Raw genomic sequence first — 220,870 nt, forward strand, 5'->3', positions numbered from 1 at the left:
GCTTTCAGCGCCGTTTTCCAGAACCTTCAACGTCATTGCCGTCTCCATCAGCTACTTGGGCAACGGACCCGGGAATGGCTTTAAAAAACAAATGGCCGCCCGGACATTCCGTTGCGGCCACCCTCTATTTTCACGCGCACGCGTTCGAACAGGCCGCTGTCAGCAGGCCCACCACCAAATGGTCTTGATCGAACGCATGTTCATGGCGATTCCCTTAGCGGCGATTGGGCGGCCGCGCAACTGGATTCGACGCAGGCTCAATCCTCCAGCGTGCCCGACCTCGCATCGGCGCTCTTCCTGTCGCCAACCAGTTTCAACAGGTCTTCGCCGGAGCGGATGATGCGGCGCGAGCGGCGGGTCAGGATGATGCCGTCCTGCGGCGCGAACACTTCCGTGCGGCCATCGGCCTCGCCTGGCGCGTGAACGATGGTAGCGAGCCGCGCGCCCCTGGTGACGCGGTCGCCGGGTTTGACGTCGTAGAGGACCGCACCGCCACGGGGCGCCGGCATCATGTCGATATTTTCCAGAGGTGCCGCGACGCCCTTGAAGGGGCCGGGCGCGGGCAGGGCGGTGTCGGATATCACGCCGCGCGCCACCAGCAGCCGGTAGAGGCCTTCGGCGTCGGACTTGGCCAGCGCGCCGTCGACATCGAGAATGCCGCGATATTCGACAGTGGTGGCGACGCGCCTGTCGAACTTCGCCACATCGGCCGATGCGTTCTGGTAGGGCATGATCGAAGCGCCCTCGAAGGTGCCGTCGGTGTCCTCGCTCCAAAGCACCACGGCATCGACGCCCATGGCGGCGGCGCAATCGGCCATCTCAGGCCACAGGCTGGTGTGGACGTAGAGATAGGCAAGACCCTCATCGTCGCAGTGCAGGTCGAGCACGATGTCATGGCCGAGCGAAAGCTGCACCAGGCGCGACTTCAGCCGCTGGTCGGCGCCGCCAAAGGTGGCGTCCGGCAAGAGCCTGGCGTCGGGCGCGGCCAGCAGCGGAAAGCCGCGGTTGAAGTTGGTGCGGGTGCCGAGATGAAAGCGACCCTGGTGCTCGCCGAAATGGTATTGCGCGCGGCCGATCGGGTTGGCCCAGGGCACGATGGTGATGTTGCCCCTGATGCGACCCTCGGCCTCGGCCTTGTTCAGCATCGGCATCAATGCATCGATGGCGACGACGCCAGGCAATTCGCCGGCATGGAGCGCTGCCTGCAGGTAGGCCGAAGGTGCTGTCTTGTCGGCGCCGGCCAAGCGGAGCACCGGGAATTCGTAGGAAACGCCGTCGCTGTCGCCGGCGATGCGTTCGATCGATTTCTGCATGACGTTCTCCATGAAAGCGAGAAGACATGCCCATTGGAAGGTACCGATGTCGATTGGTCCAGCCCGCCGCGCTATGGGCGCAAGGGCCTATTCCGCGGCAGCGTGAAGCGTGACAGGCGCGCGCCTGTCCAGCGCCGCCGACAGCACCGCAACGGCGACCGCCAGCAGGGCTAGCACCGCGCCGACCAGTGGCAAACCGGCATAGGAAACGCCTGATGACAGCGCCACGCCGCCGATCCATGCGCCGCCGGCATTGCCGACATTGAAGGCGCCTTGATTGAGCGTGGCTGCAAGGTTCGGTCCTTCGGAAGCCGCCTCGACGACCCGGATCTGCAGAGGTGGCACGACGACGAAGATGAGCAGGCCCCAGAGGAAGACGATGCCGATGGCAACGCTGGCGATCGTGCCGAACTGCATGAAGCCGACGAACAGCAGGGCCATCAGCAGCAAGGTGGCGATCACTGTCGGCATCAGTTTCCAGTCGGCAAGCCTGCCGCCGATGATGTTGCCGATGGTCATGCCGGCGCCGAACAGCAAAAGCACCCAGGTGACCGCCGCGGTCGACAGGCCCGACACGCCGGTGAGGTATGGCTTTATGTATGTGAAAACGGCGAACAGGCTGGCCGAGGTCAGCGCCGCGATCAGCATCGCCAGCCACACCTGCAGCTTGCCGAGCACACGGACTTCGGCGCGCAGACCGCCGCCGCTCGGTTCCGTGACGTCGGACGGCACCAGCCAGGCGATGGCCGCGACCGAGATCAGGCCGATGCCGACCACGGCCAGAAAGGTGGCCCGCCAGCCGAAGGCTTCGCCGAGTGCGGTGCCGGCGGGAACCCCGAGGATGTTGGCGAGCGTCAGGCCCGCGAACATCAGCGCGATGGCGCTGGCGCGCTTGTTGCGCGGCACAAGGCTTGCCGCGACGACCGAGCCGATGCCGAAGAAGGCGCCATGGCCGAAAGCGGTGAAGACGCGCGCCGCCATCAGCAGCCAGTAATTGGGCGCGATGGCGCAGAAGAGGTTGCCGACGACGAACAGGGCCGCAAGTCCCACCAGCACGGGCCTGCGCGGCAAATGCGCGGTGGCCATGGCCACGACAGGCGCGCCGAAGACGACTCCCAGCGCATAGCCGGTGACCAGCAGGCCGGCGGCGGGGATCGTCACGCCGAGATCGGCAGCGACCTCGGGCAGCAGGCCCATGATGACGAATTCGGTGGTGCCGATGCAGAAGGACGCAATGGCAAGCGCAAGGATCGGCAAAGGCATGGGAGGTCCAGACTGAATCGGTTCAATTTCAGACTGCGCGAGGATCCCTGCCGGGCGCAACAGACATTGCCGCAATGCAGCAATGCAGAAAGCATGGAGCGGACGTCTCCTCTTCTAACGGCCCGACGCAGACCGATCCTTCAAGGGCCGAAACGATGTCGCTTCGTGCCCGACACGATATCTTGAAGCCGGCGCGGCCCCAGCAATAAATGCGTGATGACGACCGTGAAATCGCGGAGCCTTCGGCAAGGCACAGGCGACGATTGAAGGGGCAGCGGCTGACAGTCTCACGCCAGCGGCTTCAGCTCCTGGGCGATGGTGGGCAGCAGCTCCGAGACGGTGGGATGGATGTGCACGGCGCGCGCCAGTGTGTCGACCGGCGCCTTGGCGTACATCAGGTCGAGCACGCAATGCACCGCCTCGTCACCGCCGGGACCGAGCACCGAGCAGCCGAGGATCTCCCTGGTGTCGGCATCGACGAGGATCTTCATGAAACCCTGCGTCTCGCCCTTTTCGATGGCGCGGCCGACACGGGTCATCGGCCGCTGGCCGACCAGGGCGCGACGTCCGGATTTCCTCACCGCCGTCTCGGTCATGCCGCAACGGCCGAGCGGCGGATCGATGTAGAGCGCGTACGCCTCGATGCGGTCGCTGATCCTGCGCGGATCCTTGTCGAGCAGATTGGCGGCGACGATCTCATAGTCGTTGTAGGAGGTGTGGGTGAAGGCGCCCTTGCCGTTGCAGTCGCCCATCGCCCAGATGCCTGGCACGCTGGTACGCAGCTGGTCGTCGACGACAACCGCGCCGCGTCCGTCGACCTCGACGCCCGCCTTGTCGAGGCCGAGATCGTCGGTATTGAGCGTTCGGCCCAGCGCCAGCAGCACATGCGAGCCGACCGCGGGCGGCTGGCCCGTGGAGAAACTCACGGCAATGTCCCCGCCCTGCTTGGCGAAGCCGATGTCATCGGCGCCGACATGGACCGCGATCCCTTCGTTTTCGAGGATCGACAGGATGGCGGCCGAGACGTCCTCGTCCTCGCGGCCGGTGAGGCGCGGGCTCTTTTCGATGACGGTGACTTCCGAACCGAAGCGGCGGAACATCTGCGCGAATTCGAGCGAGATGTAGCTGCCGCCGACGACGATCAGGTGGCGCGGCAAAACGTCGAGATCCATCATCGACGAGTTGGTCAGATAGTCGATGTCGTGGGTGCCGGGCAGGTCCGGCACCGAGGCGCGGCCGCCGGTGTTGAGAAAGATCTTCTCCGCGGTCAACAGGTCGTCGCCGACGCGCACCGTGTTGGCGGATTCGAAGCGTGCATGGCCGCGATAGAGCGTGCAGCGCTCCATTCCGGCGATCCAGGTCTCCAGATTGCCACGGGCGTCGTTGGTTACCTTGTCCTTGCGCGCCTTGATCCTGCTATAATCGACCCCGACGGAGCCGGGGAACGTCACGCCATAGTCGGCAGCGCGCCGCGCCAGATGGGCGGCATAGGCGCTGGCGACCATGGTCTTGGTCGGCATGCAGCCGGTGTTGACACAGGTGCCGCCGACCAGCTTGCGCTCGATCAGCGCCACGCTCATACCGGCTGCCGCCAGGCGGCCCGCCAGGGGCGACCCCGCCTGGCCAGCGCCGATGATGATGGCGTCGAAGGTCCTTGCGTTCAAGGTCTGGGCCGTCATGCCACCGCCGCCACGATCAGCAGGCCGCCGATGATCGCCACCGCATCCTCGATGAAGGCCGCGGGCGGATCCTTGCCGAAAACGGCCGCCAGCCGGCCGCGCGCTTCGGCACCACCCAGGGTGCCGATGACCGCGCCGATCGCTCCGGCGATCAGGCACACGATGGTGGCGCCGCTGGTCGCGCCGATCACCGCGCCGCTGAACGCGCCGAGCAGAATGCGGGCGCCGAACTGCTGCGGCACCTTGCGGCTTGGCGTCGACGGCAGCTGGTCGGTGACCAGTTCGACTATGGCCAGGACGGTGAAGATGCCGACAGCCGCCCAATGGCCCATGAAGCTCGCCCAGGTGCCGGCAACCGGCAGCCAGCTGAGATAGGCGCCCCAGGCAACGGCGGCAGGTGCCGTCATGGCGCGCAGGCCGGCAATGACGCCGATCAGGAGTGCAAGAATGTAGAGCATGGTCGATCCCCCTCGATCCCGGGCCGGTACAGCCTTGAAACGGCAAGCTACCATAGGCCGGATATTTGGCTAGGCCGCAGACTCACAAGCGCACAGCCACGGCGGATCGAGGCAAGTCAGTTGGCTGATGGAGCGTTGATCGCAAATTGCGCGGCGAAAGCCCTGATATAAGCGGGCCGAGCTTCCCCGCGCGCCACATAGGCGGCCAGGTTTTGGTATTCATCCAGAATGCCTGACATTCTCAGTCGCAGCAGCACTGACACCATCAATAGATCGCCGGCGCTGAACGCATCATCGAGCCAGTCCGCGACGCCCAAATGCGTCGAGAGACAGTCCAGCCGGGCGCGAACACGGTCCTTTACCAGCGGCAAGCGCGCCTCGCTCCAGGGCTTGTCCGCTTCGAAAATTCTTGCCGTGGTCAATTCGAGGATCGGCGGCTCGATGGTGTTCAGCGCGGCAAACATCCACGTGATCGCTCGCGCGCGGGCGTTGCGCTCCTTCGGCAGCAGGCCCGCATGCTGCTCGGCAAGATGAAAGACGATCGAGCCGGTCTCGAACAGCGAGAGAGAACCGTCCTCATAGGTAGGGATCTGGCCGAAAGGATGGATGGCCAGATGATCAGGCGCCTTCATGCCCGCGAAGGAAACAAAACGAACCGCGTAAGGCTGCCCCACTTCTTCCAGCGCCCAGCGAACACGCGTATCGCGGGCCAGTCCCTTGCCGCCATCGGGTGATCGTTCAAACGCCGTGATCGTGATTGTCATCGCATTTGTTCCTTGCCTGGGCGAATTTCTTCGGCTTCCTACCGAGGACGAATGAGCTTCCCGGAAATCGACATCGGTCCTGAACTATTTCATTGCCGGAGCAGATCGCGAATGGCCGCCAATCAGCAAGGCCGCGCATCCTGGTTTACGGATTTCACGTCAGTCCTCGCCTTGGCGCTGTTCGCAGTGATGTAAAAAAAACGGAGGCACTGCCATGGTTCAGAGCGAACGCGCGAAAATGGCTGATGGTGAATGGTATACGTGCCTGGATGACGATCTTGGCGCGTTGCGCGGCTTGGCCGGGATGCGGTGTTCGAGCACAATACGCTGCCGCCTCGCCGACGCGGGAACCTCGGGCCGGCCCTGCGGACACTGCTGGGCGGCGTGGGCGAGGGTGCCCGCATCGAGGCGCCGTTCCATTGCGCCTACGGCTTCAACATCTTTCTCGGCGCCGGCACCTTCCTCAATGCCGGCTGCGCCATTCTTGACACCGCGCCGGTGCGCCTCGGCAAGGGGACGCTGCTTGGCCCCAATGTGCAGATCTATTGCGCCGAGCACCATAAGGAGGCGGCAAGGCGCCAGGCGGGGCTGGAGATCGCCAGGCCGGTCACGATCGGTGACAATGCCTGGATCGGCGGCAGCGCGGTCATCCTTGGCGGCGTCAGCATCGGCGAGGGCGCCATCGTCGGCGCCGGGGCGGTGGTGACGCGCGACGTGGCGGCGCACACGACCGTGGTCGGCAACCCGGCGCGGGTGGTCAGGCGGGGCTGACACTACGCGGCGGGAACCTGATCGTCGCTTCAAAACCGTCCCGTCGGCCGGATGCCGGTGAGGTCAGGACAAGCGTCGCATCGATCTGCTGCAGGATTTTGGTGACGATCGCCAGTCCCAGGCCTGATCCTTCGGCACGCGTCCCACCGCGTTCGAACCGTTTGACCAGACCGCCGGAAGCTGACGCCACCGGACCTTGGTTGATCACGCTGAGCCGGGCATCGTCAGTGATGCGAACGACAACCTCGCCGCCCTCGGCGCCATGCCGCAAGGCGTTCTCGATGAGGTTGCGCAGGATAATGGCCAATGCATCCGTATCGATCGCGGCCAACGCCTTGCCTTGGTCGGACGCTTCAAGACGAAGCCGACCCCTGTTCTGGCCGTGCTGCTCGAAGTCGGCGACCACCAATGCGGCGACCGCGGCGAGATCGGCTGGCTTGCCGGCGATCGCTACTCCGGCGTCGGCGCGCGCCAGCTGCATCAGCTTTTCGGACAGGCCGGCGAGGTCGGACAGAGCCGCCTTGATCTGGCGCGGGCGTTTTCTTGCCGCCTCGTCGGATGTTTCCGCGATCAGGCGCTCCGTTTGTGCCAACGCCCCAGCGATTGGTGTGCGCAATTCATGCGCGGCGTTCGCCGTGAACTCCTTTTCAGCATCGAGCGCCATATGCAGGCGCCGCATCAGGCTGTTGACCGACTTGGCGATGGCGGCAAGTTCGGAGGGCAGGTCCTCGGTGCGGATCGGAGCAAGGTTGTCGCCGTGGCGGGCGCTGATTTCGCCGCGCAGTGTCGCGATCGGCCTCAGGAAACGCGTCAGGGTCAGCCACGCGACAAGTGCGCTCAACGGGATGAGAATGGCCATCGGTATGAGGAAGCCGGTGGCGGCTTCGAGCGTTTCCTCATTGCGCCGTGAATCGAGCTCGGCGACCTGGATGAGTATTGTGCCGCTGACCGCGGGCTCGGTGTAGATGCGCCATCCGGCTGCCTCCGAGAAGCCCTGCGCGAGCTCAGCCGTGAGCGGCTCCGCGGGAGCGTCATGGGAATGCATGAGAACGCGGCCGCCGGCGTCCCGCACCTGGAAGATGAGGCGGCCGCCTTCGTCGTCCGAAACAGCCTCCCCCAGCCTGCGCGGCGATTGCGATGCCTCGCGCCCGAACATATCGTCGATGACCAGCGGCAGCAGTCTGCGGGCTGCCTCCTGCATCGAATTGTCCATGGCTTCATTGATTTCGCGGTGCAGCGTGATGCTTCCGGTGCCAGCGGCGACCAGGCCAACAGCGACCGTGACGAGGATCAGCGACGACACGAGGCGACCGGCAAGGCTGCTGAAGACCTTCATGGGAGTGCAAGGCGGTAGCCCAACCCCCTCACGGTTGTAAGGACCTGGCGCCCGATCTTCTTGCGCAAGCGGCTGACATAGACTTCGACAGTGTTGCTTTCGATCTCCGCGCCGAAGGCATAGAGCGCCTCCTCGATCTGGTTCTTGCCGACTGTCATGCCGGGCCGGCGCAGGAACTGCTCCAGCACCGCCCATTCGCGCGATGTCAGCATGGCCTCCGTGCCGTCGATGGTAACGCGGCGCGCGGCCTGGTCGATTTCGACGGCTCCGAGCCGGATCAAAGGGTTGGGGTTTCCGGCATAGCGGCGCGCGACAGCGGCAAGGCGTGCAGACAACTCGCTGAGATCGAAGGGCTTGACCAGATAGTCGTCCGCCCCGGAATTCAGCCCCGCTATGCGGTCTGAGAGCTGGTCGCGCGCGGTCAGGATGATGACCGGCGTATCGGTGCCTTCACGACGCAGCGTTTTAAGGAATTCGAGACCCTTGCCGTCGGGCAGATGCAGGTCAAGCAGGAGGAGCACATAGGAAACTACACGGAGGTGATCGCAGGCACCGCCAAGCGTCGTGCTCCAGTCCACGGCGTGGCCGTCGGCAGCGATATGATCGCGCACCGCTTCGCCCAGCACCGGATCATCTTCGATCAACAGAACGCGCACTTCGCCTCCGTGTCGCTGCAACACGCGCCTTCATGCGGCACGAGGCTGACAGGAAGCTGAATGAAAGCCAACTGAGGCTTTTGCACGATGCGATGCGTGTTCAGGCTGCTGTCAGGTTTCGCGGCCAAGGTCCTCGACATCGGAATCGGCCGATGGAGAAAATAAGATGAAGACCTTGATCCTGACCGCGCTGGTTATGGCTTTTGCCAGACCGGCCTTCGCCGCCGACAAATGCGATGTGCCGACCGGCCAGTGGCAGCCGCGCGAAGCCTTGCAGAAGAAGCTCGAAAGCGAAGGCTGGAAGGTTCGCAGCATCAAGACGGAACACGGCTGCTATGAAGCCAAGGCGCTTGACGCCAATGGCAAGAAGCTGGAAGCCGTCTTCAATCCCAAGACGCTGGAGTCGGTCGGTGCCGATTCCGATGACGGTTGACGGCCATGAACGCCACTGTTTCGACACGAGAAACCTCGGTCGAGTCGACACGAGAAACCTCGGCCGAGTCGACACGAGAGGCCCCGGTCGAGGTCTGGAGCCCCTACGTCCGCCTCTTTCACTGGTCGCTGGTCCTTTGCGTCGCGGTGGCGTGGCTTTCTTCAGGCGAAATCATGAAGGTGCATGAACTGGCCGGCTACAGTGCCGGGGTTCTGATTGCCTCGCGTTTGATCGCCGGTCTGGCGGGGTCGGGATACACGCGCTTCCGTCAGTTTGTGCGTGGACCGCGCGTGGTGAGTTCTTATCTCGCCGACGTGGCGCATGGCGATGAAAAACGCTATCTCGGCCACAACCCCGCCGGCGGTGCCATGGTGCTGGCGCTTCTGGCTTGCGTGGCAGGAATTGCGCTCACCGGCTGGATGCAGACCACCGATGCCTGGTGGGGCGTGGCCTGGGTCGAGGATACGCACAAGATCCTGGGCAATGGTGTACTGGTGCTGATTGGACTTCATGTCGGCGGCGTGCTGCTCGCCAGTCTGCGTCATCATGAAAATCTGGTTCGCGCCATGATCACCGGCCGTAAACGCGCGGCCTCGCCGCAAGACGTTGGCTGACCGCGGAGAGCGGAAATGCAAGGGCACCGCAGCGACGCGACGCCCTTGCCGTTCGATCACGATGACAGGGCCAGCGCCACCCGTCCGTCCTGATCGACCCGCCGGGAAAACTCGCGCCGATATTGCGCGGGTGATGTCCTTAGCCGCGCGGCAAAATGTTGGCGCAAGGAAGTTGCGCTGCCGAAGCCGGCCTCGAAGGCGACCATGTCCATCGGCTTGTCCGTCGTCTCCAGCAGCCTCTGCGCCAGCGCGATGCGCTGGTCGGCCAGCCAGTCGCCGAAGCTGGTACCTATCGTCTTCTGGAAACGGCGGGTAAAGGTGCGGCGGGTGAGACCGGCCGCGTCGGCGACGCTATCGAGACCGTGCGGTTCGCCTAATGTCGCGCGCACCTTGTCGAGAGCCTGGGTAAAGCGGTCGGCGGCCGGGCTCGGCGCTACCGGGCGTTCGATGAACTGCGCCTGTCCGCCCTGCCGGTGCGGTGAAAGCACGATGTGCCGGGCGAGCCGCAGTGCCGCCTCGGCGCCATAGCGGGCGCGCACGATGTGCAGGCAGCAGTCGAGCCCGGCGGCGACGCCGGCGGAGGTGATGATGTCGCCGCCGTCAACGTAGAGCACGTCCGCATCGACCGAAATGTCGGGATGGAGAGCCTGCAGCTGATCCGTATAGGCCCAATGCGTGGTCGCCTTCCGTCCCGAAAGCAGGCCGGCGGCGGCGAGGGCAAAGGTGCCGAGGCAGAGGCCCACAATCAGCGCGCCGCGCCGGTGGGCGCGGCCGAGCGCTTCCTCGAGCGGTTTTGCCACAGGCGCTCCGAGATCCTTCCAGCTCGGGATGATGACGATATCGGCGTCTTCGAGCGCGGCAAGCCCGTGCGGGACCAGGATGCTCAATCCGGCGTCGGTCTGGATCAGCCCTTCCTCCACGCCGCAGACGCGGAAGTCGAAGCGCGGCAGGCCGAGCCTGGTGCGGTCGGCGCCGAACACCAGGCATGGCACGGAGAGATGGAACGGGCTGATGCCGTCGAAGGCGAGGACGGCGATGATGGGAGCGGTCATGGGGCGTTTCCAGTGTGAAGGAGGATTGTCCCAATTCTTTCGGATGATGTCAATCGGGCCACTGTTGGCGCCTCGGTCAGCAGGCTATCGTCGGTCCATCGCATTCAAGCCTGAAAGGAAACATCATGTCTGCCCCAGCCAACACCGCGCCGCGCCGCGCGCTGATCGTCGTCGACGTCCAGAATGACTATGACGGCGGCAACCTGGCTATCCAGCATCCGCCATTCCGCGACAGCGTCGTCAACGTGACGCGCGCCATGGATGCCGCATCGGCAGCAGGCATCAAGGTCGTGGTCGTCAAGCAGATGGCGCCCGAGACGTCGCCGATCTTCGCCCGGGGCAGCCATGGCGGCGAACTGCATCCCGAGATCGCCAGGCGTGGCCGCGACCATTATGTCGAGAAGAATTTGCCAAGCGCCTTCACCGGCACCGACCTCGAGGACTGGTTGCGCGCCAACACTATCGATACGATCGCGGTCGTCGGCTATATGACGCATAATTGCGACCTGTCGACCATCATCCATGCCGTGCATATGGGCTTCGCGGTCGAGTTCCTGTCCGACGCGACCGGTTCGGTGCCTTACGCCAACAGCGCCGGCTACGCCTCGGCGGAGGAGATCCATCGCGTGGTGAGCATCATCCTGCAGTCGCGCTTCGCCGCGGTGCTCAAGACCGCCGAATGGATCGACTGCCTGGAGACCGGCGCGCTGCCGGAACGCGACACGATCCATGCGTCCAACCAGCGGGCGCTGTCGCGCAGCGCTGCGTAGGACGATCCGCAAACGAGAAGGGCGCCGCGGCGATGCGGCGCCCTTCTTGTTCTTGTCGAGATGAAGATCAGAACAGGCCTTCGATCTGGCCGGCCTCGTTGAGGAAGATCTTTTCCGACGACGGCTTGCTCGGCAGGCCAGGCATGGTCATGACCTCGCCGCAGATGATGACGACGAAGCCGGCGCCGGCGGACAGCCTGACCTCGCGCACCGGCACGGTGTGGCCGGTCGGCGCGCCGCGCAGGTTCGGGTCGGTCGAGAACGAGTACTGTGTCTTGGCCATGCAGACCGGAAGGTTGCCGTAACCGGCATCCTCCCAGGCCTTCAACTGGTCGCGCACCGATTTGTCGGCGATGGCTTCCGAGCCGCGATAGATGCGCTGAACGATGGTGTTGATTTTCTCGAACAGCGGCATGGAGTCGGGATAGAGTGGCGCGAACTGCGAGGCGCCGGATTCGGCGAGCGCCACCACCTTGTTGGCAAGCTCCTCGATGCCGGCGGAGCCGTTGGCCCAGTGCTTGCACAGGATCGCTTCCTCGCCCATCGAGGCGACATAGTCCTTGAGCGCCTGGATCTCGGCGTCGGTGTCGGAATAGAAGTGGTTGATGGCAACGACCGCCGGGACGCCGAACTGCCTGATGTTCTCGATGTGGCGTCCAAGGTTCGGGCAGCCCTTCCTGACGGCTTCGATATTCTCCTTGCCAAGGTCTTCCTTCTTGACGCCGCCATTCATCTTCATGGCGCGCACGGTGGCGACGATGACGGTGGCGGCCGGCTTCAGCCCGGCCTTGCGGCACTTGATGTCGAAGAACTTTTCGGCACCCAGATCAGCACCAAAACCGGCTTCGGTGACGACGTAGTCGGCAAGCTTGAGTGCCGTCGTGGTGGCGACGACCGAATTGCAACCATGCGCGATGTTGGCGAACGGGCCGCCATGCACGAAGGCCGGGTTGTTCTCCAGCGTCTGCACCAGATTGGGCTGCATGGCGTCCTTGAGCAGGACGGCCATGGCGCCATCGGCCTTGAGGTCGCGGGCATAGACCGCCGACTTGTCGCGGCGATAGGCGACGATGATGTCGCCGAGGCGTTTTTCCAGGTCCTTCAGGTCGGTGGCGAGGCAGAGGATCGCCATCACTTCCGAGGCGACGGTGATGTCGAAGCCGGCTTCGCGCGGAAAGCCGTTGGCGACGCCGCCGAGTGAGCAGATGATCTCGCGCAGCGCCCGGTCGTTCATGTCCATGACGCGGCGCCACACCACGCGGCGGGTGTCGATGCCGAGTTCATTACCCCAGTAGATGTGGTTGTCGATCAGGGCCGACAAAAGGTTGTGCGCCGTGGTGATGGCGTGGAAGTCGCCGGTGAAGTGGAGGTTCATGTCCTCCATCGGCACGACCTGCGCGTAACCGCCGCCGGCGGCTCCGCCCTTGACGCCGAAATTCGGGCCGAGCGAGGCTTCGCGGATGCAGACGATCGCCTTCTTGCCGATGCGGTTCAGACCGTCACCGAGGCCGACGGTGGTGGTGGTCTTGCCTTCGCCGGCCGGGGTCGGGTTGATGGCGGTGACGAGGATCAGCTTGCCGTCCTTGTTGCCCTTCACCGACTTGATGAACTCGGCCGAAATCTTGGCCTTGTCGTGGCCGTAGGGCAGCAGATGTTCGGTTGGGATGCCGATCTTCTGGCCGATCTCCTGGATCTGCTTTTTCCTGGCGCCACGCGCGATCTCGATGTCGGACTTCACTTCGGCCATAACGGCGTTCCTCTGGATTGGACGGTGGAGGGGACGGGGTTGATCTTACTCGCAAGAAGGCTGGAGCCGGACGCGCAGGGCATCTAACCCTGTCGCTGCGGCGGCGTCAACTTTCATGCAACTATGTTTCCTATAGAGAAAATTCCTCTGCGGCGGCCGACCTATTCCCGGTTCTTTATGGCTCCGCTTGCCGCGCCGTATAGAAGCCAGAGCAGGGGCGCTTCCGCCGTCTCAAAACAGCCGCACAATGCACGGAATGCGACAGACGCGACGACGCAAATCCGCCATCGCGAGTGTTGCCGTGGGACAGCGCTACTGCGTCAGCACGTTGCTGATTTCAACCATGTTCGAGCGCACCCGAAGCACGTAGAAGCCCATCGTCGTCAGATGGGTGGGCAGCAGCCAGCCGTCCTCGCGGCCATTGGCGATGATGAAGGGCTGGATGCGCAGGGCCGACACGAACTGCGCGTCCATCGTATCCCACAGGCTCTGCAGGTGCTTTTCCTTGATGACGTCCTCGAAGTCGGCCTGGGCGCCCTTCATCAGGCCGTAATAGGCATAGAGCTGGCCATAGGCGAACCAGTAGCGGTCGTCGGCGCGGGTGTCGAACCAGCCATTGTTGTGGTTCTCGGCACGCTCCTTGAGGATGGCGGAGGTCGAGCCGATGTCACTGGCGATGCGATCGATATACTGCTTCAGATTGTCGGCGCGGGCATCGAAAGTGGCCTGGCAGGTGGCGAGCCGGGCATTGAACGAACGCAGCTTGCGCACGGCGTCGCGATAGTAGCTCGGCGTCGGTGTCTTCGGTCCAAACGGGCTCACGCCGAAATACCAGGTGTACTCGTCGAACTGCAGATTGCCACGCGCGTCCTGCAGGTCGGCATCGATCTGCGAGGTGGTGCGCACGCGGCCGAGATTGTCGGCAAGCTCGGTCGCCGTGCGTCGCACCGCCTGGTTGATGCCGCGCTGGAAAGAGGCCTTGTTGTCCATCCACGGGGTGTTGTCCCAGTCGATGCCGAACAGGCCGAGCTTGTAGAGGATCATCGACGAGATCCAGGCATTCTGGTTGACGTTGAAGTCAGTCAGGTCCGCCGCCACCTGGGCGATGCCGGAGTTGCCGCAAGTCTTGGCCGTGTCGGTGCCGGCGCCGGCGGCCACCTGTTCACCGGCGGAAACGTTGCGCTTCTCGAACGTATAGGTGTCCGGGTAGTTCGGGTTGAACCTGTTCCACCACTGGGTGGCGTAGAAGAAGTTGGCGTAAAGGCCGATCAGCACCAGCAAGGCTAGGCCGACGACGGCCTTCAGGATCCAGCCGCGCTGCGTGTACCAGCGGCCGGCCCACAAGAAGGGCCACAGGATCACGCCGATCAGAAGGCCGATGCCGCGGCCGATCCACTGGAACAGCTTGACGAAGAAGTTCACGATCGGGTCGAGCATGGCTGTATCACCCCCTCAGCACGATGCCAAAAAGTTGCAGGCTTTTTGGATAACATCATGCACCAAAACAACAAGTTAGAACGGAATGACGGTTCATATCGTTCTAGTCGGTCAGGCCGTAGAGGCGTGTGCGAAACGCCACCTTTTCCTTCAAATATGTGGTTTTCAGAACGTCCACAACATGCGATCGCCAAGCGTCGCTGAAGCCGTCATAGTCCTTGTAGAAGCCGTCCTTGTTGAAGATGTAGCGCGAGACGAAGTCAGACGGCACGAAATCCGAGATCAGCCGGTTGGTCAGCCAGGCGTCGGGATGATCAGGCTTGGCGCGGACCACCAGGAAGCGCTGTTGCGGGAAGACGTCCTCGATCTTGAGGTGGCCGAGCTGGGCGATCTCGCGCTTGGCGGCGTTGAGGAAGGGAAAATTGCCGTCCCTGGTGATCAGGTCGGCATGGCTCTGGATCCAGGTCTGCAGCCAGACCTTGTCGACATCGGTCAAATTGCGGTTCGGCTCGGCGTCGCGGATCAGCGCGCGCACCACCATTTCGGCGCGGTGCTCGAGATAGCCGGAGGTTTCGATCCAGGAGGCGCGCGGCAGTTCGATGCGGCCGGTGGCGGCGAGGAATTTGAACACCTTGTCGGCGTCCTTGATGGAGAGATAGCTCACCTGCCAGGGCCGCGAGCGGCGGAAACCTGGAGCCGCCGGATCGCTGATCACCGTCGTCATGTCGGGATCGACGAAGACGTAGAGGCCGCCGAAATGGCTGGTCCAGTAGGCGTTGTGGCGGAAGATCACCTGGTCGGGCACCAGCGCGTTCTCCCTGATGTCGCCGCAGACCTTGGCGAGTTCCACCATGCGGGTCAGCATGGCATTGTCGCGCCAGGCGTCGGGCTCCTGCTTCAGCCGGTCGACGAGCTTGCCGAGCTCGGCCGCCTTGCCCAGCACGTCCTCGGCCGACAGCACCTTGAACTCGACCTGGCTGATCGACAGCAGGTCCTCGATGTCGTTGACCTTGGGAACGGAATCCTCCATCTCGCCGTAGATCACGTCCTTGATGGTCAGCGCGTCTATGGCGCGCTGGTTCCTGGACATGAATTCGAACATCAGCTGCGAGGTGTTCGAGAAGGCCGTGTGCACCACCGGCAGGTCGATCTGCGACGGCGTCAGGATGATGAAGCGGCGGTTGACCTCGTTGGGATCCAGATAATCGTAGTCGCCACACTCCTCGGCCACTTCGGGCGAAAAGCCGGTGCGGTCGATCTGGAAACTCTTCAGCTTTGTCGGCTTGAGACCGAAAGCCGCCAGCGCCTTGTTGTAGCGCTGGATGAGATGCGGCTCGTCGACCGTGAGCAGCCGGCCGTAGATGAGTTCGTTGTCGCGCAGGAGATCGGGTTTGCGGGCGGTCATGTCGAAGAATCCGAAAGGCTTTGCCTGACAAGGTGAAGCGCTAACGTTGACGTCCCCCTCTCCCCGTTCTTCACGGGGAGAGGGTAAGGGTGAGGGGCGGCGCTGACGGTCAAGAATATGTCTCCCCATAGCCTTCGGCGGCGAGAAATCGAAGATCATTCGTTTCGATATGGCGATCGAGACGCTGTTCGATAGCCGCCAATATGGTTTCGAGCACCGCGTCCCGTTCCTTTAATACGTCGACGTTCCAAAAGCGGAGCACAGACCAATCATTTGAAATCATGAACTGATCGCGGACCTGATCATATTTGTTGCCTGCGTGTTGACTGCCGTCCGCTTCGACAACCAGGTGGCATTCCCTGCAGGCAAAATCAGCAAAGTAGCTGCCTATCGGAAACTGTCGAACGAATTTGTGCCCGTTTAGTCTGCGGTCGCGCAATTCCATCCAAAGTGCGCCTTCGGCATCGTTATCCGATTGCCGCAGACGTCTTGCCCGCTTTGTCGTCGTGAGTTCTGGTCCACGCATGCGCTGCCCCTCACCCTCACCCTCTCCCCGTGAAGGACGGGGAGAGGGGGGCATCAGCGTTGGAGCCACACTTTTTAGCACCCGTGGGCAACGAAGCAAATTCACGCATTCCACAGACCCTTCTTCTTCATCTCCTCCATCTCACGCGCCGCGCGTTCGCGCAGCCTTGCGTCGCGCAGCAGCTTCTCCACCGCGGCATCGTCGGACTTGTCGGAATAGCGGAACTCGGAATCGGCGTAGCGGTTGATCTCCTGCATGACCATGGCAAGCGAGAACGGCCCGCGCAATTCCTCGATCATCGCTTTCTTGTCGTCGTAGCTCTTGTGCATGAAGGCTTCCGGCTTTTCGAACCAGTCGTCGGGAAGCTCGATGTCCATGGCACGCATCTTGATGGCGTCGGTGACGTTCTTGATGGCGCGGCCGGTGAAGCGCGGCTCGGCGTCCTTGATCAGGTGCAGGTAGGTGCCGATGTCGGCCATGGTCCTGGGCGCGCCATTTTCCTTCATGTAGCGCTCGTAGACCCGCACCAGTCCGTCCTCCCGCGGCTTTTCATGCTCTTCATAGGCTTCGGTCACGGCGCGCTGGATCTCCTGCGCGGCGTAGAGTTCGTGCTTGCCCAGGGGGATTTCGTGGTTCTTGCCGGCGAGCAGCACGAAAATGTCGATATAGTCGTCTCGGGTCTGCGGCCCGTCGACCAGCCAGCGGGCGCCGGCGCGCTGGCGCAGCGCATCGTCGACATTTTCGGGATAGTTGGAAAACATGCCGAACGAGCAATTGCCACGCACCACGGTGGCAGCACCGGCGAAGGCGTCCATCAGCACGCCGGTGATCTCCTGCTGGCCGGCCGATGCGCGGTCGTCGGAACGGCGGGCGGCCACCTGGTCGATGTCGTCGATGGTGCCGAAGCCGATGACGCGCGGGTTCAACACATTGTTGATGAACTGGCGGCAGTTCTGGCCAGACTTGCCTTGGTAGGACGAAATCTGGTCGACGCCGAAATTTTCATAGGCAAAGGGATAGCCGGCGACCTGGCAATAGCCGTTGACAAGGCCGGCGATCATCTGGATCAGCGTCGTCTTGCCGGTGCCGGGCGCGCCGTCGCCGATGAAGGTGAACAGGAAGCCGCCGAGCTCGACGAACGGGTTCAGTTCACGCTCGAAATCATAGGCCATCAGCATCTTGGCGAGCTTGACCGACTGGTATTTGGCGATGTGGTTGCCGACGACCTCTTCCGGTTTCTTGAAGGTCATCACCAGCGGCTTGGAGCGCTTGCCGGGCGCGACGTCGAAGCCGTCGAGGGTGAAGTCGTCGGCGTCGATGCGGATATGGGCGTTCTCGAACGGGCCGATGCCGTCGAAGCGGCTTTTGCGCGCCAAAAGCCCGTCGATGGCGACGCGGGCGAAGGCGCGCGCCCTGGTCGTCAGGTCGCCGTCGTCCGTCGAGCCCGCTATCGCCTTGTCGATGCCGGCCAGGATCGATTTCACCGCATCCTGGGGCGTGTCGAACAGGAAGTCCGGCTCGGGGATATCGTTCGGCGCCTCGCCGTCGCCGTCGATGAGCTGGAACAGATACGAGGCGAGGCTGAAGGCCGAAATATAGGCCGAAGCCGACAGCAGTTTCTTGAAGGTGGACGCCTCGTCGCCTTCGAGCGGCGCGCGGGTGTTCCTGGCCTGCAGGCTTTCGAGATCGGAGCCTTCGGCGAAGACGTCCGATACCGCCAGCGCGATCGCCGTGCCGCGCCGGGCGCGAAAGAGCAGCGTGTGCTGCGGGATGGTCAGCAACTGGTCGTCGGGATGAACGGCGCCGACCGTCTTCGACAGCTCGACCTCGCGGGTGCGGCGCACCGAACCGACCGAGACGGTGGAGACGAAGCGGCGGTTGGTGCCGGCCAATGCCGTACCGGATTCGCGCGATGGATCCTCCAGCACGACGATGCGGGTGATGAAGCTTTGCGCGGTGGCGCGGTGTTTTTCGATAGCCGCTTCCGGGATGGTGGTCAGGCCGGTGTCCATGAAGGGTGCTCCGTGGTGTGACGGTCAGACGTCTGAGATGACCTGCCCATTCGATAGGATGTGAACCTTGTAGCCGCCAAAGATCTTCTGGGCTTCGCCGGCGGCGTAAAGCGCCTGGTAGGCTTCGTGCGGGATCAGCGCGTGGTTTTCGTAGCTCGACACGCCCTGGCGGGCGGCTTCCAGGTCGTCGGTGTTGATGAAGAATTCCTGCGTCGTCTTCTCGCTTGAGAACAGGCCCTTCCGGCCAGGCTTCTCGCCCTTGGAATAGACTTCCTGGATGGTCCAGGTCAAAAGCCAGGCATTTTCGGGCTTGCGCACCTTGGCCAGCACTTCCGTCACCGTCGAATTGTTGTCGGTGATGCCTGCCGAGTAGAAGGGGCCAAGCACCACCCGCCTCAGCTGCTTGGGGTGCAATGGCTCGAAATCCTTGTCGAGATTGACCGCGATGGTCGCCGGCGACAGCGTATAGGCTGAATTCTTCTCGGTGAAATCGTCGAAGCGGTGGGCAAGCTCGGGGTTGAGCAGGCCATCGACGGGCAGCGGAATGTCGACCTTGTCGTTGAGCTTGCCGCTCCGGTCGACAAGCTGGCGCACCATGCTTTCCGACGAATCCTCCACCGTCACCATGTAGACCAGAGGCAGGTTGGCGCTGCCGTCGAAGCTTGCCCAGTGGACGAGGTAATAAGGCCGCGCCGTCTTCGGATTGACCGACACCTTGGCCGTCTGCGCCAGCGTGAACGGACCGAAGGTCTGCTCGCTCTTGACGTCTTCGAGATAGAGCCGCTCGGCCATCGATTTCTGCAGCGCCTCGGGGAACTCCTTGTGGCGCAGGATGAAGTCGGCCATCTCCTCGCGCAGCTCGCCGGCCTGGGGGATGTTGGCGAGCCGCGCGTCGGCCTGCAGGCGGTCGTTTTCCAGTTCAAGCAGGTTCTGGAACACCGGGTAGCCGCTCTCGGCGCGCGAAATGCGGAACGTGTCCATGAAGCCCAGCCGGTTGCGCCAGCAGGAAAAGGACTTGTCGAGCCGGGCGATGTACTCGGCAACGATCTTGGCGACGATACCGTGCCGGTAAAGCGGCGAGCGGTCGTCGCGCATGAACACTTCAAGGCCGCTGAGCGCGGCCGTGATTGCCGAGAAATACCGCGTCGCGGCGTCGTTTTCGGGGGTCATGCTGTCAGTCCTGGATTGTCGCACCGGTGCGCGCGGCAATTATGACTGCACGTAGTTGGCCGAATTGTGCTTCTTCAGCACCTCGTCGAAGCGGCGGGCAAAGGCATCGTCGGCCAGCTTCTTGCGGCGCTGGATGTCGGCGCTGGCGACCATGTTCTTCTCGTGCATCTCCAAGAGATCGCCGATGTGCTTCTGCGAGGCGGCGCCGATGCCGGCCATGGTTTCCTCGGCCGTGTTGTCGACCTGGCTGCCCAGCGTGTTGATCTTGTGGGCGACGTCCTGCTGGGCGGCGGTCTTCAGCGAGTCCTCGAGCGCCTTGTAGAGCACGATGCGCTGTTCGGTATCGATGGTCAGCTTGTTGATCAGCGTCGACTGCGCGGCGATCTGGTTGTTGAGCGAATCGACGAAGGTCTGGAACATCGAGGTATAGCGCTCCAGCGTCTGGCTTTCGGCCAGCAGCTCCTGCTCTTTCGCCTGCTTTTCATTGTATTCGGTGGCGAGCTTGGAACGCTCGCCCTCGAGCTGCGTGCGGTCTTTCTGGCTGGTCGAGGCGGCGATCCTGTTTTCGATGTCGAGCAGCATCGGATTGAGCTCCTCGATGCGCTTCTGCACGGTTTCGAGGTTGGTCATGGTGGTCTTGCGGCGCTCGATCACCTGCGACAGGCTGGCCTCGGAGGTCTTGTAGCGCTGGTCGAGAATTTCCTTCTGCGCCTTCAATATGCCGACGATGGTATCGGACTTGGCCAGCAGCTCCTGCAGGTTGCCGGCGAGCGACATGTTGCGGACGCGATCGGTGCGCATGCGCTGCTTGCGCTGCGCCGAAAAAACGCCGACGAAGTTTTCCCAGCCGGTATAGTTCTTCATGCTCTCGAACTCGGCGCCGAAGACGTTGGTGGCGTCCTCCAGCCCGATGATCAGGTCGGCGATGTTGCCTTCCATCACCTTCTGCTGCTTCAGTACATCCTCAATGCGGGCGTTCTCGATGTCGAAATTGGCGTCGCCGATCTTCTTGTCGGCGGTTGCGAGCGTGTCGAGCACGGTGCCGGATTGCTCGATCTTGGTGCGCATGTCCTGGACGACCTGCTTGGTCTTGGCAATTTCGGCATCGAAATTCTGCAATGTCGCCATAGGGGCCTCCCGCTTCGGCTTCCGCTCGCTGGTTGCGAACAGCGGCGAATATATGTGGGGTATCAGGGGATTGAAAGACGTGAAGACAGTGGGTGGCGCGAAAACAAATATCCGGCCGAACCCTTGAAAGCCAATGGAGCCGTGGTCATGGCGTGATCAACTGGCAGGCCAAGCCTTGTTCAGCTGATTTTGAACTTTCATGCCGGCAAAGCAATCCATCCACGCGGAAGCGAATGGCTCCTAAACTCGACAACAACTGGCCATTTGCAGCCCCACACGGCGGCACAAGTCGGCCCGTCCGACGACGAACGGCGTCTGCTCAGGGTTTGGGGTCGGCCTTCAGATAGGCGATGACGTTGGCGATGTCGTCGTCATTGCTGAGGCCGCCAAAGGCCATCCTGTTGCCGGGCACCTTCAGCTTGGGCGATCTGAGGTATTCGGCAAGATTTGCCTCGTCCCAGACGAGGCCGGCAGCACCCGCGCTCTTCATGGCGTCCGAATAATGCCGGAGGAAGCTTTCGGCGGTTCCCGCCTTGCGGCCGACGACGCCCATCAGATGCGGGCCGACCTTGTCGCGGTCGGACGCCGCCTCATGGCAGGCCATGCATCGGTTGAAAACATGTTTGCCCAGCACAGGATCGCCCCCGGCCCGGGCGGTAACGGAGGTGGCAAGCAAAAGAAGGCTGGCGGACAAGACGGCTCGAAGCATGGCTGACCCCGGGAGGCTCTGGCTGAGGGTGGGAAAATAGGGCGCTGGCCTTAACAAAGGCACCATAGAACGGCGCGGCCGACAAGAGGTGGCAGCCAGCTACCCACGCCGACGCCCCAGCGAGCCACATTCAGCGGCTGATAAAGCCGATGAAGTCGTCAGGTGCCGCGCGGCCCATTTCCTCTTCCCAATGCCGGCGGCAGAGCGAGACATAGACGTCCTTGCCGATCGCCACCTGTTCGCCCTGCCTGGCCACCTTGCCGTCGGGACCGAGGCGCACGACCATCGTCGCCTTGCGGCCGCAGCGGCAGATCGTGCGCACTTCGCGCAGATCGTCGGCGATCGCCAGCAGCGCGCGCGAGCCGGGAAACAGCTTTCCCTGGAAATCGGTGCGCAGGCCATAGCACATGACCGGGATGTTGAGCCGGTCGGCGATGCGGGCAAGCTGCCAGACCTGCTCCTCCTCCAGGAACTGCGCCTCGTCGACAAAGATGCAATGCACCGCCGTGTGCTGGTGATGCTCGGCGACGCGGGCGAACAGGTCGTCGCCGTCGCGGAACATCTCGGCTTCCGTTTCCAGCCCGATGCGCGACGAGATCAGGCCGGTGTCACCCTTGCGGTAGTGGCCGGCGACGAACAGCATCGTCGTCATGCCGCGCTCGCGGTAATTGTACGACGCCTGCAACAGCATGGTCGTCTTGCCGGCATTCATCGTCGCGTAGTGGAAGTAAAGCTTGGCCATGCCGCTCTTTTAAGCCGACTTGCCAGGCCTCGGGGAGGGGCCGGCGCCGCATTCCCCTGAAAAAGCCGCCATTGCCGAGGCAGATTGCGCCTGGCTCGGCGCGGAAAGCGTCAGCTGTGTCGCTGATGGGCCAGCCAGCGCCGTTGATCGTGATTGTCTTAGCGCTTGAAACCACTCCAGAATGGTGTTTGGCTGACGAAACAAGGCGGGCACAAAAACCGTAACTTCGCTTCGCCAAAGAATCGAAATGGGAGAATACAGATGTCGCGCATGAATTCCTTCGTCGCCGGCCTGGGCCTGGCGGCTTTCCTGTCCACGAGCGCCGCCTTCGCCGGCGATCCGGCAAGCTGCAAGGCGGTTCGCCTCTCCGATGTCGGCTGGACCGACATCCAGGCCACCACCGGGCTGGCCTCGGTGCTGCTCACCGCGCTCGGCTACGAGCCGCAGGTGATCCAGCTCTCGGTTCCGGTGACCTATGCGTCGCTGAAGAACAAGGACCTCGATGTCTTCCTCGGCAACTGGATGCCGTCGATGACCAATGACATCAAGGACTATACGGCCGACGGTTCGGTCGAGACCGTCAGCCAGAACCTGGCCGGCGCCGGTTACGGCATCGTCGTGCCGACCTATGTCGCGGATGCCGGCGTCAAGTCGCTGACCGACCTCGGCAAGTTCAAGGACAAGTTCAACGGCAAGATCTACGGCATCGAGGCCGGCAATGACGGCAATCGCATCATCCTCGACATGATCAAGAACCCGAAGGACAATCTCGACGGGTTCGAACTGGTCGAATCCTCGGAGGCCGGCATGCTGACGCAAGCCGAGCAGTCGATGAAGAGCAATGAGTGGATCGCCTTCCTCGGCTGGACGCCGCATCCGGTGATGGGCGCCATGAAGATCACCTATCTCGACGGCATGGGCGACAGCGGTTTCGGCGCGGCCACCGTCTCGACCAATGTGCGCAAGGGCTACATGAGCGAGTGCCCGAATGTCGGCAAGTTCATCGCCAACCTGAAGTTCAATCTGGATATGGAAGGCCAGATGATGGACGCCATCCTGAAGGGCAGCGATGCCAACAAGGTGGCAACCGACTGGTTGAAGAAAAACCCGGATGCGGTCAAGCCGTGGATCGCCGGCGTGACCACCTTCGACGGCGGCGACGCTGCGGCGGCGGTCAAGACCGCGCTCGGAAGCTGAGCCGACTTTGATTTCAGCGTGACCGAAACAGAGGGCAGTCTTTGTGGAAAAGGCTGCCCTTTTTCGTATCCTGTGACAAGATGACGTCGCGACAGTACGGGGCCGAAGGCAGAGCTCTGGCAAACGAGGGGTGAGATGGATCCGATTTCCAAGTTCATGGTCGATCACAAGATCCCGATCGGCGCCTGGGGAAAGGCGTTCTTCGGTTTCCTTACCGACAATTTCGACACCGTCTTCAGGGCGTTCTCGAATGGCCTCAATTTTCTGCTCGACGGGCTGGTCAACATCCTGCTGATGGTGCCGCCGGTGCTGCTCGCTTTGGTGATTGCCGTCATCGCCTGGCTGCTGCAGCGTTCGCGGCCGCTCGCCATCGGCGTTTTCATCGGGCTGATCTTCATCATCAACCAGAACCTTTGGAAACAGACGGTGCAGACGCTGGTGCTGGTTGTCGCGGCGGCGGCGGCGGCGATGGCGATCGGCGTGCCGCTCGGCATCTGGGCCGCGCACAAGCCGAAGGTCTATCGCATCATGCTGCCGGTGCTCGACCTGATGCAGACGCTGCCGACCTTCGTCTACCTGATCCCGGTGCTGACGCTGTTCGGTCTTGGCAATGCGCCCGGCCTGATCGTCACCATCATCTTCGTCATCCCGACCGCGGTCCGGCTCACCCATCTCGGCGTCGTCTCGGTACCGAAGTCGATCATCGAGGCCGGCGAGGCCTTCGGCGCCACCAAGAGCCAGCTGTTGTGGAAGGTCGAGCTGCCCTCGGCGCTGCCGACCATCATGGCGGGTCTGACGCAGTCGATCATGCTGTCGCTGTCGATGGTGGTGTTCGCGGCCCTGATCGGCGCCGGCGGGCTCGGCACGGAAATCAACCGGGCGCTCGGTTCGCGCCGCATCGATCTGGGCCTTGAGGCCGGTCTCGCCATCGTCGTGCTCGCCATCGTGCTCGACCGAATGACCCGCATTGGCGTTGGAGGCAAGAAATGACCGTCGCCGTCGATTTCAGGAATGTCGATATCGTCTTCGGCGCCGACCAGGCCGGCTCGCTGGCGATGATCGACAAGGGCGCCACCCGGGCCGAAATCCTCGAGAAGACCGGCAATGTGCTCGGCTGCGCCGGCGCCAGCCTCACCGTGCATGAAGGCGAAATCTCGGTGCTGATGGGCCTGTCCGGTTCGGGCAAGTCGACGCTGCTTCGCGCGGTCAACCGGCTCAACGTGGTGTCGCGCGGCCAGGTGCTGGTGAAGGACGGTGACCGCACGGTCGATGTCGTCACCTGCGACGAGCCGACCCTGCGGCGGCTGCGCCAGAAGCAGGTGGCAATGGTGTTCCAGCAGTTCGGCCTGCTGCCATGGCGCACGGTGGAGGAGAATGTCGGGCTCGGCCTCGAACTCGCCGGCGTGCCGGACGCCGAGCGCAAGGAGCGGGTGCATCGCCAGCTCAAGCTGGTCAATCTCGACCAATGGTCGAACAAATACGCCCATGAGCTGTCGGGCGGCATGCAGCAGCGCGTCGGCCTGGCGCGTGCCTTCGCCACCGAGGCGCCTATCCTGTTGATGGACGAGCCGTTCTCGGCCCTCGACCCGCTGATCCGCACCAAGCTGCAGGACGAACTTCTGCAGCTGCAGGCGGAATTGAAGAAGACCATCATCTTCGTCAGCCACGATCTCGAGGAGGCACTGAAGATCGGCAGCCACATCACTATCATGGAGGGCGGCCGTATCGTCCAGACCGGCGCGCCGGAAGACATCGTGCTGCGCCCCGCCAACGATTATGTCCGCGACTTCATCGCCAATGTGAACCCGCTCTCGGTGCTGACCGCCTGGAACGTGATGCGCGACCGCCGCGATCTCGAACAGGGCAAGGACGGCTGGGTGTGGCTCGACCGGCGCAAGACGACGCGCTTCAAGATCGACGAACACGGGCTGGTGGCGGCGGCCGAGCGCGACGGCAAGCCGGCCGTATGGGTGTCCTGCGCCGATGTCGAGGGCCAGCCGGAGGAGTTGGCGCAAGTGTTCTGGGCCAATCCCGGCACCTCGCTGAAGACCGTGATGCTGGCCATGCACCGGTCGCAGACCGCACCCGTGGCGCTGTTCGACGACCAGTCGCGCTTCGTCGGCGCGATCGGCATCCGCGACGTGCTGAGCGCGGTGCTGCGGCGCTGATGCATGTCGCCCAAAAGTGACCTCGGTTTTTGGGAAGACGACATGCACAAAAACGAAGACTGAAGCGCGGCGCCTGATCCGCTTCGGCGCGACGCGCTTAAGGCGGCTATGTCCTAAGCCGCCATCGGCAGGCGCAACTCGGTCAGCAGGCCGCCGTCTGGATGGTTGGACAGGCGCACTTCGCCGCCCGCCGCGCGCGCGATGTTGCGGGCAATGGTCAGCCCAAGCCCGAGACCGCCGGTCTGGCGGTTGCGGGACTGTTCGAGACGCACGAAGGAGCCGAAGACGGCGTCGATCTGGGCCTGGGGAATGCCCGGTCCCTCGTCACGGATGGCGAGCGTGATCGTGCCGTCCAAGCGGCTGAGGCTGAGATGCGCTTGCTTGCCGTAGGTGACGGCGTTCTGCACCAGATTGGTGACGCAGCGCTTGAGAGCCACCGGCCGCGCCATGCAGATCAGGCCTCGCGAACGGACGTCGTCATTGTCGAAGGACACGGTCTCGTAGCTGTCGGCGACCGATTCGACGAGCGACCAGAAATCGATCCGTTCGGCCTTCTCTTCCGTGACCTCGAATTTGGCGAAATCTATCACGGAACTCGCGATGCTTTCGATGTCGGCGAGATCGTGGGCGAGCGCCTGGCGCGCCGGTGATCTGCGCAACAGCTCCAGGCGCAGCCGCATCCTGGTCATCGGCGTGCGCAGGTCGTGCGCGAGGGCCGCCGCCAGGTGCTCACGATCCTCGACATATTCGCGCAGCCTCGCCTGCATGGCGTTGATCGCCTTGGCGGCGGCGCGTACCTCGCGGCTGCCGCTCTCGGCGATCGGCGGGCTCTTGAGGTCGTTGCCGATCCGGTTTACGGCGGTTTCCATCATCCGATAGGGCGCGGTCAGCCGGCGCAGCGACCAGATCGACATGATCACCACCAGCCCCGCGATCAGCGAATAGAGCGGCAGGCTATCGACGCTCAGGATCGGGCCGACGGGCGTGATCGGTTCGGTGAAATTCAGCCATTGGCCGTCGGCGAAGCGCAGCGAAGCCGTCAGCTTGTCGCTCTGGGCGAAATCGGCAGCCAGCACCAGAAGATCCCGCTCCACCTGGCCGATCTCGGGTCCCGGTGCCGCGCCGCCGGCATCGTCGGCTTCGCGCGTCGCCGGATCGCGCCGCACGCGCGCGTCGGTGATACCGAACTTGGACAATCGGCCGACGAGAATGTCTTCCAGTTCGGCCAGTTCGTCGTCGCCGGCGATCGAGGAGGTGACGGCGGGCGTGTCCGAGACGGTGAGCGCGTAGGTGGAGTTGAACAGCCCGGTCGCCGTCGCCTTGCGCTCCTCCGGCGTGGCGTCGTGCATCAGCTGCACGAGCGAGAAGGCGCGGTCGTTGAGGCGGTAGAGGTCGACCACGTCGTTGGCGGCGGCGCGGTCGCGCGATACGATATAAAGCGTCGCGACCTGACTGATCAGCAGGCCGGCAATGACGATCAGCAGCACCCAGACAGGCAAGGTCTGCGGCAGGAAACGTCTCATTCGGATGTCGTCTCGGGCAGGAACTGGTAGCCGCCGCTGCGCACGGTGAGGATCAGTTTGGGCGTCTTGGGATCATCTTCCATCTTGCGCCGCAGCCTGGAGACAAGGATGTCGATGCTGCGGTCGAAGGAATAGTCGCTGTCGCCGCCGGACAGTTCGATGAGCTGATCGCGGGTCAGCACGCGCTGGGCGCTCTTGACGAAGGTCTGCAGGAGGTTGAACTCAGCCATGGTCAGTTCGACCCTGACATCGTCGGGCGCGGTCAGCCGCCGCCGCGAGCAGTCCATCGTCCAGCCGGCGAAGTGGTAAATCTGCTTGGTGGTGGCGCGCTTGGGCTCGGCGGCGCCATTGCGCCGCAGCACGGCGCGGATGCGGGCCAGCAATTCGCGCGGGTCGAAGGGTTTGGGCACATAGTCGTCGGCGCCCATCTCGAGCCCGACGACCCGGTCGGTCGTCTCGGTGACGGCGGTCAGCATGATGATCGGCGTCGTATACTGGGCGCGGATGTCGCGGCACAGTTCCAGCCCGCTCCTGCCGGGCAGCATCACGTCAAGCACGATCAGATCCACCTGCGTGCGGCGCAGGATGGTTTCCATCTCGGTGCCGTCGGCGGCAACCGAGGTGTGCAGACCCCGCATCTGGAAGAACTCCTGAAGCAGGTCGCGAATGCCCTTGTCGTCGTCGACGATCAGTATGTGTGTCTCGGATTTCACAGCTGCCCTGTCTGGTTTGCCGGCCACGCCATTCTTGGCTCGTGAGCCACACGATAGAATTCGGGCCGTATGTTGGCCAGTGCCTTGGTTTTCAAGGAAGAATGAATTCCGCCTTCTCCACATGAAGCAACGGCCAGCTTGGCGTGGCCTGGCCAGACACAATCCAGAAACAAAATTCTACAATCGGGAAAAACTCCTGAAAAGGTAGGCCGGCATAACGGTGCCGTGGCGGTCAGGTCATCGGCTGCGACGCTAGTCTCCGGGTTCACGGATAAACCGATGCCAAGATTGTCGATCAGTTTGTTGGGAGTTTTGCTGGGCCTTGGCCTGCTCACTGCCGCTGTCGACCAATCCGACGCAAAGGCGCCGCTGACCCGGAGCGAACGGTGCGCCAATCTCAGCCACCAATTTGATGAAGCCCTCGAAACCCATGCCACGGCAACGCAGGTCACCGCGGCAAAGGCACTTCAGAGAAAGGGCAACCGGTACTGCGCCGCCAAGAAACAGGCGCAGGGCATCCGGATGCTCGCCAATGCTTTGAAGCTGCTTGGAGTGACACCGAACGACCCGGTCCAGTGACACTCAAAACGACCCGCACAAAAAAGGAAAACGAAGCCATGAAAAAATCCCTCCTGTCCGCCCTTGGTCTCGCCGTCGCTCTCGCCTTCTCGATGCCCGTTCTCGGCAACGCTGCCGCGACCACGACCGCTGCCCCGGCCGCTGCCACCACGACCACCGCTCCGGCTGCTGCCGCGACGACCACTGCTCCGGCCAAGGCCGCTCCGAAGAAGGTCGCCAAGAAGACCGTCTGCAAGGTGACCAAGAAGCACAAGTGCCCGGTCAAGAAGGCCCCCGCGATGGCGGCTCCCGCGAAGGCGGCCCCTGCGAAGGCTGCTCCCAAGAAGCCCTGATCAGCTTCGAGGTTAGTTCTAGCAAGGCCGCCCCGCCGCAAACCGGCTGGGGCGGCCTTCTGGCAAGGGCATGGTCGAAGAGCTGGACGCCGGCGGCTTTCAGCCACGCATCTCGATCGTGCTTAACCCGTTTGCAATGCCGGCCCTGTAGGACAATCCGCATGAAGAAGCGGCTTTCGTCCATTTTTCGCTCCATGGTGATCGGCGGCCTGGTTGCCACCGGCGTCGCCAGGGTGCTGATTCTGCTCACCGCCAGCCCCGTGCCGGACCCTGCAAGCGGGCGCACCGAGCCTTCGCTGTTCGCACCGGCGATTTCCAGCAACTGGGATTACATCACGCCGGTGCAGGCATGGCTTTTGATCGTGCTCGCCGGCGTGACGCTGATCTGTGTTGCCGGATGGCCGATCGCGGCATGGCTGGAACGCCGGGCGGATGCCGACCCAACGCGCCGCGTCTTCGGCCGTCAGGGCCGTTGAACCGCGACCGACAATTCCCCACATGACCCCGGAGGACCGGGCCCGCCCGCCGACGGTCCGTAAATGGACGATCACTGCCGCCCGTGGCAAAATGCGGACTTAAGCTGATCGCGAAAACAGTCGGTTCGAATGCCTGAAATCACCACAAAACCGCGCACCAAGGTCAAGCCGCAGACAGAGCGGCCGAAGCTCTACAAGGTCATCCTCGTCAACGACGATTTCACGCCGCGCGAATTCGTGGTCACGGTGCTGAAGGGCGAGTTCAAGCTCTCGGAGGACCAGGCGCACCGGGTCATGATCACCGCGCACCAGCGTGGCGTCTGCGTGGTCGCGGTCTTCACCAGGGATGTCGCCGAGACCAAGGCGACGCGGGCGACCGACGCCGGCAAGGCCAAGGGCTACCCACTGCTGTTCACGACGGAACCGGAGGAGTGAGGAGGGGCTCGTCATAGCCTTGGTTTCGACGATTGGCGAAACCACTCGCGATAGCGTCGCTCTCCGCGTCACTACACGGGGAGAAAGTAGGAGCGCACCGCTCTATCGTCCCTCGCGGTACCACATCGAACCCATCGCCAGGAGCAACAGGCCCAGGCCAAGGAAGCCGCCGAACAGCGGCACGCGCGACACGGCCTTGAGCACACTGTCGTCGGTGGTGCGCAGGCCGATCCAGTCGCTGCCCGACGCCTCGCCGGCCGAGCGCACCGGCACGATGGAAGGCAGCGTCACGTCGCTGCCCGCGGCAGACGCCAACCGGCGCACGCTGCCGCCGGTGGCTTCCGCCGGCGCCTTCAGCCGCTCCTGCGTGGAGACGACGTCGGCGAATTCCGGAGCGTTGACCGGTCCGACATGGGCAAGCGCGGTGAGATCGCCATTGGCGACCTGGAAGAGGCCGATCTCGCTGGTCTGGACGCTGCCGAGGAAGACGCCGGGCTCGGACTTGTCGAGCTTGACGGCGAGCGTCTTGCCGGAGGGGGTGATGATCTGCGCCGGGCCGGGATCGTCGGCCATGGTCTGGCGGCGGATCTCCAGCACCATGCCGCGTCCCTCGGCGGTCAGCCGCTCTTCCTCGAGCTCGGGCTCCTTCATCAGCCAGTGGGCGATGCGCCGGTAGAGCTGGACATGCGGGCCGCCGCCCTCGAAGCCGCGCGCCCACAGCCAGCCCTGGTCGGACAGAAGCATGCCGACGCGGCCTTCGCCCTTGCGGTCGAGCAGCAGCAGCGGCCGGTTGTCGGCGCCCTTCATCACCACTTCACCCTGCGGGTTCTGCACGCCGATGGTGCGGAACCAGCGGCTCCAGTGCGGCGGCTCGGTGGCCGAACCGTCGAGGCCGCGCGTCACCGGGTGACGCTGACCGAGTTCGGTGAGGCGGGGATAAAAGGCCTTGTCGACGACCTCGCCGGTCGGCATGGCCGGCAGCGCCGACATCAGCGGCGTGCGTGCGATCGAAGCCTCGCCGGCATATTCGGGACCGGCGGCGATCAGCAGCGCGCCGCCCTTTTCGACATATTCGGAGATGTAATCGTAATAGAGGATCGGCAGCACGTCGCGGTGCTGGTAGCGGTCGAAGATGATGAGGTCGAAATCCTTGATCTTCTCGACGAACAGCTCGCGGGTCGGGAAGGCAATCAGCGACAATTCGTTGATCGGCGTGCCGTCCTGCTTTTCCGGCGGCCGCAGGATTGTGAAATGGACGAGATCGACCGAGGCGTCGGATTTCAACAGATTGCGCCAGGTGCGCTCGCCCGCATGCGGTTCGCCCGAAACGAGCAGAACGCGCAGGTTCTCGCGGATGCCGTCGACCAGCGCGATGGCGCGGTTGTTGGTGTCGGTCAGTTCGCCCGGCTCACGGTCGATGGCAAGTTCGATGATGTTGCGGCCAGCACCCGGGATGGTCACCTGCAGCGGCATGGCCTGGCCGACCGTGGCATGCTCGACCGAAACCTGCTCGCCATTGACCGAGACCCGCACATCGACCGGTCCGGTCTCGTTTTCGGTCGAGATGACGCGATAGCTCATGTCGAGCGGCTTGCCGACGAGGCCGAAACGCGGCGCGTTCTCGAAACGTATACGGCGGTCCTTCTCATGGTCGTTGCCGGTGATCAGGGCATGCAGCGGGGCGTTGAACTCGGGCGTGCCCGACGGCGTGTCATGCACCTCGCCGTCGGTGACCATGATGGCGCCGCCGATGCGCGAGGGCGGCACGTCGCGGAAGGCGCCTTCCAGCGCTCCGAACAGCCGCGTTTCCGTGCGCTCCTCGGCGGCGTCGGATTTGCCGGCCTCGACGACACGGACGTCGAACTGCTTGAAGCGGCCAAGACGCTGCTGCAACCCGGCCACGGCCTCGTCGGTCTGTCTGGTGCGGTCGCCAATGTCCTGGCTCTGGCTGCGGTCGACGACCAGCGCGACGACGCTTTTCAGCGGCTCGCGCTCCTCGTTGAGGAATACGGGGTTGAAGATGGCGGCGGCGAGCGCCAGCAGGGCGACCAGGCGCAGGACCGCGCCGCGCTGGCGAAACCAAAGGCCGACGAGCGCCAGCAGCGCCAACGGTACCAGCACCAGGGCCAGCAGCGGCCAGGATAGAAGCGGTTCGAAGGAGATAGACCAGTTCATGCTTCATCCTCTCCGTTGTGGAGAGAGTTGACCCGCCGTGGAGGGTAAGAACGTCATCCTACTGCCCCAGACGTTCGAGCAGGATGGGAACATGCACCTGGTCGGATTTGTAGTTGCCGGTCAGCATGTACATCATGATGTTGACGCCGGCGCGCAGCGCGTAGACCCGCTGCATCGGATCGTTCGGTACGGTCGGCAGCAGCGGATCGCCATTCTCGTCAACCGCCCAGGCGCCGGCGAAATCATTGGCGGTGATCATGATCGGCGATACGCCGTCGCCGGTGCGCACCGGTCGGTTGTCGGCATTGCTGGCATCGAGCGATGCCTCGACCCAGAGCGGGCTGCCGGCAAAGCGGCCGGGAAACTCGGGCAGGATGAAGAAGGATTTGGTCAGCACATGGTCCGACGGCACCGGCTCCAGTGGCGGCACGTTCAAGTTGCCGAGGATGTCGCGCAGCCGCTCGGTCGCCGGGCTGGTGGAATCGGCACCGATGCCGTTGGCGAACTGGTCGCGGGTGTCGAACAGCACGGTGCCGCCCTGCTGCATATAGGCGTCGATGCGGGCGATCGCGGCCTGGCTCGGCATCGGTGCCGCCGGATCGATCGGCCAGTAAATCAGGGGATAGAAGGACAGTTCGTCCTTCGAGATATCGACGCCGGCCGGCGCCCCCGGCTCCAAGGCGGTCTTCTCGATCAGGAAGCGGGTCAGACCCTCGAGCCCGGCGCGGCTGATCGAATCGACACCCGGGACGCCTGTCAGCACATAGGCGATGCGGGTTTTCGAAATCGCCTCGATAGCGACCTGATCGCCCGGCTTGGCATCGTCGGCGCGCGCGACATCGGCATGGCCGAACAGTGCGCCAAGCGCGATCAGCACGGCGGCTGTGGTCGCGGCCGCACCGGCACGGCGCGGCCGGCGCGAAAACAGGCCGCCCATCCACAACACCGCCAGCGTGTCGAGCAGCATCAGCAGCAGAGCCGCCGCGACCAGCGTGCCCTTCAGGTTGCGCGATTCATCGAAGGCGTACTGGACGGTGGTAACAGGCACCGTCACTTGCGGGCGCGCCAGCGGGGCAAAGGTGCTTGAGGCGTCGAGCAGATTGTGGGCGAAGACGCCGGTCTCCGAGCCGTAGAGGCCAGGCGGGTTCTCGAAGGTGACCGGCAGTGGTCCTGCGCCCGGCACCAGCGGCCGTGCATCCGGTGTCGGCGGCACCAGCGAGCCGTCTGCCGCGATCATCCGATAGGGCGCCAGCGACGTGGCGGCGGCTTCGGCATTGGCGATCGCCGCGCCCTGGTTGCGCGACAATTGCACGATGCGGCGCAGCATCTCCACGAAACTGCCCGATATGGGCAGGTTCGACCACGTCGCCTCGGGCGTGACATGGAACAGCACCAGCGTGCCCTTGCCCTTCTTCAGCCCGGTCACCAGCGGCGTGCCGTCGGCAAGAGCCGCCCAGGTGCGCTCGACGATGTCGGGTGTCGGTTCGGCCAGCACCTGCCTGGTCACCGTGACCTCGGTCGGCGGCGCCAGGTCGGCGAAGGGGCCGGCCTTGGGAAATTCGGTGACCGGCTGCGGCGAGGTCCATGACAACGCGCCGCCGAGCGAACGCTCGCCGGTGCGCAGGCGGACCGGCAGCAAATCGTCGTCATTGCCGGCGGCGGCCAGCCGCGAGCCGGCGAAACGAACGAGCGTGCCGCCATTGTCGACCCAGTCGACCAGTCTTTGCCGGACCTGTGCGGGAATGGTGCCGATATCGGCCATGACGATCATCGCCGGCTTCTGGTCGAGGATCTGCGGGATGGCGTCGGCGAGATCGGCGCTGGAGGGCTCGACCAGATCGGCGAAGGGCTGCAGCGCGCGCCTGATATAGTAGAGCGGCGACAGAAGCGGCTGCGCCTGGTCGGCCTCGGCTTGCGACAACAGCCCGACGCGGCGGCGTTTGGAGCTTTCGTCGAGCACACGCACGGCACCCGCATGCCGTTCGCCATCGAGCGCAATCGAGGCGAAGTCGTTGCGCAATTCGAACGGCACCGCCATGGTGCCGGTGGCCGTGGCTTCGCCCGGCGCGAAGGTCAGGATCGCATCGGCGATGCGGCGGCCCTTGTCGTCGAATGCGCCGGCGGTGACCTGCGCCGGGGCGGGATCGCCGGGCGCGCGGATGGCGGTCAAACCAAAGCCATCAACCTGGTTTTCGGCTGATGTCAGGCCAGTCAGCGACAGCCGGTCGGCCACCGCCCAGACGATGCGGGCGGCATTTTTCGACAACAGCGTGTTGAAGGCGGCCTCGTCGCCCTTTGCCCCCAGGCCATCGGCCAGCACGGCGACGCTGGCGCCTGGCAAGGTTTCCAGCATGCCGGCGACACGGGCATAGACGGCGGGCCGGTCGGTGGGGATCGGCCGCGGCTTGGCGGCGCGCAGCCGGTCGAGCGCGGCGGCGGCATCGAAGGGGCCTATCTCCGCATTGGGCTTTTCGGCGGTGAAGGCGATGATGACAGGCACGCCGTTCGAGCCGGCGTCCTTGATCAGCCGCTCGGCGGTGGCGACGCGCTTGTTCCAGTCGGCGGCACTCGCCCAATCATTGTCGATGACCAGGGCAAGCGCGGCACCCTCGGCCGGCAACTTTTCGCGCGGGTTGAACACCGGTTCGGCCAATGCCGCGACGACGAGGGCGGCCATCAGAAGCCTGAGCAGCGTCAGCCACCAGGGGCTGCGCTGCGGGGTTTCCTCACGCCTCAGCACACGGGCCAGGATCTTCAGCGGCGGGAACACCTCGGTCTGCGGCTTGGGCGGCGTCAGCCTCAGCAGCCACCAGATCACCGGCAGCGCCAGCAGGCCCCACAGCACCATCGGAGCGCCGAAGGAGAGCGGCAGCCAGCTCATGCGACCGCCTTTCCAGGCTGATCGCCCTTGGCGATCGGCCTGGGCTGATCGCCGGCAATGATACCGGCATGCCCGCCATCGGCGGTCATCGCCATGTGCAGGCGCACCAGCGCGTCGGACGCGAGCCGGTCGGTGTGGTTGACGGTAAAGCTCCAGCCAAGCCGCTTGCACCAGCCGGCCAGCTCCTGGCGGCGAGCGGTGTAGAGCAGGCGGTATTCATCGGCCAGCATCTCGGCGCGGCCGGCGGTCAGCTTGTCGCCGGTCTCGGGATCGGTGAACTCGGTGCGGCCGGCATAGGGGAAGGTTTCCTCAGCCGGGTCGGCGACCTCGATCAGATGGGCGCGCACACCATGGCGGGCGAGCACGTCGAGCCAGGCCATGGTTTCCTCGACGGGGTCGAGGAAATCGCTGGCGATGACGATGTCGCAGAAGCGCCTGATGTTGGAGAGATCGGGTTTTGCCGGCAGTTCGCCGGCATGCATGAGCTGGGCGGCGATGCGCTCGGCGCCGTTGCGGGCGGTGAATGGATCGGTCAGATCAGGCCAGGCGATGCGTTCGCCGCTGCGTGACAAAAGCTCGGCCATGGCCAAGGTCAGCACCAGCGCGCGCGATTGCTTGGAAACGCCGGCTCCCGTCGATTTGTAGAGCATGGACGGCGAGGGGTCGGCCCACAGCCAGACGGTGTGGGCGGCTTCCCATTCACGGTCGCGCACATAGGTGTGGTCGTCGCGGGCCGAGCGGCGCCAGTCGATGCGCGAGGCGTCGCCTTCGACATAGGGCCGGAACTGCCAGAAATTCTCGCCGATGCCGCGCTTGCGGCGGCCATGCCAGCCGGCGATCACGGTGTTGACGATACGGCGTGCCTCGACCAGCAGGTCGGGAACCAGCGAAGCCCGCAACCGGCCTCGGGCGAGCGCATCGCGCGTCGCTGCCGGGGCCTGGACTTCGCCGATACGCGCCATCAAATGCCTTTCACAAGCTTCGCCACCACGTCGCGCACGCTGGTGCCCTCCGCGCGGGCGGCGAAAGTCAGCGCCATGCGATGCTGCAGCACCGGTTCGGCCAGCGCCCTGACATCGTCGACCGAAGGCGCCAGGCGTCCGTCGTAGAGCGCGCGGGCCCTCGTGCACAGCATCAGCGCCTGGCTGGCGCGCGGGCCCGGGCCCCAGGCGACATGCTTGTCCGTGTCGGCATTGCCCTGGCCCGGACGCGCCGAGCGCACCAGGGTAAGGATCGCCTCGACGACGCTTTCGGGTACCGGCATGCGGCGGATCAGTGTCTGGATCTCCTTCAGCCGCGCCGGCTGCAGCACGTTCTGGGCTTTCGCGTCCTCGACGCCGGTGGTTTCCAGCAGGATGCGGCGCTCGGCCTCGATTTCGGGGTACAAGATGTCGACCTGCATCAGGAAGCGGTCGAGCTGGGCTTCGGGCAGCGGATAGGTGCCTTCCTGCTCCAGCGGGTTCTGCGTCGCCAGCACATGGAAGGGGGAAGGCAGGTCGTAGCGTGCGCCGGCAATGGTGACATGATATTCCTGCATCGCCTGCAGCAGCGCCGACTGCGTGCGCGGCGAGGCGCGGTTGATCTCGTCGGCCATCAGCAACTGGGCGAAGATCGGCCCGGAAATGAAGCGGAACGAGCGCTTGCCAGTTTCGTCCTGCTCCATGACCTCGGAGCCGAGGATGTCGGACGGCATCAGGTCGGGCGTGAACTGGATGCGGCGCGAATCGAGCCCCAGCACGACGCCCAACGTCTCCACCAGCTTGGTCTTGGCGAGGCCCGGCACACCGACCAGAAGCGCATGGCCGCCGGCCAGCAGCGCCACCAGCGTACGCTCGACGACGTTCTCCTGGCCGAAGATCACCCGGCCAACCCCGTCGCGGATCCTGGAGATGTCGGCAAGCGCCTTCTCGGCCTCGGCGACCATGTCCGTTTCGCTGATCGGGCTTTCCTTGACCATCACGCTCATGCCGCATCGATCCCTTTGGTTGGAAATGCCATGGTTTGGAAATGCTGGCCCGCACCATACCATAGGCTGCCGCGATTCGGCCTCGCGGAGCGCCTATGGTTGAACTTAAATCACAGACTTAGGCTGACAAGCGGAACAACAGTGACTATTTCGTGACGATGAGCGAACACCACGAACATCGCCAACAAAGCCTTACGCAGGCCACCGAGGCTCGGGGCCTCGAGGCGCTGATCTCGCGCGCTGCCCGCGCAGGCAAGGGCGCGGCGCCGGTCGAGCGCTGGAATCCCGACTTTTGCGGCGATCTCGACATGGAGATCAAGGCCGACGGCACTTGGTTCTACCTGGGCACGCCGATCGGCCGCATGCCGCTGGTGCAGCTTTTCTCCTCCGTGCTGCGCAAGGACGCCGACGGCAGGACCTATCTGGTGACGCCGGTGGAAAAAGTCGGCATCCGCGTCGCCGATGCGCCTTTCGTCGCCGTCGAGATGGATGTTTCGGGCGAAGGCGAGGATCAGGTCATCACCTTCCGCACCAATGTCGGCGACGTGATCGAGGCCGGACTGGAGCGGCCGCTGCGCTTCGTCGACGAGAACGGGACCGGCGGGTTGAAGCCGTATCTGCTGGTACGCGGCAGGCTGGAGGCGCTTGTGGCGCGGCCGGTCATGTACGAACTGGTCGGGCATGGCGAGGAGATCGAAATCGACGGCAGGACGATGTTTTCGGTGCGCTCCAAGAACGCCGTGTTTCCGATCATGCCGGCCGATCAGTTGAAGCGGTTGAGCGCATGATGGACCAGGTATCGCCGGCGCCGTTTTCATCAGCGGATTTTCGCGCGCGCTTCGCCGCGCAGCCGGAGGCGCATGCCGGCGGCGACTATGGCGATCACCGCTTCAATCCCGGCCATCCGCGCCTCAACCCTGGCAAGCCGCTGCGCAACGCCGCGGTGCTGATCCCGGTGGTCGACCATGACGGCGAGGCGACGGTTCTGCTGACCAAACGGGCCGAAAAACTCCGCAATCATTCCGGGCAAGTGGCTTTCCCGGGCGGCACGATCGATGCGACCGACGCAAGCCCGGAAGCGGCGGCGCTGCGCGAGACCTTCGAGGAGATCGGCCTTGGCCAGGATCGCATCGAGATCATCGGCCGGATGCCCGATTACGTCGCCGGCAGCGGCTACCGCATCGCGCCGGTGCTAGGCATCGTGCGGCCACATTTCCAGCTGACCCTGAACGCGGATGAGGTCGACGCTGCCTTCGAAGTGCCGCTGCGCTTCCTGATGGACGCGGCCAACCACAAGCGCGACAGCCGCATCTGGAACGATCTCGAATGGTTCTTCTACGACATGCCCTATGGCGACCGGCGCATCTGGGGTGTCACCGCCGGGATCATCCGCACACTGTATGAAAGGCTCTATGCGTGAGTGTTTCGATCGCGGGCAGGGCGGACTGGCTCTTCGACAAGCATCTGCAGCGCCTGCTTGGCGCGCTCACCGAAGGCGGTGAAGAGGCGCGCATCGCCGGCGGCGCCGTACGCAACGTGCTGATGGGCCAGCCTGTCACCGACATCGACATAGCAACCTCTTGCCTGCCGCGGGAAACCATTCGCCGCGCCGAGGCGGAAGGTTTCAAAGCGGTGCCGACCGGTATCGAGCATGGCACCATCACGGTGGTCGCCGATGGCAAACCTTATGAAATCACCACCTTGCGCGCCGATGTCGAGACCGATGGCCGTCGCGCCAAGGTGTCGTTCGGGCGCGACTGGAAGCTCGACGCCGAGCGGCGCGACTTCACCATCAACGCGCTCTATGCGGAGGCCGACGGCAGCGTTGTCGACCTTGTCGGTGGCATCGCCGACATCGAGGCGCGCCGGCTGCGCTTCATCGGCGACCCGGAGGCACGCATCCGCGAGGATTATCTGCGCATCCTGCGCTTCTTCCGCTTCTTCGCCTGGTATGGCGAAGGCCGGCCCGACGCCGAGGGGCTGAAGGCCTGCGCCCGGTTGAAGGAAGGCCTCGCCCAACTCTCGGCGGAGCGCATCTGGTCCGAACTGAAAAAGCTTTTGTCCGCACCCGATCCCTCACGGGCGCTGCTCTGGATGCGGCAGGCCGGTGTCTTGACCGCCGCGCTGCCGGAAAGCGAGAAATGGGGCATCGATGCGATCCACGGATTGACCAGAGCCGAGAAGGATCTGGGCTGGACAGCGGATCCGATGCTGCGGCTGGAGGCGATGGTGCCGCCGGATGCGGCGCGCATGAAGACGCTTGCGGAGCGGCTGAAATTTTCGACCGCTGAAGCGGATCGCCTGCGCCATTGGTCGATAGCAACCCCGGTCGAACCGAAGACGACCGAGGGCGAATTGGCGAAACGGCTCTATCGCGGCGACCGCCAAGGATTTGTCGACCGCCTGCGGCTTTCGCTTGCGGCGGCGCGGGTGCGGGCCGTCGAAGACAATGAAGCGCTGCTCGAAGCCGGCGGCTTTTCGCGCCTGCTTTCCTTTGCGCTCAAATGGAAAAGGCCCGAGTTTCCGCTGCGAGGCGCCGATCTGACCGCGCTCGGCGCAACCCCGGGGCCGAAGCTCGGCGAGATCCTCAAGAACCTGGAAGCGGAATGGATCGATGCGAGTTTCACGCCCGATCGCGACGCACTGATCAAGCGCGCCGCGGAGGCACTTGAAGGCTGATGAGGATCATGCCGCGTCGCGGACCTTCTCAATTCGGGAGCGGATAGCCTCGATCATCGTCTCGCGGATGGTCGTTTCGCCATGTGTCTCACGCATATGCTCGACGGCACGGCGCATCACTTCGGCCTCCTCGCCGGCACGAGTATGCCACTCACAGCCGGGAACCAGCGACCCGCAGTGAAATTCCTTCATCGGATTTCTCCTTTTCCTCCGTGGAGCCTGCGAGGCTCCGGTACTTTTTTGGCTCATGATCCGACTTTTCCGATCATGGGCGGGGGTGAGAACCATAACACAGATGGTGTGATATTGGTTGCGGTCAACGGTGAAAGGGCGGAGCAGCGCTGCTCCGCCCTCTTACGCTAGCCCGGCGGGCAGGCCGTCACTTCACGATCTTGACTGCCTCGGCAACTTTGTCCTTGCCGCTCATGTCCCACGAAATTCTGACCTTCTCGCCGACCTTCAGGCCAGGATCCTTGAAGGTTTGGGGAAGCGTAAAAGACGATCCATTGTCGAGAACCAGGCTCTTGGCCGTCGCATCGAAGCTCTTGACCGTTCCGGTGGTGTGCTTGACGGCGGCGAACGCCACCGAACCGGAAGCAAGAAAGGCAGCCGCGGCAGCGGAAACAATGATCTTTCTCATGCTGATATACTCCTGGGAAAGCGGCCATCCTTTGACGAAGATGATCCGCATCGTCTTCGGGCCGTCCGGTCGCGTCGAGTCGCGGTTCGCCTGTTCCGATGCAATTCCGAAGGGAAAACCGCATTTTCCTGGAATTGCCCTCAGGCAAACCACCGGCGCTTCCCGACCCGAATGCGATAAATAACCCAGCTTTTTCATATGGATATTAGACGAAAAAGATATTCATTGCGTCACATTCCGCGCCCAGATTCGAACAATGGGACATCAATGCGGCCTCACATCGCGCTCACAATTTTTTTATGGCCAGCGCACCTCCGGCGGCAGGCTGGACAGGATCGAGGCGACATTGCCGCCGGTCTTGAGCCCGAAGATGGTGCCGCGATCGTGAAGAAGGTTGAATTCGACATAGCGGCCGCGGCGAACGAGCTGTTCGTCGCGGTCGCCATCGGTCCAGTTCTCGTTGAAGTTGGCGCGCACGAGGTGGCCGTAGACCACGAGAAAAGAGCGCCCGACATCCTGGACGAAGTTGAAATTGGCATTCCAGCCGCCCTTCTCTTCTTCCGGATGCAGGTAGTCGAAGAAGATGCCGCCGGTGCCGCGCGGCTCGTTGCGGTGCGGCAGGAAGAAGTACTCGTCGCACCAAGCCTTGAATTTCGGATAGTCGGCGACGGCGGCATTCTTCTCGCAAGCGAATTGCATGGCACGCTGAAAGGCTATCGTGTCGGGATCATCCTGGGTGCGGCGGCGGTCGAGCACCGGCGTCAGGTCGGCGCCGCCGCCGAACCACTGGCGCGAGGTCACCACCATGCGGGTGTTCATATGCACGGCCGGAACGTTGGGGTTCCAGGGGTGCGCGATCAGTGAAATGCCCGATGCCCAGAAGCGCGGGTCTTCCTCGGCGCCTGGCATCTGCTTCCTGAACTCGGGCGAGAACTCGCCATGAACAGTCGAAGTGTGGACGCCGACCTTCTCGAAGACGCGGCCGTGCATCATCGACATGGTGCCGCCACCGCCCTTGCCGTGATCGCGCTCCCAGGGCGTCTTTTCGAAACGGCCCGGTGACCACGAAGCCAGCGGCCCGCCGAGATCCTGCTCGATCTGCTCGAAAGCGCCGCAGATGCGCTCGCGCAGCGCCTCGAACCAAAGCCGGGCCTTCATCTTCTTTTCTTCGATGTCGGCAGGCAGCCCCGCCGGTATTTCAGGTCGTTCCAAGTGCCGTCTCCGGTTGCGGGGCGGTGAGTCGACAAAAGACTCGTCTTTTCCGGGCGCGATCCCTAATCTCTTAAGGGATAGGGTCAAGTCACTTTGGTTTCGCGCATGATCCTTTCCGAAACCCGATTCCGATTTCGGGGTCATGCGCCAGGTGCAAGGAGTTGTTTCGTGCGCACCCCGGCAAGACCGCCGCTGGATGGCCTGAAGAAAAGGCTCGATCAAAGCCGGGCAGAGCGCGCACGCATGCCGCGCGACGGTTTTTTGCGCGAGACCTTCGTGCTGCCGCGCTCGGACGCCCGTCTCAAGGCCAAGGAATGGTTCGAGCGCTTCCCCAAGCAGGCCTACTGGACCGAGATCGAAAGCTGGTTCGAACGCCCGGGCGATCTGATCGAGTTCACGATAAGGCGGCTGCCAGCCGCGGATTAGCGCTCGACCAGCAGGCGCCTCGCGCCCGTTCCCTCCCTTGCCAGCCGATCCCCCTTATTGCGAAGCGGGCATTTGTCGATCGACATGCAGCCGCAGCCAATGCAGTCGGTCAAGCCGTCGCGCAGCTTCCTTAGCTGGCTGATTTTCTGGTCGAGGCTATCGCGCCAAGCCGTTGAAAGCAGATTCCAATCCTCGCGCGTCGGCGTGCGGCCTTCAGGTAATGATTCAAGCGCGGCACCGATTTCCGCGAGCGAGATGCCGACCTCCTGGGCAATCCGGATTATGGCCACCCGGCGCAGCACGTCACGGCCGTAGCGCCGCTGGTTGCCTGCCGTGCGATGGCTGCGGATCAGACCGCGCGCTTCGTAGAAATGCAGTGCCGACACAGCCACGCCGCTACGCGCGGCCACCTGGCCGACCGTCAATTCCGTTACCGGCGCCATTTTCGCACTTTCCGCTTGACCTCAAGTTAAGTTGAGCTTGTAGCCAAGAAAGCCTGACTGTGCAAACCAAAGGAGAAGGCGGATGTGCGCCTGGGCAAAAATCACCGCTGACGGCGCTGCCGGCGATCCCCTATCGGAGTTGCCGGACGGCTTCGCCCGCCACCATGGCGACGGAAAGGGCGACGTTGATGCTGCGCGCGCCGGGCTGCATCGGGATGGTCAGCCGCGCATCCGCCGCCTGATGGACTGGATCCGGCACCCCCGCGGATTCGCGGCCGAACAGGAGGATGTCGCGGTCGGTGAAGCTGAAGTCGGTGTAGGGGATCGTAGCCTTGGTCGACAGCAGCACCATGCGATCCGCGCGGGCCTTGCGCCACTCCTCGAAGGCGTCCCAGTCGACATGCCGGGTCAGGGCAGCCATTTCGAGGTAGTCCATGCCGGCGCGCTTGAGCGCTTTGTCGGAGAGCGGAAAGCCGGCCGGCTCAATGATGTCGACGCCGAGGCCGAGGCAAGCGGCGAAGCGCAGGATTGTCCCGGTATTGCCGGCAATGTCAGGCTGGTAGAGCGCGATGCGGAGACCAGGGTTCACTTCCGCGTCCTTCTAATAAGTGGCAGATCGGCCACAGCAGCTTCCTGGTTTTGGAAATTCCTGGACCTGCGGGTGGCCATTTTTTTCGAAGTCGGGTATATGACCGGCATTGTCAACCCGAACCGATGGAGGGGTAATTCATGATGGCCATGTACATCCAGCGCCCCACCTGTGGGCTTATTTGCGCCCTGGCGGTTTCGGTACGACGTTTCTCCTGATCTTTTAGACACTTCCGCACCGATTTCCGCCGAAACCATACCCTGGTCTTCGAAGGAAACCGCGATGTTTTTCAAGCTGCCGAAGGGGCCGATGGCCCCGTCCCAACGCGTTCCGACTGATCCGCCGCCGATCCCGCGGCACGACGTCGATCATCCTTTTTATCTCTATTTCAACACGGAGGACGGACCGATGTTCGATCCCTATAGAATACCCGGCTCGAGGAGCCTGCATATCCACCGGCTGCCGACCTGGGCGCTGTTGATCGGTGACACCTATTCGTCGGCGGTTCATGCCGAAGTACGCCGGCGTCCACATCGCGGCATGCTGCCGGATGTCGATTTCTCGCGCGCGGTACCCGATCCGAGCCGTCCGTCGCTGGTGCGCCGGATCATCCGGCTGATCCGGCCAGGCGCGAAAAACCGGACTGGTGGCGCCATGTCGTCAGGATCGACAAAGGTGGCTGTCGGCGAAAAGCCGGCGAACCCCTATATAGCGCGAAGCAGGGCCGACGCTCCGGATGATTCCGGAGCGTCGGCCCTCGATGCCATGCGGTCCGAGGACTTCGTACGCCGCCAAGCCGCGTAAGCGGAAAACAGATCTCACAGGCGTGACCTATGTTGTTGTTTAGCTGGTTTGAAAGAAAGCTCGATCCGTTCCCGGCCGCGGAACCGGTCGAGCCGCCCAAGACGCTTGTTGCCTTCTGCCTGCATTATACGCGCGGGGCATGGCCCTATATTCTTGTCGATGCGGTGCTGGTCGCGGCCATCGCCATCGCGGAAGTGTGGATGTTCGGCTTCCTCGGCCGCATCGTCGACTGGCTGTCGGGGCAGAACCGCGAAACCTTCCTGCAGACGGAGGGCTGGAAACTCGCCGGCATGGCCTTCATCGTATTGTTTGCGCTGCCCGGCACGGTCTGGCTGCATTCCCTGCTCAACCAGCAGACGCTGATGGGCAATTACCCCATGCGCATCCGCTGGCAGGTGCACCGCTACCTGCTCAAGCAATCGATGAGCTTCTACCAGGACGAGTTCGCCGGCCGCATCGCCACCAAGCTGATGCAGACCGCGCTTGCCGTGCGCGAATGCGTCATCAAGGTGATCGACGTCCTGAACTACGTCGTCGTCTATTTCCTCGGCATGCTGTTGATCGTCGGTTCGGCCGACTGGCGGCTGGCCGCGCCGCTCGGCGTCTGGATGGTCGGCTACATCCTGCTGCTGCGCTTCTTCATCCCGCGCCTGGGCAAGGTCGGCGAGGAGCAGGCCAATGCGCGCTCGACCATGACCGGTCGCGTCGTCGACAGCTACACCAACATCCAGACGGTCAAGCTGTTTTCCCATTCACGCCGCGAGGCCGCCTTCGCCAGGGAAGGCATGATGGGCTTCCTCGACACGGTCTACCGGTCGATGCGGCTGGTGACACTGCTGTTCGGCTCGCTCTACATACTGAACGCGCTGCTGCTGTTCTCGGTCACCGCCATCTCGCTGTGGCTGTGGATGGGGCAAGTGGTGACGATCGGTGCGGTCGCGGTGGTCATCGGCCTGGTGCTCCGGATGTGGGGCATGTCGCAGTGGATCATGTGGGAAATGTCGAGCCTGTTCGAGAATATCGGCACGGTGCAGGACGGCATTGCCTCGATTTCGTTGCCGCGCCTTGTCGAGGACAGGCCGGATGCCAAGGAGATCATCGTTTCCAAAGGCGATATCCGCTTCGAGGATATCCGCTTCCATTACGGCAAGCAGAAGGGCGTCATCGAAAACCTGTCGCTGGCGGTGAAGCCGGGCGAGAAGGTCGGCATTGTCGGCCGCTCGGGCGCCGGCAAGTCGACGCTGGTCAATCTCCTCTTGCGCTTCTACGACTTGGAAAGCGGCCGGATCCTGATCGACGGCCAGGAGATCGCCGGCATGAAACAGGATTCGCTGCGCGCCCAGATCGGGATGGTCACGCAGGACACCTCGCTGCTGCATCGTTCGGTGCGCGAGAACATCCTCTATGGCCGGCCCGATGCCACCGACGAGATGCTGCTCGAGGCGGCGCGGCGAGCCGAGGCGATGGATTTCATATCAGGACTTTCGGATCATCATGGACGCAAGGGGTTCGACGCCTATGTGGGCGACCGCGGCGTCAAACTGTCCGGCGGTCAGCGGCAACGCATCGCCATTGCTCGCGTTATGTTGAAGGACGCGCCCATACTTATCCTTGACGAGGCGACGTCGGCGCTCGATTCCGAGGCGGAAGCCGCCATCCAGGAGAACCTCTACAAGCTCATGCAAGGCAAGACCGTCATCGCCATCGCGCACCGGCTGTCAACCATCGCGGCGATGGACAGGCTCGTCGTGATGGACCAGGGTCGCGTCATCGAGGAGGGCTCGCACGAGGAACTGGTCGCCAGAGGCGGGCTCTACGCGCAGCTCTGGCAGCGCCAGTCGGGTGGGTTCCTGCTCGATGACGTCCCAGTCGAAGCCGCCAATGACGCAATAGCAAAGGGGCAAGCCGCAGAATGATGGCCGCCGCATGATGACAGCCGTCTACCGCTGGTTCGAGACCTGGGTCTACCCGTTCAGGGAGCCGGCGAATCTTCGGCCACCGGCCAGCGTTACGGGCTTCCTCTGGCACTATGTCGGGCAAGCGAAGTTCGCCTTCTTCGCCATGCTGGTCATCGGCGGCATCGCGCCGCTCGTCGAGGCCGGGCTGTTCTATTTCGTCGGACGGCTGGTCGATATTCTCGACCAATTGCCCGGCGAACGGAGCTGGCACGCGCTGTGGACCGCCGCCGGACCCGAACTGGTGTTCATGGTCGCGGTGGTGCTGATCATCCGCACCGTGGTCGTCGCCTTGTCGGCGCTGGTCGACGAACAGACGATCACGCCCGGCTTCTACAATCTGGTGCGCTGGCAGGCGCACCGGCACGTCTCGCGCCAGTCCTACGCCTTCTTCCAGAACGATTTTGCCGGCCGCATCGCGACGAAAGTCTGGCAGGCCGGGCAGGCAACGGGCGACCTGATGGAAAGTTTCATCGAGGTCGTCTGGTTCATGGTCGTCTATACGGCGACGACGCTGGCGCTGGTCGCCGGGCTTGACCTCAGGCTGGCGGCACTCGTGGTGGTCTGGATCACCGCCTTCGGCTTTCTGGCGAAGCGCTATTTGCCGGCAATCCGCAAGCACGCCGAAGCGACGGCGGAGGCGGGCTCCATGATCAATGGCCGCATTGTCGATTCCTACTCCAACGTGCAGACGCTGAAACTGTTCGCGGCCGACGGCGACGATCGCTACATCAGGAACGGCTTCGACATCTATCTCGACGCATTGCGGCCCTTCACCCGCCGCTTGACCGGCGTGCGCATGGCGCTGACGACGCTGTCGGGCATCATGATCACGGCGATCGGCTGCTTTGCCGTTTATCTCTGGGTCGAGGGCTCGATCACGGTCGGGGCGGTCGCCTTTACGCTCAGCCTGGTGCTGCGGCTCAACATGCTGCTCGGCCGGTTGATGATGCAGATGAACGGCATCTTGCGGAATCTCGGCGTGCTGGAGAACTCCAAGGCGCTGATCTCGCAGCCGCTCGGCCTGACCGATGCACCGGACGCCGGGGAACTGGTCGTGGCGGGTGGGCGCATCGACGTGAAAAATGTCGAGTTCCACTACGGCAAGGGGTTTGGGGTGCTGAACGGCATCGACCTTGTCGTCAAGCCGGGCGAGAAGGTCGGGCTGGTCGGGCCTTCGGGCGCCGGCAAGACGACGCTGGCGAACCTTATCCTGCGCCTCTACGATCTCGAAAGCGGCCAGATCACCATCGACGGCCAGGACGTCTCTGGTGTAACGCAGGATTCGCTGCGCGCCAATATCGGCGTCGTCAGCCAGGACACGGCCCTGTTCCACCGTTCGCTGCGTGACAACATCAAGCTCGGCATGCCCGACGCAACCGATGCGCAGGTCATCGCGGCGGCGAAAAAAGCCGAGGCCCATGAATTCATCCTGACCTTGCGCGACAACAGGGACCGCCAGGGCTACGAAGCCTTTGTCGGCGAGCGCGGCGTGAAACTGTCGGGCGGCCAGCGCCAGCGCGTGGCGATCGCCCGCGTCTTCCTCAAGGACGCGCCGGTCCTGATCCTCGACGAGGCGACGTCGGCGCTCGATTCCGACATCGAGGCGGCGATCCAGGAGAATCTGACGCGGCTGATGGAGAACAAGACCGTGATCGCGATTGCCCACCGGCTGTCGACGATCGCGGCACTTGACCGCCTGGTGGTGCTCGACGGCGGCCGCATCGTCGAGCAAGGCACACATGACGAACTGGTGGCGCTCGACGGGCTTTATGCCCGGCTGTGGAAGCGCCAGTCCGGCGGGTTCCTCTATCACGAGGAAAGCGTGCTGGAAGAGACGCGGCCGGCGGAGTAGGCGCGTGGGTGGATCGGCAGAGCTCAGTCCGGAGATCGGCCCAGAGATCGGCTACACGCTCAAGCGTTTGCGGCCAACCGTGGCGGCCTTCGACACGCTGAAGGAAGAGAGCCGGCTGGAAGGCTACTGGATGCTGGTGCGTCTGGGCGATGGCTGGGCAAGCGGCCGCAACAAGTTCCTGAAGCGGGGCGAGGCGCTGTTCGGAGCCTGGCATGGCGCCGAACTCGCCGGTGTCTGCGGGCTGAACATCGATCCCTATTTCGAGGGCAGGGACCACGGCCGGGTCCGCCACCTGTTCGTCAGCGCGCGTCACCGTCGCGCCGGCCTTGGCCGAACGCTGGTCGAGATCGTGATCGACCGAGCCCGCCAGTATTTCACCGTGTTGAACACCCGCGCGCCGCCAGAAGCCTTCGCTTTCTATGAACGGCTTGGTTTTCAGCCCGTGGAGGGTGAAGAATTCGTCACCCATCGCATGGTGTTCAGGAAAGGGAACTGAAATGTCCTTGCGTCCGCCATCCCATCTTGCCGGCACGTCGGCCGCCGACGCGGCCTTCGACGCGCTTGGCCATGAAATCCTGGCAGAGAAGGCGGCGGCGCTCGGGCGGGCCGGCCAGCGCGTGGAAGAAACCTTGGCGCGGTTGCGCGATAACGGGGACGATGAGTTGCGCCCCCGTCTGCTCAAGGAGGCTGCCGTGGCCGTTCACGCCTATTTCATCCAGCGCGAACTGTGCGGCCTTCGCAAGCATGACGCCGTGATCCGCGAATACAATATCCCCAGGGCGGTTCTAGTGAGGCTGGGCGCCGCGTAAAATCAGTTTTTAGGAATCACTCCAGCCATTCGGTGATGAAGCTGCCGTTTTCGTGAATGTCGGTCGTTTCCAGTGGACCGGGACCGAGATTGGTGAATTTGTGCGGCGTGTTGGGCGGCACGATCAGGATCTGCCCCGCCGAAGCCTCGATTTCCTGGTCACCGACCGTGAAGAGGCCGGTTCCCTGGCGGATGATGAAGATCTCCGCATAGGGATGGGCGTGCAGCCGCGGGCCGCCGCCGACGTCGGGCAGGTGATTGAAGATCAGGCAGGAGTTTGAGCCGTAGGCACCGCACTGCAGTTCGCCCTTCCAGTGGTCGGAACGAACAGCCCATTGCTCGCGATCGATGACGTGCGCCATGCGAAGGAGGATAGATCACACCGGCGCCCTGTGTCGAGGCAAGCTGGAGCCTTGGATTTTGCTGATATTTCCCGGTTGTTTAGCCGCCTTTTGCAGCCATTCGCCGTCCCGCCGGACACTGGGGGATTTTGTCCCCGCGACAATCTGCCCTTGTGCCTTCACCCGTCTGGACAAAAACGGGCTTCACGCATAAACCGAAGTCCAAATGCCGGAGGAATTCGCTAGCCTGTTCGCCATGCGCTGTCGGGTTGGCGTGATTGAGCGGGGAACAAGGCTCGGCCACCGGCGCGGAAGAGGCGAAAGGATCAGGCACCCGTGAGCGCAACCGACATCCACGATCCCAATCGTCGAGATTTTCTCTACGTCGCCACCGGCATGGCCGCCGTGGTTGGCGCCGGTGCCGTGGCCTGGCCGTTCATCGACCAGATGCGCCCTGATGCCTCGACGCTGGCGCTCGCTTCGGTCGAGGTCGATGTCTCCTCGCTGGCGCCTGGCAGCTCGCTGATCGTCAAGTGGCGCGGCAAGCCGGTCGTGGTGCGCAACCGGACCGAGAAGGAAATGAAGGACGGCGAGGCCGTCAGCCTCTCCGATCTCAAGGATCCGATCGCCCGCAACGCCAATTTGCCGTCCGATGCGCCGGCGACCGACGCCAACCGCACCACGCCCGGCAAGGAGGCCTGGATGGTGATGGTTCAGGTCTGCACCCATCTGGGCTGCATCCCGCTCGGCCAGGAAGGCGATTTCGGCGGCTGGTTCTGCCCGTGCCACGGTTCGCAATACGACACGGCCGGCCGCATCCGCAAAGGCCCGGCGCCGGAGAACATGGCGATTCCGGTATTCAAATTCGTTTCCGACACCAAACTCCTTATCGGTTGAGGCAGGGGATATTTCGATGAGCGAGGGACACTCGACCTACACGCCGAAGACCGGTATCGAACGCTGGTTCGACGCCCGCATGCCGCTGCCCAGGATGGTCTATGACAGCTTCATCGCCTATCCGGTGCCGCGCAACCTGAACTATATGTGGACCTTCGGCGGCATTCTGGCGATCATGCTGGTGGCGCAGATCCTGACCGGCATCGTGCTGGCCATGCACTATACGGCCGACACCAATCTCGCCTTCGGTTCGGTCGAAAAGATCATGCGCGACGTGAATTCCGGATGGCTGCTGCGCTACATGCACGCCAACGGCGCCTCGTTCTTCTTCATCGCCGTCTACCTGCATATCTTCCGCGGTCTTTATTACGGCTCCTACAAGGCGCCGCGCGAGCTGCTGTGGATCCTCGGCTGCATCATCTACCTGCTGATGATGGCGACCGGCTTCATGGGCTATGTGCTGCCATGGGGGCAGATGAGCTTCTGGGGCGCCACTGTCATCACCGGCTTCTTCAGCGCCATTCCGCTGGTTGGCGACTGGATCCAGCAGCTCCTGCTCGGCGGCTTCGCCGTCGACAATCCGACGCTGAACCGCTTCTTCGCGCTGCATTACCTGCTGCCGTTCATGATTGCCGGCGTCGTCGTGCTGCATGTCTGGGCGCTGCACGTCGTCGGCCAGTCGAACCCGACCGGCATCGAGGTCAAGTCGAAGACAGATACCGTGGCCTTCACGCCCTACGCGACCATCAAGGACGCGTTCGGCATGATCGTGTTCCTGTTCGTCTTCGCCTACTTCGTCTTCTACCTGCCGAACTATCTCGGCCATCCGGACAACTACACGGTCGCCAACCCGCTTAAGACGCCGGCCCATATCGTCCCGGAATGGTACTTCCTGCCGTTCTACGCAATCCTGCGCGCCATCACGTTCAACATCGGGCCGATCAATTCCAAGCTCGGCGGCGTGCTGTGCATGTTCGGCGCCATCGTCATGCTGTTCCTGGTGCCGTGGCTCGACACCTCCAAGGTGCGCTCGGCGGTCTACCGGCCCTGGTACAAGCTGTTTTTCTGGCTGTTCGTGGCCGATGCTATCCTGCTGGGCTGGCTGGGCTCGCAGCCGGCGGAAGGCAGCTATGTGTTCATGGCGCAGATGGCGACGCTGTTCTACTTCGCCTTCTTCCTGATCGCGCTGCCGGTGCTCGGCTTGATCGAGACACCCCGCAGGCTGCCGAACTCGATCACCGAGGCGGTGCTCGAAAAGAACAAGGGTGGCAGCGGGCATCCGGCGGGCGCCACGGCAGCGCCTGAGACCAAGGGCTGAGCGGTAGAGAATCTAAGGGGATTTGGCATGAAAAAGATTCTCACCTCGCTTGCGCTGGTCGGCCTCGTGGCCGCCGGCACCGGAGTTGCAGGCACTTGGGCGTTCGCGGCCGAAGAGGCGCACAACGCGGCGGCACCGACGCATTTCCCGATCAACGAGCCGAAGGAAATGAGCTGGAGCTTCACCGGCCCGTTCGGCACCTATGACAAGGCGCAGTTGCAGCGCGGGCTGAAGGTCTACAAGGAAGTCTGCTCGGCCTGCCATTCGATGAACCTGGTGGCGTTCCGCACGCTTTCGGACCTCGGTTACAGCGACGCGCAGATCAAGACGCTGTCAGCCGAATACACCATCCATGATGGCCCCAACGATGCCGGCGACATGTTCGACCGTCCCGGCAAGCCGTCCGACCATTTCCCGGCCCCATTCGCCAATGAGGAAGCCGCCGCTGCCTCCAATGGCGGTGCGGCGCCGCCGGATATGTCGTTGCTGGCCAAGGCGCGCGGCGTCGAGCGCGGCTTCCCGCAGTTCGTCTTCGATATCTTCACCCAGTATGATGCCGGTGGTCCCGACTACATCCATTCGCTCTTGACCGGCTACGACCAGACCCCGCCCGCCGGCATGATCATCCCCGAAGGCACACACTACAACCCGTACTTCATGTCCGGCGTGTCGCTGAAGATGCCCAAGCCGCTCTCCGACGGCCAGGTCACCTATGACGACGGTTCGCCGCAGACCATCGACCAGTATTCCCGCGACGTGGCTGCCTTCCTGACATGGGCTGCCGAGCCGCACATGGAAGACCGCAAGAAGATGGGCTTCCGCGTGCTGGTATTCCTGCTTCTGTTCGGCGCTCTGGTCTACCTGACCAAGCGCAAGGTGTGGGAAGCCGTCGCGCACTAGGCCTGTTGATCTTCAGGTGAGGCCGGTCTGCAAACGATGGCTTCCGGTGCTCACGTACTTCAAGTACGCTCCGCTCCGGTTCTCGGAAACCATCGTTTTCGATTCGGCCTGACCTGAATCTCAAAGGCCCTGGGCCGTTCAGTGTACAACATGGGGCGCCGCGAGGTGCCCTTTCTGCTTTTTGAGTGGATTGCGCCTCCACGTCTCGGCGGTGTCACATGGCCGTCACCACACATCGCGATCCTGCGGCGCTCTCATCAAAGGATCACGCCCATGAAAAGATACGCATCGCTTGCGGCAGGCCTGCTGCTGCTCGTCGTTGGTTCCGCGGCCCGCGCCGAAGACGCAAAACCATTCATCACCAACAAGGATGTCGACCTGACGATGATCCTGCCGCCGCCGCCGGCCAATGATTCGGCTGAGACCAAGGCCGAGCTTGGCGAAGTGCTGACCATGCAGGTCACGCGCACACCCGAGATGGAAGCCCGCGCCATCGCCGACGCCGAGGAAAACGTCTGGCGTTTCGCCGATGTCATGGGGCCGAATTTCAACAAGGACAAGCTGCCGAAATTCAGCGCCTTCTTCGATCGCGTGGTGGAGACCGAAGGCGCCGTCGTCGATCCGGCCAAGGATGTCTGGAAGCGCCCGCGTCCGCACCAGCTCAGCGATCTCGTCAAGCCGGTGGTCAAGCTGTCGAGCTCCGGTTCCTGGCCGTCCGGCCATGCGACCGTCGGCACGATGATGGGCATCATCCTGTCCGACATGGTTCCGGAAAGGCGTGCTGAGATCATGGCGCGCGCGGCTGAGTTCGCCCACAACCGCATCGTTGGCGGCATCCACTATCCGTCCGACGTCGAGATGGGCAAGATTTCCGGCAGCGTCATTGCCGCCGTCCTGCTCAACCGGGATGACTTCAAGGCCGAGTACGATGTGGCCAGGGCGGAGCTTCGTTCCGATCTCGGCATGTAGGATTTGGCCGATAGCCATCCGTTCGAGCGGGGCGCCTTCGGGCGCCCCTTTTTCGTGGCTGCGCCCAACAGGAGGAAAATCGCCTGGCTCCCAGCCCGTAGTCAATTCCTTTGCCGGATGCGCTTGTCTCGGTCGCCACATCGCGCTAGCCGTTGTCGGTCGCGCCGGGTTACGATCGGCCCCGCGCCGTTTCACTTTGTCAGCCGGATCATTCGGAGCCGCTTCATGAAACCTTCTCTCGAAGACACGCTGCTGGCCTCGATCCGTACCATCCCGGACTATCCCAAGCCCGGCATCCTGTTTCGCGACATCACCACGCTGCTCGGCAATGCGCGCGCCTTCCGCCGCGCCATCGACGAGCTGGTGCATCCCTATGCCGGGCAGAAGATCGACAAGATCGCCGGCATCGAAGCGCGCGGCTTCATCCTGGGCGGCGCCGTTGCTCACCAGCTCTCGGCCGGCTTCGTGCCGATCCGCAAGAAGGGCAAGCTGCCTTATGAGACCGTGCGCGTCGCCTACAGCCTGGAATACGGGCTGGACGAGATGGAGATGCACAAGGACGGCGTCGCGCCCGGCGAGAAGGTGATCCTGGTCGACGATCTGATCGCCACCGGCGGCACGGCTGAAGCGGCGGTCAAGCTGCTGCGCCAGATCGGCGCCGACATTCTCGCCGCCTGTTTCGTCATCGACCTGCCGGATTTGGGCGGGCGCGCCAAGCTCGAAGCGCTCGGCGTGCCGGTGCGAACGCTGATCGGGTTCGAGGGGGTTTGAGACCGGTTTGCCGAAGGCAAATTGAAAGGTCCAGTGGACCTTTCAAAGATCTCGAACGCCCGGAGCGATAGCGAAGGGCAGGGAGGCAACACGATAACCAGCGCGGGTGCCGCCCTCATCCGCCTTCGGCCACGCCGTAAACGGGGCGAAGGAAGAGACTACTCCACCTTCACCAGCACCGCGCTTTCGAACTCCAGCACCTTGCCGCCGGTCGAATCAGTGGCCTCGCAGAGGAGCGCCAGCAACCGCCAGCCGGGGCGGGACGCGATGGGGCGGTGGGACAGCGCCGTGCGCGTGAAGGTGATGGTTTGCCCGGCAAAGACGGGCTTCAGCCACTTCAGGTTCTTGAATCCGGGCGAGGGGCCGAATTCGGGCACCGGGCCGTCCCAGCCTTCGGCGTCCAGGCGGCTCTCCAGGTTCAGCTTCATCCAGGTGGCGGCGGTATGCCAGCCGGAGGCGCAGAGGCCGCCGAGCACGCTCTTCTTCGCGGCCTCTTCGTCGATGTGAAAGATCTGCGGGTCGTATTTGCGGGCGAACGCCTTGATCGCCTCGGGCTCGAATCTGTGCGAGCCCAGCGTCACCGTGGTGCCGATGCGGAAGAATTCGTCGAGCGTCATGCCGCATTCCCCGCGTCGCGCGTCAGGAACATGACGGAGTTCTCGAGCTCGAAGACGCTTTCGCCGCGCTGGTTGACCAGTTCGCTGCGCATGGTCACGAAGCCGAGTTGCGGCTTCGATTTCGACAGGCGCCTGGCCAGAACCACCAGGCTGCCCCGCAGCGTATCGCCGGCGAGCACCGGCTTCTTCCATTTGACCTGATCGACTCCTGGTGCGCCCTGGCAGGTGGAGTCCAGCAGGAAGGCATCGCACAGCATGCGCATGAACATGGCGCAGGTGTGCCAGCCTGAAGCCGAGAGGCCGCCCAGGATACTCGCCTTGCCGGCCTCCTCGTCGAGATGCATCGGCTGGGCATCGAACTCGCTGGCGAACTCGATGATTTCGGCCGCGCTCACCTGTTTGGTGCCGAGATCGAACGAGATCCCCTCGACGAAGTCCTCATAGGCCCATGTCTTGCCGGTCATGGTCTGGCATCCCCGCAGAACGCGCGATCCGTATGGATCGGCAAACCCGGATGCAGGCCGCGGGCGATTTGGTCAAGCCCTTTCTGGTGAGCCAGCCGGCGCGATCGGGCCCGCGGCGGCAGTAGGGGCCAGCCGCGGCGCCTCCGATCGCCTAGCGGGCGTTCGGCAGGATCTGGTGCAGGACGATCGCCCAGACGGCGCCGAAGGCGATGGATGAGCCCAGAATGTACTGCACGATATCGGGCAGCGTCTTGACGAAATCCGGCGGTACCAGCGTGGCGAACAGCGCCATCAGGATGGGCAGGCCGATGACCAGCATGTTGCGTTCGGTCAGCGGCGTCCCGCGCACCACCCGAAAACCGTTCATGGCGATGACGACGCAAAGCACTCCGAAGACGCCGCCGATGACCGGCCCCGGGATTGAGGCGATGACCGCCGAAAGCTTGCCGATCAGCCCGAACAGCACCAGGAAGATGCCGGCCGCCCCGAAGGCGGCACGGCTGGCGATGCCGGTGATGGCGATGATGCCGGCGTTGGACGAATAGCCGGTGACCGGCGTGCTGCACAGCAGCGCGCTGATCAGACAGCCAAGGCCTTCGCCCGTGGCGCCCCGGTCGAGCTGCTCGTCCGAGAGCGGCTTGTCGATGACGGCACCGACCGCGAACCAGGTGCCGGTGGTTTCGGCCAGGACGACGATGTAGACGATCAGCATGGTCAGCGTCGCCGACCAGGAGAAGGTGACATCGAGATTGAGGAAGGCGATGCGCGGCATGGAAAACCAGGTCGCGGCGGAAACGCCCGTCATGTCGAGCTGGCCCATGAAGGCGGCGGCCACGCTGCCAGCCACAAGCGCGATGATCACGGACAGCAGGCGCAGCCATGCGCCTTTCGCGCCAAGCGCCATGCCGATCAGCATGCAGCCGACAAGCACCGCCGCGGCGACGAAGGCGAGGACGATGTTGCCGCCGACGGTGGCGGTGCCGTGGACAGCTAAGACGCTCTCCTTCAGTGCCACCGGCATCAGCGCGACGCCGACGACGATGATGATGGCGCCGCCGACGATGGACGGCACGAAGCGGTTGACGAGGCGGTGGAAGAGCTTTGTGGGCGATCCCAGAAGCATGACCAGTATGGCGCCCGGAATGAGTGCGCCGATCACGGCCGACAGGCCCGGCAGGCCGCCGCCGGCGCCAAAGGCAATCGCCAGCACCGCGCCGATCGGGACGAAGGACGGTCCCTGGACGACGGGCAGCCGCATCAGCAACTGCGACTGGATCAGGGTTGCGATGCCTGCCGCCACGAAGGCCGACTGGATGAAGGCGCCGGCGTCGCCGACGCTGAAGGCAAGCACCGACGCGATGATGAACGGCACGATATAGACGTCCATCGCTAGCACGTGCTGGAGGCCGAGCAGGGCGGCCTTGCCCAGGGGCAATGGATCGTCCGGCTGGGCGATCAAACTGATTTCTGGCGCAACGCGTTCCATGATGTCCCCTCTGGAAATTCCCGGCCGATCATGGGATCAGTCGGCGGCAAAGGACAGCGGCGGAAATGTTTGCCAACTGTTTTCTTCTAGGCCACGCATTGGCAGCCCCGCCCGCCAGCAGCACCGGAGCGACGATATGACGGCAGATCCTTTCACGCTGCTCGGCACCGCCTTCCATACGCCTGAGCGCGGCAGGCTGGAGGTGCTGGAGGAGCACCTGTTCTGCGTCGATGCACAGGGGCGCATCGCCGAGATCCTGGCGCCCGGCCACCCGGAATACACGGCCACGATAAGCGATGCCCGCCGGGCGGGCAGGCTGGTGAAACTTGGCGAGGGGCAGTTCCTGCTGCCGGGGCTCGTCGACCTGCACATCCATGCGCCGCAATGGCCGCAGATGGGCAAGGCGCTGGACGTGCCGCTCGAAGTCTGGCTGCGGAAATACACTTTCCCGCTCGAGGCCCGCTATGCGGATTTGGACTATGCCCGCGCGGTCTATGCTGATCTGGTCGACAATCTGCTCGCCAACGGCACCACCACCGCGCTCTATTTCGCCACCGTCCATGTCGAGGCGAGCGTGGCGCTCGCCGAGACATGTCTTGAGAAAGGCCAGCGTGCCCTGGTCGGCAAGGTGGTGATGGACGACCCCGAACAGTGTCCGCCCTTCTATCGCGATGCCGATGCGGCAAGCGCTGTTTCGGATACCAGGCGCTTCATCGAGGCCGTCATGTCATTGAATCCGGGCGAGAGGCCGCTTGTCCAGCCGGTGATCACGCCGCGCTTCATTCCAAGCTGCACCGACGCGGCCTTGCAGGGGCTGGGCGAACTCGCGGAAGAGTTCGGTTGCCACGTGCAGACCCATTGCTCCGAAAGCGATTGGGCAAAGCAGTTCGTGGAAGCGCGCTTCGGCCAAACGGATGCGGCAAGCCTCGATGGTTTCGGCCTGCTCACCCGTCATACGATCCTGTCGCATTCGAACTTCATCGATGGGCAGGACATGGACCTGATCAAGGAGAAGGGCGCCGGAGTCGCTCATTGCCCGCTGTCCAACGTCTACTTCGCCAATGCAGTGTTTCCGCTTCGCGAGGCGCTCGACCGGCACATGCATGTCGGGCTCGGCACCGATATTTCAGGCGGCTACAGCCCATCGCTGTTCGACGGTTGCCGGAACGCGCTGTCGGCCTCGAGAACATTGCAGAGCGGCGTGCATGCCGGCCTGCCGGCAAAGGAGCGCGGCGCGCCCGGCGAGCCGATCACGCATCAGGAAGCGTTCTGGCTGGCGACCGCGGGAGGCGCGGAAGCGCTCGACCTGCCGACAGGCAGTTTTCGCGTCGGACACGCATTCGACGCGCTGCTGATCGACACCGAAGCGAGCGCCTCGAACATCCATGTCAACGGCGCCGACGATACGTTCGACGACGTCTTTCAGAAGATCGTGCTCAATGCGGCACGGGCCAATATTGCCACTGTTTGGGTCGGAGGCCGGGCGGTGGTCGGCTGTAGCTAAGCTACGCTCACTTGTAGTGGCCTCGCCTGCGCGAATAAACATGGCCCTGTGCCGACGTCGGCAGCGCCTGCGAGCATGGAATACGACAGCCCGTTTTCGTCTTTCGCAACGGGCGCTATACGAGATCGTCAACCGAGACATTGAGGGCGGCGGCGATGCGCTTGATCGTGTCGAAGCTACCGTCGCGGGTGCCTGTCTCGATCTGCGAGAGATAGCCTGCGCTGATCTCAGTCTTTTCAGCGAGGTCGCGAGCCGAAATCCCGCGATGCTCGCGCCAGACGCGGATCTTATTCTCGCCGTCCAGGATGCGGTTGACGACGGCGACCGGAATAAGCTCCTCCTCGCCGGCAGCGATCTTTTGCTTGATCTGATCGTAGGTTTGAATGTCGGCCACGTCCTCCGCCGCTTCAACAAGGCTCTCGTAATCAGCGAGTGGCAGAATAGCCATACGGTCGCCATTCGGCGTGGTAATGATGGTGGGCTTGTTCATGTCCTCAGTCCTCGTAGATGCTACCGCGCGGTCCGATCTCCAGAATGTCCATTACCGTGCCTTCCTGATCGAAGATAATACGGTAGTCCCCGACCCTAAGCCTGAAGCCTGGCCGGCCTTTCAGCCGTTTGACATTTTTCGCCAAGCTGGCCGGTTCGGCTGCATATTGGCCGATTTTAGCAGTGATCAGCCGAGCCGTGTTGGCGGGCATCCGCGCCAGGGATTTCAGAGCGGCCCTAGTATATCTGAGCGTCAGCGGCACGACTGCATGTTAACTACAAGCTAAAATAGTGCAAGCTAGAAATTTGCGAATAGCAAATAATGGGACATGGCGTTCATCGGTCTCCACCGGGTGCTGATCGGGGTAAGGCGACTTATGGTCTTCAATACCCCCGCGAGAACTCTGCGGCAGGGATGGTGCTGTCCGACTGACGGTTGGGTCGCTCCGCCGCGACCTCCTCAGGTATTGAACTTGAACAGCATGATGTCGCCGTCCTGGACGACGTACTCCTTGCCTTCGTCGCGTGCCTTGCCGGCTTCCTTGGCCGCCACTTCGCCGCCCAGCGTGACGAAGTCGTTGTAGGCGATGGTCTGGGCGCGGATGAAGCCGCGCTCGAAATCGGTGTGGATGACGCCGGCCGCCTGCGGCGCCTTGGCGCCCTTGTGCACGGTCCAGGCGCGCGTCTCCTTCGGCCCAACGGTGAAATAGGTGATGAGCTGCAACAATTCGTAGCCGGCACGGATCACCTTGTTCAGGCCGGGCTCGTCGAGGCCGAGCGAGGACAGGAATTCCATCTCTTCCTCGTCAGAGAGCTGCGCAACCTCGGCTTCGATCGCGGCCGAAATGACGACAGTGCGGGCGCCCTGCGCTGCGGCCATCTGCTCCACGGCTCTGGTGTGCTCGTTGCCGGTGGCCGCGTCCGCCTCGGCGACGTTGCAGACGTAGAGCACGGGATGTGAGGTCAGAAGGTTCAAGCCCTGCAAAATGTGCAGATCTTCCGCCGAGATGCCGTCGAGCAGGATGCGGGTCGGCTTGCCTGCCTGCAGCAGCTCGAGCGCGGCCTCCATCATCGGCAGCACGGTCGTCGCTTCCTTGTCCTTGCTGCCGGCGCGCTTGCGGAACTGGACGATGCGGCGCTCGAGGCTGTCGAGGTCGGCGAGCATCAGCTCGGTCTCGACCGTCTCGGCGTCGGCGACGGGGTCGATGCGGCCCTCGACATGGGTGATGTCGTCATCCTCGAAGCAGCGCAGCACATGCACGATGGCGTCGACCTCGCGGATGTTGGCGAGGAACTGGTTGCCCAGGCCTTCGCCCTTGGAGGCGCCGCGCACCAGGCCGGCGATGTCGACAAAGGAGATGCGGGTCGGGATGATCTCCTTCGACTTGCCGATCGCCGCGATCTTCTGCAGGCGCGGATCGGGCACCGCCACCTCGCCGGTGTTCGGTTCGATGGTGCAGAACGGGTAGTTGGCGGCCTGCGCGGCGGCCGTCCTCGTCAGCGCGTTGAAAAGCGTCGACTTGCCGACATTGGGCAAGCCAACGATGCCGCATTTGAAACCCATTTTGTCCGGTCCTATCGGGAAAAGCGAAATTTGATGAGGCTATGGGCGATAGGGGTTGGGAACGTCAAGCCCCGTGACGCGCATGCCCCTACGCCTCAGTCCTTGTTGCCGAAGAGTTTCTTCAGCATGGCGGCCATGGGGCCGCCTTCCGGCAGCTTGGCGACGGGCTGCTGAGGGCGGGCCTGGCGGACATGACTTTGCTGTTTCGGGCTTTGCTGTTTCGGGCTCGACTGCTTCCGCGCCGGGTTTTCCGGTTCGGCGCCGGTCTTGCCCTGGACGGCAAGGGCGGCCTTGTTCATGAAACCGGATTCGTCGCCCTTGACGATCATCGCCGCATTGTCGGCAATCGCGTCGAGCAGCGGGTCGAGCCAGTCGCGGTCGGCCTTGGCGAAATCACCGAGCACATGATGCTGGACCATTTCCTTGACGCCGGGATGGCCGACGCCGATGCGCACACGGCGGTACGCATTGCCGACATGGCCGTCGATCGAGCGGATGCCGTTGTGGCCGCCGGCGCCGCCGCCGGTCTTGATGCGCAGCTTGCCTTCGGCAAGGTCGATCTCGTCATAGAAGACGGTGAGGGCGGAAAGGTCGAGCTTGTAGAAGCGCAGCGCTTCGCCGACCGACTGGCCGGACAGGTTCATGAAGGTCTGCGGCTTGATCAGGATGATCTTTTCGCCCCCGAGCGTGCCCTCGGCGATCAGGCCCTGGAACTTCTTCGACCAGGGCGAAAAGGAATGGCGGCGGGCGATAGCGTCCGCCGCCATGAAGCCGACATTGTGCCGGTTTTCAGCGTATTTCGCGCCCGGATTGCCGAGGCCTGCAAAGACAAGCGCTGTCTTTTCTGGCATCGTCGCCTCCGGGCGTGAAAAGAGTTACTTCTCTTCGGCGGCGGGAGCCGCTTCGGGAGCCGCGGCCTCAGCTGTCTCTTCCGTCTCCGGCTTCATCGCCGACGAACCGGCAACGGTCGCGATGGTGAAGTCGCGGTCGGAGATGACGGGCTTGACGCCGGCCGGCAGCTTGACCGACGAGATGTGGATCGAATCGCCAATGTCGGCGCCGGTGAGATCGACGGTGATGAATTCCGGGATCGCATTGGCCGGGCAGTGGAACTCGACTTCGTGACGCACGATGTTGAGCACGCCGCCGCGCTTGATGCCGGGTGACTTGTCTTCATTGATGAAGTGCACGGGAACATCGACGTTGACTTCGGTGTCCTTGCCGATGCGCAGGAAGTCGACATGGACAGGGAAATCCTTGACCGGGTCGAGCTGGAAGTCCTTCGGCAGGACCTGGATCTTCTTGCCGTCGACATCGATCGTGGCGATCGTGGTCAGGAACCCGCCGCCATGGATCTTGTAGTAGATGTCCTTGTAGGTGAGCGCGATCGCCAGGGGAGGCTGTCTGTCACCATAAATTACTGCAGGCACTTTACCGTTGCGGCGAACTGCACGGGCGGACCCCTTACCGACCTGTTCGCGCGCTTCGGCCTTGAGCTCGTAAGTATCGTGGCTCATGGCTTTTCCTTTCGCGTGTTATGGAGCGCCTACGGTTGGCAATGTACCAGGCCGTAAACGTCGAAAGCCGCCAGACCTCGATGTCCGAATGCCGGAAACCGCAGCGAGCGGATCTTTGTTCGGGATCACAAGGGGAAGGCAGCCTTCCGCCGCGTTGCCTCCAAGGGTGTCTACGCGGGTGGCGGCTCTATAGCGGAAGGCGGGCAGGCGTGCAAGCGGCGGTGGGAAGGCCGTTGCTACCGGTCGCCGCTCAACGCATCGCGCAACGCCTGGACCTGCCGGTTCAGCGTGTCGAGTTCGGCCAGCGTCATGCCCGAGCGTTCGACCAGGGTCTCGTTCAGGCAGTTGCACTGGACGAGCAGCTTGCGGCCGGCCGGTGTCAGGTCGACCTGTACCTGGCGCTCGTCGGTCTGGCTGCGCTGGCGGGTAACCAGGCCGGCCTGCTCCATCCGCTTCACCAGCGGCGTGACCGTGCTCGATTCCAGAGCGAGCCTGTGCGCGATCGTGCCGACAGACATGCCGTCGGCCTCGCCCAGCGCGTTGAGCACGAGATATTGCGGATAGGTGATCCCCATCTCATCCAACATCGGCTTGTAGGTGCGATTGATCGCCATGCTGGTGGCGTAGAGCGTGAAGCACAGCTGATTGTCCAGCGGGAGAGGCACGGTGAATTCCTTTGCCGATTAAGCGCTCGCATTATGTACCACGGAAAAAGATATCGCGATACATATTTCCATGGACAAGAACCCTGAGCTGGGTTAGCGATATTGATATCGCGATATTGTTTATCGCGACAGCAATAAAACGGAGATTGAGATGACTTCGCAGACCAAACCAGGCTCAGGCAGCGGCACGATCACCACCAAGGACGGCACGCAGATCTATTACAAGGACTGGGGAACCGGTCAGCCCATCGTGTTCCATCACGGCTGGCCGCTGAGCAGCGACGACTGGGATGCACAGATGCTGTTCTTCCTGGGCCAAGGCTACCGGGTCATCGCCCACGACCGCCGCGGCCACGGCCGTTCGACGCAGACGGATATCGGCAACGAGATGGACACCTATGCAGCCGATGTGGCTGAACTTGTCGCGCATCTCGATCTCAAGGACGCCATCCATGTCGGCCATTCGACGGGTGGCGGCGAGGTGGCGCGCTATGTCTCCCAGTATGGAGCGGGCGGCCGTGTCGCCAAGGCAGCGTTGCTCGGCGCGGTACCGCCGATCATGCTCAAGACCCCAGCCAATCCCGGCGGCCTGCCGATCGAGGTCTTCGACGGCTTCCGCTCCGGCGTCGCCGCCAACCGCGCGCAGCTATATCTGGATGTTCCCGCTGGCCCGTTCTACGGGTTCAACCGTCCGGGCGCCGTGGTCTCGCAGGGCATTATCGACAACTGGTACCGCCAGGGCATGATGGGCGGCACCAAGGCGCATTACGACTGCATCAAAGCCTTCTCGGAGACCGACTTCACCGAAGACCTCGAGAAGATCGACGTGCCGGTGCTGGTCATGCATGGCGACGACGACCAGATCGTGCCGATCGCCGACTCGGCGCTGCTGAGCATCAAGCTGCTCAAGAAGGGCGAGCTCAAGGTCTACAAGGGCTTTCCGCACGGCATGGCCACCACCCACGCCGATGTCATCAACGCCGACCTGCTGGCTTTCTTCAAGGCCTGAAGCCCTCCGCCTGAACAGAAAAAGGCATCCGCCATATGGCGGGTGCCTTTTGCCTGGAACAGATGATTCAAGCGGCCGCTTGCGCCTTCCGGGCTTCCTTCATGTTGGGCAGGAACACCGTCAGCAGCCCCAGGAACGGCAGGTAGGAGCAGATCTGGAAGACAAAGTCGATGCCCTTCATGTCGGCGACGACGCCAAGCACCGCGGCCGCGATGCCGCCGACGCCGAAGGCGAAGCCGAAGAAGATGCCGGCGATCGTGCCGACGCGGCCCGGCACCAGCTCCTGCGCGAAGACGACGATGTTGGAGAAGGCCGACGACAGGATGAGGCCGATCAGCACGGTCAGCACCATCGTCCATTCCATGTTGGCGTAGGGCAGCGCCAGGGTGAAGGGCAGGACACCGACGATCGAGAACCAGATCATCGCCTTTTGTCCATAGCGGTCGCCGAAGGGACCGCCGAGCAGGATGCCCAGCGCCGAAGAGCCGAGGAAGAGGAACAGCATGACCTGCGACATCTGCACCGAAACGCCGAACTTATGGATGGAATAGAAGGTGTAGTAGCTGGCCAGGCTGGCGATGTAGGCGTTCTTGGTCAGCACCAGCAAGGTCAGCACCGCCAGGGCCCACATCACCTTGCGGCGCGGGAAGGGCGACACGAAGCTTGCCGCCTTGCGATTGCCTTGCGCTGCGCGCAGGCGGCTGTACCAGCCGCCGACCTGCCACAGGATGACGATGCCGATCAGCGAGCCGACGGCGAACCAGGCGATGCTGGTCTGGCCGAAAGGCACGACGATGAAGGCGGCCAGCAAGGGACCCATGGACTGGCCGAAATTGCCGCCGACCTGGAACAGCGACTGCGCCAGGCCAAACCGGCCGCCGGATGCGAAGCGGGCGATGCGCGAGGATTCCGGATGGAAGATCGCCGAACCGATGCCGATCAGCGAGGCGCCGATCAGCAGCAGGTAGTAGTGCCCGGCATAGGCCAGCACGACCAGGCCGATCAGCGACGATGCCATGCCCCAGGGCAGCGAGTAAGGCATCGGCCGTTTGTCGGTGACCGCGCCGATGATCGGCTGCAGCAGGGATGCCGTTACCTGGAAGGTGAAGGTCAACAGCCCGATCTGCCAGAAGTCGAGGCCGTAATTGTCTTTCAGAAGCGGATAGATGGCCGATAACAGCGACTGCATGATGTCGTTGATGGAGTGGCAGAGGCTCACCGCCAGGATAACGGTGAAGGCCGTAGCCTGGGCTGACGCGTGACTGGCGGTCGCAGGCGGCGCGACGCTGGTGGCGGTCGTATCGGTCAAGATAGGCTCCGTAGTCTTTTTGGCGGGTTGTTACCGCAGGCGACGTGGCGGGCGCTTCCCGCAGGCAGCCTTATAGTCCGGTTGCCAGGCGACTTCTTTCGTGGTTTGGTCCAATAGTTTCGCAAGTGGGCCATATCGAATGCCAAAAACCAGGGAAATTTTCGGCGCCGGCCACACCGACCTCGAGCAATTGCACGGGCTGCGCTGGCAGTGGCTCGAGCAGGCGGTCGGGCCGGCGGTGGTGCTGCCGACCGAATATCCGGATGGCTACCACGTGCCGCACCACCACCACAGCCGCAGCCAGTTGCTGCATGCGCTGGTCGGCGTCGTGCTGGTGACGACGCGGCATGGGCGCTGGATGGTGCCGCCGGACCATGCGATGTGGATTCCGGCCGGCATCGAACATTCCGTCGAGATGCTCGGCGACGTCTCGATGCGCTCGGTCTATGTCATGCCGCAGGCGATCCCGGGCCTGCCGGAGGGCATGCGCGTCGTCGGCGTCACCGACCTGATGCACAGTCTTATCGTGGAATCCGAGAAGCTGCCGCAAGGCGGCGAACTGGAAGGGCGCGGTGGCCTGATCATGAACCTGCTGCTGCATGAGATCCCGCAATTGCCGGAGCGGCCGCTCGGCCTGCCGTTCCCGTCGGATCCCAAACTGGCGGCGCTCTGCCGGCGTTTCGTCGCCGCACCCTCACCGCACGCGACGATCGATGAATGGGCCGATACCGTCGGCATGAGCCGGCGCACCTTCACGCGGGCCTTCCAGCGGCAGACCGGCCTGTCGCTGTCGACATGGCGCCAGCAGGCCTGCCTGTTCGCGGCGCTGCCGAGGCTCGCCGATGGCGAGCCGATCACGCGGGTGGCGCTCGATCTCGGATATGACAGCGTGCCGGCCTTCATCACCATGTTCAAGCGCATGCTCGGCTCCTCGCCGCGCGGCTATATGCGCGGCGCGCGTGATGCCGGCGAAGGCATGCGGCGAGCCCCGGCCCGGCTGGAGGCGCCGACGCCATCGGCCTTGCCGCAGGACCAATTTGGGCCGCAGGAGTAACTTGGGCCGCAGGGGTAACCTGGGCCGCAGGGATAACTGGTTTTCAGTCGAACAGGCTCGAGACCGACTCCTCGGTCGCCGTGCGCGAAATGGCTTCGCCCATCAGGTCGGCAATCGAGATGACGCGGATGTTGGGCGCGTCGAGCACGCCTTGCGTCGGCTGGATGGAATCGGTGATCACCAGTTCCTGCAGCTTCGAGCCGCTGATGCGAGCGACCGCGCCGCCCGACAGCACGCCGTGGGTGATATAGGCGGTAACGCTGGTGGCGCCGTTGGCTAGCAGTGCGTCGGCGGCATTGCACAGCGTGCCGCCGGAATCGACGATGTCGTCGATCAAAAGGCAATCCTTGCCGGCGACCGCGCCGATGATGTTCATGACTTCCGATTCGCCGGGACGCTCACGGCGCTTATCGACGATGGCAAGTTGCGCGTCGAAACGCTTGGCAAGCGCACGCGCACGCACCACGCCGCCAATATCGGGCGACACGACGACGACATTGCCGAGTTGCTTGTACTTCGCCTTGACGTCACGGGCCATCACCGGCACCGAGAACAGATTGTCGGTGGGGATGTCGAAAAAGCCCTGGATCTGGCCGGCATGGAGATCCAGCGTCAAAACCCGGTCGACACCTGCACGGGTGATCATGTTGGCGACCAGCTTGGCAGAGATCGGCGTGCGCCCGGAAGCGCGGCGATCCTGCCTGGCATAGCCGAAATAGGGAATAACCGCCGTGATGCGCTTGGCCGACGAGCGCATGAAGGCGTCGATCATGATGAGCAGTTCCATCAGGTGATCGTTGGTCGGAAACGAGGTCGACTGCAGGATGAAGACATCCTCGCCGCGCACGTTTTCCTGGATCTCGACGAAGATTTCCTGGTCGGCGAAGCGCCTGACACTGGCCTTGCCCAGCGGGACGTTGAGATAGCGGGCGACCGCTTCGGCCAGCACCCTGTTGGAATTGCCCGCGAAGAGTTTCATGCACCGTTCCTGGTGGAGGACGGAGAGGCCTGACGGACTCTCCTGCACCTTTTAACCGGGCTTTTAGCGGCCCGCGCGGCTATTGCAAGCGCCGAGATCGTGAATCCGCCGGCTAAGCCTAAGAAAGCTGTTCGGCATCACCGGCTGGCAACACCTCAACTCGCCTTGCCGCTGAGAAAGGCCGCAAACTGGTCGATGGTCTGGTCGGCGATCGCCTGCATGGTGGCTGGCGAGACCGACTTCCAGCTGTCGGCGCCCGCGCTGTCGCGGGAACCGGTGGAAGGCGCCTTCATCTGGCCGTTGATGCGGTGCAGCCGGTTGCCGGAGGGGTCGTAGACATCCCAGACATAGATGACCGTGGTGTCCTTACCCTCCGTCATCGCCGAGAAGTAGCCCTTGAGCACATGGGTCGCGGTCTGGTCCTGGCTGCCGGCCAGCGTGATGCCGCGCTGCCTGGCGCGTGTCTGCAGTTCCGCCGTCAGCGGCGTGGCGGCTTCCACCGAAGCGCCGACGATCGGCGCGATCTGCAGCCGGGTCTTCGCCAGGATGGCGGCGGCCTGGGCCGAAGTGATGGGCGCGGGCGCGCCCGCCGTCGTGGTGGCCGTCGCGGCCGTGGATGGCGCCGGGGCGGGAACGGTGGCGGCAGCGCTGCCTTGCGTGGCCGGTGCGGGCTGCGCCGAGGCCGCCGGCGGGGTGATGGCGGAAGGTTCGAGGACGTCCTTTGCGTTGGTGCAGGCGGTCAAAGCCAATGCCACAAGCAATGACACGGTCGTCACATGCGATCGTCTCATTTGCCTTCTAACTCCTTGGCGAAGAACGCCTCCCATTATGGATTCACTGCACGATCAAGTCGAGATCATGGCGGGACAGCGGCTTCGGCTGGGATTCGGTGGTCAGGTAGGTGCGGCCAAGCGTCATCGCCGTCTCGGTCTCGGAGTCCATGATGATCATGTGGGCAAACAGCGTCATGTTCGGCGCGATCGGCTCGGGATTGCCCTGGTAGAACATCGGCATGTCCATCCAGGACGGCGTGAAGCGGGCGCCGACCGAATAGCCGCAGGCGTTCAGCCGGTGCTTGGTCAGCCCGTGCGCTTCCATGGTGCGGGCATGGGCGTCGAACACATCGCCGAAGCTGTTGCCCGGCGTCATCGCCTTTTCGACGGCCAGAAGTGCCGCGCGTGCGGCGTCGAACAGCTCCTGATGGCGCTTGGAGACCTTGCCGGTCAGCACCGTGCGCATCATCGGCGCATGGTAGTGATGGAAGACGCCGGCCCATTCGAGCGTCAGCTGGTCGTTCTTGGTGAGCTTGCGGCGGCCGGCCTTGTAGCGGCACAGCAGCGCATCGACGCCGGAGCCGATGATGAACTCGTTGGCCGGATAGTCGCCGCCGCCGGCGAAGATCGCGCCCTGCATGGCGGCCAGGATCAGCGCCTCGTCGCCGCCCTGCTTGATCAGCGGCAGGGCCGCGTCCAGCGCGTCGTCGGAGAGATTGGCTGCCTTTTCGGCCTTGGCGACCTCGGCCGGGCTCTTGAACAGGCGCAGCCGCCCGACGATGCCGGAGGCGTCGGCGATCTGGCCGAAGGTCTGCAACTGCTCGTCCAGGCGGCGGCCATTATAGGCGGTCAGGCCGTGAGTGTCGTATTCGACGCCGATGCGGGCGCCGAGCAGGTCGAGTTCGTTAAGCAGGTTGCGCAGGTCGACCGCGGGATTGGCGCCGTCGCGGTCGGTCCACAGCACGATGTTGTCGATGATCGAGGTTTGGCGCGCCTGGCGCAGATCGGCCGAGCGGGTCAGCAGCACCATCGAGCCGTCGGCCTTGACCACCAGGCACTGGAAGAAGCAGAAGCCGAACGTGTCGTAGCCGGTGAGCCAGTACATGCTTTCCTGGGCGAACAGCAGGATGGCGTCGAGCTTTTTCTCGGCCATCTCTATCATCAGCCGGTCGCGCCGCGCGTCGAATTCGGATCGTTCAAAATGCAGCGCCATTATACCTTCTCCAAAACGATTGCCGAAACCTGCCGGCCATAATCGGGCTCCCTGCGGTGCGTGGTGCGCCGGTAGGAGTAAAACAGATCTTCCTCGGCATAGGTGCAGCGGCCAAGGCCATCGGCCGTCACGCCAGCCTTGGCCAGCCGGTCGATCGTGTAGCGGTTGAGGTCGAACATGGCGTGGCCGGCATGGGCCGAAGGCGCGAAATACCGGGCATTTTCGCTGTTGGCCTCGACGAAGCGGGCGACGAATTCGGGCCCGACCTCGTAATTTGCGGGGCCGATGGAAGGGCCAAGCACGGCGACGATGTTTTCGCGCCGGGCGCCGAGGCTCTCCATGGCGGCAATGGTGTTTTCGAGCACGCCTGACAAAGCACCTTTCCAGCCGGCATGCGCGGCGCCGATGATGCGCGCGCCGGGATCCGCGAACAGAACCGGGCCGCAATCGGCGGTCGAGGCCCCGATGGCGATGCCCGGCCGATCGGTGACGATGGCGTCGGCCTTTGGCCGTTCGCGGGCAAAGGGTTCCCTGGCGACGATGACGTCGGGCGAATGGACCTGCCAGGCGGTCAGCAGATGATTTGCGGGCACGCCCATCCAGGCGGCGACACGGGCGCGGTTCTCGGTCACCAGTGCCTGGTCGTCATCCGACCCGGTGCCGATGTTGAGGCCCTGGTAGATGCCCGTGGAGACGCCGCCGATGCGGGTGAAATAGCCGTGGCGGATGCCTTGTGCCTGTGCCTTGTCCAGCAGCGGCGACCGAATGGGATCCGGTTTGGTCTGATTGAGCATGCGGGCGTTGTTGTCCGTGTGGGCGGTTTCGTCAAGGAAAAGCGGCCGGCAGTCCGGCGGCTCTTTTACCGGACGGGAGATTGGGAGGGGTAGCAACGAAAAGTCAATCCGCCGTGGTGAATGGCCTGACGGAGACGTCGCGTGGAACGACGGCGAGGACCTTGAAGAGTTCGCCCATCGCTTGCGGCCCGGCGAGCCGTTCGACGGCATCCGATATGTTGTCGCGTGCCGCCTGGCCGGCATCGGCGCCCAGCAGGCCGGCGCGCTCAAGAATGCCCATGCCGAGCAGGAAATTGCCCTGCGTCGACAGATGGGCATCGAGACCATGCGCGCGCACGATCGCTGCAAGAGCGGCGAAATCGACATGGGACGTAAGGTCTGCTTCGCCGGGATTGGCCAGCACATCTTCGTGATTGTGCCGGCGCAAGGCCTGCAGCGTGTCGCCGACGCCGGGCCGCAGATGGCCGTAGTCGAGGAATAGCCCGGCGCCGCCATGAGCCGCCATGCGCTCGGCGATCGCCGCCATCAAGGCGGTGCGGGCGGGCGCGATTTCGACGATCGCGCCTTGCGGCGCGTCGGCCGCATCCCTGGGCAGCAGCATCGGGTCGACCGAGCCGGCGCCGGCGAAGAAGCAAAGATTGTCGGCGTCGTCCAGGCCGACCATGCGCTCGCGCCACTCGGCGCCGGCACGGACGAACTGGCGGATAGGCACCGCATCGAACAATTCGTTGCCGACGATCAACAGCGGTTGATGGGGCAGGGTCTCGATCGCTTCATGCCAGTCTATCGCGAAGGGTGTCGCTCCAAGCGTCTGCTTCTGGATCTCGGCCAAGCGCGGACTGGTCTCGATCATGGCGAAGGCGGCGCCGTTGGCCAAGGCCGGATCGAGCCGCGACAAGGTGCGCAGCATGTCTTTCATCAGCGTGCCACGGCCGGGGCCGATCTCTGCGACGGTGACCGGCATCGGCCGGCCGATCGCTGCCCAAGCCTGGTAAAGCCAAACGGCGACGAGTTCGCCGAACATCTGGCTGATCTCCGGCGCGGTGATGAAGTCGCCGGCCGCGCCGAACGGCTCGCGTGTGGTGTAATAACCATCGCGCGGATCGAACAGGCACAGCGCCATGTATTCGTTGATGGGCATCGGACCGACCGCCTCGATCAGATCGACGATACGAGCCTTCAGCCGCGTCATGTCGCCTGCGGCTGCGCTTGCGTCACCGGCTTGGCCGTCGCCATCGCCCAGATGCCGGCCAGCACCATCGGCGTCGACAGGATCATGCCCATGGTCAGCCAGTTGGTGCCGAGGAGATAGCCGAGCTGCTGGTCGGGCTCGCGAAAGAACTCCACGAAAATTCGTGACAGGCCGTAGCCGCAGATGAAGGCGCCGCCGACAAAGCGCGGTGTCTTCAGCTTGAGGCGCGAATGGGTAAGGACGCGCAGCACGACAAACAGCACCAGCCCTTCGAGCAAGGCCTCGTAGAGCTGGCTCGGATGGCGGGTGAACGGACCGCCGTTGGGGAATTCGATCGCCCAGGGCACATCGGTGGGCCGCCCCCAGAGCTCGGAATTAATGAAGTTGGCGACGCGCACGAGACCGAGACCGACCGGCACGCCAGCTGCCACGACATCGAACAGCGACCAGGTGCGGATGCCGCGCTTCATGGAAAACAGCGTCATGGCGAGGATGACGCCGAGCAGGCCGCCATGGAAGGACATGCCGCCTTGCCAGACAGCGAAGATGTCGAGCGGATGGGCGATGTAGCGCGCCAGGTCGTAGAACAGGACATAGCCGGTGCGGCCGCCCAGAACCACGCCAATGGCCGCCCAGACGATGAAATCGTCGAGGTCCTCAGGCTTCATCGGCAAGACGCCGTCGGGCCAGAGTTTAGGATTGGCGGCGAGCCGCTTGGCATACCACCAGGCAAACAGGATGCCGACGATGTAACCGATGCCGTACCAGTGCACCGCCAGCGGCCCGATCTGGACGAGGATCGGATTGATATTGGGAAAAGGCAGCGAAGCCAACGGCAGCAGGAAATATTCGTTCAACGGGGAGCTCTCGGTTGCGATCGGCGCGGACCATGCGGCAGGGTTTTGGCAGGGTCAAGGCAAGGTCACGGGGGTCAATGGTCCGGGAACAGATTCGGGTCCGGGAACAGATTCGCTTCCAGCTCCGTCGCCGGGGTGGCCGTGCTTACCCCCTGGGCTTGGCGGCCACCACTTCGCGCAAGGCGTCGTTGATCCTGTCCTGCCAGCCGGGACCATCTTCCTGGAAATGATCGAGCACGGCCCGGTCGATCCTGATCGAGACCAGCTCGCGGACATTCGGTGCGGTGGAGGGTTCGCGAGGCGGGGCCGCTGCCGGTTTCTTGACCGGCTTGAAAACAGCTTCGGCGGCTTCCATCGGATTTGTCGGTCTGCGCGGGGGCGTTGCCATTGGTTATCCTGATTGAAACGTGCGTGAAGGGAGACGAGGGCGTTACAATAGGCGACTTGCCACCATCAAGTACAGCTTCGGAGCCGTTCGAGAGGCTCCTGCAGGACCCGCGCCCATCATGCGGGCCGTGCGCCATAGCAGCGCGGAGGCCGCATCGGGTCCCAACGTTCTTGCATTCCTGGCGCCACGTCACTAATTCAAATCAAGCAAGCGAGGATTTGCCATGTCGACCGGACCGAACCGCATTCTCGATGAATTCGCCAAGCTGATGACCGATGCGGCCGGTGCCGCTCAAGGTGTGCGGCGTGAGGTGGAGACGGCCTTCAAGGGCCAGGCGGAACGCATCCTCAACTCCATGGATGTCGTGCAGCGCGAGGAGTTCGAGGCCGCGCGCGAGATGGCCGCCAAGGCGAGGGAAGAAAACGGCAGGCTCGCCTCGCGCATCGCGACGCTCGAGGCCAGGATCGCCGAGCTGACCGGTCAGGCCACACCTGCGGCGCCGGCGAAGCCCAAGCCGAAAAAATAATTCGTTAAACTTTTCCACAAAGCACCAGCCTGAAAATCGCTTTGCCGTGAATCGCTTACCGGCATTGCGTGACTCTTTGTGACAGGCACCTTTCCACATGCGAATGACGCAGTGCGAAAAATTGGGCTGTTCACGCGACTCCCGATCAATAGACTGAATTTGTTGCATGATTCGGAGCAGGGTCATGCAACCGGGCGGTGGGGTTCGGTCTGGGGTCTTTGCGTTGATAAGTCCCGGCCGTCCGAGTTCTAGACAAGATTGTTCGTCGTGTGTGCCCCGCGGAGCGTGTGGCGCTCCCCCTGAACACAGGAAGCATTCCATGGAACTTCTCGAACTCGAATTTTCCCGCGAAATCCATCCGGTGGATGTGATTGAGCAGGTGGCCCACAACAATGACTGGTCCTTCGAACGGGCCGGCGATGACGAAATCTCGATCTCGGTTGCCGGCAGCTGGACCGACTATCACGTCTCCTTCTCGTGGATGGAGGATTTCGAGGCGCTGCACCTTGCCTGCGCCTTCGACATCAAGGTGCCGGAAACCCGCACGCTGGAAGTTATGCGGCTGTTGTCGCTGATCAACGAACAGATGCTGTTCGGCCATTTCGACCTCTGGGAGCAGGAAGGCGCGATCATGTTCCGCCAGTCGCTGCTGCTCGCTGGCGGGGTCGAACCCTCGAGCCAGCAGGTCGAGGTGCTTTTGTCCTCGGCGCTGGAAGCCTGCGAATGCTATTTCCAGGCTTTCCAGTTCGTCGTCTGGTCGGGAACCTCGGCCAAGGACGCGCTGGCCGGCGTGCTGTTCGAGACCTTCGGCAACGCCTGAGCAGAAGCGTTCGACATGGGTTCAAACAACGAGCGCAAGCCTGAAATCAGCTTCGCCGATTTCGATCGTGTCGACATCCGTGCCGGCACGATCGTCGAGGCCGAACCGTTTCCGGAGGCGCGCAAGCCGGCCTTCAAGCTGAAGATCGATTTCGGAACCGAGATCGGAGTGAAGAAGTCCTCGGCGCAGATCACCAAATATTATACGCCCGAGACCTTGATCGGCCGCCAGGTGTTCGCGGTGGTCAATTTCCCGCCGCGCCAGATCGGCCCGTTCATGTCGGAAGTGCTGACGCTCGGCTTTCCCGATGAAGAGGGCGCCGTGGTGTTGGGCGCTATCGAACGCAAGGTGCCGGATGGCGGCAGGCTGTTCTAGGCTTTCCGAGGTCAAACAGAATACCGCCTCGTTCCTTGGCGTCCCCGCCGGCCTGTCGGATCAGGCCGCCAGCTTGCGCGTCGTTCCCAGTGCTTCCCCGACCGCGTCGAGAAACATTTCCGCGCAGGCCTTCCAACTGTAGCGCATGGCGCGCTCGCGGGCCTGGTCGCGGCTGACGTCGAGCGCGGCCAGCGCGGCCTCGCGCAAATCGGTGGAAACAGCACCGCCGACACCATCACCAACGATGTCGATCGGCCCGGTCACCGGGTAGGCGGCGACCGGCGTGCCGCTGGCCAGCGCCTCGATGATGACGTTACCGAAAGTGTCGGTGCGGCTGGGAAAGACGAAGACGTCGGCGGAGGCGTAGATTTCGGCCAGTTCGTCATTGGGGCGATGGCCGAGGAAATGCGCCTTCGGATATTTCGCCTTCAGCTTGGCAAGCTCGGGCCCTTCACCGACGATCACCTTGCTGCCGGGCAGGTCTAGGTCGAGGAAGGCCGACAGGTTCTTTTCGATGGCGACGCGGCCGACACATAGGAAGACCGGGCTGGGGAAGCCGAGGTCCTTGCGCTTGTCGGGCCGGAAATGCTCGGTGTCGACGCCACGCGTCCAGGGCCTCAGCTTGTTGAAGCCGCGCGCCGTGAGATCGTCGGCGAGCGACTGGGTGGCGACCAGCGTGCCTTGGCCCGAATTGTGGAAATCGCGCAGCCAGCGATAGGCCCAGCTCTCCGGCACCGGCAGGCGGGCGCTGAGATATTCGGGAAAGCGGGTGTGGTAGCTGGTGGTGAACGGCCGGCCGGCATTGCGGCAATGGCGCCGCGCCATGATACCCAGCGGTCCCTCGGTGACGATGTGAATGTGGTCGGCCTTGTAGCCGTCGATCAGGCGCGCGACATGGCCGGGCGTGGTCAGCGCCAGGCGGATGTCGGGGTAGGTCGGCAGGGGCAGGGTGCGAAAGATGTTCGGGGTCAGGAACTCGACCGCGACGTCGAAGGATTTCAGGGTCTCGGTGAGCCGCTCCAGCGTGTGGACGACGCCGTTGACCTGCGGGCGCCAGGCGTCGGTGACCATCACTATGCGCATGGCGGCCCTTTGCTCCGGAGGTCGGCGGTTGCCTTGAAACGATGCCGGAACGGCGACCATGCGGCCGCCCTCGCTTCGCTCCAGCGCACCCTGACGGGTACGGGGTCGAAGTGAGGCGGCAAGGACGAATCAAGTGCGGTCGCGCGCTTCATGCGCGCTCTTGACCATGGTTTCATGACGGGCGGATGAAGCAGACCGTGATCCCGAAAGGTCGAAAGCGGCTTTCAGGCAAGATCATGCCAAATAGAGATCAGGCCGGAACCTTGATCACCGCGCGCAGGCCACCCATCGGGCTGTCGTCGAGCGTGATGTCGCCGCCGTGGCTGCGGGCGATGTCGCGGGCGATCGACAGACCGAGCCCGGTGCCGCTGGCGTCGAGGTTACGGGCTTCGTCGAGCCGCACGAAGGGCTTGAACACGTCTTCGCGCCTGTCGGCCGGAATGCCTGGCCCATTATCGTCGACGGTGACGAGAAGCGAGCCGCGGCCGTGGTCGGCGGTGACCTCAACGGTGCGGGCATAGCGGAAGGCATTGCCGATGACGTTGGACAGCAGCCGCGCGAAGGCGTTCGGCCTGACATGCACGGTCGGATCGCCGGAAAGCGTCGTCGACAGTCTGCATTTGCGCAAGTTCGCTTCTTCGCCAAGCTTCTGGAAATAGGCTTCCAGATCGAAACGTCCCGGGTCCTCCGAGGCCTCGCCCTTGGCAAAGGCGAGATAGCCTTCCAGCATCGACTGCATGTCCTCGATGTCCTGGTCGAGCGCCGCCTTGGTCTCGGCCTTGCCGCCGGCCAACGCCAGCTGCAGCTTGAAGCGAGTAAGGATGGTCCTGAGATCATGACTGACACCGGTCAGCATGGCCGTGCGCTGCTCGATCTGGCGCTCGATGCGCTCGCGCATCTGGATGAAGGCAAAGCCGGCGCGGCGCACCTCTTCGGCCCCGCGCGGGCGGAAATCGCGCGGCATCGGCCGGCCCTTGCCGAAGCTTTCGGCGGCCTCGGCAAGCGCCAGGATCGGCCGGATCTGGTTGCGCAGGAAGGGGATGGCGATCATCAGGAGCACCAGCGAGGTGCCGACCATCCAGATCAGGAAAATGTGGGTGTTGGAGGCATAGGCCTGGCTGCGGCGCACGAAGACGCGCAGCACCTTGTTCTCGAGCTGGACGCGCACTTCGATGATGTTGGAATTGCCGACAGTGTCGATCCAGAAGGGGCGGTTGATCTGCCGAGTGATCTCGGCGGAGAGAACATCGTCGAGGATAGAGAAGAACGGTTTTGGACCGGGCGGCGGCAGCGGATCGGGCGGCAGCAGATCGACCTTCAGCTGCATGCGATCCTGCGCGATGCGGATGATGTTGGCGTAGTCGGCGTCGTGCGGATAAGTCTCGATCATGTCGATGATGGCGGCGATGTCGCGCACGGTGGCCTGCGACAGGCGTTGCGTCACGGTTGCCCAGTGGCGCTCCATGAAATCGAAGGCGACAACCGACTGCAAAAGGATCATCGGCGCGATGACGATGATCAGCGAGCGCGCATAGAGGCGCTTGGGCATGTAAAGCGAAACCAGGCGCCAGAACCGGTTCCAGATGCGCGGCACCGCCTTGAGCGACCGTGTGGCGCGTGCACTCAAACCGTCATTGTCCGGCTGTTCCAGTTCCGTGGTCGCCATTGGCTCTTTTCATCCGTCGGCGGTATTGGGTCGGGATGACGTTTGGCTGAATCGTCATCCTGATCCAACTCTTTGTTGGAGCATGATCTTTTCCGAAAACCGGTTCCCACTTTTCGGGACCATGCACTTGGGCCGCCGCCGGCATTCTATTCCACGCTGAGCCGATACCCAATACCGCGCACGGTCTGCAGCCAGACCGGATTGGACGGATCGCGCTCGATCTTGCGGCGCAGCCGGTTGATCTGGACGTCGATGGTGCGCTCGCCGACTTCCGAATCGTCGCCGACGAGTTCGTGGCGGGGGATGGTTTCGCCGGCGCGCGCGGCGAAGATCGCCAGGATCTCCTGTTCGCGGTCGGTCAGCTTCAGCGCCTCGCCGCCGCGCTTCAGTTCGCGCCTGGCGATCTGGAAGGTGTAGGGGCCGAACACCAGCTGCTCGACCTTGGGCGTCGCCGCCGGGCCGCCACGGCGCAGGATGTTGTTGATGCGCAGGATCAGCTCGCGCGGGTCGAAGGGTTTTGGCAGGTAGTCGTCGGCGCCGGCTTCGAGCCCCGAGATGCGGCTGTCGGTCTCCGACAAGGCCGTCAGCATCAGGATCGGCACGTTCTTCTCGGCGCGCAGCGCCTTGGTGAGATCGACGCCACTTTCTCCCGGCATCATCACGTCGAGCACGAGCAGGTCGAAATCGAGGCCGGCGAGCTTGCGGCGGGCCTCGCCGGCATTGCCGGCGACGGTGACGCGAAAGCCGTTTTCGGTCAGATACTGCTTGAGAAGATTGCGAATGCGGGTGTCGTCGTCGACCACGAGCAGATGTGGTGCGTCGTCATCCGGTGCGGCCGCGGTGTCGACCCTCTCAGTGCTCTCCATGGCTTTTCCCTGACATTTTTGCGGACCCAACGTCGATCTGAGCTCTCAGTTCCGGATTGACCATTGCTTCGAGGAAGCGTTCCACCAAGGTCCGTTCGGTGGCGCCGGAATCTTCCAATGCAGCACGGATGCGGCGTGACTGTGGCCGCGCCAGCGCCAGCGCCAGCGCACGGCCCTTGGCCGTCGGATAGAGTTCGCGCTGGCGACGGTCGCGCGGGCCCTGCAACTGCACGACGTGATCGGTGTCGATCAATTGCTTCAGCACACGCGCCAGGCTCTGCTTGGTTATCTTCAGCACGTCGAGCAATTCGGCGACGGTCAGGCCCGGCCGGCGGTTGACGAAATGCAGCACGCGGTGGTGGGCGCGGCCGAAGCCGTAGTCGGCCAGGATCTGATCGGGATCGGAAGTGAAGTCGCGATAGGCGAAGAAGAAGAGTTCGATGATGGCGAAGTCGATGCCGTCCTCGCTGGTGATCGCGGTCCTGATCGGTTTTCCGGCAGCTGGGCTTTTATCCGTCATCATTTCTCCATGGGAACGGGAGATTATGTCAGTACTATTGACGTAATTTCCCTGCAATGGTAATTTTTGACAAGCTTTTGAGCGGATTGCGAACGAAAAGGCGAGGCAAGCCGGTTTTTCCGGAACTTCCTGAGTTTGCCAGGGCGCGATTATCCGCTTACGCTTCCAGACACCGGCCGGCGTCTCCAACCACATGGCGCTGCCAAAAGAACACGCAACGACACTAGGATATGCGGGTCGCGACCCGCGGGAGGTTACCATGGCATCCGTTCCCTTCGATCAACTGGACGGCTTCATCTGGATGAATGGCGCGTTCGTCCCGTGGGGGGACGCCAAGATTCATGTGCTGACCCACGGCCTGCATTACGCCAGCGCGGTCTTCGAGGGTGAGCGCGCCTATGGCGGCGAGATCTTCAAGCTCAACGAGCATACGGAACGCCTGCATGAATCGGCGCGCCTGCTCGGCTTCAAGATTCCCTATTCGGTGGCCGAGCTCAACGACGCGTCGACCACGCTCCTGAAGAAGCAGGGCTTCCAGGACGCCTATGTCAGGCCGATCGCCTGGCGCGGCAGCGAGCAGATGGGTGTTTCGGCGCAAAACAACCGCATCAACGTCGCCATCGCCATTTGGCAATGGCCGAGCTATTTCGACCCGGCGCAGAAGCTGAAGGGCATCCGTCTCGATGTGGCGGAATGGCGCCGGCCCGATCCGCGCACGGCGCCGTCGCGGTCGAAGGCCGCCGGCCTCTACATGATCTGCACCATGTCCAAGCATGCCGCCGAGGCCAAGGGCTATGCCGACGCCATGATGCTCGACTGGCGGGGCCAGGTCGCCGAAGCGACGGGCGCCAACATCTTCTTCGTCAAGGACGGCAAGATCCACACGCCCAAGCCCGATTGCTTCCTCGACGGCATTACCCGCCGCACGGTCATTGGTCTCGCCAGGGATCGCGGCCTGGAGATCATCGAACGCGCCATCCTGCCGGAAGAACTGGAAGGGTTCGAGCAGTGCTTCCTGACCGGAACGGCAGCGGAAGTAACCCCGGTTTCGGAGATCGGCCCTTACCGATTCGAAGTCGGCGAGATCGCCAAGAATCTCATGAACGACTATTCTATCGCCGTTCAACCCAAGCATGCTATCGCCGCAGAATAACGATAGTCACAGCTTTTCGCGCAAGCAGGGGCGGTTTTCGGGCCGCCCCTTTTATTTCAGCGTTTCTGCATTTGACTTTCCTCCAATTCGGCGTCTCATGATGGTGTCGGCCCGGGAGGCTGGCTATGGAGGGACTAATCATATGGACATGAACACGCTTCTTCCGATCATCATTCAGATCATCACAGGCATCATTGGTGGTCAGGCGGTCGGCGCGGCGATCAAGACGGCGGCAATGGGTCAGCTTCCCAAAATCCTGGGCGGAGCCATCGGCGGTGTCGGCGGCGCGGCGATCCTCGGCAGCCTGCTTGGCGGCGGTGCGATCAGTCCTGACGCGGCCGCGGCGGCGACCAGCGGCCTGGGCAGCGCGCTCAACCTGCAGAACATCGTCGGTGGCGCCGGCGGTGGCGCGATCCTGACCGGCATTCTCGGCGCGGTCATGGGCGCCATGAAGAAATAAGCCTGCCGATCTCGGGCTTCGCAGAATGGGCGGCTTCGGCCGCCCATTCCTTTGGAGACGCACTGTTTGGCCTTCCGGCTGTGGACGGTTTTGAGCGATGCCTCTACATGATCGCTGACACAGCGAAAGGACGATCATGGGTCAGCTCAATGCCGGCATCGTGCCGGTCACACCGTTCCAGCAGAACTGCACCATCCTGTTCGACATGGAGGACAAGCATGGCGTCGTCGTGGATCCGGGCGGCGACATTGACAAGGTGCTGGCAACGTTGAAGGACAACGCGATCGCGGCCGAGGCGATCTGGATCACGCACGGTCATATCGATCATGCCGGCGGCGCCATGGAACTGAAGGAAGCACTCGGCGTCGAGATCATCGGCCCGCATGAAGCCGACAAGATGCTGCTCGACAATCTGGAAAACCAGGGCAGGCGCTACGGCATCGGCGGTGTGCGAAACTGCGTGCCCGATCGGTTCCTCGCCGAAGGCGAGACGGTGTCGTTCGGCGGCCATGTGTTCGAGGTGCTGCATTGCCCCGGCCACGCACCGGGCCATGTCGTCTATTATAACCGCGCCGCCAAATTCGCCCATGTCGGCGATGTTCTGTTTCGTGGTTCGGTCGGCCGCACCGACCTGCCCGGCGGCGACCATGCGGCCCTCATCGCCTCGATCAAGAACAAGCTGTTGCCGCTCGGCGACGACATCGGCTTCATCTGCGGCCATGGCCCCGGCGGGCGTTTTGGCGAGGAACGGCGAACCAACCCGTTTTTGACCTGAATGAGATGAGGGCCGCCGCCGGAAGCCCAACAAACCGACAACAAAAAAGCGCTGGCCTTGCGGTCAGCGCTTTTTTGTTTGGGGCAGGGAAGCCTCAGTTGGCGGTGCAGAAATGCTGTTCACCGTCGCTGCCGGTGAAGGTGCCGGTACGGGAATTGAAGGTGCGGTAGCGGTCCGAGCAGTACTCGTACCAGCCGCGCGTCCACGGTTCGGCGTAACGGTCGGCATAGACCACCTGCGGTTCCGCGTAGTAGCGGCGGACCGGGGCAGGGCGCACCCGCACGTCACGATCGTAGTAACCGTCATCGTAATAACGGTCGGAATCGGGCGGTGGCCGGTCATTGGCCAATGCGCCACCGATCAATGCGCCGGCGGCAAGGCCGAGAACGCCGGCTGCCACGGCATCGCCATGGCCATGGCCGTGATGGTGCCAACGGCGCCAGTCATCGGCATTGGCCGCCGAGAAGGTCCCCAGCGTGGTGGCGACCACGGCTGCGGACAGCACGGCTGTCTTGAAAATGCGGTTCATCTTGGTCTCCTTCGTACCGGACCGTGCAGTTTCTTGCAGGGGATGCAGTCCGGCTTTACGAATGACTAATATGGGACCGTGGCTGAACGGGGGCTGAACGAAAATTTGGCCGCACGCATTCTTTCACCGCTTCAAAACCGCACCTTTCGGCGCGGACCTGACTGTCGGAGCCGGTCCGAAGCCGGCTCAGCCGACCGACAGGTTGACGGCCTTGGGTCCCTTGCCGCGCTTGTCCGGCTCGGTGTCGAATGTCACTTTCTGCCCATCTTCGAGACCGGGGAGACCCGACGCCTGCACGGCCGAAATATGGACGAAGACATCCTTCGCGCCATCATCCGGTGTGATGAAGCCGAAGCCCTTGGCATGGTTGAAGAATTTGACGGTGCCGGTCTGCGGCATGGGAAGCTCCTTTGATCCCATAAACTCCAGTCTCGGGCCGGCAAATGCCCGAATGCAAATTTGTCCTTTATTTTAGCGCTATCGGCAAGAGAAAGTTTTGCTGGCACTTAAAGCACGTCGCTTTAAGTGCTTGTTTTGATGCGCGTCATTGGCCCGGACCCGGGATGAACTTCCGGATGAGATGAGTCTGCGCTGCGCGGCGGACATGAAAAAGGCGCGCCGAAAACCGCCGCGCCTTTCAAAAACCCGTCTGCCTGCCCAGGTGCTGGTCAAGCTCCTCGTTCGCCCATCCGCCTGGGATGGCGCGCGCGCCGATCGCTCAGGCTGCGCGCAGGTTGACCGCCTTCGGGCCCTTGCCCATGCGGTCCGGCTCGACGTCGAAAGTGACCTTCTGGCCATCGACGAGCGTGCGCAGGCCCGAGGCCTCGATCGCTGAAATGTGGACGAACACGTCCTTGGCGCCGCCGTCGGGCGTGATGAAACCGAAGCCTTTGGTCGCATTGAAGAATTTAACGGTGCCGGTCTGGGCCATTGGGGAAACTCCTTCACCCGTTCAGTCTTGGTGGTCCTGCCCGCCACCTGGCGTCGAGGGCAGTTCCTGGTGGTTGCTTTCGGCAGTCATGCATTGGCGCATGGTCAAACCCCCCGCCGAAAAACGGGGCCGTCAGAGATTCACAGTATCGGGGAAAGGTCGTCCAAAACGTTCCGCTCTCCGGGTCGCAAATGCCCGAACACAGAATTTATCGCACGGAAACGTGAAGGTTGCAAGATAGCGCCGCGGGCCGCCGCCATGGGCGCATCCCGACGCAAAAATCGACCGATCAAAGCGTCGACCGGCCGCAAATAGGCTTCGTTGGCGGAAGGGTCATCGGCCCACAGCACCGGTCATGGATGGGCCAGGAGCGACGATTGCCGGGGACGCGGCTGGGGCCCACCGGTTCGGGTGTCGTTCTCCTACAGAAGCGCAAACAAGGGTTGCAATTGGCGGTGGAATGACGACGATCACGCCATTGGGCGACTGATCCAAATCTTGTTTTAATCGATATCATCATCAACGAACCGCCACGCAGTCTTGGGCGGTACGGACCGGGACGGGGATCGAGGGAGAGACGATCATGAGGTTTCTTGCGGCGATCTTTTCACGGCAGGTTTTTGCCGTCCTTTTCCTGTCGGCAATTCTTGCCGCCTGCACGGTCGTCGTCGATGACGGACCTGGGCCGCGACCGCGTCCGCCGCGCCCTGAACCGCAATTCTGCACCAAGCAATACGAGCCGGTCTGCGCCCGGCGCGGCGGAGATCGCCAGACCTTCGCCAATGCCTGTCTGGCCGATCGGGCGGGTTATCGCATCGTGCGTGACGGCGCCTGTCACCGCGGTGATGGCGGTGGCGGCGGTGGCGAGCAGACGTTCTGCACCCGCGAATATGCTCCGGTGTGCGCCCGCCGGCATGGAGAGATGCGCACCTTCCCCAACGCCTGCGAGGCGCGGGCCTCGGACTACCGCATCGTCGGCGAGGGGCCGTGCTGAGATTCTGCCGTCTCCCGCATGAGGGGAAGGCCATTATTTGTCCACGCCAACATAAGCTTTGCTCTTGAGCAGGCCGGCCAGATGAGCAGCGTTTGAGGCCGCCATTTCGATGGCTTCGGTAACCTTGGCGGGGGTTTTCGGCAGGTCGACGTAATTGACGTCATGCATGGCTTCACCGACCCAGTAGACGCCGCCATTGGCGGGAATGGTGAAGCCGACATCGTTCAGCGCCTGGAAGCACTCCGCATGGCAATGATGCGCGCCGTCCTCGTTGCCGACGATCGCCACCAGGGCCACCTTGCCGGCGGCCGGCATGCGGCCCTTGTCGTCGGTCTCCTCGAGAAAGGCGTCCATCCGCTCCATGACGCGCTTGGCGACGCTCGATGGTTGGCCCAACCAGATCGGCAAGCCGAGAATGAAGATATCGGCGGCCAGGATCTTTTCGCGCAGGCCAGGCCAGTCGTCGCCCCTGCCCATGTCGGAGAGCACGCCAGGCTTGATGTCATGATCAAGCGTGCGCACGACCTCGCCTTCCACGCCATGCGGTTTGAGCGCCGCGAGCAGATCGGCGATGATCTTGTCGGTGGACGATTTTTCCTTGTCGCCGGATGCTTTCAGCGAACAGTTGAGGGCAAAGACGGTGAGGGACATCGCAAAACTCCTGCATCTGGGTGTGCAGGCTCAACGCCGCGAGGCGTTTGCGGTTGCGCGGTGTGTCGGCTGGCCTCCGCTCAGCTGGCCGGATTGTCGGCCAGTTCGAGATTGTCTTCCGTGGTGACCCGTTCGTGGGTCTCCTGGTCGCTGCGGATGCGGTATTGCGGGGAACCGTCCTTGACCGGCAGCCTGCTCTTGATCTCGAACAGTTCCGCGGCCTTGTTGACCAAGCCGGTCCGGCTTTTCATCCGCACGGTCTGGCCGATGGCGAAGAGATGCGAGGGGGTGTCGGTGCGCGGTCGCGCATTCTGTTGAAAACGGATCATACTGCATTCTCCCGGTCGCGCACCAGCGCGGTTTCGAGGTCCAGGTGGTCGATGGCGACGAGTTGGCTGGTGAGCGGGTTGCCTCACCGCCTTTGCCGGCAGATGGATGAAGGTGGCGACGCGGCGCCAGGCAAGCCGCGACATGCCCTCGATCAACTCCTCGTCGTGATCGATGTCGTAGTCGCCGGCCGGCAGTTGTCCTTCCAGGCCACCGAGCATGAATGGCGCGGTGAAATGGGCGATGGAACGGGTGGTGCGGTCGGGCATTGTCCTGGCCTTTTGGGATGAGATTGGCGGGTCGAGAACCTCTGACGCCGCGAGATGCCAATTCTGGCCCAAACCATATGTGATATATAACCGAAATCGGCGCTCTATTCAAGAATAATAATGGAATTCCTTGCTTCTATTTGAAAAATAGACGGAGACTAATTTTGGAATAAATCAGCTATGGCTGCGGATATCTTCGAAAATTTCTTGGGGACGTGCCGAGTTTTTCCTCGGCGCTTATGTTTTTATTTTTTCTAAAAGGGATAAAGCCATGGATTCAATCAGAACTTCGAAAGGGAAGAGCATGGCGATCAATCCGATCGTCAGGTCAATCGCCACGTACCCCATTGGCGCTGCCGGAAAGCCGATGGCCGTCCAGTCGGCGCGGCTGACCATCAGAAGCGACGAGGCGGCAAGGCGAACGATCTCCGATACCGATGGAACTGTGAGGCGGGCCAGGCAGGTTGCAGAGACCAATCGCCTGATTTGATCGCTTTCGCCGCGATGTGAGGCGCAGAATCAAGCAAAGCCTTGAACCTGTAACGCCGATGGCCTAGATCGCGGCAGGCGCACGAACACGGTAGGTGTCCCATCAACAGAGATCAGAGAAGAGCGGCGGGTGCGGGGACCAAGCCTGGCGCGGCCAAGTCTGGCGGGGGAGGACAGCCGCCGCTGGGCCTCGACCAGTATGTGCAGCAGGCATTGCAACTGCACCAGGCCGGGCGCCGGCAGGAGGCAGAGGCGATCTACCGCCAGGTGCTGACGCGTCAGCCCAAACACGCGGCCGCGGCGCATTTCCTGGGGTTGCTGCTGCACCAGACGGGGCGCAGCGAAGAAGGCATGGATTTCCTCGAACAGTCGGTTCAGCTGCAGCCGACCAATCCCGACTTCCTCAACAATCTCGGCACGGTGATGCGCGATCTGGGCCGTGTCGCGGCGGCGATCGATTTCTTCCGCGGCGCGGTGGACCTGCGGCCGGAGCAGCTCGCGGCGCGCGACAATCTCGGCTCGTCGCTGAAGCAGATCGGCCGGTTCGACGAGGCCGAGGACATCTATCGCGGCACGGTGCAGCGCAATCCATTCCATGTGCGCGCCCGTATCGGGCTTGCCGAAACCCTGCAGGAAGCCGGACGCCTCGACGAGGCGCTGGCTGTCTTCCAGGAGGCACTGACCATCCGGCCTAGGGATGCCGACCTGCTGCACGGACTGGGCGTCGGGCTGATGGAAAAGGGCAAGCTCGACGAGGCGACCGGCCTGTTCCGGCAGGCGGTGGCGATCCAGCCGCGCATGGCCCGCGCGTGGCTGATGCTGACGCAGGTCAAGCGCCAGAAGGAGCGCGATGCCGAAATGGCTGGCATGGAGGCGCAGCACGCCAAGGCGCCTCAGGACAGCCTGGCACGCATGCAGCTGTCGTTTGGCCTCGGCAAGGCCAATGACGATCTCAAGGATTATGGCAGGGCCTTCGACTATTTCGCCGAGGGCAATGCCATCCGCCGCAAGGGCATCGACTACGACCCGGTGAAGACGCGCGCCGAATTCGAGGCAATGAAGACGGTGTTCGATGCCGGCTTCTTCGAAAAGCACAGACCGAGCCCGATTGCCGACGACGCACCGATCTTCGTCGTCGGCATGCCGCGTTCGGGTACGACGCTGGTCGAACAGATCATCGCCAGTCACCCCCAGGTCTATGGCGCGGGTGAGCTCAGCATCCTGAAGACGGCGGTCGGCAAGCAGTTCCCGTCGAACATGCCGGGCGGCTTCCCCTGGGGGGTGGCCGACACGGACGATAGGGATTTCGCCGAGGCGGGGCAGGCCTATCTGGACATGCTGCATGCCCGGTATCCGCATATGCGCCACGTCACCGACAAGATGCCGGGCAACTTCCTGCTTGTCGGCTTCATCCACATGATGCTGCCGAAGGCCAGGATCATCCATTGCGCCCGCGATGCGGCGGCGACATGCCTGTCGATCTACAAGGTGCATTTCCGCGGCGACAGCCACCGCTATGGCTATGACCTCGGTGAGCTCGCCGATTTCCACAATCTCTACACCGACATCATGGCGCATTGGCACAAGGTGCTGCCCGGCGTCGTGCACGATGTGCGCTACGAGGATTTCGTCGCCGACCAGGATGGGCAGAGCCGGGCGCTGATCGACTATCTCGGCCTGCCATGGGACGATGCCGTGCTGTCGTTCCACGAAACCGACAGGCCGGTGCGCACGGCGTCGGCCGCGCAGGTGCGCCAGCCCATGTACCAGGGCTCGGTCGATCTGTGGAAGCGCTATGGCGACAGGCTGAAACCACTGCTGGATAAGCTCGGATAGGCCGATAGCGCGGTAAGGCCGGCCTGCGAACGGCGGTCGAGCTGTCTCAAAGTTCCATGAAGGGCTGGAAGCCGCCGAAGATCATGCGCTTGCCGTCGAACGGCATCGTGGCCATATCGCGCTGCAGACGAGGGTCGGCCATCACCTTGGCCATCACCGCATCGCGATCCTGCCTGGATTTGTATACGGCCCAGGAGAAAACGACGATTTCATCATCCTTGGCCTGAACGGCACGCGGAAACGAGGTGATTTCGCCATAGGGCACGTCGTCGCCGATGCATTCGACATAGGCGAGCGCGCCATGTTCCATCCATATGGGGCCTGCGAGGTTGGCGAGCTTTTTATAGTCATCGAGATTTGCCTTCGGCACGGCAAGCACGAAGCCATCGACATAGGACATGGTGGTCTCCTCTTTGCTGAATTCGAACGCCGGGTCGGCGGGGATACACCCGGCGCGATTGGGCGCATCCCCTCGGCGAGGGGCGCGCTCGCTAAAGCCTATTCCGTCGGTGCGTTCATTGCCCAGGCGACGCCGAAGGGGTCCTTCACCTGGCCCCAGCGGTCGCCCCAGAACATCACCTGCAGCGGCGTGACGGCCTCGCAGCCGGCGTCGACGGCGCGCTTCCACGAAGCGTCGATGTCATCCTTGCCGAGATGGAGCTGCAGCGTATAGCCCTGTGCCGCCTGGTGCGGATGGCCGTGTTCCGGATAGGCGTCGCCCAGCATCAGTGTCGAGCCGTTGATATAGAGATGGATATGCATGGTGCGGCCTTTTTCATCCGCCGGGTAGGCAAAGACTTCCTCGGCCCCGAAAGCCTTCTTGTAGAACTCGGCCGCCTTGATGGCACCGTCGACCTGAATATAGGGGGTCAATCCGCCAAGCACTTTTGGCCGGGGTGGGGTCTGGTCGGTCATTGCATGTTCCTCTTCACGTTGGTTTGGCCTTGCGGACCATAGGACGGATGAGATGACGGCAATCCTACAGGACGCCGAAAATTTTTGGCCGGGCGACAACCGATGGGTTGGGAAGGCGTGCAACGAACTTGCGTCGGCGGCTTCCAATCAGAGCGCAATTCTCTCGGCTCCCAAGCTAAAAGAGTTGGATTGCGCGCCGCCTACTCAGCCCGGAGACGACAATGATCCTCTATTATCAGACCCACTCACCTTTCGCGCGCAAGGCGCTGGTCTTCGCGCATGAGGCAGGCGTCGCCGATCAGCTCCAGGTCATTCATCACGAAACCAGCCCGACCTTGCACAACGCCAGTGTCCACGCCGAAAACCCGCTAGGCCAAGTGCCGGTGCTGCTGCGTCCGGGTGCGCCGGCGATCTTCGATTCCGACGTCATCTGCGCCTATCTCGATACGCTGCATGATGACCGGAAGTTGCTGCCGCAGGTCGGCGAGGCACGCTGGCAGGCGTTGCGGCTGCAATCGGCCGCCCAAGGCCTTGCGCAGACGGGCATCGCCTTGCGCTGGGAGACGGAAAGGAGACCCGAACAGCTGCGCTATGATGCTCTTGCCGAAGGATATCGGCAGAAGATCGAGGCGACCTACGACTGGGCCGAGGGCGCCCTTGACGACGAGGCGCCGCTCCATGTTGGACATATTGCGCTAGCCACCACGCTGTCCTGGATGGCGTTCCGTCATCTTCCGTCGTTTGGTTCGCGGGCGCGGCTGACGCGCTGGTTCGAGGCTTTCGAAAGGCGTGCGTCGATGCGTGCGACGCCGCTTTCGGGCGATACACATGATTGATTCGCGCTCGCCTGAGAGGCGGCGAGCGTCAACGGTTGTTCCGCGTGTCGAGGATTTCCGGAAAGCCGATATCCTTGCGCAGCGCGGCAGGCAGCGACAGCAGGATGCGTTCGCTGCGGTGACGGGCGCGCGCCGCGGCATACCGGGTTGCGATGCGGCCGATGGATGACAGGACGGACATGACGAATTCTCCCTGGTTTGGCGCCGGCATCATCGTGTCGGCATCCCAAGGACGGGGCAGCAACGGGCGATCCGACAGATTGCCCGGAGAATTTTTTGTCAGCGTTTACATCTCGTTCAGGCGCCGCCGAGGAGAGCCTATGCGACCTTGAGCGTGGGAATAGCCGAAACATCGACCTCACGCTCGGCGTGCCAGGCATCGAAAGCCGCCTGCATCCGAAGCCAGATCGCGGCGCCGTCGCCGAACAGCTTCCCAAGGCGAGCGGCCACCGCCGGCGAAACCGGCTTCCTTTCGCGGATAATGTCATAGAGCTGCTGCCGGGATATCCCGAGCAGATTTGCAATCTCCACCTTGGTCTTTCCAGTTGCCGGGATAATGTCCTCAAGCAGCGCTCCCGGGTGGGAGGGGCAACGCTCGATCGGACGCGTCGGCTCGTGCACGGTCATACGTCGAACTTCTCCAATCTGGCCGCCTCAGTGATATTGCTCGAAATCGACGCGGGCGGCGTCGTTACCGTCGAATTCAAATGTAATGCACCACGGACCATTGACGTGGACCGTGTAGCGGATGGGATCGAGGCCTTTCAGCGAATGGAAGTCGAAGCCGGGAAGGTTCATCTCCTCCGGCTTTTCCGATGCTTCCAGGCGGTCAAGCCGAACAAGGATGCGCTTGTGCATCTTGGCATCGATCTTGCCGGTTTTTCCGGTTTGAAAAAGGTCGGACAGCGCCTTGTTCTTGAACGATTTGATCATGACATATGTAAACAGATCGCTTACACAAATCAAGAACCTGTAAGCAAATAATTTACAGGCATGCCGATCTCCCGCCGCTCAGCCGGTTCCCTCAGCCACCTCGCGGAAGAAGCTCTCCGGATCCTCGACTTCGGTCAGCTTCCGCTTCTCGATCAGCCAGAAGCGGTTGCCGATGGCGCGGATGAAGGAGCGGTCGTGCGAGGCGAGCAGACAGCTTGCCTGGTGCTTCAGCAACTCTTCCTCCAGCGCTTCCTGGCCGTCTATGTCGAGATGGTTGGTGGGCTCGTCGAGCAGATAGAAATTGGGATTGGCGAGCCTGAGCGCCAGCATCATCAGCCGTGCCTTCTGGCCGCCCGACAGAACACCGATCTTTTTCTCCTGCATCTCGATGACCACGCCAGCGCCGGCAAGCAGCGAGCGGGCGCGCTGTTCGCCGACATCGTAACGGCGCGAGACCATCGCCAGCGGCGTGTCGTCGCCGCTGATGCCCGACAGCGCCTGGTCGCTGTAGCCGAGCACGGTGGACGGCGTCACCTTCACATTCCGCACTGTGTCCGGCTCGAGGATGGCGTTGCGGATCATGGTGACGAAGCGCGACTTGCCGACGCCGTTGCGGCCGAGCAGCACGATGCGGTCGCCCTGGCAGATGTGGCGCTTGCCGGTCCTGAACAGCAGCGTGCCGTCGGGCGTTTCGACCGCCGCGTCGTCAAGCGTGATCAGCACCTTGGCGTGGGTGCCGCGATTGGCGAGTTTGATCGCGCCCGCCGATTTCTCGCGATGCGCCGGATTGGCGGCCTCTTCCAATTTTTCCGCGCGCTGGTTGAGTTGCTTGGTCTTGACCGTCAGCAGGTCGCTGCCGGAATTGATGCCGATATTGTTGAGCTTGGCCGCCTGCCGGCGCAATTGCTGCGCCACCTTCATGTCGCGCTGGAACTTTCGTTCGGTCGACGCGTCAACCTCGTCCAGCGCCTCCCTGGCGCGGGAATAGGGGAGGGAGAACACCGGCGACTGTTCCGGGCGCAGGAACAGCGTCCGGTTGGTGGTGGCGTCTAGGAAGGCGCGGTCATGGCTGGCGATGATGACGGGCACCTCGCGCGGCAGCGCGTTGAGCCAGGTTTCCAACTGGCTGATGCGGGCAAGGTCGAGATGGTTGGTCGGCTCGTCGAGCAAAAGCAGGTCGGGATCGGTGACCCAGACGCGGGCGATCAGCGCCAGCCGCTGCCAGCCGCCGCTCAGTGCCTGCATTTCTCGCCCGCGCATCGGCTCGGGCACGTCAAGCGAATCGAGAACCACATCGACGCGCCACATCTCGCTGTCGGCCTGTTCGGGCGGTAACGCCTCAGCCACAACCTCGTAAAAAGTGCGGCCAAGCAGGGCAGGGGCAACGGACTGCTCGACATGGCCGACACGCAGACCGCGCGTGCGGGTGATGTCGCCTGTCGTCGGTTCCAGTTCGCCGGTCAGGCATTTGAGCAAGGTCGACTTGCCGCGGCCGTTGGCGGCGACGATGCCGAGCCGGTCGCCGTTGCCGATGCTGAGGTCAAGATTGGAAAAGAGCGGCGCACTCATGGTGACGCCGAGGGATTTGAGGCTGATCAGGGCCATTTTGATTTCTCTGGTCTTGCCGGAATGCCGGCTCATGCACTTTGACGGTGCGCGTGCCGGCCATCAGGCCAGGCGTTGCGTACCACGAAGGGCAGACCAAAAAATCGAAGCGGGAGAAAACCCGGACCGTCCCTGGTCAGCCCTGCAAGCTGGCTCGCAGGGCGCAAATCGGGCCACGCTGACGATGGTGACGATAGAACGTAAACACGTGAGCCCTCCTTTCGAGACGTTCGAGTGTGACGACTGGCTACACCAAAGGCGAGGCTGATGGCAAGGCCGCCGCTTTCAAGCGGCGCGGGAAGGGGTCCAGCACCAGTATGCAGCCGCCGATGATCGCCACCGCCCCGAAGCCCTGGATCAGGGTCAGCGACTCGCCGAGCACAATCGTTCCGGCCAGCACCGCGATCGTGGTGACGGCGAATTCGACGCTGATGGTCCTGGTCGCTCCGATGCTGGCCACCAGCCGGAAATACACGACATAGGTCAATGCGCTCATCACGCAGGCCAGTATGGCCAGGTAGAGGAAGTCGACAGGGCGCGGCATGGCCGGCACCGGCACGGCGAGCAGCAGCGGCAGCGTCATCAGGCCGCCGAACAGGAAGGCGGCGCTGGTGAGTTCCAGCGAGCCGGCCGAGCGCAAATGGCGATTGGCGTAGTTGCTGCCGAATGCCGCCGAGAAGGAACTGAACAGCGAGGCGGCACAGCCGATCGCAAAGGATGCGGTGACCGGAACGGCGGGGAAACCGACCAGGACGATGATGCCGGCAGCGCCGAGCAGCAGTCCAGCCAGGCCGCGAACAGCGATGCGCTCAAGCCCCCAGAGCTGGCCGATGATCATCGAGAACAGCGGGATGGCGGCAACCAGGATGGCCGCCATCGCCGTGCCGATGCGCGGCGTGGCATAGGACAGGCCGATCAGCTGCGCCGCCACCGTCGTCGCGCCGACCATGGCGAAATGCCGCCAGCCGGCGCTGAAATCCAGCCGTCGCCGCGTCGCGGCGGCAAGCAGAAAGAGCGTGATGCCGGCGATCAGCGCGCGCAAGGTGACCGCGCCGACCCAGCCAAAGGCATGTACCACCTTGAGCAGCACCAGGAACGACAGTCCCCAGGTGACAGCCAGGAAGACGTAGGCGGCGATGTCTCTGGGTTTCATGGGGAGTTGGCTGATGGTTTTCGGAGCGGAAGAGCAGAATTGAAAGGCCCGTATAGGTTCGTCCCACCACTGGCAAGGTGGCAGGAAAAGCTGATCTATATTGGAGGGACAGCGGGGGCGCGAAGAATTGCTACCGTCCGGGCCTGCCTGTCTTGCCCGGCCGGCGCTTTTCGCGGCGGGCGTCGCCTTGGTCCTCGTAGGAGCCGATGCCGGAGCGTTGACGGACGATAGGCTTGTCGGCATCGCCGCGATCCTTCGCGCCCCTCTCTGTCCTGCCGGACATCTCCCCCACGGGGGAGATTGGCTGTGGCTTCGCCGGCACTTTTCCCTCTACCGGTTTTTCGGTGCGGCGCACCGTCATCTCGTCGAGCGAATTCTTTTTGAACAGCGGCTTGGTCGCATCGCCGGGGATGCCGAAGTCGGAGCCATGCGCTTCTTCCGCCGACTGCTTCTTGAACAGCGACCGCGACACCGCGCCTGACGGCGTCGGCATGTCGGTGCCTGGCCCCATGTCGTCCAGTGACGGCTTGGCGAACAGTGGCTTCTTCACCGGCACGGCGCCGTCGGCGCCCATCTCGTCGAGATCGGGCTTGCGGAAGAGGTTGGGCCTGGCGGCCTTGGCTGCCTCTTCGGCGGCGCGTGCCTGATCGAGCTTGCGGAACCGTTCCTGTTCCTCCAATGTCCGATGCTTGGCCACGCCCTTGTTGTGCTTCCCCTTTTCGCGGCCAGAGGCCGGACTTTGGCCTTCCACCTCGCGCGCCAGCGGATCGTCGGAGATCGACAATTCCATCTCGTGCAGCCGCTTGATCTCGTCGCGGATGCGGGCCGCCTTTTCGAAGTCGAGATTGGCGGCGGCGTCGCGCATCTGCTTGTCCAGCGCGTCGAGATGGGCCTTGAAATTGTTGCCCATCATGGCGCCGGCGCTGTCGGTGAACTGCGAGATGTCGGCGCGGACATGGTCCTTCTCGTAGACCGAGTCCAGAATATCGGAGATGCGCGACTTGACCGATTCCGGCGTGATGCCGTTGGCGGCGTTCCACTCCATCTGCTTCTCGCGGCGCCGGTTGGTCTCGGCCATCGCCCGCTCCATCGAACCGGTGACCTGGTCCGCGTAGAGGATGACCTTGCCGTCGACATTGCGGGCGGCACGGCCGATGGTCTGGATCAGCGAGGTTTCCGAACGCAGGAAACCTTCCTTGTCAGCGTCGAGAATGGCGACGAAGCCGCATTCGGGAATATCGAGGCCTTCGCGCAAAAGGTTGATGCCGACCAGCACGTCGAAGGCGCCGAGGCGCAGGTCGCGCAGGATCTCGATGCGCTCCAGCGTGTCGATGTCGGAGTGCATGTAACGCACGCGCACGCCCTGCTCGTGCAGGTATTCGGTCAGGTCCTCTGCCATGCGCTTGGTCAGCACCGTCACCAGTGTGCGATATCCCGCCTTGGTGGTGTCGCGGATCTCACCGACGACGTCGTCGACCTGGCTCTTGGCCGGACGCACCTCGACCGGCGGATCGATGAGGCCGGTCGGTCGGATGACCTGCTCGGCGAACACGCCGCCGGACTGCTCCATCTCCCAGCCGCCGGGCGTTGCCGAGACAGCGACCGAAAGCGGGCGCATAGCGTCCCATTCCTCGAAGCGCAGCGGCCGGTTGTCCATGCAGGAAGGCAGGCGGAAGCCGTATTCGGCAAGCGTCGCCTTGCGCCTGAAGTCGCCGCGATACATGCCGCCGATCTGCGGCACGGTGACGTGGCTCTCGTCGATGAAGACCAGCGCATTGTCTGGAATGTACTCGAACAGCGTCGGCGGCGGATCGCCCGGCTGGCGGCCGGTGAGGTAGCGCGAATAGTTCTCGATGCCGGCGCAGGAGCCGGTGGCTTCCAGCATTTCGAGGTCGAAGCGGCAGCGCTGCTCCAGCCGCTGCGCCTCGAGCAGGCGGCCGGCGCGCTCGAGTTCCACCAGCCGGTGCTTGAGCTCTTCCTTGATCGACTTGATCGCCTGGTTGAGCGTCGGGCGCGGCGTCACATAGTGCGAGTTGGCGTAGATCTTGACGCTCTTCAACTCGCCGGTCTTCTGGCCGGTCAGCGGGTCGAACTCGGTGATCGCCTCGATCTCGTCGCCGAACATCGAGATGCGCCAGGCGCGGTCCTCAAGGTGGGCCGGGAAGATCTCTATCGTGTCGCCGCGCACGCGGAACGAGCCGCGCACGAAATTGATGTCCTGGCGCTTGTACTGCTGGGCAACGAGGTCGGCGAGCAGAGCGCGCTGGTCGAGCCGGTCGCCGATCTGCATCTGGAAGGTCATCGCCGTGTAGGTCTCGACCGAACCGATACCGTAGATGCAGGATACGGAGGCGACGATGATGACGTCGTCGCGCTCGAGCAGCGAACGCGTCGCCGAATGGCGCATGCGGTCGATCTGCTCGTTGATCGAGGATTCCTTCTCGATGAAGGTGTCGGTGCGCGGAACGTAGGCTTCCGGCTGGTAATAATCGTAATAGGAGACGAAATACTCCACCGCATTGTCGGGGAAGAATTTCTTGAACTCGGAATAGAGCTGCGCGGCCAGAGTCTTGTTGGGCGCCAGGATCAGAGCGGGGCGCTGCGTCTCCTCGATCACCTTGGCCATGGTGAAGGTTTTTCCGGAGCCGGTGACGCCGAGCAGCACCTGGGTGCGGTCGTTGTTGTCGACGCCCTCGACCAGATCCTTGATGGCGGTCGGCTGGTCGCCGGCGGGCTCGAAATCCGACACCATCTTGATGGCGATGCCGCCTTCGGATTTTTCCGGCCGGGCAGGGCGGTGCGGCGTCCACAGCACGCCGTCCTTGTGCAGCGGATTGCCGGATTCGATCAGCGCCGAGAGCGCGGCCACCGTGGCGGTGACGCCACTGGACGACATCGTCTCGGCTTCTTCCAGCGAGATGTCGAGCCCGGCGACCGGATTGAGGCCGGCCGCCGTGCGTTCGCGGGCCGACGCGGCGCCGCCCATCGAGGTGCCGCGCGCGGTGCGGCCCGGCGCGGCGGAGCGCTCGGGTATTTTCTTCGGCGACTTGGCTCCGCCGCCTTTGCCCGCGGCGCGTCCTTCCCGTTCAGCCTCCTGCTCGATCTGCTCGGCCCAATCGGCGATCGAGCCGGTCAGCGGCGTGCCCGACAATTCGGCCTGCGGCATCTCGGCGAAGCCGCCTTTGTGCAGCGGTTGCGAGGCGTCGAGGAAATCGGTCAGCGGGCTGCGCCGCTTCGGCGCGGCGCGGTCCTCATTCGCCGTCGGCGGCGTTCTTTTATCGGGGGATTTGGCCATGTCCCGAATATGGGATTTCTCGGCCAAAATGGAAAGAGCGCGATGAGGACGGGCCGGCGGTCGCGTCAGGCTCCTGACAGAAGGCTGTCAGGAGGTGGCGGACGGTTTCGCCTTATCTCAAGCGCCGCTTCCGTTCGACGCGACCCGGGTCGCCGATCCGTTCAGGCGATCCACCACGACGAGGCGGGTGACCTTGCCCTTCTTGAAGGCGGCGAGGAAGCGGGAATAGTCCCTGAAGACGACGCAGCCATTGGATTCGGCGCGACCGCCCCGCAGCATGTAGGTATGCGCGAGCAGGCCGTTGCGGTTGTATTTGTTGCCGCCGCTCGTCGGGGTCAGGCGGATCGCCTCGACGCCGTGGAAGCGGGATTCGCGCAGCGACAGATTGTAGGTGTTGGGCGGCGTCGGGCCACGATCCTTGACGTGGACATAGCGCGGCTGGTCGACCATTGCGCCGAGGCCGGAATGCGCCTCGAGCCGCTGGCCGTCGGGCATGTAGACGGTCTTGGCGCTGATGTCATAGACGGCGACGCCATGGCCGGCGCCGCTTCCGGCGCTCGGGCCGTTGAACAGGTTCCTGAACGCCTGGCCGAGGCCGCCCGAAGGCGTGTCCGGCTTGGCATAGGCCAGCACGTCGCCACCATCACGGGTCCGGCCTTGCCGGGCCGGCTGCCTGGCTTGCTGGACGGGCTTCGGCTGGGGCGCCGGCTTCTGCTCCAAGGTCCTGGGCTGTGCGGCCGGCTTGTCCTCTTCCACGATCCGGGGTTGCCGCGGCGCGTCATATTGCGGGCGGCGGGTCGGCAGCGGCACGTCGTCGGTGAGCGCATCCGGCAGCGAAGCGGCGTCGCCCGGCTGTTCCTGCTGGGTCTCGACAGGCGCCACCGCGACATCGGGCGAGGATTCGGTCATCGGCAGCGGCGAGGCGAAAGCTTCGTCCTCGACCGGCATCGACTCGACCAGGGCAAGCGCCAGTTGCGCGTTGTCGGGCGTTTCCGATTGGGCAAAGCCCATCGGCGCCGGCGCGGTCTGCACGACGGAACCCGTTTCAGCGCGGGCGAAGCGTTCCGCCGCCGGAGCCGGCATGTCGTTGGACAGGCTGGCCATGACCCGGACGGACGGCACGAGGGACGCCTCGGTGATCCGTGGAGTGGCGCTGGAAATCACTGGATGGGTGCTGGCCGCGGTCGCAGGCTTTCCCGCGCCGGCGAAGGCAGCGGCAAGCTTTGTCGGCGACAGCGACGCTTCCATCAGTTCGAAGCGCTGCTGCGATTTCGACTTCGCCGGCGTTGGCTTGGCCTGCGCCACCAGGCGCCCGGATTTCTCCGCCTTGGAGGTTATCGCGGCCAGCTTGAAGCAACTGGCACCGCACTGTACGGCATGGTCGTGCAGCGCCTGCGCGCCGCCATGCGCATTGGCTGTCATGAAGGGCGCCGAAGAGCTGAGGAAATGCTGCTTCAGCGGATCGGCGAGAGCGAGCGTGCCCGGCATGGACAGCGTCTGCGGCAGGCCGACCGACGTGACCGAAAGCGAGGCACCGACAGAGCTAAGGCCGGCCATGGTGCCGATCAGCCATAGGCCGACGGCGGCGCTGACGCCCGGCACCGCAATCCAGCGGACAACCCGTTCAGGGGTGAAGGATGAGGCACGTGGCGCTTCGAAGGCGGTCTCGCCGCTGCAACGCCTGTCCCCGACAATTTTACGACTCAACAACGCCATGCAACCAATCTTGCTCCAATCGGCTCCCACGTCCGCGGCTGTGATAGCCGCGACGACCATTCTGTGAGTGATCCCAGGTGGTCCCCGACGCGTTTGCCGCGCCTGTCGTTAGTTGCCGATTGCTTCAAAATATGGACAAAGTTGGTTAACCAATCCCTCTCAAAACCAATCGAGAGACGTGGACTTTGTGCCGAAAAAGGCTCGTCCACGACCATGCACGCGGTATTGCAGCCCTTCCAAGGCTTTTTTGCTGCCTGTTTTTGCCGGGCGAGTCAAGCGAAACAGCCTTCGCTAATCCTCGCAAAAGGCGATTCGGCGCTTCCGGGACAGTGAGGCACGCCAAATGCCTGTCGGCCGGGCGCCCCAACGCCGGTTCTTATTGTCGACGGCTCCATGACGGCAGGGCACCATTGATGTCGGTGCAGGCGGCCGCCATGAGCACCGTCGCCAGGGAGCTATTTCTAGGCGCTGTCCGTGATTCTCTACTTTGGATCAGTCGAAGTTCGGCTGTCCGCGCCGCTCAGTTGAACCACAGTGCGAACGTCAAAAACCCGCCACCTCCAAACTCGCGCTGGATCTGGTCGAAATCCTCGCTGGTCAGGATCTTGCCGCTCTCCAGATAAGGCGCGATGCCGGGACCGGTGATCGAGAGTACGAGGTCGAAGGGTTTAGGCTCGTCGAAGAAGCGCTTCATGTTGATCCCTTTGCCGGTGATGCGGAAGTGCGGCAGCAGCGCGCGGCCTTCGAGCAGGTCCTCGGCCATCGTCAGGGTCGCGAGCCAGGCCTGCACCTGCTCCTCGCCGACTTCGAGGCCGGTGAGCGGGTTCTCGCCCTTTTGCTGCGGGCCGGGCAGCCATTCGCGGTCATTGTCGGTCTCGGCGCGGATCGCCTTCCAGTCCTCGCGCGACAGCCGGATCATTTCGAGCAGCTCCTGGCGCGCCGCCTTGCGGCGTTCCGGTTCGACAACCGGCCAGTTGACGAGATGCACCATCGAGATGAAGTCGGCGATGCGCCATTCCGAGGAGAAGATGCTCGAGCCCATCTCGCTTGGCGGCGGCACGAGGATGTCCTGCAACGGCAGCTTGGCGCGCGGAAACAGCATGTGGAACGAGCCGTCGAACGTGCCCTTGAAATCATGCGCCAGCCAGAAATCGGCCTGCGCCATCAGGAATTCGGCATAGCCTTGCAGCCAATAGCCGTCGGCGCGGTCGAAGCGGAAGGTGAGCGCGGGGGCTGTATCGCCCTGGGAGATGCCGCCGCGCGACAGCGCCGCCATGATCGCCGCCATGCTTTCATCCGGTGCGATGGTGCCGTCCTCGTTGAGGTCGATGCCGACATGGGTGAGGTCGATGACCATGCCGATATCGGCATCGGCCGGCACCGAACCAAGCGTGGTGGCGGACTTTGCCAGCCGGTCACGGAAGGCCACCAGTATGGCGCGGAACTCTTCGTAGGTCAGCGGCTCGGGATTGGGGTTCGCCGGTACCGGCAGCTGCATCAGCGGCAGCATGAAGGATTGCGGGCTCTCAAACCCATGGCGATGCAGGCCGCTGGCCAGCAGTTCCAGCGCGGTGAAGAACTCGCCGGCGCCGGCGGCATAGGCTGACGCTGGATCTTTCGGCGCGGCCGCTTCCAGGGTCGACAGCGCGCCGTCGCGCGCGGCCACGGTCCTTGCCTCGAACAAAGCGGTTGCCGCTTCGGACATGGCCGCCGATGCGGACGACAGCGGCACGAGCACAATGAAAGCCGATGCCAGCAGGCTTGCTATTCGTGTCATCTTTTCCCTCCCATTTGCCGCGGCGACCATACACGGATTTGCGCCGCCGCGCCTGTCGATGCCGGCACGCTGTCCACATCGTTGCATGATTGTCGCCGGGCACGCTTCAACCGGTCCGGCGGACGGTCTACAGAAGGCCAACGATGAGGCGTGCCGTGTCGAACTATCCGCTCTCCTACAAACTGTCCTGGCTGCCGCGTTTCCTGAAACCGTCGCTCGGCGGTGGCGCCACCGGATTTGCGCCGGCATCGGGGACGCTGATGGACCCGCCACCGAGACAGACGGTGCGGCTGGCCTTCATCGGCGACATCTCGGCGGTAGCCAACCGGAGCGCGCCGGACTGCGATCTGGCGATGAAGGCGCTGCTGGGCACGGCCGACCTGGTGATCGGCAATTGCGAAAGCCCTGTCGTCGACAGGCCGAGCGCCGTGCTGGGGACAAAGCTCGGTACGCATCATGCGATGAGCGAACGCTTTCTGGCCGAGGCACTCGCGGCGGTCGGCATCGGGCGCGAAAAACTGGTCCTGTCGCTGGCCAACAATCATGTGTTCGACCAGGGCGTCGCCGGTTTCGACGCGACGGTCGCGGCGTTGAAGCGGCTCGGTATCGGCACCATCGGCCTCGCCGCCAAGGGTCCGGTCGAACGCTTCGCTGCCGGGCCGCTCGCTCTCGGCTTCGCCGCTTTCACGCTCTGGCGCAACGCCGACGAGAGACTGTTTGCCGACCGCGTCTCGATGGAAGGCGATCCGGCGCGCTGGCCGCGCGAGGCTAGTGCTGGGGTCGATCTCCTCTGTGCCGTGCCGCACTGGGATTGGGAGTTCCGGCATTTTCCGCGCGCCGCAACCCGGGCACTGGCGCGGAGGCTGTCCGGACAGGGCGTCGGTCTGATCGCCGGCCATCACGCGCATGTCGTTCAGCCGGTGGAGCGGATCGGCGGGACGGTGATTGCCTATGGACTCGGGGATTTCCTCGGCACCGCTTTTGCCCGCCAGCCGTGGCCGGGGCGGATTGGTGGGATTTTCATCGTGGACGTCAGCGCCGATGCGGAGACGCGCGGCGCTGTCGCGTCCTACTGGTTTCATCCCTTTGTGCGCTTGCGTGCGGGAGACCACGAACGGCTGCTGCCGGTCGAGGCATTGGACGAGCCCATGCGGCAAAAAATCGAGGGCCGCCTGGACGCGATCTTTCCTGCTTCCCTTGTGGACGCGTCGCCCTGACCGCGTGACAGGTCCACGACAGGGCAGGGGTAAGCGCTGGCGACTTTCCCGCGAAAATGGCTATCATGCGGCAACACTGGCGGCGGGGATTGGCGATGGAGACAGCGGATTTCATGCCGGGCGCGGCTGCTATCGCAGCCATTAAGAAAGACATCGAGGTCTACGAAGCGAAAAGGGCCTCGGTGGCACGCGCGGCCAAGTGGCGCGCACCGTTGTTCGTTGGCCTGGTGGTCGTCTTCGTGGCGCTCATTGCGTGGCTGTTCAACACGGTCGCCGATCCCAACGAGCAATGGTTCTCGACGCCGCACGTATTTCTGTACGTGGTCGGCTTCGTGGTGGCGGTCGTGCTTTATTTCCGGGCGATCAGGCCGGCGGCGAGGCTGCAGCAATCGTTTCGCCAGACGCTGATGCCGATCATCTTCGGCTTCATTGGGGATATGCGCTACCAGCATGACGTCACGCCGCATTCTTTTGACCGATTGCCGCGCGAGACCGTCGGCGGTTTCACCATGAGCCGCTTCGACGATATCATCTCCGGACGATATGACGGATTTGCGTTCGAACTGTACGAAGCCGACCTATGGGACGGGGGCGCCACCAAGAACAAGGCGACCACATTCAAGGGCGTCGTCGTCGCCTTCGAAACCATCGAGCCGTTTCCAGGAATACTGGTCGCGGCGCGACGTGCCAGCGGTGTGATCGGCTTTTTCCGAGGCATGTTCGCGCCCAGGATGCAGGAACTGCCGTCCGGCGTGCCGGAGCTCGACGCCGCCTACGAGTTCCGCACCAACAATGTCGAGGCGGCGCGGCCGCTGGTGACCGGCCGGCTGGCGCAAGCGCTGAAATGGCTCGGCGAAACCTGGCCGGACGAGCCCGCGCGTGTCGCGCTCAACGGCAGCGACGGTTTTCTGCTCCTGCCGCAGCCGAAGAATTTTTTCGAGCTACCTGATATTTCGGTGCCGCTCGACTACGCCAGCCATGTCGCACCGATGATTTCGGACCTGGGTGCCATGCTGGCGACCGCGGCACTGGTGCGCAAGATCGGCGCAAGCTAGTCCGGTTGGGCAAACGATCAACAATCGTAACCGGATTTGTCGCGCAGGTAGTCCGCTTCTTCCTTCGACATCCTCTTGAACATCACACACACGGTGAAGCTCCCTACTTGCCGCCCGTCGTGTCTATATCCCCAGTCCGAAATATCGTCCCTGGTGAATTCTATCTCCTGGCCGAGGACGACATTGCGCACAGCTGCCGGTTCGTTTGCCAATATGCCGACGAACCCCGTTTCGGTGCGCTGGAACGGGATGACCCAGAAGTGCTCGCTGATATCCCCATCGCGCACCTCGACCTTCAATTTGAACCTGTCCGTCCCAGAGGGCGGCGTTCCGGCCAGGGCCAGGAACTCATCCAGGCTGGCAAGAGCCTTTGCAGTCGCCGTCGCCATCTCGGGGTCGTCCGTAGCAAACATAAGCGCTTTGTCACTTCGGAATCGCGGCTTGCGCGCCGGCCGATCCCGGAGCACACGCCAACATCATCAAGGACATCATGGACCGGACTGCAAGCTTCATGGAAAGGCCCCCTCATGGTAACGGCGCACCATCCGGCATCCGTTCCAGATTTGCAACCGGAGCGCGAGTTTTCTCCATTTCAATTGGCGATCTGAACTGATCCATGACACAAAATGTGTATCGATAACGGCTCGGCGGTCTGTTTCGTGATGCTGCTCGAGACGGATTGCGGCGGCCTCGCCGTGATCGCAACCGCTCGCCACAATCCCTCTAAACGACTCTTTTCGCGAACGGAAATGCGCTCGCCGGGGGAACCGAAGCGGCCCGGAATGATGTCGGCCGCAGACAATATGTCGGAATTAAGCTTATGATATCCTTTGCGAAAATTCACCCAACGTGATTTGCCGATGATAGCTGTTTCGTTCCAGTCTCGGGCCGTTCGGTGCTGCCCTCTCCCAAGCGGTACCGGAAAACCGAAACAGCACGGAGTGCTATCCATGAAGAAGACCCTCGCAACCACCGCCGCTCTGCTCGCCTTCCTCGGCACGGCCTATGCCGCGACCGTTCAGGGCACCATCCAGGCCGTCGATCCGACAACCAAGTCGGTCACCCTCGACGACGGCAAGATCTACCAGCTGTCGCCCGATGCGTCGGTCGGGAAACTGAAGGTCGGCGCCAAGGTGGCGGTGACCGTCGACGACAAGACCGGCATGGTGACGTCGATCAAGAAGGCCTCATAGAGACTGCCGACCGGACTTTGAGACCCTGCTCCAATCTGGCCGGTTCCTTGGGGAACCGGCCATTTTCATTGGGTTGGACACTCACCGCCAGGCGACGGCGGCGGCGGAACGCCGTTGCGGCAGCGACGCTATGGTCTTTGCCAAAAGGCCGCGCTATTCCTTGGCCGCCGGGGGATCCGCATGGCCGAGGAACAAAAGGGATTTCGCCTGTCGCGGCGGCTGCTGCTGGGGGCGGCTGTTTTTGGCGGCGCCGTGCTGTGGGGCGGCACCACCGTGGCGCGGCTGGCGCGAGGCCCGTCAGGGCCGAAGAACAGCGGACGCATCGCCGATGTAGACGGCATCGCACTGCCGCTGAAGCCGATCGCGAGCCCGCCCGCCTTCGATCCGTCGCTGCCCTGGCTGGCCAAGGGCGGCGACATCAACGATGCCAGCGGTCTGTCGAGGACGCCGGTCTATGGCGTCGTCGAGGTCAGCGAGGAAGAGCATATCGCCAAGGCGCTCGCCTTCGCACGCGCCAACGGGCTGAAAGTGTCGCTGGCGGCCATCCGCCATTCGATGGGCGGGCATGCTTTCGACGACAATGCGCTGGTCCTGGATATGAGAAAGTTCAGCAAGGTTACGGTGGATGCCGCGGCCAAGACCATGACCTTGCAGCCGGGCGCGTGCTGGCACGATATCCAGACCATGCTGCATCCGCGCTTCGCGGTGAAGGCGATGCAGTCGACCGATATTTTTTCGGTCGGCGGCTCGCTGTCGGTGAACGCGCATGGCATGGACCATCAGGCGGGCTCGGTGGCCGGCTCCATCCGCTCGATGCGGGTGATGCTGGCGGACGGGTCGGTGACCACCTGCTCGCCAACCGAAAACATCGAGCTGTTCCGACATGTCGTCGGCGGCTACGGTCTGTTCGGCGTGGTGCTGGAGGCGACGCTCGATATCGTCGACAATGCCGTCTACCGCACCTCGCGCGAGATCATCAGATCCGACGATTTCCCGAAATTCTTCGCCGAGGTGCTGGAGCCGAACAAGGACATCGGCCTGTTCTACGGGCATCTGTCGACCGCGCCGGGCAATTTCCTAGAGGACATGATCGTCTACCGCTACGATAGAGTGGCGGAGCAGCCGCCGGCCGACCAGCCGGCGCTCGGCGAACCCGATGGCGTCGGCCTGAAGCGGGTGATCATGAACATGGCCAAATGGGGCAGTGCGTTCCAGGAACTGAAATGGTTCACCGAAAAGACGTTGGAGCCGAAATTCGAGAGTTGTACGGTGCCGCGTAGCTCGGCGCTTGCCCAGGGCGAGGCCTGTCTCGTCACCCGCAACAACCCGATGCACGATTCGGTGCCGTATCTGTTCAACGACCTCGTGAATGAGACCGACATACTGCACGAATATTTTATTCCACGCGCGAGCTATAATCCATTCATCGCGGAAGCGCGCGAGATCCTGCGCAACCAGGATCTGCCGGTGCTCAACGCCTCGGTGCGCATCGTCCACAACGAGGACGTGGCGCTGACCTACGCGCCGGAGCCGGCCTATTCGCTGGTGCTCTATATCAACCAGCCGGCCGATGCCGATGGCAATGCCAGGATGCGGGCGCTGACGCGGGCGCTGATCGACGTGACGATCAAGCATGGCGGGCGCTTCTTCCTGCCTTACCAATTGCACTACACGGCCAAGGAATTGCTGGCGTCCTATCCCGAATTGCCGGCCTTCCTGAAGGTAAAGCGGCACTATGACCCGGCGGAATTGTTTTCCTCGACCTTCTACCGTGCCATCAAGGCGCTGAGCGGGACGGTGTAGACGGCACGCAGGCCGTCCTACAGGCCCGTCGGCATCAGCCCAGCCAGCCAGTTCACGGAGCGCTTTGCCGCGTCGGCGGTTGCCGAGGCGGCGCGGCCGAGATCGGTCTTGACCACGGCGTAGCCGTTCTTCGTGCGGTAGAGCACGCCGGTTCCACCGTCGACCACCTGTTCATAGGCGACGGGTCGGGCAGCGGCCGCGTCCAGGGCCGTCGTGGGCGAACCGACCGGGACGCTCGGCCGATGGCTGAGTTCCGGCGGCAGCGGGCTTTCCGTCCTGACGGTCCGGCTGGCGGGCTTCAGTTCCGGGCCCGACGCGATCGCGGCCAGGTGCGAGGAGGACGCCGAGCCCTTCGCGCGGCAGATGCCGGACACGAGCGGATAATTGAAATTGCGCTCGTGCAGGATCTGGCTCTTCATCGCCGCTTCGCAATCGGCGATGGTCGACCACTTGGCCGGCGTCTCGCCGATATATTCGCACAGCTTGGCGTCGCAGTCGCAGCCGACAATGGTCATGGCGACAAGGGCGGTCTTGATCACAGTCTCGTCCCTTCGAGATGCCCCCCGGCAGCCCAGTCAGGCATGTCGCGCCTTCAGGCGACATGCGATCTTCCATTGCGCGCGAACAAGGCGGGATTTTGCCGCGATTGTGGAATGAGCATGACGGCTCGCCAATCCTGGCCAGGCGTGGCTGAAAAGCCTCAGTAGTCGTAGACGTGTTCGAGCCTGGCGCCGGCCTTGATCAGCGACGGCAGCACCAGATGCAGCTTGCGCACGGCCACGACCATGCCGGTGCGGCGTGTCGACGGCTCCGCCGGCAGCGGATAGCTGAACAGGATGCGCATGCCTTCGGGAATGGCGATCGTATCGGTCGACAGCACCGTGACCATGATCTCATCATTGCCGCCGATCTCGACAAAGGAGACACCCTTGTCGATCAGCCGCGGGATCATGTCGGTGAACACCTGATAGCGCTTGGTGACGAAGACGGTGCCGTCCGCGCCATAATCGCGTTCCAGCAAGGTGTCGGGCTCGTTGCGGGTAGCTTCGCCGACCGGCCCCCTGGCCCAGACATGGACATCGAGGAAGGCCGGGTCGGAGGTCGCGGCAAGCGCCTTGGTGATCAGGTCGGCATAGCCTTGCTTGATGGTGTCGGCGAGACCGAAGGCAAGCTTGCGTTCGCTGGTGCGGATGGAACTGTCACCAGGCGCCGGCTGCACCGCGAACAGCCCGGCGCGCTTCTCGGCATAAGGGAACTGGTACCACGGCACCTGATCGAGGAAAGAAGCATACTCCGCAGCCACCTTGGCCTGGTAGATGTCGGCCGCCGTGCGCTTGGCTGACGTCGCCTCGGTGATGCGACCGACCGTGTTCTCATAGGCCCATTGCAGGATATGCTCGATCGAATGGCTGGTGCCGATGATGACCAGCATCTGGTGGTTGGCGTAGTTGAACCTGTAGGGAGAACTGGCGCGGATCACCGTGGCATAGTCTTGCCAGAAGCGGCCGACATAGGACCAATAGGGAAAGCCGCTCGGCTGGTCCTTGGCGACGAAACCGGCATATTCGCGCGCGGCGTAGACGATCGCCCATTCCGGGTAGGTGAGGAAGGTCGACTCCTCCGGCCGCTGGTAGCCGAGGATTTCGGCGCGCACCTTGTCGGCCAGTGCCTTGGGCGGCGCGCCGTCGGCAATGCCTGGCAGCGGCGTCCTGTCGAGCGCCGGCGTCGTCAGGAAGCCATAGGCCAGCCCGGCGATCGGGATCAGGATGACGATGACGATCAGCCAGAGGATCGCCTTGACGATGCGCTTTATCAAGCGGAACAGGAACATGGCCCGTCAGGCCGTGGCGAAGTGGTCGTAGATGCGCTTCGACAGCCAGAAGCCGATATAGACGGCGATGCCGCCAATGACGATGTGCGGCAGGTTGGCGAAGAAGCGGGCAGGGAATTCGATGTCGTTGAGGGAGCGGAAGCCGTTGATGAAGATACCGGCATCGAGGCAGCCTGAGCCGGTGATCAGCCCGAGCACGCCGTCGAACAGGTAGACCGAGCCGAACAGCTTAAAATAGAACACCGCCTGGCGATGCGAGATGAAGGCGGCGGCCAACGCCCAGACGCCGGAGAAGGCGTGCAGCAGGTCGTCGTACCATTGCAATGAGAACAGGCCGAACAGATTGCCGTCTGCATCGTTGAAGGCCGGAATGTAGCCGATGGCCACGACGCCGAAGAACAAGAACGCGTAGGCGACTGCAAGCTTCTGGATCAGCGTCATGAAGTATCCCCCTTCTACGAGCCCATTTGTAAACGCTACTCTGCCAGCCGCCTGACGCGGTTTTCTGCGCTTCCGCGTTCTACTGCACCGCAGTAGAACTGTGCTCACGGACCCAAAGGTCCGCTGTGCTTCGGTTCTCGAAAACCACGCCATCCGACTCGGCAGAGCGCGTTTTCAAACGGGCTCTGACGACGTCGAACGTTAGCTGATTTTGCCGCCGGTTGCAGCCCCAACCGGAAACACCGTAAAAATTGCGTGGGAGAGCCAAAAGACAGTCGGCGCCGGGATTTCTCCCAGCGCCTCCCTGTCAGATCAGGACACGGTCGCGGCAGCAACTTCCGTAAAGTCGTCGCGCCATGCCGGCCTTGATTTTGACGGTCCTGCCAGAAGCCACCCGAGAGCAGCATCCGTTCCAGACCACGCCGGTCTTGGCCCTCGCGGGCCTTTGCCCTGCGTGCCATCGAAGGTTTTTGCCGTCCTTCATGGCAGCATCGGTCCGCCGTCGGCGTTGGCACGCTTTCCGCGGCCCCGTAGGTCTCGGCTTCCGTCCCTTGAACAAGCAAGCCTGCTCTCGTTCCGGGCCGTACGGGCCTCAGGAAATCCGCCTTTCACTTCGCCTTTCGGCTTGATGATCGGTAGCCGCCTGAGATGGGTTCAACTTACGCCGGGTAAGGGGTTTGGGGAATGGCCGCGCCCCTGTGGATAGCGGGATTATCGGGGACCAATGCCAGAAGCCAGGGAAGTTCAAGCGCGAAGGCCTTAGACAGCCTGCCCCGCGCTTTTTGGCGTCCATGGCCGAACGCGCCCTTGCTCCGCCGGCCGGTACGAGTTTGAATGCCGGCAAAGGATCGGGCATCCAGGTCCGGCGTCGGGGAGGGCGAAACTTGAAGGTCGGGGTGGTGCTCAATCCGATTGCCGGCGGCGGCCGGCTGAAACGGCATTGGCCTGACGTCGCCGCCGCGCTGAAAAAGCACTTCGGCGATTTCGAACTGCGCGAGACGCAGGCCGAAGGCGACGCCGAGCGGCTGGCGCTCGATCTCGCGGCAAACGGCTTCGACCTGGTGATCGCGGCCGGCGGCGACGGCACGGCGAGCGAGGTGGCCGACGGCTTGCTGCAGGCCCGCGAGGAGGGCGGCAGGACGACCGAGCTTGGCCTGCTGCCGTGCGGCACCGGCATCGACTTCGCGCGCGGGCTCGGCCTGCCGAAGGAGATCGGCGCGACGCTGGAACGGATTGCCGGGGCGAAGGCCAGGGCGGTCGATGCCGGCCGCATCTGCTATATCGACGACCATGGCGCGCTGGCCAGCCGCCACTTCATCAACATCGCCAGCCTTGGCCTGTCGGGCGCCACTGATCGCGCCGTCAATGCCGACAAGCGCAAGGGCAGGATGTCGGCCAAGGCGCTGTTCCTGTGGCGCACCGTGGTCGAGTTCATCCGCTACCGCTTCCAGGACGTGCGGATCACAGTCGACGACGGCACGCCGGTCGAGGCGCGCATGGCGCTGGTGGCGGTGGCCAATGGCAAATTCTTCGGCGGCGGCATGATGATCGCGCCCGATGCCGAACTGACCGATGGACGGTTCGACATCGTCATCCTGCGCGCGGCGGGCAAGCTGAAGCTGATCTGGGACATCCGCCTGCTCTATGGTGGGCGGCACCGCAACCATCCAGCGATCACCATCCTGCGCGGCAGGAAAGTGGTTGTCGAACCGCTCGGCGACGTCGAGAAGAATGGCGCGCTGGTCGACATAGACGGCGAGTCACCGGGGCGCATACCCGCCACCTTCGAGATCCTGCCTGGTGCGTTGCTGGTGAGATATTGAATCAAGGCACAGCCCGGCGGTGGAGCGTCTCAACGTCGTCATCCCAGGGCGAAGCAGGAGCGAAGCTCCGTCGCGGAGACACTGGGATCCATGCCGTGATATTGGCCGAAGAGTGCGGCGGAGCCGAAATCAGCACCGTTGCAGCGCCTTGATGTTACGGGATGGATCCTCGGGTCAAGCCCGAGGATGACGAAAGGAAGGGGTGTCTCCCGCCAATCGCCGAGCCATGCAGTCCGATCGAAACTCTCGCCCGAGAAACCGGTCGAGATGTTGCAGCTCTGATTCAAGTTGTTGCCGCTATGATTCTAGATGCTCGCCCAACATCTTGATTTTATTTGCTAGTTCATATTTCCAGCCTGGCCGGAAAGCCCGGCGCGCGCAGGTCGGTGCCGACGGTATCTTCAAGCAATTTGACGATCTGGGTCGACCAGGCATCGCCGCCATAAGCCGCCTTGCCTTGCTCGAAGATCGCGTTGACGCGCGACGCCAGATCGAGCGGCACGCCGGATTGTTCGGCCATGGTCAGCGCAAAGCCAAGGTCCTTCAGCGCAAGGTCCATGGTGAAGCCGATGTCGTAGGAGCCGTTCAGCACCAACTGGCTTTCGGTCTCGTGGACGAAGCTGTTGCCTGAAGACGCGACGATGGCGTGGTAGGATTGCGCGAGGTCGAGCCCGCCTTGCTTGGCCAGCATCAGCGCCTCGCCGGCGGCGACCAGATGGATGAAGGCCAGCATGTTGGTGATAACCTTGATCACCGCCGCCGAGCCGGTCGGGCCCATCAGGAACGACTTGGCGCACATCGCTTCGATGGCCGGGCGGTGACGCTCGTAGAGGGGGACGTCGCCGCCGACCAGCGCGGTGATCTTGCCGGCCGCCGCCAGATGCACACCGCCGGTGACCGGGCATTCCAGCGTCTCGATCCCCTTGGCCGAGGCGAGGGCGGCCAGCCGCAAAATCTCGTCGCGGCCGTTGGTCGACATCTCGATCCAGGTGCCGCCCCTGGGCAGCCCTTCCAGCAATCCGCCCGGGCCGCCCAGCACCGCCTCGCTGACTTTTGGCGAAGGCAGGCACGTGATGGCATTGCCGGCCCGCGCCGCGGCTTCGGCCGGGCTATTGGCGGCCGTCGCGCCGAGCGCGACAAGGCGCTCGACGGCGGCGGGGTCGCGGTCGACGACGGTGACGTCAAAGCCGTTGCGGATCAGGCTGGCGGCAAGATTGCCGCCGAGATGGCCAAGGCCGATGAAGGCGTAGCTTTCGCTCACGGCATCAGCGGCGTCTGCATCATCTGCAGATGCAGGTCCTTGCCGGTGTAGGGATGGGCGTCGCAGACCGCCTCGTTCAGCTCGACGCCGAGGCCCGGCTCATTCGACGGGATGACATTGCCGTCCTGCCATTCGATCTTCTTCTTCAACAGCGTGGCGTGGAAACCGTCCCACTGCTTCAGCGATTCCAGGATCAGGAAGTTGGGCAGCGTCACCGCGAGCTGGATGTTGGCGGCACCGACGATCGGCCCGCAATAGCAGTGCGGCGCGACCTGGATGTGATAGGCCTCGGCCATGGCCGCGATCTTCTTGGTTTCCAGAATGCCGCCGGAGCGGCCGAGGTCCGGCTGCAGGATGGTGGCGGCGCGGTTCTCGATGACACGGGCGAATTCGGATTTGGTCGTCAGCCGCTCGCCGGTGGCGATCGGGATCGAAGTCGCGCGGGCGACCTGCGCCATCACTTCGGGCATGTCGGGCGGCACCGGCTCCTCGAACCACAGCGGATCATAAGGCTCGATGGCGCGCGCCATGCGCAGCGCGCCCGATGCCGTGAACTGGCCGTGCGTGCCGAACAGGATATCGGCGCGGGTGCCGACCGCCTCGCGGATCGCCTTGATCATGCGGGTCGAGACATCGATGTCGACGAGGCGCGGCTGATGGCCGTCGAAGGCGGTGTAGGGGCCGGCCGGGTCGAGCTTGACGGCATTGAACCCCTGCTCGACATATTCGAGCGCGCAGGCCGCCGCCATCTCCGGGTCGTTATAGACATTCCTGCCATCCGGCGCGTCCTCGGAATGGACGCTGCCGGTGTGCGGATAGAGATAGGTGTAGGAGCGCAGCGTCTCGTGCACCTGGCCGCCAAGGAGCTTGTAGACCGGCTTGTTGGCTTCCTTGCCGACGATGTCCCAACAAGCCATTTCGAGTGCGGAAAAACAGCCCATGCCGGTCACGTCGGGGCGCTGGGTGAAGCCGGAGGAATAGGCGCGGCGGAAGAAGTTCTCGATGTCGTGCGGATCGTGGCCGATCAGATAGCGCTCGGCCATGTCCTCGACGAGCTTGGCCGTGACATGGGCGGAGAAGGTGGCGTTGTAGGCCTCGCCATAGCCGACCACGCCGCCATCGGTGGTGAGCTTGACGAAGATGAAATACTTGCCGCCGATGCCGGGTGGCGGGTTGCCGACAACCCAGGTCTTGACGTCGGTGATCTTCATGTGTGGTCCTCCAGAACCAGTTCGGCGCCCTTCCACCCGGTCATGACAGAGGCGGCGTTGGTGTTGCCGGTGATGTTGTCGGGAAAGATCGAGGCGTCGATGATGCGCAAGCTTTCGAGCCCGTGCACCTTGAGGCGCGGATCGACGACGGAGCGCGAGGGATCGGGTCCCATGCGGCAGGTCGAGACCGGGTGATAGACGGTGCCGGAGCGTTTCCTGAAATCGGTGATCAGGTCGGCGTCGGACCGGATCGACGGACCGGGCAGCACCTCTTCGGCGATGATCTCGGCCATGGCGGGCATCGAGGCGATCTTGCGCACGAATTTCACCGCGTCGAGCATCTCGGTGACGTCCGCATTGGTCGAATAGGCGTTGGCGATGATCTTGGGATAGTCGAGCGGATTGCTGGAGCGGATCATGATCTCGCCGCGGCTCGATGGCCGGCAGTTGGACAGGCCGATGGAGAAGCCCGGCCACGGATCCGGCGTCAGGATCGGACGCTCGCCGTTCTTCGGGATGAGGGTCGAGAAGGCCTGGAAATAGAGCTGCATGTTGGGGCGGGAGAACGCCGGATCGGTGCGGAAGAAGCCGCCGCCATGGTTCATCGACAGCGACAGAGGGCCGGACCGGGTCAGGATGTACTGCATGCCGACCAAAAGCTTGCCCCACCAGGGCCGCAGGATCTGGTTGAGCGTCGGCAGCTTGCCCTTGAAGGTGTAGTTGATGCCGACATGGTCCTGCAGATTGGCGCCGACATTCTCGTTGGCATGCACGACCGGGATGCCCAAGCCTTCAAGCAGCGCCGCCGGACCCACCCCGGAGAGCTGCATGAGCTGCGGCGAGTTGATCGAACCCGCGGACAGGATGATTTCGCGGCCGGCGCGGGCCGTCCTGGTCTGACCGTTCTGCAAATACTCGACGCCGACGGCGCGCTTGCCTTCGAACAAGACGCGGCTTGCCAGCGCGTTGGTCTCCACGCGCACATTGGCGCGCTTCATCGCCGGGCGCAGGAAGGCACGGGCGGCCGACATGCGGCGGCCGTTCTTGGTCGAGATCTGGTAGATGCCGACGCCTTCCTGGGCAGCACCATTGAAATCGGGATTGAGCGGCAGACCGGCCTGCTGGCCTGCGGTGAGATAGCGCTTCGTCAGCGGGTGTACGGCATCGGTGGTGTCGCTGATGTGCAGGGGACCGCCGCTGCCGCGCCATGCGTCGGCGCCGGCTTCATTGTCCTCGAGCGCCTTGAAGGCCGGCAACAGATCGTCATAGCCCCAGCCGGGATTGCCGGCGGCGCGCCAGTCATCGAAGTCTTCGCGGGCGCCGCGGATCCAGACCATGGCGTTGATCGAGCTTGACCCGCCAAGCAGCTTGCCGCGCGGCCAGTGGTCGACATTGCCGCCGAGGCCGGGATCCGGCTCGGTCTTGTAGTTCCAGTTCACCGTGGGATCGAAGAAGGTCTTGCCGTAGCCGAGCGGCATCTGCACGTAGAAGCGCCGGTCGCTGCCGCCGGCTTCCAGCACCAGCACCGAGAAGCGGCCCGAAGCCGACAGTTTGTCGGCCAGAACCGAGCCGGCCGAGCCGGAGCCGACGATGATGAAGTCATAGGTCTGCATGATGAAAATGGCGGCTCCGGAAATCTGGCGCAGCCTAGACGCCATGGGTTCGCCGCGTCGCCGCGCCTTCCGGCATCGGTTGTGAAAAAAGCGACTGGTATACCGGCCGGCTTTCGGGGAATGCCGACAATCGCGCTTGATATGCATGGGGTCGACGGACTATGCGGATAGCATCATTTCGGCATGATTTTTTCCGAAACTTTTCGGAATCATGCCCCTGGCCACTCCGCGCAAAGGCAGGAGAACCCATGCGTGTCCTGTCGGATGCTTTCATTCCCGAACTGCCGGGCTATTACAAAGGCAAGGTCCGGGAGAATTACGACCTGGCCGACGGCAGGCGTATCATCATCGCCACCGACCGTCTCAGCGCCTTCGACATCATCCTGACCTCGATCCCGTTCAAGGGAGAGATCCTCACCCGGACGGCGCGGTACTGGTTCGAGGAAACCGCCGACATCTGCCCGAACCATGTGCTGGAATATCCCGACCCCAACGTCGTCGTCGGCACAAGGCTCGACATACTGCCGGTCGAGATCGTCGTGCGCGGCTATCTGGCGGGGACCACCAGCACCTCGATCCTGACCCGCTACCGACGCGGCGAACGGGACATGTATGGAATGCGCCTGCCAGACGGCCTGCGCGACAATGAGAGGCTGGCCGAGCCGGTCATCACGCCGACCAGCAAGGCGGCCGACGGCGGCCATGACGAGCCGCTGTCCAGGGCCGAGATCCTGGAGCAGGGCCTGCTCACGCAGGAGCAGTGGGACACGGTTTCGGATTATGCCTTGAAGCTGTTCGCCCGCGGCCAGGCGCGCGCAGCCGAACGCGGCCTGATCCTGGCCGACACGAAATACGAATTCGGGACAGACAAGGACGGGGCGGTCATTCTCGCCGACGAAATCCACACGCCCGACAGCAGCCGGTACTGGATCGCGGCGAGCTACCAACAGGCGCTGGCTGATGGCACGCGGCCGGAGAGCTTCGACAAGGATTTCATCCGCTCATGGGTGACGGCGCGCTGCGATCCCTACAAGGACCCGATCCCGAGGATTCCGGACGAGATCGTCGAACAGGCCTCTGGGGTGTATGCCCAGGCTTACGAGGCGATCACCGGCAAGGCATTCGTTCCCGACATTTCCGGGGATACGGTTCTCGACCGCATCCGCGCTAACCTTGCACGTTATTTCTGAGAGGTGCGATCTCCAGGAACCGCGTTCCTCGGCGATTGGAGGAAACCCTCCCTGACACCCGAAGCCGCTGAAAATCAGGCACAACCGGGCGAATGCAGGGTTAGCCTATGGCCTTGGGGCGAGGAAACAGCAGCCGCCGCGCGTTGACCTATTCCCGTAGCGGCGATACGGGATCGATGACCATCACTGCTTGAGGATTCTGCCCATGGTGCAGTACGCGGACGGACGGCCGATCGGAGACCTGACGCTGCGCACCCTGGCCATGCCTTCGGACGCCAATGCCGCAGGCGACATTTTCGGTGGCTGGGTGATGGCGCAGATGGATCTTGCCTGCGGCATCCGCGCCGCTGAGCGCGCCAGGGGCCGCGTGGTGACGGCGGCGGTCAAGGAAATGTCGTTCGCCAAGCCGATGAAGATCGGCGACACGCTGTGCATCTACACCCATGTCGAACGCGTCGGCCGCACCTCGATGACGCTCAAGGTCGAGGCCTGGGCGCAGCGCTACCTTTCCGACCTGATGGAAAAGGTGACGCACGCCGATTTCGTCATGGTGGCGCTCGACGGCGAGGGCAAGCCGAAGGTGGTTCCCGCCGAGAGCTGATTCGACCGCCAAGCCCGGGCATTTGTAACATCGCCCGAGCGAAGCGATGCGTTCAGCGACATGCTGCCGTTGCCTTCAAAGCGCAATTCTGCGGGGCACCGGAGGAAGACAATGCGTCAACACCTGTTGAACGGCTGGCTTGCGGCGGCTCTCGTGGCCCTTGTCTGCCTGCTCGGCATAACCGCTTACGCCGAAGTCAAACAGGACCTTGGGCGCACCGCCTGCCTGCATGACACGACGGATGCGAAGCAGCGAACAGCGACGTGCACGATCTGCAGCCAGACGCCTTGCTTGGCGCGAAGGGCCTGACTGGCTGCCGTTGGAATGTGTGTTACCGTCGAGAGGGGGCCGGGCGCGTCGGGCCGGCATCGAGCGCCATGGACTGTTTCCAAGTCGCCTTTAGGTCCAGTCGCTTTCAAGGAGCCGTGACTTCGCTTGGGCAGCTAGAGCCGCTCAGTGCAGGTCCCGAATCCCTTGCCGCGCATGGGCTTCAGGCGTGCATGTCGTCGAATCTGGCGCGTGCCGACTGGACACGCTGGGTGTTCTTGCGGGCCCATTCGCCGAGCGCGCCGACCGGCACCAGCAACTCGTGACCGAGCTCCGTCAGCTCGTAATCGACGCGCGGCGGAATGGTTGGAAACACCTTGCGGGTGATGAAGCCGTCACGCTCCAGGCCGCGCAAGGTGGTGGTCAGCATCTTCTGGGAGATGCCGCCGACGGCGGCGCGCAATTCGTTGAAACGCAGCGGTCCGCCGCCCAGCTTGCCGACCACGAGCACGGTCCATTTGTCGCCGACGCGCTGCAGGATTTCCGACACGGCGCGGCAGTCCTCGGTGTTATGCGGGTGCCTCAGTAACAAAAACGTGCCTCCTTGCGCATCAAATTGTCAGTATCACATATAGCGCCGGTATCCAAACGATACCAAAAATTCCCGCAAGGAGAGCCCCTTATGTCCAAGCCCAAAATCGCCATTGTCATCGGTTCGACGCGCGCTGCCCGCTTCGCCGACGTGCCGACGCAGTGGATCGCCAAGATCGCCAAGGCACATGCCGACATCGATGTCGAAATTGTCGATCTGCGCGACTTTCCGCTGCCCTTCTTCGATGAGGTCGCGTCTTCCGCCTGGGCGCCGTCGCAGAACGAAGTCGCACAGCGCTGGCAGAAGAAGGTCGCCGGATTCGACGGCTTCATCTTCACCGCCGCCGAATACAATCACGGCCCGACGGCCGTGCTGAAGAATGCGATCGACTACGCCGCCAACGAGTGGAACAAGAAGCCGGCCGGCTTTGTCGGCTATGGCAGCGTCGGTGGCGCCCGCGCCGTCGAACAGCTTCGTCTCCACGCCGTCGAATTGCAGATGGCGCCGGTCAAGTCCGCGGTCCATATCGCCTGGGGCGATTTCCTGGCCGTGCGCCAGGGCGAGAAGAAGCTCGAAGATCTCGAGCACCTGAACCAGGCCGCCACCGCGCTGGTCAACGACGTCGCCTGGTGGGCCAAGGTGCTGAAGGCCGCCCGCGCCGCCGATGCCGTCGCCGGAGAAGCCCAGGCGGCCTGATCCGCCGGATCGGATTGTCCTCCCAAGGGATATGGGGCGGCGCTTGCGTCGCCCTTTTTTCGCGTTCCTGCAAGGAGTTGCGGCTGCGCGAAAGATCTGCATGCAACGCCGCGCCGCCCCTCAGCGCCTCGCAAGCAGGTGAGGGTGCCGCAGACACAGCGCTCTTGCGAAGGCGCCCGTCCCGGGAGCCACGTGCTCGTCCTTTGCCCGAAGAGGGCGGCTCGACCGGCAAGGTCGTGCTGATGCCTTAGTTCCCGAAGCTGCTCGTCGGCAGACTGCCACCTCAAAGGGCGGTCGTCGGTCCAGGTCGGGTCGGCTCCGAATATCGAACGGCTCAAATACCCGCGATCGCGAAAAGCCAGGCCAGGATGTCGAACAACAGAAGGACCAGCGCAATCTGCAATGCCACCCGAAGCCGCTGGATAATGCGCCAGTTGCTGACCATGTCCGCCTTGATGCGAAGGGCGAGCGCGCGCTGCATGGCCGACATGTTTGCTGGCCTGTCGCCGTCGACATATTGATGGAGCAGCTCTTCTGGGTCGAAGCGGAACGTGTATTTGTGGTAGGGCCAAAGCAAGAAGACGATCAGCCCGCCGATGACGAACAGCAGAACCACCGCGATCCAGTCCCAAAGCCCAAGCCCGTCGGAAAGCGCCCTTCCGCCAAGCAGCGAGTTGGCGAACGCAGTGGCGAAGATGAGGCTGCCAGCGCGGGCGTTCATGTTCTCGACGAGGTTCTGCTGGTGATTGAGGCCTCTCACTGCCTCCTGATAAATGAAGGCAAGGCGGGGATCGCCGTCGGCAAGGTCGCTCGCGACTGCTGTGTTGCTGTCTGCTCTATTGGCAGATTCGTTCATAAGGGTGCTCTATAGCGCGCCAGTGCTGAGTCATCCTAACTCAAATCTCTTGCCGCCAAAACGTTGGCCGTACAGGACAGCTCCTCGACTCTTCCACCGGCCTCCATTTATGGGCCGACTGTTTTTGACGGCACTCTGGCGGAGATCTTTGATCTCCAGGATCAGATCGCCTCAAACATAGTCGGCGCAATCACGCCGAAGATCGAGGAGGCTGAAATCGAACGTGCCAAGTGCAAACCGAGATCTTTGCGCTCGCAGCCGAACTACGCGAGCGCGATGCGTGTCGCGATGGCAAGTCATGCCTTGGCGGGACAGCTTTCTGAAGCGGAGAAGATGCGCGCCTGCGCGAACTCGATCCCACATTGCGGCTTTCGGACTCGCGGAGGTGCTGCCCCGTTTCAACGGGTGGAAGACCGTGACAACTATATCGAGGGCCTTCGGAAGGCGGACTTGCCAGAATAGCGCAAAAGCCGGTCCGTCATGCCATGGCCGAGACTCGATGCTCAGATATCCGCTTTCGCGGTCACGCGCCGCTAGACAAGCCGGCAATGGTTGGCGGGCTCGCTGCGAGCTTTCCCAGCCATTCCACAAGTCGCCATGGTTGGACCGCCATGTCGGCGGGGCTGCCATCTGGCCCCGCCGGTCCGCCCTGATATATCCGACTGCGATCCGTCACATGAGGGCCTCGTGAAGTCGTCCAGCCTGGCAGGCGCCGTTTCTCCCATGATCCCGGTGCTTGTCTGCGCGCTTGGCATCTTCCTGCTGTCGGGGATGGACGCGGCGATGAAGGTCCTGGTCCTTGCCGTCGGCGTCTACAACACGGTGCTGTGGCGCAGCATGCTCGCGACCGTGGTTGCCGGAGCCGGCTGGTCGGCGGGACCGCGCACGCTGCCCAAGCCTTCCGTGCTCAGGCTGCATGCGCTGCGTGCCGCGGTCGTCGGCTTTGTCCTGCTGTCCTTCTTCTGGGGGCTTGCCAGGCTGCCGCTGGCGGAGGCGATCGGGCTCAGTTTCGTGGCGCCGCTGTTCGCCCTGCTGCTGGCGGCGTTGCTGCTCGGCGAACGCATACAGCGTCAGGCGATCTGGGCTTCGCTGGCCGGCATTGCGGGCGTCGCAATCATCGTCGGTGGACAGTTCGGGCAGACAAGCCATGCCAGGGATGCCTTGCTCGGCACGGCGGCGGTGCTGGTGTCGACGGTGTTCTATGCCTACAATCTGATCCTTGCGCGGCAGCAGGCGCTGGTGGCCAAGCCGATCGAGATCATGCTGTTCCAGAACCTTTGCGTGGCGGTCTTCCTTGGTCTCGCGTCACCCTGGCTGGCCATTACCCTGCCGCGCGAGCTCTGGCTTCCGCTCGCCGGCGTGACGGCGCTGTCGCTCGCCGGCCAATTCCTGATGAGCTGGGCCTATGCGCGGGCGGAAGCGCAGTATCTGATCCCGACGGAATACTCCGCCTTCATCTGGGCGTTCGCACTTGGCTTCCTCTTCTTCGACGAGGCGGTGACCTGGACCACGCTGGCGGGAGCGGGTCTCATCGTCACCAGTTGCCTGATCGCGGCACGCTCAAATCCCAGGCTTGCCGAGCCGATCGAAGCCGCTCTCTGATGGCGTCAGCTTCCCGCCCACCATGCGCCGAGGAGGGAGGCTGATGGGCTCGGAGGGGTAGCCGTCATCTAAGTAGATCATTCATCTAAGTAGATCCTTTGCAATTTCTAGTTTATACACCATTTTACTAAATATCTTTGCTTAAGCGCCGCACTTTTCCCGGACAATAAGTATATGTCTTCCGAAAGATCGATGTTATGGTGGATTGTGTAATGATTCCCCGGAACGAAATCGTTCCTTTCAGCATTGATCCGACGTGGCCATCCGGAAGTCCGTAAGCGAACGGTTCGAGACGGCCATGCCTCACGAGGAGGATGTATCCGATGAGCTTCTTCGTCAACGCCGTGGGTGTTCCTCTTCCCTACAGCGGTACGTCCAACCACTGGTTCTCGGCGCCTGGGGCCGGGCCCGACTTGTATGGCAGCGCGGGAAATGACTCGTTTTACGGAGCGGGCAATCTCAACGTCACCATGCATGGCGGCACGGGCGATGACATCTATTACCTCTATGGGGCGGGCAACAAGGTGGCCGAGGGCGCCGGGGCAGGCATCGACACGATCAGCACGTGGATGAGCTACAAGCTCCCCGCCAATGTCGAGAACCTCATCGTCACAAACCCCAACAACTACGCTTTCGGAAACGGCTTGGACAACATCATCACCGCCAAGGCTGGGCACCAGACGCTGGACGGCGGCGCGGGAAACGATGTTCTGATCGATGGCGGCGGTGGCTACGACACGTTCGTCATCTCGAAAGGCAACGGCAGCGACCTGATCGCCAATTTCGCCGCCACCGACACCGTCCGCCTCAATGGCTATGGTTTCACGTCGTTCGATGCCGTTCACTCGAACCTGATCCAGGCGGGATCGAACGTGCTGCTGAACCTCGGATCCGGCGAGATCCTCGAGTTCAAGGACACGACCATCGACAAGCTGCAGCCCAACCAGTTCGAATTGCCGATCGACATGTCCGGCATGAAGCTGTCCTTCAGCGACGATTTCAACGCGCTCAATCTTCACAACGCTCAGGGCGGCACGTGGGATACCAACTTCTCATGGGGAGCGCCGAACGGCAGCACATTGACCAGCAATGGCGAGCTGCAATGGTACATCGACGCCAATTACGGGCCGACGAGTTCCGTCCACCCGTTCAGCGTGAATAACGGCGTGCTCACCATCACCGCCGCGCAGGCGCCGGCCGACATCAAGCCCCTGATCAACAACTACGAATACACGTCAGGTATCCTCAATACGCACAGCACCTTCTCACAAACCTACGGCTATTTCGAAATGCGCGCCGACCTGCCCGAGAACGCCGGCGCCTGGCCCGCCTTCTGGCTGCTGCCGGCAGACGGCTCGTGGCCGCCGGAACTGGATGTGGTGGAAACGCGCGGGCAGGACCCGAACTCGTTGATCATGACGGCGCATTCGAATGAAACGGGAACCCACACCAAGGTGACGTCGACGGTAAACACCATGGATACCGCCGGCTTCCACACCTATGGGCTGCTGTGGACGCCGGACAAGCTCGTCTGGACTTATGACGGTGTCCAGGTCGCGGAAGCGGCGACGCCATCGGATATGCACAAGCCCATGTACATGCTGGCCGATCTCGCGGTCGGCGGTCTTGCCGGCGCGCCTCCCGATCATCTGGCGACGCCTGCCGAGATGAAGATCGACTATATCCGCGCCTATACGCTGGACAACGCGCCGGCGAGCGCTTTGCACACCACCACCAGCACCGCCACGCATAGCATCGCCAGCAGCACGCTGCACGGCGGTTCCGAATTCGGGGGCCACGCGTAAGGGCCGGGATCATGCAGCGGCGGGAAATGCGGAAATGACTGGACCGTCCGGCCTGCGTCCGGTCTTCCTGCGCGCTATCGCCGATGTCGGCGTCTTCTCGCTGCTGATCAACATCCTGCTGTTGGTGATTCCGCTCTACCTGCTGCAGGTGTATGACCGCGTGCTGCCGTCCTCCAGCGTCGAGACGCTTGTCTATCTGTCAGCTATCGCGGTGCTCGCGCTCGCCTTCCTCGGGCTGCTGGACGCAATCCGCGCCGTTTACACGCAGCGCGTCGCGGCGACGGTCGACCGCAAGCTGGGTGCCAGCACCTTCGCCGTTTCGCTCGGCGCGAGATATGCCGGCGGCCTGTCGCCGCTGCGCGATCTCGCTTCGGTCTGCGCCTTCATCAGGTCACGCGGCGTGGCGGTGCTGTTCGACCTGCCTTTCGCCCCTGTCTTCCTCGCCTTGCTCTATCTCATCCATCCGGTGCTGTTCTGGGTGACGGTCGCCGGCGCGGTGCTTCTGCTATTCCTCGTCGTGGCCAACCAGCTTGCGATCGGCAGGAACGATGCCTTGTCCGCGGAGCGTTCGGCGTTGGCCAGCCAGGCGGAACAGGCCTTTGCCCGCAATGCCGAGACGCTGCGCGCCATGGGCATGGTGCGGAATGCCTCGCTGGTCTGGGGACGGCACGTGGCGGCGGCGCTCACTTTCCATGACCGTTCCTCGAGCGCCAACGCGATCTTCAGCGGCGCCTCGCGGGCGCTGCGCATGATGCTGCAACTGGCGATCCTCGGCGCCGGCGCATGGCTGGTGCTGCAGGGGCAGATGACGGCCGGCATGATCTTCGCCTCCTCACTGGTGTCGTCGCGCGCGCTGCAGCCGCTCGACCAGCTGATCGGCGCCTGGCGGCAGATCGCCGACGCGCGGCGGGCGTGGACGCGGCTGGAAAAAGCGCTCGCAATGCGTCCGCCCGAGCCGCGAAAACTGATCCTGCCCGATCCGGCCGGCGCGATTTCCGTGCAGGACGTCTTCTTCATGGCGCCGAACGCCCAGCCCGGCACGGAACCCATCCTCAAGCGGCTCAACTTTGCGATCGGCGCGGGCGAAGCGCTGGCCGTCGTCGGCCCGAGCGGGGCCGGCAAATCGACACTGGCGCGGTTGCTCGTAGGGGCCGCCCAACCGACCGGCGGCTCAATCAGGATCGACGGCGCCGACCTCAGGACCTGGGACGAAAGCCAGCTTGGAAAGCATGTCGGCTACCTCGCGCAGGAGGTTGAGCTCTTTCCTGGATCGATCGCGCAAAACGTCGCCCGCTTCGACCAGCAAGCGGACGACGCCGCGATCGTCGAGGCGGCAAGGCGCGCCCAGGTGCACGAGCTGATCCTGGCGCAGCGCGACGGCTACCAGACCATGATCGGCCCGTCGGACAGGGCGCTGTCGGGGGGCGAGCGCCAGCGAATCGGCCTGGCGCGCGCCTTCTACGGAAATCCGCGGCTCCTGGTACTCGACGAGCCCAGCTCCCATCTCGACGGCAGCGGCGAGGCCGCGCTCGAGGCGGTGCTTTCGGCCGCGCGAGCGGCGGGCGTCACGGTCATCGTGGTCACCCATCGCCCTTCGATCGCCGCCGCTTGCGCCCGCGTGATGCTTTTGCGCGGCGGCATGGTCGAAGCCTTCGGCCCTGCCGACGAGGTGCTGCGGCGCTCGGTGATCGGCAAGGCCCCCCAGCAGAGCACGGTGGTGACCGGGTCATTCGTCCCGACAATCCGCGCGGGTGGCAGTTTCGGATCGTGAGATGACGACAAAGAGCCTCGCCTGGGACAGCCAGCCGCGCACCGACATAAGACGCGTGGCCCTCACCGGCTACGTCGCCATAGCGGTGCTGGCGGGCGGCTTCGGCTATTGGGCCGTCAGCGCTCCCTTGTCGGGAGCGGTGATCACGCAAGGCACGATCTCGGCGACCGGCGGAAACATCCGCATCCAGCATCGCGAGGGCGGGATCATCAGGGAATTACCGGTCCATGAAGGCGATCGCGTGCAACAGGGCCAGGACCTGGTCTTGCTGGACCCAACGGCCGCGCAGGCCGAGCTCAACCGGCTGGTGAGGCAGTCGATCGCGCTCAGGGCAAGTGCGGCGCGGCTGGAGGCGGAACGCGACGGATTGGACAGGATGGCGCCCATCACCGAAGCGGCGCCGGCACCTTTCCAGCACGATTTCGAGATCCTGGTTCGCGAACAGCAAAAGGAATTCGACGCTAGGCTGGCCCGGTTCCGGTCGGAAAAATCGATCCTGGCACAACGCGTCGCCATGCATCGGCAGTCGGTGGTGGGGTTGCAGGCCCAGCAACAGGCCATTCAGCAACAAGCCGACGTCGTGAAGAACGAACTCGGCATCAAGACCGGCCTGCTGGACAAGGGCCTCACCAATCGCACCGAGTACTCCCAGCTATTGCGCAGCGAGGCCGATCTCGTCGGCCAGGCCGGGGCGCTGGAGGCCAATCTCGCGACGGCCAACACGCAGATCGTCGAAGCCCAGGAGCAGATCGAGCGCCAGACCACGCAACGCGTCGAGGAGGCGCTGACGAAGCTGGACGACGTTCGCTCCAATCTGGCCGACGTCGAGGAGCAGACCAGGGCGGCGGAGGCGGTGCTGCGGCGCACGACGATCAAGGCGCCGGCGGCAGGCATCGTGGTGTCGTCGGCCTATAATTCCAAGGGAAGCGTGATCGCCCCCGGCGAAAAGATCATGGAGATCCTGCCCACGGCATCGGGCCTCGTCGTCGATGCAAGGCTGCGGCCGAAAGACCTCGATCAGGTCCGCGTCGGCCAGCCGGCGAAGCTGCGGCTGTCCGCCTTGAACGCGCGGCTCACTCCCGAGGTCTCAGCCACGGTGGCGCAAATTTCAGCGGACCGGCTCGTCGACGAGGCAACGCATGAGCCCTATTTCCGAGCCAAGCTGAGGATCGCGGCCGACCTGCCGCCCTGCGTAAAGCCCGAGCAGCTTTATCCCGGAACGCCAGTCGAGGCGTTCATCAACACCGGTGATCGGACTTTCCTGGAGTATCTGGCACGGCCGATGCTCGATTCCTTCGCCCGCGCCTTCACCGAGCGGTAGAGCTCGCGGTCCGCGCAATATATTGGCCGCCGTCGAGGGCCGCGGGCCGAACCATGCATATGCCGTCAGCGCACCATCTCACGGTGGCCGCTGGGCAGGCGGGTGGCGATCAGCTTATCGATGCGGCGGCCATCGAGGTCGACGACCTCGAAACGCCAGCCCTGCGCGTCGACACATTCGCCGGTCGCCGGCAGATGGTGCATGTGCGACAGCACATAGCCGGCGACGGTCTCGTAGTCGCGGTTCTCCGGCAGGTCGATGCCGAGCACCTCGGCCATCTCGTCGGCCTGCATGTAGCCGGCGAGAAGCCATGAGCCGTCGTCGCGCTGGACGGCGTTTTCTTCCTCGCCGGCCTCGAGATCCGAGCGGAAGACGCCGGTGATGGCTTCTAGGATGTCGGCGGGGGTGACGATGCCTTCGAAGTGGCCGTATTCGTCATGCACCAGCGCCATCGGCACGTCGCTCTCCTTCAGCTTCTGCAACACATCAAGCGCATCGGCCTGGTCGTGCACGATCGGTGCCGCGCGCACATATTTGCGCGGGTCGAGCGCGCGGCCGCCGAGCAGTGCGGCCAGCACGTCGCGCGTCTGGATGACGCCGATCATGGCGTCCACCCCGCCGTCGCCGGCGGGCAGGCGCGAATGCTGAGTGTCCATCAGAAGCTTGCGGATCGTGGCATCGTCGGACTGCAGGTTGATCCAGTCGACATCGGTGCGCGGTGACATGACGGCGCGCACGGCGCGGTCGCCAAGCCGCATGACGCCGGCGATCATGCGCCGCTCGTCGGATTCGATGGTGCCGTGATGCTCGGCCTCGGCGACCAGCATCTTGATCTCCTCGTCGGTAACCTTCTCCTCGCTTTCGCCGCGCTGGCCGAGCAGCCAGAGCACGGCACGGCCCGAAATATCGAGCAGGAAGACCAGAGGGGCCGAGATGGTGGCCAGGATGGTCATTGCCGGCGCCGCCCGTGCCGCGACCCGCTCGGGATCGCGCAACGCGATCTGCTTGGGCACGAGTTCGCCGATAATCAGCGAGGCATAGGTGATGATGGCCACGACGATGCCGACGCCGAGCGGATCGGCTATGTTCTCGCGGATGCCTGCCGTAGCCAGATATTGCGCCAGCCTCTGGCCGAGCGTGGCGCCGGAAAAGGCACCCGAGAGCACGCCGACCAGCGTGATGCCGATCTGCACGGAGGACAGGAATTTGCCGGGATTGGAGCCAAGCGCCAAAGCGCGGCCGGCACCCTTGACGTTGCGGTCGATCATCGCCTTCAGGCGAGCCGGCCGCGATGAGACGATGGCGAGTTCGGACATCGACAGAAGGCCGTTCACGCAGATGAGGACGACCACGGTGGCGATTTCAACGTATAGCATGAGGGCTCAATAGCATTGCCGCACGGCTTTCGAAAATAGTCGGCGGCCATTTTAGAAAGATGACAGCGGATGCGGGTGGATCAGACAGCATCCCAGGGCGGCGCGCCTTCGAGAAGGGGCCGTTCGGCAAGATCGTCATCGCGACGACCTGACCTGCCGTCACGGCAACTGCTTCAGCACGCCGACGACCGCCTTGCCGTCGGTGAAATAAGGGTCGCCGCCGCCATTGCGGCCGCTCCGGGTGGGGCCGATGCCCGCCAGGCCGCTGGTCGAGGCCAACAGGCCGGCGGCATTGAGATCGCCGACCATAAAGTCGCGCTCGGCATCGAGGTCGGGACCGATGTGATGGGTGATGGCGCCCGTGTCATGGCTCAGACCGACGCCGCGATCGAAGCTGGCGGCACCCAGCCAGAGCGGCCTGCCATCGTCGCCAACCGTATCCGTTCGCCAAAAACGGACGTGATGGCGCCGGTCGGCACTGTCGCCGACCGGCTTTTCGAAAGCGAGTTCCTGGGCGCGGCCTTCGAACAGCAGACGGCTTATCGGTGCGTCGGGATAGGGGCGGGAAAACAGGACACTTTCGCCGATGTCGATGGCGGTTCTCAAGGTGACGGCGTCGGCGGTGTCCCAGCCGGCGACGGCGAAAGCGTGCACCAGCTCCTTCTCCGTGCCGATCAGGCCGACATTGATGGGGTCGCCGGGAATGCCTTGCGACGTGTGGGTGACCATCTCGAAATGCCGATCGCGAAAGCCGCGATCACGGAATGTCCAGAATTCCGGCGCCGCGACATAGGCGAGCGCCAGATAGCCGCCCAGCACGGCCACTACCCAGATCGCAATGCGTCGCTGGAGGCTTCGTTGGCTCATAAAGGCGGCTCGATCCGAGCGCTATCTGTTGCCTGACGGTTCCCTGGAAATCAATGGCCAGAGATGAGCAGACGGTTTATCGTCAGCCATCATTTTTTCGTGGGGGCGGGAATGAAACGGAAGCCGACGGGCCCGAGAACGATGGCGTTGACCGCGGATCTTGTCGCCCGGGTCGAGCGCGTCGAACTGGATCCCGGGCCTGAGCCTGGAACGGCCGAGCACACCAACGCGGAGTTCGATGAGTTGGTCGCTCGACTGCTCGCCGAATATCGGCCCGAAATGCTATGGGTCTTCGCCTATGGTTCGTTGATCTGGAATCCCGAATTCGTTCCTGTCGAGCAACGCCCGGCGACGGCGCCTGGATGGCACCGTTCGTTCTGCCTGAAGCTGACGCGTTGGCGGGGGACGCGCGAATTGCCTGCCCTGATGCTGGCGCTGGACCGCGGCGGCAGCTGCAACGGGATCGTCTACCGGCTGCCCGATGAAGATCATTTCGGGCAGCTCGGCCAGCTGATGCGCCGGGAAATCGATGCCAACCCACCAACCAACGTGCCCTGCTGGATCAAGGTCAAGACCAAGGAGGGTCCGCTGCGCGCTCTGGCTTTCGTCGCCGCGCCGGGTGGCAAGGCCTATGCCGGACGGTTGCCGTTGGAGCAGGTTGCGGACACGCTGGCGCGAGCCGCCGGACACTGGGGGTCGTCGGCGCAGTATCTGTTCCGGACCGTCAGCAAGCTGGAAGAAAGCGGTATTCGGGACAAGAATCTCTGGCGCATCCAGGATCTCGTGGCTCGGCAAATTATCGCGTCCACCGGTGACGCATGATCTTTTCCTACCGGCAGGCGCGGTAACCGTTCCTGCGGTTCTTGATGTCGAAATGGAAATGGTTGCGGTGGTCGTAATTGTAGCCGGGGCCGAGCACGGTGGTGAAATACTGGCAGCCGTCGGCGCGCACATTGTTGAGGAAGCCGCGGGTGCGGAAGGCGAACAGGCCGGGTTTGCGCACGTCGATGTCGTCGCCATTGTTGAGTTCGATGCTCATGACATCGAGCGCGTTGCCCTTGCCGTGCTCCGACAGCACGCCTTCGCCGGCAATGTTGCGGCAGGAGTAGCTTGAGCCCTGGTGGATGGTCCTGACGCCGGAGAAATAGCGCCAGCGGGCGGAGGGAACGAGTTCGTTCTTGGTCCAGGCGGCGAAGGTGGCGGCCATGTCGCAGGTCAGGGTCGCGGCGGGTTTCATCTCGATGCTGCCGATAGCCGTGACCTTGACCGGATAGTCGATGCCGCACTGGCCCTCATGGATCGGTGCCAGATCGGTGTAGGCGACATCGAGGCGCTTCAGCTGCTGGCGGCAATCGGTTTCGCTGGCTGGAATCTGCTCCACCGGCGACATCGGCTCGTCCATGCGCGGATAGGCGGCCTGCGTCATGTAGGGATTGGACGGAACAAGCTTCTGCATGCCCTGATATTGCGGCACGGCCGCGGTCTGCGAGCCGACATCGACGGCAGGCTGCAGCGACAGCACGCTGCCGGTGTTGCAGGCGGAAACCGTGGCCAATGCAAGACCGGCGGCCATAAGCGCCGCAGGTTTCAGTTGGTGTGCGGCGGCGAGGAAAACGGCGCGAAATTTGCCGGCCATTGGCGGAATCCTACTTCGGGATATCCGGCATTTTAACGATCAAGGGTAAAGGAAAACTCAGCGTCCGCGTTCATGCCTGCGGCGGAATTGCGGCGGCGATCCTGCGACAACCGCGTTTATTGGCAGAACGTGCCGCCATGCCGCCGGGGCTCCAGGTCGAGATGGAAGTGCAGCGCGTGGTCGGCGTCGGCGCCTGGGCCGAGCACGGTCTTGAACGGGCCGCAGGCGGCCTTGCGCACGGCGTCGAGGAATTTGCCGTCTTTTTCCGGCGGCGCCGGCCCGACCTCGATCGTCCTGCCATCGGACAGCGTAAAGCTGGCAATGTCGAGCGCGTTGCCGAAAGCATGTTCCGACAGTTTGCGTGTGCCATTGCGCGGCCGGCAGACGAAGGCCGACGCTTGGCCGATCGATTTCAGGTCGGCGCCGAATTCGGCTTTGGCCGCCGGCTGGATGACGTCGGCGGCAAAACGCGCCGCCGCCTCGGCCATCGGGCAGTTGAGCTCGGTGCCCGGAGCAATCGCGATCGATTTGCCAAGCGACTTCAGCACGATGGGGTAGGGGATCGAGCAGCCGATTTCGGGGTTGCTTTCGGCCTTGTGCTCCTCGAATTCGACCCCGAGTGTCTTCAGGCGCTCGCGGCAGGCGACTTCCTCAGCCGGCATCTTGTCGGCGGGAAGATCGGCCGAGCGTGGATCGGGCAGCATCTTCTCCTCGTCACCTGCTTCCGCCGGCTTTGGCGTTGGCTGCGGGGCGACGGCCGGCGGTTGAGGTTCGGGCGTCGTGGTGGCGGGCTTTGGCGTCGGCGTCGGCGCCACGGCAGGCGGCTCCGGCTCGCTTTCGGTTTCGGCTGGTGGTTCCGGTGGTTTCGGGCTTTTCTGATGGGACTCTTCGTCGCTGGGTAGATCGGGGTCCTTGGGCGGGTTGGGCGCCGCGCCGCTCTTTGGATTTTCAGCGTTCTGGTCTTGCGACTTTGGGGTGTCCACTTTCTGAGTGTCCACCGGGCGTGGCTCGGGCACCGGAACATCGGCGGACGGCCGAGCATCCTGCGTTGCCGGCGGTGCCGGATTGGGCGCGAGATGCTGCCTGGCTCGCGCTCTCGACTGCCGCTTGCCTCGCGGTTTCAGCGGCTGATCGGCCCGCTGTGTCAGCGGCTGCTCCACGCGCGGGCTCAGTGGCCTATGGTGTTTGTGACGATGTCTGGCGTGGGCCGGCATGACCAGCAGAGCCGTGACGGCCAAGGCCAATGCAATCCTGTACCCTCGGGAAAAGCTCAGCTTTGCCATCATCCACAAAACGGCACCGGTCGGCTGAAGTTGCCTGGACAGGCGCTTAGACCCGATCACAATCGGTTACCTCCGCGTTACGCGCCGATCGCTTCCAGTCCCTCTTCCAGCCAGTCGGCGAGCAACGGCATGCCGAGCAGGTATTTTGCCGTGCGCTTGTTGGCGCGCTCGCGTGCCGCGGTTACGGCGTCGGCCCATTCCGAGGCGTCGTAGTCGCCGCGGCCGACCCAGGCCAGCGCGATCAGCTCGGCGGCCTCATCGATATTGAGGTCGTTGATCAGCTCGCGCAGCTCTTCCTCGGTGAGGTTCTCCGAGCTTTCCTCGGCAAGGCCGTCATGGTGGTGGTTGTCATGCGTGTCGCCGTCGAACTCGACCTCGTGTTCGGCGCCGTCGGCATAGTCCTCGTTAACGCCCGCGCTCAGCGCCTTGGCCTTGAGAATGAACAGCCGTACGGTATCGGGGCCGATCGTGAGATCCCAGTCCTTTTCGAGCCGTCGCTGCACGGGCCCTCTCCGTCAGTCGTTTGCCGGATGATACCGGATTTGCGGCATCCGTCACCTAATGTTCTCCAGGCGATCTTTTCCGGGATGAAACGCGGACCGCTCGGCGTTAGTGTTGCATTGTCACACCCTCAGGAGGTTTCCATGCATAAAAGAGTGCTGATCCAGGCGGCGAGCGCGCTTATCGCTCTGCAGTTCCTTGCCGTTCCGGCGTTCGCCGCCGGCAGCAGTGGTGGTAGCGACCAGACTGTCACCCAGTGCAAGAAAGGCGAGGTCTGGGACAAGAAGAAGCAGAAATGCGTACCGCCGAAGGAAGGCATGCTGGACGACGACAGCATCTACGATGCAGGCCATGCGCTGGCGATGGCCGGCCGCTATGACGAGGCGATCTCGGTTCTCGTTCTTGCCGCCAACAAGCAGGATCCGCGCATCCTCAACTATCTCGGCTATTCGCACCGCCATTCCGGCCGCGTCACCGTCGGCCTCGGCTATTACGAGGAAGCGCTGCGCATCGATCCCGATTACACGCTGGTGCGCGAATATCTCGGCGAGGCGCATCTGCAGATCGGCGATCTGGCCGGCGCCCAGCAGCAGCTGATGGAAATCGAAAAGCGCACCGGCAAGGGTTCGCGCGAATACGGCATGCTGTCCGAGCAGATCGACCATTTCATGAGGAGCTGATCGGGCCCTCCTGATGTCTCAAAGCGGCTGCGAGCGATCGCGGCCGTTTTTGTTCGGCTCCGTCCCACGGCCGCCCCTGCTACAAAAGAAGGGATGATTTTTACAAAACCGATTTTTGGGCGTGAAAAGCCCGCAAAGATTGCTATATTCAAGGAAATTGCGGTGAAACGGTTCCGTTAGCCCGAGGCTGCCGGACCGTTTTCTTTTTGTACCCCAACGACAAGGCTTCCCCCGAAATGCGGGGGCGGCAGCAGGAAAGGTCAGGCACTATGAACAAGGTCCCGATGACAGGCGAGGGGTTCGCGTCATTGAAGGAAGAACTGCGTTGGCGCCAGCAGGAAGAGCGGCCTCGCATCATCGAGGCGATCTCCGAGGCGCGCTCGCATGGCGACCTGTCCGAAAATGCCGAATACCATGCCGCCAAAGAGGCGCAGAGCCTCAATGAAGGCCGCATCAACGAGCTCGAGGATTATATCGCGCGCGCCGAAGTGATCGACGTGACCAAGCTTAGCGGCGAAAAGGTCAAGTTCGGCGCCACCGTGGTGCTGGTCGACGAGGACACCGAGGAGAAGAAGACCTACCAGATCGTCGGCGACCAGGAAGCCGACGTGAAATCCGGCCGCATCTCGATCTCCTCGCCCATCGCGCGCGCGCTCATCGGCAAGGAAGTCGGCGACGCCATCGAGGTGAATGCGCCGGGCGGCGCCAGGGGTTACGAGATCGTCCAGGTGCAGTTCATCTGAGGGCGTCGGCTGGGCGCAGCTCCGCGCTGACAGGTGCTATTCGCGCGAGGTTGGCGCCGCCCCTGCCGGCAGGCAGATGAGGGGCAGCGCCAACCCTGCCAATCGTTCGATCGAAAATTCAGTCTTTCCCGGTAGTTGTCCGCCTAAGCTCTAAAAGTCGTTCAGCCTCCGCCATCACGTCCGAGGGCGTCACGCGTCTGCCACCAGGCGCCAGCAACGTCGACGCATACGGCCCGCGCGGTCCGGTCAAACCCGGCTCCGTCGCCAGGAACACGGCGACCGTCGGCAGGCCGAAGGCGCTGGCGAGATGGGTCAGCCCGGTATCGGCGCCGATGACCAGCGTCGAGCGGCCGAGGATGGCGGCGATGGCGTCCAGCGGCGACTTTGGCATCACGACCGTGGCTGGCACGGCCTTGGCGATCGCTTCGGCCACCACCTTCTCCCGTTCGTTCGACCAGGTTGTGACCGGAATCATGCCGCGCTCGACCAGCAGGCGGGCGGTTCCGATCCAGTCCTCGACCGGCCATTTCTTGTCCTCGCGGCTGGTGCCGTGCAGCAGGAACGCGGTCCTGCCGTCGACGCCGGCGATCATGCCCGCTGGCGCCACGATGCCGGAGTCGAGCGTCAAAAGGTCCGGCCGATAGCCGAGCGCCAGCCCGAACAGCCGCCGTGTCCGCTCGATGGCGTGCAGGTCGCGCGGCACCGCATAGGTGATATCATAGAACAGCGTCGCCGAGGGCTCGCGCACGCTCGACCGGTCGAAGCCGGCGATCGGCGCGCGCGCCTGGCGTGCCACCAGGGCCGACTTCAGCAGGCCTTGCGCATCGATGACGAGGTCGTAGCGGCATTTGCGCAAGGTTCGGCGCAAGGCCGCCGCCTCGCGCCAGGTGTTCGTGTCGAAGAGGTTCTTTCGCCAGCGCCTTATCGCCACAGTGTGGATGGTGCCGATAGCCGGATGCAGCGCGAGGATGCCGGCAAACGCCTCCTCCACGCACCAGTCGAAAGCGATATCGGGCCGTGCGCGGCAGGCATCCTGAAGTGCCGGAAAAGTGTGGATGACATCGCCCATCGACGAAGTCTTGACGATCAGTACCTTCATGCCGCGGCCGACACTTCCAGCAGGCGGTCCGCTGCCGCGGCGACCTGCGCGATCTCCAATGTCTTCAGACAGTTGAGATGACCGAGCGGACAGATTTTCCGGTGGCAGGGCGAGCAGGACAGGCCGAGCCAGACCAGTTCGCGATGCTCCGCCAGCGGCGGCGTGTTTTCAGGCGAGGTCGAGCCATAGACGGCCACGATGGATGTACCGACAGCGGCCGCGACATGCATCAGCCCGCTGTCGTTGGAGACCGCGAGCCTTGCCGCCGCGATCAGGTCGATGGCGTCCTCCAGCCGCGTCTGGCCGGCGAGGTCGACGACGCCGGGGGCAAGGGCTGCGATCTCCGCGGTCACGTCGCGGTCGTTCTTCGAACCAAACAGGGCGACCTCCAGGCCCTTGGCCATGAATTCGCGGGCAAGGCCGGCATAGCTCTCGCTTGGCCAGCGCTTGGCCGGGCCGAACTCGGCCCCGGGCATGAGGGCCACGAATGTCCGCGGCGCCAGGCCGAAACGATCGAGCAGGGCGGCCTGGTTTTTCACGTCCACGGTCAGCCGGGGCGCGCGGAAGTTGCCACCCTGGGCGAGGCCGAAATAGGCCTGCGCGGTGCGTCGTTTCACGGCATCGGGCAACGGCACGATGTCGGTCAAGAGGCCGTAGCGCATTTCGCGCAGATGGCCGAAACGGCGCGGGATGCGGGCAAAGAACGGGATCAGCGCCGACTTCCAGCTGCCCGGCAGGACATAGGCCATGTCGTAGCGGCCGCGCAGCAGACGGCCGAAACGGCGGCGATGGCTGAATTCCAGCACACCCGGCTTCAGCGGAAAGTCGATCTGCTGTCGGATTTCGGGCATGCGCTTGACCAGAGGTGCCGCCCAGGCGGGCGCCAGCACATCGATCGCGGCATCGGGATGGAGTTCCTTCAGCGCCGAGAACAGGCACTGCGCCATCACCATATCGCCCACCCAGCGTGGGCCGATCACGAGGATCGTTGGGCTTTCAGCCATTCGACATAGTCTCTGACGCCGGTTTCTACAGTGCGGAATTGCCCGTTATAGCCGGCCGCGCGCAAGCGGGACATATCAGCCTGGGTAAAACTCTGGTAGCTGCCCTTGAGGTGGTCGGGGAAGGGGATGAACTCGATCTCGCCCTGGCCCAGCGTGTCGATGACCGTTTCGGCGATCGCACGGAACGGCTGCGCGCGGCCGGTGCCGCAGTTGAAGATGCCGCTGGCGCCGCGCTTCCACAGCCACAAATTGACGTCGGCGACATCGCCGACATGGATGAAGTCGCGGCTCTGTTCGCCGGGACCAAAACCGTCATAGGCGCCGAACAGCTTCGGGTTTTCGCCGCGCTCGACCTGATTGAACAGATGGAAGGCGACCGAGGCCATGGCCCCCTTATGCGCCTCGCGCGGGCCATAGACATTGAAGTAGCGCAAGCCGGCGACCTGCGAATGATCGCTGTCGAAGACCGTGCGCCTGACATAATCGTCGAAGAGTTTCTTGGAATAGGCATAGACGTTGAGCGGCCGCTCCAGCGCCGGCTCCTCGCGAAATTCGGCGCCGCCGCCATAGACCGAAGCGGAGGAGGCGTAGAGGAAAGGCACGCGCAGCGCCTGGCAGGCATGCAGCAGGCGTTTCGAATAGGCGTAATTCACCTCCATCATGAACTTGCCGTTCCACTCGGTGGTGGTCGAGCAGGCCCCCTGATGGAAGACGGCCTCGACACGGCCAAGCAAGCCGGCCTCCATGCCCGACAGGAAATCATCCTTGTCGAGATAGTCGGCTATCGTCAAATCGGCCAGGTTGGCGATCTTGTGGCCGTCGGTGAGGTCGTCGACGACCAGGATGTCGTCATGGCCTTCCGCATTGAGCGCGGCGACGATGTTGGAGCCGATCATGCCGGCGCCGCCCGTGACGATGATCATGAAGGCCTCTGGTTGCGTGCGATTCCGGTCCTTATAAGGGAGGCTGGCCGGGCTGTCGACAAAGCAGGCGGTCGCTCGGGGCTCGCCCGCTCAGCTTGTCTGTTTTGTCCACTTTGTCTATTATGGGCAAACGGAGTTTCCAATGAAACGCTATCCATCCACTGATCTGAAACAGAATCTCGGCGATGTGCTCGCGGCTGCCAGCCAGCAGCCGGTCTCCATCACTCGGCACAACAAACCGAGATACGTCCTGATGAGCATCGAGGCCTACGAGGCGCGCTTCGGCAACGATAGCCGCCGCGTCTACGCGGCCGAGGATGCACCGCTGCAACATGTCGAGATGCTGGAGGAGTACGCCGCGGAATTGGACCGTGATTAAACCAGTGGCCGCGGACGTCTGGCGATATCCATATCTGTGGCATCGCCAACATGGAAACGGCGAGACCGAAGGCCGCAAGGCGAGGCCTGTCGCCTTCGTCGCCGTTCTTCCCGGAAAAGCCGAAGGGACGAACCTTTTCATCCTTGCAATCACCTCCACCCAGCCGGGCCGTGATCGCGTCGCGGTTGGCGTTCCGGAAATTGAACGCGCCGCGCCGGCCTTGACCCTATCCCGCTTTGGGTCATAGTCGACGAGTACAAGCACGATATTCTGGAATCGTCGGCTTATTTCGAACCGGGTGCGCGTATCGGCGCATTCAGTACGTCATTCCACAAAAAAGTCATGTCGGCTTTCATGGCAACTGTTCGCGCAGGCCAATCCAAAGCCATCCCACGGGCTGACTGAAAGGCCTGCAATCGGACAGGGCAGGATCATGAGGGACAAGAAATGCCGCCGACCGAACTGCTGATCGCGTTTTTCGCCACCACGGCGATCTTCGCCTACATTCCGGGTCCCGCCATGCTTTATGCCGCCGCGCAGACGATGGCCCGGGGGCGCTGGTCGGGGCTGACGGCGGCACTCGGCATTCATCTGGGCGGCTATGTCCATGTCTTTGCCGCCGCCGCCGGCCTGTCGGTGCTGTTCCACGCCGTGCCGCCGCTCTACATGGCCATCAAGCTGGTGGGCGCGCTGTACCTGATCTGGCTTGGCGTCTCGCTGTTTCGCAAGCGCGTGGAGGGCGACGTGGCGCTGCCCGCGATCGAGCGGAAGTCGGCGCGGCGCGCGTTCTTCGAGAGCATCACGGTCGAGGTGCTCAATCCCAAGACCGCGATCTTCTTCATGGCATTTCTGCCGCAGTTCATCGATGCCTCGGCGGGGTTGCCGGTCTGGATGCAATTCGTGGTGCTGGGCACCATCGTCAACCTGATGTTCTCGTCGGCAGATGTCGTGTGCGTGTTCCTGGCCGGTCTCGTGATCGGCCGGTTGCGGCGTTCGAGCCGTGCGCAGCGGCTGATGCAGAAGGCCGGCGGCGCGGTGCTGGTCGGGCTGGGCGTCCACGTCGCCTTGCAGAAGGCCTGACCTGTCCGTGTTTGCCTCCGCCCCGGCGTTGCGCTGGTGCCCAATTGCGGTATATCGGCAGGCATGACCGGCCGGCCTCGCAAATCTGGTGTTTCGACCTATCTGAGATCGGCGTTTCCCGCGCGTGGCAGATGACATGATCAAGCACAATCCGCCTTCACCCGAGCCCCTGCATCGCGCCATTGCGCGCTTCGGCGACGTCGCCGTGCTGGTGGTCGGCGATATCATCCTCGACCGCTTCGTCAATGGCGTCATCGAGCGGATCTCGCCGGAAGCGCCGATCCCGGTGCTGCATGGGCGTGGCGAAAGCTCGGCCATGGGCGGCGCCGGCAACGTCGTGGCCAACATCGTCTCGCTTGGCGCGCGCGCCATTCCGGTCTCGGTGATCGGCACCGATCCCGCCGGTGACAGTCTGGTGCGGATGCTGGGCGAGCTTGGCGCCGAGACAGTGGGCCTTTCACAGCAGCGCGGCCGCATGACCTCGTCGAAGAGCCGCTTCAGCGCGCTCAACCAGCAGGTGCTGCGTTTCGACGAGGAAGAGATCAAGCCGCTCGGCGAAGCGGAACGGGCGGAGCTGATCCGCCGCTTCCGGAACGCATTGCAGCAGGCCGACATCGTTATCCTGTCCGACTACGGCAAGGGCATATTGCTGGACGGCGTCGCCGCCGAATTGATCGCCATCTGCCGTGAAGCGGGCAAGCCGGTGCTGGTCGACCCGAAGGGCCGCGACTACGCGCGCTACGCCGGGGCGACCGCCGTCACCCCCAACCGCAAGGAGCTTGGCGAGGCCGTCGGCCATGCGGTGTTCGCCGATGACGAGATCGTTGCGGCGGCACGGGAACTGATTGCGGCGCATGGCTTCGACTTCGTCGTCGCCACGCGCAGCGAGAAGGGCATGAGCGTGGTCGGTCCCGACGAGGCGAGCCACATCGCCACCCAGGCACGCGAGGTGTTCGATGTCTCGGGCGCCGGCGATACGGTGATCGCGACCTTCGCGCTGGCGCTTGCCGCCGGTGCCGATCCTGTCGCCGCTGCTTCCATCGCCAACGCCGCCGGCGGCGTCGTGGTCGGAAAACGCGGCACCGCGCGACTGAGCATCGAGGAACTCACCGGCGCGCTGTTCCGCTCGCACGGACCGACCGCGCACAAGGACGCTATCCTGGACGCCACTTCGGCCGCGCGCATGGTGGCGGGATGGAAAGCGGAGGGCCTGAGCGTCGGCTTCACCAATGGCTGCTTCGACATCCTGCATGCCGGCCATGTCAGCCTGCTGCACGCGGCGCGCAGCCAGTGCGACCGGCTGGTGCTCGGCCTCAACAGCGACGCCTCGGTGCGGCGGCTGAAAGGGCCGGGCCGCCCGGTCAACGACCAGCATGACCGCGCCTGCGTGCTTGCCGCGCTCGCTTCGGTCGATGCCGTCATTGTCTTCGATGAGGATACGCCGCTGGCTCTGATCGAGGCGCTTCTGCCCGACATACTGGTCAAGGGCGCGGACTACACGGTCGACACCGTGGTCGGCGCCGATGTGGTGCAAAAGGCGGGCGGGCGCGTCGTTCTGGTCGATCTCGTCGCCGGCAAGAGCACCACTGGCACCATCGGCAAACTGCGCGCCGGCGGCGCCACCAACTGAGGGAATTCATGTCCGAATTGAACGACTATCTGGTCCGCTCGGCGGCCGCCATTACCGCCACGGTCGAGCGAGATCTGACCGGCGAGATGGACCGTGCGGTGAATGCTGTCGTGGCGGCGCTTTCCCAGGGAAAGGCCCTGCTGGTCTGCGGCAATGGCGGCTCCGCCAGCGACGCCATCCATATCGCCACCGAACTGGTCGGCCGCTTCCTGAAGGAACGCAAGGCCTACAATGTGATCGCGCTGCCGGCCAACGCCGGGATGCTGACCGCCTGGGGCAATGATTACGGCTTCGACACGGTGTTTTCGCGCCAGGTCGAAGCGCATGGCGCCGCGGGCGGCGTGCTTTTGGCGATCTCGACCAGCGGCAATTCGCCGAGCATTCTCGCCGCGGCCGAACAGGCGCGCATGATGGACATGACGGTGATCAGCCTGACCGGCGATACCGGCGGCAAGCTCAAGCCGCTCACCGACATCCTGCTCAACGTCCCCTCGACCTCGACGCCGATCATCCAGCAGGGCCATCTGTGCCTCTATCACTATTTGTGCGAGGTGGTCGAAGCGCGCCTGTCGAATGGCTGACGAGACAGCGCCGTTTCCGCTGGCCGAGCCGGGCTTGTGGGTGGAGCAGGTCGGCGGGCGGGTTTTTCCCGCACGCTCGCCGGCGCTGTTCCTGGACCGTGACGGCACCATCAATGTCGACACCGACTATCCCAGCGACCCGGACGAGATAGAACTCAGGCCGCAGATGCTGCCGGCGATCGCCGCCGCCAACCGGATCGGCATTCCGGTGGTCGTGGTCACCAATCAGTCCGGCATCGCGCGCGGCTATTTCGACTGGGGCGTCTTTGCCGCGGTAAACGACCGCGTGCTCCATTTGCTGGACAGGCAGGGCGCGTTCGTCGACATGGTGCTGGCCTGCGCCTATCACGAGGCGGGCGTCGGGCCGCTCGCCATAACGGACCATCCGATGCGCAAGCCCAATCCGGGCATGCTGATCGAGGCGGGCAGGCGCCTTGATCTTGACCTCCAGCGCTCCCTGATGGTCGGCGACAAGCTGGCCGACATGCAGGCGGCCCAACGCGCAGGGCTGGCACAGGGCTGGCTGGTCGACGGTGAGGCGGCGCTTCAGCCTGGCTTCGCCATCAGGCGCTTGCATGACGACCACGATCTCGGCGGCCTGCTCGCCGCCATCGACGCGCTCGGATCGTAGGGCCTAAGCCTGGTCGTTTTGCTGCGAGGCTTCGTAGAGCTTGGCTTCGGTGGCGAAGGAATAAATCATCACCGACATCGAGTAGACGAAGCCGTGCCGGCCACACAGGAAGTAGCGCTTGGCCAGGTAGAATTTGAGGAAGTTGCCGAACGGCGACAGCACCAGCCGCACCAGGCCGGGCTTCTTGCCTCTCTCGACCAGCGTCACCGCCTTGAGGCTGGAATAGGTGTTGGCCCGGGCAAGATCCTCCTCGACCGATATTTCACGGCGATGCAGCAAGAGACCCTCTTCGATCGTGTCGGTCTCGCCCGGCACGTGAACGGATTCATGCACCCGCGCCGTTAGATCCATGCTGGCGCCTTCCCTGCGGAAAAGCCTGAGCAGCCTGTTGTGCAGCACCCAGCGATGGGCATAACCGTAGCCCTTCAGCCAGTCGCGGCGGCGCATGTACCATCCGCTGGCCTTGCCGCCGGCCGCCTGGGTGATGGCCACGATCGACCGCCGCAACCGGTCGTCGACGCGCTCGTCCGGGTCGATCGAAAGGCACCAGGGCTGGTTGGCGTGGTCGAGCGCGAATTGCCGCTGGCGGGAGAAGCCCTGCCAGTCATTGTGCAGCAGCGTTATCGGATAGCCCCTGGCGATATAGCTTTCAACGCATTCGACGGTGCCGTCCGTCGAGCCGGAATCGACGATGATGATCTCGGCACAGAAATCGATGCTTTCCAGGCACGGGCCGATCATATCAGCCTCGTTCACGCAGATGATCAGCGCCGAGACCGGGCTTGCAAAACGGGTCATGGTCCCCTTCCCATGGCGGATTCTTCCCGGAATATACGCTGCTGGCGCCATCTGTTCTCAAGCAATTCCGGGCGGAAAACCGTTACACATGCTGGAATGCTCGGGAAACCAATGAAGCGTCAGTCGAGCGGCGAATCCGGCAGAGCCGTCCAGCCTTGTACATCAGCGTCTTTCGAATACCAACGCGGCACCGGTGTGGCGAATGCCGGGAATTTGCCCATCGCGCAGGCGTTCGCCTGGCTCAGGAGCGCTCGAACGACACCAGGCCCTCATCCTTGACGCGGCGGATGGTGAGCGCGGTGCGCACCGTGTCGACGTTCGGCGTCGAGGTCAGTTCCTCGATGACGAAGGTCTGGAAGGCGCCGAGGTCGCTCGCCACGCAATGCAGCAGAAAGTCGGATTCGCCCGACACCATCCAGGCATCGCGCACGACCGGCCAGCCGCGCGTACGCTCGGCGAAGATGCGCAGTTCGGCATCGGCCTGGTGATGCAGCCCGACCAGGCAGAAGGCAACGACATCGAGGCCCAGCGCCGGGGCGTTGAGCAGCGCGCGGTAGCCGCGGATGATGCCGGCTTCTTCCAGCCGCTTGACCCGGCGCAGGCAGGGCGGTGCCGAAATGCCGACGCGGTTCGAGAGCTCGACATTGGTCATGCGCCCGTCCGACTGAAGCTCGCGCAGGATCTTCCAGTCGATGGCGTCAAGATCGGCCTTGAGGGGCATCAGGGTTCTCGATGATCAGTGTGGCGCAAGAATCTTTCGCTATTTTGTAATTAAACGACTTTTGCGTCGAAGCCAGCCCTCGTCGACGCGATTGTGGACAGGTACCGAAAGCGACCATCGCGCGAATATCCATAGGGGCCGAAGCTTTCCGGGGACGACGGTCCGTTCGTCTTGCTGGCGTGGTTGGCAGCCCTTACATTAAGCGCGATATTCCACGTCTTTTTCCAAGGCACACTCGCTGTCCGCCCCCGCAGAGGCTCCAAATGACCACCAAGCACGCGCCCGTTCTCATCATCGGTTCCGGTCCGGCCGGCTATACGGCGGCGGTCTATGCCGCGCGCGCCATGCTGAAGCCTATGCTGGTCGCCGGTCTGCAGCAGGGCGGCCAATTGATGATCACCACGGATGTCGAGAACTACCCCGGCTTCGCCGATCCGATCCAGGGACCGTGGCTGATGGAGCAGATGCTCAAGCAGGCCGAGCATGTCGGCACCGACATCATCAACGACATCATCACCGAGGTTGACCTCAACGTGCGGCCGTTCCGCGCCAAGGGCGATTCCGGCACGACCTACACGGCCGATGCGCTGATCATCGCCACCGGCGCGCAAGCCAAGTGGCTGGGCATTCCGACCGAGCAGGACTTCATGGGCTTCGGCGTTTCCGCCTGCGCCACCTGCGACGGCTTCTTCTATCGCGGCAAGGATGTCGCGGTGGTCGGCGGCGGCAATTCGGCGGTGGAGGAGGCGCTCTATCTGTCCAACCTCGCCAAGAGCGTCACCGTCATCCACAGGCGCTCGGATTTCCGTGCCGAACGCATCCTGCGCGAACGGTTGTTGAAAAAGGACAATGTCCGCGTCATCTGGGACACGATCGTCGATGAGATCACCGGCCGCCCCGGCAAGGCACCGCTGCCGCCTTCGGTCGAAGGGCTGAAGCTCAGGCATGCCGTGACCGGAGCCGAGAGCCACCTCAAGATCGACGGTGTCTTCGTGGCCATCGGCCATGCGCCCGCGGTCGAGCTGTTCGCGGGCAAGCTGAAGCAGAAGCCGAACGGCTATCTGTGGACAGCGCCGGATTCGACGCGCACCGACGTGCCCGGCGTGTTCGCCGCCGGCGACGTGACCGACGATATCTATCGGCAGGCCGTGACAGCGGCGGGGCTGGGCTGCATGGCCGCGCTCGAAGCGGAAAAGTATCTGGCCGGCATCGAGGTACATCGCGAAGCAGCGGAATAAGGGCCGCCGCAGACTGTAAAAAAACGGCTTAGAAACGCCGTGTAAAAGCCTGATTTTTCATTCAGACGCCAACCGGAACGAGGGGAAATCATGGCGTTGGACTGGGACAAGCTACGCGTGTTTCACGCTGCGGCGGAAGCGGGGTCGTTCACCCATGCGGCCGAGACGCTGCATCTGTCGCAATCGGCGATCTCGAGGCAGGTCAGCGCGCTCGAACATGATGTCGGCGTGCCGCTGTTCAACCGCCATGCGCGCGGCCTGGTGCTGACCGAACAGGGCGAGATGCTGTTCCGCACGGCGCATGACGTGCTGATGAAGCTCGAGACCATCAAGTCGCGGCTGACCGAGACCAAGGACCGGCCGTCCGGCGTGCTCAGGGTAACGACGACCGTTGGCCTCGGCGCCGGCTGGCTGACCGAGCGGGTGCAGGAGTTCATCGAACTCTATCCCGAAATCAGCCTGCAGCTGATCCTCGCCAACGAGGAACTCGACCTCACCATGCGCCAGGCGGATTGCGCCATCCGGCTGCGCCAGCCGCAACAGCCGGACCTGATCCAGCGCCGCCTGTTCACCGTGCATTTCCACCTTTACGCAGCCCCCTCCTATGTCGCCAAGCACGGCAAGCCGAGCTCGGTCGCGGAGCTGAGAACCCATCGCATCGTCACCTTCGGCCTGCCCGTGCCGTCGCATCTGTCGGAGTTGAACTGGCTGGAGACGGTCGGCGATTTCGAGAGCGGCCAGCGCGTGCCGTCGCTGCAGATCAACGACATCCTGTCGATCAAGCGCGCCGTGCAGGGCGGCGCCGGCATCGCCATGCTGCCGGACTATGTGATCAGCAAGGATTCCGGCCTGGTGCAGCTGCTGCCGGAGACCGAGGTGCCGTCCTTCGACACCTATTTCGCCTACCCCGACGCGATGAAAAACCAGGCCAAGCTGCACGTGTTTCGCGACTTCATCATCGCCAAGGCCAGAAGCTGGTCGTTCTAGCCTATCCTCTCCAAGGCGTAATCCGCGGCAGCCAACCCGGTACGTTGCGGCGGTAGGCCTCGTATTCGGCGCCATAGCGGCCGGCGAGCGTCGGCTCCTCGTAGAGCTTGGCGAAGGTGACCATGGCAGCCGCCGCGACTGCCGCGTAGGCAGCGATCGACCAGCTCGAGAACAGCAACGCCTGGCCCAGAATGATCGACAGCACGGCAACATACATGGGGTTGCGGACATGGCGGTAGACGCCGCCGACCACCAGCCTTTCGGTCGGTGCGACGGGGGCGGGCGTGCCCAGCCCCTCCAGCGCGAAGCGGGCGAAGGCATGCAGCAGCACCGCGGCCGCGGCAATGACGAGCATGCCGCCGGTGAGCGCAAACAAGGGCAGGGGCGACCATGGCCGGCCCCAGCGATCGCTAAGCAGCCAGGGAACCAGCCCGGCGACAACGCCGGGAGCCGCGACCAGGAAAATGCCGCTGCCGGCGATCGCCGAAAACCTGCGCAATGGTCGATCCTCGCTTGACTGCCTTGGAATTGAACCGCCGCTGCCTCATTCCACATCATCAGTGTTTTTTGACATTCGGGAGCAAAATCGGTCGGGATCGGCGTTTTCGAGACGACAATGACCCGAAATCGTGCCTCATTTTCACGATTCTGCTGGTCCTATTGGCTTTCGGAATGGGTTGGACCACAGCCTGTGCCTTTTTGCATGTGTGTGTTGCAAAATAGATGCTTGTTTCTTGGGCATGAAGAGCACATATATAGATCATCTCCTGGACGCGTTCTCCTCCCATTAGCGTCCTCGAGTGTTCCCCTCTGGAGGTTAGCCTTAACAGGCACTTCCAATCAAACTCAGCCGGATCTTCGTTGATCCGGCTTTTTTGTTGCCTGCATGCCACTGGGATGGCTGAAAAATTCACCGGAATTGCCGCGTAACAGTGTCATGTAACCTCTGGTAACATGACAAGGACACCCTCCATCTGCTAAGTGGATGATAGGACGCGGTGTGGTTCGGACGGGAGATGGGGGCATCACTCGTACGGCCCGGGCTCAGGCGGCTACCGCGTCCGAACCTTTTGCGCCGAAGCGCGACGACCCCGACATGCGGCGGACCTGCCGTTTTTCCTCCCGAGAAAACGGTCCGCAAACAAAACGGCGTCCGGCCCCCCGGGCGTCGTTTTTGGTTTTCGCCCCCTCGATCGTTCGAGGGGGCTTCACATGATTCGGAATCTGGTACCGGGCGAAATCAGGCAGCCTTGCCGTTGGCGTTCATCGCTTCGTCGGCGAGACGGCCAGTCAGCTCGGCCATGTGGTCGAAAGCGGCGCGGTAGCTGGCAACGCCCGAGGTGGCCGAGCGCAGCTCGATAATCAGATCGCCGATCTCGGCCTGCGGCATGGTCGCCTCGACGACGTCCCATCCCGGCCAGTCGGGCCGCGCGTCATAGCCGAGGATCTGGCCGCGCCGCTGCGGGATCAGCGCGATGATCTTCGATGTCGCGTCCGACGGCGTGACGATCTCTACCTTCATCACCGGTTCCAGAAGCACCGGTGAGCAGGCGGCCATGCCTTCCTTCATGGCGAGCTTGGCCGCCATCTGGAAGGCCATGTCGGAGGAATCGACCGCATGGTACGAGCCGTCCGACAGGTTGACCGCGACATCGACCACGGGGAAGCCGAGCGGGCCGGATTTCAGGTAGTCACGTATGCCTGTCTCGACCGACTGGATGTAGGTCTTGGGCACGACGCCGCCGGTGATGGTGTCGGTGAACTGGAAGCCGGAGCCGCGCGGCAGCGGCTTGATCTCGATGACGACATCGCCGAACTGGCCATGGCCGCCCGACTGTTTCTTGTGGCGGCCGCGCTGCTGCACCGGCTTTCGGATCGTCTCGCGATAGGGCACCGCCGGCGCATGGCCTTCCACCGGTATCTGGTTCTTGCCCTCCAGCCGCTCGCGCACGACGCGCAGATGCATCTCGCCATGCCCTGACAGCACGGTCTCGGCCGAATCCTGGTTGTGGCGCAGGCTGAGCGAGGGATCCTCCTCTGCCAGGCGCTGGATGGCGGCCGACATCTTGACCTCGTCCTTGCGCTCCCTGGGGCGCAGCGCGAAGGCGAAGACCGGCTGCGGCGGCTCGACATCGAAGAGCTGTTTGGCACCGCCCTTGGCCGAGGTGAGCGTCTGGCCGGTCTTGACCGCGTCTAGTTTGCCGAGCGCCACGGTGTCGCCGGTCCTGGCGGCGCTCAGCTTGACCTGTTCCTTGCCCAGCATCCGGTAGATTCCGGAAACCTTGGCGGTGTCGCCGCCGGGCAGCCACAGTTCCGAGCCGTCGGCGACCTGGCCGGACAGGATGCGAGACACCGACAGCTTGCCGCCATGCGGCGTGTGGATGGTCTTCATCACCTGGACCACCGTCGCATTGCCGTCCGGGGCGCCGAGCCGCTTGCGGGTCGCCTCGATGTCGGGCGCGTCATGGCGGATCGTCTTCAAGAGGCGCAGCACGCCATTGCCTTTCTCGGCGGTGCCGATCAGCACAGGCGTCACCGCGCCTTCGCGCAGATCGGCGGCGAGATCGTCGAAGATCGCGTCCTTCGGCGGCTCTATCTCTTCCAGCAGCTGCTCCATCAACTCATCGTCGTGATCGGCCAGCGTCTCCAGCATGGAGAAGCGCGCCTCCAGTTCGCGCGCCTTGTCGTCGCCCGGTATCTCGGCCACCTCGCTTTCGGCATATTCGCGGTAGATGTAGGCGCGCTCCAGCGCCAGATCGATCGAGCCGATCACGACGCCGTCCTTGCGCAGCGGGATCTGGCGCAGAAGCAGCGGCGCCGCGCTTGTCGGCTGCAGCATCTTCAGCGTATCGCGCACGCCCGCGATCGCCTTGTCGACCTTGTTGAGGAACAGGATGCGCGGCACGCCCAGATCGTCGAGCTTGCGCATGATGAGCTGCAAGGCGGGGATTTTCTTTTCGTCGGCCTCGGCCACGACCACCGCGACGTCGCAGGCGGCCAGCACCGGTTCGGCCTCGAAGGAGAATTCGATCGATCCGGGGCAGTCGATGAAGGTGAACTGCTCGCCCATGAACTCGGTGGTGGCGATCGACGCCTCGACGCTCATGGCGTGGGCGCGGGCCTCGGGCGAATGATCTGAAACGGTATTGCCCGAGGAAACCGGGTTCTGGCGGGGAATGGCGCCGGTACGGGCCAATATGGCTTCGAGAAGTGTCGTCTTACCGCTTGCGAAGGGACCGACTATGGCAATGCATTTCGGTCCCGTGCGTCGTCCTCCGGCGCGAGTACCCATGACTGACCTCCACTCAGGCGTTTCCTGGGGACCGACTGGCATTCATGGTTCAGGCCAGGGTCAATCGGTCCTGAGCGGCGGCCGGCCTGTTCGACCGTCGCGGGCGGTCTGTTTCGACCTGCCCGCGATTATCGTCCCACTTGTTTGCCGGCAGGGCAAGAAAAATAGGGAGCAGGCACGGCCGGTCGTCTCAGGCGCTGAGCGCGAGCGGTTCGGCCGAGCGCCCGTCAAGCAGCGCGAGCTTGCCGCGAGGCACCGGCCTGCCGAAGAAATAACCTTGGAAACGATTGCACCCGGCCGCCTTGGCGAGAGCGAATTCCTCCGCCGTCTCCACGCCTTCCGCCACGATGGTGACCTCCTGGATGCGCGCGATCTGCGCCAGCGCCGAGACGAATATCTGTGCTACCTGATCGTGAGCGAGGGCGCGGATGTAGGAGCGATCGATCTTGATGATATCGACGGGCAAGGTCTTCAGATAGTTGAAGCCGCAATGGCCGGTGCCGAAATCGTCGAGGGCGATGTGAAAGCCGAGGCCACGCAATGCTTCGAGGCGTCGCAGGATCTCGGGCGTGGCGGCGGTCGCCACCGTCTCGGTGATCTCGATGATGAACTGTGATGCCGACCGGCCAGTGTCCTTCAGCACGCGGTCGCACATGGTCACGATCTCGTCACGCTTGAGCTGCTCGCCGGAGACGTTGATGGAAATGCGGCGGCCGGCGAACTGGCCGATGTCGGCAGAAGCCCGCTTGAACACCCATTCGCCGAGCATGTCGATCAACGTCGATCGCTCGGCGATCGCAATGAACTCGGCCGGCGCGATCAGCCCGCGAACCGGGTGGCGCCAGCGGATCAGCCCCTCGAACGCCTCGGTGGAACCGTCCGGGCCGACGATCGGCTGATAATGCAGTTCGAGTTCGCCCAGATAGACCGCGGCGCGCAATTCCCGTTCGACCAGCCGCCGGTAGCGCTTGTCGGACAGCATCTCCTCGTCGAAGACGGTGACGCGGCCACGGCCCGCCGCCTTGCTCTCATAAAGCGCCAGATCGGCAACCAGCATCAATTCCGTCGTGTTCGAGGCATGGGCCGGCGCCAGGGCGACGCCGATCGAAATGGAGAGCGGAATGGTCTTGCCTTCATGCGATTTGCCGGCGCGCATGGCATCCAGCAATCGTCTGACATCCTTGTTGATGGCCGTCAGGTCGCCATGCGGAATGATAACACCGAATTCGTCGCCGCCGAGGCGCCCTACCATGGCGCCTGCAAAGATGCGGTCCGCGGTCTTGACCAGATGCGCCAAGGTGAGGTCGCCGAACTGGTGTCCGAACGTGTCGTTCAACTGCTTGAAATGGTCGAGGTCGATCAAGAGCAAGGCTGCCTCGCGCCTGTCGCGCCTGGTGCCCAGGCCTTCGCGCAGCGCTTCGAGGAAATAACGTCTCGTCATGGCGCCCGTCATCGCATCCCTGGTGAGGAAATGATGTTTCTCGGCCTCCGCTGCGGCGGCCGACTGGAGACGATGGACGACGCTGCTGCGCATGTACATCAATGCCAGCAAGGCCAGGCTCGTGGCCAGGATCGAGATGGCGAAGGCACCGCCGGCTGACAGGTTGTGCGAGACGTCGAAAGCGCCAAGCACCGCCGCGCCGGTGCTGATCACGAGCAGCGACTGGATACCGCGATAGATCCGGCCGCTATGGTCCTTGATCGTCGCCAGTATGCTCATCCGCCAGCCCCCGCAATGCAGGCCAACGGCTAGTGCGCAGCCGTTAAGAAGACATTGAATTCCCGGGCATTTCGCTTGGCGGTCCCGTACCGGCAAGTGTCATGGTTAAGAAATCAGGCCTTTGTCCAAGCGAGGTGACAAGGGCGGTTGCATCAGAGCCGATCCAGACCGAGAATGCGGCTCAGTTTCGCGGGCCGGCGTCTCACCGGCAACCACCAGTTCCAGGGAACAGACGATGAAGATCATTGCTTGCGGCAGCGTGCCGACGGTTATAGCGCCGGAAAAATACTTCACCGGCCGGGTTCTGCAGACGCCAATCATCGAGAAGGAGCCGCCGGCGCGGCTCAGGGCCACGCTGGTCAGTTTCGAGCCCGGCGCGCGCACCCACTGGCACACGCATCCGCTTGGCCAGACGCTTTATGTCACCGCGGGCGCCGGCCTGGTCCAGACATGGGACGGGCCGATCCAGGAAATCAGGGCCGGTGACGTCATCTCCTTCGCGCCTGGCGAGAAGCATTGGCATGGCGCGGCGCCGAAATCGGCAATGACGCACATCGCCATGCAGGAGGCGCTCGACGGCGTCCATGCCGACTGGCTGGAAGAAGTGACCGCGGCGCAATATGGCGGCTGAGTGCTGTATCCCACAAAACCCGGCGGCAACGCCTGACAGCGGTGACGCCGGGTTTGTTCGGATCTACCCGATCAGGTCAGCGACGCGGTAAAACGCTGGATGCGCGTGCAGGCTTCCTCCAGCAGCGTCTCCGAGGTGGCGTAGGAGATGCGGAAGTTGGGGCCAAGGCCGAAAGCCGAGCCGAACACCACCGCGACGCCCTCGGCCTCGAGCAGTTCCGAGCAGAAGGCCTCGTCGCTGTCGATCATCTTGCCGGCCCTGGTTTTCTTTCCGATCAGCTGGGCGCAGGACGGATAGACATAGAAGGCGCCTTCCGGCGACGGGCAGGTGATGCCGCGCGCCTGGTTGAGCATCGAGACGACGAGGTCCCGCCTGCCTTGAAAGATCGCCTTGTTCTTGGCGATGAAATCCTGCGGGCCATTCAACGCCTCGACCGAAGCCCATTGCGCGATGGTGCAGGCGCCGGAGGTCTGCTGGCCCTGGATCATGTCCATCGCCTTGATCAACTGGACGGGACCGGCGGCGTAGCCGATGCGCCAGCCGGTCATGGCATAGGCTTTCGAGACGCCGTTCATGGTCAGCGTGCGCTCGTAAAGCTTGGGCTCGACCTCGGCGATGGTCTTGAAGACGAAGTCGCCATAGGTCAGGTGTTCGTACATGTCGTCGGTCAGCGTCCAGACCTGCGGGTGCTTCAACAGCACGTCGGCGAGCGCCCGCAGTTCGGCCTCGCTATAGGCCGCGCCCGACGGGTTCGACGGCGAGTTCATCAGCAGCCATTTGGTCTTCGGTGTGATTGCCTTTTCCAGCACCGCCGGCGTCAGCTTGAAGCCATTGTCGATCGAGGTGTCGGCAAACACCGACGTGCCGCCGCAGATCGCCACCATTTCGGGATAGCTGACCCAGTAGGGGCGGGGGATGATGACCTCGTCGCCGGGGTTCAGCGTCGCCATGAAGGCGTTGAACAGGATCTGCTTGCCGCCGGTGCCGACGATGGTCTGCTCGGGCTTGTAGTCGAGATTGTTCTCGCGCTTGAATTTTTTCGCGATCGCCTCGCGCAGCGGCACGATGCCCGAAACCGGCGGGTATTTGGTCTCGCCACGGCGAATGGCCTCGATCGCCGCATTCTTGATGTTGTCGGGCGTGTCGAAATCGGGCTCGCCGGCGCCAAGGCCAATGATGTCCCGGCCGGCATTTTTCAGCTCGCGCGCTTTCTGCGTCACCGCGATGGTGGCGGAAGGCTTAACGCGGGAAAGGGTGTCGGCAAGAAAGGCCATGACCTTTTGTCTCTCCAAAGGATCGGCGCGGCCAGGAGCGGCCGCGGCGCTTCTCATGTCGCAACATTCCCGTCAGCGCAAGCCTTGTCGGCTGGGCCAGGTGGGGCAGCGCGGTCAATGAGGCGTGATCGGCAAAAGAAAGTTCATTAACGGGCGGTAGAGGCTTGCATGGCAGGATCGCGGTTCAATTCCGCCAGGTCGCGGAGCGAGGAACCTTTGTCGCGCAGCATCGGACTTGCCCATATCACCCGTCATGATGGCTCGCAAGTTTGCTCGCTGACGGCGACGGTCGCTCTCAGGTTCGCTCCCTCAACGACACCCTCCGGGCTGTCTACATGGGCAAGGTCTCGCTGCGTCTGACACCAGCCGTTTGCCCGACAAAGATATCTAGTCATAGCGGTCGGGACGAATGATGCATCAGACATCAATGATCATACATCATACCTCAGTGTTAACGTCTTGACCGTCATCTGAGGCTCGCCGGGCGGGGTACAAGGGGGGACGCCCCCGGCTGGTGCTATAGGTATGACCCCCTGAAAATTTCTCCAAGAATTTACTGAAGATCGGGACCCTCGGCGGGAGCGGGGAGAAATCCCCTTGCTTGGTTCCCGGCGGGATGACGACGAAGAAGGGCTTCCGTTGTGACCAGATTGTGACCGGGAGCTAGAGGTTTCTCTAGTTCTGTCAGCTTCTAGGAAACCCCTAAAGGTGGCAAACCTAGAGGTGGCGAAAAGATCATCCCTAAGGTAGTCGCTTCTGTCGAAGCTCGTATAAAGAAGATAAGAAAGGAATGCCTAAGCGTGTCCTAGACATTTCTTTTAAGCGAGGGCTTTAGCCCGACTAACCCTTGGCGTTCTTTTCGAAATTATCTTTAAAGAGACAGCCTAATTTATACAATGGAAACAATGCCTTACAAACTCATTGATCACCGCCCGTGAACAACAGGACCGGAAAAGCCTCGTAAATCCCAATGTTAGCGGCCAGTCGAGAGCCTCAAACGGTCTTTGATGCCCTTCGTGTCGGACCCCGATAGATACCCTTCAAGGATTGACCTCATCCGGAAGTCAGGAAGGTACAGCGTGATTTTCTCTCCGCGTCTGACACGGGAGCGATAAACCCACTGGATCAACTCCGTCAGGGCATATTCATCCTGCTCAACCCCGTGTTTCCCGATCCCCAGCCACCGGTTGATGTACGGGTTGATATGCTGGTCATACAGGTAAATCAGGTGGGACTTTTCGATGTAGTCGTTTGTCCCTCGCGTCGTATTGGCCAACCAATCGACACCGTCGAACAACCGCGACCCGGAGGCAAACGGACCGGGCTTGGACTTACTGCCTTTCTTGACCTGATCGTCATCGAGACCATTCAGGTACCAGTTCCTTTTCGCACACGTCACCATCACTCCGTCGAGGTTGTCACGCAAATCGGACCGACGAAGATTGTACAGCGCGGATGAGACCCGGCGACCTACAGCCTTGCCGTTTTTTTGGCCGGTGAATGACAGGCGGACCTTGTTGAGAGCGGGGATGCCTTCGATGGTGATAAGCTCCCGTGCCTTCTGCCGGAATCTCTCATTCTCAGCCTTGTCTTCGTCATGGACGTATTCGATCCCAAGGCAATCCAGATAAGCCAGTAGCATCGATCCCTTCGCCATGAAGGTATAGACCGTGAAGCTCCGCCCAGAGCGGAGGAGAATTTGCGGGAGCGCCCACATGAAGAAAACGTCTTCGACCAGATAGAGCATCCCAGCACATGCCAGCCGGAAGTGTCGTTCCTTTAGGGTATCGTTTACGCTCTCGGCTTCCTCAAGCCACTTCTCCGTCACCCCGACGCCCCCGTTCTCTGCAACGGTGGCATAGCCCGTCTCAAGATAGAACTTCTTGAACGATCCGCCGTTTAGACCTTCGACCTGTGCGCATACGTCAGGCACCTCATCGATGATGATGTCATACCCATCAAGGAATCCCTCGGCCGCGAGTGAGGTAATCTCAGTATAGAGCCGGTGCGTCGTGACGACATTCTTGCCAGACGAAAGAAGGTCGCGGAGGCTTTCCCGCTTCGTCCGATACTCCCCCGTGTCGTCGGGTTGATCGAACGGCACCTTGGCGTTTCCAATGATCCTATCGACCTCACTAAGCAGCGGGGTGACAACGAGATATTTGCGGTCCGCCTCGAAAGAAGCAATCATTGCTGTCGTCTTACCAAACCCGCAGGGCCGATCGATTATATAAACCGGGTCATCCCGGAGGCTAATTCTCCTGAAAAACGATTCAAATTTTTCGTGGGCATTCATGGTCTAAAAGCACTCTCCTTTCTCATTTTGTAGATAGACCTGACTGTTATCGCTCTACCTGATTGGCCGAAATATCGATCCCAGATATAACTTTGCTGCTTAGCGTCGTAGTTTCCTCGCGTGGTAGTCCGAGACCACTCGTCCCAAAGGTCGAAACCTTCGTGTGATCCGTCTGACGCGTTATGCAATGCTGCCCCGACTTTGAACCATTCCGGCTGATTATCCGCCGAGATATGGGACAGGGCTTCCTTCAATCGGACAGGGTCCCAATCGGTACTCTTCTGGGAAACTCCTGCCTTCACTCGTCGGCCTATTGCTCGCTCCGGAGTGTAGCCTTCGATCCCCAACGTCTTCGCCACGTCGGCAAAGCTGGTCAAACTGATCGCCAATTCGAATCCTCCTCTCTCTTTCTCCCAGGCAGTTGCTCCGGATGAAGCCAATAGCTGCGCTGCGGTGTAAACAGCTTGTTGAATTCCTCTTCCACCCTTGCGTATCGAGCCTCCCGCATCATGTCGTGAAGCGCCTGTTGGACCGCTCTCGGAACACGTCCGCTCCGAAGAGCTACGGAATCGACGTACTCGTTGATACTGGAAAATTCGCGGACGACGCCTCTCCGCATGACCACAATCTTTCCATCCCGGACAGTCGCCGTCGTATCCGGTGCGATGTTGACCAGTCTCATGTCACCGGCCCTCGTCTATGAGCGGTAGCGTGTCTCCAGTCGATTTCGGCTTCGATGGGTCTGGGACACAGGGTTTGTGTGACACGCTCTCCAGACAACCTCCGTGTGGCAAAGAATTGCATCATGGACACCCCCCGACCCAATCAGGCAGGGCGTCTAGTTTCGCCTGTGTGGCGGGAGTGATCGCACCAGCTAATTCACGTACGGAACGGATAAGACTGTCGCGGGTTCGGTGATACCTCCTACCCGCCCATTGCGTTCCAGACGGCCTCCCTGTGGCGCATTGAAGTATCCATTGGATGCTATCTCGACAGACGATGACACGCCAGTCTTGATTGATCTGGGCAACGATGTCTCGATAGGTGCCGGAACCTTCCCTGTTATCGGAACGAAGCTCCTCCATCACACAGAAGGATGCAGCGGCATGATGAAGGCTCATGCTGACACCCCTCCTTGCGGCTGTGAGTAGACGACACGACCACGACGACGGGACTTCACCACGCTGTCAGGACGGAAGATCAGGGGCTTTCGGAATCGCGGATGATAGGAACCGGCTTTGATGCTCTCGGCCTTCTCAGCCTCTAGCCGATCCCTCGCTTCAATCAACAGGGCACGGTCATGCTTGGTGGAAAACCCATCCCGTACCGCGAGATTTTCCCGGCATAGGTTAAGCGGATTGTCGTCACGGTACTCCACGACCTCGCCAGCCTTGGCATCCGTCAGGATACGGGCGACGAGAAGACGAAGACCGTTCGGTCCTCTGGCATAGACGCCTCCGCCTAGGATCGACCAATTGGGATAGAGCTTCAGCGCGACCAGTTCGTTGTAATCTTCTAGCCGAAGGGTGGCCTCGTCCTGGCCGAAACGCGACAACGGGACATGCACGACGAAGAGTCCCTTTTGGAGACCCTCCGCCTCTGTGATGCGTACGGAACGCGCCTTCATCAGAAAGCGCTCCGACTTGCGCCCTTTTGGGCGTAGGCCGACTTGGAGTTGACCGGCTTTTCATTCACCTTGATCGACTTGAGATACCGCTCTACGGCTCCCTCGTCGGTCGCACCACCCCGTTCTAGAAGAGCGAGCGTGACGAGACGACCGAACTCTGGCGATAGCGCTCCTTCGATAGCATCGGCAGTCTCATGGGCACGACGACGAAGCAACTCGCGTTCGGCATCACCCATGTCGGCCACATTCTTGGCGATCATAGAGCGGTCGGAGATAGAGATATTGACAGGCATAATTAGACCTTTCTGAAAACAGATTGTTTGAAAATTGATTGTTGAAACAGGAGATTAGGTCAGAAATGCAGAGGGATTGACGTCGAGGCGCTGACCTGTCGCCGTCGAATAGTGAGCCATCGCAAACGACCATCCGTTCTTGGACGCCCATTCGATCAGGGCACGGATAAGATCGGTTCGACTGGTAAAGCTACCAAGCTCCGGACCTTCGATGCCGACAAAGCCAGCATGGTACAGATGGGTTTCAGAGCGGAGGAGTTTGACGTGCCCCTTCGAGGCTTCGCTTTTTGAAGCTGTCTTGGCACGGGTGAGGGCTATAACCGTCACGTCGTACGGATTGGGATTGTTACCAATATAATTGAGTTCAGGTGTTCCTAATGAGGCGAGTTCGGCAATGTTGATTTCGTCCATGGTTCCTTATGGTTGGCCGCCAAATGGCAGCGTGTTTGAGTTTAACAAGTGGTAGACAATTTCGCACCAAGATATAGCATATCATATCACAAATAAGCAGTAAAGTCAATAGCAAGTGCAAGTTTATATGAAATATATTGAAGATCATCTCGACAAGATGCTGAATTTGTTGGGAGCTTTACCCGAGAGCATTTTCGGTAAGTTGCTGTAAAGTGATAGGGATTGCATGATCCCGAGAAGTCATCCAAACTTCTGCCAACGGGAGGGCATTTGAATGATCGGGGCAAGGTGGACGGCTTTCATCCTAGTCATTCTGGCAAGCACGAGTGCTGTCCGCGCCCAGAATCTCACCCAGTACCTGAGCGGCAACGACCTCTACGACAGTTGCTCACAGAAGAGTGTGCATTCAACAGGCTATGTCGAGGGTGTCGTTGATGCCGACCTAGGGCGTCCCTGGGGATATTGCGTTCCAGTCGGAGTGAGGGCTGATCAGCTACGAGATGTCGTCTGCCGGTATCTAGAAGCCCACCCAGAAGCACGCCAGCAGATGGCACCCAACCTCATTCGTAGCGCCTTTGCAGAAGCATGGCCTTGCAAATGAGACTCCTCGGAAGGGCAGATACAAAGAAGAGTTTTCATTGTGAGGGTTGGTGATTCAAACGGAGACCGATAACTCTGGCATTGTCTTGGAGACGGATCGTCCCTCAACGCCAGTCACGCAATCCCCACCTATATAGGTGTATGGGCCTCACTCGTCGGGACCTCTAGGTCCATCCAGCTACTCGGTAACCCACCGGTCCACTCTCGCTTCTCGGGGTCCTTCCGCCTAACCAGCAACGGTTTGCGTGCCTTCTGTGCTGCCGGTCCAGCAAGCTTGCCAATCGGTGGCTGCATCCGGTCAGTCCTTAGACGACATGATTGTGGTATTCGTTGGGCCGCAATTACAGAATCACGGGGGGTGCAATGGCGAATGCAATCGGCCTGATCGATCCTGCGCGGATGGCGAATATCCCTCCGCAGTTTCATGCCCACCATGAACTCTGCTTTCACATATATGATAATATTGGCGGGATGCTTGCCGAATTAGAGGGGGCGGGCTACAGGCGGTATTCATTCCAGCTACAGGGTGAGCACGAGGTCGAGGCTCTAAAGAACTCACCCAGTGTCATGGATTTCCTCGCCAACTCGGGCCGGATGGATGTCGCCCAGAAATCGACAGTGGGCGAACTCAACCTAGCGCTCTATGCCGATCTCCTGCACTTCGTATTCGAATCCCTCCGATCTCTTGAGAAGAGCAAATTCACTGTGGCTTATGCGACCTTGCGTAAGCCTTTGCAGGAGAACCTTCTGTATGCGGCATGGCTGGTCGCTGACGAGGACGAGTTTTTTAGAAGAATGAAAGACGCTCCTGCCGACAAATTAACGAGGAGTATGCTAAGTCCCGAAGAGCATAAGGAAATATTCCGTAAAGCTATCCATAATATGGAGGACAGCGGTGCATTTGATGAAGATATACTTTATAACTTTATATATGACAAGAACAGTCATATTGGACTGGCCGTTCTTATGAACAAGGCAAATCACCTCGTTACGAGAAAAGGTGATAGCCTCCGGACTGAGGACTGGAATCTAAACTTTATTTTCAAGGACCCAAGCGATACGGACGTGTACGAGACTATATATCCGGTTCTTTGCTATGTATTACAATTCACACTCATGCTGCAGATGACATCCTATTCTAGGATCAAAGAGATAAACAAAGAAGTTCAACGTCAGTTGTCGATCTCCGCGCTTGGAGCTTATGAAGCACTCTTCACACCGGGACGAGGGGAGATGCTACGGGGCCTCACCGGTGCCCTAATGGATCATCTGCACTGCCCCTATTGCTACGAGGCTGTAAGGGTTCGCAAAAGCGACGCCGCAAGGTTCTTCATATTGGAGGAAGTGGACTGTAGACACTGCCGCCGAACGCATAAATTCCCCTTGTATTGGCTTTTGTCGAGGGGAAAGTGGGGATCATGATAGGACGGACGTGTCGATCCACAAATAAAATCCTCTAGCTTCCTCGATCTATTTTTATCTATTCCCTACAGACCTCAGCGCTAACCAGTCTTATTCAACAGAAGGTTCTTCCAAATGAGTGTGACTTGCTTGGTCTTTATCAATCGCAGCATGACGGGGACACCATATAAGTTCGCTGCGGTGCCACGTGCCGGGGACCTACTTCAAATCAGTACGGAGGGGCGCGAATGGATCGTGACAGTGGAGAACGTCACCTTTGTCGCCGATGGTGTTTACCAGCAGGGCGAAACGCCCATACAAATCAACGCTTCGACCACTGAGCACATGAAGCGTAGTCAGCCGTAAAGAAAAGGCCCAAGACGGGTGCAAGGGCCTAGTAACTCAGTGTGACATTCCGATGGTTCGGAAACGTATGTAATTCAGAGAGTTAGCTCTGAGGGGAGCGCCCTTTGGTCTGTGATCAATGTCGATGGCCGATCCAAGAGTTTCGCCCTGACTACCTCCTGACTGGCGTGGGAATACCTCATCAACTGGGCAAGTGTCCTGTGGCCTGAGATCGAGGCGACTTCTGGAACGGTAAGCCCGAGTTCGAACAGTCTGGATATCGCTTCGTGCCTGAGGTCATGGAAATGAAGGTCCTCGATTGTTGGCGTCGTCCGTCTGCATATCCGGGTCCAAGAGGTCTTCAGAACTTCGACATGTATCGGGAATGCTTTCGTCGTCGGAATGACATGAGGTGGCCCGATCTGGTCGGGACGTGGTTGGGCGAAAGCCAGTGTGAGACAAGCCCTTGCCTTGGTCGTCAGCGGGATCGTTCTTGAATGGCCGTTCTTGGTGAGAGGGATGACCAAGAGTGAGCGTTCGAAGTCGATGTGCCGGAACTCTATCCCGAGGATTTCACCCTGCCGCATGGCCGTCTCTGTGGCGAACATGATGATAGGACCGACAAAGAGTTGTGGTTGACCGTCGAGCGTCGTGAGTTTCCCGGCTTCTAGAAGCAATCGTTCTTCCTCTCCGGGACGTAGGCGTCGCTCACGCCTGACGTCAATCGCGGGCAGATACAGGTCTTGGAGAGGGTTTCCGGTCGGGATGTGCCATTCGGTCCTAGCCATCTTGAACATGTGATAGAGCGGGGCGAGTTCCCTCCGGAGTGACTTCGCAGTCACGGGGCGACCGGTCAGCCTCGAAACCTCTTTAAGCCTTTGGTCACGGTAGTGTGCGAAGTCCTTCGGCTGGAGGTCGTTCAAGCTTTTCGAAGCGATGGGGTAGCGGATGAACCTGTCCAGCAAGATGGTTTCAAATCGGCATGACCGCTTCTTGGGCAAGACCTCATCACGGTACCGGGTGACGAGTTCAGCCAGGGTGACCGATTTCAGTGTCCTTCGGTCGGGACCTAGCTCTTGTCGGTCCAATGATCGTTCGATCTCTCTGGCCCATTCGAGGGCGTCTGCCTTTACGAGGAAACTTCGTGATCTTGGTGACGATCCCTTCCGTCTGACTTGGACATTCCATTTGCCGTTACGCTTGCGGATTGATGCCATTTCGGATGCTCCGTGTGACCCAGTTGTGACTCGAAGACCGATGCCCAAAGTTTGTCGTGGGAAATCAGATGCTTCGACTGGGTGACCATATCACCCGTCATGATGACGGCACCTCGAGTGGTGTCTGGGGCATTTATACGCTGCAAAGCGCTTTTCAGCCGATCTTTGCCTTCAACGAGGGCAAGCTTTCGGTTGCCGCCTTCGAAGGGCTGATCCGTCCGTTTCGCGACGGCGAGCCGCAATCGCCGATGAGCTTTTTTTCGACCTGTCCGGCGGCCGACCGTCTGCATGTCGAGGCGCTGACCAGGACGCTGCATCTGCTCAATGCCGGCGCCTGCCTACCGCGAGAGGCGTCGATCTTCATCAATTTCGACCCGTCGGTGTTCACCGAGCGCGCTGTCGCCGACAATGCCTTGCGTGACATGCGGCTGGTGCTGCAGGAAGCCGGCATCGATCCGGGCCGCGTCGTTTGCGAGGTGACGGAGCAGAGATCGGCATCGCAGGAAACCCTGCACGGCTTCGTCGCCGCGCTCAGGGCCAACGGCTTCCGGATTGCCGTCGACGACTATGGCGCCGACGATTCCGACATCACCCGCGTCAAGGAATTGCGCCCCGACATCGTCAAGTTCGATGCGCACTGGATCACGCAACTGATGGAATCGGGCGCCGGTTTCGCGCTGCTGACATCCATGGTGAGGAGCTTCGAGGACCAGGGCATCCGCACGGTGTTCGAAGGCATCGAGGAAGGCTGGCAACTGGAGCTGGCGGAACGATCGGGCGCCTCGATGGTCCAGGGCTATGTGCTGGCCCGCCCAGAACTGGCGCCGACGAGTTTCCGCGCTTTCGGCCAGGGCAGTCCCGAGCCGGTTCCTCCCCCGAGCCATGCGCCCGCTCCCGCCCCCGTCGCGCCACGCACCGGGAGGCCCGCAAAAGCTTTCGGGCGCAAGGTGGCGCCATGAGCGTCGAGCGGCGGCGCACCGTCGGCGATGCGATCTTCGTCGACGAGATCGGCATCGAATGTGGCATCCATGGCGACTTCCGCCTGCGCAGCGCCTACCAGCCGATCTACGCCCCGCGCGGCGGCAGCTTGCATCCCGTGGCCGTCGAGGGCCTGATCGAACCGCACCGCGCCGGCCGGCCAGTGTCGCCGCGGATGTTCTTCGACAGCGTCGCGGCTCCGGAGCGGCTGTACGTCGAAACAATGTGCCGGGTGCTGCATCTGAGGAATTTCCACAATATCGGGGTCGACGGGCTCGACCTGTTCTTCAATTACAATCCCCTGGTCAACGACCATGCTGGACGGGCGCTGGCCGAGATCCGGCTGATGAGCCGGCACCTCGACGAACTTGGCCTGGCTCCGGCAATGCTCGTGTGTGAAATCACCGAGCAGGCGGCGGACGATGCGCTGCTGGCCAGACTGGTGCGTGAAATGCGGCGCGACGGCATCCGCATCGCCATTGACGATTTCGGCACCGGCCACTCGACCGTGGAGCGGGTGAGCCTGCTTCAGCCCGACATCGTCAAGATCGATGGCGGCTGGTTCGCGGAATTCTGCCGCCACGCCGCCGCGGAACGCTTCTTCCGCCCGCTGGTGTCCAGCCTCCACGATCGCGGTGCCAAGGTGCTGGTCGAGGGCATCGAGCAGCCCACCCATTTGCGTGTCGCGCTCGAAGGCGGGGTCGATTTGCTGCAGGGCTTTCTTCTCGGGCGTCCGGCGCTGGCCGGCACCATCTTCAACGAAGAGCCGCTTGCCGTCGATGCGCTGCTGGGCTTCGACAACAAGGTCGTGCCATTGCATAAGCGGCGCTGATGGTCGCGCCAAAACAAATCATTGGTTGAGGATGGCGCCGCTGCGATAATCCGCTCGCAGAAGCAGCGCTCCGGGGAACCATGATGATACTTTACAGCATGATCGATAGCGGCAATTGCTACAAGCCGCGTTTACTGATGGCCAAGCTCGGCCTGGCCTTCACCACCGTCGAGGTGAGTTCGCATACCGGCGATACGCGCAAGGCCGATTTCGTCGCCAAGAACCCGAACGCCATGGTGCCACTGCTGGAACTGGACGACGGCCGGCGGCTGGCAGAATCCAACGCCATCCTGCTCTATCTCGCCGAAGGCACGCGCTTGCTGCCCGCGGACAAATATGAGCGCGGGCTCGCTTATCAGTGGCTGTTCTTCGAACAATACAGCCACGAGCCCTACATCGCCGTGCGCAAGGCACTGCTGACCTTTCCGGAACGCGCAGCGGATGCCACGCCGGAGCGGCTGGCTGTGACGCTGGAGCGCGGCAACAAGGCGCTCGGCGTCATGAACACATATCTCGAAAACAACGCCTTCTTCGCCGGCCGCACATTCAGCATCGCCGACATCGCGCTCTATGCCTATACCCACACGGCGGAGCAGGGCGGCTTCCAACTCGACGCCTATCCGGCGGTGGTCGCCTGGCTCGGCCGCGTGGAGGCGGACCCGGGGCATGTGCCGATCGAATGGGTGGGGTAGGGCGGCCGGTAGTTGGCGAAAGCGGTGCCGCAGCGTCCTTCTCCCCGTCTCCATACGGGGAGAGATGGCGGCAGCCAGATGAGGGGCGGCGGCCAGCCTTTCGGGGTAAGTTCAAAAAGGGGCAATTCCGAAACGTTGGCGGTGCCCCTCATCGCCCTGCCGGGCACTTCTCCCCGTATGGAGAGGGGGAGAAGGACAGCAGCTTCGCCGCCTTCGCCAAACCCCAGACAAATAAAAAGGCGGGATAAATCCCGCCTTCCCATTTCGGTAGCCTGATTGGGAGCGTCCGGTCCGGGCTGGCAGCTATCTGCTGTTCCAGCTTGTCGGGTCTTTCCGCTCCGGCGCGCTTCTCGCGCGACCGTCAGTACATCCGTGACTTGCCGCGCGCCCCGAACTCTCGTCCGGCGCGCGCCATTTTCAAAATCAGGCTGCCTTGCTCAGAGAACCAGCGGACGACTTGCCGGTGCGGCGGTCCTGCTCGATCTCGAAGTTGATCTTCTGGCCTTCGACCAGGGTCGACAGTCCAGCGCGCTCGACAGCCGAGATGTGGACGAAAACGTCCGCGCCGCCGCTGTCAGGCTGGATGAAGCCGAAACCCTTGGTGGCGTTGAACCACTTGACCGTTCCAGTTGCCATAAAAATAGTCCTTCACATTTGCTTTGGTATGACCGGACCGAAGTCCAGCCGGTGTGCATCGAGATTTTGGAGATAGACGTCAGCAAACGCGAAGATCGCGAGGCCCGGATCGATCGGCCGAAATATCAATGGGGCTGATATAGGCTGCTTTCGCACAAAAAACAAGACTGCGTGAAAACGTCGTGATCCGGGGCCGCCCAACGGCCGCCCCAATCTGGTGAAACCGTGGCGCAAGATCGTGCCGTCCCGGGCGGCGGATCGAGGGAGAGGACCATGAAAACCATCCTGCTTGCCGCCTGCCTCACGCTGGTGGCCGCCCAGGCGCAGGCCATCTCGCGCTACGACCCCACACGTCTGAGCTGCGGCAAGGTTCAGTCGACGATCGCGCGCCAAGGTGCGGTTATCCTTCGCTATCAGTCGAACCGGGTGCCGGGGCTGCCGCTCTATGACCGCTATGTGCAGAGCCAGCAGTTCTGCACCATGGGCGAGGTGCGGACACGCGCCTATGTGCCGAGCGCCGATACCAAGTCCTGTCCGGTGTACAACTGCAAGCGGCCGGACAATGAGCATTTCAGGCATCGATTCATCCGGCGCCATTAGCACCCGGGAGCGGCTTACTGCTCTCAGAAGCCGAAGGACACCTGCGCCGGCGGCGGCGGGCCGACATGCACGCCTTCCATGGCCAGCATCTTTTCCTTGGTGGTCGAGCCGCCGGGCGCCGAGAAGCCGCCGATCTTGCCGCCGGCGGCAAGGATGCGGTGGCACGGGATGACCAGCGGCACCGGATTGGCGCCAAGGGCCGCCCCTGTTTCGCGCGGCAGGCCGGCATGGCCGGCGCGCTTGGCGAGTTCGCCATAGGTGGTGGTTTCGCCATAGCTGAGCTTTCGTGCCGCGTCGTAGATGGCGAGGCGGAAATCGTCGACGCCGTCGAGGTCGACGGGAAAGCCGGTGAAATCGACGTCCTCGCCAGCGGCGTAAGCCTTGATCGAGGCGATCAGTTCGACCACCCATGATGGCTGGGCCGTGGAGGCGGAAATGCCGGCATGGCGCATCAGCCGCCGCTCCACCGCTTCGCGGCTGCGTTCGGGCAGGCAAAGCCGGATCAGGCCCTTTTCGCTCCAAGCGATGCCCATGAAACCGATCACTGTTTCTAACACTGCGTGGCCGGCCGTGATCGAAGATGTCGTTTCCATGCTGCACTCCTTTCCGCAAAGCGGCGAAATCCGGGATTCCTGCCGGTACATATCAGGAACAATATGGCATCGCTGCCTGCATCGCGCCACCCGAAAACCACCAGATGGCCCCGATTGCTACCCAGGAATCGCTGGTGTAAGGAAAATCTTAACACCCGACAAACCGGACACCGAACGCGGCTTGCCAGCAAAACAAACCCTTATCGCCGTCGGCGTGATCGTGGCCGCTGCCGGCATCAGCGGCTGCACCTCGACCTCGCAGATGAAGGCCGCGCCGTCGCTGACCGAAACCGCGACCGTTGCCGGCAGCGATGCCGGCTTCACCATCCCCTTGCCGGAAACGGTTTCGGTGCTGCCGCAATCCTCCGGAATCAGCCCCGTCCAGACCACTGAATCGACTCCAAGCGCGGGTGCACCGGCCCTCGATGCCGTCGCCCAGCCGGCCGCGGCCTTTGCCGGGGCGACCCCAACCGCGCCTGCCGTGCCCGCCGTGATGGCCGCCAATGCCTGGCAGGCGCCGGCCCCGGCGAAAGCCGGCCGACCGATCCAGTCGGCGGAGACCTATACGACCGCCGGGCTCATCGTACCGGCGGTTGCCAAGGGCGGCCAGAAACTGCCTGGCGTGCAGCAGGTGGCCTATGTCGTGCCGCAGAACCCTGCCGCTCTGGTGCAGTTCCCGTCGGAGCCGGTAGAGCCGGAGCAGCATGCGACCGGCATGCGCGGCGACGTCGACCGGCTGATCGTCAAATACGCCGCCTTCTACCAGGTGCCGGTGGATCTGGTGCGCCATGTCGTCAACCGCGAAAGCACCTATAATCCCAAGGCCTACAACAATGGCCATTGGGGGCTGATGCAGATCAAGCACGCGACGGCGCGCGGCATGGGCTATGATGGGCCGGCCAAGGGCCTGTTCGACGCCGAGACCAACCTCAAATACGCGGTCAAATATCTGCGCGGCGCCTGGCTGGTGTCCAACGGCAACGCCAAGAAGGCCGACTGGCTCTACCAGACCGGCTATTATTTCGACGCCAAGCGCAAAGGCCTGCTCGAGGCGACCGGCCTCGGCGTCGACCGCAAGCGCGGGCGCCTTCAGCCCGACGCCTGAGCGCGATGCCCGAACCGCGCCCGCCGGCTCCGAACGACATCCGGTTGCGCAAGATCCTCGACGAGACACTCGTTCCACCGCATTGGCCGGACGGCTTCGTCATGCGCTCGTTCGAGCGCGGCGACGCGCTGCCCCTGCATGCGTTGCTGGGCGAAGTGTTCGACGACGGCACGGACGGCCCCTTCGACGAATGGTGGCCACGCATATCCGAAGATCCCCAATTCGACCCGGCGCTGTGTTTCCTCGTTATCGACGCCAAGGGCAGGCTGGCGGCGGCTGCACTGTGCTGGAGCTCGGCGTTCGTCAAGGATCTGGCCGTTCATCCCGAGGCGCGCGGCAAGGGTGTCGGCGAAGCGCTGATGTGGCACGCCTTCGCCATTTTTCGCGACCGGGGCGCGGCCCATGTCGACCTCAAGACCAATACGCTCGAGAACCCCGCCGCCGTGCGGCTTTACGAGCGGCTGGGCATGAGGCCCGTCGCCTGGGAAGGCTGACTGGCGACGATGGCTGTTCGGGAACCCAAGGCGCTGCTCCGCATTCAATGAACGGTGGGGTCTGACCGGCTGCCGGTGCCGTGCGCCGCCGGCTGCCAAGGGAGATCCACCGCGATGAAGCTTTTCCACGCATTGCTGGCGTTGAGCGTCGTTGTCGTGCTCGCGGCGGGTCCGGCGCGCGCGGTCGAGCTGTCGATCGTGTCGGGCGACACCGGCAACGGCCTCAAGGTGCTGCGCGAGATCCTCGACCGCTATGAGAAGGAGAGCGGCGACATGGTCACCATCGTCGCCATGCCGTCGTCCGGGACCGACCAGTTCGGCCAGTACAGGCTGTGGCTCGCCGCCGGCAACAGCGACGTCGATGTCTACCAGACCGATGTCATCTGGGCGCCGCAGCTCGCCAGCCAGTTCGTCGACCTGACCCAGGCGACCAGGGATGTCGTGGCCAAGCATTTCCCGTCGATCATCCAGTCGCAGACCGTCGACGGCAGGCTGGTGGCGCTGCCGATCTTCACCGATGCGCCGGCGCTCTACTACCGCAAGGATCTGCTCGACAAATACGGCGCCAAGGTACCGACCACCTGGAAGGAGCTGGGCGACACCGCCAGGCTGGTGATGGACAGGGAGCGGGCGTCGGGCAACAGGGATATCTGGGGTTTCGTCTTCCAGGGCAATGCCTATGAGGGGCTGACCTGCGACGCGTTCGAATGGGTGGTGTCGAATGGCGGCGGCCATATCGTCGAGCCAGATGGCGCGATTTCCATCAACAACCCCCGGGCGGCGGCCGCGCTCGACATGGCGAAGGCCTGGATCGGCACCATCGCCCCGCCCGGCGTGCTCGCCTACCAGGAAGAGGAGGCGCGCGGCGTGTGGCAGACCGGCAATGCGGTCTTCATGCGCAACTGGCCCTATGCCTATGCGCTGGGCAACAGCCAGGGGTCGCCGATCAAGGGCAAGTTCGATGTCGCACCGCTGCCGGCGGGCACGGGCGAGGGCGCCCGGCCGGCGGCGACGCTCGGCGGCTGGAATCTCGCGGTCTCGAAATATTCCAAGCACCCGGATGCCGCGATCGAGCTGGTCAAGTTCATCGCCTCGCCGGCAATGCAGAAATACCGCACGCTCAAGACCGCCAACCTGCCGACCATCCAGGCGCTCTATGACGATGCCGACATCGCCCGGCAACAGCCGATCATTCCACACTGGAAGGAGGTCTTCCTCAATGCCGGGCCACGGCCCTCGGCGGTGACCAGGAACAAGTACAACGAGGCGTCGAGCCAGTTCTGGAACGCCGTCCACAAGACCTTGTCCGGCGAGGGCAGCGCCGCCGACAATCTGGCCGACCTCGAAGCAACGCTGACCCGGCTGAAAGGCAAGGGCTGGTGAGCGCGCACCCGGCCGATGCGCGCTCTGGTTCGAGCCTGACGCGCCAGCGTGCGCGCTCGGCATGGCTGTTCCTGGCGCCGATGCTTGTGGTGCTCGCCGCCGCTGCCGGCTGGCCGCTGGCGCGCACGGTCTATTTCAGCTTCACCGACGCCTCGCTGTCAGACCTCGACGCCCGGCAATGGGTCGGCTTGGCCAATTACGTCTCGGTGCTGCGCATGCCGAGCGGGCGGGTCATCTACGACGGGCTGCTTCTCGACCCGGTCTGGTGGGGCGCCGTTTGGAACACCGTGCGGTTCGCGGTGGTTTCGGTGACCTGCGAGACGATCCTCGGCATGGTCGTCGCCCTGGTGCTCAACGCCGAATTCCCCGGCCGCGGCATCGTCAGGGCGGCGATCCTCATCCCCTGGGCGATCCCGACCATCGTCTCGGCGAAGATGTGGCAGTGGATGCTGAACGACCAGTTCGGCATCATCAATGTCGTGCTCGTCAACCTCGGGCTGATCGACCACAAGATTGCCTGGACCGCCAGCGCCGACACGGCGATGGCGGCGGTGCTGATCGTCGACATCTGGAAGACGACGCCCTTCATGGCGCTGCTGATCCTTGCCGCGCTGCAGATGCTGCCGCGCGAGATCATCGAGGTCGCCAGGCTGGACGGCGCCAATCCCTGGCAGATCTTCTGGCGCGTGACCTTGCCGCTGATCCGCCCGGCGGTGATGGTGGCGGTGATCTTCCGGGCGCTCGATGCGCTGCGCATCTTCGACCTGATCTATGTGCTGACGCCCAACAATGCGCACACCAAGTCGATGTCGGTGTTCGCCCGCGAGAACCTGTTCGAGTTCGACAAGTTCGCCTATGGCTCGGCCGCCTCGACCTTGCTCTTCCTCATTCTCGCTCTGCTTACCATGCTCACCATCCGCATCGGCCGGCTAAGCCTGGACGGAGGCCGCTGAGATGTGGCTGCTGAAGCGCATAGGTTTTTATCTGCTGGTCGGAGCAATCGTGCTGATCGCGGTGTTCCCGTTCTATTACGCCATCGTCACCAGCCTGAAATCGGGGACCGAGCTGTTCCAGGCCGACCTGTGGCCGAGGGCGCCCAGCCTCGGCAATTATCGCAACGTGCTGTCCGAAGGCGCCTTCCTGCGCAACCTGCTGAACTCGCTGGTGGTTTCGGGCGCGGTGGTGGCGCTATCGCTGTTCCTCGGCGTCACCGCGGCCTACGCGCTGGCGCGTATCCGTTTTCGCGGCCGCTCGGCATTGCTGTTCGCCATCCTGTCGGTCTCGATGTTTCCGCAGGTGGCGGTGCTGGCCGGGCTGTTCGAGTTGGTGCGGCTGTTCGGCCTCTACAATTCGCTCCTCGCGCTGATCTTCTCCTACATGATCTTCACGCTGCCGTTCACCGTCTGGGTGCTCACCGCTTTCGTGCGCGACCTGCCGGTGGAGGTCGAGGAGGCGGCGATCCTCGATGGCGCGACGCCGTGGATCATCATCACGCGCATCTTCCTGCCGCTGATGTGGCCGGCGCTGGCGACCACCGGGCTGCTGGCCTTCATCGGTGCCTGGAACGAGTTCCTGTTTGCGCTGACCTTCACCTCCAACGACGCGCGGCGGACCGTGCCGGTGGCGATCGCGCTGCTTTCGGGCAATTCGCAGTTCGAGATACCCTGGGGCAATATCATGGCCGCCTCGGTGATCGTCACGGTGCCGCTGGTGGTGCTGGTGCTGATCTTCCAGCGCAAGATCGTCTCCGGCCTCACAGCCGGCGGGGTCAAGGGGTGAGGAGTGGTCGGCGAAGCCGATCAATCGACAACGATTTGTCGATTGAAGCGACGAACGCCCGAAGCCATAGCGGAGGGCAGGGCATCCTCAGATATCGGGCGCGTTGCCGATTTTCTGCTTGATCTCCAGCGCCCAGGCGCGGCCCTCGTCGCCACCCCATAAGAGCCAGGCGATGGTGCCGGCCGAAGGGTTTTCCTCATTGCCGTAATTCTTGCCGCGCTTGTCGACCTCGTGGCGGGCAAAGTAGCTGACCATGCGGCGGATGGTGGAAGGCGCCAGCTTCTCGCGGTTCTTCAGCTCAGTCGCCCGCGCGACACCGATCTCGGTGCCGCCACGGCCGAACTGCTTGCGCAGCCGCAGGCCCTTGGCGGCATTGTCGGCCACCACTTGCGGGCAGCGCAGGTCGATCTCGTCGGCTTCGTGCATTCTTCTCTCCACTCGCAGCTGTAGCCGATAACGGGGATGTGGCAAGGCCGGGCCTGCCCGATGCGAAATGTCGGGACCGGTTCCGGCCAAACGTCCTTGGATCGCAGAGCAACCGCGCCGGGACGCCGGCGCGCGGAACCAAGGAGCCGATCATGATCACCTTTCCCAACGAATCCGCCAGATACCGCACCGCGCGCGAAAAGCTGCTGAAGAAGGAAATCGAGCTGCGCCGGGCCATGGAAGCCGTGGCCGAGGCGCGCCGCGCGCTGCCGCCGGGCGGGCTGGTGCCGCAGGATTATGTATTCGACGGCCTCGATGAAGCCGGCAAGCCCGCCAGGATAAAACTGTCGGAGCTGTTCGCGGCCGGCAAGAACACGCTGATCCTCTACAACATGATGTTCCCGCGCCATCCGCGGGAGACGCGCGACGTCGCGGCCGGCGGCGGTACCGCGAAGCTCGCCCGGCCCGACCAGCCATGCCCGTCCTGCACCGCCCTGCTCGACCAGTTCGACGGCGCGGTCGGCCATCTCGAAGCGGCCGGCTTCAACTTCGCCGTGGTGGCCAGGACGGCGCTGGAAAACCTCGTCACGCTCGGCCGCGATCGCGGCTGGCGCAACATGCGGCTGGTGTCGTCGGCCAACAACAGCTTCAAGCGCGACTACAATGCCGAGGATGCGGACGGCGCGCAGATCCCGCTGCTGTCGGTGTTCCACCGCGACGCTGACGGCATCAGGCATTTCTGGTCGTCGGAACTCGGCTTCGCGCCGACCGAGCCCGGCCAGGACCCGCGCGCCATCGGCACCTGTGAGATCCTGTGGAACCTGATGGATTTCACGCCGGAGGGCCGGCCGAATTTCGGCGAGCAGCTGCAATATAGCGAGGCGTGCTGCCACTGAAGTCGCTCGGTCCGCACGCTTCAGTTCCGAGTGGCTCTTCAGCACATGGTCGCCGTCGGCCTGTTCGATGAGGCAGGCGGGCTCGTCGGGGGATGCCTTGTGTTTGACCCGTGTTCTTGATCCGCGCTTCACGTGGCTGCTGGAACTCTCGCTCAAGTCGGCCGGAACATCGGAAGATCCGCTGCATTGATAGGAGACGGTTTGCGACCCGCTTCACGGATTAGACGTGCGCCCTGCAGTTAAAGACGTATGGGACTTGGTGCGAGAAAGCGTGGTTGGCTTTGTCAACGACAATGCCCTTAGCCATGGCGCGGCAATGGCGTTTTATGCCGCCACGTCGCTAGCCCCGGTCCTGATAATCGTCGTCGCGATAGCCGGCATCGCTTTTGGTCATGACGCGGCACAGTTGGCCTTGTCTGCTCAGATATCGGGGCTGATGGGCCGGGAAAGCGCGGCGCTGCTTCAGACGGCGCTCGAAGGGGCATCCAGCAAATCATCGGGGACCCTGGCAGCCCTGATCGGCGTGGCCACTCTGCTCGTCACCGCCTCCGCGGTGTTTGGCGAGATGCAGCAGGCCCTGAATGCAATATGGAAGGTTGAAGCGAAAGGAGATTCGCTGTCGCGTCTCTTGCGCGCGCGTGCGGCAAGTCTGGGCCTGGTCGCCGCCCTCGGCTTCATGTTGCTGGTATCCCTGGCGGCGAGCGCGGCGATCTCGGCTCTGGGCAGCGTGATCAGCGCTTATCTGCCGTTCGGCCAATTTGTTCTGAGCGCCATCAACACCCTGATTTCCTTTTCCCTGATCTCCGTGATGTTTGCCGCGATCTACAAAGTGCTGCCGGACCGTGCCTTGCAATGGCGGGATGTCGGGATCGGTGCCGTGGTGACCGCCGCTCTGTTCACGTTGGGAAAGTCGCTTATCGGCTGGTATATCGGCACGAGTGCGATCGCGTCGTCCTATGGTGCGGCCGGAGGGCTGCTCGTCATACTGCTCTGGGTCTATTATTCATCGGAAATCTTTCTGCTCGGTGCGGAGTTGACGCGCGCCTATTCCGTTCGACGGGGGAGCAGGTCCGACCTGGACGGGTTGGTTCAAAATGCTCCGGCTCCGGAAAGCCTTGGTCCAATGCACCGAAGCCCCGGCTCTTCGGGCTTCGTCCCCTTGTTGGCGGTGGCGTGCGTGAGCGCGACGATGACAGCCTTTCTGCTGGGGCCTCGTCGTCCGTAGATCCTGCCGCGGTCGCAAGGCTGCTTTCCCTTCTACGGCGCGACGGGAAGGGACACGGCTGGCAACCTCGCCGCATCTGCGGCGTTGGACTCCTCGAGGGAACCATTCCGATCGGAGACGCCAGATGAAAATGCTCCTGACCATGGCCGCCGTCGCGCTGACCGCCGTCGCGCCCGCCGCCCTTGCCCAGACGAACGGCACCAACTCGAACGCGGTCGCGCCCATGTTGCCCGACAGCAAGGTCGACACCCCGACCTTTGTCGGCACCGTGCCCAGCGCCAATGAATTCGAGATCCAGTCGAGCCAGCTCGCCGAACAGAAATCCGCCTCGGCGGACGTCAAGGCCTTCGCCGGCCAGATGATCAAGGACCACACCAAGGCCGGCGAGGACTTCAAGCAGGCGCTGAGCAAGGGGCAGACCACCGCCTCGATCAAGCCCGCCGGACCCGCGCTGCAGCCCAAGGACCAGCAGATGCTGGACCAGCTGAAAGCCGCCAGCGGCAAGGCGTTCGATGAGAAATACGTCATGATGCAGACTGAGGCCCACAAGCAGGCGGTCGCGCTGTTCAGCACCTATGCGAAATCGGGCGACGACCCCGCGCTGAAGGAATTCGCCAAGAAGACGCTGCCGACGCTGAAGATGCACGAGAAGCACGTGAAGGAGCTCGGCGCGGCGCATTAGGGCTGGGCGGTGGCTAGGGCGAGAACGGTTCGAGATCCGCGCTCTACGGCGCCCCCCTCTGTCCTGCCGGACATCTCCCCCTCAAGTGGGGAGATTGGCGGCTTCGGCGCCGGCTCTCTTCCTGGCGCTGTTGAAAATTGGCGAAAGCAGCGACAACAGCCAATCTCCCCCCTTGGGGGGAGATTGTCCGGCAGGACAGAGGGGGGCGCCGTAGGGCGCTACGTCGCATACGCCCAGGCAAAACGCGCAACTTGGCCCTGTGCCTCCACCCGCCATGCGCTACACTGCCGCCTCACCTCGGGAGCATCCCATGCCCAAGATCGATCTCGCATCCGTGCCCGAGCGCAAGGGCTCGGGCTACCCCGCACCCTTCGACGCCCCTTGCGCCGACCGTACGCGCCGGCGCCTCGGCGATGCCGGCGGGCTTACCGATTTCGGCGTCAACCTGATGACATTGCCACCCGGCGGCTGGTCGAGCCAGCGTCACTGGCACAGCCACGAGGACGAGTTCGTCCATGTGCTGGAAGGCGAACTGGTGCTGGTCGAGGATGGCGGCGAGACGCTGCTCAAGGCCGGTGACAGTGCTGCCTTCGCCAAGAACAGCGGCAACGGCCATCACATGATCAACCGCGCGTCGGTCACGGCGCGCTACCTGGAAGTCGGCTCGCGCTCTCCGGACGATGTCATCACCTGCTCCGACATCGACATGATGAGCCCGAGTTCGGACGGGCGCTTCCTGCACAAGGACGGCATGCCGTATCCGGGGCAGGGATAGGGCTCCGGCTCTGAACCGAGGGTTTGCCACTGGCGTTCCGCCAGTGCCGGGATAAGCTCCTTGCCAACCCAGGGAGCATCACCATGAAGAAACAAGTCATCGAAGTGCCTGTGATGTCGGACAAGGTGCGCGCACTCGGCCTGCCCTGCTCGACGGCGGTGAAGGCCAATGGCTTCGTGTTCATCTCGGCGACGCCGCCGGTGGACATGGTGACCGGCGAGATGGTGCGCGGCGACATCGAAACGCAGACCGAGGCGTCGCTCAAGGCGCTGAAACACTGCCTGGAAGCGGCCGGCACCTCGCTGGATGACGTCGTGATGGTGCGCATCTATGCCGTCAATTCCGGCTTCTACAACGCCATCAACCGGGTTTATGCGCGGTATTTCAGCATGAACCCGCCGGCGCGGAGTTTTGTGCCGGTGGCGTCCTGGCCGATGGAGTTTGATATCGAGATCGAGTGTGTGGCTGTGGCTTGAGGGAACCGGACCTATGGTCATGGATTGATCTGCATGAAGCTCCCTCACGTCTTCCTTAGAAGCCAAAATCATTGTACATGTCATCAAGTTCTTAGGGGGAAGACAATGACCGAAATCTCGTTCACGGAAGCGGAATTGCACGCGCTAGAAGCAACTAAACTTCCAGCGTTTCCAGTAAATATACATCAAATTAGGTCTACCATTCAGAAGATACTTTCAGAATGGAAATCCCTTGGTTTCTTTCATCAATATACAGACCACAGTTTTTCTCATGTTGTCGATATGCTGAAAACTGTCGAGTGGGTGATCCCGGACGAAACAAAGTCTCACATGACGCCGGCCGATTGGTTTATGATCGTGCTGTCGGTTTATTTTCACGATCTCGGCCTTTTGATTAGTCAAGATGAATATAAAAATCGGGCGAAAAATCCCGACTATAAGACCTTTCTGGCCAACCCGGTTTTGCCCTCAGAGAAGCATAAGGAATTTGTTGCTCGACTTGAGCAGATGAAACAAGAAGATGCTGATCGCCTACGCTATCAAGAGTTTGTTCGATACAGCCATGGAAAAAGGGTTCGCGCCTGGCTTGATGGCACAATTATGGACGATGACAATTCGTCTTCGACTATTCGTAAGATCATTGAGGATTTGATTAAACCTCTGGATTACACGGTAAGGCGTGACCTGGCTCTTATCTGCGAAAGTCATACTCTCGCAAATATAGATGACACATCTGTTTTTAAAATATCTCAGCCGTATGGTAGTGCCGATGAGACGGTTAATCTCCAATATTGTGCTGTCATCCTGCGTACAGTCGATTTACTCCAAATTACCAGGCAACGAGCCCCGGGGGTACTATATCAACTAATAAACCCTAATGACCCGATTAGTCAGGTCGAATGGCAAAAACAGGGGGCTGTGCGCACTGTACGTGCCGCGCTCGGTAGGGACCGGGAAGGGCATGTGAGTAAGTCAGTGCAATCCGATACCATAGAAGTGCATGCAACTTTTAAAGAGCCCGATGGCTTCTTTGGACTCACAAGCTATTTATTCTACGCCGAAAAGGAGCTTAATCAATCCTATGCAGCGATTCAAAAATCGAGCCGAGATGTTGTTAGTCCATACATTTTTCCGTGGCGTCACATAAATACGGACAGCATTGATACAGAAGGATTCCTGACTGATTCGTTCGAGTTTGAGCTTGATCAACATAAAATACTCGATCTCCTAACTGGACACACGCTATACAACGATACCACAGTTGTTCTAAGGGAACTTACCCAAAATGCATTAGATGCAGTTCGGCTTCAGGCGAACATTGACGAAGTCGAATCCGAAAAGCGCGGAGTTGTGGAAATTGTTTGGAGCGACGCAGAGCGCTCTTTGACGGTATTGGATAACGGGACTGGCATGTCGCAGGAGGTAATAGAGAGCCATCTGCTGAAGGTTGGGTCTTCTCGTTATCAAGATGCAAAATTCAAAGAGAAGTTCCCAGATTTTCACTCCATAAGTCGCTTTGGTATTGGAGTACTTTCGGCTTTTATGGTTCCGACGATGTCGAGATTACGACATGTAGCGATGACGAGGAGAAGGCAAGAAGAATTGCACTCAGGTCTGTCCATGGAAAGTATCTAATAAAATTACTTGATAAGGTTTCCAATCGGGATCAGTTACCTATGTATCCTCATGGCACTGCTGTGAAGATAATTCTGCGACCTACAGCACGTATTGGGGAAGTGTTGCGAGTGGCAAAATCGTGGTTGATGTTTCCGCGGTGTATAGTGAGGGTAAAAATCAATGATGACGACCCTGTTGTTATCGGCTATCAATCCCCAAAGGAGGCGATCCAGTCGTACTTGGATTCTTCGTCTCGTCAACGCCCTCGATACAAACGAGAAGTGGAAGTAAAGGAATTTACTGAGGCGGGTGTTACGCTGGCATTTGCGGTCGCTAAGGACGAATTATTTCAGGATTGGAGTTTCGTCGATGTGCCACGCGAGAGGGGGCCTGTTGATGACGATGAAGTTCCTGCTCCAATCGCTACTTGCATCGAAGGTGTGGCGGTCGAGCACAGCACGCCAGGATTTAGGGCTCCGATTATCCTTGCGGTAGCAAACTCCGTCGGGAAAGGGGCGCCCCGCACGAACGTTGCACGCTCGGCATTTGAAGAAACGGCCGAGCAAAGGCAGATGTTGCAGACCATTTACGAGATGTATGCCCGCCATATCTCTGATGAGATTAAGCGACTTTCTGCGAGTGACAGTCACTCCCTTTCGCGAGCCGTTGGAGTCGCACCTTACATCGCGACTCCTTTGATTGGGCAAATAGTTCCTGCTTCTAAGCCGGCGCTCCTTTCTGAATCAATGTCGAAGGTCCCGCTTGTGCTTGTTGAGGATTCTAGCGGTAGATCAAATATTACGATGACTGATCTCTCTGGATCGAGAGAGTTTTGGACGGTCGAATCCCCTCTATACAAATCTATAGAGTATTTTGTTAAGGAAGCTCCGTTGAACGTGACTACATCGAAGATCTTGGCTACGCTTGGCAATAAAAGTGGCGTCCATCACTCTGGAATAACTGTGTGTAATCTTAATTCATCTGCTTATGTTGAGGAAAATATTAAAGCCTCTTTTGAAATTTCTGAAATTGTGGCTTCTCAGGAAGCTAGACAACTGGAGCTTCGGTGGGTGAAGCGGGAAGGCAATCCAAATTGGCTTTCAACTGTTACGGTTTTTAATCAGATCGCTCAGCGGGAAATAAAGTTCTGGCATATGCTGCGGGAGGCTCGTGAACGGCTACGCACGACTAGGGCTGCGAGTGGTGATAGACTCAATGTACCCGGCCCGTCAGTTCAGGCGCGGGGACTGGGTGTAGCGGGCAGCTTTGTATCAAATCGGGAGAGGTATTTGGTACCAGGGGTTCCTCTAGCCAATTTGCTGTTTTCAATGGGTACATCAGGTGACTTAGCGGATCTTCGTTCATTGGCCGCGAATCTTTTGGTTATAGAATTGCTGCGGAGCTTCCGCTGGACCTGGGATGTCTTTAGCGAGGATCTGCTTGATAGGGCTATTAGTCAGGCCGGGTTCGAGTGGCTGAAGAATTATATGAAGGATTCGCAGTCGTTCGTTCTCGCATTGCGGGACACTAACTCGACTATATTTGATCCATTCGCGTGGGACCGCAGAGACTCATCGATCGAAGCATTTGGCTACTGAGGATAGGTTACACCATGAGGGAAAATCCGTATCTCTTAGAGCGGTATAAATATGTCCTGGATCAAAAGAAAGAGCTCAACAAGACCACATTTCTAATCGGAGCCTTTTATCAAGCGGTTTTGGCGGTCATATTTGCCGCACAATTTCAGGTGGTGCGAAGTGTCTCTGACCATAGTCTGAGTAGCGATATTGCTAAGCTTGGCACTTGGGGCCTTTTCTGGTGCGCCGCAGCGGTATCGGCGATTTGTGTCATGACGCTGGTTGCTGGACTATTTGCTTGGCTGAATTATCGATCTGATGAGGCAGAGATAGAGGCAGTTGTATTTGGTAAGGCACGAAAGCCAATTGGAGTCATGGATGCGTTTCGATGGTATGAGTCTTACATAATAATTGGTATATTGTTGGTCGTGCTATCCTACGCCATAGTTATATACAAGATAATTATTCCGTTATTCTAATGAACGTGGATGTGCCCCTAAGCAAAATACTCCTGCAGCGGCCTGACCTCCAGGCTCCCGGCCTTCAGCGCCGCGATCGCCTCTGCCACAGCCGCGGCGCCTGACAGCGTCGTGTAATACGGCACCTTCTGCATCAGCGTCGCCCGCCGCAGCGACTTCGAGTCCGACACCGCCTTCTGGCCATCGGTCGTGTTGAAGACGATCTGGACCTGGCGGTTGCGGATGGCGTCCTCGATGTGAGGGCGGCCTTCCAGGACCTTGTTGATTTTCTGGGCGTCGACGCCGTTTTCGGCGAGGAAGCGTTGCGTGCCCGAGGTGGCCAGCACCTTGAAGCCGAGGCCGGCGAGGCGCTTGACCGCCGGCAGGATGCCTTTCTTGTCCTCGTCGCGCACCGAGACGAACAGCGTGCCGGAGCGCGGCAGGTCGACGCCGGCGCCGAGCTGGCTCTTGGCGAAGGCGAGCGCGAAATCGCGGTCGAGGCCCATGACCTCGCCGGTGGAACGCATTTCCGGGCCGAGCAATATGTCGACGCCGGGGAAGCGGGCGAAGGGGAAGACGGCTTCCTTGACCGCGATATGGCCGGGGTTCCTGGGGTCGGGCATGGCGCCGTAATGGGCGAAGGCGTCTTCCAGCGTCTCGCCGGCCATGATGCGGGCGGCGATTTTCGCGATCGGGCGGCCGATGGTCTTGGCGACGAAGGGCACGGTGCGCGACGCGCGCGGGTTGACCTCCAGCACATAGACCGTGCCGTCCTTGATCGCGTATTGCACGTTCATCAGTCCGCCGACATTGAGCGCGCGGGCGAGCGCCGCCGTCTGCCGCTCCAGCTCGTCGACGAGGTCCGAGGGCAGCGAGTGAACCGGCAGCGAGCAGGCACTGTCGCCCGAATGGATGCCGGCTTCCTCGATATGTTCGAGAATGCCCGACACGAAGGTCGCCTTGCCGTCGCAGAGGCAGTCGACATCGACCTCGATGGCGCCGGAGAGATAGGTGTCGAACAGCAGCGGGTTCTTGCCCAGCAGCGTGTTGATCTGGCCGGTCTTGTCGTTGGGGTATTTCTGCTTGATGTCCTCAGGCACCAGGCCGGGCACGGTGTCGAGCAAATAGGACTGCAGCATGCCCTCGTCATGGATGATCTGCATGGCGCGGCCGCCGAGCACATAGGAGGGGCGCACCACCAGCGGGAAGCCGAGCTCGCCGGCGACGAGGCGGGCCTGCTCGACCGAATAGGCGATGCCGTTCTTCGGCTGGCTGAGGTTCAGCTTGTGCAGCAGCTTCTGGAAGCGGTCGCGGTCTTCGGCGAGATCGATCATGTCGGGCGAGGTGCCGAGGATCGGAATGCCTGCCTTCTCCAGCGCGTCGGCCAGCTTCAGCGGCGTCTGGCCGCCGAACTGGACGATGACGCCGACCAGCTCGCCCGAGGCCTGCTCGGCGCGCAGGATCTCCAGCACGTCCTCCGCCGTCAGCGGCTCGAAATAGAGCCGGTCCGAGGTGTCGTAGTCGGTCGAGACCGTCTCGGGGTTGCAGTTGATCATGATCGCTTCATAGCCGGCGTCCCGCAGCGCGAAGGCGGCGTGGCAGCAGCAATAGTCGAACTCGATGCCCTGGCCGATACGGTTCGGGCCGCCGCCGAGGATGACGACCTTCTTGCGCGCCGAGACCTGCGCCTCGTTGGCGAGCGCGCCGGCGAAGGGCACTTCGTAGGTCGAGTACATGTAGGCGGTGGGCGAGGCGAACTCGGCGGCGCAGGTGTCGATGCGCTTGTAAACCGGATGAACGTCGAGCTTTTCACGAATCTTCTGAACGACTTCAGCGTCGGTCTTCGTCAGCGACGCGAGGCGGGCGTCGGAGAAGCCCATCGCCTTCAGCATACGCAGATTGACGGCGTCGCCGGGAATGCCGTGCTCGCGGATGCGGGCTTCCATGGCGACGATGCCGGCGATCTGTTCGAGGAACCAGGGGTCGATCTTGCACATGGCGTGCACGTCTTCCAGCGAGGTGCCCATGCGGATCGCCTGCGCCACCATGCGCAGCCGGTCGGGCGTCGGCGTGCCCAAGGCGGCGCGGATGGCGTTGCGGTCATCGGCACTGTTGGTCGCGCCGAGGCCGGGGATCTCGATCTCGTCCAGGCCGGTGAGGCCGGTTTCGAGACCGCGCAGCGCCTTCTGCAAAGACTCCTGGAAGGTGCGGCCGATGGCCATGACTTCGCCGACCGACTTCATGGCCGTGGTCAGCACCGGCTCGGCGCCGGGGAACTTTTCAAACGCAAAGCGCGGGATCTTGGTCACGACATAGTCGATGCTCGGCTCGAACGAGGCGGGCGTGGCGCCGCCGGTGATGTCGTTCTCCAACTCGTCCAGCGTGTAGCCGACGGCAAGCTTGGCGGCGATCTTGGCGATCGGGAAGCCAGTCGCCTTGGAGGCGAGCGCGGACGAGCGCGAGACGCGCGGGTTCATCTCGATGACGACGAGACGGCCATCGGCCGGGTTGACGGCGAACTGCACGTTGGAGCCGCCGGTCTCGACGCCGATCTCGCGCAGCACCGCGATCGAGGCGTTGCGCATCATCTGGTATTCCTTGTCGGTCAAGGTCAGCGCCGGGGCGACGGTGATGCTGTCGCCCGTGTGCACGCCCATCGGGTCGATGTTCTCGATCGAGCAGACGATGATGCAATTGTCCGCTCTGTCGCGGACGACCTCCATCTCATACTCCTTCCAGCCGAGCACGCTCTCCTCGATCAGCACTTCGGTGGTCGGCGAGGCGTCGAGGCCGGACTGGACGATGTCGTAGAATTCGGCCCTGTTGTAGGCGATGCCACCGCCGGTGCCGCCCATGGTGAAGGACGGGCGGATGATGGCCGGCAGACCGACATGGTCGAGGGCCTGGGCGGCGATCGCCATGCCGTGGCTGATGTAGCGCTGCTTGCGGTCGCCTTCGCCGAGGTTCCAGCGGGTTTCCAGCGCATCGAGTTCGGCGTCGAGATTGTCGGGCTTCTCGGCCTTCAGCGCGGCGCGCTCGGCCTCATGCGTCTTGCGGTCGGCGTTCTTGACGTCGGTGGCGTTGGCCAGCATCGACTTCGGTGTTTCCAACCCGATCGTCTTCATCGCCTCGCGAAACAGCGCGCGGTCCTCGGCCTTGTCGATGGCATGGGCGTCGGCGCCGATCATCTCGACATTGTAGCGCTCGAGCACGCCCATGCGGCGCAGCGACAAAGCGGTGTTGAGCGCGGTCTGGCCGCCCATGGTCGGCAGCAGCGCGTCGGGCCGCTCCTTGGCGATGATCTTGGCGACCACTTCGGGGGTGATCGGCTCGATATAGGTGGCGTCGGCCAGTTCCGGGTCGGTCATGATGGTGGCCGGGTTGGAATTGACCAGGATGACGCGAAAGCCCTCTTCCTTCAGCGCCTTGCAGGCCTGGGTGCCGGAATAGTCGAATTCGCAGGCCTGGCCGATGACGATGGGGCCGGCCCCGATGATCAGGATCGACTTGATGTCGGTGCGTCTGGGCATGTCTATGAATTCCGTTCGGCAGCGGGCTTGCACAAAAAACCGGGACGGGAAGACCCGGCCGGTTGTGCTCGCGATTCTGGTATCAGGCTAGGAGGGCCTTATAGGGAAGAGTTTTGCCCGATGTAACCCCGAAAATGCGGGATTGGGCGGGGCTGCACAGGCTGGGCGCGCGCGTTGGGTTTGAATGGGTATCTTGCAGTGCGTTGGCGCTGCCCCTCACCTGCCTGCCGGCATCCTCTCCCCGTATAGCGACGGGGAGAGGGGTGCTGCCGTCGCCGGTGTCGCCAATCACCGCTGTTGCAAGAAGAGCGCAAGGTTGCGGCCAGCATCTTTCTCCCCGTCATTATACGGAGAGAAATGCCCGGCAGGGCAATGAGGGCGGCGCAAACCCCAGCAATCAGGCAGCCACGGCAAAAGTCGCCGAACTCTAATCCCCCAGCACCACCGTGTCCGTGATCTCGAACCGCTCCGACACGCCGATGCGGATCATGTTGAGTTTGCCTTCCCGGGTGAAGCGGAACTCGCTGCCGGCGTCCGAGCTTGCCGGCAGGCCGGCAGCGAAGGAGATGACGCGGCTGCCGCCATCGGGCCAGGTCACGGTCACGTCGGCCTTGTCCGTGCCCTTGCGCGTCACGCTCGCCGCGCAAGGCGCCATGGGCTGTCCAACGTAGCGGGCGCAGGGAATTTGCAGGCCGGCATCGCCGGCCGTGGCCCCGGTTGGCTCTTCGGCCGCGGGTCCGTTTTCAGCCGCAGCCAGCGCCAGGCCATAGGCATCCTGCATGGCGATCTCCGCCGCGGATTTCGGCGGGGCTTCGGGGCTGGCTGGTTGGTTCGCATCACCCAGCCGAGCGGTCAGGTCGGGTGCATCGGGCGTCGCGGCGGCGTCGGTGGCCATGGCGGGCGTATCCGCGGCCTCGTCGGGCACGGTCGCCGGATTGACGGGAACGAGGTAGCGCGCGGGAGCCCAGCCGGTGGCTTTGGGATTGTCAGACTCGATCTTGCACCAGGGATGACCGTCAATGTCGTTGCAGCCGAGGTTCCGTACGCTCGCACCGGCCGCCAGGCGGGCCTCGGTCTTGCCGATCGCCGACGGCTTGGCGCGCACATTGAGCAGGTCGTCGGGGGCGAGCCCGGTGACAACGGAGATAAAGGGACCTTCTTCCGCATGGGCCGGGACAACAGCCGGCCACGCCGCCATCAGCAGCGGAACCGCAACCAGCGCATGCAAACCTGTTCGGAGCGTAACTGTGCGCCTCATCATCTGGCCGTGCGCCGATACTCGAAATTCCATGCCGCGGCCATCTTGCCGCACGTTAGGCCGATTCTATAAGGGACGACGCGCCGCCATGTAAGCCGGAAATTGAGGCTAATCATGACGGCGGACTGGCCCGCCGCCTCGTGGTGTACTCGACGGCGATCGTCTCGAAGCGATCCGGCTGGCCGGCGCCGCCCAAGGTAACGATGTCGTAGCGGGCTAAGCGCATTTTCGAGGGGGCTCCACAGGCTGGCGAAGGACTGGTCGAAAGGGCGACCCTGACAGGGACATGAGTTCCCGCTTCGCGAGGGAAAGGAAATGCGTCAGGCCGACACTTCGATGTCGTGGCCGCCGACGGCCGGCAGGGCGGCGTCGTCCGCGGCAGCCGCGATGACGCTGTCGAGCAGGCCGGGGAAGCGGGCGTCGAGATCGGCGCGGCGCAGCGTGATCATGCGGTTGGTGCCGACCACTTCGGCGCGGGTGACACCGGCCTCACGCAGTTTGGCGAGGTGGTAGCTCAGATTAGTCTTCGAGCCGAGATCGAGGAAGCGGCTGCAGTTCAGCGGCACGCCTTCCTTGCTGGCGAGATAGCGCACGATCGCAAGCCGCGTCGGGTCGCCGAGCACGCCGAGCACAATGGGCAGGCTGATCTGGTCCGTGTTGGGGTGTGGCAAGGTCATGGCTGGAACCTAAGCACAGTTCGGGCCGATTTCAACGCGTCGATCCTGCCCGGTCCATACACACTGTTTCTCCACTTCATGGCCGTCCTGACACAGGGCTGTCAGCATGGTTATGCTATTTTTGCCTGGCTTCATTGACATGATGCCCCTTTATGTCCAATTGTTCAATAACTTTTGAACTAAGGACGCTTTCCCATGGACAAGAGAATTTTCTGGCTTGCGCTCGGATCGTTTGCGATCTCGACCGAAGGCTTCGTCATCTCCAGCCTCCTGCCCGATATCGCCAGGGATGCCGGCATCTCCGTGCCGCTCGCCGGCTCGCTGATCACCGCTTTCGCGCTCGCCTATGCCGTGGGCACGCCGATCCTGGCGACGCTGACCGGCGAATGGGACCGGCGCCGCGTGATCTTGTGGACGCTGGTGTTCTTCGTCGTCGGCAATGTCGTCGCCGCCTTGAGCTCATCCTTCGAAGTGCTGCTCGTCGCACGCATCATCATGGCGCTGTCGTCGGGCCTGTTCGCGGCGACCGCGCAAGGCACGGCGGTGGCGCTGGTGGACGATCATCACCGCGCCCGCGCCATCGCCGTCGTCGTCGGCGGCACCACGGTGGCCGTCGCTGTCGGGGCGCCGCTTGGCGCGCTTGTCGCGGCCATCGCCGGCTGGCGCGGCACCTTCTATGCCATTGCCGGCCTTGGCGCGCTGTCCGGCGCCATCCTGTGGTACCGCCTGCCGCGCGGCATCATCGGCACCAGGCTGCCGCTGAAGCGCCGGCTGGCGGCCGCCATGCGTCCCGGCGTGATGCCGATCCTGGTGACGACATTGCTGGCGCTGGTCGGTGCCTTCACCGTCTTTGCCTATGTCGCGCCGCTTGCCATCGAGGGCGGCGGGCTGAGCGAGATCGCGCTGCCCGGCATGCTGCTCGCCTTCGGCGTCGGCGCGGTCATCGGCAACATTGCCGGCGGCCAGGCGGCCGACCGTTTCGGCGCCACGCGCACCGTCGGCTGGTCGCTGGTGTTGAGTGCCGCCATGCTGATCATCCTGTCGGTCATCCCGACCTTCCTGCCGCAGCACATTGCCGGACCGGCGCTGATGGCGATGATGGTGCCGTGGGGCATCGTCGGCTGGGCGTTCCCGCCGGCGCAGGCCAGCCGCATCATCAAGCTGGCGCCGGACGCCGCCCCAATCGTGCTGTCGCTCAATGGTTCGGCGCTCTATCTCGGCGTAGCGGTGGGCGCGGTGGTCGGTGGTGGCGTGCTGCGCTACGGCGCGCCCGCCGATCTCGGTCTGGTCGCGGCGGTGTTTCCGATCGTCGGGCTCGGCATCGTGCTGGCGGGGCGGATGTTTGCCCGGGCCGTCACCATGCCGGCGGAATAAAGGCCGGCCCCGAGGCTTGCATCCTTGTTTTTTCGCGGCCGCTTCTTCAGCTGGAAGGAGTGGCCGCGGGCAATTCCAGCTTCAACGCAGCCACTTCATCGAGTGTGGCCCTCAGTTTCGCGGCCTGCTCCGCGCCAATCATAGCCTCGAATTGCCGCTGAGCGACGCTCCATAGCTTGATCGCCTCGTCGAGCTTGGCCTGTCCTGATGACGTCAGCCGTACGCGCTTGACGCGGCGATCGTCCTTGTCGGGGAAGGTTTCGACATAGCCGTCGCGGACCAGGGGCTTCAGCGTGTGGCCGAGCGCCGACAGATCCATGATCAGCGCCTCGGCAATGGCTCCCATCGCCGGCTCGCTGCCGACACTGATCTGGAACAGCAAGCCGAACTGCGTGCCCTTCAGGCCGGAAGGCGCCAGCGCGTCGTCGTAGAACCGGCCGAGCCTGCGTGCGGTGCGCCGCAAGGTGGCATTGTTGCAACGGCTAAATCCGTCAGCTTCACTCATGGTCGCTCCTTGTGGAGCATCTCCGGCGAAACGCATCGCCTCCAATGCTCTGTCTTGTATGCAATTCCGGACGCAAAACCGCTGGGCACTTGCTGGAATTGTCCTGGCAGGTGCGCCAGCCTGCCGCAGAAATAGTTTTCGCCGCCGCCGTTGACAAGATAGTGGCATATACCTACTTCGCGAAAAGTGGCATATACCACTAATTCGGATAACAGCCTGGCCGGCCGATATTTATCCACCGGGGCCGAGCCAGCGAACACAAGGAACGTGACAATGAGCAAGAATGACAACAAGGGCACGGCGGTCGTCACCGGCGCTTCATCGGGGATCGGCGCCGTCTATGCGGACCGTCTGGCGGGGCAGGGCTACGACCTGGTGCTGGTGGCGCGCCGTGCCGACCGGCTGCAGGCGCTGGCCGAGAAGTTGCGCCATGACCACGGCCGCAACGTGAGCGTGATCAGCGCCGATCTGTCCGACGACGGCGATGTGCGCCGTGTCGAGCAGTCGATATCAGCCGACGAAACCGTGACGCTGCTGGTCAACAATGCCGGCCTTGGCGGTCAGGCAGTGGTGGCAACCGCCGATGCCGACGCGGCCGAGCGCATGATCAAGGTCAATGTCGTGGCTCTGACCCGGCTGACGCGTGCCGTGCTGCCTGGGCTCCTGGCGCGCAACCGGGGCGGGATCGTCAACATCGCCTCGGTCCTGGCCTTCGACACCTCGTTCGGCGGCATCTACAGCGGCACCAAGGCCTATGTCGTCAACTTCACCGAAGCCCTGCATCGCGAGGTCGCGGGCACCGGAGTGACGGTGCAGGTGGTGCTGCCGGGCGCGACCCGGACCGATTTCTGGGAGCTTTCCGGCGGTGATATCGACCAGTTGCCGAAGGAGATCGTCATGACCGCCGACGATATGGTCGACGCCGCCCTTGTCGGCCTGGCCAGGGGCGAGGCCGTCACCGTGCCGGCGCTTGCCGACACGGGAAAGCTGGACACATTCCTAGGCGCCCGCCAGGCCTTCTATGGCAGCCTGCACGCCGACAAGCCGGCCCCGCGCTACGCGGCTTAGGCTGACGTGGCGGCCGGCCGTCAGGCCGTCCGCCACATCGGGATGATCGAGGCGGCGAGCACCAGCGCCAGCACGATGTTGAGCGCGCGCCATTGCCACTCGGTTTTGAGCAGCCTGGCCAGCACCATGCCGGCGATGCACCAGACGGACAGCGAGATGGCAGCGGTGAGGCCAAAGGTCGAGCCGAGCAGCAGTGCGAGTTGTCCGGGTCCGTCGGCGAGGGCGGCGAACGAAGCCGCCGCGCCCAGGCCCATCGCCCAGCCCTTGGGATTCATCCACTGGATGCCGGCGCCGCCCAGGAAGCTGTTCGGTTTGGCCATGGTGACGTCAAGGTTGGGTGGCCCTGCGCGACCGATCTTGATCGCCAGCCACAGAAGATAAAGCGAGCCGATCACCTTCATCGCCAGTTGCAGCGAAGGCACCGCAAGCAGCAGGCTGGCGAGGCCGGCGGCGGCCGCCCCCGTCACGGTAGCGAGGCCGGCGGCGCTGCCGATCATCAGCGGTACCGAACGGCGAAAACCGAACTGCGCTCCGGAAGCGGTCGACAAGGTCGTGGCGATGCCGGGCGTGGCGGTAGCCACGAAGGCAAACAGGATGAGCGGCAGGATCGGCTGGAGCATGTAGCATCCTTTGTCAAAGGCTTCATGGTAGACTGAGCGTGACATCAGTAAATGCAATGTTTGCGATGATGATCATTAGCATTTATAATGCTGATGATGATCCGCAATCTCGATACCAGTCTCATGCGCACCTTCGTCACCGTCGCCGACAAGGCCAGCATGACGGCGGCGGCCAACGCGCTGCACCTGACTCAGGGCGCGGTCAGCCAGCAGGTCAAGCGGCTGGAAGACACGCTCGGCTGCGGGCTGTTCGAGCGCGACCGGCGCGGTCTGCGGCTGACCCATTCCGGCGAGCGACTGTTCGACAAGGCAAGGCGCCTGCTCAGCCTCAATGACGAGATATGGACCGAGATGGTGGGGAGCGCTGTCGCCGGACAGGTGCGGCTCGGCGTTCCCTACGACCTTGTCGGCACCTTGCTGGCTCCCGTCCTGAAGGCCTATGCCGAGGCCTATCCGAAGGTCGAGATATCGCTGGTCTGCGCCTCCTCGCCGGAACTGGCGGCGGCACTGGCGGCCGGAACCATCGACCTCGCGGTAATCGAGGAGCGGGTCGGCCCGACCTCTGGCGAATGCCTGGCCATCGATCGGTTGGTCTGGGTCGGCGCAAGGGGTGGGGTGGCTCGCGCCAAGCGGCCATTGCCCGTCTCGATCGTTGCCGACACCTGCGCCTTCCGGCCGGTGGTGCTGGCGGCACTTAACGAGCATGGGCTGGAATGGCGCAGCGTGTTCGAGAACGGCAACATCGACGCGACGACGGCGACGGTGCGTTCCGACCTCGCCGTCACCACATGGCTCGCTGCCACCGTGCCAGCCGATCTCGACATATTGCCGTTCGACAGCGGCCTGCCGCCGCTGCCGAATTTTGCCATCAACCTGCACCTGCCGAGGCATGGCGTGAGCACGGCGGCGCAGGAATTCGCACGCCATATACGCGATGGGCTGGCGCGGCGATCGCAGGCTGCCTGATGCCCGAATTTACTTCCAGTTCTTGCGCCGCTCGAGTTCGGCCGGGGATGGCTCGCCCGTGACAAAGGAGCCCACCTTGATTTCGCCCGCGCGCTCATAGGTCGCGATGATGACGCCGGTGGTCGAAGTCTGCGATTTGACAAGCTTGAAAGCGGCCGGCATCGCGGCCTCGCCGAACAGCCGCTTGCCCTTGCCCAGCAACAGCGGGAAGATCATCAGCCGGATCTCGTCGATCAGCCCGTTGGCGAGCAGGGTCTGAATGAGATCGCCAGATCCCTGGATGAGCAGGTCAGGTCCATCTTCCTGCTTGAGGCGACGCAAAGCCGTGATGATATCGGGCCCAAGCGCGTGCGTGTTCTGCCAGGTCAAAGTATCCGGCCGATGGGTCGCCACATACTTGGTCGCGGGGTTGAACGCATCCGCGATCGGATCTTTCTGGTAGGGCCAGTACGCGGCGAAGATGTCGTAGGTTCTGCGGCCGAGCAGCAGGGCGAAGGGTTTGGAGAACAATTCCTCCATTGCCGCGCCTCCCACCTCGTCAAAATAGTGGAACGTCCAGCCGCCGAATTCGAAGCCACCGACCGGATCCTCTTCCGGCCCTCCCGGCGCCTGCATGACGCCATCGAGGCTGACGAAGGTCGCGGCGATGATCTTTCTCATTGTGCTCTCCCTTGCTTGCGGCCACGCCATCGCGGCCGGACTTCAACCCAAGGACGGAGCAACCGCGCCCGTCCCGACAAAGGCCGCGAGATTTGGTCCGCCCTCGATAGGTCAGCCGCGGACGCTCACGGCTTTCGACGAGAACCAGACATGCTCGAAGATCGCCGTGGCGGTGCGGTCCGGCTGCCTGTCCTCGACCAGCCAGATCGAGCGGCTGCGCGTGGCCTGCTCGCGTGTCGGGATCTTCGCCGCAAGATCCGCGAGCGAGGCGCCGAAGCATGGGATGAACCAGGCACGCATGAACGGATCGCAGGCAAAGCCCTTTTCGGTGCGGGTCACCAGCATCGCCAGCGGGACGCGCTCGGCGGGACGCCAGGGGAAGATCATGCGGCCGCCGGGGCGCAACGCTTTCAGCCATCCGGCGGGAGGGGCGACGACACCGGCATTGACATAAATGATGTCGGACGGCGGCAGCGGCGACGTCACGGCATCGCCATGGACAATGGTCGCATTGCCGTAGGTTTCGAGATTCTTGCGCGCCAACCCGGCCAGGTTTTCGTCGATCTCAAAGGCGGTGACGGTGCCGCCTGGCGAAACCAGTTTGGCCAGCAAAGCCGTGTAGTAACCGCTGCCGGCGCCGATATGCGTGATGGCCTCACCAGGCTTTGGTGCGAGTTTTCCGATCCACATGGCGTGCAGAAAGGGCTCGCCATTGTTGATGCCCTTGTCGGTATCGAGCGCTACCAGGACGTTCTGGCAGATGTGGGCCGGATCGGCGCTTGGCGTGGTGACCGTGCCGTTGCCGGTGATGACCGTCCATGGGCCGGGGCCGAGGAAGGCCTCGCGCGGTACGCTGGCGAACACCTCTTCCAGGCGCGGGTCCGATGAGGCGGCGTTGACCGCCATCAGCCGCGCGTAGAATGTCCGGATATCTTCGAGGTCGCTCATGGCATCGGGAAGATAGCGCGATCCGGCGGTTTGTCCCGTGATTAAACGGAACTTCAGCCAACCCCGAACATGGTGTCGTAGAGCAGCTTGAAATTGAGCACCAGGATGATTGCCGCAACCACCCAGGCCAGTGCGGCGACGCCGCGCGGGATGGCGAGATTGCCCATCTTCTTCTTGTTGGACACGAACTGCACCAGCGGGACGACCGCGAAAGGCAGCTGCATGGACAACACCACCTGGCTGAAGACCAGCAACTGGCCAGTGCCCTTCTCGCCATAGAGCGCGGTGACGACCACCACCGGTATGATGGCGAGGCCGCGGGTCAGCAGGCGCCGCGCCCAGTTCGGGATGCGCAGGCGCAGAAAACCTTCCATGATGATCTGGCCGGCGAGCGTCGCCGTCACCGTCGAATTCAAGCCCGACGCCAGCAGTGCCACGGCAAACAGGATCGAGGCGATGCCGAGGCCAAGCAGCGGCGACAGCAGCTTGAAAGCCTGGTCGATCTCGGCGACATCCTGGTGGCCGGTTTCGTGGAAGGCGACGGCCGCGACGATCAGGATGGCGGCGTTGACGAACAGCGCCAGCATCAGGGCGATGGTGGAGTCCGTCGTCGCCCATTTGATGGCATCTCGTTTTCCGGCCTCCGTGCGCTCATAGGCGCGGGTCTGCACGATCGAGGAATGCAGGTAGAGATTGTGCGGCATCACCGTTGCGCCGATGATGCCGATGGCGATGTAGAGCATCGCTGGATCGGTGACGATTTCGGAGGACGGCACGAACATCGAATGCAGGATCGTGCCGGCCGGCGGAGCGGCAACGAAGATCTGGATGGCAAAGCAGCTGAAGATGATGACCAAAAGCGCGACGACGAAGGCTTCGAGATAGCGGAACCCCTTGTTCATCAGGAGCAGAACCAGGAAAGCGTCGAGCGCGGTGAGCATGGCGCCGCCGATCAGCGGGATGCCGAACAAAAGCTGCAGCGCGATCGCGGTGCCGATCACCTCGGCGAGGTCGCAGGCGATGATGGCGAGCTCGCAGGCGATCCACAGCACGAGATTGACGGGGCGCGGATAGTAGGCGCGGCAGGCTTGGGCGAGGTCGCGGCCGGTGGCGATGCCAAGGCGCGCGGCCAGCGCCTGCAGCAGGATCGCCATCAGGTTGGACAGCATGATGATGAACAAAAGCGTGTAGCCGAACTGCGCGCCGCCGGCGAGGTCGGTCGCCCAGTTGCCCGGGTCCATGTAGCCGACCGAGACCATGTAGCCGGGACCCATGAAGGCGAACAGGCGGCGGAACCATACGCCTGATGTCGGCACCGCGATGGAGGAGTTGACCTCGCGCAGGCTGGGCTGATCGTCTTCATCCCGTCTGGCGAACCGCCATGCGGACCGGGAGGTTGTGACGTCTGCTTCTGACATGAAAAGGCTTTCCGCGACTTCCGGAGGATGCCCTCAAGGTATGCCATGGCTCAACATTATGCAATAGGCTATATTTCATTGTCGGTGCTTTTTAGCATGTCGCGCTGTGCGTGCGAGGATGACGCCCCCGGAGACGCCGGTTGCGCCTCTCTCGGAATGCAAATAAACGGCCTGAAGAATCAGAGCCCGTGCTATAAAAGCAGGGACGGCAAACTCCCGAGGAGGAGCGCGCATTGGCGCTGAAGAACAGACCGGTCCCGCGTGAGCCGTTGCTCGATGCCGATGTCCATTCGGAAGGGTTCCGGCAGACGCGCGAAGCGCGCCGCAGTGCGCTGGTCGAGGATTATGTCGAACTGATCGCCGACCTGATCGAGGACGGCAACGAGGCGCGCCAGGTCGACATCGCCGCGCGCCTCGGCGTCGCCCAACCGACGGTGGCCAAGATGCTGACGCGGCTATGCGCCGACGGCCTGGTGTCGCGAAAGCCCTATCGCGGCGTGTTCCTGACCGATGCCGGCCGCAAGGTCGCCGAGGAAAGCCGTATCCGCCACCAGACCGTCGAGGCCTTTCTGCGCTCGCTCGGCGTCAGCGCCGAGACGGCGCGCATCGATGCCGAGGGCATCGAACACCATGTCAGCGCCGAGACCCTGGAAGCGTTCCGCAAGGCGATGACGGCGCGCTGAAGCGCTTCATTGCCGCGTTTTCGACCATGTTAGCCGCTGGAACCGCCGGCGCTTATACGCGTTGCCCTCTCGTTGCGCGCCTATCGCGCGCCAGGGAGGAAGCAATGGGCATCGAGCAGGCACCGACCGCAAAAGGCAAGCAGGCAGCCACAGGATTGGAACAGGCGGCCGCCAGGGACGAGCGCAAGACCGAGGCCGAAACGGGACATCCGCTGAAGAAAGGCGCCGATCGTTTCGAGGAACGCTCGAAAAGCTCCGACGGCAAGAGCGCCGGCGCCAAGCAGAAAGAGTAAGCGGCAGCAGTTCTGGACCGATGCGGATGACCATCGAGTGGCGCCCGCCTGAACGCTTTGTCTTTCAGGGACATTCGATCGCCTGGGGCGTCATGGGGGAAGGACCGCCCGCCGTCGTTCTCCACGGCACGCCATTCTCCTCGGTCGAGTGGCGCCGCATCGCGCCATGGCTGGCGAAGCAGCGACGCGTCCACTATTTCGACATGCTTGGCTATGGCTGGTCGGACAAGCCGGACGGCGATGTGTCGCGTGGCGTGCAGAACGAGCTGTTCGCGGCGCTCTATGCCCACTGGAAGCTGGAACGGCCCGACGTGGTCGCGCATGATTTCGGCGGATCGACCGCTCTGCGCGGTCATCTGCTCAACGGTTTGGAGTTCCGCTCGCTGGTGCTGATCGATCCAGTGGCGATCAGCCCGCAAGGTTCGCCGCTGGTCCAGGCAGCCAGGCAGAACGAGAAGGTTTTTGCCGGGCTGCCCGCATATGTCCACGAAGCGATCTTGCGGGCCTACATCGATGGCGCGACGGACAATTCGTTGCGCACAGACGAGATGCAGGCCTATCTGCGTCCATGGCTTGGCGACGAGGGCCAGAAGGCGTTCTGGAGGCAAGTCGCGCAGATGGACGACAGGTACACGGAGGAGGTGGAGTGGCGATATGGCGAGATTCGCTGTCCGGTCACCATCCTGTGGGGCGAAAATGACGATTGGATCCCGGTAAAGGACGGCAGGGAGCTGGCGCGGCGCATTCCCGGCGCGACGTTTCAGACAGTCCCCGGCGCCAAGCATCTCGTCCAGGAAGACGCGCCGGAGGCGGTCGCCGCCACGGTCCTCCAGTTCTGGCGGAGCCTGGAAGCCGGCTGGGGCGCTGGCAGTGTCTCAGTATGAAATTTGGTGGCGGACCCGCCCGTCTCGACCGGGGCCTCCAGCACATGACTGGCGCTCTTCCCCTGAGCTACGGGCCGCCAACCTGTTTATATCAAGCTACCTGCCTTTTGTAAGGGCCGCGATTGTCGACGTCGCGGGTGACGCCGAGCGCGGGGCCGAGCAAACGGCTGATCGACAGGCCGCCGCGCTCCAGCGCCTGCAACGTGGCCGGATCGGTGACGGCGACGCTGGCATCGAGCGTCACCGCGCCGGCATTCGCAAGCCCGAGGCACGGCAACGCCACCAGCAGCGACAGGAAACCCCTGATCGTCCTCAAGCCTGGAACCCCTCCCAATGCCGGCGATGCGACAGGCCTTGCGGCGCTCCCGGCCAGTGCGGTGGAGCGGCCATGCGGCGCTGCCTGGCCGCAAAAATGCTGTGACTTGGAGCAACCATTGCGATACTTGTTTGTTGGATTGAGCCGGCCCTGCCGGGGCAATGGGGAAGTTTGCAGCACGAGGAGTTGCCATGCTCTGGAGAGGCCGTCGTCAGAGTGACAATATCGAGGACGACCGCAGCGATGGCGGCGGCGGCGGGATCGGTGGTGGTGGCGGCCAGTTCCGCATTCCGATCGGTGGCCGCGCCGGTGGCGGCGGTAGCATATTCCTCGTCATCCTGGTGGTGCTGGCAGGATGGTATTTCGGCTTTGATCCCTCAACGATCCTGGGCGGTGGCGACGGTGGCCTGCTGCCAGGCGGCGGTGGCCAGATATCGGACAACAGCGGCGGCCAGGACAGCGGCGCAACGCCAGCCAATGACGAGATGAAGCAGTTCGTGGCGACCGTGCTCGCCGAGACGGAAGACACCTGGACCGGCATCTTCAAGTCGCAAGGCCTGACCTATGAGGACCCGAAGCTGGTGCTGTTTTCCGGCCAGGTCCGCTCCGCCTGCGGCTTTGCCTCGGCGGCGGCGGGACCGTTCTATTGTCCGGGCGACCACAAGGTCTATCTCGACATGACCTTCTTCCAGCAGCTCGACCAGCAGTTCGGCGCTTCCGGCGAGTTCGCCCGCGCCTATGTCATCGCGCATGAGGTCGGCCACCACGTGCAGAACCTCACCGGCATCATGGGGAAGTTCAACCAGATGCGGCAAGGCATGAGCGAAGCCGATGCCAACCAGCTGTCGGTGCGCATCGAGTTGCAGGCCGACTGCTTCGCCGGCGTGTGGGCGCATTACACCGGGCAGAAGGGCATATTGGAGCAAGGCGACTTCGAAAGCGCGCTGAACGCGGCCAAGCAGATTGGCGACGATACGCTGCAGAAGAAGATGCAGGGCTATGTCGTGCCGGAAAGCTTCAACCACGGCACCTCGCAGCAGCGGCAGACCTGGCTGACACGCGGATACAAGAGCGGCAAGCTTTCGGACTGCAACACGATGAGCGGCCCGCTCTAAGCAGCCGTTTTCGGACATGGACCTGGCGGCCAACGCGCCGTCAGGGAGTGTCAGGATCAAAGCTTCCTGCCTGTTCCCGCACTGTTCCTTTCCGCGGGCTCGCCTATAAGGTGCGTCCGCCCGCGCCCCCCAGGCGGCCAGAGGAGCTTGACCCATCATGATCGACCCCAAAACCGCCAAGCGGGGCCTTGCGCTGGTTTTCACCACGCTGCTGCTCGATATCATCGGCTTCGGCATGATCATGCCGGTGCTGCCGGCCTTTCTCAGGGAATTGACCGGCGTCGGCATCAGCGAAGCGGCGATCGAGGGCGGTTGGCTGTTCTTCGTCTATGCGGCCATGCAGTTCTTCTTCGCGCCCATCATGGGCGGCCTGAGCGACCGATTCGGGCGGCGGCCGATCCTGCTCGCCTCGGTGTTGACCTTCTCCATCGACAATTTGATCTGTGCCATCGCCTGGTCCTATCCGATGCTTTTCATCGGCCGCGTCCTGGCCGGCATTTCGGGCGCCAGCTATTCGACGACGTCGGCCTTCATCGCCGATATTTCGAACGACGAGAACCGGGCGAAGAATTTCGGCCTGCTCGGCATCGCCTTCGGCGTCGGCTTCGTCATCGGGCCGGTGCTGGGCGGATTGCTCGGTACGTTCGGGCCGCGCGTGCCGTTCTTTTTCGCCGCCGGGCTCGCCTTCGTGAACTTCCTCATCGCAATGTTCTTCCTGCCCGAAACGCTCGATGAAAAGCACCGCCGCCGCTTCGAGTGGAAACGCGCCAACCCGGTCGGCACGCTTCTGCAGATGCGCCAATATCAGGGCATCGGCTGGATTGGGCTGGTCTTCTTCCTGATGACGCTCGGCCACATGATGTATCCGGCGGTGTGGTCGTTCGTCTCCAACTACCGCTACGGCTGGAGCGAGCAGCAGATCGGCTTCTCGCTCGGCGCTTTCGGCCTGTGCGGCGCCATCATCATGGGCACGGTGCTGCCGCGCGTCATCCCCAGGCTCGGCGAGTGGAGGACGGCGGTCATCGGCCTGACGTTCACCGCGGCCAGCGCCTTCGGCTATGCCTTCGCCTCGCAAGGCTGGATGGTCTACGCGGTGATCGTCGTCGGCTGCCTGGAAGCGCTGGCCGATCCGCCGCTGAGAAGCCTCGCCGCAGCCAAGGTTCCCCCTTCGGCACAAGGCGAATTGCAAGGCGCGATGACCTCGATCTTCTCGATCACCTCGATCGTCACGCCGCTGCTCTATACCGCGATCTTTTCCTGGTTCACCGGCCCCAGCGCGCCCGTAACCTTCGGCGGCGCGCCCTATCTGGTCGGTGCATGCTTCCTGGCGCTGGCGGTCATCGTCTTCGTCACCAAGGTGGCTAGGCCGGCGACAGTCATGACTGTCACGAACGATGTCGTGGAAGATGGAGCCCAGCTATGAGCGGGAGGCAAGTGAGGGGCGGCGCGACGCGTTTCAGGCCCTTTCCACCAGCAATTCCTCGCCGCGCTTTTCGCGGATGAGGTTGACGAAGCGGCGGAACAGGTAGTGCGAATCCTGTGGGCCGGGCGAAGCCTCGGGGTGGTGCTGGACCGAGAATACCGGGCGGCCGGTCAACGCGATGCCGCAATTCGAGCCGTCGAACAGCGAGACATGGGTTTCCTCGACACCCGCGGGCAGCGAGTCGGCATCGACGGCAAAGCCGTGGTTCATCGAAACGATTTCGACCTTGCCGGTGGTGTGATCCTTGACCGGATGGTTGGCGCCGTGATGGCCCTGGTGCATCTTGGCGGTCTTGCCGCCCAGCGCCAGCGCCAGCATCTGGTGGCCGAGGCAGATGCCGAACACCGGAATGTCGGTCTTGAGCAGGTCCTGGATGACCGGCACGGCATAGTCGCCGGTGGCTTCCGGGTCGCCGGGGCCGTTGGAGAGGAAAATGCCGTCGGGCCGCATGGCGAGGATTTCTTCCGAACCGGTGCTGGCCGGAACCACCGTCACCTTGGCGCCCAGACCGGCGAGCAGCCGCAATATGTTGCGCTTGACGCCGTAGTCGATGGCGACGACGTGCAGCGAAGGCTCGGCCTGTTCGCCAAAGCCTTCGTTCCACACCCAAGGCGTCTCGCGCCAGACAGAAGACTGGCCCGACGTAACCTCCTTGGCGAGATCGAGCCCGATCAGGCCCGACCATGCGGCTGCACGCCGCTTCAGGTCGTCGAGGTCGAAGACGCCGTCGGGCGCGTGGGCGATGACGGCATTGGGCATGCCCTTTTCGCGGATCAGCGCGGTGAGCGCGCGGGTGTCGATGCCCGAGAGCGCAACGATGCCGCGCTTCTTCAGCCACTGGTCGAGATGGCCGGCGGTGCGGTAATTGGACGGGTTGGTGACATCGGCCTTGAACACGGCACCGACGGCGCCGGCACGAGCGGCCGGATTGAGGTCTTCGATGTCCTCACCATTGGTGCCGATATTGCCGATATGCGGGAAGGTGAAGGTGACGATCTGGCCGGCATAGGACGGGTCGGTGAGGATTTCCTGGTAGCCGGTAAGTGCCGTGTTGAAGCAGACCTCGGCGACCGCCGAGCCGGTGGCGCCGAGGCCGCGACCCTCGATGACGGTGCCGTCGGCCAGCACCAGAAGGGCGGTCGGCTTTTCAGTGGCCCAGGCGGGCGTCATCTCGGCCATGGCGGCACTCCTATCAAGCCGCGCGCTTCCATAGCCCGGCGGGCGTTGGCGCGGCAAACGGCGCGAAGCGGCGAATTCGCGGCCTCCACGCACCCAAGCTTCAGTTCATGCAAGGCCCAGTACATAGGGGAAGGGGACAGGGCGGTCAATGATCATGCGAAAGAGGGCCGCAATTTATTTCATTGAGGAATATCATAGGCTTGCCCGGGCATATCAGAGTTTGCGTTGGCCTGTCCCCGGCGCTATTGTCCGCGCCGACCGAAGGAGAGAGAGCAATGCGCGCGAAAATCGCCGAATCCCTGAAGACCGCGATGAAGGCGCAGGACAAGCACCGGCTGCCGACATTGCGGCTGATCCAAGCCGCCATCCACGACCGCGACATCGCCAATCGCGGTGCCGGCAAGGAACCCGCCAGCGACGAGGAAATCTTGCAGATCCTGGCCAAGATGGTGAAGCAGCGCGAGGAATCGGCCAAGGCGTTCGAGGACGGCAAGCGCCCGGAACTGGCCGCGCAGGAACGCGGCGAGATGGAGATCATCCGCGGCTTCCTGCCGACGCAGCTTGACGATGCGGCGGTCACGGCGGCGGCGCGCGAGGCGATAGCGGCGACCGGTGCGGCCAGCCAGAAGGACATGGGCAAGGTGATCGCGGTGCTGAAGCAGAAATATGCCGGCCAGATGGATTTCGGCAAGGCGAGCGGCATCGTCAAGGGGCTGCTGCAGTAGCGCTTTTTACCCTCGCATCGTCGTCTTCCAACACGGCCACTCGACGCCAAGCTGCGCTGTTAGACCCGAGGCTCCAATGCGCGGCGCAATGCCGGTGCTTCCCGCTGGATATGGTCCCACAAGCGATTGGCGATCGGGCCGTGCGGCCGGTCGCGGCGGCGCGCCACCACCAATTCGTCGGTGCGGCCCGGCAGATGACTGCCGGCTATGGATAATAGCTGGCCGTCGCGCAGCTCTTCCGCGATCAGGAAGTGAGGCAGGTGGCCCCAGCCGAGCCCTTGCAGGATGAGTTCCTTCTTCATGGCCTGGTCGGGGACCAGGCATCGTGGCGCGCCCTCGGCCACGAAATAGTCCTGTCGTGGCGAATGCAGGGCGGTGTCGCGCATCACGCACTGGGTGAATGCCTGCATCTTCTCCAGTGAGACCGGTTGTTTGACGTGCTCCGGCAGAAAGCCTGGCGCCACGACGGGAATGAACGACACCTTGCTGAGATCGATCCATTCCACCCGTACGTCGCCCTTGTCGATCCAGTGCAGGATGAGATCGGCTTTGTCGTCAAAAAGGCGTTCCCACGGGCCGCCGACGGCTTCGAAATGGAGATGCAGCCGCGTGCCGGGGCACTGGGCGAAGAACCGCCCAAGCATGCCCAGCACCTGCGGGCGCGGGCAGAGGTCGCCGATCACGACGTGGATATCGCTTTCCTCGCCCATCGAGAGCTGGGCGGCGTGGATGCTCAGGCCTTCCAGTTCGCGCAGCAGCGATTGCGCCCGTCGATGGAACGACAGCCCCGCTTCCGTCGCCCGCACGCGATAGCCGCCGCGATCCAGGAGGACGAGGTCGAGCTGTCGTTCGAGCCTGGCGACGGCGGCGAACACCGCCGGATGCGAGCGGTGGAGCAGGGCCGCGGCCGGCTGAAAGCCGCCGCAGCGGATCACCGCGTCGAAGCACTGGAGGTCGTGCAAGGTGAATTCGGCCATGTCAGCTTTGATTACAGAGATTGTCCTATCTTTGTAATATCACCAAATCCCAGCCACAGCTACGCTTTGCCTCATTCAACGTTCCAAAAGGATTTTAATCATGAGTGAGTTGAATTTCGTGACTGTCGGTGACGGCACGCGCATTGCCTACCAGCTCGACGGTGACGCTGGGCAACCGGTGCTGGTGCTGTCCAACTCCATCGCCACGACGCTGCACATGTGGGATGGCCAGATCGGCGAACTGTCCAGGCATTTCCGCGTTCTGCGCTACGATTTTCGCGGCCATGGCGGATCGAGCGTGCCGATCGGCGCCTATTCGCTCGACCGGCTTGGCCGCGACGTGATCGAACTCATCGATGCGCTCGGCCTTGGCCGGGTGCATTTCCTCGGCCTGTCGCTGGGCGGTTTCGTTGGGCAGTGGCTCGGCATCCACGCGCCCGAGCGGATCGACCGGCTGATCCTGAGCAACACTTCATCTCACCTCTCGCCGGCAAGTTATTTCGACGAGCGGATCGCCGTCGTGCGACAGGCGCCGGACATGTCGGAAACCGCCGAAGTGTTCCTCAACAACTGGTTCCCGGCCGGCATGGTGGCGGCCAACGAGCCCGTCATCGAGAAATTCCGCGCCATGTTGCTTGAGATCGACCGTCTGGGCCTGGCGGGTCTGTTCGCCGCGGTTCGCGACGCCGACCTTCGCCGCACGGTGGCCCTGATCAACCGGCCGACATTGGTAATCGCCGGCCAGCATGACACGGTGACGGCGGCCAGCCACAGCGAACTGATCGCGGCAGCCGTGCCCGGGGCCAAGCTTGTCGTGCTGCCCGCGGTTCACCTGTCGAACGTGGAATACCCCACCGAGTTCATGCAGGCCGTGCTCGATTTCCTGCACTGAGCCGGAGCAGGGTGCCGTGGGTCCATCTCACGGCTCCTTGCACATCGGCAGTGGCTGCGGCGGCGCCGCCGGATGGTCCTTCTTGTACTGGGCAATGACCGGCTCAAGGGTTTTTCGCGGCCAGAATTTCGGCGTACCGATCTCCTTCAGGCAGGATGCGTTCCAGTAGGTGCCGGAACCGGAATGGCCGTTTGCCACGGCGGCGATGTCGCGCGATTCCGGATAGATATAGAGCGTGGTGGGGTTGTCCTTCACCATCGAGATGAGCTGCCTGGCATCGGCCGGCAACCAGCTGGTGCAGCCATTGCTGCGGCCGCCGGCATAGTCCACCAGCCTGCCGAACGGCACGAAGCCGTCATGGTCGGCATAGGAACTGCTCGGGCTCTTGCGCAGGCACATGCCGCGCAGCACCTGCGCCGCGTGGCCGCCGATCACGCGCTGCCTTGCGTTGGCGGCTTCGCCTTCGCCGTCGAACTGGATGAAAGTGCGCTGGAAGGCCACGTCCTGTTTGGCGCCGATGCGATAATAGCCCTTGAACGAGGTTTTCGCCTCGCGGGTCATGTAGGGACCGCCGGCGGTCAGTTCCGAATCCATGGCATTGCCGAAATTCCTGGCGCAGCGCCTGCCATTGGAGAAATCCACCGTGCCTTTCAGGTTGCGGCCGCCGCCGTGACCCGACGAAATCGCGCGAAACGACTGGCTGGCCTCGCATACGACATAGTAGCGGCGCCCGAGCACGCCATTGCCCAAATCGCCGGGACGGGTGGCGTCCATGGCGAAGTAGCAGGGGTTCCGGACGACGCCCTGGGCGACTCTTTTCAGGTAAAGCGCGCGCGCCCGCTCCAGCACCACTTGTGAAATCTGGCCATCGCCATCTCCGACATGGGCCTGCAGCCAGGCCGGAATGGCCGATGGCGCGGCAAAGGACCGGGCCGATGCCATCAAGGCCATGACGACGACGAGGAGACCGAGGAACGTAACGACACCCAACGGGACAGATCTCAACCGCACCGGACCCATTCTCCTGTCGAAGCCGTTTGTGATCCCCACGGAATCACCCGAGGCGATCATAAAACGCGGCGCGCCGTCAGGCGAAACACATCTTGTTTAGCGCACCGGCAAGTAGGCGCGAAAAGACCAGGCCGACGCGCAACCATCCATAAACGGACATGCTGGGTCAAGGCTTGCGGCGGGAGCCTCCATATCTACGAACGGTAGATTTTCGAGCCGGCTCGATTGGGCTATGATCTGATTCTGGCGCGGCCCACGCCTCCTCCCTCCGCCGGGAAAGCATCGTTCATGCGGGGCCATCCAATCACCGCACCGACTGTTCGAGCACCAGGCATAAGGAGGGGTTGCAAAAACTGCTCGCACCAGGAGGTTTTGCGATGAGGCTATCTTGGCCCGTCTATCATCTGAAGCGTCAAGCCAGGCTGTTGTCCCGCGAGGTGAAAATACCGCTCCACCAGGCGCTCGACCGTATTGCGGCACAAGAAGGTTTTGCGAGCTGGAGCCTGCTTGCGGCGAAGGCCGCGGAAACTGGGCCCGCAGGCAGATTGTTTGCACAACTGGCGCCCGGCGACCTCTTGCTGGTCGGCGCGCGGCCGGGCCACGGCAAGACGCTGATGAGCCTGGAACTGGCGGTCGAAGCCATGAGGCGCGGCCGGCGCAGCGTGTTCTTCACGCTGGAATATACGCAGCCGGACATTCTCGACCGCTTCCGCGCGATCGGGGTCGAGCCACGGCAATTCGAGGGTCGGTTCGAATTCGACAGTTCCGATGCCATCTCGGCCGACTACATGGTGGCGCGGCTGGCCTCGGCCGGGGCCGGCACGCTGGTGGTGATCGACTACCTGCAATTGCTCGACCAGAAGCGGGAAAATCCGGATCTGACGATCCAGATACGCAGGCTGCGATCATTCGCGCGCGACAGGGGACTTATCCTGGTCTTCATCGCGCAGATCGACCGTTCGTACGAATTGTCGAAAAAACCGGTCCCCGATATCGGCGATATCAGGCTGCCCAATCCGCTCGACCTTTCGCTGTTCAGCAAGACCTGCTTCCTGAACAAGGGTGAGATCCATTTCCAGGCGGCTTGAGCACCCTGCTGTCCAAGGCTATGCCTGCCGCGTTTTCAGGAGGCATCGATCATGGTCGAGATCGTCAAACCGGCGCTTGAACATCTGCCGAGCTACAAGGCGGCGCTCGAACGCGGCTGGTCGCCGGACAATGTGCGACTCCTGGACGCGACGCGCGAGCAGCTTGCGGCAATAGAGGAAGACCCGGTGGCGTTCCTGGCCAGCCTCGATGATCCCGAGGCAAAGGGGCCGCCCATCGCCTTGCCCGACGGGACACAGGTACCACGCCTGCCGGGCTTCCGCCGCTGGATCTGGGACGGCGAGGCGGCGGGCTCGATCGGCTTTCGCTGGCAGAAGGGCACGGCGGAACTGCCTTCGCACGTGCTTGGTCATATCGGCTACGCCGTCGTGCCCTGGAAGCGGCAGCGCGGCTACGCCACCGAAGCGTTGCGGCTGATGCTGGACGAGGCGAGGGCGGTAGGCCTTCCCCATATCGAGATCACCGCCAAGCCGGGCAATCCGGCCTCGCACAAGGTGATTCTGGCCAATGGCGGCAAACTCGTCGAGCGCTTCTTCGAGGACGCCGCCTATGGCGGGGTGCAGAGCCTGCGGTTTCGGATCGATTTGTAAGAGACCGTTTGGAAACTCCACGCCGGCGGCCATCTGATGGCGTTTTCTGCGCCTATCTATCGCCTTTCGGCCTGGTCGCGCAGCCAGTCGGCGAGCGATGCGCGATGGGTGCCGGCCCTGCCGGTGAATGCCTCGGCGGACAGCATGGAGTTCAGCACCGCCTCCTGCGTCGCTTCCGCCGCCGCCCGGAACAGGATGTCGATGCGTGCTTCGTTGAGCGCGAGCAGCGGCACCAGATCGCGGTTTTCATCGTGGTCGACCGGGTTGCCGGTGCTGAAGGCGATGGCGATGTCCCCGCTGCCATTGCCCCAGAAGGAGCCGAGCCTGGCGATGCCGGCGCCCGCACGGCGCGCCAGGCGCTCGAGCTGGCGGTGTTCGAGCGGCACATCGGTCGCCAGAACGATCATGATCGAGCCGCGTTCGGCCTCGGCCTGCCGCCGGGGGTCGGGCCGGCGCCCATCGGGCAGGACGAGGTCGCCGGCCCTGCCGAAATTCGACAGGACGAGAACGCCAAGATGATGTCCGCCGGCGAGCGCGATTTTCCTGGAGGCCGAGCCGACGCCGCCCTTGAAGCCGAAGCAGCTCATTCCGGTTCCGGCGCCGACATTGCCCTGTTCGAACGCGCCTTCTCGGGCATCCGCCAGCGCGGCAAGGGCATGCTGCTCTGATATCGCCATGGCCTGGATGTCGTTCAAGGGACCGTCATTGCATTCACCGACCACCGGATTGACCGTTCCGGTGGTGCGGCCGATATCGGGGTTCTGGCGGATGGCGTCACGGATCAGCGCCGTGGCGCAGGTGCCGACCGAAAGCGTGTTGGTCAAGAGAATAGGCGTCTCGATGGTGCCGAGTTCCTTGACCTGCATCAGCCCGACGGTCTTGCCGAAGCCGTTGATGACATGGCTTGCCGCCATCACCTTGGTGCGGAACAGGTTTCCGCCATGCGGCAGGATCGCGGTCACGCCGGTGTTGATGTCGCCGTCGCGCAGCGTGCAGTGACCGACGCGCACGCCAGGCACGTCGGTGATCGCGTTTTGCGTGCCCGCCGGCAAGATGCCGCAGGTCAGGCCGAAATCGGCGACAGTCCTTGCCATCTTATTCGGCGGCCGCCGGTACCGGCGGGCCGATGTCGCTGCGCCGTTCCCAAAGATGGGAGATGACAGCCACAATGACGGCGACGAGCATCGCAAAGGCGCCAACAAGCGACAGGCTGCGATAGCCGTAGCCGGCGTTGAGCATGGCGGCACCCAGCGATGCGGCCAGCGCGATGCCGATATTGAAGCCGGACGGGATGAGCGAGGCGGCGAGGTTGGAGGCGTCGGCCGTCCAGGCCAGGATGCGGGTCTGGATCGGCGTGCCGATGGCGAAGTTGAGGCCGCCCCAGACGATGATCGCGACGACCATCGGCACGGGATAGGGGCTGACGGCATAGATGATGGTCAGCGTCACCGCCTGCAGGGCAAGCATGGTGATCAGCGACGGCATCAGTTTCCAGTCGGACAGTTTGCCGCCCAGGAAGACGCCAAGCGTGGCGCCGACGCCGTTGAGCAGCAGCACCCAGGGCACCAGGTTTTCGTCGAGCCCGGTGACCTCCAGCAGCGTCGGGGTGATGTAGGTGAACAGGCAGAACTGGCCGAGCATCAGCATCAGCATCAGGATCAGCGAAGTCCAGACCTGCTGGCGCGCCAGGACGCGGACCTCGCTGGCAAGGCTCGCCGACCTGGCCTGATATCCGGTGGTACGCGGCAGCAAGGCGGCCATGGCGAGCGTTGCCGCCACGCCCAGCGCGCACATCACCCAGAAGGTCGCGCGCCATCCCCAGATGTTGCCGATGGCGGTGCCGGCCGGCACGCCGATGACGTTGGAGACGGTGAGACCCGACAGGATGACGGCGACCGCCATGCCGCGCTGATCCTCGCGCACAAGGCCGACGGCGACCACCATGGCGACGCCGAAATAGGCGCCATGCGCGACAGCCACGGCAATGCGCAGCAACAGCATCGAGGTGAAGTCGGGTGCCAGCGCGCAGGCCGCCTGACCGAGGGTGAAGACGACGGCGAGGCCAAGCAGCAAGGTCTTGCGCGGCAGGCTCTTGGTGGCAAGCGCCAGCAGCGGCCCGCCGATGGCGATGCCGCAGGCATAGCCGGAGACGAGGTAGCCGGCGGAAGGAACCGAAACGCCTAGCCCCTGCGCCACCTGCGGCAGCACGCCGGCGATGACGAATTCGGTGGTGCCGAAAGCGAAGGCGGCGATGAACAGGGCGATGAGCGGCAGCGACATGAAAAGGAACCCCCGAATGCAGGGCTCAAACCATGGATGGCCTTGGCAGGCAATCCAGAAATTTTTGTCGCCGGTTTAGGTTTTCTTGACGGGACCGATCGATCGCAAGCCCTTCAAGTCACGGATTTGCGTCCGTAAGGAATCTTCAGCCATGCCCGCTCATGAAAATAATAGAGCAGCGACTTGGTGAAGACCTCCGTCACCCCGATGGCGGCCGCAAGCTTGATGCTTCCGGTCACCACCAGCGAGATGATCATCGTATCGATGGTGCCGGTCACGCGCCAGGAAAGCGCCTTGGCGAAACTGCGCGAATGGGTATCCATCGATTTCCTCCCGGTGGAAACGGATGCTTAGCCGACGGATGGCTGGATAAGCAAAGGCTAAATTTGGCGCTCTTTCCCGAATGATGGAAGCGTGTTCCAAATCGGTGCGATTGCAGGAAGCTTCCGCCAGTCAGCTCGCCTTCAGCCGCGATCCCGTGAGCAGGCCGCGCTCTTCCAGAACCGGGTAGGCCATCGAGGCCAGCAGCGAGTTGATCTGCTTCAGGTCGCGGATGGTGTCGAGGTGGATCGAGCTGGTTTCGACGCTTTTGGCGGTGCCTTCGCGCAGGCGCATAAAATGGCTGGCGCTGGTTTCCTTCTCGCGGTCGCGCAGCCGGTCCTTTTCCAGCACGAGCTGGCGCGCGGTTTCGGGATCGCGCGAGACAAGGACGTTGAAGGCGAGCCGGGCATTGGCCAACACCGAGCCATGGAAGGCACACAATTCGCTCCAGCCTTCGTCGGTGAATTCCAGCCCGCGGTCGAATTTCTTCTTCACATGCACCAGCATGTTGCGCACGATGATGTCGCCGACCTGCTCGAGCTTGACGCAGGCGCCGATCAGCTCCTGGCAGCGCAGCGCCTCGTCTTCGGTCATCGGATTCCTGGTGACCTTGGCGAGGTAGAGCTTTATGGCCGCGTGCCTGCGGTCGACACGGTCGTCGAGGGCCGCCAGCGCCTTGATCTTGTCCGAGTCTGCGTCCTCGTAGAGTTCGATGATGCGCTTGAGCATGATCTCGACCGTCTCGCAGACACGCACCACCTCGCGTGTGGCGTTGGCCAGGGCCTGGCTCGGCACATCGATCGCGCTTTCGTTGAGCGCCGACAGTTCGACGACGTCGAGCGCAGCGGCCGGCGCCGGCTTGGCGCCGAGCGCCACGATCCTTTCGGAGGTTCGGTAGACCAGACCGGCCAGCGGCAGGCCGGCGAGCAGGATGACCACGTTGAACAGGATATGGGCGTTGACGATCTGATCGGCCGCCGTCGGGCCGAGGAAGGCAACATGCGGCCGGAAGATCATGAACAGGATCAGCATGACCAGCGAACCCAGGCCGCGCATCAAAAGGTTGCCGACCGGCACGACGCGCACTTCGGGACTGGCCGAGCGTGTCAGCATCGGCGCGATCAGCGACGAACCGAGATTGACGCCGAGGATGAGGACAAGGCCGAGTTCAGGGCTGATCAGCCCACGGCCGGCCAGCGTCGCCATCAACAGCACCGCCGCGATGCTCGACTGGAACAGCCAGGTGATCATTGCCGCCAGCAGGTAGGCGGTGATGGAATCGGTGGAGAAGTAATTGAGGATGACCGGCAGCAGTTGGCTGTTGCGCAGCGGCTCGGACGCCTGGCCGATCATTTCGAGGGACAGGATCAGGAGACCGATGCCGACCAGGATGCGGCCGGTCTGGCGCCAGTCGCGCCGCTCCGTGGCCATGAACATCACCGTGCCGGCAATCAGGCAGAGCGGCACCAACAGCGTGAGGTCGAAGGTCAGAAGCTTGACCACCAGAGCCGAGCCGATCTCGGCGCCACGCACGGCCAACTGACCGGCGGCGCCCGAGACGATGCCTGAACCGGCGAAGGAGCCGACCAGCAAGGTGACGGCGGTGGAGCTTTGCAGCGCGATCGCAAGGCCGGTGCCGGCCAGCACCGCCATGATCGGATTGCGCATGGTGGCGCGCAGGCGATGACGCAGCACGTCGCCATAGGCCCGCTCGACGCCGGTCTTGACCAGGCGGGTGGCAAACAGCATCAGCGCCACCGCGCCGGCCAGATGCAGAAGGACGACGGAGCCGCTCATCGCGGCGCCTGCATGCCGGCATGGCGCGTGCGGCGGGCAGCATGGCGACCGGTGGTTAAAGCGAGGGTACGAATCATGGTCATGGCAGCCTTGGAATATAGTCGGAATATTTTAGCCGGATAATAAAAATTTGTCGATTTCAAGGGCTCGCCGCGAGGCGACGGCCGGTGTCGGAAAATGGACGGGCCCCCAAATGGTTGCACGGGCTTGAGCCGTGGATCGGGCGGACCTGGGAGGGTGTTGGCGCCGCTGCTTGCGCTTATGTTCAAATATTCGGACTAAGCAGCGAGATTCATTACACAATTGTAATGCTGACGTTCAGTTTCGGTTCATCCCTTGGCCGCTATTCCTCTGGCATCGACAACCAAGGAGACTTCCCATGAAACGCATTGTGCTTTCCGCTCTGGCTTTCTCGATGCTGGCCGCCACCTCACTCACCGGCCAGGCAGCGCCGATGAATGCTCCGGTCGCGCCGCAGTCGAACTACACCAAGGTCGACTGGCAGAGGCCCGGCGACCACCGGGATATGAAAAAGCGTGTCTTCAAGAAGAAGGTCGTGGTGAAGCGGAACAACTGGCGCAATGGCCAGAAATATTCCGGCTGGAGGCAGCACCGGCCGATCCGCGACTATGGCCGCTATGGCCTGCACCGTCCCGGCCGCGGCCAGGAATGGATCCGCGTCGGCAACGACTATGTGCTGGTCGGCATCCTCTCCGGCGTCATCTTCGGCGCGCTTGCCGCGCAGTAAGTTCCGACTGGTGCCGGACTGAAAAAGAAAGGCGGTCCGCAATGGCCGCCTTTCTATCTGGCCTGTGGAAACCGGGCATCGTCCGCATTAGGGGTCGTCTGAAATCGCGGGCATGATTATATGGTGGGGAAACGAGTTCCCTCAATGCGCTTTCCGCCCGCCTTTCTCGACGAGATCCGCGACCGCGTGCCGATTTCATCGGTTATCGGCCAGCGCGTCGCGTGGGATCGCAAGAAGACCAATGCCTCGCGTGGCGATTATTGGGCGTGCTGCCCGTTTCATGGCGAAAAGAGCCCGTCTTTCCACTGCGAGGACAAGAAGGGGCGTTACCACTGTTTCGGCTGCTCGGTCTCGGGCGACCATTTCAAGTTCCTCACCGAACTCGAGGGATTGAGCTTTCCCGAGGCCGTCGAGAAGATCGCCGACATGGCCGGCGTGCCGATGCCGGTTCGCGATGCGCAGGAAGAGCGGCGCGAGAAGGAACGCGCCAGCCTGACCGACGTCATGGAAATGGCGACCGTCTTCTTCCAGGAGCGCCTGCAAGGGCCTGAAGGCGCCAAAGCCCGCGCCTATCTGCGCGACCGTGGGCTGACGCCGGCGACGCAGCAGTCGTTCCGGCTCGGCTTCGCGCCCGACAGCCGCAATGCGCTGAAGGAACATCTGGCGGCCAAGGGCGTGCCGAAGGCCGATATCGAGGCCTGCGGGCTGGTGCGCCATGGCGACGATATCCCGGTCTCGTATGACTGGTTCCGCGACCGCATCATGTTTCCGATCCCGGATTCGCGCGGCAAGATCATCGCCTTCGGCGGTCGCGCGCTGGCGCCCGACGCGCTCGCCAAATACATGAACTCGCCCGACACCGAGCTCTTCCACAAGAGCAATGTCCTCTACAATTTCGCCCGCGCCCGCAAGGCATTGGCGAAAGGCGGTACGGTCATCGCCGTCGAGGGCTACATGGACGTGATCGCGCTGGCGCAGGCCGGCTTCGAGAATGTCGTGGCGCCCCTCGGTACCGCGCTTACCGAAAACCAGCTCGAATTGTTGTGGCGCATGGCGCCGGAGCCGATGCTGTGCTTCGACGGCGACAAGGCCGGGCTGAAGGCGGCGTGGCGGGCCGCCGACATGGCGCTTCCGTCGGTACAGGCCGGACGCTCGGCGCGCTTCGCGCTGCTGCCGGAAGGCAAGGATCCCGACGACCTGGTCAAGGCCGAGGGGCCGGATGCCTTCCGCGCCGTGCTGGCCGATGCGCGGCCGCTGGTCGACCTCCTGTGGATGCGGGAGACGGCGGGCGGCGTCTTCGACACGCCGGAGCGGCGGGCGGAATTGGGACAGACGCTGCGGGAACTCAGCAGCCGCATCCGCGACGAAAGCACGCGCTACCACTACCAGCAGGAAATGCGCGAACGGGTGCAGAGCTTCTTCGGCTCCCAGCGCAATGCGCGCCAAGGCCGCCAGGACTGGAAACCGGGGCAGGGCAAGGCAACCGCACCCGGTGGCCAATTCGCCAAGCCGGGTGGCGGCCGCATGGCGATCACCGAAAGCCTCGGCCAGTCGGCGCTGGTCAAGCGCGGCAGCGAAGGGATGTCGGTGCGCGAGGCGACGATCATCGTCGCCTTGATCAACCATCCGGCGCTGATCGACGAGAACTTCGCTCATGTCGAGTTCCTCGATCTGGCCAATTCCGATCTGACTCGGCTGCATGCCGCCATCCTCGATGCTATGGCGCATGACATGGCCAACGACCGCCACGCCGTGGTGGCGACGATCGAGCGGGCCGGCTGCGCCGAGATCTGGGAGCGCGCCGTCGGCCTGATCAAGCGGGCGCGGCAATGGCCGGCGCTGGAGACGGCGGCGCTCGAGGACGCCCGCGACGCCCTGAACCAGGCGTTGCACTTGCAGCGCAGCGCGCGCACCTTACATAAGGAACTGAAACAGGCGGAAGCGGCGCTCGAGGCGGATCCTTCGGACGAAAATTTCCGCCATCTGATCGAAATTCAGGCGCAGTTTCAGGATGTACAAGCGACGGAAGCGCTGATCGAAGGATTTGGCGTTTCGTCGGGCAGGGCTGGGCGAGCCTAAGTGCAGCTGAGTGCAGGAATGAAGGCGCGGCCGCGCTTCCCTTGGGGGCGCGGTGCGCTAAGTCGGGTAATTGATTCGCTTTTTTCATGCGAATCATGCCAGAGGCGCTTGACCTTCGGACAGAATGACGGAATCAGGACGATTCGAAACGTTAACCCGCACCCGCGTCGACGGGAAACAAGCGATGCAAGGTACTTGGTCACTGGACAGGCGGCCCGCCTGCCACAGATATCAGGGTAATCTGGACTTAATGTATGCCGCCCAAGAGTGAAACCCGGTTTTGGGGCAACGGCATGCACCAAACAAAAGAGTGGATGCAGTTTGTGGGCCGGGTAAGGCGCGTTTAGAAAAACGGGCGTATCCGATTTGACTGGTCCGACAGCTTACGCGGCCCCGATGGCCGGCCGCTAGGAGAAGATAAAGACTATGGCGACAAAGGAAAAGGAAGAGGTCGAGACCGAACGCGAAGGCGCCACCGATGGGCCTCTGCTCGACCTTTCCGATGATGCTGTCAAGAAGATGATCAAGGCCGCCAAGAAGCGCGGCTATGTCACCATGGACGAGCTGAATTCGGTGCTGCCTTCCGAGGAAGTGACCTCCGAGCAGATCGAGGACACGATGGCGATGCTGTCCGACATGGGCATCAACGTCGTCGAGGATGACGAACAGGGCGAAGAGGCCGAGGCCGGCGACACCGCCGCCGATGCCGAGGAAGACGCCAACGAGCTGGCCGAGCAGACCGGCACCGCGGTCGCCGCCACCACCACCAAGAAAGAGCCGACCGACCGCACCGACGATCCGGTGCGCATGTATTTGCGCGAGATGGGCTCGGTCGAGCTTCTGTCGCGCGAAGGCGAAATCGCCATCGCCAAGCGCATCGAGGCCGGGCGCGAGACGATGATTGCGGGCCTGTGCGAAAGCCCGCTGACCTTCCAGGCCATCATCATCTGGCGCGACGAGCTCAACGAATCCAAGATCCTGCTGCGCGAGATCATCGACCTCGAAGCCACCTATGCCGGCCCCGAAGCCAAGCAGGCGCCGGTGGTCGAACGCGTCGAGGAAGCACCCAAGGTCGAGGAAAAGTCGCGTCGCGGACGCGATGACGAAGACGACATCACCAATGTCGGCGCCGACACGCGCGGCATCGGCGATGATGACGAGGAAGACGAGGACGAGGCGAGCCTGTCGCTGGCGGCGATGGAAGCGGAACTCCGCCCTCAGGTGATGGAGACGCTCGACGTCATCGCCGACACTTACAAGAAGCTCAGGAAGCTGCAGGACCAGCAGGTCGAGAACCGTCTGGCCGCCGCCGGCACGCTGTCGCCCAGCCAGGACCGCCGGCTGAAGGAGCTGAAGGACCAGCTGATCAAGGCGGTGAAGTCGCTGTCGCTCAACACGGCGCGTATCGAGGCGCTGGTCGAGCAGCTCTACGACATCAACAAGCGGCTGGTGCAGAACGAGGGCAAGCTGTTGCGCCTGGCCGAAAGCTATGGCGTGCGCCGCGAGGAATTCCTGAAGGAATATCAGGGCTCGGAACTCGACCCCAACTGGACGCGTTCGATCGCCAACCTGACCTCGCGCGGCTGGAAGGAATTCACCAAGAACGAGAAGGACGCGATCAAGGATTTGCGCGCCGAGATCCAGAATCTGGCCACGGAAACGGCCATTTCGATCCTGGAATTCCGAAAGATCGTCAACCAGGTGCAGAAGGGCGAGCGCGAAGCCGCGATCGCCAAGAAGGAAATGGTCGAGGCCAATCTGCGCCTCGTCATCTCCATCGCCAAGAAATACACCAATCGTGGCCTGCAGTTCCTCGACCTGATCCAGGAAGGCAATATCGGCCTGATGAAGGCCGTCGACAAATTCGAGTACCGCCGCGGCTACAAGTTCTCGACCTACGCGACATGGTGGATCAGGCAGGCGATCACGCGTTCGATCGCCGACCAGGCGCGCACCATCCGCATTCCGGTGCACATGATCGAGACGATCAACAAGATCGTGCGCACCTCGCGCCAGATGTTGCACGAGATCGGCCGCGAGCCGACGCCGGAGGAACTGGCCGAGAAGCTCGCCATGCCGCTCGAAAAAGTGCGCAAGGTCTTGAAGATCGCCAAGGAGCCGATCTCGCTCGAAACGCCTGTGGGCGACGAGGAGGATTCGCATCTGGGCGATTTCATCGAGGACAAGATGGCGATCCTGCCGATCGACGCGGCGATCCAGGCCAATCTGCGCGAGACCACCACGCGCGTTCTGGCTTCGCTCACCCCGCGCGAGGAGCGCGTGTTGCGCATGCGCTTCGGCATCGGCATGAACACCGACCACACGCTGGAAGAGGTCGGCCAGCAGTTCTCGGTCACCCGCGAGCGTATCCGCCAGATCGAAGCCAAGGCGCTGCGCAAGCTCAAGCACCCGAGCCGCTCGCGCAAGCTGCGCAGCTTCCTCGATAGCTGAGTTCATTTTTGTCGCGAACAGTTAAGGGCGCCGATCGGCGCCCTTTTTCGTTTCGGGCGTCAAAGCAACGGCACGTTCAGCCGCGCGCCCTTGACGGTGATGCCGCCCCGGTTGCCGATCTCTATCGAGCCATAGCGCTGCCGGAAGCAGTCCGGCAGCGGACGGTCGCCGGGGACCGACAGCCACAGGCGCAGCATATGGCGCTGCTTGTCGGGATCCGGCCAATCGCGAAAGCCCATGCGATCGTGAAGCAGCGAATGATTGTAGACAAACTGCATGTCGCCGGGCTGGAGCCGCATAGACAGATTCAGCCTGACATCATTGGCAAGGCTGTCGAAAAGATCCAGCGCCTCGACATGGGCTAGAGTGAGGCGCATGGCATCGGGGAAGCGCTGCGCGCTGTCGATGTACTGACGCTGATAGATGCCGGTCAGCAGTCCGGCATGCCAGTTGAGCACCGGGATTTCGAAGTAGGGCTTTTCGCCTTCCGGGATCTCGCCACGCCGGTCGGTGGCAATCGGATCGAACAGCAGGCGGACCAGATCGGGCCGTCTCTTGCGCATCTCGTTGTAGATCGTCACCGTGCTCACCAGCAGGGACTCGCCGCCTTGCATGGCATCGCGCAGGCAGAGCAGGCCGACGACATCGGCGGAATCGGTGTGGAATGTCTGGCGCTCGGATGTCTGGTAGATGCGCGTCGCGGTGTTTCTGGCGTCGGCACCGATGTCGCGGACATGGCCGAGTATATGGCCCTGGGCATTCTGGGACCGAGCGCTTCCCAGATGGGCGCCAACCCCGCGGAAGATCGTTGCCGCCATCTCGGTGGAATATCTCTCGACCGGGAGACCGCGCAGCACCTCGAAGCCAATTCCGGCAATCAGTTTTTCGCGAAGCGCGGCAAGGTGGCCGGCAAGCCGGGGCAAGGGGAAATCAGCCTTGGTCAGACTGCCGATATCGTGCGAGCCGGCGAGAAAGCCGGTTGCGGCAGCTTCCAACTCCGCGACGTCCTCTGGCTCCAGGTCGACCAGCCATTTTTCAGGACGCTTCGCCATGTCCTCGCCGATCCAGGCGGCGGGAATTTCGATCTGTTCCGGCGGCAGCTCTGATGTCTCGCGCATGAAGCTCTCCTGCGGCTGGATTGGCCCCGGATGGGGTATTTGCCGGCCTGGGGGCCACGACGGAGATTGCCGCAATCCGGCGGGTTTTTAAACCGGCTTTACCTGAACGCAGCCGGCTGATTTGCGGTTGATGCCTGCCAGCGCCTTTGTTGTGTCGGCTGGCGGGAGGTCGCGCCCGCTCGGCATTGGGTTCCCGCGCGGTAGCGCTTGCAGGATGTCGGCACTGGGAGGATACTTCGGCGTCGGATGCATTTTCGGGCGACAACCCCGGAAGCCCGCCCCGGTCGAGGCCGTGTCGACAAGCCCATGGCCTGAGTGCCGTGCTCCGCGGCCCCGGAGAGAGGCCTACCATGACGACCTACATCATGCTGATGAACTGGACCGAGCACGGCGCCAAGAACGTGCGCGACTCGCCCAAGCGCCTCGACGCCGTCAGGAAGCACCTGGGCGAGATGGGAGGATCGTTCAAGTCGTTCTACCTGACCATGGGCGAATTCGATATGGTGGCGGTGGTCGAGGCGCCCGACGATGCGGTGCTGGCGCGTTTCGCGCTGATGCTGGCCGCGGGCGGCAATATCAGGTCGCAGACGATGAAGGCTTTCCCGGAGCTCGCTTACCGCGAGATCATCTCGTCGCTTGGATGATAAGTATCCGCCTTGCGCAAACAGGTCGGCACGGCCAATCCCGCATCGGTCCATTGCGCGGCGATTGACGGACGCCTGACAATCAAGAAGGACAAGGCCGGCAACGGGTTTTGCCACCTGCCCAACGGGCGCCTCTGTGAAGAGTGGGCGCTGTTTCGCGACAACAGACGCGTCGGGCCGTCATGCATCGGAACTGAGGCGCGGACTTCCGTTGGGCGATCTCGCAAACCGTGCCTGGCGGTGTGGTCGATGACATGGCGTGCCACCATGATAGGGTAAGCCATGACCCATTCCCATTCGCATCTTTGGCCTGGCGTACCGCTTGCCCTCGGCTCTGCCGTCTTGTTCGGCGCGACGCCGCCCCTGTCCAAGCTGCTGCTCGACAGCGTCAATCCGTTCATGCTTGCGGGCCTGCTATATCTCGGCGCGGGCCTTGGCCTTGCCCTCTATCGCCTGTTGCGCGACCGGCAAGCCAATGCCGGCGAGGCGCGACTGGCCGCCGAGGATATTCCATGGCTTGCACTGGCCATCGGCATGGGCGGCATTGTTGGACCGGTCCTGCTGATGTTCGGCCTCATCCTCAACACGGCATCCAGTTCGGCATTGCTGCTCAACCTCGAAGGGCTGGCAACGATGGCGATCGCCTGGCTCGTCTATCGCGAAAATGTCGACCGGCACCTGCTTTTCGGTGCCTTTGCCATTCTCACTGGCGCTGTTTTGCTTTCGTGGCAAGGTAATGGCGTCACTTTCAACCTTGGCGCGTTGCTGGTCGCGGGGGCGTGCCTGGCATGGGGACTGGACAACAATTTCACGCGCCGGATATCGGCCACAGACCCGGTGGTGATCGCCATGCTGAAGGGGCTCGTGGCCGGTACCGTCAATGTCGGCCTGGCATTGATCGGCGGCGCCTCGCTTCCCGCCGCGCCGATTGTCGCCTCGGCGGCGGCTGTCGGTTTCTTCGGCATCGGCGTCAGCCTGGTGATGTTCATCCTGGCGCTGCGCCATCTCGGAACGGCGCGCACCGGAGCCTATTATTCGCTGGCGCCGTTCATCGGTGCCTTGCTGGCCATCGTCATGCTCGGCGATGCCGTGACGCTGAAGCTGGCGATTGCAGGGTTGCTGATGGGCGTCGGGCTCTGGTTGCATCTGTCGGAACGCCACGATCACGAGCATGAGCACCAGGCGCTGGAGCATGAGCACAGCCATGTGCATGACGAGCACCACCAGCATCATCATGACGGGCCGGTGACGGAGCCGCATTCGCACTTGCACCGGCATGCGCCGCTGCGCCACAAGCATCCGCATTATCCCGATCTGCACCACCGGCACGATCACGGCTGACACATGTCCAGGCCCGTGCTGACCGTCTGGTACAACACGCGCTGCCCCGTCTGCGATGCCGGCATCGGTCGGCAGAAGCGGCGGCTGGTCGAGGCGGTCAAGGCCGGTCGGATCGAATTCCGCGACATCAACCTGGAGCCAGATGCGCTGTCGTCGCGTGGCATCGCGCTGGAGGACATCCGCCGCCGGTTGCATGCGACCGACGCCCAGGGCAGGCTGCTGGTCGGTGCAGACGTGGCGATCGCGGTCTGGCTGACAACGCCTGGCGAGGGATGGCTGGCGCACCTGTTCGGCAATCGGCTCATGCTGCCGCCGACCCGCATTGCCTACGATCGCTTCGCCGATCTGCTGTACGGCTGGAATCGGCGCAAGGGCCGCTGGTAGCCCATTCACACACCATCCATTCCTGCCGCGCCTGACGCCTCGACGCCACCCCTTGGTTCAGATACATCGTAAGATATATCTTGACTCACCGACAGGGTGTTCCTAATTAAGATATATCGTGAGATAGAACTCAAGGAGCAATCAATGCACAAGCACAATTTTGGGCACAATCATTCCGACCGTCATCATTTCGGCGAGCGCATGTTCATGCACATGGCCGGCAAGTTCGGTGGTAGGGGGGGCGGCGGCTTCGGTCCGTTCGGGGGCAGGGGCGGCGGCGGCCGCGGTGGACCTGGCGACTTCTTTCGCGCCGGGCGCATGCTGGCCGACGGCGACCTCAAGCTGATCACGCTGTCGCTGCTGGCCGAGGCGCCGCGTCACGGCTACGACATCATCAAGGCGCTGGAAGAGCGCACCAGCGGCATCTACACCCCGAGCCCGGGCGTGGTCTACCCGACGCTGACCTTCCTGGAAGAGGCTGGCTATGCCGTGTCGTCGAGCGAAGGCAACAAGAAGGTGTTCTCGATCACCGAGGCCGGGCAGGCGCATCTGGCCGACAATCGCGAGATGATCGACGGCGTGCTCGATCATCTCGAGCGGTTCGGCCGCAAGATGGCCAAGGCGCGCGACTGGTTCGGCTGGAACGACGACGGCGAGGACCGTCGCGGCGGCCGGGGTGGACGTGGCGAGCGCTCCGAAACGCGCGACGAATTCCGCGCCATCCGCCACCGGCTGCGCGCGGCACTCGGCGAGATCGTCGATGCCCCGGCCGAAAAGCAGGCCGAGGCGATCGCCATTCTGGAAGCCGCCGCCGAAGCGCTGGAAGCGCTGACACATCGCTGAGCCCACGATGCGGCGCGTCTCCTGAAGCGCGAAAGCTCAACAAAAAGCCCGGGGAGATCCGGGCTTTTCTCGTCAGGGCAGGTCGGCATCATTCCTTGCCGACATATTCACTGATCAGCTTCTCGTGCGCGCCTTCTCGATCTTGGCCGTCTCGGCGGAGATGCGCTCGTCGGTGCGGTACTTGACCAGGTTCACGAGGCTGCCGGTGAGCAGCAGGATGCCCATGGCCAGTAGCCAATAGCAGGAATGAACCTCGTTCAAGACCTTTTGAACACTGTTCACGATACCCTGGATGTGGTAAACGAAGCAGCGTCGGGTCGAAAACAGCAGGTCATTTGCTAGGCGCGCTCATTCAGAAGGAAAGCATGGCACTCGACAAGGAAGAGACGGGCGAGCGGGTGCTGGCCATTGCCGAAGTGCTGCTCAACGAGGGCGGCAGGGACAATCTGAAGGCCAGGACCATTGCCGAACAGGCGGGCATCTCGGTCGGCTCGGTCTACAACCTGTTTTCCGATCTGGACGGGGTGCACCGCGCCGTCAACATGCGCCTGCTCGACCGGCTGGGGGGCGCGGGCGCCGCGGCGATGGCCGAGCTTGCCAGGCGTGGTATCACCGACGTGCGCCAACGGCTGATGGCACTGGCAGGCGCCTATGTTCGCTTCGTCGAGGCGCATCCCGGCAGCTGGCCGGCGCTGCTTGCCTTCAACAGGCGGCGTCCGGTGCTGACCGAGCCCGACGTCTACGAAGCGCGGCTCGACCGGCTGTTCGAGATCATCGCCAGCGTGCTTGCCGATGGCGGCTTCGATCTCGACGAGGACACGCGCCGGATCGCCGCGCGAACCCTCTGGTCAAGCGTACATGGCATCGTCACCAGCGGCTATGCGGCCAGGTCCGACCGCCGCCAGGCCGATGAGATCGGCCAGCAGATCGAGCTCCTGGTCTCCGTCTTCATCAGGGGACTGGAACGCGGCGGCACATTCGCGCATGCTGGAGGAACAACGTCGTGAATCGCACGCGAACCGCGATCGCCGGCGACAGGGAGATTTGAGCGATGTCTTTTTTGAAGCGTCTTTTCGGCGGCGGCGGTGGCGGCGAAGCGGCCGAGCCTGGAAATGCCGCGCCCGCCAAGCAGGTCGAGCACAAGGGCTTCACGATCAGCGCCACGCCCTACAAGGCTGATGGCCAGTACCAGACCTGCGGCGTCGTCTCCAAGGAGGTCGACGGCGTTGTGAAGGAGCACAAATTCATCCGCGCCGACCGTTTCGCCGGGCTGGACGACGCCGTCGACATCTCGATCAAGAAAGGCATCCAGCTCGTCGACGAACAGGGCGAGCGGATTTTCGGCTAGGGCATGCCGTTCCCGAAGCGAGCCTGGGGTGCGCGTAAGAGGACCGAACCCTCGAGCATCGCGGTCGAAGCGCTCGAGGTCTTACGTCAGCCGGTTTGCATCCAGACGGGTATTATCCACGCTTGTGGATGACGCCGTAAAGCACGTTGCGGTTCTCGCCGAAGTAGACCTGCGCGTCGACTGCGTTGCGGTCGACGCTGGCGTTGATGATGTTCCACATGTCGACCTCCGACCGCAGCAGCAGCACCCAGTCCATGAACGTTTCCCGGTAGCCGGCGTCAGGAGTGCCCTCGGCGTAGTTGGCGAACAGGAAGGTCCCGTTCGGCTTCAGCATCTGCAGGCAGGTCTTGGTGAGTTTCACGGCGACGTTGTGCTGGAGGTAGTCGTAAAGGCCGGAGGCATAGATGAGGTCGAACTTGCCGAGCTTGTGGCCTCTGGTGAGCACAGTGCGCACCGAGCCGTCGATGGCCTCGACCGCGGTGCCCTGGAAGTCGCGCGCGATCAGTCCGACGCTCTGGGGATCCTGGTCGAGCGCGACCCAGCGCTTGAGGCCGCCCTCGGCCAATGCGGCCGAACGGTTCGCCTCGCGCAGATGGCCGGCAGCGATCGCCAGGACTTCCGTTTCGGGTCCGTTCCTGGCCGCGGTTTCATCGACATAGCGGGTCAGCAGATCGCGGCGCTCGCGTGCGGCGACGCATGACGGAACGTTCTGGGTGTGGCTGTAAAGCGCCTTGCCGACCTCCGAGGCGCTTGCGACGCTCTCGGCAACATGCGGGTCGCAATAGATGTAGTCGAGCAACTGCGCGTCGCCGGAATAACCCCTGGGCTTGGTGAAGGACCAATGCGTCAGCGGATCCTCCAGAAAGTACTTCTGGATCGGGTGGTTCTGCGCCACCGGTATCAACGCCTGCCAAACGTCGGGATGGACCTTGGCGCGCAGCGCATTGAGAAGCGACAGCAGGCGGCGAACGATCTCGGCGGGAAATTTTTGCTGCTCGACCTGTTGCTGTGTGGCGTGGAGGATGAGCGCCAGCTCCGCGCGAGCGGTTTCGAACGCTTCGCCATGATGCTCGGGCTTTCCTCGACGGAGACCACCGGCGATCGCTTCAGCAGTAATCAGACTCTGGCCGTCAAAGACAGTTTGCACACCAAGGCTCCATAGTTAACAGTCAGTTAACTTATTGCGTAGAATACTCGATTTGCCAACGGCGGCTCCGTTGCATTCTATCGATATGATTAATTTCCCGCTAACCATGTCAATTCTTTGGGGTTTTTGAGGGCGGGATTCCGGGTTCGAGTTAACGGAAACTTGTCCTGCGTCATTGCATTTGATCGCGCGGCAAGTCGTGTCGCGCCAAGGAGTCGGTCTGCGTTGGGGGCAGAAGCTGGAAAAGAGTTCGGAACGCGAAATGTCCTTCAGTCGGGATTTGTCGTGAACGAACGCGCGTCATCCGCAGTGGCCGATGCGGTGGATGCGGAACCGCCGCGCCAGGAGCTGGGGGCGGCCGAACTTCGAACCCTTTACCGCACGGAAGCCCAGGCGAAGCGAAGGAAGGAAGCCAGGCCAGGCCTCTGGATCGCCGTCGTCATCTACGTCTTGTTTTCAGTATCGGATCTGCTGCTGATACCCGACGTGGCCGCCCTTACAATCACGGCCCGCTTCGCTGTCGGACTGACTGCACTGTTGGTCCTGGAAGCACAGCTTCGCAGGGGAGCCGCCACCGACTGGCTTGACGTAACCTGCGCCGCGGCCATCATCTTTGGCTATATCGGCTGGCTTTGCCCCGCGTCCATGGGCGCGAACAAGGAAAGCGTCGCCTATTATATGGTCTTTGGCACTATTTTCATGATGAGTGCCAATCTCTTCTTCACATTCCGCTTCAAGGTCTCGATCATAACGTCGACGATAATTTTGTGCATCTTGTATGTGGTGAACTACTTTTTACCCGCTACGCTGATATACAAGATGGTCTTCGGCACTTTCTACGTTTCGTGCTTCACATTCACGTCCTATGTTAACTGGAAGCTGAACGAAGAACGCTACAACGTCTTCCTGAACGCGCTGGAAGCCAAGATCCAGCACAAGGAGGCGACCGAGCGCGGCAAGGCCCTGCTCAGGCTGTCGCGGACGGATCCGCTGACCGGGCTGGAGAACCGGCGCGCCATCGACGAAAAACTGCGCGACTATTGGAACGACTGGCAAAAGCTTGGCCACGGTTTCGCGGCGATCCTCATCGATGTCGACTTCTTCAAGAAGTTCAACGATTGCTATGGCCATCAGGAAGGCGACCGTTGCCTGATCCAGGTCGCCGATGCGCTCAGCGACCTGATCAAGCAACATGATGGCTCCATCGGCCGCTATGGCGGCGAGGAATTCATCGTCCTGGCCCGCATGGACAAGAAGGGCGAGGTCGCGGATCTGGCGGAAGCCATTTGCCGCACGATCGAGAACCTGGCGATCGCGCATGAGTTGCGCCGGGATGGCATCTCGATCGTGACGGCGAGCGTGGGCGCGGCGTTCACCAGGAAGCAGACCGCCGCCAAGCTGGAGAAGATCATCCACGAGGCCGATCGAGCGCTCTATCTTGCAAAGGCCAGCGGCCGAAACTGTGCCCGGCTGTTCGATCCGACCGATCCCCAGAGCAGCGACGAGAGCGAGAACCTGGCGGCATTGCTGAAGATCGCCATTGGCCAGGACCTCGTTTCGCTCGTCTACCAACCCATCCAGGACGTCGCGTCGGGCGGGTTCGAGGCCGTGGAGGCGCTGATGCGCCTCAAGATGCTTGACGGCACCCTGGTTCCGCCGAGCCTGTTCATTCCCGTCGCGGAACGAACCGGCGCCATCCTTGAGCTCGGGCGCTGGGCAATAAGGACGGTGTGCGCCGAACTCCTGGCGCAGGATCACGTGCGCGTCGTCAGCGTCAACGTCTCGCCGATCCAGCTCAAGACGCCTGGCTTCGCGACGTCGGTCGCGACCATTCTGGGGGAGACCGGCGTAACCGGAAACAGGCTGGCCTTCGAGATCACCGAGGGGCTGGAGATGGAGATGCATTCCGACATCCTGCGCTGCATCAGTGACCTGAAGCTGCTCGGGATCAGGATCTGGCTCGATGATTTCGGGACGGGCTTCGCCGGCCTTTCATGGCTTCGTCTCATCGACTTCGATACGGTCAAGATCGACCGCTCGTTTCTTCACGACTGCGGCACCCCCAAGGGCATGGCGATGCTGCAGGACATCATCGCGCTGGTCAGAAATCGCGGCCACAAGATTCTGGTCGAAGGGGTGGAGACCGAAGAGCAGATGGTCCTCATGCGCCAATTCGGCATAGACAAGGTCCAGGGCTTTCACGTCGGCCGTCCCGCTCCGGCCGCGAATTTCCAGACCAAGCGGGCCATTCAAAAGCGGCCGTTCACGGTTCTCAAGTCGGCGTGACCGCGAGATAGGCGTGGCTTGACCGGCCATCGCCCGTCAAGCCCGTCTGCCCTCTGGCGACGATTGCAGCGCGGAGAAGCCTATGCCGTCTGCAACGCCCTGCGTGGCAGCGGCGGGAAGGCGATCGCTATGCCCGCGGCACCCAGGCCGATAAGCGCCGAGCCGATGAACAGCCAATGGTAGCTGGCATAGGCGTCGAAGATCATGCCGCCGGCAAGCGGCCCCAGCGCCATGCCGAGGCTGGAGAGCATGGTGGCGGCGCCGAATACGGTGCCGAGGATGCGCTGGCCGAAATATTCGCGCGCCAGCACCGCGTAGAGCGGCATGACGCCGCCATAGGTGGCGCCAAAGATGACGGCCAGCATATAGAACTGGTCGAGCTGGCTGATCGAGAGATAGGCGGCAATGACGATCGCCTGGATCGCCAGCCCGGCGATCAGCACCGGCTTCACCCCGAGCCGGTCGGCCAGCACGCCGTAGAGCAGCCTGCCGCCGAGGCCTGCCAGACCCTCGACACTGTAGATCGAGACAGCGGCCATCGGGGCGACGCCGCACAGCATGGCGTAGCTGACCATGTGGAAGATCGGGCCGGAATGGGCCGCGCAGCAGGCGAAGAAGGTCAGCCCCAGCACGATGAATTGCGGCGAGCGCAGCGCCTGGCCGACCGTGAGGCCGGCGCCTTCGGCGGCTTGTGATGCGGCGGCATCCGAGGCGACAGGCTTCGGCGGCTGGCGCACCAGAAGCACGGCGGGCAGCAGAAGCACCCAGGCCAGGATGCCGATGTCGAACATGGCGCTACGCCATTCGTAGGCGGAGATCAGCCAGCGGGCGAGCGGCGAGATCGTCATCGGCGCCACGCCCATGCCGGCCGAGACCAGCGATACGGCCAGTCCGCGATTGGTGTCGAACCAGCCTGACGTCAGCGCGATCATAGGCGCGAAGAAGGCGCTGGCCGCGAGCCCGACGAGCACGCCATAGGTGATCTGGAAGGTGAGAAGCGAACCGGCGCGGCTTGCCAGCACCAGCGCCAGCCCGAGCAGCACGGCGCCGATCGTGACGACGATACGGGCGCCGAACCGGTCGGACAGGGCACCCCAGGCGAAACCGCCAAGGCCCATCACCAGGAAATTGAGTGTCATGGCGCTCGAAATGCCCGCGCGCGACCAATTGGTATCGAGCGCCATGGGTTCGAGAAAGATCGCCAGCGAAAACATCGTGCCGATGGCGACACAGGACATCAGCGCGCCAGCCGCGACGATGACCCAACGGTAGGAATGGTTCATGGTTTTCTCCCATGCCGGAACGCGGTCTTGTGGTGGCACGGTCCAGCTTCGCCGTGCCCTTGCGTCCGAAGGACGCCGGCACCAGCGCCCATCCTACAATCCGGTTGCATTTTTTATCCAGTCTGGACGTTAGGGCTTTGACGGATACAGACCCTTGGATTGCGCTGGCTTGTCCTAGATCGGCAGTTCCGATGTGTATTTGATCGTCTGGCTGGGCACGTCGGTCTTGACGTTCTGCACGCCCTTGATGCGGCTGAGATGCTCCGACTGGAAGCGCCGGTAGTCATCGATGCCGGCGGCCACGACGCGCACCATGGCGTCGCAGTCGCCGAGCATGAGATAGCACTCCATCACTTGCGGCAGCTTGGCGACCTCGGTGGCGAAATGTTCGATCGTGTCCTCGTCCTGTGCCTTCAGCCAGATGCGGGTGAAGAAGGTGAGGCCCTTGCCGATGCTGGCCGGATTGATCACGGCGACATAGCGGTCGATGATACCGGCTTCCTCCAGGAGCTTGACGCGCCGCAGGCAAGGCGAGGGCGACAGGCCGACCTCATTGGCCAGATCATTGTTGGCCATGCGGCCGTCTCGCTGCAACGCCCGCAGGATGCGTTTGTCGATGTCGTCGAGCTTCATGGCGTTGAATTCCATTTTCCTGCGGCTTCGTAACAGTGAATGCCAGAATCTGACGAAAGACAACAATCTTCGCAACCAAATTGCGGAGAGCTGTAGGTATGTTTTGCCCCTGACATCACGGGACTTTCAAACGCAGGGCAGGGCGGCTGTGGGGCCGCCCAATGGCAGGGTATGAGCATTTCACAGGCAGTCGAGACGGTCGGCAATGGTTCGGGATCGGAGTTTCGCCGTGGCGTGGCATCCTGCGCGCCGGTGCTGCTCGGCACCATCCCCTATGCGCTGGTGCTTGGCGCCCAGGCCGTGCAGAAAGGGCTGAGCACGGTCGAGTTGTCCATGATGACGGGGCTGAACTTCGCCGGCGGCTCGGAATTCGCGGCGGTCCAGCTGTGGACGTCGCCGCCGCACATCCTGCTCATCGTCGCCATCACCTTCCTGGTCAACAGCCGCCATCTGTTGATGGGAGCGGCGCTCGCGCCGTTCCTGCGCGACCTGCCGCGGCGCAAGGTGTTTCCGGCGCTGTTCTTCCTATGCGACGAAAGCTGGGCGCTGGGCCTGGCCGACGCCAAACAGCGCGCCGCCGCCGGTGTCGCACCGGCCTTCAGCCCGCGCTATTACATGGGTGCCGCGCTGGCGATGTATCTGACCTGGGTAGCCTTCACCACGCTGGGCGCCTTGCTCGGCCCGATGCTGGGCCATGTCGAGACCTACGGTTTCGACATGGCGTTTCCGGCCGTCTTCCTGGTGCTGATGCGCGGCATGTGGAAGGGCGTCGCGGCGGCGCGGCCCTGGCTTGTCAGCCTGGCCGTCGCGGCGCTGGTCTATCTCTTCGTTCCCGGCGCCTGGTATGTCGCGGCGGGCGCGGTGTCGGGGCTGGCCGCGGCCTGGCTGATGGCGGGTGATGCATGATCGACGCAGCGACCCTTCTCACCATCGTGCTGATGGCCGGCGTCACCTATCTGACGCGGATCGGCGGCTATGTCGTGCTGCGCAACCGCGTGCTCAGTCCCCGCGCCACGGCGGTGATGGAGGCAGCACCCGGCTGCGTGCTGATCTCTGTCATCGCGCCGGCCTTCGTGTCGCGCAATCCCGCCGATCTCGCGGCATTGGCCATCACCTTGGTCGCCGCGACACGGCTTTCCATGCTGCCAACCGTGCTGATCGGGGTCGCTTCGGCCAGCCTGTTGAGGCATCTGATCGGCTAGAACGAAAAAAGCAGGCGCGAACGCCTGCCTTTGACAAACCATGGACCGAGAGTCTTACGCTGCAGCCGCGACATCACGGCTGGCGGCAACCAATGCATCGACCGTGGCCGTAGCCTTGGCGAGCGCGGCATCCACCGCGTCAGGTCCCTTGGAGACGCCCTCGATGCGGATGACGTCGACATCGGTCATGCCGATAAAACCGAGCACGCTGCGCAGGTAGGGGACGGCGTGATCGAACTGCACGGCCGCACCTTCGGAATAGATGCCGCCGGAGGCCAGCACGATGTAGACCTTCTTGCCGGTGACGAGACCCTTGGGGCCGTTCTCGCCATAGGCAAAGCTCTTGCCGGAGCGGGCGACGTGATCGACCCAGGACTTCAACGTCGAGGAGATGTTGAAGTTGATGAAGCCGGTGGCCAGGATCACCGTGTCGGCGGCGAACAGCTCGTCAAGCACGACATCGGAAACGCCGACCACTTCGGCCTGGCGCGGGGTGCGGACATCGGCCGGCGTGTAGATGCCGGTCGCATAGTCGGCATCGATATGCGGCAGCGGGTTGGCGACGAGGTCGCGCACGACCAGCGTGTTCGACGGGTCAGCGGCGAGAAGCTTCTGGGCGAACTCGGTGGCGATGCGGGTCGAGTGCGAGGCAGCGCCGCGCGGGCTCGAGGTGACGAGAAGAATGGACATAGCGGGTCTCTCCAGTGGGATGAATTGTCCCGCCATATATGGGGCATCGACCAATCAGATAAACTGGTATATTTTCGATACGATCCATCCATAAAGTAGATACAACGATGCAGCCCAACCCGACCCTCGACCAGCTCCAAATCCTTGTCGCCGTTGCCGATACCGGCAGTTTCTCGGCAGCCGGCCGCAAGCTCAACCGCGCGCAATCCGTCATCAGCTACGGTATCGCCAATCTCGAGGCGCAGCTCGGGCTGAAGCTTTTCGAGCGCGAGGGCACGCGCGAGCCGCAACTGACCGAGATCGGCCGGGCGATGCTGGAAGACGCGCGGCGCATGATTGGCGTGCTGCAGCGCATGCGCTCGCGCGTCGACGGGCACCATCACGGGCTGGAGGCCGAGGTGGCGCTGGCGGTGGACGTATCATTGCCTTCCCCCGTGCTGGTGCGGGTGCTCAAGGCATTCGAGGCGCGGTTTCCGACCGTGATGCTGCGCCTGTATATCGGCACGCTCGGTCTCATCCCCGATCTTGTCGTCAGCGGACAGGCCGATCTCGGCATTGGCGGCCTGCTAGGCGATGTCGACGTGCATCTCGTGCGCATCGGCTTCATGTCGCTGGTGCCGGCGGCAGCGCCCAATCATCCGCTGGCCCTGCTGCCGAAGCCGGTGGCGCTCGAGGATGTGCGCGAGCATACGCAGCTTGTCGTGATCGACCAGTCCGAGCGCACCAAGGGACGCGATTACGGCGTCTTCGCCTACCGCACGTGGCGACTGACCGACATGCGCACCAAGCACATACTGATGCGCGAGGGGCTCGGCTGGGGCGGGCTGCCGCGCTGGCTGATCGCCGACGACCTGGCCAGCGGCCGCCTGGTGGAACTCGACCTCGAACCCTACAAGGAAGTGAGTTCGCCCCTGTTTGCCATGCACCGCAACGATCGCAGTCCAAAGCCGGCGGCGGCCTGGTTGATCGACCGGTTCAAGCGCGGGCTCGGCTGCTTCAACGAGTTCGAGCCGGGCGAGGTGCCCGAAGAGGAGCCGGACACCGACGGTGATGCGAACGCCGGCGGCTGAATCCTGGAACTCAGCCGAAAATCATTCGATCTGCGTCACCCCGGAAACCACGAGCTGCGCCGTACGGGCGGTCAATTTTCCGCATTTGCGCAGTGTCGGTTTTTCATAGGTCCTTTTCATGTGTCCATCCCAAATGTGAGCCCGCAAGGTGGGTGAGCCAGCCATAACGGGATTGGACGGTTTCGGTTGCCTCGCCATTGCATTCTCCGCTGCGTACAAGGACACGATCACCTGCCTTTCGGAGACTGTTGGGGAACTCCACGCTTCACAGCCGGTCGCGATAATGTCCTTCCACTTTGCTGGTCGTCGCGAAACCAATGTGTCGACCTCCATCTTCTGGTCTCCTCCCATCGCTAAGCCCTGCCGGACCAACGGCACGCGCCTCAGTCGGACTTTCCCAGACCTTTCAGGATAAAGCGAATCTGCTCGCGCAGGCCAGCTTCGTCATCTTCGCCGTGTCGAAGGCGGTGCTCGATCAGAATCGGGTGGAAAAACGGCGTGAAGGCGGTCTTGACCGCGCGCGCTGCTTCCACTGGATCTTCGACCCTGAATTCCCGTGTTTGGATGCCCTCGCGGATAATCGCTTCGAGGATCGTTACCACCCGCTCGGTATGCGCCTTGATGATCGCGCAGTTGTTTTGCATGGCGGCGACAATCATCTCGTGCATGCGCCTTTCCTTGACCAGTGTGGTCTTGCTGTGATGGTGCATCGCGGTCAGGAGTTGGTCGAGTTTCTCCGGGGCCGGCGCGCTCGTGCATGCGATCGCAGAGGCGATCCCGGCGACCTCGTTGACGACCCGCCCGCAGACGGACTCGATGATCGCACCCTTGGAGGGGAAGAAACGATAGACGTTTGCCGTGCTCATGCCGAGTTCGGA

224 protein-coding genes and 3 pseudogenes (2 of these 227 running past the window's edge) are annotated in these 220,870 nt (G+C 63.0%); 105 read left to right on the forward strand and 122 right to left on the reverse strand.

Annotated features, from left to right (window positions below; translation table 11 throughout):
* The 6 genes from FJW04_RS08805 to FJW04_RS08830 form a co-directional block, all read right to left on the reverse strand.
* Window positions 1-36: the beginning of an anthranilate synthase gene (locus FJW04_RS08805; protein WP_015316024.1), read on the reverse strand. Its footprint begins 2,154 nt before the window's first position; the window shows 36 of its 2,190 coding nt (coding positions 1-36); its start codon is at window positions 34-36; the stop codon falls past the left edge of the window.
* Between the two features lie 221 nt (window positions 37-257).
* Window positions 258-1,313 (reverse strand): succinylglutamate desuccinylase/aspartoacylase family protein, encoded by a 1,056-nt coding sequence (locus tag FJW04_RS08810; protein ID WP_140713584.1) that lies wholly within the window; start codon window positions 1,311-1,313, stop codon window positions 258-260.
* An 87-nt stretch (window positions 1,314-1,400) separates the two neighbouring features.
* Window positions 1,401-2,576, reverse strand: a complete 1,176-nt coding sequence (locus tag FJW04_RS08815; RefSeq protein WP_140713586.1) for an MFS transporter — start codon at window positions 2,574-2,576, stop codon at window positions 1,401-1,403.
* 287 nt (window positions 2,577-2,863) lie between these two features.
* Window positions 2,864-4,240 (reverse strand): FAD-containing oxidoreductase, encoded by a 1,377-nt coding sequence (locus FJW04_RS08820; RefSeq protein WP_140713902.1) that lies wholly within the window; start codon window positions 4,238-4,240, stop codon window positions 2,864-2,866.
* Window positions 4,241-4,251: 11 nt separating this feature from the next.
* A complete protein-coding gene (locus tag FJW04_RS08825; protein WP_140713588.1) occupies window positions 4,252-4,713 on the reverse strand; it encodes a DUF4126 domain-containing protein in 462 nt (153 codons plus the stop codon).
* 116 nt (window positions 4,714-4,829) lie between these two features.
* Entirely contained in the window at window positions 4,830-5,477 is a 648-nt protein-coding gene (locus tag FJW04_RS08830) for a glutathione S-transferase family protein (RefSeq protein WP_140713590.1), read from the reverse strand.
* A gap of 214 nt (window positions 5,478-5,691) precedes the next feature.
* Between FJW04_RS08830 and FJW04_RS08835 the strand changes: the two are divergent.
* Window positions 5,692-6,248: pseudogene (locus FJW04_RS08835) on the forward strand (sugar O-acetyltransferase).
* Here the strand turns inward: FJW04_RS08835 and FJW04_RS08840 are convergent.
* Both FJW04_RS08840 and FJW04_RS08845 read right to left on the reverse strand, forming a co-directional pair.
* Window positions 6,235-7,584 carry an ATP-binding protein gene (locus FJW04_RS08840; RefSeq protein WP_140713592.1) on the reverse strand — a complete coding sequence of 450 codons (1,350 nt, stop codon included), beginning with the start codon at window positions 7,582-7,584 and terminating at the stop codon, window positions 6,235-6,237. The pseudogene FJW04_RS08835 and the gene FJW04_RS08840 sit on opposite strands and share 14 nt — an antisense overlap.
* On the reverse strand, window positions 7,581-8,240 hold the full coding sequence (locus tag FJW04_RS08845; protein ID WP_140665149.1) for a response regulator: 660 nt from the start codon (window positions 8,238-8,240) through the stop codon (window positions 7,581-7,583). Before FJW04_RS08845 ends, FJW04_RS08840 begins: the two co-directional genes overlap by 4 nt.
* A 166-nt stretch (window positions 8,241-8,406) precedes the next feature.
* Here FJW04_RS08845 and FJW04_RS08850 point away from each other — a divergent pair, with 166 nt between their 5' ends.
* Together FJW04_RS08850 and FJW04_RS08855 are read left to right on the forward strand one after the other, a co-directional pair.
* Window positions 8,407-8,673 (forward strand): PepSY domain-containing protein, encoded by a 267-nt coding sequence (locus tag FJW04_RS08850; protein ID WP_140665146.1) that lies wholly within the window; start codon window positions 8,407-8,409, stop codon window positions 8,671-8,673.
* A gap of 5 nt (window positions 8,674-8,678) precedes the next feature.
* A complete protein-coding gene (locus FJW04_RS08855; protein ID WP_140713904.1) occupies window positions 8,679-9,287 on the forward strand; it encodes a cytochrome b/b6 domain-containing protein in 609 nt (202 codons plus the stop codon).
* A 56-nt stretch (window positions 9,288-9,343) separates the two neighbouring features.
* Here the strand turns inward: FJW04_RS08855 and FJW04_RS08860 are convergent, their stop codons facing one another.
* Entirely contained in the window at window positions 9,344-10,339 is a 996-nt protein-coding gene (locus tag FJW04_RS08860; protein ID WP_140713594.1) for a helix-turn-helix domain-containing protein, read from the reverse strand.
* A 125-nt stretch (window positions 10,340-10,464) separates the two neighbouring features.
* On the opposite strand from FJW04_RS08860, the gene FJW04_RS08865 reads away from it, so the two are divergent.
* Window positions 10,465-11,109, forward strand: a complete 645-nt coding sequence (locus tag FJW04_RS08865; protein ID WP_140713596.1) for a cysteine hydrolase family protein — start codon at window positions 10,465-10,467, stop codon at window positions 11,107-11,109.
* Between the two features lie 67 nt (window positions 11,110-11,176).
* On the opposite strand, the gene FJW04_RS08870 is transcribed toward FJW04_RS08865, so the two are convergent.
* The 9 genes from FJW04_RS08870 to FJW04_RS08910 form a co-directional block, all read right to left on the reverse strand.
* On the reverse strand, window positions 11,177-12,856 hold the full coding sequence (locus tag FJW04_RS08870) for a formate--tetrahydrofolate ligase (RefSeq protein WP_140713598.1): 1,680 nt from the start codon (window positions 12,854-12,856) through the stop codon (window positions 11,177-11,179).
* 312 nt (window positions 12,857-13,168) lie between these two features.
* Window positions 13,169-14,293, reverse strand: coding sequence for a DUF2333 family protein (locus tag FJW04_RS08875; RefSeq protein ID WP_015316037.1), 1,125 nt, complete (start codon window positions 14,291-14,293; stop codon window positions 13,169-13,171).
* Between the two features lie 103 nt (window positions 14,294-14,396).
* Window positions 14,397-15,698, reverse strand: coding sequence for a DUF6638 family protein (locus FJW04_RS08880; protein ID WP_140713600.1), 1,302 nt, complete (start codon window positions 15,696-15,698; stop codon window positions 14,397-14,399).
* Between the two features lie 109 nt (window positions 15,699-15,807).
* The gene (locus FJW04_RS08885; RefSeq protein ID WP_140713602.1) at window positions 15,808-16,224 is read right to left on the reverse strand and encodes a DUF559 domain-containing protein; all 417 of its coding nucleotides are present in this window, start codon (window positions 16,222-16,224) and stop codon (window positions 15,808-15,810) included.
* Between the two features lie 101 nt (window positions 16,225-16,325).
* A complete protein-coding gene (locus FJW04_RS08890; protein WP_140713604.1) occupies window positions 16,326-18,236 on the reverse strand; it encodes an ATP-binding protein in 1,911 nt (636 codons plus the stop codon).
* A 24-nt stretch (window positions 18,237-18,260) separates the two neighbouring features.
* Window positions 18,261-19,406, reverse strand: a complete 1,146-nt coding sequence (locus FJW04_RS08895) for a hypothetical protein (protein WP_140713606.1) — start codon at window positions 19,404-19,406, stop codon at window positions 18,261-18,263.
* A 39-nt stretch (window positions 19,407-19,445) separates the two neighbouring features.
* The gene (locus tag FJW04_RS08900) at window positions 19,446-20,534 is read right to left on the reverse strand and encodes a hypothetical protein (RefSeq protein WP_023781403.1); all 1,089 of its coding nucleotides are present in this window, start codon (window positions 20,532-20,534) and stop codon (window positions 19,446-19,448) included.
* A 319-nt stretch (window positions 20,535-20,853) separates the two neighbouring features.
* Window positions 20,854-21,243 (reverse strand): cytochrome c family protein, encoded by a 390-nt coding sequence (locus tag FJW04_RS08905; protein ID WP_140713607.1) that lies wholly within the window; start codon window positions 21,241-21,243, stop codon window positions 20,854-20,856.
* Between the two features lie 130 nt (window positions 21,244-21,373).
* The gene (locus FJW04_RS08910) at window positions 21,374-21,985 is read right to left on the reverse strand and encodes a thymidine kinase (protein WP_140617670.1); all 612 of its coding nucleotides are present in this window, start codon (window positions 21,983-21,985) and stop codon (window positions 21,374-21,376) included.
* Between the two features lie 261 nt (window positions 21,986-22,246).
* Here FJW04_RS08910 and FJW04_RS08915 point away from each other — a divergent pair, with 261 nt between their 5' ends.
* The 3 genes from FJW04_RS08915 (at window position 22,247) to choV (ending at window position 25,350) form a co-directional block, all read left to right on the forward strand.
* The gene (locus tag FJW04_RS08915; RefSeq protein WP_015316045.1) at window positions 22,247-23,182 is read left to right on the forward strand and encodes a choline ABC transporter substrate-binding protein; all 936 of its coding nucleotides are present in this window, start codon (window positions 22,247-22,249) and stop codon (window positions 23,180-23,182) included.
* A gap of 135 nt (window positions 23,183-23,317) precedes the next feature.
* Entirely contained in the window at window positions 23,318-24,172 is an 855-nt protein-coding gene (gene choW / locus FJW04_RS08920) for a choline ABC transporter permease subunit (protein ID WP_140665124.1), read from the forward strand.
* Entirely contained in the window at window positions 24,169-25,350 is a 1,182-nt protein-coding gene (gene choV, locus FJW04_RS08925) for a choline ABC transporter ATP-binding protein (protein ID WP_015316047.1), read from the forward strand. Before choW ends, choV begins: the two co-directional genes overlap by 4 nt.
* A 113-nt stretch (window positions 25,351-25,463) precedes the next feature.
* Here choV and FJW04_RS08930 read toward each other — a convergent pair whose 3' ends face one another.
* Together FJW04_RS08930 and FJW04_RS08935 are read right to left on the reverse strand one after the other, a co-directional pair.
* Window positions 25,464-26,873 (reverse strand): ATP-binding protein, encoded by a 1,410-nt coding sequence (locus FJW04_RS08930; RefSeq protein ID WP_140617672.1) that lies wholly within the window; start codon window positions 26,871-26,873, stop codon window positions 25,464-25,466.
* Window positions 26,870-27,586, reverse strand: a complete 717-nt coding sequence (locus tag FJW04_RS08935; protein WP_140713608.1) for a response regulator transcription factor — start codon at window positions 27,584-27,586, stop codon at window positions 26,870-26,872. Before FJW04_RS08935 ends, FJW04_RS08930 begins: the two co-directional genes overlap by 4 nt.
* A 279-nt stretch (window positions 27,587-27,865) precedes the next feature.
* On the opposite strand from FJW04_RS08935, the gene FJW04_RS08940 reads away from it, so the two are divergent.
* The 4 genes from FJW04_RS08940 to clpS all read left to right on the forward strand — a co-directional run bounded on the left by FJW04_RS08940 (window position 27,866) and on the right by clpS (window position 29,408).
* Window positions 27,866-28,165 carry a hypothetical protein gene (locus FJW04_RS08940; protein WP_015316050.1) on the forward strand — a complete coding sequence of 100 codons (300 nt, stop codon included), beginning with the start codon at window positions 27,866-27,868 and terminating at the stop codon, window positions 28,163-28,165.
* A 38-nt stretch (window positions 28,166-28,203) separates the two neighbouring features.
* Window positions 28,204-28,497, forward strand: a complete 294-nt coding sequence (locus tag FJW04_RS08945; RefSeq protein ID WP_140617674.1) for a hypothetical protein — start codon at window positions 28,204-28,206, stop codon at window positions 28,495-28,497.
* 161 nt (window positions 28,498-28,658) lie between these two features.
* Window positions 28,659-28,973 (forward strand): hypothetical protein, encoded by a 315-nt coding sequence (locus FJW04_RS08950; protein WP_140665118.1) that lies wholly within the window; start codon window positions 28,659-28,661, stop codon window positions 28,971-28,973.
* A 129-nt stretch (window positions 28,974-29,102) separates the two neighbouring features.
* Window positions 29,103-29,408, forward strand: a complete 306-nt coding sequence (gene clpS, locus FJW04_RS08955) for an ATP-dependent Clp protease adapter ClpS (RefSeq protein ID WP_015316053.1) — start codon at window positions 29,103-29,105, stop codon at window positions 29,406-29,408.
* Between the two features lie 102 nt (window positions 29,409-29,510).
* Here the strand turns inward: clpS and FJW04_RS08960 are convergent, their stop codons facing one another.
* Genes FJW04_RS08960 through FJW04_RS08975 form a run of 4 tightly spaced genes read right to left on the reverse strand, consistent with a single transcriptional unit; the run spans window position 29,511 to window position 36,430 of the window.
* Window positions 29,511-31,583 (reverse strand): hypothetical protein, encoded by a 2,073-nt coding sequence (locus FJW04_RS08960; protein ID WP_140713610.1) that lies wholly within the window; start codon window positions 31,581-31,583, stop codon window positions 29,511-29,513.
* A gap of 58 nt (window positions 31,584-31,641) precedes the next feature.
* Window positions 31,642-34,464 (reverse strand): DUF4159 domain-containing protein, encoded by a 2,823-nt coding sequence (locus tag FJW04_RS08965; protein WP_140713612.1) that lies wholly within the window; start codon window positions 34,462-34,464, stop codon window positions 31,642-31,644.
* The gene (locus FJW04_RS08970; protein WP_015316056.1) at window positions 34,461-35,426 is read right to left on the reverse strand and encodes a DUF58 domain-containing protein; all 966 of its coding nucleotides are present in this window, start codon (window positions 35,424-35,426) and stop codon (window positions 34,461-34,463) included. The genes FJW04_RS08965 and FJW04_RS08970 overlap by 4 nt, the downstream gene beginning before the upstream one ends.
* Window positions 35,426-36,430: a MoxR family ATPase gene (locus tag FJW04_RS08975; RefSeq protein WP_023770308.1), complete on the reverse strand. Its 1,005-nt coding sequence runs from the start codon at window positions 36,428-36,430 to the stop codon at window positions 35,426-35,428. The genes FJW04_RS08970 and FJW04_RS08975 overlap by 1 nt, the downstream gene beginning before the upstream one ends.
* A 158-nt stretch (window positions 36,431-36,588) precedes the next feature.
* Here FJW04_RS08975 and FJW04_RS08980 point away from each other — a divergent pair, with 158 nt between their 5' ends.
* Genes FJW04_RS08980 through FJW04_RS08990 form a run of 3 tightly spaced genes read left to right on the forward strand, consistent with a single transcriptional unit; the run spans window position 36,589 to window position 39,109 of the window.
* Complete coding sequence (locus FJW04_RS08980) at window positions 36,589-37,218, forward strand: DUF1285 domain-containing protein (RefSeq protein ID WP_140713614.1); 630 nt, start codon at window positions 36,589-36,591, stop codon at window positions 37,216-37,218.
* Window positions 37,218-37,850, forward strand: a complete 633-nt coding sequence (locus FJW04_RS08985) for a CoA pyrophosphatase (RefSeq protein WP_140617851.1) — start codon at window positions 37,218-37,220, stop codon at window positions 37,848-37,850. The genes FJW04_RS08980 and FJW04_RS08985 overlap by 1 nt, the downstream gene beginning before the upstream one ends.
* Window positions 37,847-39,109, forward strand: coding sequence for a CCA tRNA nucleotidyltransferase (locus tag FJW04_RS08990; RefSeq protein ID WP_140713616.1), 1,263 nt, complete (start codon window positions 37,847-37,849; stop codon window positions 39,107-39,109). The genes FJW04_RS08985 and FJW04_RS08990 overlap by 4 nt, the downstream gene beginning before the upstream one ends.
* Before the next feature lie 6 nt (window positions 39,110-39,115).
* Here FJW04_RS08990 and FJW04_RS08995 read toward each other — a convergent pair whose 3' ends face one another.
* The 3 genes from FJW04_RS08995 to hemF form a co-directional block, all read right to left on the reverse strand.
* Window positions 39,116-39,301 carry a DUF1059 domain-containing protein gene (locus FJW04_RS08995; protein ID WP_015316061.1) on the reverse strand — a complete coding sequence of 62 codons (186 nt, stop codon included), beginning with the start codon at window positions 39,299-39,301 and terminating at the stop codon, window positions 39,116-39,118.
* 187 nt (window positions 39,302-39,488) lie between these two features.
* Window positions 39,489-39,947: a DUF1344 domain-containing protein gene (locus FJW04_RS30235; protein WP_246673765.1), complete on the reverse strand. Its 459-nt coding sequence runs from the start codon at window positions 39,945-39,947 to the stop codon at window positions 39,489-39,491.
* A 99-nt stretch (window positions 39,948-40,046) separates the two neighbouring features.
* Entirely contained in the window at window positions 40,047-40,961 is a 915-nt protein-coding gene (gene hemF / locus FJW04_RS09005) for an oxygen-dependent coproporphyrinogen oxidase (RefSeq protein ID WP_140617679.1), read from the reverse strand.
* Window positions 40,962-41,129: 168 nt separating this feature from the next.
* On the opposite strand from hemF, the gene FJW04_RS09010 reads away from it, so the two are divergent.
* The gene (locus FJW04_RS09010; RefSeq protein WP_023770299.1) at window positions 41,130-41,387 is read left to right on the forward strand and encodes a hypothetical protein; all 258 of its coding nucleotides are present in this window, start codon (window positions 41,130-41,132) and stop codon (window positions 41,385-41,387) included.
* Here the strand turns inward: FJW04_RS09010 and soxR are convergent.
* Together soxR and FJW04_RS09020 are read right to left on the reverse strand one after the other, a co-directional pair.
* A complete protein-coding gene (gene soxR / locus FJW04_RS09015) occupies window positions 41,384-41,830 on the reverse strand; it encodes a redox-sensitive transcriptional activator SoxR (RefSeq protein ID WP_140713619.1) in 447 nt (148 codons plus the stop codon). The genes FJW04_RS09010 and soxR overlap by 4 nt on opposite strands.
* 130 nt (window positions 41,831-41,960) lie before the next feature.
* Window positions 41,961-42,419, reverse strand: coding sequence for a tRNA (cytidine(34)-2'-O)-methyltransferase (locus tag FJW04_RS09020; protein ID WP_140713621.1), 459 nt, complete (start codon window positions 42,417-42,419; stop codon window positions 41,961-41,963).
* A 282-nt stretch (window positions 42,420-42,701) separates the two neighbouring features.
* Between FJW04_RS09020 and FJW04_RS09025 the strand changes: the two genes are divergently transcribed.
* The 5 genes from FJW04_RS09025 to FJW04_RS09045 are packed head-to-tail and all read left to right on the forward strand — an operon-like array spanning window position 42,702 to window position 47,842.
* Window positions 42,702-43,223 (forward strand): hypothetical protein, encoded by a 522-nt coding sequence (locus FJW04_RS09025; protein WP_181166335.1) that lies wholly within the window; start codon window positions 42,702-42,704, stop codon window positions 43,221-43,223.
* Window positions 43,224-43,252: 29 nt separating this feature from the next.
* Window positions 43,253-45,139, forward strand: a complete 1,887-nt coding sequence (locus tag FJW04_RS09030; RefSeq protein WP_140617682.1) for an ABC transporter ATP-binding protein — start codon at window positions 43,253-43,255, stop codon at window positions 45,137-45,139.
* A 10-nt stretch (window positions 45,140-45,149) separates the two neighbouring features.
* Complete coding sequence (locus FJW04_RS09035; RefSeq protein ID WP_140713623.1) at window positions 45,150-47,033, forward strand: ABC transporter ATP-binding protein; 1,884 nt, start codon at window positions 45,150-45,152, stop codon at window positions 47,031-47,033.
* A 4-nt stretch (window positions 47,034-47,037) separates the two neighbouring features.
* Window positions 47,038-47,529 carry a GNAT family N-acetyltransferase gene (locus tag FJW04_RS09040; protein WP_224592852.1) on the forward strand — a complete coding sequence of 164 codons (492 nt, stop codon included), beginning with the start codon at window positions 47,038-47,040 and terminating at the stop codon, window positions 47,527-47,529.
* Between the two features lies 1 nt (window position 47,530).
* Entirely contained in the window at window positions 47,531-47,842 is a 312-nt protein-coding gene (locus tag FJW04_RS09045) for a DUF6665 family protein (RefSeq protein WP_015316071.1), read from the forward strand.
* Between the two features lie 16 nt (window positions 47,843-47,858).
* Here FJW04_RS09045 and FJW04_RS09050 read toward each other — a convergent pair whose 3' ends face one another.
* Window positions 47,859-48,203 (reverse strand): cupin domain-containing protein, encoded by a 345-nt coding sequence (locus FJW04_RS09050; RefSeq protein WP_140617686.1) that lies wholly within the window; start codon window positions 48,201-48,203, stop codon window positions 47,859-47,861.
* Between the two features lie 315 nt (window positions 48,204-48,518).
* Between FJW04_RS09050 and petA the strand changes: the two genes are divergently transcribed.
* From petA to FJW04_RS09075, 5 genes are all read left to right on the forward strand, one after another.
* Complete coding sequence (gene petA, locus FJW04_RS09055) at window positions 48,519-49,079, forward strand: ubiquinol-cytochrome c reductase iron-sulfur subunit (protein ID WP_140617687.1); 561 nt, start codon at window positions 48,519-48,521, stop codon at window positions 49,077-49,079.
* 16 nt (window positions 49,080-49,095) lie between these two features.
* The gene (locus tag FJW04_RS09060) at window positions 49,096-50,397 is read left to right on the forward strand and encodes a cytochrome b N-terminal domain-containing protein (protein ID WP_015316074.1); all 1,302 of its coding nucleotides are present in this window, start codon (window positions 49,096-49,098) and stop codon (window positions 50,395-50,397) included.
* Between the two features lie 27 nt (window positions 50,398-50,424).
* On the forward strand, window positions 50,425-51,297 hold the full coding sequence (locus FJW04_RS09065) for a cytochrome c1 (RefSeq protein ID WP_140713625.1): 873 nt from the start codon (window positions 50,425-50,427) through the stop codon (window positions 51,295-51,297).
* A gap of 273 nt (window positions 51,298-51,570) precedes the next feature.
* The gene (locus FJW04_RS09070) at window positions 51,571-52,266 is read left to right on the forward strand and encodes a phosphatase PAP2 family protein (RefSeq protein WP_015316076.1); all 696 of its coding nucleotides are present in this window, start codon (window positions 51,571-51,573) and stop codon (window positions 52,264-52,266) included.
* A gap of 225 nt (window positions 52,267-52,491) precedes the next feature.
* A complete protein-coding gene (locus tag FJW04_RS09075; protein WP_015316077.1) occupies window positions 52,492-53,037 on the forward strand; it encodes an adenine phosphoribosyltransferase in 546 nt (181 codons plus the stop codon).
* A 158-nt stretch (window positions 53,038-53,195) separates the two neighbouring features.
* On the opposite strand, the gene FJW04_RS09080 is transcribed toward FJW04_RS09075, so the two are convergent.
* From FJW04_RS09080 to FJW04_RS09090, 3 genes are all read right to left on the reverse strand, one after another.
* A complete protein-coding gene (locus tag FJW04_RS09080) occupies window positions 53,196-53,654 on the reverse strand; it encodes a MaoC family dehydratase (RefSeq protein ID WP_015316078.1) in 459 nt (152 codons plus the stop codon).
* On the reverse strand, window positions 53,651-54,118 hold the full coding sequence (locus tag FJW04_RS09085) for a MaoC family dehydratase (protein WP_140617690.1): 468 nt from the start codon (window positions 54,116-54,118) through the stop codon (window positions 53,651-53,653). Before FJW04_RS09085 ends, FJW04_RS09080 begins: the two co-directional genes overlap by 4 nt.
* Window positions 54,119-54,269: 151 nt before the next feature.
* Window positions 54,270-55,604: a solute carrier family 23 protein gene (locus FJW04_RS09090; protein ID WP_140713627.1), complete on the reverse strand. Its 1,335-nt coding sequence runs from the start codon at window positions 55,602-55,604 to the stop codon at window positions 54,270-54,272.
* A gap of 136 nt (window positions 55,605-55,740) precedes the next feature.
* Between FJW04_RS09090 and guaD the strand changes: the two genes are divergently transcribed.
* A complete protein-coding gene (guaD, locus tag FJW04_RS09095) occupies window positions 55,741-57,108 on the forward strand; it encodes a guanine deaminase (protein ID WP_140713629.1) in 1,368 nt (455 codons plus the stop codon).
* A 115-nt stretch (window positions 57,109-57,223) separates the two neighbouring features.
* Here guaD and FJW04_RS09100 read toward each other — a convergent pair whose 3' ends face one another.
* The 6 genes from FJW04_RS09100 to FJW04_RS09125 all read right to left on the reverse strand — a co-directional run bounded on the left by FJW04_RS09100 (window position 57,224) and on the right by FJW04_RS09125 (window position 61,343).
* A complete protein-coding gene (locus tag FJW04_RS09100; RefSeq protein ID WP_140713631.1) occupies window positions 57,224-57,598 on the reverse strand; it encodes a helix-turn-helix transcriptional regulator in 375 nt (124 codons plus the stop codon).
* A gap of 4 nt (window positions 57,599-57,602) precedes the next feature.
* Entirely contained in the window at window positions 57,603-57,860 is a 258-nt protein-coding gene (locus FJW04_RS09105) for a type II toxin-antitoxin system RelE/ParE family toxin (protein WP_224529458.1), read from the reverse strand.
* A 197-nt stretch (window positions 57,861-58,057) separates the two neighbouring features.
* On the reverse strand, window positions 58,058-59,161 hold the full coding sequence (ychF, locus tag FJW04_RS09110; RefSeq protein WP_015316083.1) for a redox-regulated ATPase YchF: 1,104 nt from the start codon (window positions 59,159-59,161) through the stop codon (window positions 58,058-58,060).
* 95 nt (window positions 59,162-59,256) lie between these two features.
* Window positions 59,257-60,012, reverse strand: coding sequence for an aminoacyl-tRNA hydrolase (pth, locus tag FJW04_RS09115; RefSeq protein WP_140713633.1), 756 nt, complete (start codon window positions 60,010-60,012; stop codon window positions 59,257-59,259).
* Window positions 60,013-60,036: 24 nt separating this feature from the next.
* Complete coding sequence (locus FJW04_RS09120) at window positions 60,037-60,678, reverse strand: 50S ribosomal protein L25/general stress protein Ctc (protein ID WP_015316085.1); 642 nt, start codon at window positions 60,676-60,678, stop codon at window positions 60,037-60,039.
* Between the two features lie 236 nt (window positions 60,679-60,914).
* Entirely contained in the window at window positions 60,915-61,343 is a 429-nt protein-coding gene (locus FJW04_RS09125; protein WP_015316086.1) for a MarR family transcriptional regulator, read from the reverse strand.
* Between the two features lie 151 nt (window positions 61,344-61,494).
* Here FJW04_RS09125 and FJW04_RS09130 point away from each other — a divergent pair, with 151 nt between their 5' ends.
* Complete coding sequence (locus tag FJW04_RS09130; RefSeq protein WP_015316087.1) at window positions 61,495-62,352, forward strand: alpha/beta hydrolase; 858 nt, start codon at window positions 61,495-61,497, stop codon at window positions 62,350-62,352.
* Between the two features lie 67 nt (window positions 62,353-62,419).
* Here the strand turns inward: FJW04_RS09130 and FJW04_RS09135 are convergent, their stop codons facing one another.
* Entirely contained in the window at window positions 62,420-63,661 is a 1,242-nt protein-coding gene (locus FJW04_RS09135) for an MFS transporter (RefSeq protein ID WP_015316088.1), read from the reverse strand.
* A gap of 139 nt (window positions 63,662-63,800) precedes the next feature.
* Here FJW04_RS09135 and FJW04_RS09140 point away from each other — a divergent pair, with 139 nt between their 5' ends.
* Window positions 63,801-64,715 (forward strand): helix-turn-helix transcriptional regulator, encoded by a 915-nt coding sequence (locus FJW04_RS09140; protein WP_140713635.1) that lies wholly within the window; start codon window positions 63,801-63,803, stop codon window positions 64,713-64,715.
* A 43-nt stretch (window positions 64,716-64,758) separates the two neighbouring features.
* Here FJW04_RS09140 and FJW04_RS09145 read toward each other — a convergent pair whose 3' ends face one another.
* The 7 genes from FJW04_RS09145 to FJW04_RS09175 form a co-directional block, all read right to left on the reverse strand.
* A complete protein-coding gene (locus FJW04_RS09145) occupies window positions 64,759-65,694 on the reverse strand; it encodes a ribose-phosphate pyrophosphokinase (RefSeq protein ID WP_015316090.1) in 936 nt (311 codons plus the stop codon).
* 155 nt (window positions 65,695-65,849) lie between these two features.
* Window positions 65,850-66,485, reverse strand: coding sequence for a hypothetical protein (locus tag FJW04_RS09150; RefSeq protein ID WP_015316091.1), 636 nt, complete (start codon window positions 66,483-66,485; stop codon window positions 65,850-65,852).
* A 43-nt stretch (window positions 66,486-66,528) separates the two neighbouring features.
* Complete coding sequence (locus tag FJW04_RS09155) at window positions 66,529-67,680, reverse strand: Xaa-Pro peptidase family protein (RefSeq protein WP_015316092.1); 1,152 nt, start codon at window positions 67,678-67,680, stop codon at window positions 66,529-66,531.
* Complete coding sequence (gene pgeF, locus FJW04_RS09160) at window positions 67,680-68,474, reverse strand: peptidoglycan editing factor PgeF (protein ID WP_140713638.1); 795 nt, start codon at window positions 68,472-68,474, stop codon at window positions 67,680-67,682. Before pgeF ends, FJW04_RS09155 begins: the two co-directional genes overlap by 1 nt.
* Window positions 68,475-68,577: 103 nt before the next feature.
* Window positions 68,578-69,666, reverse strand: a complete 1,089-nt coding sequence (locus FJW04_RS09165) for a class I SAM-dependent methyltransferase (RefSeq protein ID WP_140713640.1) — start codon at window positions 69,664-69,666, stop codon at window positions 68,578-68,580.
* Window positions 69,663-70,523: a prolipoprotein diacylglyceryl transferase gene (lgt, locus tag FJW04_RS09170; protein WP_140713642.1), complete on the reverse strand. Its 861-nt coding sequence runs from the start codon at window positions 70,521-70,523 to the stop codon at window positions 69,663-69,665. Before lgt ends, FJW04_RS09165 begins: the two co-directional genes overlap by 4 nt.
* Before the next feature lie 145 nt (window positions 70,524-70,668).
* Window positions 70,669-70,911, reverse strand: a complete 243-nt coding sequence (locus tag FJW04_RS09175; RefSeq protein ID WP_140617702.1) for a BrnA antitoxin family protein — start codon at window positions 70,909-70,911, stop codon at window positions 70,669-70,671.
* 223 nt (window positions 70,912-71,134) lie between these two features.
* Between FJW04_RS09175 and FJW04_RS09180 the strand changes: the two genes are divergently transcribed.
* The 3 genes from FJW04_RS09180 to FJW04_RS09190 all read left to right on the forward strand — a co-directional run bounded on the left by FJW04_RS09180 (window position 71,135) and on the right by FJW04_RS09190 (window position 72,632).
* Window positions 71,135-71,437 carry an accessory factor UbiK family protein gene (locus FJW04_RS09180; RefSeq protein ID WP_140713644.1) on the forward strand — a complete coding sequence of 101 codons (303 nt, stop codon included), beginning with the start codon at window positions 71,135-71,137 and terminating at the stop codon, window positions 71,435-71,437.
* Between the two features lie 319 nt (window positions 71,438-71,756).
* Complete coding sequence (locus FJW04_RS09185; protein WP_027143347.1) at window positions 71,757-72,257, forward strand: YbjN domain-containing protein; 501 nt, start codon at window positions 71,757-71,759, stop codon at window positions 72,255-72,257.
* A gap of 15 nt (window positions 72,258-72,272) precedes the next feature.
* Window positions 72,273-72,632, forward strand: a complete 360-nt coding sequence (locus FJW04_RS09190; protein ID WP_140664836.1) for a tRNA-binding protein — start codon at window positions 72,273-72,275, stop codon at window positions 72,630-72,632.
* 60 nt (window positions 72,633-72,692) lie between these two features.
* Here FJW04_RS09190 and FJW04_RS09195 read toward each other — a convergent pair whose 3' ends face one another.
* The 4 genes from FJW04_RS09195 to FJW04_RS09210 all read right to left on the reverse strand — a co-directional run bounded on the left by FJW04_RS09195 (window position 72,693) and on the right by FJW04_RS09210 (window position 76,767).
* Window positions 72,693-73,715, reverse strand: coding sequence for a glycosyltransferase family 1 protein (locus FJW04_RS09195; protein ID WP_015316100.1), 1,023 nt, complete (start codon window positions 73,713-73,715; stop codon window positions 72,693-72,695).
* 250 nt (window positions 73,716-73,965) lie between these two features.
* The gene (locus FJW04_RS09200; protein ID WP_140617703.1) at window positions 73,966-75,381 is read right to left on the reverse strand and encodes an ATP-binding protein; all 1,416 of its coding nucleotides are present in this window, start codon (window positions 75,379-75,381) and stop codon (window positions 73,966-73,968) included.
* Between the two features lie 146 nt (window positions 75,382-75,527).
* The gene (locus FJW04_RS09205) at window positions 75,528-76,247 is read right to left on the reverse strand and encodes a response regulator transcription factor (protein WP_023770265.1); all 720 of its coding nucleotides are present in this window, start codon (window positions 76,245-76,247) and stop codon (window positions 75,528-75,530) included.
* Window positions 76,234-76,767, reverse strand: coding sequence for a MarR family transcriptional regulator (locus FJW04_RS09210; RefSeq protein ID WP_015316103.1), 534 nt, complete (start codon window positions 76,765-76,767; stop codon window positions 76,234-76,236). Before FJW04_RS09210 ends, FJW04_RS09205 begins: the two co-directional genes overlap by 14 nt.
* A 259-nt stretch (window positions 76,768-77,026) precedes the next feature.
* Between FJW04_RS09210 and FJW04_RS09215 the strand changes: the two genes are divergently transcribed.
* From FJW04_RS09215 to FJW04_RS09225, 3 genes are all read left to right on the forward strand, one after another.
* Window positions 77,027-77,920 (forward strand): branched-chain amino acid aminotransferase, encoded by an 894-nt coding sequence (locus FJW04_RS09215; RefSeq protein ID WP_140617704.1) that lies wholly within the window; start codon window positions 77,027-77,029, stop codon window positions 77,918-77,920.
* A gap of 142 nt (window positions 77,921-78,062) precedes the next feature.
* Entirely contained in the window at window positions 78,063-78,380 is a 318-nt protein-coding gene (locus FJW04_RS09220; protein WP_015316105.1) for a hypothetical protein, read from the forward strand.
* A 136-nt stretch (window positions 78,381-78,516) separates the two neighbouring features.
* Entirely contained in the window at window positions 78,517-79,155 is a 639-nt protein-coding gene (locus FJW04_RS09225) for an MBL fold metallo-hydrolase (RefSeq protein ID WP_015316106.1), read from the forward strand.
* Between the two features lie 94 nt (window positions 79,156-79,249).
* Here the strand turns inward: FJW04_RS09225 and FJW04_RS09230 are convergent, their stop codons facing one another.
* The 3 genes from FJW04_RS09230 to FJW04_RS09240 form a co-directional block, all read right to left on the reverse strand.
* Window positions 79,250-79,684: a BA14K family protein gene (locus FJW04_RS09230; RefSeq protein ID WP_015316107.1), complete on the reverse strand. Its 435-nt coding sequence runs from the start codon at window positions 79,682-79,684 to the stop codon at window positions 79,250-79,252.
* A gap of 186 nt (window positions 79,685-79,870) precedes the next feature.
* Complete coding sequence (locus FJW04_RS09235; protein WP_008877668.1) at window positions 79,871-80,083, reverse strand: cold-shock protein; 213 nt, start codon at window positions 80,081-80,083, stop codon at window positions 79,871-79,873.
* Window positions 80,084-80,402: 319 nt separating this feature from the next.
* Complete coding sequence (locus tag FJW04_RS09240; protein WP_006202520.1) at window positions 80,403-80,615, reverse strand: cold-shock protein; 213 nt, start codon at window positions 80,613-80,615, stop codon at window positions 80,403-80,405.
* 583 nt (window positions 80,616-81,198) lie between these two features.
* Between FJW04_RS09240 and FJW04_RS09245 the strand changes: the two genes are divergently transcribed.
* Complete coding sequence (locus FJW04_RS09245) at window positions 81,199-81,609, forward strand: Kazal-type serine protease inhibitor domain-containing protein (RefSeq protein ID WP_140713646.1); 411 nt, start codon at window positions 81,199-81,201, stop codon at window positions 81,607-81,609.
* 33 nt (window positions 81,610-81,642) lie between these two features.
* Here FJW04_RS09245 and FJW04_RS09250 read toward each other — a convergent pair whose 3' ends face one another.
* The 4 genes and pseudogenes from FJW04_RS09250 to FJW04_RS29900 all read right to left on the reverse strand — a co-directional run bounded on the left by FJW04_RS09250 (window position 81,643) and on the right by FJW04_RS29900 (window position 83,333).
* On the reverse strand, window positions 81,643-82,260 hold the full coding sequence (locus FJW04_RS09250) for an NAD(P)H-dependent oxidoreductase (RefSeq protein WP_140713649.1): 618 nt from the start codon (window positions 82,258-82,260) through the stop codon (window positions 81,643-81,645).
* A gap of 80 nt (window positions 82,261-82,340) precedes the next feature.
* Window positions 82,341-82,589 carry a hypothetical protein gene (locus FJW04_RS09255; RefSeq protein ID WP_015316110.1) on the reverse strand — a complete coding sequence of 83 codons (249 nt, stop codon included), beginning with the start codon at window positions 82,587-82,589 and terminating at the stop codon, window positions 82,341-82,343.
* A pseudogene (locus tag FJW04_RS09260) lies at window positions 82,586-82,856 on the reverse strand (hypothetical protein). The gene FJW04_RS09255 and the pseudogene FJW04_RS09260 overlap by 4 nt, the downstream one beginning before the upstream one ends.
* A gap of 237 nt (window positions 82,857-83,093) precedes the next feature.
* Window positions 83,094-83,333, reverse strand: a complete 240-nt coding sequence (locus tag FJW04_RS29900) for a hypothetical protein (RefSeq protein ID WP_181172906.1) — start codon at window positions 83,331-83,333, stop codon at window positions 83,094-83,096.
* Between the two features lie 225 nt (window positions 83,334-83,558).
* Between FJW04_RS29900 and FJW04_RS09270 the strand changes: the two genes are divergently transcribed.
* Window positions 83,559-85,181, forward strand: coding sequence for a sulfotransferase (locus FJW04_RS09270; protein ID WP_246673767.1), 1,623 nt, complete (start codon window positions 83,559-83,561; stop codon window positions 85,179-85,181).
* A 46-nt stretch (window positions 85,182-85,227) separates the two neighbouring features.
* Here FJW04_RS09270 and FJW04_RS09275 read toward each other — a convergent pair whose 3' ends face one another.
* Both FJW04_RS09275 and FJW04_RS09280 read right to left on the reverse strand, forming a co-directional pair.
* A complete protein-coding gene (locus FJW04_RS09275) occupies window positions 85,228-85,581 on the reverse strand; it encodes a DUF1428 domain-containing protein (protein ID WP_140617709.1) in 354 nt (117 codons plus the stop codon).
* A 98-nt stretch (window positions 85,582-85,679) separates the two neighbouring features.
* On the reverse strand, window positions 85,680-86,096 hold the full coding sequence (locus FJW04_RS09280) for a glyoxalase/bleomycin resistance/extradiol dioxygenase family protein (RefSeq protein WP_140713655.1): 417 nt from the start codon (window positions 86,094-86,096) through the stop codon (window positions 85,680-85,682).
* Window positions 86,097-86,317: 221 nt separating this feature from the next.
* Here FJW04_RS09280 and FJW04_RS09285 point away from each other — a divergent pair, with 221 nt between their 5' ends.
* Window positions 86,318-86,932, forward strand: a complete 615-nt coding sequence (locus FJW04_RS09285) for a glutathione S-transferase (protein WP_015316116.1) — start codon at window positions 86,318-86,320, stop codon at window positions 86,930-86,932.
* Window positions 86,933-86,960: 28 nt separating this feature from the next.
* On the opposite strand, the gene FJW04_RS09290 is transcribed toward FJW04_RS09285, so the two are convergent.
* From FJW04_RS09290 to FJW04_RS09325, 8 genes are all read right to left on the reverse strand, one after another.
* Window positions 86,961-87,113: a hypothetical protein gene (locus FJW04_RS09290; RefSeq protein WP_083883193.1), complete on the reverse strand. Its 153-nt coding sequence runs from the start codon at window positions 87,111-87,113 to the stop codon at window positions 86,961-86,963.
* A 137-nt stretch (window positions 87,114-87,250) separates the two neighbouring features.
* Window positions 87,251-87,559: a HigA family addiction module antitoxin gene (locus tag FJW04_RS09295; RefSeq protein ID WP_015316118.1), complete on the reverse strand. Its 309-nt coding sequence runs from the start codon at window positions 87,557-87,559 to the stop codon at window positions 87,251-87,253.
* Between the two features lie 27 nt (window positions 87,560-87,586).
* Window positions 87,587-87,865 carry a type II toxin-antitoxin system RelE/ParE family toxin gene (locus tag FJW04_RS09300; protein ID WP_015316119.1) on the reverse strand — a complete coding sequence of 93 codons (279 nt, stop codon included), beginning with the start codon at window positions 87,863-87,865 and terminating at the stop codon, window positions 87,587-87,589.
* A 78-nt stretch (window positions 87,866-87,943) separates the two neighbouring features.
* Entirely contained in the window at window positions 87,944-89,470 is a 1,527-nt protein-coding gene (locus FJW04_RS09305; protein WP_140713657.1) for an ABC-F family ATP-binding cassette domain-containing protein, read from the reverse strand.
* 247 nt (window positions 89,471-89,717) lie between these two features.
* Window positions 89,718-90,623 carry a DMT family transporter gene (locus FJW04_RS09310; protein WP_140713659.1) on the reverse strand — a complete coding sequence of 302 codons (906 nt, stop codon included), beginning with the start codon at window positions 90,621-90,623 and terminating at the stop codon, window positions 89,718-89,720.
* A gap of 130 nt (window positions 90,624-90,753) precedes the next feature.
* Window positions 90,754-93,918, reverse strand: coding sequence for an excinuclease ABC subunit UvrB (uvrB, locus tag FJW04_RS09315; RefSeq protein WP_140713661.1), 3,165 nt, complete (start codon window positions 93,916-93,918; stop codon window positions 90,754-90,756).
* A gap of 117 nt (window positions 93,919-94,035) precedes the next feature.
* Complete coding sequence (locus FJW04_RS09320; protein WP_140713663.1) at window positions 94,036-95,634, reverse strand: DUF2778 domain-containing protein; 1,599 nt, start codon at window positions 95,632-95,634, stop codon at window positions 94,036-94,038.
* Window positions 95,635-96,154: 520 nt separating this feature from the next.
* Window positions 96,155-97,411, reverse strand: coding sequence for a hypothetical protein (locus tag FJW04_RS09325; RefSeq protein ID WP_140713665.1), 1,257 nt, complete (start codon window positions 97,409-97,411; stop codon window positions 96,155-96,157).
* Window positions 97,412-97,554: 143 nt separating this feature from the next.
* Here FJW04_RS09325 and FJW04_RS09330 point away from each other — a divergent pair, with 143 nt between their 5' ends.
* Together FJW04_RS09330 and FJW04_RS09335 are read left to right on the forward strand one after the other, a co-directional pair.
* Window positions 97,555-98,628 (forward strand): CapA family protein, encoded by a 1,074-nt coding sequence (locus FJW04_RS09330; RefSeq protein WP_181172907.1) that lies wholly within the window; start codon window positions 97,555-97,557, stop codon window positions 98,626-98,628.
* A 95-nt stretch (window positions 98,629-98,723) separates the two neighbouring features.
* Window positions 98,724-99,683 (forward strand): DUF3137 domain-containing protein, encoded by a 960-nt coding sequence (locus tag FJW04_RS09335; RefSeq protein ID WP_140713667.1) that lies wholly within the window; start codon window positions 98,724-98,726, stop codon window positions 99,681-99,683.
* Between the two features lie 17 nt (window positions 99,684-99,700).
* Here FJW04_RS09335 and FJW04_RS09340 read toward each other — a convergent pair whose 3' ends face one another.
* Window positions 99,701-100,072: a DUF2314 domain-containing protein gene (locus FJW04_RS09340; RefSeq protein WP_246673769.1), complete on the reverse strand. Its 372-nt coding sequence runs from the start codon at window positions 100,070-100,072 to the stop codon at window positions 99,701-99,703.
* Window positions 100,073-100,633: 561 nt separating this feature from the next.
* Between FJW04_RS09340 and FJW04_RS09345 the strand changes: the two genes are divergently transcribed.
* Window positions 100,634-100,876, forward strand: coding sequence for a DUF1344 domain-containing protein (locus FJW04_RS09345; RefSeq protein ID WP_015316128.1), 243 nt, complete (start codon window positions 100,634-100,636; stop codon window positions 100,874-100,876).
* A 180-nt stretch (window positions 100,877-101,056) separates the two neighbouring features.
* Window positions 101,057-102,679 carry an FAD-binding oxidoreductase gene (locus tag FJW04_RS09350; RefSeq protein WP_140713668.1) on the forward strand — a complete coding sequence of 541 codons (1,623 nt, stop codon included), beginning with the start codon at window positions 101,057-101,059 and terminating at the stop codon, window positions 102,677-102,679.
* A gap of 17 nt (window positions 102,680-102,696) precedes the next feature.
* Here the strand turns inward: FJW04_RS09350 and FJW04_RS09355 are convergent, their stop codons facing one another.
* The 3 genes from FJW04_RS09355 to FJW04_RS09365 all read right to left on the reverse strand — a co-directional run bounded on the left by FJW04_RS09355 (window position 102,697) and on the right by FJW04_RS09365 (window position 104,951).
* Window positions 102,697-103,218 carry a hypothetical protein gene (locus FJW04_RS09355; protein ID WP_140617718.1) on the reverse strand — a complete coding sequence of 174 codons (522 nt, stop codon included), beginning with the start codon at window positions 103,216-103,218 and terminating at the stop codon, window positions 102,697-102,699.
* 161 nt (window positions 103,219-103,379) lie between these two features.
* Window positions 103,380-104,510, reverse strand: coding sequence for a hypothetical protein (locus tag FJW04_RS09360; protein ID WP_140713670.1), 1,131 nt, complete (start codon window positions 104,508-104,510; stop codon window positions 103,380-103,382).
* Between the two features lie 6 nt (window positions 104,511-104,516).
* A complete protein-coding gene (locus FJW04_RS09365; protein WP_140617720.1) occupies window positions 104,517-104,951 on the reverse strand; it encodes a hypothetical protein in 435 nt (144 codons plus the stop codon).
* Window positions 104,952-105,835: 884 nt separating this feature from the next.
* Between FJW04_RS09365 and FJW04_RS09370 the strand changes: the two genes are divergently transcribed.
* The gene (locus tag FJW04_RS09370) at window positions 105,836-106,774 is read left to right on the forward strand and encodes a diacylglycerol kinase family protein (protein ID WP_015316133.1); all 939 of its coding nucleotides are present in this window, start codon (window positions 105,836-105,838) and stop codon (window positions 106,772-106,774) included.
* A gap of 343 nt (window positions 106,775-107,117) precedes the next feature.
* Here the strand turns inward: FJW04_RS09370 and FJW04_RS09375 are convergent, their stop codons facing one another.
* From FJW04_RS09375 to FJW04_RS09385, 3 genes are read right to left on the reverse strand one after another with little or no spacing between them, the layout of a single operon-like run.
* Entirely contained in the window at window positions 107,118-108,035 is a 918-nt protein-coding gene (locus tag FJW04_RS09375; RefSeq protein WP_140713672.1) for an NAD(P)-dependent oxidoreductase, read from the reverse strand.
* The gene (locus tag FJW04_RS09380; RefSeq protein WP_140713674.1) at window positions 108,032-109,246 is read right to left on the reverse strand and encodes a mandelate racemase/muconate lactonizing enzyme family protein; all 1,215 of its coding nucleotides are present in this window, start codon (window positions 109,244-109,246) and stop codon (window positions 108,032-108,034) included. The genes FJW04_RS09375 and FJW04_RS09380 overlap by 4 nt, the downstream gene beginning before the upstream one ends.
* Window positions 109,243-110,859, reverse strand: a complete 1,617-nt coding sequence (locus FJW04_RS09385; RefSeq protein ID WP_140713915.1) for a GMC family oxidoreductase N-terminal domain-containing protein — start codon at window positions 110,857-110,859, stop codon at window positions 109,243-109,245. Before FJW04_RS09385 ends, FJW04_RS09380 begins: the two co-directional genes overlap by 4 nt.
* Window positions 110,860-111,107: 248 nt before the next feature.
* Here FJW04_RS09385 and FJW04_RS09390 point away from each other — a divergent pair, with 248 nt between their 5' ends.
* Window positions 111,108-112,049: a phosphoribosylaminoimidazolesuccinocarboxamide synthase gene (locus FJW04_RS09390; protein WP_140713676.1), complete on the forward strand. Its 942-nt coding sequence runs from the start codon at window positions 111,108-111,110 to the stop codon at window positions 112,047-112,049.
* Window positions 112,050-112,254: 205 nt separating this feature from the next.
* Entirely contained in the window at window positions 112,255-112,650 is a 396-nt protein-coding gene (locus FJW04_RS09395; protein WP_140664901.1) for an acyl-CoA thioesterase, read from the forward strand.
* A gap of 490 nt (window positions 112,651-113,140) precedes the next feature.
* Here the strand turns inward: FJW04_RS09395 and FJW04_RS09405 are convergent, their stop codons facing one another.
* Window positions 113,141-113,509 (reverse strand): helix-turn-helix domain-containing protein, encoded by a 369-nt coding sequence (locus FJW04_RS09405; protein ID WP_015316139.1) that lies wholly within the window; start codon window positions 113,507-113,509, stop codon window positions 113,141-113,143.
* Window positions 113,510-113,599: 90 nt separating this feature from the next.
* On the opposite strand from FJW04_RS09405, the gene FJW04_RS09410 reads away from it, so the two are divergent.
* Window positions 113,600-114,205: an NADPH-dependent FMN reductase gene (locus FJW04_RS09410; RefSeq protein WP_015316140.1), complete on the forward strand. Its 606-nt coding sequence runs from the start codon at window positions 113,600-113,602 to the stop codon at window positions 114,203-114,205.
* Window positions 114,206-114,539: 334 nt separating this feature from the next.
* Here the strand turns inward: FJW04_RS09410 and FJW04_RS09415 are convergent, their stop codons facing one another.
* Window positions 114,540-115,061 carry a hypothetical protein gene (locus tag FJW04_RS09415; protein ID WP_015316141.1) on the reverse strand — a complete coding sequence of 174 codons (522 nt, stop codon included), beginning with the start codon at window positions 115,059-115,061 and terminating at the stop codon, window positions 114,540-114,542.
* A gap of 74 nt (window positions 115,062-115,135) precedes the next feature.
* Here FJW04_RS09415 and FJW04_RS09420 point away from each other — a divergent pair.
* The 5 genes and pseudogenes from FJW04_RS09420 to FJW04_RS09440 form a co-directional block, all read left to right on the forward strand.
* Window positions 115,136-115,301, forward strand: a pseudogene (locus tag FJW04_RS09420) (CadC-family transcriptional regulator); the annotation flags it as partial.
* Between the two features lie 483 nt (window positions 115,302-115,784).
* Window positions 115,785-116,663, forward strand: coding sequence for a DMT family transporter (locus FJW04_RS09425; RefSeq protein ID WP_140713917.1), 879 nt, complete (start codon window positions 115,785-115,787; stop codon window positions 116,661-116,663).
* Between the two features lie 323 nt (window positions 116,664-116,986).
* On the forward strand, window positions 116,987-118,468 hold the full coding sequence (locus tag FJW04_RS09430; protein WP_015316143.1) for a family 16 glycosylhydrolase: 1,482 nt from the start codon (window positions 116,987-116,989) through the stop codon (window positions 118,466-118,468).
* 34 nt (window positions 118,469-118,502) lie between these two features.
* Window positions 118,503-120,239: a type I secretion system permease/ATPase gene (locus FJW04_RS09435; RefSeq protein WP_140713678.1), complete on the forward strand. Its 1,737-nt coding sequence runs from the start codon at window positions 118,503-118,505 to the stop codon at window positions 120,237-120,239.
* A gap of 1 nt (window position 120,240) precedes the next feature.
* Window positions 120,241-121,560, forward strand: a complete 1,320-nt coding sequence (locus tag FJW04_RS09440; RefSeq protein WP_140713680.1) for an HlyD family type I secretion periplasmic adaptor subunit — start codon at window positions 120,241-120,243, stop codon at window positions 121,558-121,560.
* 65 nt (window positions 121,561-121,625) lie between these two features.
* On the opposite strand, the gene FJW04_RS09445 is transcribed toward FJW04_RS09440, so the two are convergent.
* Complete coding sequence (locus FJW04_RS09445; protein WP_015316146.1) at window positions 121,626-122,936, reverse strand: hemolysin family protein; 1,311 nt, start codon at window positions 122,934-122,936, stop codon at window positions 121,626-121,628.
* Window positions 122,937-123,095: 159 nt separating this feature from the next.
* Window positions 123,096-123,803 (reverse strand): LssY C-terminal domain-containing protein, encoded by a 708-nt coding sequence (locus FJW04_RS09450; RefSeq protein WP_140664920.1) that lies wholly within the window; start codon window positions 123,801-123,803, stop codon window positions 123,096-123,098.
* A 111-nt stretch (window positions 123,804-123,914) separates the two neighbouring features.
* On the opposite strand from FJW04_RS09450, the gene FJW04_RS09455 reads away from it, so the two are divergent.
* On the forward strand, window positions 123,915-124,625 hold the full coding sequence (locus FJW04_RS09455; protein WP_015316147.1) for a gamma-glutamylcyclotransferase: 711 nt from the start codon (window positions 123,915-123,917) through the stop codon (window positions 124,623-124,625).
* 7 nt (window positions 124,626-124,632) lie between these two features.
* Here FJW04_RS09455 and FJW04_RS09460 read toward each other — a convergent pair whose 3' ends face one another.
* The 3 genes from FJW04_RS09460 to FJW04_RS09470 form a co-directional block, all read right to left on the reverse strand.
* Entirely contained in the window at window positions 124,633-125,439 is an 807-nt protein-coding gene (locus tag FJW04_RS09460) for an extensin family protein (RefSeq protein ID WP_140617732.1), read from the reverse strand.
* Between the two features lie 116 nt (window positions 125,440-125,555).
* The gene (locus FJW04_RS09465; RefSeq protein ID WP_181172908.1) at window positions 125,556-126,599 is read right to left on the reverse strand and encodes an extensin family protein; all 1,044 of its coding nucleotides are present in this window, start codon (window positions 126,597-126,599) and stop codon (window positions 125,556-125,558) included.
* A 200-nt stretch (window positions 126,600-126,799) separates the two neighbouring features.
* Window positions 126,800-127,225, reverse strand: coding sequence for a DUF3775 domain-containing protein (locus tag FJW04_RS09470; RefSeq protein WP_140664934.1), 426 nt, complete (start codon window positions 127,223-127,225; stop codon window positions 126,800-126,802).
* Window positions 127,226-127,366: 141 nt separating this feature from the next.
* On the opposite strand from FJW04_RS09470, the gene FJW04_RS09475 reads away from it, so the two are divergent.
* Both FJW04_RS09475 and greA read left to right on the forward strand, forming a co-directional pair.
* Window positions 127,367-127,903: a tetratricopeptide repeat protein gene (locus tag FJW04_RS09475; RefSeq protein WP_140617735.1), complete on the forward strand. Its 537-nt coding sequence runs from the start codon at window positions 127,367-127,369 to the stop codon at window positions 127,901-127,903.
* A gap of 269 nt (window positions 127,904-128,172) precedes the next feature.
* Window positions 128,173-128,646, forward strand: a complete 474-nt coding sequence (gene greA / locus FJW04_RS09480; RefSeq protein WP_015316152.1) for a transcription elongation factor GreA — start codon at window positions 128,173-128,175, stop codon at window positions 128,644-128,646.
* Between the two features lie 118 nt (window positions 128,647-128,764).
* Here greA and waaC read toward each other — a convergent pair whose 3' ends face one another.
* The 3 genes from waaC to rfaD are packed head-to-tail and all read right to left on the reverse strand — an operon-like array spanning window position 128,765 to window position 131,672.
* Window positions 128,765-129,745, reverse strand: a complete 981-nt coding sequence (waaC, locus tag FJW04_RS09485) for a lipopolysaccharide heptosyltransferase I (protein ID WP_140713684.1) — start codon at window positions 129,743-129,745, stop codon at window positions 128,765-128,767.
* Window positions 129,742-130,749, reverse strand: a complete 1,008-nt coding sequence (waaF, locus tag FJW04_RS09490) for a lipopolysaccharide heptosyltransferase II (RefSeq protein WP_140713686.1) — start codon at window positions 130,747-130,749, stop codon at window positions 129,742-129,744. Before waaF ends, waaC begins: the two co-directional genes overlap by 4 nt.
* Entirely contained in the window at window positions 130,722-131,672 is a 951-nt protein-coding gene (gene rfaD, locus FJW04_RS09495) for an ADP-glyceromanno-heptose 6-epimerase (protein ID WP_140713688.1), read from the reverse strand. The genes waaF and rfaD overlap by 28 nt, the downstream gene beginning before the upstream one ends.
* A gap of 142 nt (window positions 131,673-131,814) precedes the next feature.
* Between rfaD and FJW04_RS09500 the strand changes: the two genes are divergently transcribed.
* The 5 genes from FJW04_RS09500 (at window position 131,815) to gmhB (ending at window position 135,973) form a co-directional block, all read left to right on the forward strand.
* Window positions 131,815-132,051, forward strand: coding sequence for a type II toxin-antitoxin system Phd/YefM family antitoxin (locus FJW04_RS09500; protein WP_140713690.1), 237 nt, complete (start codon window positions 131,815-131,817; stop codon window positions 132,049-132,051).
* A gap of 447 nt (window positions 132,052-132,498) precedes the next feature.
* Window positions 132,499-133,131 (forward strand): LysE family translocator, encoded by a 633-nt coding sequence (locus tag FJW04_RS09510; protein ID WP_140713692.1) that lies wholly within the window; start codon window positions 132,499-132,501, stop codon window positions 133,129-133,131.
* A 136-nt stretch (window positions 133,132-133,267) separates the two neighbouring features.
* Window positions 133,268-134,761, forward strand: a complete 1,494-nt coding sequence (rfaE1, locus tag FJW04_RS09515) for a D-glycero-beta-D-manno-heptose-7-phosphate kinase (protein ID WP_140713694.1) — start codon at window positions 133,268-133,270, stop codon at window positions 134,759-134,761.
* Window positions 134,762-134,769: 8 nt separating this feature from the next.
* On the forward strand, window positions 134,770-135,342 hold the full coding sequence (locus tag FJW04_RS09520) for an SIS domain-containing protein (RefSeq protein ID WP_140713696.1): 573 nt from the start codon (window positions 134,770-134,772) through the stop codon (window positions 135,340-135,342).
* Window positions 135,335-135,973: a D-glycero-beta-D-manno-heptose 1,7-bisphosphate 7-phosphatase gene (gene gmhB, locus FJW04_RS09525; protein WP_140713698.1), complete on the forward strand. Its 639-nt coding sequence runs from the start codon at window positions 135,335-135,337 to the stop codon at window positions 135,971-135,973. The genes FJW04_RS09520 and gmhB overlap by 8 nt, the downstream gene beginning before the upstream one ends.
* Before the next feature lie 3 nt (window positions 135,974-135,976).
* Here gmhB and FJW04_RS09530 read toward each other — a convergent pair whose 3' ends face one another.
* Together FJW04_RS09530 and FJW04_RS09535 are read right to left on the reverse strand one after the other, a co-directional pair.
* On the reverse strand, window positions 135,977-136,771 hold the full coding sequence (locus FJW04_RS09530) for a glycosyltransferase family 2 protein (protein WP_140617743.1): 795 nt from the start codon (window positions 136,769-136,771) through the stop codon (window positions 135,977-135,979).
* A 241-nt stretch (window positions 136,772-137,012) separates the two neighbouring features.
* Entirely contained in the window at window positions 137,013-137,492 is a 480-nt protein-coding gene (locus FJW04_RS09535) for an Lrp/AsnC family transcriptional regulator (protein WP_015316163.1), read from the reverse strand.
* 263 nt (window positions 137,493-137,755) lie between these two features.
* On the opposite strand from FJW04_RS09535, the gene trxB reads away from it, so the two are divergent.
* The gene (gene trxB, locus FJW04_RS09540) at window positions 137,756-138,730 is read left to right on the forward strand and encodes a thioredoxin-disulfide reductase (protein ID WP_127873462.1); all 975 of its coding nucleotides are present in this window, start codon (window positions 137,756-137,758) and stop codon (window positions 138,728-138,730) included.
* 90 nt (window positions 138,731-138,820) lie between these two features.
* On the forward strand, window positions 138,821-139,717 hold the full coding sequence (locus FJW04_RS09545) for a LysR family transcriptional regulator (protein ID WP_023770205.1): 897 nt from the start codon (window positions 138,821-138,823) through the stop codon (window positions 139,715-139,717).
* A gap of 1 nt (window position 139,718) precedes the next feature.
* Here FJW04_RS09545 and FJW04_RS09550 read toward each other — a convergent pair whose 3' ends face one another.
* The 3 genes from FJW04_RS09550 to FJW04_RS09560 all read right to left on the reverse strand — a co-directional run bounded on the left by FJW04_RS09550 (window position 139,719) and on the right by FJW04_RS09560 (window position 144,729).
* Window positions 139,719-140,216 carry an isoprenylcysteine carboxylmethyltransferase family protein gene (locus FJW04_RS09550; RefSeq protein WP_140713700.1) on the reverse strand — a complete coding sequence of 166 codons (498 nt, stop codon included), beginning with the start codon at window positions 140,214-140,216 and terminating at the stop codon, window positions 139,719-139,721.
* A 741-nt stretch (window positions 140,217-140,957) separates the two neighbouring features.
* The gene (locus tag FJW04_RS09555) at window positions 140,958-143,009 is read right to left on the reverse strand and encodes an elongation factor G (protein ID WP_140713701.1); all 2,052 of its coding nucleotides are present in this window, start codon (window positions 143,007-143,009) and stop codon (window positions 140,958-140,960) included.
* A gap of 190 nt (window positions 143,010-143,199) precedes the next feature.
* Window positions 143,200-144,729 (reverse strand): EAL domain-containing protein, encoded by a 1,530-nt coding sequence (locus tag FJW04_RS09560; protein WP_140713703.1) that lies wholly within the window; start codon window positions 144,727-144,729, stop codon window positions 143,200-143,202.
* A 235-nt stretch (window positions 144,730-144,964) separates the two neighbouring features.
* On the opposite strand from FJW04_RS09560, the gene FJW04_RS09565 reads away from it, so the two are divergent.
* The gene (locus FJW04_RS09565) at window positions 144,965-145,360 is read left to right on the forward strand and encodes a cupin domain-containing protein (RefSeq protein ID WP_140617749.1); all 396 of its coding nucleotides are present in this window, start codon (window positions 144,965-144,967) and stop codon (window positions 145,358-145,360) included.
* A gap of 71 nt (window positions 145,361-145,431) precedes the next feature.
* On the opposite strand, the gene FJW04_RS09570 is transcribed toward FJW04_RS09565, so the two are convergent.
* The 5 genes from FJW04_RS09570 to FJW04_RS09595 form a co-directional block, all read right to left on the reverse strand.
* On the reverse strand, window positions 145,432-146,634 hold the full coding sequence (locus FJW04_RS09570; protein WP_140713705.1) for a pyridoxal phosphate-dependent aminotransferase: 1,203 nt from the start codon (window positions 146,632-146,634) through the stop codon (window positions 145,432-145,434).
* Window positions 146,635-147,607: 973 nt separating this feature from the next.
* Window positions 147,608-148,930 carry a hypothetical protein gene (locus FJW04_RS09575; RefSeq protein WP_140713707.1) on the reverse strand — a complete coding sequence of 441 codons (1,323 nt, stop codon included), beginning with the start codon at window positions 148,928-148,930 and terminating at the stop codon, window positions 147,608-147,610.
* 1,117 nt (window positions 148,931-150,047) lie between these two features.
* Window positions 150,048-150,557, reverse strand: a complete 510-nt coding sequence (locus FJW04_RS09585; protein WP_140713709.1) for a hypothetical protein — start codon at window positions 150,555-150,557, stop codon at window positions 150,048-150,050.
* The gene (locus FJW04_RS09590) at window positions 150,557-150,850 is read right to left on the reverse strand and encodes a hypothetical protein (RefSeq protein ID WP_140713711.1); all 294 of its coding nucleotides are present in this window, start codon (window positions 150,848-150,850) and stop codon (window positions 150,557-150,559) included. Before FJW04_RS09590 ends, FJW04_RS09585 begins: the two co-directional genes overlap by 1 nt.
* A gap of 54 nt (window positions 150,851-150,904) precedes the next feature.
* On the reverse strand, window positions 150,905-151,261 hold the full coding sequence (locus FJW04_RS09595; RefSeq protein ID WP_140713713.1) for a hypothetical protein: 357 nt from the start codon (window positions 151,259-151,261) through the stop codon (window positions 150,905-150,907).
* Between the two features lie 963 nt (window positions 151,262-152,224).
* On the opposite strand from FJW04_RS09595, the gene FJW04_RS09600 reads away from it, so the two are divergent.
* Entirely contained in the window at window positions 152,225-153,283 is a 1,059-nt protein-coding gene (locus FJW04_RS09600) for a hypothetical protein (protein ID WP_140713715.1), read from the forward strand.
* A 419-nt stretch (window positions 153,284-153,702) separates the two neighbouring features.
* Here the strand turns inward: FJW04_RS09600 and FJW04_RS09605 are convergent, their stop codons facing one another.
* Window positions 153,703-154,824: a site-specific integrase gene (locus tag FJW04_RS09605; protein WP_140713717.1), complete on the reverse strand. Its 1,122-nt coding sequence runs from the start codon at window positions 154,822-154,824 to the stop codon at window positions 153,703-153,705.
* Window positions 154,825-154,892: 68 nt separating this feature from the next.
* Here FJW04_RS09605 and FJW04_RS09610 point away from each other — a divergent pair, with 68 nt between their 5' ends.
* The 3 genes from FJW04_RS09610 (at window position 154,893) to FJW04_RS09620 (ending at window position 157,326) form a co-directional block, all read left to right on the forward strand.
* On the forward strand, window positions 154,893-155,783 hold the full coding sequence (locus FJW04_RS09610) for an EAL domain-containing protein (RefSeq protein WP_140713719.1): 891 nt from the start codon (window positions 154,893-154,895) through the stop codon (window positions 155,781-155,783).
* Window positions 155,780-156,634 (forward strand): EAL domain-containing protein, encoded by an 855-nt coding sequence (locus FJW04_RS09615; RefSeq protein ID WP_140713721.1) that lies wholly within the window; start codon window positions 155,780-155,782, stop codon window positions 156,632-156,634. Before FJW04_RS09610 ends, FJW04_RS09615 begins: the two co-directional genes overlap by 4 nt.
* 83 nt (window positions 156,635-156,717) lie before the next feature.
* Window positions 156,718-157,326, forward strand: coding sequence for a glutathione S-transferase family protein (locus FJW04_RS09620; RefSeq protein WP_015316173.1), 609 nt, complete (start codon window positions 156,718-156,720; stop codon window positions 157,324-157,326).
* 423 nt (window positions 157,327-157,749) lie between these two features.
* On the opposite strand, the gene FJW04_RS09625 is transcribed toward FJW04_RS09620, so the two are convergent.
* The gene (locus tag FJW04_RS09625) at window positions 157,750-157,962 is read right to left on the reverse strand and encodes a cold-shock protein (RefSeq protein ID WP_015316174.1); all 213 of its coding nucleotides are present in this window, start codon (window positions 157,960-157,962) and stop codon (window positions 157,750-157,752) included.
* 273 nt (window positions 157,963-158,235) lie between these two features.
* Between FJW04_RS09625 and FJW04_RS09630 the strand changes: the two genes are divergently transcribed.
* Window positions 158,236-158,562, forward strand: coding sequence for a hypothetical protein (locus tag FJW04_RS09630; RefSeq protein ID WP_140713723.1), 327 nt, complete (start codon window positions 158,236-158,238; stop codon window positions 158,560-158,562).
* Between the two features lie 23 nt (window positions 158,563-158,585).
* Here FJW04_RS09630 and FJW04_RS09635 read toward each other — a convergent pair whose 3' ends face one another.
* A complete protein-coding gene (locus FJW04_RS09635) occupies window positions 158,586-159,155 on the reverse strand; it encodes a methylated-DNA--[protein]-cysteine S-methyltransferase (protein WP_140713725.1) in 570 nt (189 codons plus the stop codon).
* Between the two features lie 181 nt (window positions 159,156-159,336).
* On the opposite strand from FJW04_RS09635, the gene FJW04_RS09640 reads away from it, so the two are divergent.
* The 5 genes from FJW04_RS09640 to FJW04_RS09660 all read left to right on the forward strand — a co-directional run bounded on the left by FJW04_RS09640 (window position 159,337) and on the right by FJW04_RS09660 (window position 163,916).
* Window positions 159,337-160,260, forward strand: a complete 924-nt coding sequence (locus FJW04_RS09640; protein WP_140713727.1) for a lytic transglycosylase domain-containing protein — start codon at window positions 159,337-159,339, stop codon at window positions 160,258-160,260.
* A gap of 5 nt (window positions 160,261-160,265) precedes the next feature.
* A complete protein-coding gene (locus FJW04_RS09645; protein WP_140617760.1) occupies window positions 160,266-160,754 on the forward strand; it encodes a GNAT family N-acetyltransferase in 489 nt (162 codons plus the stop codon).
* A gap of 114 nt (window positions 160,755-160,868) precedes the next feature.
* On the forward strand, window positions 160,869-162,137 hold the full coding sequence (locus tag FJW04_RS09650) for an ABC transporter substrate-binding protein (RefSeq protein ID WP_140713729.1): 1,269 nt from the start codon (window positions 160,869-160,871) through the stop codon (window positions 162,135-162,137).
* Between the two features lie 80 nt (window positions 162,138-162,217).
* Entirely contained in the window at window positions 162,218-163,090 is an 873-nt protein-coding gene (locus tag FJW04_RS09655) for a sugar ABC transporter permease (RefSeq protein ID WP_224529548.1), read from the forward strand.
* Between the two features lies 1 nt (window position 163,091).
* Window positions 163,092-163,916: a carbohydrate ABC transporter permease gene (locus tag FJW04_RS09660; protein WP_140713733.1), complete on the forward strand. Its 825-nt coding sequence runs from the start codon at window positions 163,092-163,094 to the stop codon at window positions 163,914-163,916.
* 87 nt (window positions 163,917-164,003) lie between these two features.
* Here the strand turns inward: FJW04_RS09660 and FJW04_RS09665 are convergent, their stop codons facing one another.
* Window positions 164,004-164,342: a hypothetical protein gene (locus FJW04_RS09665; RefSeq protein WP_015316182.1), complete on the reverse strand. Its 339-nt coding sequence runs from the start codon at window positions 164,340-164,342 to the stop codon at window positions 164,004-164,006.
* A gap of 152 nt (window positions 164,343-164,494) precedes the next feature.
* Here FJW04_RS09665 and FJW04_RS09670 point away from each other — a divergent pair, with 152 nt between their 5' ends.
* The 8 genes from FJW04_RS09670 to FJW04_RS09715 all read left to right on the forward strand — a co-directional run bounded on the left by FJW04_RS09670 (window position 164,495) and on the right by FJW04_RS09715 (window position 172,069).
* On the forward strand, window positions 164,495-165,238 hold the full coding sequence (locus tag FJW04_RS09670) for a DUF899 family protein (RefSeq protein ID WP_140713735.1): 744 nt from the start codon (window positions 164,495-164,497) through the stop codon (window positions 165,236-165,238).
* Window positions 165,239-165,464: 226 nt separating this feature from the next.
* Window positions 165,465-166,463 (forward strand): YihY/virulence factor BrkB family protein, encoded by a 999-nt coding sequence (locus FJW04_RS09680; RefSeq protein ID WP_140713737.1) that lies wholly within the window; start codon window positions 165,465-165,467, stop codon window positions 166,461-166,463.
* Window positions 166,464-166,587: 124 nt separating this feature from the next.
* Window positions 166,588-167,145 carry a DUF4142 domain-containing protein gene (locus FJW04_RS09685; RefSeq protein WP_140713739.1) on the forward strand — a complete coding sequence of 186 codons (558 nt, stop codon included), beginning with the start codon at window positions 166,588-166,590 and terminating at the stop codon, window positions 167,143-167,145.
* 310 nt (window positions 167,146-167,455) lie between these two features.
* The gene (locus FJW04_RS09695; RefSeq protein ID WP_140713741.1) at window positions 167,456-167,920 is read left to right on the forward strand and encodes a cupin domain-containing protein; all 465 of its coding nucleotides are present in this window, start codon (window positions 167,456-167,458) and stop codon (window positions 167,918-167,920) included.
* An 83-nt stretch (window positions 167,921-168,003) separates the two neighbouring features.
* Window positions 168,004-168,396 (forward strand): RidA family protein, encoded by a 393-nt coding sequence (locus tag FJW04_RS09700; RefSeq protein ID WP_140713743.1) that lies wholly within the window; start codon window positions 168,004-168,006, stop codon window positions 168,394-168,396.
* Window positions 168,397-168,501: 105 nt separating this feature from the next.
* Window positions 168,502-170,031, forward strand: a complete 1,530-nt coding sequence (locus FJW04_RS09705) for an ATP-binding protein (protein ID WP_181172912.1) — start codon at window positions 168,502-168,504, stop codon at window positions 170,029-170,031.
* Between the two features lie 41 nt (window positions 170,032-170,072).
* Entirely contained in the window at window positions 170,073-171,611 is a 1,539-nt protein-coding gene (locus FJW04_RS09710; RefSeq protein WP_140713748.1) for a hypothetical protein, read from the forward strand.
* Between the two features lie 14 nt (window positions 171,612-171,625).
* A complete protein-coding gene (locus FJW04_RS09715) occupies window positions 171,626-172,069 on the forward strand; it encodes a hypothetical protein (RefSeq protein ID WP_140713750.1) in 444 nt (147 codons plus the stop codon).
* A gap of 17 nt (window positions 172,070-172,086) precedes the next feature.
* Here the strand turns inward: FJW04_RS09715 and carB are convergent, their stop codons facing one another.
* From carB to FJW04_RS09735, 3 genes are all read right to left on the reverse strand, one after another.
* On the reverse strand, window positions 172,087-175,578 hold the full coding sequence (carB, locus tag FJW04_RS09720) for a carbamoyl-phosphate synthase large subunit (protein ID WP_140713752.1): 3,492 nt from the start codon (window positions 175,576-175,578) through the stop codon (window positions 172,087-172,089).
* 427 nt (window positions 175,579-176,005) lie between these two features.
* Window positions 176,006-176,839 carry an SH3 domain-containing protein gene (locus FJW04_RS09730; RefSeq protein WP_140713923.1) on the reverse strand — a complete coding sequence of 278 codons (834 nt, stop codon included), beginning with the start codon at window positions 176,837-176,839 and terminating at the stop codon, window positions 176,006-176,008.
* A 317-nt stretch (window positions 176,840-177,156) separates the two neighbouring features.
* Window positions 177,157-177,513, reverse strand: coding sequence for a helix-turn-helix transcriptional regulator (locus FJW04_RS09735; protein ID WP_140617775.1), 357 nt, complete (start codon window positions 177,511-177,513; stop codon window positions 177,157-177,159).
* A 195-nt stretch (window positions 177,514-177,708) separates the two neighbouring features.
* On the opposite strand from FJW04_RS09735, the gene FJW04_RS09740 reads away from it, so the two are divergent.
* Window positions 177,709-178,887, forward strand: a complete 1,179-nt coding sequence (locus FJW04_RS09740) for an MFS transporter (RefSeq protein ID WP_140713754.1) — start codon at window positions 177,709-177,711, stop codon at window positions 178,885-178,887.
* A 46-nt stretch (window positions 178,888-178,933) separates the two neighbouring features.
* Here FJW04_RS09740 and FJW04_RS09745 read toward each other — a convergent pair whose 3' ends face one another.
* Window positions 178,934-179,392, reverse strand: a complete 459-nt coding sequence (locus tag FJW04_RS09745; RefSeq protein ID WP_015316193.1) for a MarR family winged helix-turn-helix transcriptional regulator — start codon at window positions 179,390-179,392, stop codon at window positions 178,934-178,936.
* A 273-nt stretch (window positions 179,393-179,665) separates the two neighbouring features.
* Here FJW04_RS09745 and FJW04_RS09750 point away from each other — a divergent pair, with 273 nt between their 5' ends.
* Window positions 179,666-180,460: an SDR family oxidoreductase gene (locus FJW04_RS09750; RefSeq protein ID WP_015316194.1), complete on the forward strand. Its 795-nt coding sequence runs from the start codon at window positions 179,666-179,668 to the stop codon at window positions 180,458-180,460.
* 20 nt (window positions 180,461-180,480) lie between these two features.
* Here FJW04_RS09750 and FJW04_RS09755 read toward each other — a convergent pair whose 3' ends face one another.
* A complete protein-coding gene (locus FJW04_RS09755; RefSeq protein WP_140713756.1) occupies window positions 180,481-181,080 on the reverse strand; it encodes a LysE family translocator in 600 nt (199 codons plus the stop codon).
* A gap of 96 nt (window positions 181,081-181,176) precedes the next feature.
* On the opposite strand from FJW04_RS09755, the gene FJW04_RS09760 reads away from it, so the two are divergent.
* Entirely contained in the window at window positions 181,177-182,046 is an 870-nt protein-coding gene (locus FJW04_RS09760) for a LysR substrate-binding domain-containing protein (protein ID WP_140713925.1), read from the forward strand.
* 9 nt (window positions 182,047-182,055) lie between these two features.
* Here the strand turns inward: FJW04_RS09760 and FJW04_RS09765 are convergent, their stop codons facing one another.
* The 3 genes from FJW04_RS09765 to FJW04_RS09775 all read right to left on the reverse strand — a co-directional run bounded on the left by FJW04_RS09765 (window position 182,056) and on the right by FJW04_RS09775 (window position 185,072).
* Window positions 182,056-182,706 (reverse strand): dihydrofolate reductase family protein, encoded by a 651-nt coding sequence (locus tag FJW04_RS09765; protein ID WP_140665015.1) that lies wholly within the window; start codon window positions 182,704-182,706, stop codon window positions 182,056-182,058.
* A gap of 111 nt (window positions 182,707-182,817) precedes the next feature.
* Window positions 182,818-183,654 carry a protein-L-isoaspartate O-methyltransferase gene (locus tag FJW04_RS09770; RefSeq protein ID WP_140713758.1) on the reverse strand — a complete coding sequence of 279 codons (837 nt, stop codon included), beginning with the start codon at window positions 183,652-183,654 and terminating at the stop codon, window positions 182,818-182,820.
* Between the two features lie 53 nt (window positions 183,655-183,707).
* Window positions 183,708-185,072 carry an Nramp family divalent metal transporter gene (locus tag FJW04_RS09775; RefSeq protein ID WP_140713760.1) on the reverse strand — a complete coding sequence of 455 codons (1,365 nt, stop codon included), beginning with the start codon at window positions 185,070-185,072 and terminating at the stop codon, window positions 183,708-183,710.
* Between the two features lie 233 nt (window positions 185,073-185,305).
* On the opposite strand from FJW04_RS09775, the gene mntR reads away from it, so the two are divergent.
* From mntR to FJW04_RS09790, 3 genes are all read left to right on the forward strand, one after another.
* Complete coding sequence (gene mntR, locus FJW04_RS09780; RefSeq protein WP_015316200.1) at window positions 185,306-185,755, forward strand: manganese-binding transcriptional regulator MntR; 450 nt, start codon at window positions 185,306-185,308, stop codon at window positions 185,753-185,755.
* A gap of 104 nt (window positions 185,756-185,859) precedes the next feature.
* Window positions 185,860-186,048 carry a hypothetical protein gene (locus FJW04_RS09785; RefSeq protein ID WP_015316201.1) on the forward strand — a complete coding sequence of 63 codons (189 nt, stop codon included), beginning with the start codon at window positions 185,860-185,862 and terminating at the stop codon, window positions 186,046-186,048.
* Window positions 186,049-186,074: 26 nt separating this feature from the next.
* The gene (locus tag FJW04_RS09790) at window positions 186,075-186,932 is read left to right on the forward strand and encodes an alpha/beta hydrolase (RefSeq protein WP_140713762.1); all 858 of its coding nucleotides are present in this window, start codon (window positions 186,075-186,077) and stop codon (window positions 186,930-186,932) included.
* 91 nt (window positions 186,933-187,023) lie between these two features.
* On the opposite strand, the gene FJW04_RS09800 is transcribed toward FJW04_RS09790, so the two are convergent.
* Window positions 187,024-187,248 (reverse strand): hypothetical protein, encoded by a 225-nt coding sequence (locus tag FJW04_RS09800; RefSeq protein ID WP_246673771.1) that lies wholly within the window; start codon window positions 187,246-187,248, stop codon window positions 187,024-187,026.
* Window positions 187,249-187,439: 191 nt separating this feature from the next.
* Between FJW04_RS09800 and FJW04_RS09805 the strand changes: the two genes are divergently transcribed.
* Together FJW04_RS09805 and FJW04_RS09810 are read left to right on the forward strand one after the other, a co-directional pair.
* Window positions 187,440-188,363 carry a neutral zinc metallopeptidase gene (locus FJW04_RS09805; RefSeq protein WP_015316203.1) on the forward strand — a complete coding sequence of 308 codons (924 nt, stop codon included), beginning with the start codon at window positions 187,440-187,442 and terminating at the stop codon, window positions 188,361-188,363.
* A 157-nt stretch (window positions 188,364-188,520) separates the two neighbouring features.
* Window positions 188,521-189,786 carry a TCR/Tet family MFS transporter gene (locus tag FJW04_RS09810; protein WP_140617784.1) on the forward strand — a complete coding sequence of 422 codons (1,266 nt, stop codon included), beginning with the start codon at window positions 188,521-188,523 and terminating at the stop codon, window positions 189,784-189,786.
* Window positions 189,787-189,819: 33 nt separating this feature from the next.
* Here FJW04_RS09810 and carA read toward each other — a convergent pair whose 3' ends face one another.
* The gene (carA, locus tag FJW04_RS09815) at window positions 189,820-191,025 is read right to left on the reverse strand and encodes a glutamine-hydrolyzing carbamoyl-phosphate synthase small subunit (protein ID WP_140713764.1); all 1,206 of its coding nucleotides are present in this window, start codon (window positions 191,023-191,025) and stop codon (window positions 189,820-189,822) included.
* Between the two features lie 275 nt (window positions 191,026-191,300).
* On the opposite strand from carA, the gene FJW04_RS09820 reads away from it, so the two are divergent.
* On the forward strand, window positions 191,301-191,750 hold the full coding sequence (locus FJW04_RS09820; protein ID WP_140713766.1) for a GatB/YqeY domain-containing protein: 450 nt from the start codon (window positions 191,301-191,303) through the stop codon (window positions 191,748-191,750).
* 59 nt (window positions 191,751-191,809) lie between these two features.
* Here the strand turns inward: FJW04_RS09820 and FJW04_RS09825 are convergent, their stop codons facing one another.
* Window positions 191,810-192,727 (reverse strand): LysR family transcriptional regulator, encoded by a 918-nt coding sequence (locus FJW04_RS09825; RefSeq protein ID WP_140713768.1) that lies wholly within the window; start codon window positions 192,725-192,727, stop codon window positions 191,810-191,812.
* 100 nt (window positions 192,728-192,827) lie between these two features.
* On the opposite strand from FJW04_RS09825, the gene FJW04_RS09830 reads away from it, so the two are divergent.
* Window positions 192,828-193,619 carry an alpha/beta fold hydrolase gene (locus FJW04_RS09830; RefSeq protein ID WP_140713770.1) on the forward strand — a complete coding sequence of 264 codons (792 nt, stop codon included), beginning with the start codon at window positions 192,828-192,830 and terminating at the stop codon, window positions 193,617-193,619.
* A 27-nt stretch (window positions 193,620-193,646) separates the two neighbouring features.
* Here FJW04_RS09830 and FJW04_RS09835 read toward each other — a convergent pair whose 3' ends face one another.
* The gene (locus FJW04_RS09835) at window positions 193,647-194,630 is read right to left on the reverse strand and encodes a hypothetical protein (RefSeq protein ID WP_140713772.1); all 984 of its coding nucleotides are present in this window, start codon (window positions 194,628-194,630) and stop codon (window positions 193,647-193,649) included.
* Between the two features lie 377 nt (window positions 194,631-195,007).
* Between FJW04_RS09835 and FJW04_RS09840 the strand changes: the two genes are divergently transcribed.
* The gene (locus FJW04_RS09840; RefSeq protein ID WP_140713774.1) at window positions 195,008-195,718 is read left to right on the forward strand and encodes a DNA helicase; all 711 of its coding nucleotides are present in this window, start codon (window positions 195,008-195,010) and stop codon (window positions 195,716-195,718) included.
* A gap of 51 nt (window positions 195,719-195,769) precedes the next feature.
* On the forward strand, window positions 195,770-196,327 hold the full coding sequence (locus tag FJW04_RS09845) for a GNAT family N-acetyltransferase (RefSeq protein ID WP_140713776.1): 558 nt from the start codon (window positions 195,770-195,772) through the stop codon (window positions 196,325-196,327).
* Between the two features lie 56 nt (window positions 196,328-196,383).
* Here FJW04_RS09845 and FJW04_RS09850 read toward each other — a convergent pair whose 3' ends face one another.
* The 4 genes from FJW04_RS09850 to FJW04_RS09865 form a co-directional block, all read right to left on the reverse strand.
* Window positions 196,384-197,421, reverse strand: coding sequence for a P1 family peptidase (locus FJW04_RS09850; protein WP_140713778.1), 1,038 nt, complete (start codon window positions 197,419-197,421; stop codon window positions 196,384-196,386).
* Window position 197,422: 1 nt separating this feature from the next.
* Window positions 197,423-198,607, reverse strand: coding sequence for an MFS transporter (locus tag FJW04_RS09855; protein WP_140713780.1), 1,185 nt, complete (start codon window positions 198,605-198,607; stop codon window positions 197,423-197,425).
* Between the two features lie 113 nt (window positions 198,608-198,720).
* Entirely contained in the window at window positions 198,721-198,930 is a 210-nt protein-coding gene (locus tag FJW04_RS09860) for a DUF2061 domain-containing protein (protein WP_015316213.1), read from the reverse strand.
* A gap of 130 nt (window positions 198,931-199,060) precedes the next feature.
* Window positions 199,061-200,725 (reverse strand): Na/Pi cotransporter family protein, encoded by a 1,665-nt coding sequence (locus FJW04_RS09865; RefSeq protein ID WP_140713782.1) that lies wholly within the window; start codon window positions 200,723-200,725, stop codon window positions 199,061-199,063.
* Window positions 200,726-201,104: 379 nt separating this feature from the next.
* On the opposite strand from FJW04_RS09865, the gene FJW04_RS09870 reads away from it, so the two are divergent.
* The 3 genes from FJW04_RS09870 (at window position 201,105) to rpoD (ending at window position 206,003) form a co-directional block, all read left to right on the forward strand.
* Window positions 201,105-201,473: an RcnB family protein gene (locus FJW04_RS09870; RefSeq protein WP_015316215.1), complete on the forward strand. Its 369-nt coding sequence runs from the start codon at window positions 201,105-201,107 to the stop codon at window positions 201,471-201,473.
* A gap of 144 nt (window positions 201,474-201,617) precedes the next feature.
* The gene (gene dnaG / locus FJW04_RS09875; protein WP_140713784.1) at window positions 201,618-203,552 is read left to right on the forward strand and encodes a DNA primase; all 1,935 of its coding nucleotides are present in this window, start codon (window positions 201,618-201,620) and stop codon (window positions 203,550-203,552) included.
* A 426-nt stretch (window positions 203,553-203,978) separates the two neighbouring features.
* Window positions 203,979-206,003 carry an RNA polymerase sigma factor RpoD gene (gene rpoD / locus FJW04_RS09880; protein ID WP_140713786.1) on the forward strand — a complete coding sequence of 675 codons (2,025 nt, stop codon included), beginning with the start codon at window positions 203,979-203,981 and terminating at the stop codon, window positions 206,001-206,003.
* Window positions 206,004-206,062: 59 nt separating this feature from the next.
* Here the strand turns inward: rpoD and FJW04_RS09885 are convergent, their stop codons facing one another.
* Window positions 206,063-207,121: a TauD/TfdA family dioxygenase gene (locus FJW04_RS09885; RefSeq protein WP_140713796.1), complete on the reverse strand. Its 1,059-nt coding sequence runs from the start codon at window positions 207,119-207,121 to the stop codon at window positions 206,063-206,065.
* A gap of 350 nt (window positions 207,122-207,471) precedes the next feature.
* Between FJW04_RS09885 and FJW04_RS09890 the strand changes: the two genes are divergently transcribed.
* The 5 genes from FJW04_RS09890 (at window position 207,472) to FJW04_RS09910 (ending at window position 210,333) form a co-directional block, all read left to right on the forward strand.
* A complete protein-coding gene (locus FJW04_RS09890) occupies window positions 207,472-207,765 on the forward strand; it encodes a GYD domain-containing protein (protein WP_140713798.1) in 294 nt (97 codons plus the stop codon).
* Window positions 207,766-207,777: 12 nt separating this feature from the next.
* Complete coding sequence (locus FJW04_RS09895) at window positions 207,778-208,044, forward strand: DUF333 domain-containing protein (protein ID WP_140713800.1); 267 nt, start codon at window positions 207,778-207,780, stop codon at window positions 208,042-208,044.
* 3 nt (window positions 208,045-208,047) lie between these two features.
* Complete coding sequence (locus tag FJW04_RS09900) at window positions 208,048-209,106, forward strand: DMT family transporter (RefSeq protein ID WP_015316220.1); 1,059 nt, start codon at window positions 208,048-208,050, stop codon at window positions 209,104-209,106.
* A 3-nt stretch (window positions 209,107-209,109) separates the two neighbouring features.
* Complete coding sequence (locus FJW04_RS09905) at window positions 209,110-209,490, forward strand: DCC1-like thiol-disulfide oxidoreductase family protein (protein WP_181172913.1); 381 nt, start codon at window positions 209,110-209,112, stop codon at window positions 209,488-209,490.
* A gap of 144 nt (window positions 209,491-209,634) precedes the next feature.
* Complete coding sequence (locus FJW04_RS09910) at window positions 209,635-210,333, forward strand: PadR family transcriptional regulator (RefSeq protein ID WP_015316222.1); 699 nt, start codon at window positions 209,635-209,637, stop codon at window positions 210,331-210,333.
* A gap of 114 nt (window positions 210,334-210,447) precedes the next feature.
* Here the strand turns inward: FJW04_RS09910 and FJW04_RS29910 are convergent, their stop codons facing one another.
* Window positions 210,448-210,615 carry a hypothetical protein gene (locus FJW04_RS29910; protein ID WP_181166347.1) on the reverse strand — a complete coding sequence of 56 codons (168 nt, stop codon included), beginning with the start codon at window positions 210,613-210,615 and terminating at the stop codon, window positions 210,448-210,450.
* Between the two features lie 83 nt (window positions 210,616-210,698).
* On the opposite strand from FJW04_RS29910, the gene FJW04_RS09915 reads away from it, so the two are divergent.
* Together FJW04_RS09915 and FJW04_RS09920 are read left to right on the forward strand one after the other, a co-directional pair.
* On the forward strand, window positions 210,699-211,340 hold the full coding sequence (locus FJW04_RS09915; RefSeq protein WP_140713802.1) for a TetR/AcrR family transcriptional regulator: 642 nt from the start codon (window positions 210,699-210,701) through the stop codon (window positions 211,338-211,340).
* 44 nt (window positions 211,341-211,384) lie between these two features.
* On the forward strand, window positions 211,385-211,681 hold the full coding sequence (locus tag FJW04_RS09920; protein ID WP_015316224.1) for an HlyU family transcriptional regulator: 297 nt from the start codon (window positions 211,385-211,387) through the stop codon (window positions 211,679-211,681).
* A gap of 112 nt (window positions 211,682-211,793) precedes the next feature.
* On the opposite strand, the gene FJW04_RS09925 is transcribed toward FJW04_RS09920, so the two are convergent.
* Window positions 211,794-212,828 (reverse strand): class I SAM-dependent methyltransferase, encoded by a 1,035-nt coding sequence (locus tag FJW04_RS09925; protein WP_015316225.1) that lies wholly within the window; start codon window positions 212,826-212,828, stop codon window positions 211,794-211,796.
* A 285-nt stretch (window positions 212,829-213,113) separates the two neighbouring features.
* On the opposite strand from FJW04_RS09925, the gene FJW04_RS09930 reads away from it, so the two are divergent.
* Window positions 213,114-215,114, forward strand: coding sequence for an EAL domain-containing protein (locus FJW04_RS09930; RefSeq protein ID WP_051041256.1), 2,001 nt, complete (start codon window positions 213,114-213,116; stop codon window positions 215,112-215,114).
* Window positions 215,115-215,194: 80 nt separating this feature from the next.
* On the opposite strand, the gene FJW04_RS09935 is transcribed toward FJW04_RS09930, so the two are convergent.
* Window positions 215,195-216,397: an MFS transporter gene (locus FJW04_RS09935; protein ID WP_140713804.1), complete on the reverse strand. Its 1,203-nt coding sequence runs from the start codon at window positions 216,395-216,397 to the stop codon at window positions 215,195-215,197.
* A gap of 174 nt (window positions 216,398-216,571) precedes the next feature.
* Window positions 216,572-217,030, reverse strand: a complete 459-nt coding sequence (locus FJW04_RS09940) for an Lrp/AsnC family transcriptional regulator (RefSeq protein WP_015316228.1) — start codon at window positions 217,028-217,030, stop codon at window positions 216,572-216,574.
* 171 nt (window positions 217,031-217,201) lie between these two features.
* Here FJW04_RS09940 and FJW04_RS09945 point away from each other — a divergent pair, with 171 nt between their 5' ends.
* Window positions 217,202-217,936: an AzlC family ABC transporter permease gene (locus FJW04_RS09945; protein ID WP_140713806.1), complete on the forward strand. Its 735-nt coding sequence runs from the start codon at window positions 217,202-217,204 to the stop codon at window positions 217,934-217,936.
* Window positions 217,933-218,232 (forward strand): AzlD family protein, encoded by a 300-nt coding sequence (locus tag FJW04_RS09950; RefSeq protein ID WP_015316230.1) that lies wholly within the window; start codon window positions 217,933-217,935, stop codon window positions 218,230-218,232. Before FJW04_RS09945 ends, FJW04_RS09950 begins: the two co-directional genes overlap by 4 nt.
* A 54-nt stretch (window positions 218,233-218,286) precedes the next feature.
* Here FJW04_RS09950 and FJW04_RS09955 read toward each other — a convergent pair whose 3' ends face one another.
* A complete protein-coding gene (locus FJW04_RS09955; protein ID WP_140713808.1) occupies window positions 218,287-218,922 on the reverse strand; it encodes an FMN-dependent NADH-azoreductase in 636 nt (211 codons plus the stop codon).
* Between the two features lie 107 nt (window positions 218,923-219,029).
* Between FJW04_RS09955 and FJW04_RS09960 the strand changes: the two genes are divergently transcribed.
* The gene (locus FJW04_RS09960; RefSeq protein ID WP_015316232.1) at window positions 219,030-219,992 is read left to right on the forward strand and encodes a LysR family transcriptional regulator; all 963 of its coding nucleotides are present in this window, start codon (window positions 219,030-219,032) and stop codon (window positions 219,990-219,992) included.
* Between the two features lie 383 nt (window positions 219,993-220,375).
* Here the strand turns inward: FJW04_RS09960 and FJW04_RS09965 are convergent, their stop codons facing one another.
* Window positions 220,376-220,870 carry the 3' portion of a TetR/AcrR family transcriptional regulator gene (locus FJW04_RS09965; RefSeq protein WP_140713810.1) on the reverse strand. 120 nt of this gene lie beyond the right edge of the window, so only the last 495 of its 615 coding nucleotides appear in the window; its start codon lies beyond the right edge, outside the window; it ends in the stop codon at window positions 220,376-220,378.

Origin of the sequence: Mesorhizobium sp. B2-7-3, from assembly GCF_006440715.1 — a bacterium.
GTDB lineage: Bacteria > Pseudomonadota > Alphaproteobacteria > Rhizobiales > Rhizobiaceae > Mesorhizobium > Mesorhizobium australicum.

What these genes read in the sequence shown, in the direction of transcription:
- FJW04_RS09045 (WP_015316071.1), top strand. Translation starts at nt 47,531, where the DNA reads ATGTCCTTGCGTCCGCCATCCCATCTTGCCGGCACGTCGGCCGCCGAC.
- FJW04_RS09435 (WP_140713678.1), top strand. Translation starts at nt 118,503, where the DNA reads ATGACTGGACCGTCCGGCCTGCGTCCGGTCTTCCTGCGCGCTATCGCC.
- FJW04_RS09770 (WP_140713758.1), bottom strand. Translation starts at nt 183,654, where the DNA reads ATGAGCGACCTCGAAGATATCCGGACATTCTACGCGCGGCTGATGGCG.
- FJW04_RS09070 (WP_015316076.1), top strand. Translation starts at nt 51,571, where the DNA reads ATGAAAAGATACGCATCGCTTGCGGCAGGCCTGCTGCTGCTCGTCGTT.
- FJW04_RS09430 (WP_015316143.1), top strand. Translation starts at nt 116,987, where the DNA reads ATGAGCTTCTTCGTCAACGCCGTGGGTGTTCCTCTTCCCTACAGCGGT.
- FJW04_RS09225 (WP_015316106.1), top strand. Translation starts at nt 78,517, where the DNA reads ATGGGTCAGCTCAATGCCGGCATCGTGCCGGTCACACCGTTCCAGCAG.
- rfaE1 (WP_140713694.1), top strand. Translation starts at nt 133,268, where the DNA reads ATGATCAAGCACAATCCGCCTTCACCCGAGCCCCTGCATCGCGCCATT.
- FJW04_RS09870 (WP_015316215.1), top strand. Translation starts at nt 201,105, where the DNA reads ATGAAACGCATTGTGCTTTCCGCTCTGGCTTTCTCGATGCTGGCCGCC.
- FJW04_RS09960 (WP_015316232.1), top strand. Translation starts at nt 219,030, where the DNA reads ATGCAGCCCAACCCGACCCTCGACCAGCTCCAAATCCTTGTCGCCGTT.
- FJW04_RS09910 (WP_015316222.1), top strand. Translation starts at nt 209,635, where the DNA reads ATGCACAAGCACAATTTTGGGCACAATCATTCCGACCGTCATCATTTC.
- FJW04_RS09205 (WP_023770265.1), bottom strand. Translation starts at nt 76,247, where the DNA reads ATGGAGAGCACTGAGAGGGTCGACACCGCGGCCGCACCGGATGACGAC.
- FJW04_RS09685 (WP_140713739.1), top strand. Translation starts at nt 166,588, where the DNA reads ATGAAAATGCTCCTGACCATGGCCGCCGTCGCGCTGACCGCCGTCGCG.
- FJW04_RS08905 (WP_140713607.1), bottom strand. Translation starts at nt 21,243, where the DNA reads ATGCTTCGAGCCGTCTTGTCCGCCAGCCTTCTTTTGCTTGCCACCTCC.
- FJW04_RS09760 (WP_140713925.1), top strand. Translation starts at nt 181,177, where the DNA reads ATGATCCGCAATCTCGATACCAGTCTCATGCGCACCTTCGTCACCGTC.
- FJW04_RS09450 (WP_140664920.1), bottom strand. Translation starts at nt 123,803, where the DNA reads ATGAGCCAACGAAGCCTCCAGCGACGCATTGCGATCTGGGTAGTGGCC.
- FJW04_RS09380 (WP_140713674.1), bottom strand. Translation starts at nt 109,246, where the DNA reads ATGAAGATCACCGACGTCAAGACCTGGGTTGTCGGCAACCCGCCACCC.
- rpoD (WP_140713786.1), top strand. Translation starts at nt 203,979, where the DNA reads ATGGCGACAAAGGAAAAGGAAGAGGTCGAGACCGAACGCGAAGGCGCC.
- FJW04_RS09345 (WP_015316128.1), top strand. Translation starts at nt 100,634, where the DNA reads ATGAAGAAGACCCTCGCAACCACCGCCGCTCTGCTCGCCTTCCTCGGC.
- FJW04_RS09385 (WP_140713915.1), bottom strand. Translation starts at nt 110,859, where the DNA reads ATGCAGACCTATGACTTCATCATCGTCGGCTCCGGCTCGGCCGGCTCG.
- FJW04_RS09620 (WP_015316173.1), top strand. Translation starts at nt 156,718, where the DNA reads ATGATACTTTACAGCATGATCGATAGCGGCAATTGCTACAAGCCGCGT.
- FJW04_RS09065 (WP_140713625.1), top strand. Translation starts at nt 50,425, where the DNA reads ATGAAAAAGATTCTCACCTCGCTTGCGCTGGTCGGCCTCGTGGCCGCC.
- FJW04_RS09245 (WP_140713646.1), top strand. Translation starts at nt 81,199, where the DNA reads ATGAGGTTTCTTGCGGCGATCTTTTCACGGCAGGTTTTTGCCGTCCTT.
- FJW04_RS08980 (WP_140713614.1), top strand. Translation starts at nt 36,589, where the DNA reads ATGAGCGAACACCACGAACATCGCCAACAAAGCCTTACGCAGGCCACC.
- FJW04_RS09865 (WP_140713782.1), bottom strand. Translation starts at nt 200,725, where the DNA reads ATGAGCGGCTCCGTCGTCCTTCTGCATCTGGCCGGCGCGGTGGCGCTG.
- FJW04_RS09765 (WP_140665015.1), bottom strand. Translation starts at nt 182,706, where the DNA reads ATGAGAAAGATCATCGCCGCGACCTTCGTCAGCCTCGATGGCGTCATG.
- FJW04_RS09915 (WP_140713802.1), top strand. Translation starts at nt 210,699, where the DNA reads ATGGCACTCGACAAGGAAGAGACGGGCGAGCGGGTGCTGGCCATTGCC.
- FJW04_RS08915 (WP_015316045.1), top strand. Translation starts at nt 22,247, where the DNA reads ATGTCGCGCATGAATTCCTTCGTCGCCGGCCTGGGCCTGGCGGCTTTC.
- FJW04_RS09850 (WP_140713778.1), bottom strand. Translation starts at nt 197,421, where the DNA reads ATGGCAAGGACTGTCGCCGATTTCGGCCTGACCTGCGGCATCTTGCCG.
- FJW04_RS09215 (WP_140617704.1), top strand. Translation starts at nt 77,027, where the DNA reads ATGGCATCCGTTCCCTTCGATCAACTGGACGGCTTCATCTGGATGAAT.
- FJW04_RS09700 (WP_140713743.1), top strand. Translation starts at nt 168,004, where the DNA reads ATGAAGAAACAAGTCATCGAAGTGCCTGTGATGTCGGACAAGGTGCGC.
- greA (WP_015316152.1), top strand. Translation starts at nt 128,173, where the DNA reads ATGAACAAGGTCCCGATGACAGGCGAGGGGTTCGCGTCATTGAAGGAA.
- FJW04_RS09695 (WP_140713741.1), top strand. Translation starts at nt 167,456, where the DNA reads ATGCCCAAGATCGATCTCGCATCCGTGCCCGAGCGCAAGGGCTCGGGC.
- gmhB (WP_140713698.1), top strand. Translation starts at nt 135,335, where the DNA reads ATGGCTGACGAGACAGCGCCGTTTCCGCTGGCCGAGCCGGGCTTGTGG.
- FJW04_RS09630 (WP_140713723.1), top strand. Translation starts at nt 158,236, where the DNA reads ATGAAAACCATCCTGCTTGCCGCCTGCCTCACGCTGGTGGCCGCCCAG.
- FJW04_RS08815 (WP_140713586.1), bottom strand. Translation starts at nt 2,576, where the DNA reads ATGCCTTTGCCGATCCTTGCGCTTGCCATTGCGTCCTTCTGCATCGGC.
- FJW04_RS09415 (WP_015316141.1), bottom strand. Translation starts at nt 115,061, where the DNA reads ATGAACGAATCTGCCAATAGAGCAGACAGCAACACAGCAGTCGCGAGC.
- FJW04_RS09730 (WP_140713923.1), bottom strand. Translation starts at nt 176,839, where the DNA reads ATGATGAGGCGCACAGTTACGCTCCGAACAGGTTTGCATGCGCTGGTT.
- guaD (WP_140713629.1), top strand. Translation starts at nt 55,741, where the DNA reads ATGACGGCAGATCCTTTCACGCTGCTCGGCACCGCCTTCCATACGCCT.
- FJW04_RS09340 (WP_246673769.1), bottom strand. Translation starts at nt 100,072, where the DNA reads ATGGCGACGGCGACTGCAAAGGCTCTTGCCAGCCTGGATGAGTTCCTG.
- FJW04_RS09130 (WP_015316087.1), top strand. Translation starts at nt 61,495, where the DNA reads ATGACTTCGCAGACCAAACCAGGCTCAGGCAGCGGCACGATCACCACC.
- trxB (WP_127873462.1), top strand. Translation starts at nt 137,756, where the DNA reads ATGACCACCAAGCACGCGCCCGTTCTCATCATCGGTTCCGGTCCGGCC.
- FJW04_RS08950 (WP_140665118.1), top strand. Translation starts at nt 28,659, where the DNA reads ATGAAGAAGCGGCTTTCGTCCATTTTTCGCTCCATGGTGATCGGCGGC.
- FJW04_RS09825 (WP_140713768.1), bottom strand. Translation starts at nt 192,727, where the DNA reads ATGGCCGAATTCACCTTGCACGACCTCCAGTGCTTCGACGCGGTGATC.
- FJW04_RS09935 (WP_140713804.1), bottom strand. Translation starts at nt 216,397, where the DNA reads ATGAACCATTCCTACCGTTGGGTCATCGTCGCGGCTGGCGCGCTGATG.
- FJW04_RS09600 (WP_140713715.1), top strand. Translation starts at nt 152,225, where the DNA reads ATGGCGAATGCAATCGGCCTGATCGATCCTGCGCGGATGGCGAATATC.
- choW (WP_140665124.1), top strand. Translation starts at nt 23,318, where the DNA reads ATGGATCCGATTTCCAAGTTCATGGTCGATCACAAGATCCCGATCGGC.
- FJW04_RS09625 (WP_015316174.1), bottom strand. Translation starts at nt 157,962, where the DNA reads ATGGCAACTGGAACGGTCAAGTGGTTCAACGCCACCAAGGGTTTCGGC.
- FJW04_RS09830 (WP_140713770.1), top strand. Translation starts at nt 192,828, where the DNA reads ATGAGTGAGTTGAATTTCGTGACTGTCGGTGACGGCACGCGCATTGCC.
- uvrB (WP_140713661.1), bottom strand. Translation starts at nt 93,918, where the DNA reads ATGGCCAAATCCCCCGATAAAAGAACGCCGCCGACGGCGAATGAGGAC.
- FJW04_RS09285 (WP_015316116.1), top strand. Translation starts at nt 86,318, where the DNA reads ATGATCCTCTATTATCAGACCCACTCACCTTTCGCGCGCAAGGCGCTG.
- FJW04_RS09155 (WP_015316092.1), bottom strand. Translation starts at nt 67,680, where the DNA reads ATGGCGCTGCATTTTGAACGATCCGAATTCGACGCGCGGCGCGACCGG.
- FJW04_RS09560 (WP_140713703.1), bottom strand. Translation starts at nt 144,729, where the DNA reads ATGAGCATACTGGCGACGATCAAGGACCATAGCGGCCGGATCTATCGC.
- FJW04_RS09120 (WP_015316085.1), bottom strand. Translation starts at nt 60,678, where the DNA reads ATGAGCCACGATACTTACGAGCTCAAGGCCGAAGCGCGCGAACAGGTC.
- FJW04_RS08970 (WP_015316056.1), bottom strand. Translation starts at nt 35,426, where the DNA reads ATGGCGCGTATCGGCGAAGTCCAGGCCCCGGCAGCGACGCGCGATGCG.
- FJW04_RS09460 (WP_140617732.1), bottom strand. Translation starts at nt 125,439, where the DNA reads ATGGCCGGCAAATTTCGCGCCGTTTTCCTCGCCGCCGCACACCAACTG.
- FJW04_RS09845 (WP_140713776.1), top strand. Translation starts at nt 195,770, where the DNA reads ATGGTCGAGATCGTCAAACCGGCGCTTGAACATCTGCCGAGCTACAAG.
- FJW04_RS08810 (WP_140713584.1), bottom strand. Translation starts at nt 1,313, where the DNA reads ATGCAGAAATCGATCGAACGCATCGCCGGCGACAGCGACGGCGTTTCC.
- FJW04_RS08875 (WP_015316037.1), bottom strand. Translation starts at nt 14,293, where the DNA reads ATGCTCGACCCGATCGTGAACTTCTTCGTCAAGCTGTTCCAGTGGATC.
- FJW04_RS09395 (WP_140664901.1), top strand. Translation starts at nt 112,255, where the DNA reads ATGGTGCAGTACGCGGACGGACGGCCGATCGGAGACCTGACGCTGCGC.
- FJW04_RS08910 (WP_140617670.1), bottom strand. Translation starts at nt 21,985, where the DNA reads ATGGCCAAGCTTTACTTCCACTACGCGACGATGAATGCCGGCAAGACG.
- FJW04_RS09060 (WP_015316074.1), top strand. Translation starts at nt 49,096, where the DNA reads ATGAGCGAGGGACACTCGACCTACACGCCGAAGACCGGTATCGAACGC.
- FJW04_RS09200 (WP_140617703.1), bottom strand. Translation starts at nt 75,381, where the DNA reads ATGGCGACCACGGAACTGGAACAGCCGGACAATGACGGTTTGAGTGCA.
- FJW04_RS09555 (WP_140713701.1), bottom strand. Translation starts at nt 143,009, where the DNA reads ATGGGTACTCGCGCCGGAGGACGACGCACGGGACCGAAATGCATTGCC.
- FJW04_RS09610 (WP_140713719.1), top strand. Translation starts at nt 154,893, where the DNA reads ATGCTTCGACTGGGTGACCATATCACCCGTCATGATGACGGCACCTCG.
- FJW04_RS08930 (WP_140617672.1), bottom strand. Translation starts at nt 26,873, where the DNA reads ATGAGACGTTTCCTGCCGCAGACCTTGCCTGTCTGGGTGCTGCTGATC.
- FJW04_RS09955 (WP_140713808.1), bottom strand. Translation starts at nt 218,922, where the DNA reads ATGTCCATTCTTCTCGTCACCTCGAGCCCGCGCGGCGCTGCCTCGCAC.
- FJW04_RS09855 (WP_140713780.1), bottom strand. Translation starts at nt 198,607, where the DNA reads ATGTCGCTGCCGCTCATCGCCCTGTTCATCGCCGCCTTCGCTTTCGGC.
- FJW04_RS09240 (WP_006202520.1), bottom strand. Translation starts at nt 80,615, where the DNA reads ATGGCCCAGACCGGCACCGTTAAATTCTTCAATGCGACCAAAGGCTTC.
- FJW04_RS09645 (WP_140617760.1), top strand. Translation starts at nt 160,266, where the DNA reads ATGCCCGAACCGCGCCCGCCGGCTCCGAACGACATCCGGTTGCGCAAG.
- FJW04_RS09950 (WP_015316230.1), top strand. Translation starts at nt 217,933, where the DNA reads ATGATCGACGCAGCGACCCTTCTCACCATCGTGCTGATGGCCGGCGTC.
- FJW04_RS09705 (WP_181172912.1), top strand. Translation starts at nt 168,502, where the DNA reads ATGACCGAAATCTCGTTCACGGAAGCGGAATTGCACGCGCTAGAAGCA.
- FJW04_RS09075 (WP_015316077.1), top strand. Translation starts at nt 52,492, where the DNA reads ATGAAACCTTCTCTCGAAGACACGCTGCTGGCCTCGATCCGTACCATC.
- FJW04_RS09320 (WP_140713663.1), bottom strand. Translation starts at nt 95,634, where the DNA reads ATGGCGTTGTTGAGTCGTAAAATTGTCGGGGACAGGCGTTGCAGCGGC.
- FJW04_RS09595 (WP_140713713.1), bottom strand. Translation starts at nt 151,261, where the DNA reads ATGGACGAAATCAACATTGCCGAACTCGCCTCATTAGGAACACCTGAA.
- FJW04_RS09210 (WP_015316103.1), bottom strand. Translation starts at nt 76,767, where the DNA reads ATGACGGATAAAAGCCCAGCTGCCGGAAAACCGATCAGGACCGCGATC.
- FJW04_RS08945 (WP_140617674.1), top strand. Translation starts at nt 28,204, where the DNA reads ATGAAAAAATCCCTCCTGTCCGCCCTTGGTCTCGCCGTCGCTCTCGCC.
- FJW04_RS09255 (WP_015316110.1), bottom strand. Translation starts at nt 82,589, where the DNA reads ATGATCCGTTTTCAACAGAATGCGCGACCGCGCACCGACACCCCCTCG.
- rfaD (WP_140713688.1), bottom strand. Translation starts at nt 131,672, where the DNA reads ATGATCATCGTCACGGGCGGCGCCGGCATGATCGGCTCCAACATCGTC.
- FJW04_RS09755 (WP_140713756.1), bottom strand. Translation starts at nt 181,080, where the DNA reads ATGCTCCAGCCGATCCTGCCGCTCATCCTGTTTGCCTTCGTGGCTACC.
- carB (WP_140713752.1), bottom strand. Translation starts at nt 175,578, where the DNA reads ATGCCCAGACGCACCGACATCAAGTCGATCCTGATCATCGGGGCCGGC.
- FJW04_RS09750 (WP_015316194.1), top strand. Translation starts at nt 179,666, where the DNA reads ATGAGCAAGAATGACAACAAGGGCACGGCGGTCGTCACCGGCGCTTCA.
- FJW04_RS09220 (WP_015316105.1), top strand. Translation starts at nt 78,063, where the DNA reads ATGGACATGAACACGCTTCTTCCGATCATCATTCAGATCATCACAGGC.
- FJW04_RS09085 (WP_140617690.1), bottom strand. Translation starts at nt 54,118, where the DNA reads ATGACCGGCAAGACATGGGCCTATGAGGACTTCGTCGAGGGGATCTCG.
- FJW04_RS09440 (WP_140713680.1), top strand. Translation starts at nt 120,241, where the DNA reads ATGACGACAAAGAGCCTCGCCTGGGACAGCCAGCCGCGCACCGACATA.
- FJW04_RS09295 (WP_015316118.1), bottom strand. Translation starts at nt 87,559, where the DNA reads ATGACCGTGCACGAGCCGACGCGTCCGATCGAGCGTTGCCCCTCCCAC.
- FJW04_RS09810 (WP_140617784.1), top strand. Translation starts at nt 188,521, where the DNA reads ATGATCGACCCCAAAACCGCCAAGCGGGGCCTTGCGCTGGTTTTCACC.
- FJW04_RS09100 (WP_140713631.1), bottom strand. Translation starts at nt 57,598, where the DNA reads ATGAACAAGCCCACCATCATTACCACGCCGAATGGCGACCGTATGGCT.
- FJW04_RS09305 (WP_140713657.1), bottom strand. Translation starts at nt 89,470, where the DNA reads ATGGCCCTGATCAGCCTCAAATCCCTCGGCGTCACCATGAGTGCGCCG.
- FJW04_RS09775 (WP_140713760.1), bottom strand. Translation starts at nt 185,072, where the DNA reads ATGTCAGAAGCAGACGTCACAACCTCCCGGTCCGCATGGCGGTTCGCC.
- FJW04_RS09735 (WP_140617775.1), bottom strand. Translation starts at nt 177,513, where the DNA reads ATGACCTTGCCACACCCCAACACGGACCAGATCAGCCTGCCCATTGTG.
- FJW04_RS09235 (WP_008877668.1), bottom strand. Translation starts at nt 80,083, where the DNA reads ATGCCGCAGACCGGCACCGTCAAATTCTTCAACCATGCCAAGGGCTTC.
- FJW04_RS08940 (WP_015316050.1), top strand. Translation starts at nt 27,866, where the DNA reads ATGCCAAGATTGTCGATCAGTTTGTTGGGAGTTTTGCTGGGCCTTGGC.
- FJW04_RS09660 (WP_140713733.1), top strand. Translation starts at nt 163,092, where the DNA reads ATGTGGCTGCTGAAGCGCATAGGTTTTTATCTGCTGGTCGGAGCAATC.
- FJW04_RS09195 (WP_015316100.1), bottom strand. Translation starts at nt 73,715, where the DNA reads ATGCGCATAGTGATGGTCACCGACGCCTGGCGCCCGCAGGTCAACGGC.
- FJW04_RS09615 (WP_140713721.1), top strand. Translation starts at nt 155,780, where the DNA reads ATGAGCGTCGAGCGGCGGCGCACCGTCGGCGATGCGATCTTCGTCGAC.
- FJW04_RS09670 (WP_140713735.1), top strand. Translation starts at nt 164,495, where the DNA reads ATGATCACCTTTCCCAACGAATCCGCCAGATACCGCACCGCGCGCGAA.
- FJW04_RS09475 (WP_140617735.1), top strand. Translation starts at nt 127,367, where the DNA reads ATGCATAAAAGAGTGCTGATCCAGGCGGCGAGCGCGCTTATCGCTCTG.
- FJW04_RS08965 (WP_140713612.1), bottom strand. Translation starts at nt 34,464, where the DNA reads ATGAGCTGGCTGCCGCTCTCCTTCGGCGCTCCGATGGTGCTGTGGGGC.
- FJW04_RS09820 (WP_140713766.1), top strand. Translation starts at nt 191,301, where the DNA reads ATGCGCGCGAAAATCGCCGAATCCCTGAAGACCGCGATGAAGGCGCAG.
- FJW04_RS09905 (WP_181172913.1), top strand. Translation starts at nt 209,110, where the DNA reads ATGTCCAGGCCCGTGCTGACCGTCTGGTACAACACGCGCTGCCCCGTC.
- pgeF (WP_140713638.1), bottom strand. Translation starts at nt 68,474, where the DNA reads ATGCTCAATCAGACCAAACCGGATCCCATTCGGTCGCCGCTGCTGGAC.
- FJW04_RS09860 (WP_015316213.1), bottom strand. Translation starts at nt 198,930, where the DNA reads ATGGATACCCATTCGCGCAGTTTCGCCAAGGCGCTTTCCTGGCGCGTG.
- FJW04_RS09230 (WP_015316107.1), bottom strand. Translation starts at nt 79,684, where the DNA reads ATGAACCGCATTTTCAAGACAGCCGTGCTGTCCGCAGCCGTGGTCGCC.
- FJW04_RS08880 (WP_140713600.1), bottom strand. Translation starts at nt 15,698, where the DNA reads ATGACCGCCCGCAAACCCGATCTCCTGCGCGACAACGAACTCATCTAC.
- FJW04_RS08865 (WP_140713596.1), top strand. Translation starts at nt 10,465, where the DNA reads ATGTCTGCCCCAGCCAACACCGCGCCGCGCCGCGCGCTGATCGTCGTC.
- FJW04_RS08830 (WP_140713590.1), bottom strand. Translation starts at nt 5,477, where the DNA reads ATGACAATCACGATCACGGCGTTTGAACGATCACCCGATGGCGGCAAG.
- FJW04_RS09445 (WP_015316146.1), bottom strand. Translation starts at nt 122,936, where the DNA reads ATGCTATACGTTGAAATCGCCACCGTGGTCGTCCTCATCTGCGTGAAC.
- FJW04_RS08985 (WP_140617851.1), top strand. Translation starts at nt 37,218, where the DNA reads ATGGACCAGGTATCGCCGGCGCCGTTTTCATCAGCGGATTTTCGCGCG.
- carA (WP_140713764.1), bottom strand. Translation starts at nt 191,025, where the DNA reads ATGGCCGAGATGACGCCCGCCTGGGCCACTGAAAAGCCGACCGCCCTT.
- FJW04_RS09175 (WP_140617702.1), bottom strand. Translation starts at nt 70,911, where the DNA reads ATGGCAACGCCCCCGCGCAGACCGACAAATCCGATGGAAGCCGCCGAA.
- FJW04_RS09180 (WP_140713644.1), top strand. Translation starts at nt 71,135, where the DNA reads ATGTCGACCGGACCGAACCGCATTCTCGATGAATTCGCCAAGCTGATG.
- FJW04_RS09425 (WP_140713917.1), top strand. Translation starts at nt 115,785, where the DNA reads ATGATCCCGGTGCTTGTCTGCGCGCTTGGCATCTTCCTGCTGTCGGGG.
- FJW04_RS30235 (WP_246673765.1), bottom strand. Translation starts at nt 39,947, where the DNA reads ATGAAAAAGCTGGGTTATTTATCGCATTCGGGTCGGGAAGCGCCGGTG.
- FJW04_RS09785 (WP_015316201.1), top strand. Translation starts at nt 185,860, where the DNA reads ATGGGCATCGAGCAGGCACCGACCGCAAAAGGCAAGCAGGCAGCCACA.
- FJW04_RS09280 (WP_140713655.1), bottom strand. Translation starts at nt 86,096, where the DNA reads ATGACCGACCAGACCCCACCCCGGCCAAAAGTGCTTGGCGGATTGACC.
- FJW04_RS08855 (WP_140713904.1), top strand. Translation starts at nt 8,679, where the DNA reads ATGAACGCCACTGTTTCGACACGAGAAACCTCGGTCGAGTCGACACGA.
- FJW04_RS09350 (WP_140713668.1), top strand. Translation starts at nt 101,057, where the DNA reads ATGGCCGAGGAACAAAAGGGATTTCGCCTGTCGCGGCGGCTGCTGCTG.
- FJW04_RS09535 (WP_015316163.1), bottom strand. Translation starts at nt 137,492, where the DNA reads ATGCCCCTCAAGGCCGATCTTGACGCCATCGACTGGAAGATCCTGCGC.
- waaC (WP_140713684.1), bottom strand. Translation starts at nt 129,745, where the DNA reads ATGAAGGTACTGATCGTCAAGACTTCGTCGATGGGCGATGTCATCCAC.
- FJW04_RS09025 (WP_181166335.1), top strand. Translation starts at nt 42,702, where the DNA reads ATGTTTTTCAAGCTGCCGAAGGGGCCGATGGCCCCGTCCCAACGCGTT.
- FJW04_RS09165 (WP_140713640.1), bottom strand. Translation starts at nt 69,666, where the DNA reads ATGACGCGGCTGAAGGCTCGTATCGTCGATCTGATCGAGGCGGTCGGT.
- FJW04_RS08870 (WP_140713598.1), bottom strand. Translation starts at nt 12,856, where the DNA reads ATGGCCGAAGTGAAGTCCGACATCGAGATCGCGCGTGGCGCCAGGAAA.
- FJW04_RS08885 (WP_140713602.1), bottom strand. Translation starts at nt 16,224, where the DNA reads ATGCGTGGACCAGAACTCACGACGACAAAGCGGGCAAGACGTCTGCGG.
- FJW04_RS09545 (WP_023770205.1), top strand. Translation starts at nt 138,821, where the DNA reads ATGGCGTTGGACTGGGACAAGCTACGCGTGTTTCACGCTGCGGCGGAA.
- FJW04_RS09570 (WP_140713705.1), bottom strand. Translation starts at nt 146,634, where the DNA reads ATGGCCTTTCTTGCCGACACCCTTTCCCGCGTTAAGCCTTCCGCCACC.
- FJW04_RS08825 (WP_140713588.1), bottom strand. Translation starts at nt 4,713, where the DNA reads ATGCTCTACATTCTTGCACTCCTGATCGGCGTCATTGCCGGCCTGCGC.
- soxR (WP_140713619.1), bottom strand. Translation starts at nt 41,830, where the DNA reads ATGGCGCCGGTAACGGAATTGACGGTCGGCCAGGTGGCCGCGCGTAGC.
- FJW04_RS09520 (WP_140713696.1), top strand. Translation starts at nt 134,770, where the DNA reads ATGTCCGAATTGAACGACTATCTGGTCCGCTCGGCGGCCGCCATTACC.
- FJW04_RS09920 (WP_015316224.1), top strand. Translation starts at nt 211,385, where the DNA reads ATGTCTTTTTTGAAGCGTCTTTTCGGCGGCGGCGGTGGCGGCGAAGCG.
- FJW04_RS09575 (WP_140713707.1), bottom strand. Translation starts at nt 148,930, where the DNA reads ATGAATGCCCACGAAAAATTTGAATCGTTTTTCAGGAGAATTAGCCTC.
- FJW04_RS09300 (WP_015316119.1), bottom strand. Translation starts at nt 87,865, where the DNA reads ATGATCAAATCGTTCAAGAACAAGGCGCTGTCCGACCTTTTTCAAACC.
- FJW04_RS09390 (WP_140713676.1), top strand. Translation starts at nt 111,108, where the DNA reads ATGCGTGTCCTGTCGGATGCTTTCATTCCCGAACTGCCGGGCTATTAC.
- FJW04_RS09050 (WP_140617686.1), bottom strand. Translation starts at nt 48,203, where the DNA reads ATGGCGCACGTCATCGATCGCGAGCAATGGGCTGTTCGTTCCGACCAC.
- waaF (WP_140713686.1), bottom strand. Translation starts at nt 130,749, where the DNA reads ATGGCTGAAAGCCCAACGATCCTCGTGATCGGCCCACGCTGGGTGGGC.
- FJW04_RS09840 (WP_140713774.1), top strand. Translation starts at nt 195,008, where the DNA reads ATGAGGCTATCTTGGCCCGTCTATCATCTGAAGCGTCAAGCCAGGCTG.
- ychF (WP_015316083.1), bottom strand. Translation starts at nt 59,161, where the DNA reads ATGGGTTTCAAATGCGGCATCGTTGGCTTGCCCAATGTCGGCAAGTCG.
- FJW04_RS09035 (WP_140713623.1), top strand. Translation starts at nt 45,150, where the DNA reads ATGATGACAGCCGTCTACCGCTGGTTCGAGACCTGGGTCTACCCGTTC.
- FJW04_RS09590 (WP_140713711.1), bottom strand. Translation starts at nt 150,850, where the DNA reads ATGCCTGTCAATATCTCTATCTCCGACCGCTCTATGATCGCCAAGAAT.
- choV (WP_015316047.1), top strand. Translation starts at nt 24,169, where the DNA reads ATGACCGTCGCCGTCGATTTCAGGAATGTCGATATCGTCTTCGGCGCC.
- FJW04_RS09185 (WP_027143347.1), top strand. Translation starts at nt 71,757, where the DNA reads ATGGAACTTCTCGAACTCGAATTTTCCCGCGAAATCCATCCGGTGGAT.
- FJW04_RS09710 (WP_140713748.1), top strand. Translation starts at nt 170,073, where the DNA reads ATGTATCCTCATGGCACTGCTGTGAAGATAATTCTGCGACCTACAGCA.
- FJW04_RS08895 (WP_140713606.1), bottom strand. Translation starts at nt 19,406, where the DNA reads ATGACCCCCGAAAACGACGCCGCGACGCGGTATTTCTCGGCAATCACG.
- FJW04_RS09500 (WP_140713690.1), top strand. Translation starts at nt 131,815, where the DNA reads ATGAAACGCTATCCATCCACTGATCTGAAACAGAATCTCGGCGATGTG.
- FJW04_RS09790 (WP_140713762.1), top strand. Translation starts at nt 186,075, where the DNA reads ATGACCATCGAGTGGCGCCCGCCTGAACGCTTTGTCTTTCAGGGACAT.
- FJW04_RS09940 (WP_015316228.1), bottom strand. Translation starts at nt 217,030, where the DNA reads ATGAAGCTCGACGACATCGACAAACGCATCCTGCGGGCGTTGCAGCGA.
- FJW04_RS09740 (WP_140713754.1), top strand. Translation starts at nt 177,709, where the DNA reads ATGGACAAGAGAATTTTCTGGCTTGCGCTCGGATCGTTTGCGATCTCG.
- FJW04_RS09900 (WP_015316220.1), top strand. Translation starts at nt 208,048, where the DNA reads ATGACCCATTCCCATTCGCATCTTTGGCCTGGCGTACCGCTTGCCCTC.
- FJW04_RS09945 (WP_140713806.1), top strand. Translation starts at nt 217,202, where the DNA reads ATGAGCATTTCACAGGCAGTCGAGACGGTCGGCAATGGTTCGGGATCG.
- dnaG (WP_140713784.1), top strand. Translation starts at nt 201,618, where the DNA reads ATGCGCTTTCCGCCCGCCTTTCTCGACGAGATCCGCGACCGCGTGCCG.
- FJW04_RS09190 (WP_140664836.1), top strand. Translation starts at nt 72,273, where the DNA reads ATGGGTTCAAACAACGAGCGCAAGCCTGAAATCAGCTTCGCCGATTTC.
- FJW04_RS09150 (WP_015316091.1), bottom strand. Translation starts at nt 66,485, where the DNA reads ATGAGACGATCGCATGTGACGACCGTGTCATTGCTTGTGGCATTGGCT.
- FJW04_RS09745 (WP_015316193.1), bottom strand. Translation starts at nt 179,392, where the DNA reads ATGAGTGAAGCTGACGGATTTAGCCGTTGCAACAATGCCACCTTGCGG.
- FJW04_RS09805 (WP_015316203.1), top strand. Translation starts at nt 187,440, where the DNA reads ATGCTCTGGAGAGGCCGTCGTCAGAGTGACAATATCGAGGACGACCGC.
- FJW04_RS09330 (WP_181172907.1), top strand. Translation starts at nt 97,555, where the DNA reads ATGAGGCGTGCCGTGTCGAACTATCCGCTCTCCTACAAACTGTCCTGG.
- FJW04_RS09080 (WP_015316078.1), bottom strand. Translation starts at nt 53,654, where the DNA reads ATGACGCTCGACGAATTCTTCCGCATCGGCACCACGGTGACGCTGGGC.
- FJW04_RS09140 (WP_140713635.1), top strand. Translation starts at nt 63,801, where the DNA reads ATGCCAAAAACCAGGGAAATTTTCGGCGCCGGCCACACCGACCTCGAG.
- FJW04_RS09360 (WP_140713670.1), bottom strand. Translation starts at nt 104,510, where the DNA reads ATGTTCCTGTTCCGCTTGATAAAGCGCATCGTCAAGGCGATCCTCTGG.
- FJW04_RS09310 (WP_140713659.1), bottom strand. Translation starts at nt 90,623, where the DNA reads ATGAAACCCAGAGACATCGCCGCCTACGTCTTCCTGGCTGTCACCTGG.
- FJW04_RS09635 (WP_140713725.1), bottom strand. Translation starts at nt 159,155, where the DNA reads ATGGAAACGACATCTTCGATCACGGCCGGCCACGCAGTGTTAGAAACA.
- FJW04_RS09275 (WP_140617709.1), bottom strand. Translation starts at nt 85,581, where the DNA reads ATGTCCTATGTCGATGGCTTCGTGCTTGCCGTGCCGAAGGCAAATCTC.
- FJW04_RS09585 (WP_140713709.1), bottom strand. Translation starts at nt 150,557, where the DNA reads ATGAAGGCGCGTTCCGTACGCATCACAGAGGCGGAGGGTCTCCAAAAG.
- FJW04_RS09885 (WP_140713796.1), bottom strand. Translation starts at nt 207,121, where the DNA reads ATGCGCGAGACATCAGAGCTGCCGCCGGAACAGATCGAAATTCCCGCC.
- clpS (WP_015316053.1), top strand. Translation starts at nt 29,103, where the DNA reads ATGCCTGAAATCACCACAAAACCGCGCACCAAGGTCAAGCCGCAGACA.
- FJW04_RS09335 (WP_140713667.1), top strand. Translation starts at nt 98,724, where the DNA reads ATGGAGACAGCGGATTTCATGCCGGGCGCGGCTGCTATCGCAGCCATT.
- FJW04_RS09290 (WP_083883193.1), bottom strand. Translation starts at nt 87,113, where the DNA reads ATGTCCGTCCTGTCATCCATCGGCCGCATCGCAACCCGGTATGCCGCG.
- FJW04_RS08840 (WP_140713592.1), bottom strand. Translation starts at nt 7,584, where the DNA reads ATGAAGGTCTTCAGCAGCCTTGCCGGTCGCCTCGTGTCGTCGCTGATC.
- FJW04_RS08960 (WP_140713610.1), bottom strand. Translation starts at nt 31,583, where the DNA reads ATGAACTGGTCTATCTCCTTCGAACCGCTTCTATCCTGGCCGCTGCTG.
- FJW04_RS09145 (WP_015316090.1), bottom strand. Translation starts at nt 65,694, where the DNA reads ATGAAACTCTTCGCGGGCAATTCCAACAGGGTGCTGGCCGAAGCGGTC.
- FJW04_RS09655 (WP_224529548.1), top strand. Translation starts at nt 162,218, where the DNA reads ATGCTTGTGGTGCTCGCCGCCGCTGCCGGCTGGCCGCTGGCGCGCACG.
- FJW04_RS08995 (WP_015316061.1), bottom strand. Translation starts at nt 39,301, where the DNA reads ATGAAGGAATTTCACTGCGGGTCGCTGGTTCCCGGCTGTGAGTGGCAT.
- FJW04_RS09510 (WP_140713692.1), top strand. Translation starts at nt 132,499, where the DNA reads ATGCCGCCGACCGAACTGCTGATCGCGTTTTTCGCCACCACGGCGATC.
- FJW04_RS08850 (WP_140665146.1), top strand. Translation starts at nt 8,407, where the DNA reads ATGAAGACCTTGATCCTGACCGCGCTGGTTATGGCTTTTGCCAGACCG.
- FJW04_RS08900 (WP_023781403.1), bottom strand. Translation starts at nt 20,534, where the DNA reads ATGGCGACATTGCAGAATTTCGATGCCGAAATTGCCAAGACCAAGCAG.
- FJW04_RS09455 (WP_015316147.1), top strand. Translation starts at nt 123,915, where the DNA reads ATGAAACGGAAGCCGACGGGCCCGAGAACGATGGCGTTGACCGCGGAT.
- FJW04_RS08890 (WP_140713604.1), bottom strand. Translation starts at nt 18,236, where the DNA reads ATGGACACCGGCCTGACCACCATCCCGGAAGCGGCTATCGAAAAACAC.
- FJW04_RS09605 (WP_140713717.1), bottom strand. Translation starts at nt 154,824, where the DNA reads ATGGCATCAATCCGCAAGCGTAACGGCAAATGGAATGTCCAAGTCAGA.
- FJW04_RS09650 (WP_140713729.1), top strand. Translation starts at nt 160,869, where the DNA reads ATGAAGCTTTTCCACGCATTGCTGGCGTTGAGCGTCGTTGTCGTGCTC.
- FJW04_RS09530 (WP_140617743.1), bottom strand. Translation starts at nt 136,771, where the DNA reads ATGACCCGTTTTGCAAGCCCGGTCTCGGCGCTGATCATCTGCGTGAAC.
- FJW04_RS09410 (WP_015316140.1), top strand. Translation starts at nt 113,600, where the DNA reads ATGTCCAAGCCCAAAATCGCCATTGTCATCGGTTCGACGCGCGCTGCC.
- FJW04_RS09665 (WP_015316182.1), bottom strand. Translation starts at nt 164,342, where the DNA reads ATGCACGAAGCCGACGAGATCGACCTGCGCTGCCCGCAAGTGGTGGCC.
- FJW04_RS08975 (WP_023770308.1), bottom strand. Translation starts at nt 36,430, where the DNA reads ATGAGCGTGATGGTCAAGGAAAGCCCGATCAGCGAAACGGACATGGTC.
- FJW04_RS09090 (WP_140713627.1), bottom strand. Translation starts at nt 55,604, where the DNA reads ATGGAACGCGTTGCGCCAGAAATCAGTTTGATCGCCCAGCCGGACGAT.
- FJW04_RS09565 (WP_140617749.1), top strand. Translation starts at nt 144,965, where the DNA reads ATGAAGATCATTGCTTGCGGCAGCGTGCCGACGGTTATAGCGCCGGAA.
- FJW04_RS09250 (WP_140713649.1), bottom strand. Translation starts at nt 82,260, where the DNA reads ATGTCCCTCACCGTCTTTGCCCTCAACTGTTCGCTGAAAGCATCCGGC.
- FJW04_RS09365 (WP_140617720.1), bottom strand. Translation starts at nt 104,951, where the DNA reads ATGACGCTGATCCAGAAGCTTGCAGTCGCCTACGCGTTCTTGTTCTTC.
- FJW04_RS09715 (WP_140713750.1), top strand. Translation starts at nt 171,626, where the DNA reads ATGAGGGAAAATCCGTATCTCTTAGAGCGGTATAAATATGTCCTGGAT.
- FJW04_RS09030 (WP_140617682.1), top strand. Translation starts at nt 43,253, where the DNA reads ATGTTGTTGTTTAGCTGGTTTGAAAGAAAGCTCGATCCGTTCCCGGCC.
- pth (WP_140713633.1), bottom strand. Translation starts at nt 60,012, where the DNA reads ATGCCAGAAAAGACAGCGCTTGTCTTTGCAGGCCTCGGCAATCCGGGC.
- FJW04_RS08860 (WP_140713594.1), bottom strand. Translation starts at nt 10,339, where the DNA reads ATGACCGCTCCCATCATCGCCGTCCTCGCCTTCGACGGCATCAGCCCG.
- FJW04_RS09890 (WP_140713798.1), top strand. Translation starts at nt 207,472, where the DNA reads ATGACGACCTACATCATGCTGATGAACTGGACCGAGCACGGCGCCAAG.
- FJW04_RS09325 (WP_140713665.1), bottom strand. Translation starts at nt 97,411, where the DNA reads ATGACACGAATAGCAAGCCTGCTGGCATCGGCTTTCATTGTGCTCGTG.